Source organism: Cognatundibacterium rivi, from assembly GCF_018139565.1.
Taxonomy (GTDB): domain Bacteria; phylum Pseudomonadota; class Gammaproteobacteria; order Burkholderiales; family Burkholderiaceae_D; genus Undibacterium; species Undibacterium rivi.
Genome location: NZ_JAGSPK010000006.1, coordinates 1 through 230,686, shown reverse-complemented (window position 1 = coordinate 230,686; position 230,686 = coordinate 1). Strand labels below are relative to the sequence as shown.

The 230,686-nt window shown below is 51.0% G+C and carries 205 protein-coding genes and 2 tRNA genes; 88 read left to right on the top strand and 119 right to left on the bottom strand.

Annotated features, from left to right (window positions below):
* Window positions 1–326 precede the first annotated feature (326 nt).
* Window positions 327–1,802, bottom strand: a complete 1,476-nt coding sequence (locus KDM87_RS16060; protein ID WP_212680138.1) for a peptide MFS transporter — start codon at window positions 1,800–1,802, stop codon at window positions 327–329.
* Between the two features lie 117 nt (window positions 1,803–1,919).
* Window positions 1,920–5,501: an indolepyruvate ferredoxin oxidoreductase family protein gene (locus tag KDM87_RS16055; protein ID WP_212680137.1), complete on the bottom strand. Its 3,582-nt coding sequence runs from the start codon at window positions 5,499–5,501 to the stop codon at window positions 1,920–1,922.
* A gap of 322 nt (window positions 5,502–5,823) precedes the next feature.
* Here KDM87_RS16055 and KDM87_RS16050 point away from each other — a divergent pair, with 322 nt between their 5' ends.
* From KDM87_RS16050 to KDM87_RS16020, 7 genes are all read left to right on the top strand, one after another.
* Window positions 5,824–8,160: a methyl-accepting chemotaxis protein gene (locus KDM87_RS16050; RefSeq protein WP_212680136.1), complete on the top strand. Its 2,337-nt coding sequence runs from the start codon at window positions 5,824–5,826 to the stop codon at window positions 8,158–8,160.
* Window positions 8,161–8,210: 50 nt separating this feature from the next.
* Complete coding sequence (dapF, locus tag KDM87_RS16045; protein WP_212680135.1) at window positions 8,211–9,062, top strand: diaminopimelate epimerase; 852 nt, start codon at window positions 8,211–8,213, stop codon at window positions 9,060–9,062.
* Window positions 9,063–9,070: 8 nt separating this feature from the next.
* Window positions 9,071–9,730, top strand: coding sequence for a DUF484 family protein (locus KDM87_RS16040; protein ID WP_408058752.1), 660 nt, complete (start codon window positions 9,071–9,073; stop codon window positions 9,728–9,730).
* Window positions 9,731–9,756: 26 nt separating this feature from the next.
* The gene (gene xerC, locus KDM87_RS16035; RefSeq protein ID WP_212680134.1) at window positions 9,757–10,707 is read left to right on the top strand and encodes a tyrosine recombinase XerC; all 951 of its coding nucleotides are present in this window, start codon (window positions 9,757–9,759) and stop codon (window positions 10,705–10,707) included.
* A gap of 281 nt (window positions 10,708–10,988) precedes the next feature.
* Window positions 10,989–12,437, top strand: a complete 1,449-nt coding sequence (locus tag KDM87_RS16030) for an alkaline phosphatase (protein WP_212680133.1) — start codon at window positions 10,989–10,991, stop codon at window positions 12,435–12,437.
* Between the two features lie 33 nt (window positions 12,438–12,470).
* A complete protein-coding gene (locus tag KDM87_RS16025; RefSeq protein ID WP_212680132.1) occupies window positions 12,471–13,877 on the top strand; it encodes an alkaline phosphatase in 1,407 nt (468 codons plus the stop codon).
* 124 nt (window positions 13,878–14,001) lie between these two features.
* Window positions 14,002–14,742, top strand: coding sequence for a hypothetical protein (locus tag KDM87_RS16020; RefSeq protein WP_212680131.1), 741 nt, complete (start codon window positions 14,002–14,004; stop codon window positions 14,740–14,742).
* A gap of 240 nt (window positions 14,743–14,982) precedes the next feature.
* On the opposite strand, the gene KDM87_RS16015 is transcribed toward KDM87_RS16020, so the two are convergent.
* Complete coding sequence (locus KDM87_RS16015; protein WP_212680130.1) at window positions 14,983–16,950, bottom strand: PhoX family protein; 1,968 nt, start codon at window positions 16,948–16,950, stop codon at window positions 14,983–14,985.
* Between the two features lie 283 nt (window positions 16,951–17,233).
* Between KDM87_RS16015 and KDM87_RS16010 the strand changes: the two genes are divergently transcribed.
* The 10 genes from KDM87_RS16010 to KDM87_RS15965 all read left to right on the top strand — a co-directional run bounded on the left by KDM87_RS16010 (window position 17,234) and on the right by KDM87_RS15965 (window position 27,143).
* Window positions 17,234–17,725 carry a Fur family transcriptional regulator gene (locus KDM87_RS16010; protein ID WP_212680129.1) on the top strand — a complete coding sequence of 164 codons (492 nt, stop codon included), beginning with the start codon at window positions 17,234–17,236 and terminating at the stop codon, window positions 17,723–17,725.
* A 17-nt stretch (window positions 17,726–17,742) separates the two neighbouring features.
* A complete protein-coding gene (locus tag KDM87_RS16005; RefSeq protein WP_212680128.1) occupies window positions 17,743–18,798 on the top strand; it encodes a CobW family GTP-binding protein in 1,056 nt (351 codons plus the stop codon).
* Window positions 18,799–19,005: 207 nt separating this feature from the next.
* Window positions 19,006–19,410, top strand: coding sequence for an RNA polymerase-binding protein DksA (dksA, locus tag KDM87_RS16000; protein WP_186884601.1), 405 nt, complete (start codon window positions 19,006–19,008; stop codon window positions 19,408–19,410).
* Window positions 19,411–19,633: 223 nt separating this feature from the next.
* Window positions 19,634–20,008 (top strand): hypothetical protein, encoded by a 375-nt coding sequence (locus tag KDM87_RS15995; protein WP_212680127.1) that lies wholly within the window; start codon window positions 19,634–19,636, stop codon window positions 20,006–20,008.
* 110 nt (window positions 20,009–20,118) lie between these two features.
* Entirely contained in the window at window positions 20,119–22,113 is a 1,995-nt protein-coding gene (locus KDM87_RS15990) for a TonB-dependent receptor (protein ID WP_212680126.1), read from the top strand.
* Between the two features lie 259 nt (window positions 22,114–22,372).
* The gene (locus KDM87_RS15985; RefSeq protein ID WP_212680125.1) at window positions 22,373–23,800 is read left to right on the top strand and encodes an STAS domain-containing protein; all 1,428 of its coding nucleotides are present in this window, start codon (window positions 22,373–22,375) and stop codon (window positions 23,798–23,800) included.
* A gap of 251 nt (window positions 23,801–24,051) precedes the next feature.
* Window positions 24,052–24,588: an ATP-dependent protease subunit HslV gene (gene hslV / locus KDM87_RS15980; RefSeq protein ID WP_212680124.1), complete on the top strand. Its 537-nt coding sequence runs from the start codon at window positions 24,052–24,054 to the stop codon at window positions 24,586–24,588.
* Window positions 24,589–24,657: 69 nt separating this feature from the next.
* Window positions 24,658–25,998 carry an ATP-dependent protease ATPase subunit HslU gene (gene hslU / locus KDM87_RS15975; RefSeq protein WP_212680123.1) on the top strand — a complete coding sequence of 447 codons (1,341 nt, stop codon included), beginning with the start codon at window positions 24,658–24,660 and terminating at the stop codon, window positions 25,996–25,998.
* A 292-nt stretch (window positions 25,999–26,290) separates the two neighbouring features.
* Window positions 26,291–26,806 (top strand): GAF domain-containing protein, encoded by a 516-nt coding sequence (locus tag KDM87_RS15970; RefSeq protein WP_212680122.1) that lies wholly within the window; start codon window positions 26,291–26,293, stop codon window positions 26,804–26,806.
* A gap of 124 nt (window positions 26,807–26,930) precedes the next feature.
* A complete protein-coding gene (locus tag KDM87_RS15965; protein ID WP_212680121.1) occupies window positions 26,931–27,143 on the top strand; it encodes a hypothetical protein in 213 nt (70 codons plus the stop codon).
* A gap of 1 nt (window position 27,144) precedes the next feature.
* Here the strand turns inward: KDM87_RS15965 and KDM87_RS15960 are convergent, their stop codons facing one another.
* The 5 genes from KDM87_RS15960 to KDM87_RS15940 form a co-directional block, all read right to left on the bottom strand.
* Window positions 27,145–28,143: an NAD(P)H-dependent glycerol-3-phosphate dehydrogenase gene (locus KDM87_RS15960; protein ID WP_212680228.1), complete on the bottom strand. Its 999-nt coding sequence runs from the start codon at window positions 28,141–28,143 to the stop codon at window positions 27,145–27,147.
* A gap of 274 nt (window positions 28,144–28,417) precedes the next feature.
* Window positions 28,418–28,867, bottom strand: coding sequence for an SH3 domain-containing protein (locus tag KDM87_RS15955; protein WP_212680120.1), 450 nt, complete (start codon window positions 28,865–28,867; stop codon window positions 28,418–28,420).
* A 63-nt stretch (window positions 28,868–28,930) separates the two neighbouring features.
* Window positions 28,931–29,404 carry a protein-export chaperone SecB gene (gene secB, locus KDM87_RS15950; protein ID WP_186884385.1) on the bottom strand — a complete coding sequence of 158 codons (474 nt, stop codon included), beginning with the start codon at window positions 29,402–29,404 and terminating at the stop codon, window positions 28,931–28,933.
* 180 nt (window positions 29,405–29,584) lie between these two features.
* Complete coding sequence (gene grxC, locus KDM87_RS15945; protein ID WP_212680119.1) at window positions 29,585–29,845, bottom strand: glutaredoxin 3; 261 nt, start codon at window positions 29,843–29,845, stop codon at window positions 29,585–29,587.
* 24 nt (window positions 29,846–29,869) lie between these two features.
* The gene (locus KDM87_RS15940; protein ID WP_212680118.1) at window positions 29,870–30,271 is read right to left on the bottom strand and encodes a rhodanese-like domain-containing protein; all 402 of its coding nucleotides are present in this window, start codon (window positions 30,269–30,271) and stop codon (window positions 29,870–29,872) included.
* Between the two features lie 101 nt (window positions 30,272–30,372).
* On the opposite strand from KDM87_RS15940, the gene gpmA reads away from it, so the two are divergent.
* From gpmA to KDM87_RS15910, 6 genes are all read left to right on the top strand, one after another.
* The gene (gene gpmA / locus KDM87_RS15935; RefSeq protein WP_212680117.1) at window positions 30,373–31,119 is read left to right on the top strand and encodes a 2,3-diphosphoglycerate-dependent phosphoglycerate mutase; all 747 of its coding nucleotides are present in this window, start codon (window positions 30,373–30,375) and stop codon (window positions 31,117–31,119) included.
* A gap of 6 nt (window positions 31,120–31,125) precedes the next feature.
* Entirely contained in the window at window positions 31,126–32,463 is a 1,338-nt protein-coding gene (locus KDM87_RS15930; protein WP_212680116.1) for a murein hydrolase activator EnvC family protein, read from the top strand.
* A 14-nt stretch (window positions 32,464–32,477) separates the two neighbouring features.
* A complete protein-coding gene (locus KDM87_RS15925) occupies window positions 32,478–33,959 on the top strand; it encodes a S41 family peptidase (RefSeq protein WP_212680115.1) in 1,482 nt (493 codons plus the stop codon).
* Window positions 33,960–34,000: 41 nt separating this feature from the next.
* Window positions 34,001–34,753 carry a HesA/MoeB/ThiF family protein gene (locus KDM87_RS15920; RefSeq protein WP_212680114.1) on the top strand — a complete coding sequence of 251 codons (753 nt, stop codon included), beginning with the start codon at window positions 34,001–34,003 and terminating at the stop codon, window positions 34,751–34,753.
* A 68-nt stretch (window positions 34,754–34,821) separates the two neighbouring features.
* Window positions 34,822–35,463, top strand: a complete 642-nt coding sequence (locus KDM87_RS15915) for a glutathione S-transferase family protein (protein WP_230407828.1) — start codon at window positions 34,822–34,824, stop codon at window positions 35,461–35,463.
* Complete coding sequence (locus KDM87_RS15910; protein WP_212680113.1) at window positions 35,460–36,245, top strand: spermine/spermidine synthase domain-containing protein; 786 nt, start codon at window positions 35,460–35,462, stop codon at window positions 36,243–36,245. Before KDM87_RS15915 ends, KDM87_RS15910 begins: the two co-directional genes overlap by 4 nt.
* Window positions 36,246–36,280: 35 nt before the next feature.
* Here the strand turns inward: KDM87_RS15910 and KDM87_RS15905 are convergent, their stop codons facing one another.
* The 11 genes from KDM87_RS15905 to argB form a co-directional block, all read right to left on the bottom strand.
* The gene (locus KDM87_RS15905; protein ID WP_212680112.1) at window positions 36,281–36,673 is read right to left on the bottom strand and encodes a VOC family protein; all 393 of its coding nucleotides are present in this window, start codon (window positions 36,671–36,673) and stop codon (window positions 36,281–36,283) included.
* A 29-nt stretch (window positions 36,674–36,702) separates the two neighbouring features.
* The gene (locus tag KDM87_RS15900; RefSeq protein ID WP_212680111.1) at window positions 36,703–37,473 is read right to left on the bottom strand and encodes an ABC transporter ATP-binding protein; all 771 of its coding nucleotides are present in this window, start codon (window positions 37,471–37,473) and stop codon (window positions 36,703–36,705) included.
* Window positions 37,473–39,290 carry a branched-chain amino acid ABC transporter ATP-binding protein/permease gene (locus KDM87_RS15895; RefSeq protein WP_212680110.1) on the bottom strand — a complete coding sequence of 606 codons (1,818 nt, stop codon included), beginning with the start codon at window positions 39,288–39,290 and terminating at the stop codon, window positions 37,473–37,475. The genes KDM87_RS15900 and KDM87_RS15895 overlap by 1 nt, the downstream gene beginning before the upstream one ends.
* On the bottom strand, window positions 39,287–40,342 hold the full coding sequence (locus KDM87_RS15890) for a branched-chain amino acid ABC transporter permease (protein ID WP_212680109.1): 1,056 nt from the start codon (window positions 40,340–40,342) through the stop codon (window positions 39,287–39,289). The genes KDM87_RS15895 and KDM87_RS15890 overlap by 4 nt, the downstream gene beginning before the upstream one ends.
* A 135-nt stretch (window positions 40,343–40,477) precedes the next feature.
* Entirely contained in the window at window positions 40,478–41,641 is a 1,164-nt protein-coding gene (locus KDM87_RS15885; protein ID WP_212680108.1) for an ABC transporter substrate-binding protein, read from the bottom strand.
* 168 nt (window positions 41,642–41,809) lie between these two features.
* Entirely contained in the window at window positions 41,810–43,690 is a 1,881-nt protein-coding gene (pabB, locus tag KDM87_RS15880; RefSeq protein ID WP_329604946.1) for an aminodeoxychorismate synthase component I, read from the bottom strand.
* 191 nt (window positions 43,691–43,881) lie between these two features.
* Window positions 43,882–44,337, bottom strand: a complete 456-nt coding sequence (locus tag KDM87_RS15875) for an Mpo1 family 2-hydroxy fatty acid dioxygenase (RefSeq protein WP_212680107.1) — start codon at window positions 44,335–44,337, stop codon at window positions 43,882–43,884.
* A 166-nt stretch (window positions 44,338–44,503) separates the two neighbouring features.
* Window positions 44,504–45,079 (bottom strand): nucleoid occlusion factor SlmA, encoded by a 576-nt coding sequence (gene slmA, locus KDM87_RS15870; protein ID WP_212680106.1) that lies wholly within the window; start codon window positions 45,077–45,079, stop codon window positions 44,504–44,506.
* 235 nt (window positions 45,080–45,314) lie between these two features.
* Window positions 45,315–46,118, bottom strand: coding sequence for a PhnD/SsuA/transferrin family substrate-binding protein (locus KDM87_RS15865; RefSeq protein WP_212680105.1), 804 nt, complete (start codon window positions 46,116–46,118; stop codon window positions 45,315–45,317).
* A gap of 337 nt (window positions 46,119–46,455) precedes the next feature.
* Entirely contained in the window at window positions 46,456–47,166 is a 711-nt protein-coding gene (locus tag KDM87_RS15860; RefSeq protein WP_212680103.1) for a pyrimidine 5'-nucleotidase, read from the bottom strand.
* A 37-nt stretch (window positions 47,167–47,203) separates the two neighbouring features.
* On the bottom strand, window positions 47,204–48,130 hold the full coding sequence (gene argB / locus KDM87_RS15855) for an acetylglutamate kinase (protein WP_223827036.1): 927 nt from the start codon (window positions 48,128–48,130) through the stop codon (window positions 47,204–47,206).
* A gap of 136 nt (window positions 48,131–48,266) precedes the next feature.
* Here argB and KDM87_RS15850 point away from each other — a divergent pair, with 136 nt between their 5' ends.
* From KDM87_RS15850 to KDM87_RS15840, 3 genes are read left to right on the top strand one after another with little or no spacing between them, the layout of a single operon-like run.
* A complete protein-coding gene (locus KDM87_RS15850) occupies window positions 48,267–48,473 on the top strand; it encodes a cysteine-rich CWC family protein (protein WP_212680101.1) in 207 nt (68 codons plus the stop codon).
* 53 nt (window positions 48,474–48,526) lie between these two features.
* On the top strand, window positions 48,527–49,234 hold the full coding sequence (folE, locus tag KDM87_RS15845) for a GTP cyclohydrolase I (RefSeq protein ID WP_212680099.1): 708 nt from the start codon (window positions 48,527–48,529) through the stop codon (window positions 49,232–49,234).
* Between the two features lie 17 nt (window positions 49,235–49,251).
* The gene (locus tag KDM87_RS15840; protein WP_212680097.1) at window positions 49,252–49,677 is read left to right on the top strand and encodes a BLUF domain-containing protein; all 426 of its coding nucleotides are present in this window, start codon (window positions 49,252–49,254) and stop codon (window positions 49,675–49,677) included.
* An 85-nt stretch (window positions 49,678–49,762) separates the two neighbouring features.
* Here the strand turns inward: KDM87_RS15840 and KDM87_RS15835 are convergent, their stop codons facing one another.
* The 5 genes from KDM87_RS15835 to KDM87_RS15815 are packed head-to-tail and all read right to left on the bottom strand — an operon-like array spanning window position 49,763 to window position 54,080.
* The gene (locus tag KDM87_RS15835) at window positions 49,763–51,739 is read right to left on the bottom strand and encodes a M48 family metallopeptidase (RefSeq protein WP_212680095.1); all 1,977 of its coding nucleotides are present in this window, start codon (window positions 51,737–51,739) and stop codon (window positions 49,763–49,765) included.
* A 27-nt stretch (window positions 51,740–51,766) separates the two neighbouring features.
* A complete protein-coding gene (locus tag KDM87_RS15830) occupies window positions 51,767–52,357 on the bottom strand; it encodes a LemA family protein (RefSeq protein WP_212680093.1) in 591 nt (196 codons plus the stop codon).
* Between the two features lie 53 nt (window positions 52,358–52,410).
* Window positions 52,411–53,076 carry a BON domain-containing protein gene (locus KDM87_RS15825; RefSeq protein WP_230407835.1) on the bottom strand — a complete coding sequence of 222 codons (666 nt, stop codon included), beginning with the start codon at window positions 53,074–53,076 and terminating at the stop codon, window positions 52,411–52,413.
* Complete coding sequence (locus KDM87_RS15820) at window positions 53,063–53,668, bottom strand: phosphoheptose isomerase (RefSeq protein WP_212680089.1); 606 nt, start codon at window positions 53,666–53,668, stop codon at window positions 53,063–53,065. The genes KDM87_RS15825 and KDM87_RS15820 overlap by 14 nt, the downstream gene beginning before the upstream one ends.
* 25 nt (window positions 53,669–53,693) lie before the next feature.
* Window positions 53,694–54,080, bottom strand: coding sequence for a YraN family protein (locus tag KDM87_RS15815; protein WP_212680087.1), 387 nt, complete (start codon window positions 54,078–54,080; stop codon window positions 53,694–53,696).
* A gap of 41 nt (window positions 54,081–54,121) precedes the next feature.
* Between KDM87_RS15815 and rsmI the strand changes: the two genes are divergently transcribed.
* Entirely contained in the window at window positions 54,122–55,030 is a 909-nt protein-coding gene (rsmI, locus tag KDM87_RS15810; protein ID WP_212680085.1) for a 16S rRNA (cytidine(1402)-2'-O)-methyltransferase, read from the top strand.
* On the opposite strand, the gene KDM87_RS15805 is transcribed toward rsmI, so the two are convergent.
* The 6 genes from KDM87_RS15805 to KDM87_RS15780 form a co-directional block, all read right to left on the bottom strand.
* Window positions 55,027–56,112 carry a septal ring lytic transglycosylase RlpA family protein gene (locus KDM87_RS15805; RefSeq protein ID WP_212680083.1) on the bottom strand — a complete coding sequence of 362 codons (1,086 nt, stop codon included), beginning with the start codon at window positions 56,110–56,112 and terminating at the stop codon, window positions 55,027–55,029. The genes rsmI and KDM87_RS15805 overlap by 4 nt on opposite strands.
* On the bottom strand, window positions 56,109–57,221 hold the full coding sequence (rodA, locus tag KDM87_RS15800; RefSeq protein ID WP_212680081.1) for a rod shape-determining protein RodA: 1,113 nt from the start codon (window positions 57,219–57,221) through the stop codon (window positions 56,109–56,111). The genes KDM87_RS15805 and rodA overlap by 4 nt, the downstream gene beginning before the upstream one ends.
* Before the next feature lie 2 nt (window positions 57,222–57,223).
* Window positions 57,224–59,224: a penicillin-binding protein 2 gene (mrdA, locus tag KDM87_RS15795; RefSeq protein WP_212680079.1), complete on the bottom strand. Its 2,001-nt coding sequence runs from the start codon at window positions 59,222–59,224 to the stop codon at window positions 57,224–57,226.
* A gap of 58 nt (window positions 59,225–59,282) precedes the next feature.
* Window positions 59,283–59,801 (bottom strand): rod shape-determining protein MreD, encoded by a 519-nt coding sequence (gene mreD / locus KDM87_RS15790; RefSeq protein WP_186897638.1) that lies wholly within the window; start codon window positions 59,799–59,801, stop codon window positions 59,283–59,285.
* On the bottom strand, window positions 59,798–60,817 hold the full coding sequence (gene mreC / locus KDM87_RS15785) for a rod shape-determining protein MreC (RefSeq protein ID WP_212680077.1): 1,020 nt from the start codon (window positions 60,815–60,817) through the stop codon (window positions 59,798–59,800). Before mreC ends, mreD begins: the two co-directional genes overlap by 4 nt.
* 247 nt (window positions 60,818–61,064) lie before the next feature.
* Entirely contained in the window at window positions 61,065–62,108 is a 1,044-nt protein-coding gene (locus KDM87_RS15780) for a rod shape-determining protein (protein WP_186884353.1), read from the bottom strand.
* A 287-nt stretch (window positions 62,109–62,395) separates the two neighbouring features.
* Here KDM87_RS15780 and gatC point away from each other — a divergent pair, with 287 nt between their 5' ends.
* From gatC to pyrE, 4 genes are all read left to right on the top strand, one after another.
* The gene (gene gatC / locus KDM87_RS15775; RefSeq protein WP_212680075.1) at window positions 62,396–62,698 is read left to right on the top strand and encodes an Asp-tRNA(Asn)/Glu-tRNA(Gln) amidotransferase subunit GatC; all 303 of its coding nucleotides are present in this window, start codon (window positions 62,396–62,398) and stop codon (window positions 62,696–62,698) included.
* Between the two features lie 19 nt (window positions 62,699–62,717).
* Entirely contained in the window at window positions 62,718–64,172 is a 1,455-nt protein-coding gene (gene gatA / locus KDM87_RS15770) for an Asp-tRNA(Asn)/Glu-tRNA(Gln) amidotransferase subunit GatA (RefSeq protein WP_212680073.1), read from the top strand.
* A 127-nt stretch (window positions 64,173–64,299) separates the two neighbouring features.
* A complete protein-coding gene (gene gatB, locus KDM87_RS15765; RefSeq protein ID WP_212680225.1) occupies window positions 64,300–65,766 on the top strand; it encodes an Asp-tRNA(Asn)/Glu-tRNA(Gln) amidotransferase subunit GatB in 1,467 nt (488 codons plus the stop codon).
* Between the two features lie 38 nt (window positions 65,767–65,804).
* Complete coding sequence (gene pyrE, locus KDM87_RS15760) at window positions 65,805–66,470, top strand: orotate phosphoribosyltransferase (RefSeq protein ID WP_212680071.1); 666 nt, start codon at window positions 65,805–65,807, stop codon at window positions 66,468–66,470.
* A 100-nt stretch (window positions 66,471–66,570) separates the two neighbouring features.
* On the opposite strand, the gene KDM87_RS15755 is transcribed toward pyrE, so the two are convergent.
* The 10 genes from KDM87_RS15755 to KDM87_RS15710 all read right to left on the bottom strand — a co-directional run bounded on the left by KDM87_RS15755 (window position 66,571) and on the right by KDM87_RS15710 (window position 76,000).
* On the bottom strand, window positions 66,571–69,093 hold the full coding sequence (locus KDM87_RS15755; protein WP_212680069.1) for a secretin N-terminal domain-containing protein: 2,523 nt from the start codon (window positions 69,091–69,093) through the stop codon (window positions 66,571–66,573).
* Entirely contained in the window at window positions 69,090–69,632 is a 543-nt protein-coding gene (locus KDM87_RS15750; RefSeq protein ID WP_212680067.1) for a hypothetical protein, read from the bottom strand. Before KDM87_RS15750 ends, KDM87_RS15755 begins: the two co-directional genes overlap by 4 nt.
* A gap of 3 nt (window positions 69,633–69,635) precedes the next feature.
* Entirely contained in the window at window positions 69,636–70,277 is a 642-nt protein-coding gene (locus tag KDM87_RS15745) for a hypothetical protein (protein WP_212680065.1), read from the bottom strand.
* A 1-nt stretch (window position 70,278) separates the two neighbouring features.
* The gene (locus KDM87_RS15740) at window positions 70,279–71,391 is read right to left on the bottom strand and encodes a hypothetical protein (RefSeq protein WP_212680063.1); all 1,113 of its coding nucleotides are present in this window, start codon (window positions 71,389–71,391) and stop codon (window positions 70,279–70,281) included.
* 121 nt (window positions 71,392–71,512) lie between these two features.
* Window positions 71,513–72,535 (bottom strand): hypothetical protein, encoded by a 1,023-nt coding sequence (locus tag KDM87_RS15735; protein ID WP_212680061.1) that lies wholly within the window; start codon window positions 72,533–72,535, stop codon window positions 71,513–71,515.
* On the bottom strand, window positions 72,532–73,158 hold the full coding sequence (locus KDM87_RS15730; protein WP_212680060.1) for a type II secretion system protein: 627 nt from the start codon (window positions 73,156–73,158) through the stop codon (window positions 72,532–72,534). The genes KDM87_RS15735 and KDM87_RS15730 overlap by 4 nt, the downstream gene beginning before the upstream one ends.
* 35 nt (window positions 73,159–73,193) lie before the next feature.
* Window positions 73,194–73,652 (bottom strand): PulJ/GspJ family protein, encoded by a 459-nt coding sequence (locus tag KDM87_RS15725; RefSeq protein WP_212680057.1) that lies wholly within the window; start codon window positions 73,650–73,652, stop codon window positions 73,194–73,196.
* Between the two features lie 3 nt (window positions 73,653–73,655).
* Window positions 73,656–74,078 carry a pilus assembly FimT family protein gene (locus KDM87_RS15720; protein ID WP_212680055.1) on the bottom strand — a complete coding sequence of 141 codons (423 nt, stop codon included), beginning with the start codon at window positions 74,076–74,078 and terminating at the stop codon, window positions 73,656–73,658.
* Between the two features lie 133 nt (window positions 74,079–74,211).
* A complete protein-coding gene (gene gspG, locus KDM87_RS15715; RefSeq protein WP_212680053.1) occupies window positions 74,212–74,688 on the bottom strand; it encodes a type II secretion system major pseudopilin GspG in 477 nt (158 codons plus the stop codon).
* Between the two features lie 109 nt (window positions 74,689–74,797).
* The gene (locus KDM87_RS15710) at window positions 74,798–76,000 is read right to left on the bottom strand and encodes a type II secretion system F family protein (protein WP_212680051.1); all 1,203 of its coding nucleotides are present in this window, start codon (window positions 75,998–76,000) and stop codon (window positions 74,798–74,800) included.
* A 510-nt stretch (window positions 76,001–76,510) separates the two neighbouring features.
* On the opposite strand from KDM87_RS15710, the gene KDM87_RS15705 reads away from it, so the two are divergent.
* From KDM87_RS15705 to KDM87_RS15695, 3 genes are all read left to right on the top strand, one after another.
* Window positions 76,511–78,262 carry a hypothetical protein gene (locus KDM87_RS15705; RefSeq protein ID WP_212680049.1) on the top strand — a complete coding sequence of 584 codons (1,752 nt, stop codon included), beginning with the start codon at window positions 76,511–76,513 and terminating at the stop codon, window positions 78,260–78,262.
* Between the two features lie 284 nt (window positions 78,263–78,546).
* Complete coding sequence (locus tag KDM87_RS15700; protein WP_212680047.1) at window positions 78,547–79,062, top strand: hypothetical protein; 516 nt, start codon at window positions 78,547–78,549, stop codon at window positions 79,060–79,062.
* 89 nt (window positions 79,063–79,151) lie between these two features.
* On the top strand, window positions 79,152–80,840 hold the full coding sequence (locus KDM87_RS15695) for a GspE/PulE family protein (protein ID WP_212680045.1): 1,689 nt from the start codon (window positions 79,152–79,154) through the stop codon (window positions 80,838–80,840).
* Window positions 80,841–80,978: 138 nt separating this feature from the next.
* Here KDM87_RS15695 and KDM87_RS15690 read toward each other — a convergent pair whose 3' ends face one another.
* On the bottom strand, window positions 80,979–84,593 hold the full coding sequence (locus KDM87_RS15690) for a rhamnosyltransferase WsaF family glycosyltransferase (protein WP_212680043.1): 3,615 nt from the start codon (window positions 84,591–84,593) through the stop codon (window positions 80,979–80,981).
* Between the two features lie 111 nt (window positions 84,594–84,704).
* Between KDM87_RS15690 and KDM87_RS17900 the strand changes: the two genes are divergently transcribed.
* Window positions 84,705–84,836: a hypothetical protein gene (locus tag KDM87_RS17900; protein WP_268977601.1), complete on the top strand. Its 132-nt coding sequence runs from the start codon at window positions 84,705–84,707 to the stop codon at window positions 84,834–84,836.
* A gap of 72 nt (window positions 84,837–84,908) precedes the next feature.
* Here the strand turns inward: KDM87_RS17900 and KDM87_RS15685 are convergent, their stop codons facing one another.
* Genes KDM87_RS15685 through KDM87_RS15675 form a run of 3 tightly spaced genes read right to left on the bottom strand, consistent with a single transcriptional unit; the run spans window position 84,909 to window position 87,731 of the window.
* Window positions 84,909–85,505 (bottom strand): methyltransferase domain-containing protein, encoded by a 597-nt coding sequence (locus tag KDM87_RS15685; RefSeq protein WP_212680041.1) that lies wholly within the window; start codon window positions 85,503–85,505, stop codon window positions 84,909–84,911.
* Between the two features lie 23 nt (window positions 85,506–85,528).
* Window positions 85,529–86,923: an ABC transporter ATP-binding protein gene (locus KDM87_RS15680; protein WP_212680039.1), complete on the bottom strand. Its 1,395-nt coding sequence runs from the start codon at window positions 86,921–86,923 to the stop codon at window positions 85,529–85,531.
* On the bottom strand, window positions 86,913–87,731 hold the full coding sequence (locus KDM87_RS15675) for an ABC transporter permease (protein WP_212680037.1): 819 nt from the start codon (window positions 87,729–87,731) through the stop codon (window positions 86,913–86,915). Before KDM87_RS15675 ends, KDM87_RS15680 begins: the two co-directional genes overlap by 11 nt.
* Window positions 87,732–88,125: 394 nt before the next feature.
* Here KDM87_RS15675 and KDM87_RS15670 point away from each other — a divergent pair, with 394 nt between their 5' ends.
* Window positions 88,126–88,899: an exodeoxyribonuclease III gene (locus KDM87_RS15670; protein ID WP_212680035.1), complete on the top strand. Its 774-nt coding sequence runs from the start codon at window positions 88,126–88,128 to the stop codon at window positions 88,897–88,899.
* A gap of 114 nt (window positions 88,900–89,013) precedes the next feature.
* Here the strand turns inward: KDM87_RS15670 and KDM87_RS15665 are convergent, their stop codons facing one another.
* From KDM87_RS15665 to KDM87_RS15610, 12 genes are all read right to left on the bottom strand, one after another.
* Window positions 89,014–90,702, bottom strand: a complete 1,689-nt coding sequence (locus tag KDM87_RS15665) for a bifunctional metallophosphatase/5'-nucleotidase (RefSeq protein WP_212680033.1) — start codon at window positions 90,700–90,702, stop codon at window positions 89,014–89,016.
* Between the two features lie 107 nt (window positions 90,703–90,809).
* A complete protein-coding gene (locus tag KDM87_RS15660) occupies window positions 90,810–93,155 on the bottom strand; it encodes a TonB-dependent receptor (protein ID WP_212680031.1) in 2,346 nt (781 codons plus the stop codon).
* 631 nt (window positions 93,156–93,786) lie between these two features.
* The gene (locus KDM87_RS15655; RefSeq protein WP_212680030.1) at window positions 93,787–94,677 is read right to left on the bottom strand and encodes a M48 family metallopeptidase; all 891 of its coding nucleotides are present in this window, start codon (window positions 94,675–94,677) and stop codon (window positions 93,787–93,789) included.
* 116 nt (window positions 94,678–94,793) lie between these two features.
* Window positions 94,794–95,402, bottom strand: coding sequence for a methionine biosynthesis protein MetW (gene metW, locus KDM87_RS15650; protein ID WP_212680028.1), 609 nt, complete (start codon window positions 95,400–95,402; stop codon window positions 94,794–94,796).
* Entirely contained in the window at window positions 95,399–96,550 is a 1,152-nt protein-coding gene (gene metX / locus KDM87_RS15645) for a homoserine O-succinyltransferase MetX (RefSeq protein ID WP_230407827.1), read from the bottom strand. Before metX ends, metW begins: the two co-directional genes overlap by 4 nt.
* Before the next feature lie 325 nt (window positions 96,551–96,875).
* Window positions 96,876–98,642 (bottom strand): phosphoenolpyruvate--protein phosphotransferase, encoded by a 1,767-nt coding sequence (gene ptsP / locus KDM87_RS15640; protein ID WP_212680024.1) that lies wholly within the window; start codon window positions 98,640–98,642, stop codon window positions 96,876–96,878.
* Between the two features lie 123 nt (window positions 98,643–98,765).
* The gene (locus KDM87_RS15635) at window positions 98,766–99,035 is read right to left on the bottom strand and encodes an HPr family phosphocarrier protein (RefSeq protein WP_186884323.1); all 270 of its coding nucleotides are present in this window, start codon (window positions 99,033–99,035) and stop codon (window positions 98,766–98,768) included.
* Window positions 99,036–99,056: 21 nt separating this feature from the next.
* The gene (locus tag KDM87_RS15630; RefSeq protein WP_212680022.1) at window positions 99,057–99,464 is read right to left on the bottom strand and encodes a PTS sugar transporter subunit IIA; all 408 of its coding nucleotides are present in this window, start codon (window positions 99,462–99,464) and stop codon (window positions 99,057–99,059) included.
* Between the two features lie 88 nt (window positions 99,465–99,552).
* The gene (gene gshB / locus KDM87_RS15625) at window positions 99,553–100,500 is read right to left on the bottom strand and encodes a glutathione synthase (RefSeq protein WP_212680020.1); all 948 of its coding nucleotides are present in this window, start codon (window positions 100,498–100,500) and stop codon (window positions 99,553–99,555) included.
* A gap of 51 nt (window positions 100,501–100,551) precedes the next feature.
* Entirely contained in the window at window positions 100,552–101,850 is a 1,299-nt protein-coding gene (gene gshA, locus KDM87_RS15620) for a glutamate--cysteine ligase (RefSeq protein WP_186884320.1), read from the bottom strand.
* 138 nt (window positions 101,851–101,988) lie between these two features.
* Window positions 101,989–102,291 (bottom strand): antibiotic biosynthesis monooxygenase family protein, encoded by a 303-nt coding sequence (locus KDM87_RS15615; RefSeq protein ID WP_212680018.1) that lies wholly within the window; start codon window positions 102,289–102,291, stop codon window positions 101,989–101,991.
* A gap of 76 nt (window positions 102,292–102,367) precedes the next feature.
* Window positions 102,368–103,381, bottom strand: a complete 1,014-nt coding sequence (locus KDM87_RS15610; protein WP_212680017.1) for an AI-2E family transporter — start codon at window positions 103,379–103,381, stop codon at window positions 102,368–102,370.
* A 341-nt stretch (window positions 103,382–103,722) separates the two neighbouring features.
* Here KDM87_RS15610 and KDM87_RS15605 point away from each other — a divergent pair, with 341 nt between their 5' ends.
* Together KDM87_RS15605 and KDM87_RS15600 are read left to right on the top strand one after the other, a co-directional pair.
* Window positions 103,723–104,241: a glycine zipper 2TM domain-containing protein gene (locus tag KDM87_RS15605; RefSeq protein ID WP_186884317.1), complete on the top strand. Its 519-nt coding sequence runs from the start codon at window positions 103,723–103,725 to the stop codon at window positions 104,239–104,241.
* A 194-nt stretch (window positions 104,242–104,435) separates the two neighbouring features.
* Window positions 104,436–105,896, top strand: a complete 1,461-nt coding sequence (locus KDM87_RS15600) for a sensor domain-containing diguanylate cyclase (protein ID WP_230407826.1) — start codon at window positions 104,436–104,438, stop codon at window positions 105,894–105,896.
* Here KDM87_RS15600 and KDM87_RS15595 read toward each other — a convergent pair.
* A complete protein-coding gene (locus KDM87_RS15595) occupies window positions 105,881–106,714 on the bottom strand; it encodes a Rossmann-like and DUF2520 domain-containing protein (protein ID WP_212680013.1) in 834 nt (277 codons plus the stop codon). The two genes, KDM87_RS15600 and KDM87_RS15595, sit on opposite strands and share 16 nt — an antisense overlap.
* A complete protein-coding gene (locus tag KDM87_RS15590; RefSeq protein ID WP_408058755.1) occupies window positions 106,711–107,364 on the bottom strand; it encodes a Crp/Fnr family transcriptional regulator in 654 nt (217 codons plus the stop codon). The genes KDM87_RS15595 and KDM87_RS15590 overlap by 4 nt, the downstream gene beginning before the upstream one ends.
* 464 nt (window positions 107,365–107,828) lie before the next feature.
* Between KDM87_RS15590 and KDM87_RS15585 the strand changes: the two genes are divergently transcribed.
* The 10 genes from KDM87_RS15585 to KDM87_RS15540 all read left to right on the top strand — a co-directional run bounded on the left by KDM87_RS15585 (window position 107,829) and on the right by KDM87_RS15540 (window position 120,015).
* Window positions 107,829–109,775 (top strand): AMP-dependent synthetase/ligase, encoded by a 1,947-nt coding sequence (locus KDM87_RS15585; protein WP_212680012.1) that lies wholly within the window; start codon window positions 107,829–107,831, stop codon window positions 109,773–109,775.
* Window positions 109,776–109,784: 9 nt separating this feature from the next.
* Window positions 109,785–110,573 carry an ABC transporter ATP-binding protein gene (locus KDM87_RS15580; RefSeq protein ID WP_212680010.1) on the top strand — a complete coding sequence of 263 codons (789 nt, stop codon included), beginning with the start codon at window positions 109,785–109,787 and terminating at the stop codon, window positions 110,571–110,573.
* 24 nt (window positions 110,574–110,597) lie between these two features.
* On the top strand, window positions 110,598–111,500 hold the full coding sequence (locus KDM87_RS15575) for a branched-chain amino acid ABC transporter permease (protein WP_186884312.1): 903 nt from the start codon (window positions 110,598–110,600) through the stop codon (window positions 111,498–111,500).
* A gap of 94 nt (window positions 111,501–111,594) precedes the next feature.
* Window positions 111,595–112,653, top strand: coding sequence for a branched-chain amino acid ABC transporter permease (locus tag KDM87_RS15570; RefSeq protein ID WP_212680008.1), 1,059 nt, complete (start codon window positions 111,595–111,597; stop codon window positions 112,651–112,653).
* An 82-nt stretch (window positions 112,654–112,735) separates the two neighbouring features.
* On the top strand, window positions 112,736–114,037 hold the full coding sequence (locus tag KDM87_RS15565) for an ABC transporter substrate-binding protein (RefSeq protein WP_212680006.1): 1,302 nt from the start codon (window positions 112,736–112,738) through the stop codon (window positions 114,035–114,037).
* 69 nt (window positions 114,038–114,106) lie between these two features.
* A complete protein-coding gene (locus KDM87_RS15560; protein ID WP_212680004.1) occupies window positions 114,107–114,949 on the top strand; it encodes an ABC transporter ATP-binding protein in 843 nt (280 codons plus the stop codon).
* Between the two features lie 61 nt (window positions 114,950–115,010).
* The gene (locus KDM87_RS15555) at window positions 115,011–116,258 is read left to right on the top strand and encodes a phenylacetate--CoA ligase family protein (protein ID WP_212680002.1); all 1,248 of its coding nucleotides are present in this window, start codon (window positions 115,011–115,013) and stop codon (window positions 116,256–116,258) included.
* A 209-nt stretch (window positions 116,259–116,467) separates the two neighbouring features.
* Window positions 116,468–116,926, top strand: a complete 459-nt coding sequence (locus KDM87_RS15550) for a (2Fe-2S)-binding protein (protein ID WP_212680000.1) — start codon at window positions 116,468–116,470, stop codon at window positions 116,924–116,926.
* A gap of 13 nt (window positions 116,927–116,939) precedes the next feature.
* Window positions 116,940–119,183, top strand: a complete 2,244-nt coding sequence (locus tag KDM87_RS15545) for a xanthine dehydrogenase family protein molybdopterin-binding subunit (RefSeq protein ID WP_212679999.1) — start codon at window positions 116,940–116,942, stop codon at window positions 119,181–119,183.
* Window positions 119,184–119,556: 373 nt separating this feature from the next.
* A complete protein-coding gene (locus KDM87_RS15540) occupies window positions 119,557–120,015 on the top strand; it encodes a cache domain-containing protein (protein ID WP_212679997.1) in 459 nt (152 codons plus the stop codon).
* Between the two features lie 109 nt (window positions 120,016–120,124).
* On the opposite strand, the gene KDM87_RS15535 is transcribed toward KDM87_RS15540, so the two are convergent.
* The 4 genes from KDM87_RS15535 to KDM87_RS15520 are packed head-to-tail and all read right to left on the bottom strand — an operon-like array spanning window position 120,125 to window position 123,274.
* Window positions 120,125–120,841, bottom strand: coding sequence for a TorF family putative porin (locus KDM87_RS15535; RefSeq protein ID WP_212679995.1), 717 nt, complete (start codon window positions 120,839–120,841; stop codon window positions 120,125–120,127).
* Complete coding sequence (locus tag KDM87_RS15530; protein WP_230407825.1) at window positions 120,793–122,067, bottom strand: S8 family peptidase; 1,275 nt, start codon at window positions 122,065–122,067, stop codon at window positions 120,793–120,795. Before KDM87_RS15530 ends, KDM87_RS15535 begins: the two co-directional genes overlap by 49 nt.
* Complete coding sequence (locus KDM87_RS15525; protein WP_212679994.1) at window positions 122,064–122,702, bottom strand: zf-HC2 domain-containing protein; 639 nt, start codon at window positions 122,700–122,702, stop codon at window positions 122,064–122,066. The genes KDM87_RS15530 and KDM87_RS15525 overlap by 4 nt, the downstream gene beginning before the upstream one ends.
* Window positions 122,699–123,274: an RNA polymerase sigma factor gene (locus KDM87_RS15520; RefSeq protein WP_212679992.1), complete on the bottom strand. Its 576-nt coding sequence runs from the start codon at window positions 123,272–123,274 to the stop codon at window positions 122,699–122,701. The genes KDM87_RS15525 and KDM87_RS15520 overlap by 4 nt, the downstream gene beginning before the upstream one ends.
* Before the next feature lie 208 nt (window positions 123,275–123,482).
* Here KDM87_RS15520 and mrtJ point away from each other — a divergent pair, with 208 nt between their 5' ends.
* From mrtJ to trxB, 7 genes are read left to right on the top strand one after another with little or no spacing between them, the layout of a single operon-like run.
* Window positions 123,483–123,761: a JDVT-CTERM system glutamic-type intramembrane protease MrtJ gene (gene mrtJ, locus KDM87_RS17895; protein ID WP_212679990.1), complete on the top strand. Its 279-nt coding sequence runs from the start codon at window positions 123,483–123,485 to the stop codon at window positions 123,759–123,761.
* A 16-nt stretch (window positions 123,762–123,777) separates the two neighbouring features.
* Entirely contained in the window at window positions 123,778–126,423 is a 2,646-nt protein-coding gene (locus KDM87_RS15510; protein ID WP_230407824.1) for a choice-of-anchor D domain-containing protein, read from the top strand.
* A complete protein-coding gene (locus tag KDM87_RS15505) occupies window positions 126,420–126,665 on the top strand; it encodes a DUF4266 domain-containing protein (RefSeq protein WP_212679988.1) in 246 nt (81 codons plus the stop codon). The genes KDM87_RS15510 and KDM87_RS15505 overlap by 4 nt, the downstream gene beginning before the upstream one ends.
* A gap of 11 nt (window positions 126,666–126,676) precedes the next feature.
* Entirely contained in the window at window positions 126,677–127,810 is a 1,134-nt protein-coding gene (locus KDM87_RS15500) for a DUF3570 domain-containing protein (RefSeq protein ID WP_212679986.1), read from the top strand.
* On the top strand, window positions 127,810–128,700 hold the full coding sequence (locus KDM87_RS15495; protein WP_212679984.1) for an FAD:protein FMN transferase: 891 nt from the start codon (window positions 127,810–127,812) through the stop codon (window positions 128,698–128,700). Before KDM87_RS15500 ends, KDM87_RS15495 begins: the two co-directional genes overlap by 1 nt.
* Window positions 128,697–130,517, top strand: coding sequence for a protein-disulfide reductase DsbD (gene dsbD / locus KDM87_RS15490; protein ID WP_212679981.1), 1,821 nt, complete (start codon window positions 128,697–128,699; stop codon window positions 130,515–130,517). Before KDM87_RS15495 ends, dsbD begins: the two co-directional genes overlap by 4 nt.
* Window positions 130,518–130,548: 31 nt before the next feature.
* Entirely contained in the window at window positions 130,549–131,496 is a 948-nt protein-coding gene (gene trxB / locus KDM87_RS15485) for a thioredoxin-disulfide reductase (RefSeq protein WP_212679979.1), read from the top strand.
* A 225-nt stretch (window positions 131,497–131,721) separates the two neighbouring features.
* Here the strand turns inward: trxB and KDM87_RS15480 are convergent, their stop codons facing one another.
* The 3 genes from KDM87_RS15480 to KDM87_RS15470 form a co-directional block, all read right to left on the bottom strand.
* Entirely contained in the window at window positions 131,722–132,501 is a 780-nt protein-coding gene (locus KDM87_RS15480; protein WP_212679977.1) for an EAL domain-containing protein, read from the bottom strand.
* 387 nt (window positions 132,502–132,888) lie between these two features.
* Entirely contained in the window at window positions 132,889–133,947 is a 1,059-nt protein-coding gene (locus tag KDM87_RS15475) for a carbonic anhydrase (protein ID WP_230407823.1), read from the bottom strand.
* A gap of 190 nt (window positions 133,948–134,137) precedes the next feature.
* Complete coding sequence (locus KDM87_RS15470) at window positions 134,138–135,115, bottom strand: NAD(P)H-dependent flavin oxidoreductase (protein ID WP_212679973.1); 978 nt, start codon at window positions 135,113–135,115, stop codon at window positions 134,138–134,140.
* Between the two features lie 162 nt (window positions 135,116–135,277).
* Between KDM87_RS15470 and KDM87_RS15465 the strand changes: the two genes are divergently transcribed.
* Window positions 135,278–135,919 carry a TetR/AcrR family transcriptional regulator gene (locus tag KDM87_RS15465; protein WP_212679971.1) on the top strand — a complete coding sequence of 214 codons (642 nt, stop codon included), beginning with the start codon at window positions 135,278–135,280 and terminating at the stop codon, window positions 135,917–135,919.
* Window positions 135,920–135,932: 13 nt separating this feature from the next.
* Window positions 135,933–136,787: an enoyl-CoA hydratase-related protein gene (locus KDM87_RS15460; protein WP_212679969.1), complete on the top strand. Its 855-nt coding sequence runs from the start codon at window positions 135,933–135,935 to the stop codon at window positions 136,785–136,787.
* Window positions 136,788–136,801: 14 nt separating this feature from the next.
* On the opposite strand, the gene KDM87_RS15455 is transcribed toward KDM87_RS15460, so the two are convergent.
* The 7 genes from KDM87_RS15455 to KDM87_RS15425 all read right to left on the bottom strand — a co-directional run bounded on the left by KDM87_RS15455 (window position 136,802) and on the right by KDM87_RS15425 (window position 142,520).
* Window positions 136,802–137,722 carry an MBL fold metallo-hydrolase gene (locus tag KDM87_RS15455; RefSeq protein ID WP_230407822.1) on the bottom strand — a complete coding sequence of 307 codons (921 nt, stop codon included), beginning with the start codon at window positions 137,720–137,722 and terminating at the stop codon, window positions 136,802–136,804.
* Between the two features lie 20 nt (window positions 137,723–137,742).
* Complete coding sequence (locus KDM87_RS15450; RefSeq protein ID WP_212679967.1) at window positions 137,743–137,949, bottom strand: DUF1289 domain-containing protein; 207 nt, start codon at window positions 137,947–137,949, stop codon at window positions 137,743–137,745.
* Window positions 137,946–138,443, bottom strand: coding sequence for a YbaK/EbsC family protein (locus KDM87_RS15445; protein WP_212679965.1), 498 nt, complete (start codon window positions 138,441–138,443; stop codon window positions 137,946–137,948). Before KDM87_RS15445 ends, KDM87_RS15450 begins: the two co-directional genes overlap by 4 nt.
* Window positions 138,444–138,556: 113 nt before the next feature.
* Window positions 138,557–138,883 carry a PilZ domain-containing protein gene (locus KDM87_RS15440; RefSeq protein WP_212679963.1) on the bottom strand — a complete coding sequence of 109 codons (327 nt, stop codon included), beginning with the start codon at window positions 138,881–138,883 and terminating at the stop codon, window positions 138,557–138,559.
* A 107-nt stretch (window positions 138,884–138,990) separates the two neighbouring features.
* On the bottom strand, window positions 138,991–140,268 hold the full coding sequence (locus tag KDM87_RS15435) for a TIGR03862 family flavoprotein (RefSeq protein ID WP_212679961.1): 1,278 nt from the start codon (window positions 140,266–140,268) through the stop codon (window positions 138,991–138,993).
* A gap of 135 nt (window positions 140,269–140,403) precedes the next feature.
* The gene (locus KDM87_RS15430; protein WP_212679959.1) at window positions 140,404–141,837 is read right to left on the bottom strand and encodes an ATP-binding protein; all 1,434 of its coding nucleotides are present in this window, start codon (window positions 141,835–141,837) and stop codon (window positions 140,404–140,406) included.
* Window positions 141,834–142,520 carry a response regulator gene (locus KDM87_RS15425; protein WP_212679957.1) on the bottom strand — a complete coding sequence of 229 codons (687 nt, stop codon included), beginning with the start codon at window positions 142,518–142,520 and terminating at the stop codon, window positions 141,834–141,836. Before KDM87_RS15425 ends, KDM87_RS15430 begins: the two co-directional genes overlap by 4 nt.
* Before the next feature lie 112 nt (window positions 142,521–142,632).
* Here KDM87_RS15425 and KDM87_RS15420 point away from each other — a divergent pair, with 112 nt between their 5' ends.
* From KDM87_RS15420 to KDM87_RS15405, 4 genes are read left to right on the top strand one after another with little or no spacing between them, the layout of a single operon-like run.
* Complete coding sequence (locus tag KDM87_RS15420; RefSeq protein WP_212679955.1) at window positions 142,633–143,823, top strand: efflux RND transporter periplasmic adaptor subunit; 1,191 nt, start codon at window positions 142,633–142,635, stop codon at window positions 143,821–143,823.
* On the top strand, window positions 143,823–146,903 hold the full coding sequence (locus tag KDM87_RS15415; protein ID WP_212679953.1) for an efflux RND transporter permease subunit: 3,081 nt from the start codon (window positions 143,823–143,825) through the stop codon (window positions 146,901–146,903). The genes KDM87_RS15420 and KDM87_RS15415 overlap by 1 nt, the downstream gene beginning before the upstream one ends.
* Window positions 146,904–146,914: 11 nt before the next feature.
* The gene (locus KDM87_RS15410) at window positions 146,915–147,238 is read left to right on the top strand and encodes a DUF3240 family protein (RefSeq protein ID WP_186884291.1); all 324 of its coding nucleotides are present in this window, start codon (window positions 146,915–146,917) and stop codon (window positions 147,236–147,238) included.
* Window positions 147,235–148,509, top strand: coding sequence for a TolC family protein (locus tag KDM87_RS15405; protein ID WP_212679952.1), 1,275 nt, complete (start codon window positions 147,235–147,237; stop codon window positions 148,507–148,509). The genes KDM87_RS15410 and KDM87_RS15405 overlap by 4 nt, the downstream gene beginning before the upstream one ends.
* A gap of 120 nt (window positions 148,510–148,629) precedes the next feature.
* Here the strand turns inward: KDM87_RS15405 and KDM87_RS15400 are convergent, their stop codons facing one another.
* The 3 genes from KDM87_RS15400 to KDM87_RS15390 all read right to left on the bottom strand — a co-directional run bounded on the left by KDM87_RS15400 (window position 148,630) and on the right by KDM87_RS15390 (window position 151,805).
* On the bottom strand, window positions 148,630–149,736 hold the full coding sequence (locus KDM87_RS15400) for a substrate-binding domain-containing protein (RefSeq protein WP_212679950.1): 1,107 nt from the start codon (window positions 149,734–149,736) through the stop codon (window positions 148,630–148,632).
* A 406-nt stretch (window positions 149,737–150,142) separates the two neighbouring features.
* A complete protein-coding gene (locus KDM87_RS15395; RefSeq protein WP_212679948.1) occupies window positions 150,143–150,964 on the bottom strand; it encodes a head GIN domain-containing protein in 822 nt (273 codons plus the stop codon).
* Between the two features lie 82 nt (window positions 150,965–151,046).
* The gene (locus tag KDM87_RS15390) at window positions 151,047–151,805 is read right to left on the bottom strand and encodes a DUF1700 domain-containing protein (protein ID WP_212679947.1); all 759 of its coding nucleotides are present in this window, start codon (window positions 151,803–151,805) and stop codon (window positions 151,047–151,049) included.
* Window positions 151,806–152,115: 310 nt separating this feature from the next.
* Here KDM87_RS15390 and KDM87_RS15385 point away from each other — a divergent pair, with 310 nt between their 5' ends.
* Together KDM87_RS15385 and KDM87_RS15380 are read left to right on the top strand one after the other, a co-directional pair.
* Entirely contained in the window at window positions 152,116–153,288 is a 1,173-nt protein-coding gene (locus tag KDM87_RS15385) for a response regulator (RefSeq protein ID WP_212679945.1), read from the top strand.
* 146 nt (window positions 153,289–153,434) lie between these two features.
* The gene (locus KDM87_RS15380; RefSeq protein ID WP_212679943.1) at window positions 153,435–158,411 is read left to right on the top strand and encodes a PAS domain-containing hybrid sensor histidine kinase/response regulator; all 4,977 of its coding nucleotides are present in this window, start codon (window positions 153,435–153,437) and stop codon (window positions 158,409–158,411) included.
* Window positions 158,412–158,492: 81 nt separating this feature from the next.
* Here KDM87_RS15380 and KDM87_RS15375 read toward each other — a convergent pair whose 3' ends face one another.
* On the bottom strand, window positions 158,493–158,996 hold the full coding sequence (locus KDM87_RS15375) for a hypothetical protein (protein WP_186897589.1): 504 nt from the start codon (window positions 158,994–158,996) through the stop codon (window positions 158,493–158,495).
* A 107-nt stretch (window positions 158,997–159,103) separates the two neighbouring features.
* Window positions 159,104–159,496, bottom strand: a complete 393-nt coding sequence (locus KDM87_RS15370; RefSeq protein WP_212679941.1) for a VOC family protein — start codon at window positions 159,494–159,496, stop codon at window positions 159,104–159,106.
* A gap of 276 nt (window positions 159,497–159,772) precedes the next feature.
* Between KDM87_RS15370 and gshA (KDM87_RS15365) the strand changes: the two genes are divergently transcribed.
* On the top strand, window positions 159,773–161,365 hold the full coding sequence (gene gshA / locus KDM87_RS15365; protein ID WP_212679939.1) for a glutamate--cysteine ligase: 1,593 nt from the start codon (window positions 159,773–159,775) through the stop codon (window positions 161,363–161,365).
* A gap of 86 nt (window positions 161,366–161,451) precedes the next feature.
* On the opposite strand, the gene KDM87_RS15360 is transcribed toward gshA (KDM87_RS15365), so the two are convergent.
* The gene (locus tag KDM87_RS15360; RefSeq protein ID WP_212679937.1) at window positions 161,452–162,243 is read right to left on the bottom strand and encodes a TIGR00266 family protein; all 792 of its coding nucleotides are present in this window, start codon (window positions 162,241–162,243) and stop codon (window positions 161,452–161,454) included.
* Window positions 162,244–162,490: 247 nt separating this feature from the next.
* Between KDM87_RS15360 and KDM87_RS15355 the strand changes: the two genes are divergently transcribed.
* The 8 genes from KDM87_RS15355 (at window position 162,491) to KDM87_RS15320 (ending at window position 169,393) form a co-directional block, all read left to right on the top strand.
* A complete protein-coding gene (locus KDM87_RS15355) occupies window positions 162,491–163,531 on the top strand; it encodes a M14 family zinc carboxypeptidase (protein ID WP_408058751.1) in 1,041 nt (346 codons plus the stop codon).
* Window positions 163,528–164,271 carry an alpha/beta fold hydrolase gene (locus tag KDM87_RS15350; protein WP_212679935.1) on the top strand — a complete coding sequence of 248 codons (744 nt, stop codon included), beginning with the start codon at window positions 163,528–163,530 and terminating at the stop codon, window positions 164,269–164,271. The genes KDM87_RS15355 and KDM87_RS15350 overlap by 4 nt, the downstream gene beginning before the upstream one ends.
* A 156-nt stretch (window positions 164,272–164,427) precedes the next feature.
* Window positions 164,428–164,778, top strand: a complete 351-nt coding sequence (locus KDM87_RS15345; protein WP_212679933.1) for a hypothetical protein — start codon at window positions 164,428–164,430, stop codon at window positions 164,776–164,778.
* Between the two features lie 496 nt (window positions 164,779–165,274).
* Window positions 165,275–165,661, top strand: a complete 387-nt coding sequence (locus KDM87_RS15340) for a VOC family protein (protein ID WP_212679931.1) — start codon at window positions 165,275–165,277, stop codon at window positions 165,659–165,661.
* 355 nt (window positions 165,662–166,016) lie between these two features.
* The gene (locus KDM87_RS15335) at window positions 166,017–167,018 is read left to right on the top strand and encodes a VirK/YbjX family protein (RefSeq protein WP_212679929.1); all 1,002 of its coding nucleotides are present in this window, start codon (window positions 166,017–166,019) and stop codon (window positions 167,016–167,018) included.
* A 635-nt stretch (window positions 167,019–167,653) separates the two neighbouring features.
* Window positions 167,654–168,133 carry a DUF5343 domain-containing protein gene (locus KDM87_RS15330; RefSeq protein ID WP_212679927.1) on the top strand — a complete coding sequence of 160 codons (480 nt, stop codon included), beginning with the start codon at window positions 167,654–167,656 and terminating at the stop codon, window positions 168,131–168,133.
* A 178-nt stretch (window positions 168,134–168,311) separates the two neighbouring features.
* Window positions 168,312–168,851, top strand: coding sequence for a Swt1 family HEPN domain-containing protein (locus KDM87_RS15325; protein WP_212679924.1), 540 nt, complete (start codon window positions 168,312–168,314; stop codon window positions 168,849–168,851).
* 80 nt (window positions 168,852–168,931) lie between these two features.
* Window positions 168,932–169,393, top strand: a complete 462-nt coding sequence (locus tag KDM87_RS15320) for a hypothetical protein (protein WP_212679922.1) — start codon at window positions 168,932–168,934, stop codon at window positions 169,391–169,393.
* A gap of 260 nt (window positions 169,394–169,653) precedes the next feature.
* On the opposite strand, the gene KDM87_RS15315 is transcribed toward KDM87_RS15320, so the two are convergent.
* The 5 genes from KDM87_RS15315 to KDM87_RS15295 are packed head-to-tail and all read right to left on the bottom strand — an operon-like array spanning window position 169,654 to window position 174,308.
* A complete protein-coding gene (locus KDM87_RS15315) occupies window positions 169,654–171,021 on the bottom strand; it encodes a hypothetical protein (RefSeq protein ID WP_212679920.1) in 1,368 nt (455 codons plus the stop codon).
* A complete protein-coding gene (locus KDM87_RS15310) occupies window positions 170,976–171,767 on the bottom strand; it encodes an outer membrane lipoprotein-sorting protein (protein ID WP_212679919.1) in 792 nt (263 codons plus the stop codon). The genes KDM87_RS15315 and KDM87_RS15310 overlap by 46 nt, the downstream gene beginning before the upstream one ends.
* Before the next feature lie 14 nt (window positions 171,768–171,781).
* Complete coding sequence (locus KDM87_RS15305) at window positions 171,782–173,011, bottom strand: ABC transporter permease (RefSeq protein WP_212679917.1); 1,230 nt, start codon at window positions 173,009–173,011, stop codon at window positions 171,782–171,784.
* Window positions 173,008–173,679, bottom strand: a complete 672-nt coding sequence (locus KDM87_RS15300) for an ABC transporter ATP-binding protein (RefSeq protein WP_212679915.1) — start codon at window positions 173,677–173,679, stop codon at window positions 173,008–173,010. Before KDM87_RS15300 ends, KDM87_RS15305 begins: the two co-directional genes overlap by 4 nt.
* Window positions 173,676–174,308 carry a hypothetical protein gene (locus KDM87_RS15295; RefSeq protein WP_212679913.1) on the bottom strand — a complete coding sequence of 211 codons (633 nt, stop codon included), beginning with the start codon at window positions 174,306–174,308 and terminating at the stop codon, window positions 173,676–173,678. Before KDM87_RS15295 ends, KDM87_RS15300 begins: the two co-directional genes overlap by 4 nt.
* 1,002 nt (window positions 174,309–175,310) lie before the next feature.
* Between KDM87_RS15295 and KDM87_RS15290 the strand changes: the two genes are divergently transcribed.
* The 11 genes from KDM87_RS15290 (at window position 175,311) to KDM87_RS15240 (ending at window position 189,262) form a co-directional block, all read left to right on the top strand.
* On the top strand, window positions 175,311–176,597 hold the full coding sequence (locus KDM87_RS15290; protein WP_212679912.1) for a hypothetical protein: 1,287 nt from the start codon (window positions 175,311–175,313) through the stop codon (window positions 176,595–176,597).
* Window positions 176,590–178,410 carry a phospholipase D-like domain-containing protein gene (locus tag KDM87_RS15285; RefSeq protein WP_212679910.1) on the top strand — a complete coding sequence of 607 codons (1,821 nt, stop codon included), beginning with the start codon at window positions 176,590–176,592 and terminating at the stop codon, window positions 178,408–178,410. The genes KDM87_RS15290 and KDM87_RS15285 overlap by 8 nt, the downstream gene beginning before the upstream one ends.
* Complete coding sequence (locus KDM87_RS15280) at window positions 178,397–182,422, top strand: DEAD/DEAH box helicase (RefSeq protein WP_212679908.1); 4,026 nt, start codon at window positions 178,397–178,399, stop codon at window positions 182,420–182,422. The genes KDM87_RS15285 and KDM87_RS15280 overlap by 14 nt, the downstream gene beginning before the upstream one ends.
* A gap of 468 nt (window positions 182,423–182,890) precedes the next feature.
* Entirely contained in the window at window positions 182,891–183,607 is a 717-nt protein-coding gene (locus KDM87_RS15275; protein ID WP_212679906.1) for a hypothetical protein, read from the top strand.
* A gap of 66 nt (window positions 183,608–183,673) precedes the next feature.
* Window positions 183,674–184,102: a VOC family protein gene (locus KDM87_RS15270; protein WP_212679904.1), complete on the top strand. Its 429-nt coding sequence runs from the start codon at window positions 183,674–183,676 to the stop codon at window positions 184,100–184,102.
* 170 nt (window positions 184,103–184,272) lie between these two features.
* The gene (locus KDM87_RS15265; RefSeq protein ID WP_212679902.1) at window positions 184,273–184,902 is read left to right on the top strand and encodes a glutathione S-transferase family protein; all 630 of its coding nucleotides are present in this window, start codon (window positions 184,273–184,275) and stop codon (window positions 184,900–184,902) included.
* A 45-nt stretch (window positions 184,903–184,947) separates the two neighbouring features.
* Window positions 184,948–185,457 (top strand): nuclear transport factor 2 family protein, encoded by a 510-nt coding sequence (locus KDM87_RS15260; RefSeq protein ID WP_230407821.1) that lies wholly within the window; start codon window positions 184,948–184,950, stop codon window positions 185,455–185,457.
* A 139-nt stretch (window positions 185,458–185,596) separates the two neighbouring features.
* The gene (locus KDM87_RS15255; protein ID WP_212679900.1) at window positions 185,597–186,325 is read left to right on the top strand and encodes a tetratricopeptide repeat protein; all 729 of its coding nucleotides are present in this window, start codon (window positions 185,597–185,599) and stop codon (window positions 186,323–186,325) included.
* 594 nt (window positions 186,326–186,919) lie between these two features.
* On the top strand, window positions 186,920–187,150 hold the full coding sequence (locus KDM87_RS15250) for a hypothetical protein (RefSeq protein ID WP_212679898.1): 231 nt from the start codon (window positions 186,920–186,922) through the stop codon (window positions 187,148–187,150).
* Between the two features lie 72 nt (window positions 187,151–187,222).
* Window positions 187,223–188,245, top strand: a complete 1,023-nt coding sequence (locus KDM87_RS15245) for a hypothetical protein (RefSeq protein ID WP_212679896.1) — start codon at window positions 187,223–187,225, stop codon at window positions 188,243–188,245.
* An 81-nt stretch (window positions 188,246–188,326) separates the two neighbouring features.
* Window positions 188,327–189,262 (top strand): 5'-nucleotidase, encoded by a 936-nt coding sequence (locus tag KDM87_RS15240; RefSeq protein WP_212679894.1) that lies wholly within the window; start codon window positions 188,327–188,329, stop codon window positions 189,260–189,262.
* A gap of 165 nt (window positions 189,263–189,427) precedes the next feature.
* Here the strand turns inward: KDM87_RS15240 and KDM87_RS15235 are convergent, their stop codons facing one another.
* The 22 genes from KDM87_RS15235 to KDM87_RS15130 form a co-directional block, all read right to left on the bottom strand.
* Window positions 189,428–190,342 carry a hydroxymethylglutaryl-CoA lyase gene (locus KDM87_RS15235; protein ID WP_212679892.1) on the bottom strand — a complete coding sequence of 305 codons (915 nt, stop codon included), beginning with the start codon at window positions 190,340–190,342 and terminating at the stop codon, window positions 189,428–189,430.
* Between the two features lie 46 nt (window positions 190,343–190,388).
* On the bottom strand, window positions 190,389–191,132 hold the full coding sequence (locus tag KDM87_RS15230) for a pyridoxine 5'-phosphate synthase (protein WP_212679890.1): 744 nt from the start codon (window positions 191,130–191,132) through the stop codon (window positions 190,389–190,391).
* 84 nt (window positions 191,133–191,216) lie between these two features.
* The gene (locus KDM87_RS15225; RefSeq protein WP_212679888.1) at window positions 191,217–193,220 is read right to left on the bottom strand and encodes an acetyl/propionyl/methylcrotonyl-CoA carboxylase subunit alpha; all 2,004 of its coding nucleotides are present in this window, start codon (window positions 193,218–193,220) and stop codon (window positions 191,217–191,219) included.
* A gap of 96 nt (window positions 193,221–193,316) precedes the next feature.
* A complete protein-coding gene (bioB, locus tag KDM87_RS15220; RefSeq protein WP_186884249.1) occupies window positions 193,317–194,345 on the bottom strand; it encodes a biotin synthase BioB in 1,029 nt (342 codons plus the stop codon).
* A 10-nt stretch (window positions 194,346–194,355) separates the two neighbouring features.
* The gene (gene bioD / locus KDM87_RS15215; protein WP_212679887.1) at window positions 194,356–195,054 is read right to left on the bottom strand and encodes a dethiobiotin synthase; all 699 of its coding nucleotides are present in this window, start codon (window positions 195,052–195,054) and stop codon (window positions 194,356–194,358) included.
* Window positions 195,054–196,265 (bottom strand): 8-amino-7-oxononanoate synthase, encoded by a 1,212-nt coding sequence (bioF, locus tag KDM87_RS15210; protein WP_212680219.1) that lies wholly within the window; start codon window positions 196,263–196,265, stop codon window positions 195,054–195,056. Before bioF ends, bioD begins: the two co-directional genes overlap by 1 nt.
* A gap of 71 nt (window positions 196,266–196,336) precedes the next feature.
* Window positions 196,337–197,674: an adenosylmethionine--8-amino-7-oxononanoate transaminase gene (gene bioA / locus KDM87_RS15205; RefSeq protein WP_212679886.1), complete on the bottom strand. Its 1,338-nt coding sequence runs from the start codon at window positions 197,672–197,674 to the stop codon at window positions 196,337–196,339.
* A gap of 199 nt (window positions 197,675–197,873) precedes the next feature.
* The gene (locus KDM87_RS15200) at window positions 197,874–198,392 is read right to left on the bottom strand and encodes a DUF1569 domain-containing protein (RefSeq protein ID WP_212679885.1); all 519 of its coding nucleotides are present in this window, start codon (window positions 198,390–198,392) and stop codon (window positions 197,874–197,876) included.
* Entirely contained in the window at window positions 198,389–199,168 is a 780-nt protein-coding gene (locus KDM87_RS15195) for an enoyl-CoA hydratase/isomerase family protein (RefSeq protein ID WP_212679883.1), read from the bottom strand. The genes KDM87_RS15200 and KDM87_RS15195 overlap by 4 nt, the downstream gene beginning before the upstream one ends.
* A gap of 92 nt (window positions 199,169–199,260) precedes the next feature.
* Window positions 199,261–200,436 (bottom strand): dienelactone hydrolase family protein, encoded by a 1,176-nt coding sequence (locus tag KDM87_RS15190; protein WP_230407820.1) that lies wholly within the window; start codon window positions 200,434–200,436, stop codon window positions 199,261–199,263.
* A gap of 5 nt (window positions 200,437–200,441) precedes the next feature.
* Window positions 200,442–202,064 (bottom strand): carboxyl transferase domain-containing protein, encoded by a 1,623-nt coding sequence (locus KDM87_RS15185; RefSeq protein ID WP_212679882.1) that lies wholly within the window; start codon window positions 202,062–202,064, stop codon window positions 200,442–200,444.
* A 21-nt stretch (window positions 202,065–202,085) separates the two neighbouring features.
* A complete protein-coding gene (locus KDM87_RS15180; RefSeq protein ID WP_212679881.1) occupies window positions 202,086–202,487 on the bottom strand; it encodes a YchJ family protein in 402 nt (133 codons plus the stop codon).
* A complete protein-coding gene (locus KDM87_RS15175; RefSeq protein ID WP_190481244.1) occupies window positions 202,484–202,888 on the bottom strand; it encodes a rhodanese-like domain-containing protein in 405 nt (134 codons plus the stop codon). Before KDM87_RS15175 ends, KDM87_RS15180 begins: the two co-directional genes overlap by 4 nt.
* A gap of 88 nt (window positions 202,889–202,976) precedes the next feature.
* A complete protein-coding gene (locus KDM87_RS15170; RefSeq protein WP_212679880.1) occupies window positions 202,977–203,582 on the bottom strand; it encodes a 2-hydroxychromene-2-carboxylate isomerase in 606 nt (201 codons plus the stop codon).
* Between the two features lie 47 nt (window positions 203,583–203,629).
* Window positions 203,630–204,760 (bottom strand): acyl-CoA dehydrogenase family protein, encoded by a 1,131-nt coding sequence (locus KDM87_RS15165; protein WP_212679879.1) that lies wholly within the window; start codon window positions 204,758–204,760, stop codon window positions 203,630–203,632.
* Between the two features lie 39 nt (window positions 204,761–204,799).
* Window positions 204,800–205,468, bottom strand: coding sequence for an SDR family oxidoreductase (locus KDM87_RS15160; protein ID WP_212679878.1), 669 nt, complete (start codon window positions 205,466–205,468; stop codon window positions 204,800–204,802).
* A 172-nt stretch (window positions 205,469–205,640) separates the two neighbouring features.
* Window positions 205,641–206,822 (bottom strand): acetyl-CoA C-acetyltransferase, encoded by a 1,182-nt coding sequence (locus KDM87_RS15155; RefSeq protein WP_212679877.1) that lies wholly within the window; start codon window positions 206,820–206,822, stop codon window positions 205,641–205,643.
* Window positions 206,823–206,931: 109 nt separating this feature from the next.
* Window positions 206,932–208,716 carry a bifunctional isocitrate dehydrogenase kinase/phosphatase gene (gene aceK / locus KDM87_RS15150; protein ID WP_212679876.1) on the bottom strand — a complete coding sequence of 595 codons (1,785 nt, stop codon included), beginning with the start codon at window positions 208,714–208,716 and terminating at the stop codon, window positions 206,932–206,934.
* 9 nt (window positions 208,717–208,725) lie between these two features.
* Window positions 208,726–209,655 carry a pyridoxal-phosphate dependent enzyme gene (locus KDM87_RS15145; RefSeq protein WP_212679875.1) on the bottom strand — a complete coding sequence of 310 codons (930 nt, stop codon included), beginning with the start codon at window positions 209,653–209,655 and terminating at the stop codon, window positions 208,726–208,728.
* A 92-nt stretch (window positions 209,656–209,747) separates the two neighbouring features.
* Window positions 209,748–210,932, bottom strand: coding sequence for an isovaleryl-CoA dehydrogenase (locus KDM87_RS15140; RefSeq protein ID WP_212679874.1), 1,185 nt, complete (start codon window positions 210,930–210,932; stop codon window positions 209,748–209,750).
* Between the two features lie 151 nt (window positions 210,933–211,083).
* The gene (locus KDM87_RS15135; protein WP_212679873.1) at window positions 211,084–211,542 is read right to left on the bottom strand and encodes a PaaI family thioesterase; all 459 of its coding nucleotides are present in this window, start codon (window positions 211,540–211,542) and stop codon (window positions 211,084–211,086) included.
* A 111-nt stretch (window positions 211,543–211,653) separates the two neighbouring features.
* Window positions 211,654–212,055: a MerR family transcriptional regulator gene (locus tag KDM87_RS15130; protein ID WP_186884590.1), complete on the bottom strand. Its 402-nt coding sequence runs from the start codon at window positions 212,053–212,055 to the stop codon at window positions 211,654–211,656.
* Window positions 212,056–212,186: 131 nt separating this feature from the next.
* Between KDM87_RS15130 and KDM87_RS15125 the strand changes: the two genes are divergently transcribed.
* From KDM87_RS15125 to KDM87_RS15115, 3 genes are all read left to right on the top strand, one after another.
* The gene (locus KDM87_RS15125) at window positions 212,187–213,260 is read left to right on the top strand and encodes an MBL fold metallo-hydrolase (protein ID WP_212679872.1); all 1,074 of its coding nucleotides are present in this window, start codon (window positions 212,187–212,189) and stop codon (window positions 213,258–213,260) included.
* A 277-nt stretch (window positions 213,261–213,537) separates the two neighbouring features.
* On the top strand, window positions 213,538–214,116 hold the full coding sequence (locus KDM87_RS15120; RefSeq protein WP_212679871.1) for a ComF family protein: 579 nt from the start codon (window positions 213,538–213,540) through the stop codon (window positions 214,114–214,116).
* Between the two features lie 4 nt (window positions 214,117–214,120).
* On the top strand, window positions 214,121–214,714 hold the full coding sequence (locus KDM87_RS15115) for a hypothetical protein (RefSeq protein WP_212679870.1): 594 nt from the start codon (window positions 214,121–214,123) through the stop codon (window positions 214,712–214,714).
* 58 nt (window positions 214,715–214,772) lie between these two features.
* Here KDM87_RS15115 and KDM87_RS15110 read toward each other — a convergent pair whose 3' ends face one another.
* The 5 genes from KDM87_RS15110 to KDM87_RS15090 form a co-directional block, all read right to left on the bottom strand.
* A complete protein-coding gene (locus tag KDM87_RS15110) occupies window positions 214,773–215,645 on the bottom strand; it encodes an alpha/beta hydrolase family protein (RefSeq protein WP_212679869.1) in 873 nt (290 codons plus the stop codon).
* A gap of 44 nt (window positions 215,646–215,689) precedes the next feature.
* On the bottom strand, window positions 215,690–216,187 hold the full coding sequence (locus KDM87_RS15105) for a YfbM family protein (RefSeq protein WP_212679868.1): 498 nt from the start codon (window positions 216,185–216,187) through the stop codon (window positions 215,690–215,692).
* A gap of 228 nt (window positions 216,188–216,415) precedes the next feature.
* A complete protein-coding gene (locus KDM87_RS15100; protein ID WP_212679867.1) occupies window positions 216,416–217,609 on the bottom strand; it encodes a zinc ribbon domain-containing protein in 1,194 nt (397 codons plus the stop codon).
* A 136-nt stretch (window positions 217,610–217,745) separates the two neighbouring features.
* Window positions 217,746–218,858, bottom strand: a complete 1,113-nt coding sequence (locus KDM87_RS15095) for a zinc ribbon domain-containing protein (RefSeq protein ID WP_212679866.1) — start codon at window positions 218,856–218,858, stop codon at window positions 217,746–217,748.
* A 271-nt stretch (window positions 218,859–219,129) separates the two neighbouring features.
* Window positions 219,130–219,429, bottom strand: a complete 300-nt coding sequence (locus tag KDM87_RS15090; RefSeq protein ID WP_212679865.1) for a helix-hairpin-helix domain-containing protein — start codon at window positions 219,427–219,429, stop codon at window positions 219,130–219,132.
* 383 nt (window positions 219,430–219,812) lie between these two features.
* Here KDM87_RS15090 and KDM87_RS15085 point away from each other — a divergent pair, with 383 nt between their 5' ends.
* A complete protein-coding gene (locus tag KDM87_RS15085; RefSeq protein ID WP_212680217.1) occupies window positions 219,813–220,679 on the top strand; it encodes a DMT family transporter in 867 nt (288 codons plus the stop codon).
* A gap of 109 nt (window positions 220,680–220,788) precedes the next feature.
* On the opposite strand, the gene KDM87_RS15080 is transcribed toward KDM87_RS15085, so the two are convergent.
* The 7 genes from KDM87_RS15080 to KDM87_RS15050 form a co-directional block, all read right to left on the bottom strand.
* Window positions 220,789–223,185 (bottom strand): TonB-dependent receptor plug domain-containing protein, encoded by a 2,397-nt coding sequence (locus KDM87_RS15080; protein WP_212679864.1) that lies wholly within the window; start codon window positions 223,183–223,185, stop codon window positions 220,789–220,791.
* Window positions 223,186–223,439: 254 nt separating this feature from the next.
* A complete protein-coding gene (locus KDM87_RS15075; protein ID WP_230407819.1) occupies window positions 223,440–224,267 on the bottom strand; it encodes a helical backbone metal receptor in 828 nt (275 codons plus the stop codon).
* 3 nt (window positions 224,268–224,270) lie between these two features.
* Window positions 224,271–225,053, bottom strand: coding sequence for an SDR family oxidoreductase (locus KDM87_RS15070; RefSeq protein WP_212679863.1), 783 nt, complete (start codon window positions 225,051–225,053; stop codon window positions 224,271–224,273).
* A gap of 57 nt (window positions 225,054–225,110) precedes the next feature.
* Window positions 225,111–225,827: a thiol:disulfide interchange protein DsbA/DsbL gene (locus KDM87_RS15065; protein WP_212679862.1), complete on the bottom strand. Its 717-nt coding sequence runs from the start codon at window positions 225,825–225,827 to the stop codon at window positions 225,111–225,113.
* A 36-nt stretch (window positions 225,828–225,863) separates the two neighbouring features.
* Complete coding sequence (locus KDM87_RS15060; protein ID WP_212679861.1) at window positions 225,864–226,499, bottom strand: SPOR domain-containing protein; 636 nt, start codon at window positions 226,497–226,499, stop codon at window positions 225,864–225,866.
* Between the two features lie 119 nt (window positions 226,500–226,618).
* Window positions 226,619–228,331 (bottom strand): arginine--tRNA ligase, encoded by a 1,713-nt coding sequence (gene argS, locus KDM87_RS15055; protein ID WP_212679860.1) that lies wholly within the window; start codon window positions 228,329–228,331, stop codon window positions 226,619–226,621.
* A 55-nt stretch (window positions 228,332–228,386) separates the two neighbouring features.
* Window positions 228,387–228,947 carry a DUF6622 family protein gene (locus KDM87_RS15050; RefSeq protein ID WP_212679859.1) on the bottom strand — a complete coding sequence of 187 codons (561 nt, stop codon included), beginning with the start codon at window positions 228,945–228,947 and terminating at the stop codon, window positions 228,387–228,389.
* A 180-nt stretch (window positions 228,948–229,127) separates the two neighbouring features.
* Between KDM87_RS15050 and KDM87_RS15045 the strand changes: the two genes are divergently transcribed.
* Window positions 229,128–230,036, top strand: coding sequence for a recombination-associated protein RdgC (locus tag KDM87_RS15045; RefSeq protein WP_212679858.1), 909 nt, complete (start codon window positions 229,128–229,130; stop codon window positions 230,034–230,036).
* A 182-nt stretch (window positions 230,037–230,218) separates the two neighbouring features.
* Here KDM87_RS15045 and KDM87_RS15040 read toward each other — a convergent pair.
* Together KDM87_RS15040 and KDM87_RS15035 are read right to left on the bottom strand one after the other, a co-directional pair.
* Window positions 230,219–230,295, bottom strand: a tRNA-Asp gene (locus tag KDM87_RS15040).
* 34 nt (window positions 230,296–230,329) lie between these two features.
* Window positions 230,330–230,405: transfer RNA gene (locus KDM87_RS15035), tRNA-Val, on the bottom strand.
* Window positions 230,406–230,686 lie beyond the last annotated feature (281 nt).

Here is a 230,686-nt window from a genome sequence, read left to right as displayed (position 1 = left end):
CTTTCCGCGAGCTTTGCCCACGACAAGAGTCAGTGCTTCACATTTAACTCACGAAGTTCAAGCACGCGAATTATAATCCCAGCGACCAGCCCCCCCTTTTTTTTGCATTAGTACCAATTGAATTCAACGGGGCACGTAATTAAATAAATCTGCACCCAACAGACTTAAAACAGCAATAAGTTTTTTGGGGAGGAATACCGCCTTCTCTATAGCAATGTATTAAAAATACCCACATACGCTTCATTTAAATGACTACTGCAATCACTACCCGGCCCCAACTGCGATGATCATATTGATTGCGGCAATACTGATCCAGTGCTGCGGCTTCATACTGTTGCCTCCTGACTTGCGCTTTTCGTAATCAGTTTGCGCAGGAAAGGAATCAGTAAAATCAATATGATGCCAACGCCGACAGCGCCCCAACCCAGCATCGAGAAAATATGCTGATAAGTCGGATTCGTGGAAGTGGCCATGCCTTCGCTGGCCTCAGGAATCATGCCGGAAAAATAGCTGGCGAGGATCGATGCTGTGCCCGTCGTGAGCATCCATGTGCCCATCATCACCCCTTGATACTTCGCCGGTGCGAGGCGACCTATCATGGCGTAGCCGACAGGTGAAATCAGTAACTCTGCAACGCTTTGCAACAGATAGCTGATAAATATCCAACGGAATGCCACCAGACCATTGCTGGCAGCAAAACCTATGCCCAGCGGCAGTACCAGAAAGCCAATACCAATCAGTAATAATGCAGCAGAAAACTGCACAGGTACATCAATCTGCCAGCCTTGATCGCGCAGTTTTTTAAACAGCATCGCCATCAGCGGGCCACCGACCATAATCACGAAGCTGTTGATGTTCTGTATCCATTGCGGCGCGATTTCGACACCCCAGACCATGCGGTCCACATTATTCACGGCAAACAGTTGCAAGCCCATCGGTGCCATCTGATACAGCGTCCAGAACACCAGTGAACCCAGGGTCAGCAAGATGTACGCAGACATGTTTTTTTGTTCGCGCTGATCCTCATGTCGGAATGTCAGATAGGCGATCACTAACGCGATACAGACACTGATGATCAGCACCAGATTACCTGTCAGCTCGGCTTTATGCAGCATGAAATAAATCACGGGTACCAGGCCAAACAAAATCGCCAGCCCGACCGCCAGACGTTTTTTGAATTCCGCAGGCGTTGCCTGCAATAAGGGTGTATTCAGATCGACCAGCCGCTTCCAGTTCAACAGCGCCAGCACAATCGCCATAAAATTGCCTATCGTCGCAAAGACAAACAGACCGGCATAATCTTCCACCAACTGGAAGTGACCGGCGGCACTGAAGCCGACAAAAAAACCGAGATTCATCCCGGCGTAATTCCACAAAAATGCACTTTCGCGCCGGTCGTCTTCTGGCTTGAAGCGCTGGGTCAGCATCATGTTGATACAGGTTACATTCAGACCACTGCCGGTCAGGAATAATCCCAGCCCCCAGTACAACTGCTCCGCGCTGCCGAGTGAAATACAACCGCAGCCCAGCACCTGCAATACCATGCCACCGACAAACAGATTGCGATTGCTGATGAAACGTCCGCCGAGGTAACCGCCGAATAAATGCAGACCATAATTGAAAGCACCAAACACACCCATGATGGCGGTGGCTTCTTTGACGGAAAAATTCAGCTTCTTGGTTGCGTACAGCACCAGTGTCGAATACAACACCGCGAAACCGAGTGTTGCAAATATCTGAATAAAAAACAGGGCTGCCGAGCCCTCAGGTATATTGGCAAGCTTTTGTTTAATCGTGGACAAAATGTGCTCCTTTGAATGTCGGGTGCATTGTAAAGCAGAGCGCTGGTATCCGGCTTTTACGGATGAAGAAATAAAAAATGGCCGACTGACGTCGACCATTTTTTTATATCACCAGCATTACGCTGCTTTTTGCGGTACCGCGACCGTATTAAATTCCGCCAGCAATGTCGCTTGTTTATTTTTAGCAGCAAGCAAATGACGTTCTTTGACATGACCGTAACCGCGGATATCTTCGGGCACACTGGCAACCGCAACCGCACTGGCGAGATTGCCCGCATTCAGCAAAGGCAGCAGTTGCTGTATCGTCTGTTTGTATTCAATCACCAGCGCACGTTCGGTTCTGCGTTCTGCTGTATATCCAAACACATCGAACATACTGCCACGCAAAGATTTCATCTTCGCCAGCACACCGAATACTTTCATCATCCACGGTCCATAATGCTGCTTGATCAGGTGTCCCTGAGCATCGTGTTTGGCAAACAGCGGCGGCGCGAGATGGAAATGCACTGCGTAATCGCCCTCAAACATATCGGCAATTTTTTTCTGGAACTTGCCATCGGTATACAAACGTGCGACCTCGTATTCGTCTTTGTACGCCATCAGTTTGAACAGATATTTCGCCACGGCTTCGGTCAGACGTAATGACTTACCATCGGCAATTGCAACCTCGGTCGCTTTGACTTTATTCACAAAGTCACTGTATTGCAAGGCGTAAGCAGCATCCTGATAATCCGTCAGGAAAGCAATCCGTTTGGTAATAATGTCATCCAGTGTCGGTGCGCGTTTCAGCTCAACCACCTGCGCCGGAGCCACCAGTTTCTTCACTGCCGCCAGATCATGCGCTGCGATACGTCCCCAGTTAAATGCCTGCTTGTTGAAATCAATCGCAACACCATTGAGCTCAATCGCACGCATCAACCCAGCCTCACTCAAAGGCACACAGCCTTTTTGCCATGCAAAACCCAGCATGAACATATTCGAGGCAATGTTATCGCCCATCAGTGCCGTTGCCATCCGTGTGGCATCAACCATATCGACGCGGTCTTCACCACAAGAGTGACGGATTTCCGCTTCCGCACTCTCACCCGGGAAAGTCCAGTCCGGATTTTTAATGAATGTCGAGGTCGGTGAAATAGAGGAATTGACGACCGCACGGGTACGCCCTTCGCCCATACGCGATAAGGCATCACGGCTGGCTGTCACAACTTCGTCGCAACCGATCACCAGATCCGCCATGCCGGTACCGACACGGGTGGAATGCAGGTCACCGGCATTGTCCGCAAGACGCACATGCGACATCACCGCGCCGCCTTTTTGCGCCAGGCCAGTGATATCGAGTACCGAGCATGCCTTGCCTTCGAGATGCGCGGCCATCGCCATGATCTGACCAATCGTAATCACACCAGTGCCGCCGATACCGGTGACCAGCACATTCAGGGGTTCTTGTGTGGCCGGTAAAGCCGGTGCAGGCAAGCTGGCAACATCGAGCGCTGTGCCTTGTTCCACTTTGGCCTTTGCCGGTTTTTTCAGCTTGCCACCTTCGACGGTGACGAAGCTTGGACAGAAACCGTTCACACAAGAATAATCCTTGTTGCACGACGATTGATTGATCTGACGCTTGCGCCCGAATTCGGTTTCCAGCGGTTCAACCGACAGACAATTTGATTGCACCGAACAATCACCGCAACCTTCACAGACAGCTTCATTGATCACAGCGCGTTTGGCCGGATCAGGGAAACCTGGCTTGCCATCTTTGTCAAATTTTTTCCGGCGGCGACGCTTTTCAGACGCGCAGGTCTGATCGTAAATCATCGCGGAGACGCCTTCGATTTCACGCAACTCGCGCTGTACCGCATCGAGTTCGCTGCGATGACGCACAGTAACGCCGGGAGCCCAGTTGTAATTGGCCGGATATTTTTCCGGCTCATCGGTCACAACGATAATCGGGGTCACGCCTTCTGCTGCAATCTGGCGTGAAATCATGCCGGGGTCCAGCGGGCCGTCAAATTCCTGACCTCCCGTCATCGCCACGGCGTCGTTAAACAAAATTTTGTAGGTGATATTCACATGCCCGGCAACCGCTGCACGTATCGCTAGCAAGCCGGAGTGAAAATAGGTACCGTCGCCCAGATTACTGAACACATGCTTTTCATTCGTGAACGGCGCCTGACCTACCCAGGTCACGCCTTCACCACCCATGTGACTGAAGATCGTCGATTCACGGTTCATCCAGGTCACCATGTAATGGCAACCGATACCGGCTAAAGCGCGACTACCTTCCGGTAATTTGGTCGAGGTATTGTGTGGGCAACCTGAACAGAAATGCGGAACGCGATCTTTGTTGGGATCAGGCTTAGCGGCGACATTCAGCATTGCCTCTTTCGCTTCCAGATAAGCGACGCGCTGTTTGACGCGTTGCTCGACCGGATGGCCGGAAAAATACTTGGTGATACGGGATGCAATCGCGCGGGCGATCTGCGCCGGGCTCAGTTCATACGTCGCCGGCAGCAGCCAGTCGCCATGACCGCTATGATCGAGATCGCTCCATTCGCCAGTGTCGTCAAACTTGCCGACCACGCGTGGACGCACATCATCCTGCCAGTTGTACAGCTCTTCTTTGAGCGCATATTCGAGAATCTGACGCTTCTCTTCGACCACCAGAATTTCATCCAGACCTTTGGCAAATTCGCGCACACCCTGCGATTCCAGCGGCCATGTCATGCCGATTTTATACAGACGGATACCAATGTCGGCGGCTGCCTGCTCATCGATGCCAAGATCGGCCAGTGCCTGACGGGTATCGAGATACGACTTACCTGCGGTGATAATACCGACTCTGGCACGCGGACTATCCCAGATAATCTGATTCAGTTTATTCGCGCGTGCATACGCTAATGCACCGTACCATTTGTAATTGATCATGCGCGACTCTTGCGCGAGTACAGGATCGGGCGTGCGTATGCTGATACCATCAGCAGGCATCTGGAAATCACCAGGAATAATCGGCTTGATCCGTTCAGGATCGATATCGACGGAAGCACCGGATTCGACTACTTCGGTCACACATTTCATCGAGACCCAGAGACCGGTGTAGCGCGACAGCGCAATACCATGCAGACCGTAATCCAGATACTCCTGCACCGACGATGGATATAACACCGGAATACCGCAGGCTTTCAGAATGTGTTCGGACTGATGTGCCGCGGTAGAGGATTTTGCGGCGTGGTCATCACCGGCAATCACCAGTACACCACCATGTTTCGATGTGCCGGCCAGATTCGCATGTTTAAACACGTCGCCGCAGCGATCAACACCCGGGCCTTTGCCGTACCACATCGCAAACACGCCGTCGTATTTCGCTCCCGGGAACAGATTCACCTGTTGCGTTCCCCATACCGAGGTGGCGGCCAGATCTTCATTCACGCCGGGATGAAATTTAACGTGCGCTTTTTCCAGATATTTTTTTGCTTTACTGGCGGTCAGATCGACGTTGCCCAAAGGCGAACCGCGATAACCGGTGATAAAACCAGCGGTATTGAGTCCGGCTTTTTCATCGGCCTGCCGCTGCAACATCATCAGGCGTAATAATGCCTGGGTGCCGGTCATAAAAGCGCGTCCGCGCTCCAGCGTGAATTTATCGTCGAGGGAAATAGAATTATCGATCAGCGCCTGCTGCTCGGGTCTGAGAGGTGCATTCATGGGGTCTCCGTGCTTTTTTTGTATGGCATTGGTATTTGCCACTAATCAGAATCACCTTGTGAGTGAATCATATACTTTTTAATTCTGGTCGCACATTAGCATGCAGTATGGTACGTCCCCATGCACAGTCACGCACAAAAACACCAGTACAGTACGACTGACAGTGAAACAAAGTGTACTGGTTCCTGAGGGAAACAATATAGCCTGTTTTTTAAGCTATTATCTATATTGCTGTTATTGTTGTTTTTCCATTCAAGACAATATTCTGCCGATGCTTTTCTGGGAAAATGCAAGAGCGCTTTTAATCCAACGAAAAAAAACTATGCCTGCCTCAAGAGACAAACTGCTGTCCACGCTCATGCGGCCAAGCGCCGCTGTGATGAGTAAGCTCAGCTTGCGTACCAAACTGCTGTCGATGTTTATCGTCTTAATGCTGCCGACGCTGCTACTGGTTATGTACATGCTGTCGAAAATGCAGACGGATGTTGAAATCGCACAAAATGAGCTGAGTGGCATACGGATTAATCGTCAGGTCATGGATGTGATGATCCAGACACAAAAGCATCGTGGTCAGGTCAATCTGAAATTATCAGGCGGGAACATTGATGCCGATCTGGCGACAACCAGAAAAGCCTTGTCGGATAGTCTGTCGCGACTGAGTCAGGAAATCGTCACTAACCCCGAATTCAAGCTCGCAGATAGCTGGAAACCGCTGGAAACCGAATTACGCCAATTGGCTGCCGGGCAGATCGCAGAAACGTCCGCCGCGAGTCTTGCTCAGCACACCAGTCTGATTGCTAAAATTCAGGATTTCTCTTTGTATGCGAGTGAACGTAGTGGCTTATTTTTTGACCCCGAAGCTGCCACTTATTTCCTGATGGATGCCGCCATCATCAAAATTCCCACCTGGATAGAACAAGTAGCCCTGCTGCGGGGTCTGGGTGCGGGTTATATCAAATCCGGTACCATCGATTTTTCCGGTAAAGCCGCCATCGTCTCACGCCTTGGCGCTTTACAGACGGCAATCAAGTCCGTCAACGATCTGGAACAACAACTGAAACGGGCAGGCGAAGTCGTCCCTACCGAGCAGCAGGCCAGCATCAAAGCGAGTGAGGAATTCGCCGTACTGGCAAAACAGAATTTGCTGGGAGAGAACGTCAGCGGTGACGCCAGCAGTTATTTCGAACAAGGGACGCAGGCCATCGAAAAAACCGTCAAGCTGCAGCAGCAATTGCATCAGCGACTGACAGATCTGCTCAGCGAACGCGTGGCAAAGCAAAGTTTCCGCAGAAATCTGATCTTTGCCATTCTGGTGTTTTTATTTTTGACGGTGTCTTACCTGTTATTGGGATTTTATCGCGGCTTTATGCAGGCGCTGCACGCCGTACGTGAATCTGCATTGTCGGTCTCTTCCGGTGACCTGACCAAACAAATTCATATCGACGGCAAAGATGAACTGGCGGAAACCGGCAACACTCTGGAGACAATGAATCTGAACCTGTCGGGGCTGGTTGCGAATGTCCGCACGAATGCGAGCAAGGTATCGCAACTCGGACAGAATCTGGCCAACGATATCGGTGATCTGGCAGTCAGAACCGAACAGCAGGCGTCCAGCCTCGAAGAAACAACGGCGAGTGTCGAAGACCTGTCGGTAACGGTAAAAAAAAATGCTGAAAGCGCCCGCGAAGTAGATCATCTGGCCTCGAATCTGAGTCAGATTGCGGCCTCAAGTGGCGACGCGATGCACGCCGCGGTAACGTCTATGCAGGGCATACAGCAAAGTGCGCTGAAGATGCATGAAATCATCACCATGATCGATGGCATCGCGTTTCAAACCAATATACTCGCGCTCAACGCAGCGGTCGAAGCAGCACGCGCCGGTGAACAAGGGCGCGGCTTTGCAGTGGTCGCAACCGAAGTCCGCAGTCTGGCGCAGCGCAGCGCCGAGGCAGCAAAGCAAATCCGTGATCTGATCGATCAATCGGTACATCAGGTCAAACATGGCGTCGGTCAGATCAACGATGTCAACACCACACTGAATAACATCGTCGCTGGCATACGCGATCTGGCGGGTAATATTAACGAAATATCCAGCGCATCGGATGAGCAAAGCAATGGTCTGGCGCAAATTTCTGAAGCACTGAAGCATCTCGATGAAATCACACAAAGCAACGGCGGCATGGCAGAACAGGCACGCAGCACAGCAATTCATCTGGAACAGCGTGCCGCCTATCTGACCAAAGCCGTCGCCAGCTTCCACCTCAGGCAGGGCACGGCCGACGAAGCCTATCTGATGGTAAAGAAAGCGATCGAGCTGTTTCAACGTAAAGGCAGGGCTGCATTAGCAGAAATCACCGGCGATAAAGACCACTACTTCAGCCACAAAGACATGTATGTGTTTGCCTTCAACCGGGATGGCCAGTATCTGGCATTTGGCGGCAATGCAGAAAAACTGAAGCTGAATCTGTTCCATCTGACTGGCCTCGACGGCCGCAAGCTGGTCGCTGATGCATTCAACCTGCCGCCCTCCGGCGGCTGGGTCGATTACACCATCCTGAATCCGGTCTCGAATAAGGTCGAAGGTAAAACCTCGTATATCGAAGCAGTGACCAGCGACATTGTTTTGGGTTGCGGCGTATATAAAGTCGACGGCAGCTAAATCACGGCATCGGGTGCATCATCGCGCTTATCCCGCGATATAATGCATCCATGAAACTCAAATTCACCAAAATGCATGGCGCCGGCAATGATTTTGTCGTGATCGATGCGATTAATCAGCCGATACAATTCACCCGCGAACAGTGGCAGCACATCGCTGATCGCCGCTTTGGCATCGGTGCAGATCAGATTCTGGTCGTCGAAAAATCCGACACGCCGGATGTTGATTTCCGCTATCGCATTTATAACGCCGATGGCGGCGAAGTCGAGCAATGCGGTAATGGCTCACGCGCTTTCGTGCGCTTTGTCATTGAGAAAAAACTCACCGACAAATCGACCATCCGTGTTGAAACCATGTCCGGCATCATTGCTCCACGCATGGAAAACGATGGCAGCATCACCGTTGATATGGGTGCGCCGATACTGGAACCGGCAAAAATTCCTTTCGACAACTCCGGGCTGACGGCGATTCCTGAAGCCGATGATATGCTGTGGCCGCTCGATGTGAATGGCAAAACAGTGGCGATTTCTGTGGTTTCGATGGGCAATCCCCACGCGGTACAAGTGGTCGATAATGCAGAGACCTTTCCGGTCGCGGCCGATGGCCCTGTCATCGAACATCATCTGCGTTTTCCGAAACGCGTAAATGCGGGTTTTATGCAAATTAAGGATCGCCATCATATCCGCTTGCGCGTGTATGAACGCGGTGCGGGTGAGACGCTGGCCTGCGGTACTGGCGCCTGCGCGGCAGTCGTCGCCGGTATACGGCGCGGCTTGCTCGACAGCCCGGTGCGCGTCACCACTCATGGCGGCGAACTCTCTATCGCGTGGCAAGGCGAAGGCAGCTCTGTTATGCTCAGCGGCCCGGCAGTCACGGTCTTCGAAGGCGAAATTAATCTCTGATCAATGTAATGAATTCAACTGACATCGCAACCTACCTGATCCAGAATCCGGATTTTTTTGAAGAGCACGCAGAATTACTGAGTGCGGTCAAACTGACGAGCCCGGTGATGGGTCGTACCATTTCTCTGCAAGAACGACAAATGGAAGTCGTGCGTGAAAAGTATCGCGCGCTGGAACTCAGATTGTCCGAATTAATGCGGATCGCGGAAGAAAATCACGACATCAGCCAAAAGTTTCAGGCATGGACGCGTGCCCTGCTGCTGGCGCGCAATGATGTCGATCTGCCGTTTGTTCTGACGCAGGGTTTGCAGGATATCTTCCAACTGCCGCACGCCACCTTGCGCCTGTGGAATGTCGCACCTGAGTTTTCTCACACCTGGTTTGCGGCACCCGCCAGTGAAGATGCCATTCTGTTCGCGAAAGGTCTGACGACGCCGTTTTGCGGTCCGAATCAGGATTTTGAAGCAGCCAGCTGGATAGAAACCAGCGCACCGGTGCAATCCATCGCGATGCTGCCGCTGCGTCTGTCGCCAACATCACCGGCCTTTGGTTTGCTGGTACTGGGTTCGCCTGATCCGGCGCGCTACACCAAAAACATGGCTACCGATTTTCTGGTCAACATCGCCGATACCAGCAGCGCGGCATTGACCTGTCTGATCGATATTTAATTCACTGACGCCAGACCGGAGTCGCTATGGCAACGCCAGCTCACCTGCCGGAAACGACTGCCGCTGGCGACAATTTGCTGCATGCGTATCTGGAAGTTTTGCGCAGTCAGCGCCAGTTGTCGCCGCACACGATCAGTGGTTATGCGCTCGATTTGCGGGAACTGCAGCAATATGCCGGCGCGCAGGCTATCGCAGAACTGAGCGCAGCGCACATCCGCCGCTGCACATCCAAACTCCATGCCCAAGGTTTAAATGCCCGCAGCATCGCACGCAAACTGTCGAGCTGGCGCGGCTTTTACCGCTGGCTGATGGAACAGCACGACCTGAGCAGCAACCCGGTCGAAGGCATACGCGCTCCGAAAAAAAGTAAGCCTTTACCCAAAGCGCTTGGTGCCGATGATGCCGTGCGTCTGGTGTCGCATCGCGGCGGTGACGAGGCCACGCCACGCGCAAATCGCGCCATGTTTGAACTCTTGTATTCGAGTGGTTTGCGCGTTTCCGAATTGGTCGGCCTGGATGTCGCCGCGGTACAAGAGCCGGGCTATGCGTCAGCGGGCTGGATCGATCTGGATCAGGGCGAGGTACACGTGACCGGTAAAGGTAACAAACCACGCATCGTACCGGTCGGCGCGCCAGCGCTGGAAGCTGTACGTGACTGGCTGGCCATCCGCGGCAGTCTGGTCAAAGCCGATCCGCATCCGCTGTTTCTGAGCGAGCGCGGGACGCGGATTTCGGCACGTCTGGTGCAGTTGCGCATCAAAGCTCATGCACAAAGTCTGGATATACCTGCCAACGTGCATCCACACATGCTGCGTCATTCCTTTGCATCACATGTATTGCAATCGTCCGGCGATTTACGCGCGGTACAGGAAATGCTGGGGCACAGCTCGATTGCCGCAACGCAGGTGTACACCTCGCTCGATTTTCAGCATCTGGCGACAGTCTATGATCAGGCCCATCCGCGCGCCAAGAAATAGCATACTCCCCCTCATTTTCATGATTTCACCCTTGATGTCCTTATAAAATAAGGGCTTCAAAATATACTCCCCCCAGTATATTTTGAGCCTATTTCATCAAAAATCATGATTTCTGGCATCTGTACCGCTCAGCAGCACGCCTGCGACTTCCTCATCTTTTCAGCAAAATGAAGAAAACGATGCTGAATACAACAGTCCGCTTCATTCTCAGCCAGGGTCACTGACAGGTAATAATGCCTTGTTACATTGGGATACTTTTAACCCCCTCTGGACGAACGAAAATGAAATTCAAGCCTCTTTACGTCGCTGTTCTCGGCGCCGCACTTACTCTCTCGGTCACTGGTTGCGGCACCAGCACAAACGATCCGGCACCAGTTGCAGACGCACCGAAAAATGTGATCTTTTTCCTGGGCGACGGCATGGGCATGACGACCATGACAGCAGCGCGTATTTACTCTGTCGGTGAAGATGGCGAACTGACTATGGATACCTTGCCAGAAACCGCTTTCGTTAAAACCTTCTCGAACGATGCCCAGGTTACTGACAGCGCACCGTCGATGTCGGCTTATATGACTGGCGTCAAAATGAATAATGAAGTGATCTCCATGTCGCCGGACACCATTGCAGTTGATCCTATCGCTGATGCGAACGGCAACAAACTCGGAAATAACTGCGGTACTAAAAATGGCAGCAGCGTACCGACCTTACTGGAACTGGCGAAAGCCAAAGGTTTATCCACTGGCGTCGTCACAACCACCCGCGTTACCCACGCGACACCAGCGGCAACCTACTCCCATATCTGCCACCGCGATCTGGAAAATGATATTGCTGCTGCCGCCGTTCCTGGCGGCACCGGCTACAACACAGCGCTGGGCACAACAGGTCTGGACGTATTGATGGGTGGCGGTCTGCAATTCTTCACACCATCCAAAAATGGCGGCAAACGTGCTGATGGCCGCGATTTAGTCGCTGAAATGAAAGCGAAAAACTACGCCTACGCCAGCAATGCGACCGAATTCAATGCGATTGACGGCACCAAAACAGATCGCCTGCTTGGCCTGTTCACTTCCAGCCATATGAGCTACGACCTGGATCGTGATCCAGCGAAAGAACCAAGCCTGGCGGACATGACGACCAAAGCGATGGACGTGTTAGCGAAAAATTCCAAGGGCTATTTCCTGATGGTGGAAGGCGGCCGGATTGACCACGCTTTGCATGAAACAACTGCCAAGAAAGCATTGCAAGACACAGTGGCATTCGATAACGCAATCAAAGCTGCGATTGCCAAAGCGAAGATCAGCGATCCTGATCTGAAAAACACGCTCATCGTGGTTACTGCTGACCATGACCATACGCTGGTACTGAACGGCTACGCGAAACGTACCGGCAAAACCGCCAGCGGTAATCCGGGTGTGCTCGGCGTGGTGAAAAACTACGTGACTGGCGCAGTCGAAAAAGATCTGGATGGTGCACCGTATTCGATTATCGGTTTCGGTAACGGCGAAAACCGTACACAAGGCAGCCGCAGCAGCATGATCAGTCTCGATGAAACCACAACCAGCGCCAATACCTACCATCAGGAAGCGGTGGTACGCGTGGCAGCCGGCAGCGAAACACACGGCGGTACTGACGTATTCCTCGGTGCGATTGGTAAAGGCGCCGATACTTTCCTCGGTACGATCGATAACACCAAAGTCTTCGGTCTGGTGAAATCGGCCTCTGGCTTGTGATTATTCAACATTGTTGAGAACGGATAACTGATTATGAAACGCACACTTTTAGCCGCCACACTGGCGATGACTTTTGCCAATGCCGCAAATGCTGCAGGCGAAGCAAAAAATATTATTTTCTTTTTGGGCGACGGCATGGGCCCGTCAACGATCACCGCATCGCGTATCTTTAAATACGGTGAAGATGGCAGCCTGAATATGGATAAGCTGGAACGCACGGCCCGTATCAAAACTTACTCTAACGATGCGCAGACGACCGACAGCGCACCATCGATGGCCGCCTACATGACAGGCGTGAAGATGAATAACGAAGTCATCTCCATGTCTGCCGACACCGTTGCGACGAATCCTGGCAAAGATGCGAATGGCAATCTGGGTATCAACAATTGCGCCGCGACAGGTAATGGCACTTCTGTACCAACCATACTGGAACTGGCAAAAGCCAAAGGCAAAGCAGTTGGCTCGATCACCACTACCGAACTGACACATGCAACACCAGCCGCAACCTATTCACATATCTGTAATCGCAACGCGCAATACGCGATTGCTGCGCAGGCAGTGCCAGGTGGCGCAGGTTATAACAGCGCCTTGCTGGATGGTGTGGATGTGCTGATGGGTGGCGGCCGCAACCATTTCCTGCCTTACGATGCAAGCACCAGCGCTGGCAAATCAGGCCGTGCCGATGGCCGCAATCTGCTGAATGAATTCGCAGCCAAAGGCTACACCGTTGCTGCGACTAAAGCGGACATGCTGGCAGCGCCGACGAATAAAAAATTCATCGGTTTGTACAGCAGTAAAAGCCATCTGGAATATGAACTCGACCGTACTGCAACACCACCAGTTGGCGAAGGCGCGAATCAACCTAGCCTGGCGGAAATGACGACCAAAGCCATGGATATTCTGTCGCAGAATTCGAATGGCTATTTCCTGATGGTCGAAGGCGGCCGTATTGACCACGCCCTGCACGGTACAAACGCAAAGCGCGCACTGACAGACACCATCGCATTTGATGATGCAGTGAAAGCCGCTCTGGATAAAGCAAAACTGACAGATCCGACACTGGCGAATACATTGATCGTAGTCACAGCAGATCATGACCATACACTGGCATTCAATGGCTACGGCAAACGCGGCAATCCGATTCTGGACATCAACCGCGGCTACCGCGACGGCAAGCCAAGTCTCGATGCCGATGGTAATACCTACACCACACTCGTATTCGGTAATGGTCCTAACCGTCCTAACCTGCGTACGAATCTGGACAGTGCAACCGTATTGGCCGATAACTACTTGCAAGAAACCGGCGTGCGTCTGGCCAGTGAAACGCATGGTGGCGGTGACGTGAAATTGTTTGCCACCGGTGCAGGTGCAAAAGCATTCAAAGGCACACTAGATAACACTAAAGTATTCACACTGCTGAAATCAGCTTACGGCTTCTGATTGAACCGTCGCTGAGTTTAAAAAAAACCAGAGGGTGCTGCCCTCTGGTTTTTTCATCTTTACGGCGATCCGCGCAGATCGCCTGATATTGCAATCTTCACGAGCACGAAAGTCTTATTTAAAAATGAAATTCATCTATCTTATCGCCGCACTGGCTCTGTCCGTCAGCCAATTTGCAATGGCAACGCCAGCGACGCCTGAGACGGCAGCGCCGGATCTGGATATCCGGATACAAAATTACAGCCGGGTGTTAACGCCAGAAGGCGTGACGCGCGAAGCACGTTACGAAGAAACCTTGTTACGTCGCGCGAAACATGTCTGGATCGCCCGCGTTTTACCAGCCGGCATGCATGACCACGCCGATGGCGATCATGCTGATGAGAAGACAAACAAGAAAAATAATTCCGGCAGCGCGAAAGAAGCCAAGCACAAACACTTCAATCATGTGGTGCTGCCCCGCCATGTGTTCCAGGAAAATAATAAAACCCAGATCGAATTCGTGAACACGAAAGATAAAGAAATTATCGCGATCCCGGTTTCCGAATACGACAATGTGAATTTTGACGGTTCATGGGAAAACGCGTTTTATCTGCTTGATCCTAAACTCGTCAAAGCCATGTCACTATCAAAAAAAGCATCAACCGTCAGCGGCGCGCAATGGCGTGAGCGCGAAATGAATGGCAATTTCCAAAGAGTATTGTGGGATGAGCAAAAACAAATTCCGTTGATCATCGAAAGCGGTGATAAAGCTGGCACTTTCTTCCGGCGCGTCGACGTCAAACTACAAGCTCCGCTCAGCACTAAGCTGCCATGGCAAAATTTAAAAGGCTATGCGCAAAAAGAATACGCGGATTTTCTTGATTGATACGCAGATCAAGCGCTGCAACGAGCGCTCGTTTTCAGATGCGCGCTCAAACACAAATATCAGATACTCCCCGCTCCTGCGCCATGAATACCGCTGATGTCCTTATAAAATAAGGGCTTTAAAATATACTCCCCCCCAGTATATTTGGACGTAAAAAAGGGCAGAATCATCTGCCCTTTTTCATTCAAACCTGTGTCGCGCTTCCGGCCAGATCTGCGCCGGAAGTACGTTCATCAGAACTTATTTCGCCAGCTTGACGCTGCTGACATCGGCAGTCAGATAGCCCACCGCAGAAGCGAAACGATCTTTGTAGTTCGCACGCACCAACGGATCGAGTGTAGGCTTAACGATATTGTGGATGCTGCCCCAGTCGCCAGCGTGCTGGAAATTGCTGGTGATGTAGGTCCAGCCATTCAGATTATCGACCACCGACAAACCAGTTGCTTCGGCACCGGCAGGCATAGATGCCACGCGAGTCAGTTTTTTGGTGTCGACGTTGTAAGCCCACAGGAAGTTATTCACGTGATAGCTGCTGTCTTCACCGATAAACAAGGTGCGCAGTTTTTCTGAGAATTTCAGATTATCCGGTGCGCCGATTTTGTCCGGATTCGCTGTATTGCCCAACGCATCCGCCGCAATATCTTCACCGATCAGCAAGGTCTTGGTGACCGTTGGCACCCATTCACTGTTGATCGCCGCACCAGACGTATCTTTCTGACCACCTGCCAATGTATGCGCCAGAATACCACCAGCGTTCAAGGCTTTTTCCAGAGTCACGCCGAATGCTTCGTTCCAGGCCGCATTACCGCGCACCATGGAACTTTGCATGTTTTGCAAAGCAGAATAAGCGATCTTGTCTTTCGCATTGACTGTCGTGCCTTCAAGTTTCGTCAAGGCCATACTGCCGCCCATCATCGCTGCATAACGATGAGTTTCGAGGAAGGCCGCTGCTTTTTCCATACCAGCTTTGACGCGTACCCACTGGATTTTGCCGCTGATATAGATCTTGGTGTAAGTCGCATCTTTAGGATCGGTATTGCTCACATCCATGATGTCAGTTGGTTTCAGCTTGTTTGCCAATGCTTCGATTTCTGCGCTGGTCGCGGAGCCGAGTTTAATCCAGCTCAGTGACGCGCCTGCGGCTGCCGGATCAAGCGAGAAGCCAGGGCCGATTTTAGCCACATACAAAGACCCAGAAGACAGGTCTTTTTCTTTATCTGCCACGAAGATGAACAAGCCACCATTCGTTGCATCATCACCCATTAATGCCGTGCGGTTATCCGGGAAAACCTGAATCAGCTCATGCGAAATACGACCCATGCAGTAGTGTTTTTTGATCGAACCGGTGCCGTCAGGATTGACCGTGACTTCTGGCAAATGACCATAGTGATAGGGATTTGCTTTCGTTGCGTCGCCAAACAAATTAGTGCTGTATGCGGCGAACATCGAGTTCGAAGCAATAGTGAACGCATCTGGCTCATACTCTTCGCTCGACAGATGGGTATCCCAAGGCGACAAGCTGGCACCACAGGTAATCCACAAACCATTCACTTTAGAAGTGTCGACGTTATGGTATTTCACCAGACTTAATTTACCGGTCGCCTGATCCTGATCCAGCGTCAGGACAGCGATAGGTGAAGGCAATTTGCCGTACATATCGGTTTTGCCATCTTGCGCCCAGGTTGTGTATTCGAACTGCACCACCGCAAATACTGCTTTGCCTTTGATGCCTGTTACGGTCGGATTCGGCAACGACAACAGGGAAGTGCCATCCGGCGAATCTGAGAAGTATTGACGTTCTTTGCCCGCAACGGTCGCATCAATAATCGGCTTGTTATTGATGTCGTAGTAACCACCGGCCAACACTGTGCCGCCGTTACCGTTCGATACCATGTCACCAGTCAGGAAAAAAGGCTGATAGGCCAGTTTGTAGGTTTGTGTGGAGTTGTCGCTAAACGTGACATTCAGGCTGGAAGCCACTGTCGTCGTTGCCATCGCAGCGGCATTCGTCAATGTTGGCGCAGCCATTGCAGTGAAATCTGCCGAAACAAAATTCGCCACAGGAGCAGCTGGAGCTGCAGCAACCGTTGAACTGCCACCACAGGCAGACAGCAGCGACGCAGTGGACATCGCACCGAGCGGCAACAACGGTGCGCCAGCGAGGAATTTTAATGCCTTGCGGCGACCGATTTGAGGTTGATCTGACATGAGTAGAATTCCAGAATAATTGACGTCAAAACGCGGGCATCAGCGATGCACGGCGCACAAATTTAGTAAGAATCCGGGACGCAGAACGAGACGCATCAGCGGATTCACCGCTGCGCAGTTTAAAAAGTAAATATGACAAGAATATGAATAGAGACACTGCCGTGATCGCGCGACGTCTGTCTGACGTTGTTTTGATCAGACGCACTTTTGCAACTGAATTGCATTTTCAGGCATAATGCCAGCTTGCTTTGCTTACTATTGCTTATTTTTTTCTGCATTCGATATGAAATCTGCGCATCACAGCCACACTGTCAACGATCAGGCACAAGCCTCGGACTTGTTGCGGGCCAGCGGCGTCCGCGTTACGGATGCGAGGCTCGGCGTGTTGTCTGTGTTGCTGGATACCAAGCGTGCGTTGTCGCATCTGGAAGTGCAAGATGCGCTGCCGGAGATGGACAGAGTCACCTTGTACCGTGCACTGGATTGTCTGACGGAAGCCGGTCTGACACATAAAATTTCGGGCGACGACCGGGTGTTCCGTTACAGCACGGGCAGCGAACAATCAGCCGACTCGAAAAGCGGTGTGACGCAGCATCAGCATGGCCATTTTAAATGTACCCGCTGCGCCCGCGTGTTTTGTCTCGACGATGCAGAACAACCAGCGTCTTTACGCGAGCAATTGCAAGCAACCCTGCAGGCAACGCTGGGACGTGGTTTTCAAAGTCATGACATCGAGCTGACCATCAAAGGCTGGTGTGCTGACTGTTCCAATTAACTTTTCTTTCTGACGCTATGGCACTGATTCCAACCACCATACTTACCGGCTTTCTGGGCGCGGGAAAAACGACGCTGCTCAACCGCATACTGCAGGAAAACCACGGCTACAAAATCGCCGTGATCGAAAATGAATTCGGTCAGGAAAATATCGATAATGAAATTCTGGTACAGGACAGCAATGAACAAATCGTTGAGATGAACAATGGCTGTATCTGTTGCACTGTGCGCGGCGATCTGATCATCGCACTCAGTAAGCTGATACAACAAAAAAACGAAGGCAAGATAGCTTTCGACCGTGTGATTATCGAAACCACAGGTCTGGCCAATCCTGGCCCGGTTGCACAAACTTTTTTCGTTGATGAAGAAGTCGGCACCTATTACATGCTCGATGCGGTCGTCACCGTGGTTGATGCGCGTCACGGTATGCTGCAACTCGATGAGCATGAAGAAGCGCAGCGTCAGGTGGGTTTTGCCGACAAGATTTTGCTGTCGAAGACCGATCTGGCTGATGCGAAACAACTGGCGAGTCTGCGCTCACGTCTGATGCATATCAATCCGCGTGCGCCTATCAGCACTGTCGATTTCGGTAACATTGCCATTGCTGAAGTGCTGGATCTGAAAGGCTTCAACCTGAATGCAAAACTGGATCTCGATCCCGATTTTTTAAGTGAAGAAGAACATTCACACGAACACCACGGCGAACACTGCGATGAACATTGCACACATGAACACGGGCACGAACATGCGCATAATCATCATCACGCCCATCATTCTGACGATATCGCCGCATTTGTGTTTAAAAGCACACGCCCATTCAATACCGGACAGCTTGACGAATTTTTAGGTGGATTGGTGCAGGTTTTCGGCCCGCGCATGCTGCGTTATAAAGGCGTGCTGTACATGCAAGGTGCCGACCGTAAGGTGATCTTCCAGGGGGTACATCAGATCATGGGAACCGATGTCGGCGCGAAATGGGGGGATGAAGAAACAAAAGAAAGCAAAATGGTGTTTATTGGCAAAAATCTACCAAAAGACATATTTATTCAAGGTCTGGAGCATTGTTTAGTATAAACTGTCGGGCTACTGATATCAGGCATTGTCTGTTGTGCAAGTGGCATGAGTAAAAATGCTGCTTTTCATATCAGTAAGGGGAGGATAAATTATCTGAAAACTTCATCGTTTCAGACTTTTTCTATGTGTTAACCCGTTGTATCGAAAGTAAGCGAAGTGGCAACTAAATCATCTAAATCGACTGCTACAGTCAGCGCCCCCGAAGCCCTGCTCACCGAGGAACAAATCCTCGCGATGGGAGAGAAGGACTATATGAACGCTGCACAACTGGCATTTTTCAAGGCCCGTTTGCAACAGCTTGAAAAGGATTTATTGAAGAATGCCGACGAAACTACCGAGCATCTTCGCGAAACCGTATTAGTTCCCGATCCGGCAGACCGTGCCACGATCGAAGAAGAACATGCGCTTGAGTTACGTACCCGTGACCGCGAACGCAAATTGCTGAAAAAAGTTCAGCAATCCATCGCCAGCATCGATGAAGGTGACTACGGCTGGTGCGAAGAAACAGGCGAACCTATCGGCGTTCCGCGCTTATTGGCACGTCCGACAGCAACGCTGTCTCTCGAAGCGCAGCAACGACGCGAAATGAAACAAAAACTGTACGGTGATTAATTCCACTGTCACAAAAAAGCGTTAAAGTAAAAAGCGTGTGATCAGTTACACGCTTTTTTTACTCAAGGAACTGCAACAGTGTTGCACTAATAAGGAACTTTGTAGATATTCAGCTATCCAAGCCGCGTCTTGCACCAGCCAATCAAGGAAAGAACGTTGGCTTTTTGCAACACAATGGTTAACACAATGTTTATAGCAATATTCGGTTAAGTTTTAGATATCAATGAGCTCCTCTTATCCATTCAGACACAGACACAGCAGCCACTGGCTGTTGTGTCTGCTGCTGCCCGCATTATTGCTGGCGCAATGGGTCAGTCTTTCTCATAAACTTGCGCACGCGGGCTGGCCCGGCGGCAAGGCGCAAGTCACCGCGCTCAGCAACAGTTACACGTTCTGGCAGGTCACTTCAGATTCCGACGAAAGAGCCTTGCACTCCTGCGCCTTATTTGACGCAACCGTTGCTGCGGATTATCTCGACGCCAAAGTGCCGGCACTTCCGGTCATCGATACAACAGACTTCATTAACACCTTTGCCGCCAATATCGTCTGGCTGGCCAGCATACAGCTCTCATTCTCTTCACGCGCCCCGCCTTTCTGAAGCATTGAAAATCTCAGCCGGAATTCAATTTCACCCGGCACTCAGCTCGTTTTTTCAGATCGCTCTTCTGAGTGGTCTGCTTTGTTCATTTTCATGTTTCAGGAAAAATCATGCAATTTCACCGCACCATTGCCGCAGCCGCCGTCCTCTCCGCACTGGCTCATTGCAACGCCAACGCACAAGCAATCAATACCGTCACCGTCACCTCTAACCCACTGGGAAATGGCGAAGACATGCAAGTACTGACACCGGCGAAAATACTGTCCGGCCCTGAGCTTCGCGCAAAAATCGGCACCTCACTCGGTGAAACGCTGGGCAATGAGCTCGGTGTCTCCGCCTCAGGATTTGGCGCAGGCGCATCGCGACCTATCATTCGCGGTCTGGAAGGCCCTCGGGTAAAAATTCTGCAAAATGGTATGGGCGTTGCCGACGTCTCCAGCCTGTCAAACGATCACGCCGTCGCCAGTGAAAGCTCGACCGCACAACAAATCGAAATTTTGCGCGGTCCGGCGGCTTTGCTGTACGGGAGCGGTGCCATCGGTGGTCTGATCAACGTGATCGACAATCGCATTCCCACCGTATTAAATAAAAAAATCACTGGTGAAGCGGAGCTCAGATACGGCACAGTGAATCAGGAAAAAAGTGGTTCATTCTCGGTGGATGGTGCCAGCGGCAATATAGGCTTACATGTTGACGGCAACAGCCGCGAAACCGGCAATTATGATATCCCGGGTAAAGCAAACCTTTCAGATCCCGCCTCAGCAGATGGCAAACTGCCCTCCAGTTTCACTCGTTCAAATAGCCTCGCTGCCGGCGCATCACTGATCCAGTCGTGGGGTTATCTGGGTGCAGCGGTGCAAACGCTGAACGATCATTACGGCATCCCAACTGCAGAAAAATCCTTTATCGATCTGCGGCAGAACAGACTTGATCTGGAAGGCCAGCTCAACTCGCCACTATCAGGTTTTGACAGTCTGAAATTTAAACTCAGCGGCACCGATTATCAGCACACCGAAAAAGCAGAAGACGGTTCCCCGGTCACAAACTTTAAAAACAAAATGCTGGAGAGTCGCATCGTCCTGTCGCACGCGAACTGGTCCGGCTGGCAAGGCAGTTGGGGTCTGCAGACGGAACAGACCAAATTTTCCGCATTGTCGGCTGCAAGTGGCCGCGCAGATACGGTTCCTTCGACAAAATCCACCTCAGTTGCCGCATTCGCGCTGGAACAACGTCAGTTCGGCGATGTTCTTGGCAGCGCAGGTGTACGCCTGGAAAATGTCAGCCGTGAACCGGATGAAATCAGTGCACTCGCTCACAGAAACTTCAATCTGTATTCTGCGTCTGCCGGTGGTCTATGGCAATTTACTCCCGGCTATAGCGCCGGTCTGAGTTTCTCACTCGCACAACGCGCTCCGGCAACAGAGGAATTGTATTCAGCAGGTCCGCACGAATCGACGGCGACGTTCGATATCGGCAATATCAACATGAAAAAAGAGATTTCGCATAATCTCGAATTTACCCTGCAAAAAACTACCGGATTGCTGCGATGGAAGTTGAATACATTTATTAATCAAGTCGACAACTACATCTATGGCCATACTGATGGCACCAAAGTAAATGGGGAAGGTATCGCTCAGGCGGACGCTGAATTCACTTTGCGCAACTGGTCACAGGCGTCGGCAAAGATTCGCGGTGGTGAAGCAGAAATCAGTTATAACCACCTGGGAGAAGGATTTTCTGCGCGTGCCTTTGCCGATATCTCGCGCGGTACACTGACAGATCTCGGAAACTTACCTTTGCAACCAGCCACACGCGTTGGTTTCGATTTGGGCTTCAAACAAGGGGCTTGGCGCACATCGTTGAATATCCTGCATGCACAACGTCAGGACAGACTGGCCAGTTTTGAAGATTACGTCACTCCTTCGTACACCAGAGCAGATGCCAACCTGAGTTACTCTCATCCATATCAAGGTCAACAAATTACCTGGTTCCTGATGGCCAGAAATTTACTGAATCAGGATATACGCTTGTCCACGTCGATATTAAGAGATAGTGTTCCACAACCAGGCAGAAGCTTTATCGCCGGAGTCAGAACCAGTTTTTAATTTCTACCTTGTTACGAAATGTAAAATTAAATTTACACGGATAGCATAGTTAAAGGCGAAATGGAGGCTAAATGCCTCCATTTTTGTGTATATGAGCTTAATATGCTAACTTCTCTAAAATATTCTAGAAAAACTGACTTTTATAAAAAATAAAACATTGTTAAGTCGGAAAAGCGCAGCTTACTATTTACGCTCAATTAAGAATATACTTAGCAAGTACAGATTTCACTCGTTTAAGACGTATTTTTTTAGGAATAGTGTGGGGATTTTTTCTCTTTTCGGTAAAAAAGGTGGCAAAAAAGAAGATCGCTCCACCGAGAAATCTTCTTCCAGAAAAGCTCGCTCTAAATCTGGTAACACTGTTATTACAGGTTTCCATGACAGCGAGCTTTTCAGCAATTCTGTCATTGCTCAGCGCCACGTCGCTCGTGCTACTGAACGAAAAATTGATGCCATAGAATTTGAAATGTCGCGCGACATCGTTAAGACGCGCCCTCCGGTCATCACCAAAACCGATATTTCAAAAAAACTCGGCAACAGCAAATTTGATCTTACCGAACACACACAACCCCTGACAAATCGTGGTCCTGTCGCAGATTTTCAAACAACGCTGCCAATGCCAATGCCGTCAGATTATCTGCTCGGACACAACACAGAAATTCCAGGGTCAGCACTCGCCTATAGCGAATCCGTACCGGTTCTCGAAGAAGCCGCTATTTTGTTTGCAAGCGGACAAAATGAAGTGGCAGAGCAAATGCTGGACGCCGCCGTACATCACCAACATCTGGGACTGGCGACCGAAATAGGCTGGCAGATGCTGTTTGATTTATACCGGATCACGAATAATCAGCATAAGTTTGAAAGCCTCTCGCTCGATTACGCTAACAAATTTGAAACCTCACCTCCGCTGTGGCCTGAAAATACACCGCAGCCGGAAGCCGAATCGCATCCTAAGGATGCGTCCCGGCCTAGCATACTTTTCCCGGTAAAACTTGACGCCACCATTGTCAAAATACTGGAAAAAATTAATATTGCGAGCGCAAAAAGTCCTAGCCTGCGTCTGGATTTCTCGAAAATTAAAGAAGTTGATCCTGTCGGCTGTGGTTTGCTGTTACGGACACTCAAAAATCTGAAAAAGACCGGGCATGATCTGATGCTGGTCGGCGCACAAAGCCTGACAGATAAAATTCGCGCCATTCTGCAGGTCGGGCGGCGTGATGAGACAGAAGCACCGTGGCTGCTGTTATTAGAAATTCTGCAATTGCTGCACTTTGAAAAAGCATTCGAAGAAGCCAGCATGGATTACTGCATCACGTTTGAAGTGTCTCCACCATCATTCGAAGCACCTCAGAATAATGTTACCGATGCCTTCCCAGAACTCAATCATGAAGAGGAAGAAGAACCTTCTGATCGTTTCTTCATGCCTGCAATGGTGGATGGCAGCGTCGACGCACTGGTCAAAAAAATCGCGGAGCAAGCGGCACAGCAGCAGCCTCTGATCATCGACTGCTCGAAACTTGACCGCGTGGAATTCAGCGCCTCCGCTGAATTATTGAATGGCCTGGCGCCCATCGTCGGCAAACCCGGCGTGACTATCCGGTTTGAAGAAGTGAATTATCTGGTCATGATGTTATTTAACGCGATGGGTTTAAAAAATATCGCCAGCATCTCACTGCGTAAGCACTAGACTTCTTGTAATTCTGCCGACACACCCCATTTTCTTTCTGGTTCCGATGCGCCATCGCGTGTGTGTTGTCGCTTTTTATTCTTGCGCCTATCTGCAATCTGTCTGACAAAGACGATTTTCAAATAAGTATAGCGGTAGCAAGCACTCACGTAACAAGATCCGCTCAGTACGCAGTCTCGTTCTGCTTCTATCTCTGCTGGCGCTAGCCTGCGAAGCTTCGCGACATAGTTTCAACCATTTATGAGGTCCTTATGGAACAATTTCACGGCACCACCATCCTGACGGTACGGCGCGGCAATGTCGTCGCCCTCGGTGGCGATGGTCAGGTCACCCTTGGCAATATCGTTATGAAAGGTACAGCGCGCAAAGTACGTAAGCTGTATCACAATAAAGTTCTGGCGGGTTTCGCCGGTGGCACTGCAGATGCTTTCACATTAATCGAGCGCTTTGAATCCAAACTGGAAAAACATCAGGGACATCTGATGCGCGCATCCGTCGAGCTCGCCAAAGACTGGCGTACTGATCGCATGCTGCGTCGGCTGGAAGCCATGCTGCTGGTTGCTGACAAAGACACGACCCTGGTCATCACCGGTAATGGTGACGTACTCGAACCAAACCAGGGCATAGGTGCGATCGGCTCTGGCGGCACGTTTGCACAATCAGCCGCGATTGCGCTGTTTGAAAATACCGATTTATCGCCAGTCGACATCGTCAAGAAGTCGCTGACGATTGCAGGCGAATTGTGTATCTATACCAATTTGTCGCACACCATAGAAACCCTGGAATAATTTTGATTCACCATGCCTGATGTACGCCAACGGCGCCGGCATGGATTTGAGAAGCAGATAGGAAACAGCATGAATATGACTCCGCAAGAGATCGTCTCTGAACTCGATAAACACGTGGTCGGTCAGGCCAAAGCAAAACGGGCAGTCGCGATTGCCCTGCGCAATCGCTGGCGTCGCCAGCAGGTCGAAGAACCTTTGCGCCACGAAATCACACCCAAAAACATACTGATGATAGGCCCGACAGGCGTCGGTAAAACTGAGATCGCCCGTCGTCTCGCAAAACTGGCGGATGCTCCTTTCATTAAAATTGAAGCGACTAAATTTACCGAAGTCGGTTACGTCGGGCGCGACGTCGATACCATCATCCGCGATCTGGTCGATATCGGTATCAAGCAGACGCGCGAAGCTGCGACCCGTAAAGTACGGCTGCGCGCGGAAGATGCGGCAGAAGACCGCATTCTCGATATTTTATTGCCACCAGCACGCGACTTCGGCATTCATCCTGAAGGCAGTGAAGCTGCACCAGCCGCTGACAATACAACCCGTCAGACTTTCCGCAAACGTCTGCGTGAAGGCGCGCTCGACGACAAAGAAATTGAACTGGAAGTGGCGGAGGCGGTCACCCACATGGAAATCATGGCACCGCCGGGCATGGAAGAAATGACCGAGCAGATTAAAACCATGTTCTCTGGCATGGGCAATGGCCGCAAGAAAACCCGTAAGCTGAAAATCAAAGAAGCATTCAAATTGCTGATAGAAGAAGAAGCGGCAAAACTGGTCAACGAAGAAGAATTGAAACAGGACGCGATCAGAAACGTTGAGCAAAACGGTATCGTTTTTCTGGATGAAATCGACAAAATTGCATCGCGCTCAGAAACTGGCGGTGCCGAAGTTTCACGCGCTGGTGTGCAACGTGATTTGCTGCCGCTGGTTGAAGGCACGACGGTGAATACCAAATATGGCATGATCAAAACCGATCACATTTTGTTTATTGCTTCCGGCGCATTCCATCTCGCCAAACCGTCCGATCTGATCCCGGAATTGCAAGGCCGCTTCCCTATCCGCGTCGAACTTGAATCCTTATCGATTGCCGATTTTGAACGCATCCTGACCAGCACCGACGCTTGCCTGACACGTCAGTATCAGGCCTTGCTGGCAACCGAAGATGTTGCCGTGGACTTCACACCGGAAGGCGTGGAAAAACTTGCCAGCATTGCTTATTCCGTCAATGAAACGACCGAAAATATCGGCGCGCGCCGCTTGTATACCGTGATGGAAAAGCTGCTGGAAGAGATCTCGTATGCAGCACACGAAAATACCGGAAAAGTGGTGACGATCGATGCGGCCTATGTGGAAGAACGACTCGGCGCCTTATCGGTGAATGAAGATTTGTCGCGCTACGTGCTGTAAGCGGCGTAACGAATCATTCTGCGAGGCTCAACATGGCAAACAAGGCACTGGCAACACGGCAGCGTATGCAATTCCGTGTTGAACCTTCGCAGGCTGGCAGACACTTACCGCCTCATCATACTCCCAGACCGGCGCCGGTAAAGTCCAGGACAAATCCGGTACCAGTTGCGGCAAAAAACAAAAGCCGGACTCAACGCTCAGGCTGAATACAGCCTGAGTTTTTTGATCAACGTCACCTGACTGCCCGACCAACAGCAAGTCGGGACAACATTTTATTTCAAGAGAAAACACCATGTTTGAAACATCCGCTGCCAGCGAAAAACCAGATTACGCTTTGCTGGTAAAACAGATCCGTAGCATTTTGGTGGGCGAGCGCAATCTGAGCACCAATGCGTCGCAATTTTCAGCCTTTATTTATCACAGCCTGACGGGATTAAACTGGGCCGGGTTTTACCTCTGTACACCGGCCAAAAACCCGACGACAGAATTTCCACATGATTTACTGGTCGGGCCGTTTCAGGGCAAAGTTGCCTGCGCACGCATTCCGTTTAAGCGTGGCGTCTGCGGTACTGCGGCAGCGGAAAAACGTACCGTGCTGGTACCTGACGTACATGCGTTTCCCGGCCATATTGCGTGTGATTCCGCATCGAATTCGGAGATCGTGATTCCTGTGATGGTGAACGGCCAGGTCGCCGGTGTATTTGATATCGACAGCCCGCATCTGAACCGTTTTTCAGCGGAAGATCAGCAAGGGTTGGAAGCACTGCTCGCGGAATTCATCAGCGCTACCGATTTTCCCGTGCTCTGATCGGTCGCTAAGAGTCGCGCGTGCATGGGGCAAGTTAATGATCTATGCACATTTGACAACACGATAGTGGCAAAGCGGCATGGCTGGCTTTATACTGGACTCTTACCACCAGCCGGAGCCCGTCATGCCAGGAAGCCGCCGCCGTAAAGCGTTACGCAAATATTGTCAGCCATTGCGGCGCAAAGATGTGATTTCACGCTTAGTGGTGGATATCGGTCTGCACTACCTGGACATACTGGGATTCGCAAAAACCAGAGAACTGATGCAGCGCCACGCGATCGCCGAACCGGTGATCACGCGGGTGCTGGAACACCCGGCACAACGCCGCCACTATTGATTCAGCTGACTTCCTGCTTGGAATCGCGCGCTAACAAACGCATACTCATTTCTCTGGCAGAAACGCCATCAAATAAAACGCCCGCCACCGCATTCGTAATCGGCATATCGACGCCCAGTCGCGCCGCCAGACTGCGCACCGCCTGCGCGCAACGTACACCTTCGGCAACATGACCCAGCTCTTCGATAATCACGGCGAGCGACTTTCCTTGTGCCAGCGCCAGACCGACTTTGCGGTTACGCGACAAATCACCGGTGCAGGTCAGAATTAAATCACCAACGCCGGTCAGCCCCATCAGGGTTTCCGCTTTACCGCCGAGTGCAACGCCAAGCCGGCTGATTTCTGCCAGACCGCGTGTCATCAAGGCCGCGCGGGCATTGAGGCCTAGCCCCAGCCCGTCCGCCACACCGGTGGCAATCGCCAGAATATTTTTGACTGCGCCGCCGACTTCAACACCGACCAGATCATCGCTGGAATACACCCGCATCGCATTGACGTGCAAGGCTTGCACAACACGCTGGCAGAGCGCCGGAGAAGTTGATGCAATCGTCAGCGCGCAAGGCAATCCCTGCGCGACTTCCTGTGCAAACGACGGGCCGGACAAAGCGCCGATAGCCACCCCGTCACCAAGAATTTCTCGGGCAATCTGGTGCGGCAGCAACTGCGTAGCCTCTTCGAAACCCTTGCACAGCCAGATCACATTTTGCGGCGCATACGGCAGACAAGCTGCTAAGGTCGGGCGCAGACCGGATACCGACGTTGCGATCACCAGCAGGCTGTCGTTGCCCGCAACATGCGCCATCGCAGCGGAAAAATCGGCAGTGAGTTCCAGATTGTCAGGCAAGGGAAAACCCGGCAGATAAGCGACATTCTCACGCTGCGCCTGCATTTCCTGCATCGCAGCCTGATTTCTGCCCCACATCAACACTTTGTTTTTTGCTGTCAGGGCAATCGCCACTGCTGTGCCCCAGGCACCTGCGCCTAATACGCTGATATTCATGCTCTTACCTACGATGGAATTCATCAGAAACGGCTCAAATATACTCCCACCAGTATATTTTGAAGCCCTTTATTTATGCCGACAATCGGTGGTTTTTTAATAAAAACAGGGGGAGTATGCGAATTTCGCCCTGAAAAACCGGCTGCCTCCGGTGATCAGTTCGGCCTGCTTGACGCCCACAAATACCATCTGTCATCACGCACCACATACAAAAAAAGGACAGCACGCTGTCCTCTTTTGAATTACTGCCGTCAAACCAGCGATCAGGGTGAAATTATAAACCCCAGACCTCGTTCACTTTCACGTAACCAAGCTGGCCGTCGCGATGCCGGACTTTCACCCAGCCAGCAGAAGCAGGCTCGGCCATTTCCAGCAAAACGTTTTTCTCAGCACTGAATACCAGCGCGGCACTATCGTCAGCACTGGTGCGGATTTTCGCGTTGGCAACCCGCACAATCAGATTGCGACGGGTAATCAGATCCTTGGATTCGACCCAGCTCAGGTCGCCCGCCATATCCCTGACTTTACTCCACGCACCCGAGGTGAAAATCACTTCCACCGGCATGCCGCGTGGCGCCACATAGACTTTGCCACCCTTGACCGAAGGCGCGTCGTACATGATGACAGGCGACGCACCGACTGAACGGAACTCCATCGCCTGCACCGGCGCGGTGACCAGCGTCGCCAACAGACTCAGGGTAGAAATGGAAATCAAGCCGCGCATGAACTTCTTTCTTCACCAGCGTGGATCGTCAAACAGATGGCGATCCGGCGGGTATCAGGAAAATTACTGGATAGTCGCAGGTGCTTCAGCTGCGTTAGCCTGATCTGCTGCGATTTGCAAACGTTGAGCGTAGAACGCTTCAAAGTTGATTTCCGACAGATGAATCGGTGGGAAACCAGCGCGGGTGATTGCATCCGCAACGTTAGAGCGCAGGTATGGATAGATGATGTTCGGGCAACCGATACCCAGCAATGGATCGAGCTGATCTTCAGGGATATTGCGTGCTTCGAAAATACCCGCTTGTTTGCCTTCGACGAGGAATGCTACTTTGTCGCCGATTTTCGCTGTCACAGTGACTGTCACTGTGGATTCAAAAATGCCATCGGCCAGTTTTTCATTGCCGACATCAACAGAAACTTCGATGCCAGGGGCTTCTTGTTCCAGGAAAATCGCTGGAGAGTTTGGCTGTTCAAGCGACAAATCTTTCAGATATACGCGTTGGATTTGGAATACGGGCTGCAGATTTTCGTCAGACATGTGAGACTTTCTAAAATTCTAAAAGATTAATAATGAACAGCGAGATGAGCAGATAGGGCCGATTCCGGCCATTTCAAGATCGCGCCGCCTTATTGTAGCAAGGAGACTGCAAAAATCACAACTTCGCAGCCACTTCAATCGCAAGCCCGTAGAAAATCCGGTGTAAGCCGGATTTTCTACTCAAGGATTCAGCAAAGCGTCGAGCTTACCGGCACGATCAAGAGCCGACAGATCGTCAAATCCACCAACATGGGTGTCACCGATGTAAATCTGCGGCACGGTGCGACGCCCGGTCTTCTGCATCATCGCGTCGCGTTCGGCAGGATCAAGATCAATGCGCACTTTGTCGATTTCCTCGACCCCCTTGGATTTCAACAGGCGTTCAGCCATCGTGCAATACGGGCAAACGCCTGTGCTATACATACGGACTTGCGGTTTCATAGACTTCTCCAGCTACTTTACAGCTTACTTAACAATCGGCATGCCCTGGGTTTTCCAGGCTTCGGTGCCACCATCGAGACTGAATACCTGCGCAAATCCGGCTTTATTCAACACAGAAACGGCATTCGAAGAACGCACACCAGTCGCGCAGACAGTGATCACCACTGCATTTTTGGACTTTTCGATTTCTTTCAAGCGATGATTGATTTCTGCCAGCGGAATATTTTTTGCGTTTGGCAAATGGCCTGTCGCAAATTCGTCTGCGCTACGCACATCCAGTATCAATGTTTTGCCCTGATTGATGTATTGTGTCGCCTGCAATTGCGACACTTTGGCGCCACGGCGTTGCAACAAAGGCAGCAATAAAGCACCACCAGAAATCAACGCAATACCGATCAGAAAAATATTATCAAGAATGAATTTCACAGGTTTCCAGTAGTAAAAATGGTTATCAGAAGCCCGTCATTATAAAATAGATGCAGCGAACATATTTAAATGCATACTAACCACGACTTAAACTGACCATTATGTACAAAATCGTATTAATGCGGCACGGTGAATCCACCTGGAATCTTGATAACCGTTTCACTGGCTGGACCGATGTTGACCTGACACCGAAAGGCGTCGCCGAGGCAACGCAGGCAGGCAAATTACTCAAAGAAGCGGGTCTGACATTTGATCTGGCTTACACTTCTGTCCTCAAACGTGCAATCCGCACGCTGTGGGGCACACTCGATGAAATGGATCTGATGTGGCTGCCAGTCGTGCATGACTGGCGTCTGAATGAGCGCCACTATGGCGCACTGCAAGGCCTCAACAAAGCAGAAACCGCCGCAAAGTACGGTGATGATCAGGTATTGGTCTGGCGCCGCAGCTATGACACACCACCGAATCCGCTGGCAGAAGACGATGACCGCACCTCGTTTAATGACCCGCGTTATGCCGGTCTCGATCGCAAACAGATTCCGCTGACAGAATGTTTGAAAGACACGGTCGCGCGCGTGGTACCGGCATGGGAAGACAGCATTGCACCAGCCATCCGCTCTGGCAAACGCATCCTGATTTCGGCACACGGTAACAGCCTGCGTGCCCTGATCAAAATGCTCGATGGCATCAGTGACGACGAGATCGTGAATCTGAATATTCCTAACGGTCAGCCTTTGGTCTATGAACTGGATGCCGATCTGAAACCGATCAGACATTATTACCTCGGTGACCAGTCGGCGATTGAAGCCGCATTGAAAGCCGTTGCCAGCCAGGGTAAATCCAAGTAATCCTAGATGCAAAAACACACACGCTTTTTGCTTTCCAGTCTGCTGTGCCTGTCGATCACAGGTACAGCAGCATCAGCCTTGGCTGCCAGTAACTCACGCGCACTACAAAAAAATAAAGCAGAAGCGGAACGCGCAGAGTTGCAACAAAAACTGAAAGCATTAAAAACCGACATCAATAAAACCGAGAGCGCCAAAGATCAGGCCAGCGATGCACTCGCTGAGTCTGAAAAAGCCATCTCGGAAGCAAACCGGTCTTTACGCGATTTACAGAACGAACAAGCGCAGACCGAAGAAAAGCTGCGGCAACTGACCGAGCAACAACAAGCTTTAAGCGCACAGATAGAAAAACAAAAGAAACAACTGTCGACCTTCCTGCGTCGGCAATACATGCACGGTGACAGTGATCGTATCAAGTTGCTGCTGTCCGGCGACAATCCAAACCGGATTAACCGCGACCTGCAATACATGGGTTACGTCTCGCAGACTCAGGCAAAAATGATAGAGAGCCTGCGCAGCAGCCTGAAAGCAGCAGAAAAAAACACGCAGGATGCGCAAGAAGCCAAAGCTGAGCTCGATGAAATCGCTGAAGAAGAAAAAGACCACAAAATAGCGTTAGAAAAAGAAAAGAAAAAGCATGCAACGCTGGTCGGACAGTTATCAAACAAACTCTACGCACAAAAAAAACAGGCAGATAATCTGCAAAAAGATGAACAAAGGCTGAGTAATCTTGTCTCACGTCTGAATCAACTGATAGAAGAGCAGCTGAAAGCCGATAAACAGCGCGCGGAACAGGAAGAGAAACAGCGTCAGGAAAGAATTGCGGCGCAAAAGGAAAGAGCAAAGCAAGCGGCGCTGGATAAAAAAGCGGGGAAAAAACCGAATCCGAACGCAATTGATGCCGATGAACCGCCGCCGAAACAGGCGAAATCGGAAGCACCACCGGCAGGAGAGTTTGATCGCCTGAAAGGGCAATTAAGACTACCGGTCAAAGGCGAGATTCTGGCGAAGTTTGGCAGCAAGCGCGGCGATGGCCCAAGCTGGAAAGGTTTGTTCATCAAAGCCAGTGAAGGCAGCGAAATCAAAGCCGTTGCGGCGGGCAAGGTCATTTTTGCAGATTGGTATAAAGGTTACGGAAATATGATTATTGTTGGTCATGGTGATCAATACATGAGTATCTATGGCAATAATCAGGCAGTATTGAAACATGTCGGCGACAGCGTCAAAGCGGGCGACATCATTGCCAGTGCGGGTAACAGCGGCGGCAATGAAGAATCAGGTTTATACTTTGAAATCCGTCATCAGGGACGGGCATTTGATCCACTTAACTGGATCGTCGTTAAATAGGCATTAGGTGAATCATGGGCAGTAAATTTAAGAATTTCGGTTTAATCGGCCTGGGCATGGTCGCTGGCGTGGCGGTTTCCATGCAGTTTTCCGCTCTTGCGCAAAAAAATGCCGGCAACCCCTTGCCCGTAGAAGAATTGCGCCAGTTGGCAGATGTCTTCGGTCTGATCAAGTCTGACTACGTCGAACCTGTCGATGATAATAAACTGCTGACAGAGGCGATCTCTGGCATGGTGGCATCGCTGGATCCGCACTCGGCCTATCTGGATAAAAAGTCCTTCAAAGAATTAAAGGAAGGCACACAAGGTAAATTCGTCGGTCTCGGTATTGAGGTCGGTATGGAAGACGGCTATGTCAAAATCGTTTCCCCGATTGAAGATTCTCCTGCTTACCGTGCGGGTTTGAAACCCGGCGATCTGATCACGCGCCTCGATTCGCTGCCAGTCAAAGGCATGACGCTTGATGAAGCCGTCAAAAAAATGCGTGGTGAACCGAATACCAAAATTACGCTGACGATTGCCCGTAAAACAGAAGACAAACCAATTATCGTCACCATCACACGCGAACTGATTAAACAGCAAAGTGTGAAGGCCAAGATGGTGGAACCTGGTTATGCATGGCTGCGTATCTCGCAATTCCAGGAGCCAACCGTCGAAGATATGGCGAAAAAAATCCAGATTTTGTATGCACAAGACCCGGCAATCAAAGGTCTGGTGCTGGATTTGCGCAATGATCCGGGCGGCGTACTGCCAGGTGCCGTTGGTGTTTCCGCTGCGTTTTTGCCTAAGGACGTGCCAGTGGTTTCCACCAATGGTCAGTTAGCAGACTCGAAAGCAACCTTCTACGCCAAACGCGAATACTATGCAGGCCGCGCAATGGGTGACCCGCTGGCCAAATTACCGGAAGCCATTAAAAATGTGCCTATGGTCGTGTTGATCAATACCGGTTCTGCTTCTGCGTCTGAAATTGTCGCTGGTGCTTTGCAGGATTACAAACGTGCGACGGTGATCGGTACCCAGAGTTTCGGTAAAGGTTCTGTGCAGACCATACGCCAGATTTCTGCTGATACTGCAGTCAAACTGACGACGGCGCGCTACTACACACCAAACGGCCGCTCGATACAGGCAAAAGGCATCGTGCCTGATCTGAATGTAGAAGAAACAGCCGAAGGCGATGGTTTCAACAGTTTCCGCGCACGTGAATCAGATTTGCAAAAGCATCTGACGAACGACAAAGAAAAAGAAGTTGTCCGCCCGAAAGTCGATGAACTCGAAGAAGAACAACGCCTGCTGGCCCTGGCCAAGAAAAGCAAACCACTGGAATACGGCAGCAAAGAAGATTTCCAGTTAGCACAGGCACTGAATCATCTGAAAGGCTTGCCGGTCAAAGTGACTGAGCCAAAAGAAGTGAAAGAAACCAAAGACGCAGCAAAAGACGGTGCGGAAAAATCAGAGAAAACCGACAAAGACGGCAAATCTGATCACAAGAAAAAATAATCAGACCTTCAAGGCCGCTGCACAGCGGCCTTTTTTATCCCATGAACGACAATCAACTCCTGCGCTATTCACGCCATATTCTGCTGGAGCAGATAGGCATAGAAGGCCAGCAAAAAATTACTGAGGCCAAGGTATTGATCATCGGTGCCGGTGGCCTCGGCTCGCCTGCCGCCCTGTATCTCGCCAGCGCTGGTGTCGGCAGCCTTACCCTGGTTGATAATGACGTCGTCGATCTGACCAATCTGCAAAGACAAATCCTGCATACAACTGAGCGTGTCGGCATGGCGAAAGTCTTATCCGGTCGGGCAGCGCTGCAACAGATCAATCCTGATGTTCATGTCATCGCCCTGCAAGAACGAGCTCAGGATCAGCGGCTCGAAGAGCTGATACAGCAAGCGGACATCGTGCTTGATTGCTGTGACAATTTCAGTACACGTCATGCAGTCAACGCTGCCTGTGTCAAATATCAGATACCTCTGGTGTCCGGTGCGGCCATTGCCTTTGACGGTCAGATCAGCGTCTTCGATACGCGTAATACAGAGTCGCCTTGCTATGCATGTCTGTTTCCACCCGATCAGAAATTCGAGGAAGTTCTGTGTTCCAGCATGGGTGTTTTTGCGCCACTGGTTGGTATCATCGGCACCATGCAGGCAGCCGAAGCCTTGAAGCTGATCATGCAAACGGGACAATCTCTGCAAGGCCGCTTGCTGCTGCTGGATGCGATGAGCATGGAATGGACGACGATAGGCATGAAAAAAAATCCGCGCTGCCCGGTCTGCGGTGAGCAGCACTAAGCGATTCCTTCCTTTCAATCATGTGTGCCGGCGAATGTTTCCGGCGTAGCCGATTTCTCAGAAAAATCATGTACACACTTTATTACGCTCCGGCGACGGCCAGCATGGCAGTGCATCTGGCATTACTCGAAACAGGCGCCCCCTACGAACTGCAACTGCTTGATTTTGAAAAAAATCAGCAGAAAGACCCTGACTACCGTCGCCTGAATCCGAACGGCGTCGTACCGACACTGGTGTGCGATGGCAAGCCCTATATAGAAACGGCCGCTTTGATGATGTTGCTCGCTGAACGCCATCCGGCAGCGGGCTTGGCCGGCACACCGGAACACTACGATGAATGGCGTCAGTGGATGGTTTATCTGAGTCACAATCTGCAGGCGACCTATCGTTTCTGGTTTTATCCGTCAGAACTGGGTTATGCCACGCATCCCGATGAGGTAGCTCATGCGCTGCAAACGAGGATAGAAAAAATATGGAATCAGTTAGATCAACACCTGAACGCGCGCGGCCCTTATCTTCTCGGCGCACAATTCTCAGCCGCCGATCTGTATCTGACAGTGTTAATGCGTTGGTCACGCAACATGCCGCATCCGGCAACCGAATGGCCGGCGCTGTATCGTCTGGTGCAACTGATCACGAATCGCCCGAGCTGGAAAAAAATGATGGCAATAGAAGGCGTGGATGTCTGGCCTGAGGACCAAACAGCATGAGTAAGCAACTCGGTTTATACGCTGCGACCCAGGTTGCCGGTTATCCGGAAATCAGTATTTCCGAGTTCATCGGCGTACGTTCGCTGCATTTATCGTCCGATGCGATCCAGGGTTCCATGCGACTGGCTATGCCGGATCAGATTGAGCTGGAATACGTACAGCAAATGATGATGTGGCTGCTGTTCAAGAAGACACCACAACATATCGTCCAACTGGGGCTGGGAGCCGCGGCACTGACTAAATTTTGTTACCGCCAGTTCGCAGAGGCACAGGTCACCGCGATCGAGCTGAATCCGAATGTGATCGCTGCCTGTTATCAGCATTTTCGCCTGCCACCCAACGACGACAGGCTGCATGTTATCGCTATGGATGCAATGACCTACGTCACCGATACCGCGCATCACGGCAAAGCCGATGTGATGCAGGTCGATCTGTACGATGCTGCTGCCGAAGCACCGGCACTCAGCAGCCCGGAGTTTTATCAGGCTTGCGCAGATTGTCTGACTGATGACGGCATGCTGACGGTCAATTTATTCGGGAATCCCGAGCACTACGAAGCCAATTGCAATGCGAATCTGGATGCCTTGAACGAGGCCTTTGATGCGGTCGTCTGGCTACCGATGGTGCATGATGCGAACACCGTTGCGATCGCCTTCAAACAGGCACCAGCGGTCGATTTCGATGTGCTGTATGAGCGGGCAACGGAGATCCGACTCAGCATGAAATTGCCCGCAGCAAAATGGGTTAACGGGTTGAAAGCCTGGATGCAGGATACGCAGTAATGTCTGTCTGTTGTTAGTCTGTTGTTAGTCTGTTGTCACTCCGGCGTATGACAACAGACACATAATTTATTTCCGTCCAGATCCCGAAAATAGGCACCGTAGTAATCTGCATGATATTGCGGTCGCAGTCCCGGGGCTCCTTCGCAAGTCGCCCCCAACTGTATTGCCTTTGCGTGCACTCGCCTGACCATCGCGCGGTCAGACGCCAGTAACGCAATCATCTGCCCATTCCCCGCTGAGGCTGGCGCTCCATTAAATGATCTGCCGATCAAAAATAAAGGTCGCGGCTGATCGGCTGCAACCCAGCCTGCCCACGCCTTGTCTTCTTCTGAAAATTTAAGTTGCAATGCCAGCTCAGTCATCACTCCCGAATAGAAGTGCAAAGCACGCTGAAAATCATTCACGCCAATAAATACATGAGATAGCATTGGGTTCCCTCATTACGTTGATACCAGATTCAGTGAGATTTTTTCGTCAGCCCCAGATAGGTATCGATCACGCGCTGATCATGGGCGAGCTCTGCGGCATTTCCTTCCAGTGCAATCGCACCGGTTTCCAATACATACGCATAATCGGCCACCTGTAACGCCGCACGCGCATTTTGCTCCACCAGTAATATGGCGACGCCGGTTTGCCTGAGTCGCTGAATGATGTGAAAAATTTCTTTAACGATCAATGGCGCCAGACCCAGACTGGGCTCATCCAGCATCAGCAACTGCGGCTTCGCCATCAGCGCGCGCCCCAGCGCAAGCATCTGTCGCTCGCCACCCGACAAGGTGCCCGCTTGCTGATGACGCCTTTCCTTCAGACGCGGAAATAAATCAAACACCACGCTGAGCTGATCGGCATAGTTTTTTTCACCTGCCTGATAACGGCGATAACTGCCTAACAAAAGATTGTCTTCTACTTTCATACTGGCGAATAATTCACGCTTTTCCGGCACCAGCGACATTCCCATAGCGACGCGTTTTTCTATACTGATACCGCGTAAATCCTGACCGTTAAAAAATACCTGCCCACGCTGGCTGCCGCTGGCTGGCAAAGCCCCGGCGATGCCGTTAAGCATCGTCGATTTACCAGCACCATTCGGACCGATGACAGTCACGATCTGTCCTCGCTCCACCCGGATATTCGTTGCCTGCAAGGCTTCGACCTTGCCGTACAACACCTGCAATTGATCAGTGGCCAGCAGCGCTTGTGAATTTGCCTGTGAATTTTTTTGTGTCATCAGTCTATTCCACCTAAATACGCTTCCAATACTGCCGGATGTTGTTGAATGTCTTGCGGCAGGCCTTCGGCGATTTTGCTGCCGAACTCCATCACGACCAGATGATCAGTCAGATTCATGACGAAATCCATATCGTGTTCCACCAGCAAAATACTCATGCCTTCGGTGCGCAATTTTCGCAACAATTCTGCCAGTTCCTGCTTTTCCTTATAGCGCAGGCCAGCAGCAGGTTCATCGAGTAACAGCAAAACAGGATCGCAGCACAGTGCACGTGCAATTTCTAAAATACGTTGCTGACCCAGTGCCAGATTGCCTGCCTCTTCGTACATCAGATGGGCCAGACCAACCCGCTCCAGCTGGCGTGCCGCCTCATTCAGCAAGCTGTCTTCGATTTTACGATCGCGACGCAAAATACTGGCAATCACTTCGCTGACATCGCCTTGTTTATGTCGCAAGTGCGCACCGATCGCCACGTTTTCCAGCACACTCATATTCGCCAGCAAACGGACATGCTGAAATGTGCGGGCAATACCGAGCCTGACAATATCGCGCGAAGCCAGGCCGGTAATATCCTGCAACTGGCCGTCGCTATAAAAACGTACTGCGCCACTGGTCAGGGGCAACACTCCCGTCACCAGATTGAACATCGTCGATTTACCAGCGCCATTCGGCCCGATCAGGCCAACGATCTGCCCAGCGCTGACACTGAACTGCATGTCATTCACAGCGACCAGACCACCAAACTCTTTGCGCGCCTGCGCGATCTCTAAAATCGTATTACCGCTGCCTGGCTTGATACGGTTGGAAAGTGCTGCACTGTGGGTGTTAATCACGATCGCCGGCTCTGTCGCTAACCAGGGGCGAAATATATTTTTCGCAGCACGCAGCAGATACGGCCAGACACCGTCACGCGCCGTTTGCAGCAATAGGATCAGTAATACGCCAAAAACAATCACTTCAAAATTACCATTACTGCCCAACAAAGCAGGCAATATCGCTTGCAGTTTATCTTTCAGGATGGTCAACAATGCCGAGCCCAACAAAGCGCCCCATACATGTGCGGCGCCACCCACGACGGCCATAAACAAATATTCGATACCGGCATTCAGGCCAAATGGTGTCGGGTTCACGGAGCGCTGTAAATGGGCGTACAACCAGCCTGAAATACTCGCCAGCATGGCGGCTAGTACAAAGATGATGACTTTCATGCGGGCGGTATTCACACCCATCGCTTCTGCCATCACGCCACCACCTTTGAGCGCACGTATGGCACGACCGGGCCGTGACTGCAACAGTTGCTGAACCGCCAGCATTGCCAGTAACAGTATCGCCCATATCAGCAGATACATGCTGCGGCCGCTATCAAGCCTGATGCCGAAGATGGCAATCGACGGAATGCCGTTAATGCCGTCGTATTTCCCCAGAAATTCCAGATTTCCGAACAGGAAAAACAAAGATAAACCCCAGGCGATCGTCCCCAGTGGCAAATAATGACCGGACAAACGCATGGTAATCATCCCGATTGCCAGAGCCGCCACGACAGTCATCAGCAAACCGGCAAGCAGCCCCAGCCAGGGTGACAAGCCAGCCGTCGTGCTCAGATAAGCAGTGGCATACGCGCCGATACCGACAAACGCGGCCTGCCCGAACGAGGTCAGGCCGCCGACACCTGTCAGCAAAACCAGACCCAGCGCCACGATCGCATACAAGCCTATGTAATTCGATAACGTGATCCAGAACTCGGGAACAGGTAGTACCGGGAAAATAAACACCAGTACCAGCCATACATATTTTCGATAACGCAGGAGGGAACTCATGCTTCCTCCTCATCATCATGTTTGCTGCTGAGAGAACGCCACAGCAATACCGGAATGATCAGCGTAAAGACAATCACCTCTTTATAAGCACTGGCCCAGAACGAAGAATACGATTCCAGCAGACCGACCAGTAAGGCACCTGCAGCAGCCACCGGATAGCTGAACAAGCCGCCGACAATCGCGCCGACAAAACCTTTCAAACCGATCAGAAAACCGCTGTCGTAATACACCGTCGTCATTGGCGCAATTAAGACGCCGCACAAAGCCCCTAAGGCTGCCGTCAGCGTGAAAACTAAACGGCCAGCCTGCGTCGTTCCTATCCCGACCAGTTGCGCACCAAGACGATTGACGGCGGTTGCCCGCAACGCTTTGCCGGACAAACTACGTTCAAAATAGAAATACAAAGCAATCATCAGCGTGACAGAGACGGCGATCACCACCAGACTCTGCCCTGAGATCATCAGCGAACCCAGCTGTAATTGTGCGTCACTGAAAGCCGTAGTTCTTGAGCCCTCGGCGCCGAACATCACCAGACCCAAACCCGTCAGCGCCAGATGCAGCCCGACAGAAACAATCAGCAGGACCAGCGTACTGGCTTCCGCCAGCGGCTGATAGGCGAGCCGGTACATCATCGGCCCCATAGGAATCACCAGCAACAGCGCCAGCACAACCTGCATCAGCATAGGCAACTCCTGCAATGGCAGATAGCGCATCAACACCCAGAGCAGTAAAGGCAACAGCAACAGCTTTGCTATTGCCGGAAACAATGCACGTAAAAGATTCGCGCTGCGCTGCGGCGCACGCAGATGCTGATAAATTTCTTTGAGCAGACACAGCGCACCCAATGACAGCAACAAGCTTGCCGAATGTGGAAATTGACCCGTCTGTATCGCGGCTAAACTCAGCGCACCGAAAGCGACAAATTCACCTTGCGGAATAAAAATGATGCGGGTAACGGAAAACACCAGCACCAGTGCCAGCGCCAGTAGCGCATATATCGCTCCACTGGTGATGCCATCCTGCGCGAGGATGGCGGCAATTGAAAAATCCATGGAAAAACTTTCTCGCTGAAACAAACAAATCTGTACTATCGCTGCGGATTCACTTGCAAGGAACTGCCTTCGAAGCGCGACCGACAGAGCATGCAAAAGGGAGCCGCAGCTCCCTTTTATCATCAACGGTGCGGCTTATTTCGCCTGCCCCGCCAGTTTCCATTTACCGCCGACGATCTGCACCATCACGCGGGAACGCTGATCCAGACCAACGTGATCAGCACTGTTCATGTTCACGATGCCGTGAGAAACCGGCAGATTTGTGGTGTTTTCTATCGCCGCCCGCAATGCTGCTCTGAATTCTTTGGTTCCAGGCTGAGCTTTTTTCAATGCTGCCGGGACTGCATTTTCCAGCAACAATCCGGCATCCCAGGCGTGTCCGCCAAAGGTAGAGACTGAGCCCGATCCATACGTTTTTTCATAGACGCCGGTGTAACGCAAAGCGGATTTTTTCACAGGATTGTCTGCTGGTAACTGATCCGCTACCAGCAATGGGCCAGCGGGTAACCAGGTACCTTCACAGTCTTTGCCGCAAACGCGCAGGAAGTCATTGTTGGCAACGCCATGCGTCTGATAAATCTTGCCTTTGTAACCGCGCTCTTTTAACGTTTTTTGTGGCAAGGCTGCAGGTGTGCCAGCGCCAGCAATAAACACCGCGTCGGGGTTGCTGGCGATAATTTTCAGAATTTGTCCGGTCACCGATGTATCCGGACGGGCAAAGCGTTCGTTTGCCACGATTTTTATTTTGCGTAATTCCGCCAGCTTGGAAAATTCTTTGTACCAGCCTTCGCCGTACGCGTCACTGAAACCGATGAACCCTACCGTCTTGATACCAGCATCGGCCATGTGGCTGATGACTGCGGTTGACATATGCGAATCATTTTGCGGCGTCTTGAATATCCAGTGACGCTTTGCATCGGACGGAGAAATAATAGAGGCCGCTGCTGCCATCGAGATCATCGGCGTTTCTGTCTCCGCCGCTACATCGATCATCGCCAGAGAAGTCGGCACGATGGTCGACCCTATCAGTAAATCTACCTTGTCTTCGGATACCAGCTTGCGCGCATTTTTAACTGCCGTCGTCGAATCAGAAGCATCATCAAGAATGATGTAGTCGACTTTTTTTCCGCCAATTTCTTTCGGCAACAAAGCAAAAGTATTTTTTTCAGGTATCCCCAGTGAAGCACCAGCCCCCGTGGCAGAGACATTCACGCCGACTTTAATCTGCGCCGCGGCAGAGGCGCTGAACATGAGGGCAATCAATGCAGGCAAAGCTGCGAGGACGTAGTGGTTTTTCATAGTTCATCTCCTGTTGAGATCATGCAAATGATCTTATCTATTTTTTTGTCTATTTCTTGTCTGTGGTTGGAATTTATCAGCATATGCTTGCTGTTGCCGTTCTGAGTGTAACCCGCCAGCGATCTGCGGCACAACCCGTAATGATTTCAACAGGCAATATTGCAGCAACTATCGTTGTAAGAGCCTGACTGTAAATGCGCCACGCAAAGCATTGCACAACATAATCTGATCAGCGTTGTCGAGATCAGCACGGGTCAGCGATTGTTCACGCACCCGGTATTGATGTTGAAACTCAGGCTCTTCCAGTAATACCGAACGCATCACACCGGGCAGCACGCCGTCAGATAAAGGCGGGGTCAGCCAGATGCCCTGTTTCTGAATCAGGACATTGCTGCGACCACCTTCGGTCAGATGCCCTTGCTCATTGAAAAACAGCATGTCAAAAGCACCGTGTACTTCTGCCTCTTTCCAGGCTTCGTCATAGCGTTGCCGGATGCTCGATTTATGCCGCAAAAATAATTCGTCACTGGATGTAGGCTGTTGTGCCAACATGACGCGAGGATCAGCACCGAACGGCGTCAGCACGCCCGACGTCATCGCCACCTGACCTTGCGCATTCAATGCCAGACGTAGGCGGTATGCGGTGTGTGGCGACAAATTGGCACAGAAGCCTTGAACTGCGCCGATGATCTCTGTTTCATTCCAGACAAAACCGAAATACTGAGCAGAGCGGCGTAAACGCTGCAAATGGCGCGACCAGTGACGACAGCCTTGTTCACGCGTGGCATACATGGTTTCAAACAATTCAAACTGCGCTGCTAATCCTGTCAGAAATTTTGCTTTCAGCTGACATTCGGCAAATTCTTCGTCTGCACGGCTGTCATACACAATTCCAGCCCCCACACCCATGACACCGTGCCGTACAACGGTACTCACTCCAGCATCCTTCGCTGGTCGCTGCAATTGCAAGGTACGGATAGGTACCGAGAGGCAGAAATCGCCGGGGACATTGTTATGCTGCGGCGGATCAAACCAGCCTATCGCACCGGTATATACATCACGTGCGGCAGGTTCAATTTCACGGATGATTTGCATGGTTCTGTGCTTGGGTGCGCCCGTAATCGAACCGCAAGGAAACAGCGCGTTGAGTATATCGGCCAGCCCCAGATCAGGACGCAGACGCGCGTGTATCGTCGAGGTCATCTGCAGCACACTGGAAAAACGATGCACTTCAAATAATTGCGGTACCTTTACCGATCCGGTATCTGCAATACGGCCAAGATCATTGCGTAGCAAATCAACGATCATCAGGTTTTCGGCACGGTTTTTGGTATCCGCAGCAAGTCCGGCAGCTAGTTGCTGATCACGCAGCGTGTCACCCGTGGCGGCTGCGGTTCCCTTCATGGGTTTGGCGTATAAGTTTCCTTGCTGATGCCGGATGAAAAGTTCCGGTGACATGGAAATTACGATGTCACCCCCGGGCATATAAATCAGCGCACCGTAAGGCACAGGCTGGCGCTCACGCAGACGCCGGTACAAAGCAAGCGGGTCGCCATAGGCATCGAAGTGCAGGCGATAAGTGTAATTGACCTGATACGTGTCACCGGCGGCGATATAGGTCTGTATTTTTTCTATCGCGTTACTGAAAGCTGACTCATCCACATTCGCTCGGATATCAGCCACTCCTGCCACAGAAGCCGGGATGTCTGTCAGCAACTGTGCGACCTCCGTGCTATTCAACCACTGACAATGCTGAAAGATCGCTATCTTGGAGACGGCAGCAGCATCACGCGGCGCAATGTTCTGCAACTGAGCACCGGTCTCATACGACAGTAACGCAACGCCGTAATACCCGTCCTGCAACGCCGCTTCCAGCGTCTGAATAAAGCCGGGCCAGTCTTGTAAATTCAGGCATTCGACTACTTTCTGCAAGCCGTAATACAAGCGCGACTGCGCCGCATCTGCCTGTGCATCATCAAGCAATGCAAACGGCTGAGCGGAATGCAACAGCTGTGATAAAGAAAAATTGGAGGGAGAAATATCAGACACGGTCAGACTTAAGCATGAGACAGAGTCGCAGTTTAACCGCAGATGAGCCGCCTTGCATGTCTCGGAACTTATCAAGGTAGCTGCTGGCGACGCTGCTCATAACGACGGTCTGACGACGACCGTACAACCATCGCCAACAGGCGAAACATGCATTGCGTGCTTATCGCCGTGCATGTTGCGCCGGCAAAGAATTAATAGCTGACGCCGATACGCCGGTACAGAAAGCCCAGCACAAACAAAGGGCCTATCAGCAAAAACCGGATATCGTCAAAAAATGACGGTTTTTTTCCTTCGATCTTATGTCCAATGAACTGACCGATCCAGGCGACAACGAAGACAACAAGAGAAATCTGCCAGATTCTGCCCTGCGGCAGATACTGCAAAACCGCCAGTATCAACGCCGACATCAACAACATGCCCAGCGCGAACCGCGGCGATAAAAAGAAATAGTAAATCAGGCTGGTCATCACGGCGGCATACGCCGCTAACGGGTGCCCGGCCCAGATCAGACCGAGAAAAGAAAAAACGATTGCCGGTACACAGACGCAATGAATGATTTCATTCGTCGGATGTAAGTGACTTTCGGCATATTTGTCCAGCAAGATATCCACTTGCCGACGCTTGGCGTGGGTTTGGGTTTGTTCCATGTTGTCTCCTGATATTCGTCATATCGCGCACCACACCAGCGAATATTCTGCTGCGGTAACAATATGCGTTGTCGATTTTTATTTGATATGAGCTGTCAGCGTCTGTCGCGCTGTCGGCGTACAGCATCATACTTTGGAAATCTGTCGAATACCAAGAACAGCAGAATTAATGCGACATCATCGCGATCTGCAGCGTTGCCTGCTCGGTGGGTAAATTTTTGAATCCGGTCTTTGCAAAACGCAACCAGCGGCCAAGGACAAAACTACACAACAGGCTGGCACGTACCTGCGCTTCAGTATCAATCGCATTGCCCTGACTGGCCGCCAGACGGAAAGACTGCCGGAACGCCATTTCTATCCGTTCTGCCAGTTGATTCATGCGTAATTGCAGGCGCTCATCTTCGTTGACCAGCGCATCGCCAGTCAGCACCCGCGTCATGCCGGGGTTACGTTCTGCAAAATTCAACAACATCTGTGCAATCGCCTGCACTTGCAACAAGCCATCGTCCTGCTGTTCGCTGATTTGATTAATCAGACCAAAAATGGATGACTCAATGAATTCAATCAAGCCTTCAAACATCTGCGCTTTGCTGGCGAAATGACGATATAAAGCGGCCTCAGACACCTCCACCTTTGCCGCCAGGGCTGCAGTGGTGATTTTCTCGCCTTTAGGATTTTCCAGCATTGCTGCCAGCGTTTGCAAAATTTGGTGCTTACGCTCGCCCGGTTTGGTACTAGCCATTTTTCTCTGATCTGAATGAAAGGTACAAAAGTACAAAATGCATCGTGTAGATGCATGATCTTGCCTGTTACTGACTCACTACCTGTGAACAGCGGGTGTCAGATTCTATGTGAAACCCGCTGTTCATGTGAAGCAATCTTGCAAACTTTAATTTCTCAAATACTCTTGACAACTGGCTTTTTATACAGCTATCCGCTCTTCGTTCAATACTGAATGACGGTTTTCGCTGATGATCTTATTTACCGTTATAACGATTGTATGCATTCACATACGGCTGCGGATCTGCCTCAACGACATTTTGTACACGGATACCTTGCAATGCTGCTTTATGTTCAGCATTTGACATCATACCCGTCATCGCAACACGTACCTGATCAACCAGTTCAGCGCCCAGTTTTTTATTCGCCAACATCACCCACGGCGCGGCCTTCTCACCTTCGGCCAGAACAACATAACCAGCAGCAGCCAGTTTAGGCGCAACCGTGGAATCCGACTTCACCACACCAACGTCCGCCAGTTTGTTTTCTAACGCAAAGGGTATTGTTGCCTGTAATTGTACGTTGTACACATTGCTTACATCCGGTTTGAATCCCATACCGGCAAGCAAACGCAATGCCTGACGCGTTACTTCACTGTCCGCAGGTGGCATCGCAAAGCGCAGTTTTTTCAGTTCGTCAGGCGACTTGAAATTCTTTTTCAGACTAGCCGGGCCAACCAGTGTCATCTGACTTTTGATACCAGAATCAAGGGCAACAACCGGCACAAAACCTAAAGTCTGGATCGCCATTCCGGCAACCGCATTCGGGCGGGCAATCAGTATGTCACCCTGACGTATCGCTTCCGCATCGTACTGACGCAAAGGGGAAAGTCCTGTTACCTGTATTTCACGCTTTAGGTAAGTACCAAGAACTGTAGCAAGTTGCTGATATTTTTTCGAACTGTACTCAGATTCGCCGCTGCTGGAAGTACCTTCCTGAACAAGCAAACGCAACGCAGGGCCGGTGGCGGGAGCTGCAATAGAAATAGAAGTCAAACTCAAAAATACACTGAAAATACTCAGAAACAGAATACGAAATATCATCTTTATACAATCAATAAAAATACAGCCGCCTACCGGCTAACACCTGGCAAACGGATTTGAGGAAATGGAACTGGAGGGATGGCGCTGAACGCGAGGGGAATAACGAATGGATAAATAAGTTTATCCGGCGACCCACAATTTCCACATGGAAAATTTTAAGGCTGTATTGTAATCGCTTCTTTGTGCACCTGCACAAAATTTAGGCATTTTTTATTTATATAACAGATATAAGCAAACATGCATATTCTTGCAAAATGTAACTAAAAATAGCTATTTATCATCTATAAATGCTAATTTATCGCAGCCTTCTGCACTTCAGTAACTGCTGCACCGAACGTAACTGCACATCGATGCACGCCGCGCGTGGCCGAAGATGTGCAATTTTCCGCTGCTGCGGCGGAATGTATCCGTGCACCCAAACTGTCTGCAAGCCTTCTTTTTTAGCGGCACGCAAGTTATCAATACTGTCTTCAACCAGAAGACATTGTGATGCGCGCAGGCGTTTTTTTGCCAGAAATTTACGCAAAAACGGGCGTGACGGTTTAGGTTGCAGCTTGCCATGGACACGCATCTCCTCCACAGGAATATGCTGCATAAACTGTCGGTGCAGATTCAGATGCATTAGCACCCGGCGGGAATAATGCGCAGGCGCATTCGTCAGCAAAATTTTCTTACCGGGCAGCGTACGCAAACAACGGGCAAGGCCACGCTGAGAACGGATCATGGATGGCAAATCATGAAAAGTATGCGCATGCTGTAAAAACTCTTCTGCCTGTACGCCATGATGCCTGACCAGCCCCATCATCGTTACGCCGTAGCGCAAGTAATAATCCAGCCGCAATGCGTTAACCGTCGCCTCATCCGCCGGTTTGCCAGCATCACCCAACAAACGGGCGATGTAGGCATTCATGTTCAGATTAATTTGCGGGAAAATCGCATGCGAGGCATTGTGAAGGGTGTTGTCCAGATCAAATAGCCAGACCCGCTGTGAGGCACGCCGCCTCATACCAGCCGCAAATTCAGATACAAAAGGGTCATCCGGATTAATGACTGCGGATCATAGTACCGAAAGCCTGTTCAGTCAGCACTTCCAATAACAACGAGTGCTCAATGCGGCCATCAATGATATGGACCGTATTTACCCCGGATTTGGCCGCATCCAGCGCCGACGAAATCTTCGGCAGCATACCGCCGGAAATGGTGCCATCCGCAAACATCTCATCAATCTCACGCGCCGACAAATCAGTGACCAGATTACCTTGCTTATCCAACACGCCAGGAATATTAGTCATCATGATCAGCTTTTCTGCTTTCAGAATTTCAGCAATCTTTCCCGCCACCAGATCAGCGTTGATATTGTATGCCTGACCATCATCACCGAAACCGATAGGAGAAATAATCGGAATGAAAGCGTCGTCCTGCAAGGCTTTCACAACGGCAGGATTGATTGCATCAATTTCACCAACAAAACCGATATCCAACATTTCTCCCGGATTTTCTCTATCCGGCATCATCATTTTGCGGGCACGGATCAAGCCACCGTCTTTACCAGTCAGACCAACAGCCTGACCGCCGTAGTGATTAATCAGCATCACGATATCTTGCTGAACTTCACCACCGAGCACCCACTCAACGACTTCCATCGTTTCATCATCGGTAATACGCATGCCCTGTATAAAAGTGCCCTGCTTACCCATTTTTTTCAGTGCGTTATCGATTTGCGGGCCGCCACCATGCACCACCACAGGATTCATGCCGACCAGCTTCAGTAAAATCACATCACGTGCAAAACCATGTTTCAGGCGCTCTTCTGTCATCGCATTACCGCCGTATTTAACGACAATGGTTTTCCCATGAAACTTCCGGATATAAGGCAAGGCTTCGGCCAGAATTTCGGCTTTAATCACTGGCTCGACACCGGCTAATTTATCTTCTGCTTCTGCTGCTGGGTTTGCGTTCAAATCGCTCATAATGACGGTATCCTGAAGATCATGAAAGGTTTATTCGGTTATCCTGGATTTTACAGGATTATGCAGGTGAATCGATGGCCAATTCACCCCGAGCGCATGACTTTAGCAGCGGATCAATTAATAAAAGGAAATCAACATGAGCATTTGCCAGCGTTGTCATACAGAATTCACCTGCGCAATGGCTGACAATACCGGGCAGAAGTGTTGGTGCACCGCCCTGCCTCCGGTTGATTTCTCTTGTTTTCCAGCTGGAAAAATCCCTGCCAATGCCAGTTGTTTGTGTCCGGCCTGTCTGCCGCAATGGAAAGCGGAAATTGCAGCAGGAAAAAACAAGCTTGAATGAATTCAGTTACCATACGCGCTCGAGTAATCAGCCTTCCTGATAGGAATACTGCAATGTCTAACGATACCCCCATCGCTTACAAAGCGGTCAATATCCCGGTCTCGCAACGCATCCGTGAACGGATACAGGCGAGCAAAACACGCTTCCATGCCAACGATAACATCGCCCGCTTTATTGAGCCTGGTGAGCTTGCGGAATTGCAGGCGGAAGTCGAAGAAAAAATGCGCGCGGTATTGCAGAGCCTGGTGATTGATACTGAAAGCGATCACAATACTCAGGATACCGGACGCCGCGTCGCTAAAATGTTCATCAATGAAGTGTTTGGCGGTCGTTACGTACCCATGCCTTCGGTGACTGAATTTCCAAATGCGTCACATTTGAATGAATTGATGATCATCGGTCCGATTACCGTTCGCAGCGCATGCTCGCATCATCTGTGTCCGATCATGGGGAAAGTCTGGATTGGTGTGATGCCGAATGAGCATTCCAATCTGATCGGTTTATCCAAGTATGCGCGGATTGCGGAATGGATCATGAGTCGCCCGCAAATACAGGAAGAAGCGGTTGTACAACTGGCAGACGCTCTGCAAGAAAAAATGCAACCGGATGGCCTCGCCGTCGTCATGGAAGCCGATCATTTTTGCATGCACTGGCGCGGTGTAAAAGACACCGAAGCAAAAATGATTAACAGCGTCATGCACGGATCGTTCCTGAAAGATCCGAATCTGCGCCGCGAATTTTTATCCCTCATTAAACGTTAATCCAGACAGGAAAGATCATGTTAGTCCGCCTGCTATATGCCAGCCGTGCCGTTGATGAAAAAACTTGCGATACCGTCCAATTGATTATGCAGCAATCACGTCTGCATAATCCGGCGAATGGCATCACCGGTGTGCTGTGCCATACTGACCAAGTGTTCATGCAAGTACTGGAAGGCGGACGCGAGGCAGTCAACAGCTTGTATGCGCATATCTTGCGCGATCCCCGCCACAAAGATGTGATGCTGCTTGATTATGAAGAAATCACAGAGCGTCGCTATGCGGGCTGGACTATGGGACAGGCCAACATGAGCAAAATTAACCCATCTATTCTGCTGAAATATTCACCGTTGCCGGTGTTAGATCCACATGGGATGTCCGGGAAAATGCTGCTGTCGCTGATAGATGAATTAATGGCGACCGCATCGATCGTCGGGCGCACCTGACATCAGCACAGTAAACCTCTGCAAATAAATAAAGGAAAGCCGGTAAACACTGGAACACGCAGTGCTTACCGACTTTTTTTATTTGTCAGTTGCTGCTAATGCCACCGGCATTAACAACCGCTTCCGGTACCGGCGCATCAATCGCAGCGCAGACGCCGCGCAATAAATCAGCGACCGGCGCTTCGATATGAACGTCCGGCGCTCGCGCTGCAGCAGCCAGCATTGCGCGTATCAGGAAGGGTTTGGCGAGTGGAGCCAGTTGATGTATTTTTTCCAGTGCCTGCCTGACGTCGAAAAAATCGGAAGAGGCCGTTGCCATCAAATCTGCAGAACTGAATTCCAGCTCAGGCAAAATGGCAGCAGCGCGCATAAACGCGGCCTCTGCGATATTTTGCTGAGTATGGCTGTGCGCCACCAGAGATAATAGTAAACAGACCTCTGACCGCAACGCTGCAACGTTGGCGTAGCGCACGGGAACCGAACGCCCGGCCTGCGGCCCAAGGCGGCGCTCTAACACAGCCAGCACAACAAATTCTGCCTGTGTCATACGCTGATCAGCGGCAATCAACTTAGCTGCCAATGACAATAACTGCGCTCTTTCCGGCGTTGTCAGCAGTTTTAAGGCCGGCATCGCCAAATCCAGTAAAGGCAAGCGAACGCCGTTTTTCATCGCTTCGATTTCAAGCAGATATTGTTGCGCCAGGTTTGCCTGAGAATTCGCTACCTGACGGATCAGATTCTGTTGCACAACGAAGGCCTCCGACTGATTACGATCCAGCAGCATTGCATAGACGAGGGCACAGGCAAATTGCGTATCACGCGCAGCTTGCAACAGCACAGGACTGAAGCTCATCTTACGCCGTTCGTCAGTCTGTACAGCAACGCTGCCCGGTTGCTGAGTGCCACTCATATTTACCGCTGAGCGCGGCGGAATCGCCGCCTGCCGCACCGCCTCGACGTTGCGTGCACCAAAACCATAAACACCCTCTGGTAACTCTTTCTGCGCAGCAGTGTCCTCTGACATCACGCTGGCATCAAGAAATGCCACATTTCTGCCATAAACACGTTTTAAACGCTCTTCCAGAGGGGGATGCGTTGCAAACAAACCGGATAATAATTGCGGCCGGGCGGCGCCAAGAAATAAATGCGACAGTTGTTCCGCGTGCGGGTTATCAATGCGCGAACCACAATGATTGACTGCAGTCAGCCCACCGATCTTACGCAAGGCGCCGCCTATCCCGTCGGGATTGCGCGTGAATTGCACTGCACTTGCATCGGCCAGAAACTCACGCTGACGCGATACCGCAGACTTAATCAGGCGACCAAAAAAAATACCGACGTAACCGATCACAAACAGTGCAGCGCCAACCGCCAGCATAATGATTTGCAACGGTGGCCCCTTATCGTCACGACTGCGGGAACTGCCAAAACGTGCGCCCCAGTAGAGTAATTCCTGTCCCAGGCCAGCGATCATCTGTATGCCAAATAAGATCCCGATCAGCTTGATATTCATACGCATATCGCCATTCAGAATATGGCTGAATTCATGCCCTATCACGCCTTGTAACTCATCTCTGCTGAGTCGGGATAAGGTGCCCTGCGTCACAGCAACAACCGCTTCATTCTGGTGATAGCCAGCGGCAAACGCGTTGATCGCGTCTTCGTTGTCCAGAATGTACACACGCGGGCAAGCGATGCCTGATGCCAATGCCATCTCTTCAACGATGTTCAGCAAGCGACGCTCACGTACATCGGTCGACGATGGCATCACCAATCTGCCGCCAGCCATTTTTGCAACCGCATCGCCGCCGTCGCGCAGGCGCCAGGTTTCAAACAAAGTTCCCCCAGCGATAAACAGCAAGGTCACAAAGGTGTTGACGAGAAAAAATCCACGTGGATATGCAGGAGCGACCGAGCCGTGCGCTCCGCCAAAACCCCATGACCAGATCAGCGCCAGACTGACATTAACAGTAATGACGATGGCAATCACCGCCAGCAGAAACAGAAACAATAATTTTCTGGTCTGGCGGTGCGCCTGATCCTGCTGCTCAAAAAAATCCATATCCGTTGCGAGCCGGGCGATATGAAATTAAAAAGAAACTTTGACCGCTTTACGCTCTTCGGCGGATTCCGTCGCCTGCAATAATTCACCGGCTTTGAAGCCGAATGAATTCGCAATCACTGAACCGGGAAACTGCTCTATGCCGGTGTTGTATTGCATGACACTATCGTTGTACGCCTGACGGGCAAACGCGATTTTATTTTCTGTGCTGGTCAGCTCTTCGGTCAGTTGTATCATGTTCTCATTCGCTTTGAGGTCAGGATAGGCTTCAGACAGGGCAAACATTTTCCCGAGCGAGGCAGTCAGCGTCCCTTCCGCTGCAGCAAGTTGCTGTACCGATGCAGCGTCTGACGGATCCACCACCGCTTTACTATTTGCAGTCACCGCCTGGTTCCGCGCAACAATCACGGCTTCCAGAGTTTCCCGCTCATGCTTCATATAGCCTTTAGCGACTTCAACCAGATTCGGGATCAGATCGTAGCGGCGCTTCAGTTGTACATCGATCTGTGCAAACGCATTCTTAAAGCGATTACGCAAGCTGACCAGGCGGTTATACACACCGATCACCCAGAATACGATAACCGCAATAATGACCAGCAGAACGAGTAAAGCAATCATAATTTCTCCGGATAAAAATAAAAAACCAGCGAAAATTCGCCGGCTTGTTTCACTTAATTACTTGATTCAGTTTTGTCCGTCTTATTCGGCTGAACAGTCATCGCCTTAAGCTCTTCTTCGCTGATGTATTCCAGCACCTTCACGACTTTACGGACGCCGCCAACACTGGCCGCAACCTCTGCCGCCTGATTACCTTCGCGCTGCGTCACTCGACCCAGCAGATACACCACGCTACCTTCGGTAACAACCTTAAATGCATTGGCATACAAATCTTTAGTATCCACCAACGATGCTTTTACTTTGGTCGTAATCAGCGCATCGTTTGAACGTGCGGAAAAATTGGAAATACCGGAGATCTGAATTTCATTCATCACCGACAGCACACCTTCGACTCCGCGCAACTCGCGCTCGGCTGCAGCTTTGGTTTGCTCATCGGCGACTTCACCCGTCAGCAACACACGGCGATTAAAAGCGTTCACATTCACATGCGCAGTATCTCCCAGAGATCTGGCAAGACGAGTTTCACCTTTGATGACGATCGCTTTATCTTCAGTCTGTGCACCGAATGTCCGGCGATCACTTGCGGCAAAAGTCCCCATCACCGCGCTGCCAACAACCAGTTCTACGCATCCCTGCAGGCTCATCGCGGCTGCACAGCACAGACTGACAGTGGCAAGAGTACGGCTCAATCCATTCCAGTTTTTTTTAATCATCTGCATCACCTCCAAATAGCGCGGCATCAATACCATCGCAAATACAATGTATCGTTAACAAATGCACTTCCTGAATTCGCGCAGTACGATCATGCGGAACACAGATATGTACATCCGCTTCGCTTAACAACTTCCTAATTTCACCACCACCTTTTCCGGTAAAGGCAACGATACGCATATCACGCTCAAGAGCAGCATTGATTGCATTCACCACACTGGTTGAATTACCGGAAGTCGAAATCGCCAGCAAAATATCACCGGACTGACCAAACGCCTGCACCTGCTTCGAAAATACTTCCTGAAAGCTGTAATCATTCGCAACTGCAGTCATGATAGAGGTATCTGTCGTCAGCGCCATCGCCGGTAAAGGCAAGCGTTCACGTTCAAATCGCCCAACCAACTCGGCCGCAAAATGCTGACAATCTGCAGCCGAACCGCCATTGCCACATGCCAGGATTTTGTTACCGTTAGACAGTGCCAGAAACATGAGTTCCACGGCCTGTGAAATAGGCACGGCCAGTTCGTTGGCAGCCTGGATTTTTAATTCAGCACTTTCTTGAAAGTGCGCCAAGATACGTTGGTTTAGTTGGTTTGTCATAGTGTGTCAGATTATAAGGCAGGGACTAGCCTAGAATTACGTTTTGTAACCAATGGATTTTACCCGCATCAATCGCAACAACATCGAAACGACATGCAGGTTGCCCGCTCTGTTGAAGCAAAAAAACCTGGGCAGCATGCCACATTTTCTTTTGCTTGGCAGGAGTCACGCTGGCAAGCGCTCCCCCAAATTGTATGGAGCTGCGCGTTCTTACTTCAATAAATACCAGGCTATCGCCATCGCGCATAATGAGATCAATCTCGCCGCCTTTGCACAAAAAATTTTTTTGTATCAAACGCAGACCGGCTTGCTCCAGATAGTGCAGCGCTTGTAACTCCCCTTCATCGCCTGTACGGCGGCGACTGGTACGTTTGTCTTCGTTTGCATCTGACAGCGTCGGCGCACGTCTCATTGTCGTACAATCTGGTTTTGATTAAATTGGAATGAACAGGTATGAATAGCACAGAATCCACACTGTTCACGAGCAATACCATTATTGAAGCCGTCACCCGACAACAATATCCGGCTGGCACATTATATGTAGTCGCGACACCGATTGGAAATATCGCCGATATTTCTTTACGAGCCTTGCATCTGCTTTCTCTGATCGATGCGGTTGCCTGCGAAGACACCCGGAATACGGCACAATTATTTTCGCGCTATGGTATCAATAAACCACTGATCGCAGCACATCAGCATAACGAACGGGAAGTTGCAGAAAAAATTCTGACGCGCCTGCGAGCGGGCGAACGTATTGCGCTGGTGTCTGACGCCGGTACGCCGGGGATTTCTGATCCTGGCGCAAAAATCGTTGAAGTGTTGAAGCAATCCGGCGTTCATGTGACTCCCTTACCTGGCGCATCGGCTGCCATCAGTGCGTTATCTGCCAGCGGGCTATTGCACGAGCGCTTTTACTTTGTCGGCTTTTTACCGGCAAAAGCAGGGCAACGCGACAGCATGCTGCACAAGCTTGAAAGCACAGATGCAACGCTGATTTTTTACGAAGCACCGCACCGTATTACCGATACGGTTCAGGCGATGCTCACGGTGTTTGGCGGTGAGAGACAGATCGTGCTGGCACGTGAACTCACCAAACTATTTGAAGAAATTCACCGCTGTGCACTCAGTGATGCACCAGCGTGGCTGAGTGCCGATAGCCACCGCGAAAAAGGCGAGTATGTGATTCTGGTCGATGCCAAGCCGGTCGCGGAAAGCAACGACGATAGCGAAGCGCGCCGCGTGCTCAGTATTTTGCTGGAAGAGTGTTCAGTCAAACAGGCTGCAGGATTAGCTGCGCAACTGACCGGTCTGAAAAAAAATGCGCTGTATCAGCTTGCGCTGGAAATGAAAGCCGCAGACTAACGCTGCACAACCAGCGGGCGTCCGACACCCAAATCGCCCGCTTGCGCAATCGCCGACATTGCCTCGGAACGGCTGCTGAAAGGACCGCTGACGAGGCGATACAAACTGCCTTGCTGCACGATATCAAAACCCGGCAAGCGGTTCTCAATGCGATTTTTCAGATGGGCCATGATGGATTCGGCATTTGAACGGATTGCGTAAGCGCCGAATTGCAGGTAATAACCGCCACTCGCCTGCACAGGCGGGGTCAGTTTTTCTACTGGGCGATTATCCTGCGCAGCAAGCAATTCCTCCATCGTTATTTGATTGTTTGCCTGTACTGAAACTGCCTGTACCACGGCAGCAGGTCTGGCGACATTGTCATTACTTGCAGTAGCCACTGTCGTCTGTGGCTGATTTTTACGATTCTCCGCCATACGCTCGATGTCTGCTGGAAGTAAACGCTCAACTTCAATCTGGCTGCTTCCTTTACCGAGAATATCGAGTTTCAGTGCCGCCGTGTACGACAAATCAACGATGCGGCTTGAATGAAATGGCCCACGATCATTAATGCGCACAATAATCTGCTTACCATTCGACAGGTTGGTTACTCTGGCATACGATGGAATAGGTAAAGTAGGATGTGCAGCCGTAATTTTGTACATATCGTACAGCTCGCCGGACGAGGTTTTCTGTCCGTGAAATTTTTTACCGTACCAGCTGCCAACACCGCGCTGCACATAGGGCGTAGTCGTGTCGGTAATCGGTGTGTAGGTCTTGCCAAAAACTACGTAGGGTCGGTTAGCGCCCCTCGCAAAATCTTCAACGACAGGAATCGGATCGACCGTAAACTCCAATCCTTCCGGTGGATTATCGCCAGGGCCATCATCTTTGTAATATCCACCTTTACCTGAGTTGGCTTTTGGCAGAGCGGGCGCGGTCATCGTAGCAGATTTAGTGCTTGATGCAGGGCGGGGATGATCTGCAATGATGATGGGCTGCTTAGGTGCAATGCCGCAAGCGGCTAATAATACAGATGACGCTGACGCCAGCAGCAAGGCCGGTCGTCTGAAATTGACTGTCTGAGAAAAGAAAATTTTCATGTCTGCACCAGCTTACGATTACGCTGCACACTCATCATAATTCCTGCCGCCATTCCCAAGGTCACCAACGCGGTACCACCGTAACTGAGGAAAGGTAATGGAACGCCGACCACCGGTAAAATACCACTTACCATGCCCATATTCACGAACGCATAAGTAAAGAATATCATAGACACAGAACCGGCCAGCAAACGGGAAAACATCGTGGGTGCATTCGCGGCGATCATCAGACAGCGAACGATTAGTAAAAAATACAAGGTCACCAGAACCGCATTACCGATAAAGCCGAATTCTTCTGAAAAAACGGCAAAGATAAAATCCGTCGTACGTTCAGGAATAAATTCCAGATGTGCTTGCGTTCCTTTGAGCAAGCCTTTGCCGGTCAAGCCTCCGGAGCCCACCGCAATCGTCGATTGAATAATATGAAAGCCCTTACCTAAAGGATCGCGCGTTGGATCCAGCATCGTCAGCACCCGGTCTTTCTGATAATCATGCAGCAGGTATGGCCAGATCACTGTCGGCGTCACCACGGCGATAAATGCGACGATCGATAATAAAACTTTCCAAGAGAGCCCAGCCAGAAAGATCACGGTGAATCCAGCCGCCACCACTAATAAGGCTGTGCCCAAATCTGGCTGTCTGGCAATCAACCCTACTGGTACACCGAGTATCACTGTCGCGATGACAAAATCCTTGAAATGTAATGCGCCTTCTTTTTTCTGAAAATACCAGGCCAGCATCAACGGCGTCGCAATTTTCATCATTTCCGAAGGCTGAATCACAATGCCGACATTGATCCATCGGCGCGAACCTTTTTTCACCATCCCGAATACGGCAACGGCGATCAGTAAGGCGACACCGAATGTGTAAATCGGAATGGCGAACCGCATCAGCGTGCGTGGTGGAATATTCGCCACTATCCACATAATGACAAATGACACGACGATATTACGCAACTGATCTTCAAGCCTGCCAGGGAAATCAATCCCTGCAGAATACAGCGTCACCACACCGCAAGATAAAATCAGAAAAATGATGATGGCCAACGGCGCATCAAACACCATGATGCGAGAACGTAAGGAACGCCAGTAGACACCGAAATTATGCATGATCAGTCCTTATTCCCAGTTGTTTCGCCACCGGGTTTCGGGCCCGGGGCTGGCTCAGGTGGATTTTTTACTTCAGCATCAGAGCGGTACAGAGTCATGTCACTTTGCGCCTTTGGCACCGGTGCAGGAAGTTCTTTGTTTTCCTTAACCTCAGGGCGTTTTCCCAGTAAATAATAATCCAACGCCTTACGTACGATAGGTGCGGCCGCCTCCGAGCCGAAACCACCATTCTCTACGATAATTGCCAATGCAATTTTAGGTTGATCGGCGGGCGCGAATGCGGTGTACAAAGAGTGATCCAGATGTCTGACCGCCATCCGCTTAGCATCGTACTTTTCATTTTTCTTGATACTGATGACCTGCGCTGTTCCGGTTTTACCGCCAGAGACATATTCTGCGTTCGCAAACACGCGCGCGGAAGTTCCCTCTTTCACTACCCCCACCATCGCATTCTTAATAAAATCGATGTTTTCCTGCTTCAATGGAATACGGAAACTCTCTTTGGGTACCGTCAGGGTACGGGCGCGGGTTTGAGGATCTTCCGTCATCTTTACCAGATGCGGCTTCATCACAACACCGTTATTGGCCAGCGTTGCAATTGCATGTGCCATCTGTAAAGGCGTAAAAGTATTTTGCCCTTGTCCTATGCCCAGTGAAATCGTGTCACCCGGTATCCAGCGTTGTTGTGCAGGCTTTTTAAACGCAGTACGTTTCCATGCAGTCGACGGCAGCAAACCGGTACGCTCATGTTCAAGATCAATACCCGTTTTTTGTCCGAAACCAAAAGGCTTCATAAAATCGTGCATCGCATCGACACCCATGTCATTGGCCAACATGTAGTAATACGTATCACACGATTGCACGATCGATCGGTACATATCCACCATGCCGTGACCACCGGGTTTATCGTCTTTAAAAATGTGATTACCAAACGCAAAAAAACCGGGATCAGCAATCGCTTGCGTTGCAGTCCGTTTGCCCAGTTCCAATGCCGCCAGCGCCATAAACGGTTTATAGGTCGAGCCGGGCGGATAGGCTCCGGTCAGTGGCCGATTTAACAGCGGCTTGTCTTCCGACGTATTGAGCTCGTTCCAACTTTGCTGGTCGATTCCCTCGACAAATAAATTCGGATCGTAGGTCGGTTTGGACACGAATGCCAATACATCACCGGTCGCCGGTTCAATCGCGACCAGCGCACCACGACGATCACCAAATGCTTCTTCAATGACTTTCTGCAGTTCAATATCGACCGACAAAATCAGGTTCTTACCAGACGTCGGTGGCGTGCGCGATAAAGTGCGCACAGCACGGCCACCGGCGGACACTTCCACCTCTTCAAACCCGGTACTTCCATGCAAAATCTTTTCGTAGCTTTTTTCCAGACCTTCCTTACCGATGTAGTCCGTCCCGTTGTAATTCGCACTGTCTTCCATGTCATCGATGATTTCAGCATCTTTTGTGCTGATACGACCAATGTAGCCAATCACATGCGAAGCCACATCGCCCTGAGGATATTGGCGGAATAAGCGAGCTTGTATATCGACCCCGGGAAAGCGAAAGCGTTGTGCAGTAAACCGGGCAACTTCTTCATCGGTTAAACGGGTACGGATGGGAACACTTTCAAAGCTCTTGGAATCTTCCAGCAATTTGCGGAAACGCTTGCGATGCTTAGGTTGAATATCGACTAAATCCGCCAACTCATCGATCAGCACGTCCATATCCTGATTGATCTTGGACGCAGTAATCTCCAGCGTATAAGCTGAATAATTTCTGGCGAGAATGACGCCATTCCTGTCCAGAATCAGGCCACGGTTAGGCACCACCGGAACAACATCAATGCGGTTTTCATCCGCCAGTAAAACGTAATCGTCATGCTTGACGATCTGTAGCCAGACAAAACGTGTGACCAACGCAGAAAAACAGGCGAGCACAAATATGCCGAGGAAAATCAGCCGCAGGCGAAAAAGATAAAGCTCGCGCTCGGTGTTCTTTAGTTCAGTCATGATTTCTTCAATTTACTCAGCAGCATGCGGCACACTGTTGACACACGGTCACAGCGGTTCAGATAGGACGGTTATGGTCTTTATCGATGGCACGTCGTTGTGGCGCCAGCAAAATCAGCGTTGCTACCGGCCACAATAATGTCGTCACCAGACTCTGAGAGAAATACAACCAGCCAGGAAAATGCGCTTCTGGTGCAATCAACAACCGGACGCCCGTCTGCAATCCTTGTACAAACAGGAACAACGGAAAGACATGCAGGCACTGAGTCACAGGATGAAACCACAATACACGCCGGTGTATTGTGATCGCAAAATACGACAACAAGGTATAGGCCAGTGCGTTTTCACCAAGATAAATCGCATCATGCACATCCATCACCAGCCCCATCGCAAAAGCGACACCGATTCCCACCTTGAGCGGCTGATGAATACTCCAGAAAACCAATACCAATGCGACAAAATCCGGCACACCAGCCATGCCACCCCAAGGTAAAAAATTCAGAAAAAAAGCGGCAATAAAACTGAACGCAATAAACAGCGAATTCACTGGCAACAAAATGTAATGGGGCTGATTCATTTTGTTGCCTCCTTTTTATCTTCAGGTTTCACTTCCTTTACCGCGTCTTTCATGTCAGCCTGCGTGACCGCCTGATGATCGACCGGTTTCACATCACTTCCCGGCGGCGCGGTGTCACGGGTTACTTTGCGATTGAATTTTTCTTTTTTCGCCCGCACATCTTCGGTGTCAGGGCGCGGCAAATTGGTCGTCGATACCTGCAAAATCAACAATTGCTTATTCTTGTCGATACCAGCAATCGGAGCACATAAAATGTTTTCCAGAGTGGTCGTCGCCTTATTTTCGACTTGCACAACATTTGCGACCGCCAGGCCGGCGGGATAAATACCATCGATACCCGAAGTCACGAGCTGATCACCCACTTTGACATCTGCATTCGAGGTCAGGCGCATATCAAGATAGGATGACTTACCGCGTCCATACGCCACGCTGCGCAAACCATTTCTGAGTATCTGCACTGGAATCGCCTGATTTTTATCCGACAACAACGTCACTTCAGCAGTGAATGGGAAAACTCTCGTGACCTGACCAACGACACCAAGATCATCGATCACTGGTTGCCCCAGCGCGACGCCATCTTTGATACCTCGGTCGACGATGACTTTTTTGGTCGAGGCATCGCGGGCATCATAAATAATTTCAGCGAGAACTGATTTCACCGGCAAACGTTCACGCGCACCCAGCAAGTTACGCAAGTGATTATTTTCCGACTGGAGCTGAGCCGTTTTCTGCAAAGAATCTGCATTGATCATTTGCTGGCGTTTCAGGCGGGAATTCTCTTTTTCGAGATCAGTTTGCGTCACAAAATAATGTGACACCTGCCGCGCAATGTCGGCAGGAATCACTGCCATCATTTGTGCCGGGTACAACACCGTTCCTAATACCTGACGGGCAAAGGTTAAAGTATTCAGGCGAGAATCAACGACCAGCAGGAAAACCGCAAAAACGGTAAAAAAAACGGCTCTGACACGTGCAGATGCACCTTGCTTAAAGAGGGGTGGCGGACTGTAATCCATACTATATCAATCGTCAGAAACCGGTTACCTATCCACAGCAGAAGCCTGGGCTATGTGCATGCGCTCAAAAAACAAAAAGCCGACATAAATGCCGACTCTGCTACCTGCAGAACTGATGCGTCCCACCGACAAGGCAATGAATTACATTCACAGACACATACATTGTGGTCCCATGCCTCGCCGGATCGTATTACTCATACTCTGATCTGCATAGGCGGGGTGACATACTCCCGCCTGATCCAGAATTTTATTCGTAAGAAAAGATGGAACCCAATTTATCCATGCGCTCCAGCGCCATGCCAGAGCCGCGCACCACGCAAGTCAACGGGTCTTCGGCAACAATCACCGGCAGGCCAGTTTCTTCCATCAGCAAACGATCAAGATCACGCAGCAAAGCACCGCCACCGGTCAGCATCATGCCTTTTTCTGCAATATCCGCACCAAGTTCGGGTGGCGTTTGTTCCAGCGCGTTTTTAACAGCAGAAACGATGTTGTTCAACGGATCAGTCAGCGCTTCCAAAATTTCATTACTGGAAATAGTGAAAGAACGCGGAATACCTTCGGACAGATTACGACCTTTAACTTCCATTTCCTTGACTTCGGAACCTGGGAAGGCAGAGCCGATCGCTTTTTTGATCGCTTCTGCAGTTTGTTCACCGATCAGCATGCCGTAGTTACGACGGATGTAGTTGACAATCGCTTCGTCGAATTTATCGCCGCCGACACGTACCGAACCTTTGTACACCATACCGCCGAGCGAGATAATACCAACTTCAGTCGTACCACCACCGATATCCACCACCATGGAACCAGTCGCTTCAGAAACCGGCAGACCGGCACCGATCGCTGCTGCCATCGGTTCTTCGATCAGAAATACCTGAGAAGCACCGGCACCCAACGCCGATTCACGGATCGCACGACGCTCAACCTGCGTAGAGCCGCAAGGAACACAGATAATGATACGCGGGGAAGGTTTGAAGAATTTGGTGTCGTGCACCATACGGATAAATTGCTTGAGCATTTGCTCAGTCACCGTAAAGTCAGCGATCACGCCATCTTTCATCGGGCGGATTGCTTCGATATTGCCAGGCACTTTGCCCAGCATCTGCTTCGCTTCTTTACCGACAGCCTGGATGGTCTTCTTACCATTCGGGCCGCCTTCCTGACGTATCGCCACTACCGAAGGCTCATCCAGCACGATGCCCTGACTACGGACATAAATTAAGGTATTTGCAGTACCGAGATCGATCGCCAGATCATTTGAAAAATAGCTACGTAAAAAACCAAACATGTATTGTCCTGTATTTAACAATTATGTGTACAGCGTCTCAAGCAGATCGCTGTTCCACTGAATTTGATCAAAATTTGACCCTGTCTGCATCAAGCTGATCCTCATATTCAAGGCCAGACCGCGGTAACTTCGGGGATTTAGCGCACCTTATAGGGCATTAACCCGCCATTCTACCTTATAATCTTCTTAAATTTACCCGATACCAACACCTAAAAATACAGTATCGGAAATTGTATTTTTTTGCATTATTTCTGACACCCTTTTGCGCCTTGCCGCGCCCTTAAATCATGTCACTGACACTTAATGATGTTACCCGCATCGCGAATCTGGCAAAGCTTGAAGTTTCCGATTCCGAAGCGAACTCCACACTTGATAAGCTGAATGGTATTTTTTTACTGGCGGAACAATTAAAAGCCGTTGATACCACTGGCGTCGCACCACTGAGCCACCCTATCGGCGCCCTGCTGCCCGAACTCGCACTGCGTCTGCGTGAGGATGTGGTTACGGAAACCAATCATCGCGACGAATACCAAAAGCCGGCACCGGCAACGCAGGACGGCCTGTATCTGGTGCCTAAGGTCATTGAATAAGCTTCACGGAAAAGATTCTATGCATACCAAAACTCTTGCCCAATTATCCGCACTGCTGCACAGCAAGCAGATTTCTGCGACTGAACTCGCACAGCACTTTCTGCGACGTATCGCGGCCAGTGATCTGAATGCATTTCTGCACGTTGATACCGCACTGACGCTGCAACAGGCTGCCGCTGCCGATGCGCGTCTTGCTAAAGGCGATGCGACAGCGCTGACAGGCATCCCCATTGCTCATAAAGATATTTTTGTCACAAAAGATCTGCGCTCGACCGCAGGCTCCCGCATGCTGGAGAACTATGTCAGTCCGTTCGATGCAACGGTCGTCACAAAACTGGCTGAAGCAGGCATGGTCACATTGGGCAAACTGAATTGCGATGAATTCGCGATGGGTTCGGCGAATGAAAATTCGTATTTCGGCGCAGTCAAAAATCCATGGGATAAAACCGCCGTTCCTGGCGGCTCGTCCGGCGGTTCTGCTGCCGCGATCGCAGCGCGGCTGACACCCGCAGCCACGGGCACGGATACCGGCGGCTCGATTCGCCAGCCCGCCGCATTTTGTGGCATCACCGGCATCAAACCCACATACAGCAGCGTTTCCCGTTACGGCATGATCGCGTTTGCCTCATCTCTCGACCAAGGTGGACCAATGGCCCAGACAGCCGAAGACTGTGGCCTGCTGCTCAATGCCATGGTCGGCTTTGACGAAAAAGATTCCACCTCGCTGGATCGCAAACCGGAAGATTTCAATCGCGACCTGAACAAATCAATTCAGGGTCTGCGCATTGGTGTGCCGAAAGAATTTTTCGGCGCGGGTCTGGCGCCGGATGTGGAACAGGCGGTACGGGCGGCGCTCTCCGAATATGAAAAACTCGGCGCGACTTTAGTGGATATTTCCCTGCCAAAAACCGAGCTTTCGATTCCTGTGTATTACGTTATCGCTCCGGCAGAAGCATCTTCCAATCTGAGTCGTTTTGATGGCGTGCGTTACGGACACCGCGCAGCTGATTACAAAGACCTCAACGATATGTACAAAAAATCGCGTACCGAAGGTTTTGGTGAAGAAGTGAAGCGTCGCATACTGGTCGGTGCCTATGTGTTATCGCATGGTTACTACGACGCCTACTACTTGCAGGCACAAAAAATCCGCCGCCTGATTGCGCAGGATTTTGCCGCAGCCTTTGAAAAATGCGATGTCATTATGGGACCGGTGGCGCCAACTGTGGCATGGGATCTGGGTTCCAAATCCGATGATCCGGTCGCTAACTATCTGGCCGATATTTTTACTTTATCGACCAGTCTGGCCGGTTTGCCCGGCATGTCCATCCCTTGCGGTTTCGGTCAGGGCGACAAAAATGCAAAACGTCCGGTCGGCTTGCAACTGATAGGCAATTACTTTGATGAAGCACGTTTATTGAATATCGCGCATCAGTATCAGCAAGTCACTGACTGGCATCAGCGCGCACCGGAATAAGCGGCATAAAAGTAATAGGCAAACATTGCTGCCGCTGGTACATCAACCAGCCCCAACGGCAGCATCCGATTGATGGATGAAGTGTGTCGCGCATTTGCTGACACCACATGCAACAACGAAACAAGGAATGATTATGCAATGGGAAGTCGTTATTGGTTTTGAGACGCACGCGCAACTCAAAACAAACTCCAAGATATTCAGTGGTTCTTCAATACAATTTGGCGCAGAACCCAATACCCAGGCCAGCCCTGTTGATCTGGCATTGCCGGGCGTGCTGCCGGTGATGAACAAAGGTGCGGTAGAAAAAGCGATCCAGTTTGGTCTGGCGGTTGGTGCGGTCGTCGCGCCGGAATCAATTTTCGCCCGCAAAAACTATTTCTATCCTGACCTGCCAAAAGGCTATCAGATCAGTCAGTTTGAGATCCCGGTCGTTCAGGGTGGCTCAGTTTCATGCGTCGTTGAAAAAGATGGGAAGTCCGAAGTCAAAGTAATCCAACTGACCCGCGCGCATCTGGAAGAAGATGCAGGCAAATCCCTGCACGAAGATTATCAGGGTATGACAGGCATTGACCTCAATCGCGCCGGTACACCTTTGCTGGAAATCGTCACTGAACCCGTGATGCGCAGTGCCGCCGAAGCGGTCGCTTACGCAAAAGCATTGCACTCGCTGGTGATGTGGCTCGATATCTGTGACGGCAATATGCAGGAAGGATCTTTCCGTTGCGATGCCAACGTTTCCGTACGTCCGGTCGGACAAAAAGAATTCGGCACACGTTGCGAAATCAAAAATCTGAACTCGTTCCGCTTTCTCGAAGAAGCGATCAACATCGAAGTCCGTCGTCAGATCGAACTGATCGAAGACGGCGGCACCGTGGTGCAGGAAACCCGTTTGTATGATCCTGACCGCAAAGAAACACGCTCTATGCGCAGCAAGGAAGACTCACAGGATTATCGCTATTTCCCCGATCCTGATTTACCACCACTGAAAATCAGCCGTGAGTGGGTCGAACAAGTGCGTGCCACCATGCCAGAGCTGCCATCAGCAATGCGTCAGCGTTTCATTGAGCAATTCGGCCTGCCTGAATACGATGCCACCATCCTGACCCAATCAAAAGGGATCGCAACTTATTTTGAAGCGATCGTACAAGCGGCAGGTGTTGCTCAGGCAAAACCGGCTGCGAACCTGATGATGGGCGATGTGGCATCCACACTCAATCGCGAAGGTGTTGAGATCAGCGCCATTCCTGTCAGCGCAGCGCAACTGGCAGTCCTGTTGCAGCGTATTGCGGACGGCACCATCTCGAACAAAATCGCTAAAGAAGTGTTTGCCGCAATGTGGCAGGCACCATCGGCAGACGTCAATCTGGCAGATCAGGTCATTGAAGCAAAAGGCCTGAAACAAATTTCCGATGTCGGTGCGCTCGAAAAAATTATCGATGAAGTGATGGCAGCGAATCAGCAATCGGTGGATGAATACCGCGCCGGTAAAGAGAAAGCGTTCAACTCGCTGGTCGGTCAGGCGATGAAGGCAACCAAGGGTAAAGGCAATCCGGCACAAGTGAATGAATTGCTGAAGAAAAAACTTGCGGGCTGATCGCACGCTCTATCCCCGTTTTATCAAGTGAGATTATTTTGAGCAATTTAAGACAAGAATTTATTGCATTTTCAGTCAAGGCCGGCGTTATCCGCTTCGGTGATTTTGTCACCAAAGCCGGACGTAATTCTCCGTATTTTTTTAATGCCGGTTTATTCAATGATGGCGCGAATCTGGGCAAACTGGCCGCATTTTATGCGGACACCCTGATTAACTCCGGCGTCGAATTTGACATGCTGTTCGGCCCCGCCTACAAAGGCATCACGCTGGCCAGTGCGACTGCCGTCGCGCTCGCAGCACGCGGCCGCAACGTGCCGTTTGCCTACAATCGCAAGGAAGCCAAAGACCACGGCGAAGGTGGCACGATTGTTGGTGCCGAACTGAAAGGAAAAGTCGTCATCATTGATGACGTGATTTCTGCGGGTACATCCGTACGTGAATCAGTGGAAATGATACGCGCAGCAGGTGCCACTCCATGCGCCGTGTTGATCGCACTTGATCGTATGGAACGCTCCGGTAAGGATGACGCCCTCTCTGCTCAATCCGCGGTGCAAGAAGTCAGCCAGGCTTACAACATGCCTGTCGTCTCTATCGGCAACCTGAATGACTTGTTTGACTATCTGTCCGCGGCAGGTGCTGACGCTCAGTTGACTCAGCACAAAGATGCTGTTGCCGTCTACCGCCAGCGTTACGGAGCCATCTGACGCTGATCTTACCGACAGACGCCATCCACAGTCACTGCAATAAAAAAGGATGCCAGACGGCATCCTTTTTTACTTATATGCTTCATTCCAGAACTTCAGATTAGCGCTTTGGTAAACCAGCTGCACGGCGCAACTCTTCCAGAAGCTCAGGATCTTCAACGAGTTTCGCACCCGGAATCGGAGGCATCACAACGTTCGAAGGCTTGTTGACCGGTGCAGGTTTGGCCGCTGTTTTTGCCCCTGCTTTTTCCTGTCCGGCTGCACTTGTCGTTGATGCTGGATTTTGCACTGGAGCAGGAACCGGCTTACTCATAATCACACCACCAAGCTCATCTGCATCAGGTTTCTTCGGCGCGTCCTTTGCCGGTGCCATCGGTGTAGTTGCGGACGACTCTGCAGGTGTCGGTGCGACCTCCTGAGACCCAGGTGCCGACATGACTTCCGTATTTGGATTTACCAGTTTTGTATCGCGCACCGGAGCAGAAAATTCTACCGCCGATTTTGTATTTTCCGGATTAGTTGAACGACGCAAGCGGTTCATATCGGCATTTGATTTCAAATCCCGCGCCCAATCACCCAGCGTCGACTGGAAAGCATTGGTGATCGATTCCGCTTCAAAATCATCGTTGATAATATAAGGCGTGATCAGAATAATTAATTCCTTCTTATTCTTATTCATGCTTTCGTTCTTAAACAAACTACCTATACCCGGTATGTCTTTCAATAAAGGTACGCCTCCATCGGAGGAATTGTTGTCGTTGGAAATTAACCCGGCCAACATCACCGTACTACCGTCACGCAGCGTCAGTTTGGTATCTACTTTGCGGGTACCAATCGTTGGAGATGTGATCGCGCCACTGGTCAGTGATTTCACATTACTGACTTCCTGCGAAATATCGAGATCGATACGGCTGCCGGAATTAATAATAGGGCGTACCTTCAAAATCATACCCGCCGTACGATACTGAACGGTATTCGTGGTTGTAGAACCAGTGAGCACACCCGGTGTCGTGGTGGTACTGGTCAAAATTGGCACTTCATCTGCTACCTGTATCGTTGCAGTCTCACCGTTTCTGGCCATCAGCTTAGGGCTGGATAAAATCTGCGCATCACTCTTACTCGCCAATGCGGTGACATCGGCCCGCATGGAATGTGCGGAATTCAAAAAACTGAATGCCAAACCACTGGAGCCCAGCTTACTGATCGGCAAAGTTCCAGAAAGCGGTGTGCCATTCTTTACACTCCAGTCAACACCAAGCGAATTACTGGTTCCGGCGGTCACTTCGGCCACCATCACGTCGATCAGTGCTGATTTGCTCGGTTTGTCAAGCTCAGCCAATAATGCCATCCACTGGCGATACTGATCAGCACCACCACCCTGAATAATCAAGCTGTTAGTCGCATTGTTGACAACAATTTTAGAGCCACCGCGATTTCCTGATGCCGCCGCGGTTGCCGCCGCAGTTGCCGCGGTTCCGGTGGCTGCGGGTACTGTGGATGAGGTAGAACCACCGATCAGTTCAGACAAGGTTTTCGCCAGTGCCTGAGCGTCAGCATATTTTACCGGGTAGGTAAAAAAGGCACCCCCGGCCTGACTCTCAGAAGGCTTATCCAGTTCTTTGGACCACTGCAAAACGTGATTTAATATCTTTTCAGACGAAGAGAAAATAATCACGCTGTTGATAGGAGGAATCGGTAATATCAGAATTGGCGAACCGGAATTGACACTGGTGCTGGCGGCATACCCCTCCGCACTGAGCACTTCCACCAGGCGCTTACTGAATTCTTCAGCGGTCCAGAAAACTGGACTGACGCGCTTGGTGCGCTGACCGCGCATAGCAGGCTGATCAAATACCTGTATGACTTCCATTGCCGCGGCCACATCGTCTGGCTGGCCACTGATCAGGATCGCATTCTTACCCAGATCGTCAGTCGCCTGAATTTTGGCGCCGAACATGGTTTTGAGCAAGCTGCTGAAATCATTGACCCGTACCGCATCAAGCTCAACATAATGAAAGACAGGGCGCAGGCTCTGCGGCGTTTCCGGACTAGCGCGACCGCGTCGTATCGCTGGCGAATAACTACTGGAAGCATTGTCCGGAACCATGCGAATCACACCACCGAAATCCTGAACAGCCACGCCGTAACTCTTGAGCAGCATGCGCGATAAACGTGATAATTCAGCGTTCGTCGTTGGCTGTGGAATATGGAAAGTCACCAGGTCGGTACGCGCCGCCACTGCCCCGTCCATAGAATAATTTGCCTTCAGCACACTGCCGTAGACTGCCTGAATGAAAGTAGGTAAAGGCATCTGATCGAATGAAACCGTCAGATCCGCTTTGCCACCAGCAGGAGCAGGCTGATCCTGTGCAGCCCGTTTTTCACCGCTGATCGTCGCCGGCATTTTCGGTGTGTCTGTCTCAGAATAGGTGCGTTTCATCTGCTGATCGCCAAGCAACGAAGCGGTATCCGTCTGAGGACTGCGCTCAAAGTCGATGCGTTTAGGAACAAGCAGTTTCGTGTCCGCGCATCCGCTCAGTGCCAGCATCAGCCCCAGTGCAGAGACGGGCAAGGCACCGTACAAAGATTTATTGCCTTGACGGCCAAAAGGAAATTTTTTCATTGCTTACGTAAATTCAATTTCATAGTTTGACCATTGAGCACAATCTTCAAATGGTCTTGAGCGATGTCGACAATTTTTGCGCCACCAGGAAGCTTATCTCCGATTCCTCTCGCCTCTGTAACTGGCTGATTTTCGAACAATAGCAATACGCTTTTTACTGATCCTACCGAGGTGATACCGACCACACGCCAGCGTGGCGGCGTCATAGGTTCTTTACGCGGTGGCAATGGCTGCTTCGCCGTGACTTCCCACATACGCTGATCCGCTAATTCCTCTTCTGCTTTTTGCGCGCTCTTCGCTGCCTGCGGTGTCGCATCCTCGTTCACAGGAACAATTGCTTTTTTTTCCGGCGGGGCAGCGGGCAAGACAAACGGGGCATCTTTCTGGGCCGTCTCATCTGCGCTGTTTTGCTGCACCATATTGGCAGTAGAAATTGAGAAAAAACCGGCAACAGCCCCCGCTATAACACCGGCCAGAATCACGCCCGCAGCAAGCAACTGCTGCCTCGATATTTTTTTGAAATTAAACTTCATATTCATGGCTCAGATACCTTTCGCAAGCGGCGCGGCATCTGTCGTGGCTGCAACTGACTGATCCGCTCCCGCATCCAGGTGCCAATAGCAGCGTATATTCACTTCCAGTTGCGTTCCGCGTACCAGCACGCGTTCTACAACTGTAAATTTCTGCTGATCTTCGAGCGTATCGAGCAAACGCCCGAAAGGCGTAGGATCAAAACGGCCGATCAGGGTCACTTTAATCATCTGTACACCCGATGGCAGGCTGCTCTTTGTCTTATCCTGAGCACTCTTAGTACCATAACTGGTCAACGCTGCGTCGGTCTTCTCACCGCCTTCTGCATCCTGCGCTGACACGGTCACGCCGACAATGCCCGCGTCTTTAGCCAGTTGCCGCACGTCACTCAATAAACGTGCTTTGGCAAAAGTCGCAGATTTTTCAGCCGGCAGATACGCAAGCCAGGCTTTCTGAATACGCTCAGCGTCCTTCAGCTTCTGATCCCAGCGACTCTCTTTTAACGCCGCCTGCTGACGCACTAACAACTGCTGCTGATTCGCCAGTTGCTTTTGGCGGGCAGCATTACTATCGAATAATTCTGCCAGACTGTAAGCGCAGAGTATGAAGATGGCAGCACCAACCAATTGCCAGAAACGTTCACCTGTTTGCATCTTATTCGCCCTTTTCCCGCTTGCCGCTGCGCGGTATTACCGAAGAATCCATCTGTTCTGTTTTTTTCTGCTCTGTTGATTTAGGTGCTGCCGGCGTCGCCATTGTTTTTGCTTGTGGCGTTTCGCTCGCAATGCTCTCCGGCTTCACGATTTTCGGCGCCATTTTGGCCGATACTTTCATCAGCCGGGCATCGCTATCCGGCAACAGACGTATATTGCTGAGCAATTTCATCGACTCCAGGTCCTGCGTCACACCGACGATATTCAGCTCTGTGTTCACCGGAACCAGCATCAGACGCACCTCGCCATCCTGATATTCAAACTCGCGCAGAGCAGCATCCTCTTTCTGCAATAATGGACGCAGGTTTTTCAGCAACTCCCTGACTTCATCGCGACTGCGCAAGGCCGCCAGTTTCGTGGTCCACTGCTGTAAGGCCATTGCCTGACTGCGGGCAGTATTGATCGGTTCGACTTTGGCAGACAAAGATTCGATCTCCTGATCGGTCGATGTCAGTTGCGAATCAATTGACCACCATTGCGCTCCGAGATAAGCACCATACGAAGCCAGTATCACCACAGCGATCACCGCCAGCACATCACCACGGAAATTTTTCAGCGCATGCCACCATTGCACGCCCAGAAGATTGCGTGCCCATGGCTCCGCCAGACGATAGACCGGATCTTTCAGACTGGATTCGGATAACTGCACATGCGCCGGCACCTGTTCCGGCCACGATGCTATCTGCGCGAGTGCGCCTGTCATTGCCGCAGAGCCCGGACGCCAAGCCTGCCACTCATCGTTGCTGACACGCTCCGGCCACCAGGCGCTGTCAACTAATAAACCCTGATGCCATAACTGTGCTTCCACACCTTGCTGACACTGAATCAGTACAGCACCGTCTTTGCGCTTAGGGAAACAGACGCTTTCCGGTGCAAACTGCATATGATTGATATCAAGGCCATGCTTCTCGCAGATCTCCCTGACCTTACGGTTTTCCCAAAACCATAAATGTACCCAGTCACCGGAACGGCAGGCATACACACCGCTGTCAGCAAAAGGAGCCAGACGATGCAAATGTAATTGGACAAAAGCTTGCGTTTTGTGAGAGGGCACGCCCTTCGCCTGCAGCGAAGTCGTCACACACCATGATCTTGGCAAAATCCAAAGCGGCTTGAACCAGGCAGTTCGCGCATTCTGCTTTGCAATAATTTCTTTTGCTTTTGGTTCAGCAATGTCAGAAAGGTAAAATCGGTTGCGTAATTGCATTCTTGTCCGTTTCAGATATTTGGTCAATTCTCGGCCATTCGGCGCGACCAGCCGGTATCATAACCGATGCCAGAGGCAATCTGCGTGGTGAAAAAATGTACCACGGCACGCCCTCTGCATTTGTTGCTATTTTTAATTCATATCTCAGAGCCCACGGCATATCCGGCGCGGTATGCGTGATCCGCAAAGTCCTAGATGGCGCCCTGCTCGTCGCGAAGCCCATAAATCCACCGGCATCATTTGCCTGCTGTATCCGGTTGATTAAAGTCGATTCATTTTTGACGCGCTCTTGTTCAACCTCGGATACCTGCTCTGCGGTAAGGCCGTACGCAGCCAGTGCACGCGGCGACGCGGTGGTCGGATTGAAAGACTTGTCACCGAATACCGTGACATCCTCGAAGCAGCCCCGTTCAGTCCAGCTTTTTTCCAGTGCTGCCCAGCCAAAGACGCGCCAGATTTCAGGCTCCGCCAGTAATGGTGCACCCCGTGGTGGTGGCATACCCGCTGCAGCATACTCAAAATCCTTCGCACCATTGACACGCTTGAGCTTGCCAGGTTCCTGATAATCTTCCAGCGCATCAATCAGTGCATCGGTATCTGCTTCCGCAGCGCCACATGCCACCAGTAAGCGCGCCAGCTTCACCCGGTCTGGCCGGTTAAAAGACAGCAAGCCTTTAATATCCTGCAACTGTATTGTACTTTTTTCAGCACCCGCATAGCCACGCCCATCCACTTGCAAATATGTTCCCGGCCAGCCAAACCCATCCTTCGTGGCACGGCTGGTGGATATCCAGAACAACGCCTCGCTGCGGCTGGACAAAAATGCCTGCTCCGCATCGGCCCGCTGCTTCAGCTTTGCCTGGCGTTCAGCCAGTATCTGATTAGACTGACTGATCATCGCTGCCAGTATCGTAAAACCTGCCAGCAGCCACAACACGGCAGCCAGCGCAAAACCTTGCTCCATCGTTGAACGTATGCGATACGCGATCATTTCGATCCTATTCCCAACAAACTCTCCAGAGCCTTCGTTCCATCGGCTTCTGTTTTCCGAATACCATCGTATACCGCCAACATCTGGACACGCTGCTCACCTGATTTTGCACGAATCACAACTGCTCTCGGCAAAGCATCCTCTGCCTTGCCCGACATCGGCGGCCAGACAGATTCGGTCGCACCCTGTATCGTCTGGTATTCCATCACCACCGGCATTTTCCAGGAAGCGACGATCAGCGGTGGTACATTTTCAGCACTGACGAACAAGTCAGTACCGCCATCCGTATTCGGTTTCAGCGTCGCCGTTGCCAGAGTCACCTGCCCCCAGTCTCTCTGAGGCATCGCCAGAGTGTAGGCTTCAAAGCCAGTATCATTACCGGAAAACGGTTTTTCGATGTTTTTAGGCAAAGTTAAATTTGCCACCAAATCCCTGAGCGCATTGAGTCTGACCCATTGCCCCTGAAAATTGCCATTGACATTTTCGGCAATTCTGACTACCTGCGCCATCTGGGAAAAAGCGCCCGACATAATGGTAACCACAAAACCCAGGATCACCAGACTGACTAATAATTCAATCAGAGTTAACCCTGCCTGCTTCTGCAAACCGGCTCGGGATGTCATTCTGAATAAACGCTCAGGGAAAATCATTTTCACAATTAAAACGGCTTTTCTGCTGCTGGTTTACGAACCTGCTTATAACCCGCCAGCCTGACCGAAAAAGTAAACCATTCACGGCCATCATGGTGAAATGCCTTAGACTGCACGTTGTACAAGGTAATCTGATACAGGCCCAGTCCATCCATAGGAGAGACAGATTCGCGCGTTTCAGATATGGGTGACGAAGTCCACTCCAGATAAAACTGATCAAATAACTGCTTACCCGAAGGCGCCGTTGCCGGATTCTGATTTGACAAGAACTGCACCGCCTGTATGCGCGCCATGGACTCGGTTTCCTGCAATTGAAACCGTGTCAGTTGTCCCATCGTCTGTCCCAGCCAGCTAAACAACACGACAGAACCTATCGTGAGAATCGTCAGCGCAGCAATCATCTCCAGCAAGCTGAAACCTTGCTGTCCGGTAGATAAATGATGACGCTGAAAACGGAGACTCTTCATGGATTAGCGTTTGACAATACTGACATCACAGGACACCGGCGCAATCATAAGTCGCAATTGGCGTTTTTGCGGCGCGGTCAGATCAACTTCGCCGCCGGCACAAACACCGCTGTGATAAAAAATAACGCTCTTGTCGCTGCTGACAGTCCAGCCCTCGGGCAGACTCAATGCAGGTTCGCCGTCATTCAACTTAGTATTCCAGCTCTGTTTATCGAGTTTCACGGTTTGCGATAATAAAGCCGCTCTCGAGGCCAGACGCTGGAACTGTATCGATACTTCCGTCAGTTGCGCCCGCTCAGAGACAGACTCAAACCAACGCTGCATGGCAGGTATAGCAACACCCGCCATCAATGCCGCCAGCGTCAGTACCGCCATCATTTCTATCAGCGTAAAACCATGTTCACGCGCCGCTGCCGGACGTAACATTCGCGCCACCGTTTGCGGAGGGAGTAATAGGCGGCGAGCGAATCGCCCGTACATACGGAATAGAGAATACAAAGGATTCAACAAAATCAGCAACAAAATAAACTGGCGCAGCGCTTCAGAGTAACGATATCGCTTATTTCGTCGCCGGTGCGGCATTCGCCCCTAAACCGATATCCGCATTCAGACCCTCGCCACCAGCTTTGCCATCAGCGCCAAACGAATAGACTGAAAATGCCTTGTTATCAACGCCAGGAGTTTTGTACTGATAAGGATTTCCCCACGGATCAACCGGCACGGAACCCTCAATATACGGGCCTTTCCACAAGGATTGCAGCGTCGGGTCCTGAGGCGCAGTCACCAGCCATTGCAGGCCCTGATCCTGCGGCGGCGTCTGCCCCACATCCAGACGCATGATATTCAGAGCGCTTTCCAACATCTTGATCTGCGTTTGTGCGGTCTGTACCTTGGAAGTATCGACCTTACCAAAAATACGCGGCCCGACAAGACCCGCCAGCAAGCCGATGATGACCATCACCACCAGCATTTCCAGCAACGTAAAACCTGCGTGTTTCTTCAGCAGCCCTGTTTGTAATTGTTGCTTGCGATACATAGCACAACCTTTCAAAGTAATCTTCGTATTAAAAAATAAAATCAATATAAGTGACTGAGTACATGACAGCGATCTGCCCCGGTCAGGGCGGACGATGCCGGCCTTTGCCTTAAATCACATTCGTCAGGCTGGTGATCGCCAGCATGACCGAAATCATAATGCCGCCCAATACCACCGACACCAGCAAAATAGTGACAGGCTCCAGCAAAATTAAAAACTGGCGCATCTGCTGCTGACTGTGCATGCGATGCATCTGCGCCAGTGAAGCAGTCGTCTTACCCAGAGCACCGGAACGTTCGCCCACCCGCACAAGATTTACACCGGTTGCATCAATAAACTGATGCAACTGCAAAGATTCCGCCAGCGTCTTACCACCTCGGACATCACTCAGAATCAATGCTGCTTTTTGCCGCCACACGTCACCGCGCAAAGCATTCTGCGCATGCGCCAGCGCCTCCAGTATCGAAACATGGTTTTGCAACAACACACTGAACATAGAACTCCAGCGCGCCATTTCCGTATGCATAATCCAGCTACCGATGACCGGCAAACCTGCTGCCCAGTTCCATAAATTTTGCTGCACTTTCTCCTGACGCAACAAAGCGAAAGCGCTACCGGCGACACCCGCCAGCAACGCACCCAGCAACAGTTTGTTTTTTGTCAGCCACATCCCCGTCGCCAGTACCCACAGCGAAACCGCAGGAATATCCGCTTTCGGATTACTCAGAATATTGGCGAACTTCGGCACCACAAAAACAAACACCAGCAACGTTGCCAAAAAACCACTAACTATCAGCACCATAGGATAAATGAGTGCATTACGTGCCTCGCGCTGGAAGTTTTGTTCTAATTCCAGCTGCTCTGCCGCAGAACGCAGAGAACCCGCCAATTTACCAGTGGATTCACCGGCGCGGCAAAGCTCGACCACATAATTAGGCAGGCGCAAATCTGCATCGACTAAGGCCTTAGAGAAAGCAATACCACCACGCAGCTGTGAATAGATTTTATTAAAGGCAAGACCCAGTGGCGAATCCTGATACCCCCTGGCAACATTTTCTACTGCGTCTGCCAGTGTCACACCTGCATCCAGTAAAGTAGCGAGTTCCTGCAGCACCACTAATATGGCATCGCGACCGGCGCGCTTGGGCTGCGCGATGCGGCTGCGGCGGGAAGCAGCGACTTCCTGCATTTCAAACACCATTAAACCGCGACGTTGCAATTGCGTCATCGCGTCAGTCTGATCTTCTACAGTCAGCACACCTTTCACCACGGCGCCTTGCGCGTCAGTAGCTTGATAACGAAATTCCGGCATAAGGGAAACTTAAAAAACTCAGCATATATATATAGCGAAAAAAACCGTTCCAGGCTGAAAAGGCATGGCGCAGCGAATGTGCACGGATTGTATAAGACAACGGAATACAACAGTAGTGAAACTCGTAACAGCGCCCCACTCAGGGTCGCCTTACAACATCCCCAATTAAAAAAAGAATGAGAAAGCAAGCCAAAATCCGGAATGAATCAAACTTAATGTCCGGAAGTGTATCCTATACACAACACACATGTGTACAAACGTAAGAAACACAGCGCAGAATCACGCCGCTACGTATTATATCGTTGTCGATCTTAGGAATATGCCTGGCGAGAGAAGAGAAAGTTATATTTTCGACATAACTGCACATGGGAACTTGCTGCAATTGAAAAAACATGTTTTAATCTTCATCGGCTAGTCATATGAGTACTCGTATGACAAGTACTTGTAGCAAACGTACGTTGTACATTTATTACGTAACAATCTAATGTCTTTTCTAGAGAGGCTATTCAAATGAAACAAAAACAATTAAGTATCCTGGCGGCTAGCCTGGTTGCTGCCTTCGCTGCTAACGTAGCTTCCGCAGGTCAAATCCAATCTTCATCTTCTGCTATCGCTCACGAAGTTATCGTCAACGATGCTCAGACTGTAGCTGCTCCTCCAGTTTCTTATCGTTTCGCTGGCGACGTTGATGCATCTTTGGTCGCTCAAACCTTCCAAGTTCAATTGGTATTGCCGGCTAGTCCAGCTACGATCAAATTTAATTCCGCTGGCACTGCAAGCGCAATTACTTTGGTAGATAACACAGGTACATTGATTCCTGCTACAAACTATACAGTTACAACTCCAGCACTGAGCACAGATGGTAAAGTGTTGTATGCAAACATTACTGTTAAAGCTGGTTCGCCTATTTACGTTACGCCAGCCGTTCGCTTTAACGATACATCAGTAGCCGGTTCTGCTGCTGCTACAGTAGCTGGTCTTCGTACTTTTGTTGGCGACGTTAAGTCATGCGAAAATGGCGTTCCTACTCTGGGCATTTCTTTCAAACACTTTGCTAATGTAACTTCGACATCCCAGGCAGATGACGTATCAAATATTAACTCTGCAAATGAACACAAACGTTTTGGTAGCACCAATGACGGCACGTTGTTCACATTCCCGACTAATATTTCTGTGAAATTAGCAGCAGCTTCTACAAACCTCGCGCGTGTAGATGCTTCTACTCAAAACACGAAATTCCGTGCAAGTGGCGCAGCAGTAGCTCCAGCAACTGACGGTTTTGTTTCAACTACAGTAGCTAACTTAGGTACTGTTACACTGTCTCAAGATGCAAATGGCTCTGACTCCGGTAGTAATGCAGTCTACTCATTGACGCCAGTTGGCACACCTGCGTCTGCAGGTATTACAACACCTGCAGCGGCTCTTGCAAATAATAACGGTGCGGTTGAAATTAAAAACTTCAACGTTGTTGTGACTGCATCTCAAGGCTTCGCTTTGAATAGTACAGTATGGCTGTCTACTACCCCAGGTGGTACTGCAGTCGGTGGTGCAACAGCAACCGTTACAGCAACAACAGGTAACAGCGTAACGCTGACGTCAACAACACTGACTGCTGCACAATTGCAAGCACCTTTGTATGTTGTTTATACAGTTCCAGGTACTACAACAATTCCATCATCTACGTTCTCAGCAACTGGTACTTTGGCAAAAGCACCTGATTCGGGCACTACATATTTGAACGAACAAAATAACTCATGCACAAGATCACTGGCTTCTTTGGTTGGCAGCGTGAAAGTTGACGTTCGTAACTATGCGACATCCAAAAATGGTGGCTGGACATCTTACATCCGTCTCATCAATCCAAGTGAAACGAATGTTGCAACTGTCTACGGTCAGTTGATCCACTCTAACGGTACTTACGGTGGCTGGGGTCAAATCGCTACATTGCAACCACGTGAAGCAAAAAATATGTCTGCTGCAGTGATCGATCCATTGTTGACGACTGCTCCAGTAGATAACGGTACTGGTTATAAAGCTGCACCTGATCTGACTATCACTGACAACGGTGGCTTGGGTGAACGTCTGCGTATCTCTGCTGAAGGCGTTAGCGCGTTGAAAGTTCAGAACTACCTGTTGAACGGTTCTAACGGCAACTTCATTGAAGCGTCTTCCGCTCAAGGCGTTGACTTTGATGTCAACTCTGATCGTGCATTGGATGCTCAATTGAACGATCAAGATGCACAACGTAACATCGCTAAGTAATTCTGGTTATTACTAACTAGTTCTACTGATGAAAAAGGGAGGCGCAAGCCTCCCTTTTTTTATGCCTGAGCACACCAGTTAATATATGCTCAAATTCACCACTTGGCTTTCTTTGTGATATGTTGTTCAATACCACGGTTTCCAATGACGAAACTGATTCAGCACCACAATTCATGTTGTAAAGTCAGGTGCCAGCCTCGCTTTGCGCTTACCACGGGCTGATGTATGTTGAGTCATGTTTTGCTGATACCGCTGCTTTATTCTTGTTTCACTACTGGATTCGTATGTCTGCGCATAAATTTTCTGTTCGTCACTTGTCCCGCTGCCTTTGCGCGTTAAGCCTGTATTCCTTCAACTTGCTCGCTAGCGTTACTCCGCTGACTGTGCAAGCACAGACCGCACCAGCCAAAATATTCAATAAGATCGAAGACCTGATACCGGAAATGACGAAAGCAGGTACAGTCGATGCCGTACTGGCAATGATGCGCCCTCCCGTCATCAAAACAAATCTGATAAAGTCCGATTATCTGCTGTTGGACTCGCCCACGATCGCGCTTGCTGGCATCATGACCATACGCATGGTCAGCGAAATACCGGGCACTGAATTTTTCATGCTGTTTAACCAGACGCCGTCAGATAAAGAGCCGATGTTCATCACCGCCGTCTCAACACCGGGCATAGGTAAAGCAGAAGCAAAAATCAAGGCAAAATTTAGTAAAAACGCCGATTTACTTCTGGTGGTCAAAGCTGGCGGGCGCTGGTACAGCGTCGCCAATGACATCAAAATTGCGACCAAATAAGCTGCCTGTTGACTACGGGGCAGGCACATCAGCTGCCCGTTTTCCTCTCAGCCCGTTGCCTTTGCCGCTTGTATTCCTCTTTCAGATCCATGAGCACAAAATTATCTTTCGATCAGTATTTACAAACCCATCACCTCGTTCCGGCTGAGGTGCTCGATAATGTCCGCCTGCTTCAGCTTGAGCAATTCACTCCGCTGCCGGCGCTGCTGGTACGGATGGGCGCTTTATCCGAGGAGGTGCTGTATCAGCACCTGTCAGATTACACCGGTTTGCCACTGCTGACCGATGACGAACTGCATCAGGCACAAACGACATTTCACGCCACGATCACCCAATGGGAAATTCTTCCGCATTGGTGTCAGTCACAAGGCATGATGATCTGGCATAACGAAGAAACCGGCGTCACGTGCTGCGCATCCAAAGAGCCGTTGAATGCGAGCGTGCTGGAGGTATTACGTTTAAAAGCACCAGCAGATGGAAAGCCTTTGCGGTTTGCGCTGGTGCGTCCGTCTTCGTTTGAGGCTTTCTACGCCGCACAGGAACGCCGCGAACCAAAGATGGCGATGAGCGGCGACGTCATGCATCTGCGTGAACTGGCGGAAGAAGGCCCGATTATCGAACTGGTCAATACGGTGTTATCACAGGCAGTGACACGGCGTGCTTCTGATATTCACGTCGAACCAGGCGAATATGAATTCGCGATTCGGCTGCGGGTCGACGGCGTGATGCAGGATCTGAGCCGCTTTCCGCTGGATAAATTTGACGCTACGGTTTGCCGTATCAAAATTTTGTCGCAACTCGATATCGCGGAACGCCGCCTGCCACAGGATGGCCGTATGACGGCACGCGTCAATAGCGAGGTATTTGATGTCCGTGTCTCGGTATTGCCTAGTGCGATGGGCGAATCTGTGGTGATGCGTCTGCTGCGCCAGGATCGCAAGCCTTATCATCTCGAAGATCTGGGCATGATGCCTGACCATGCCGCACTATTTAAACGCTGGATCAAGATGCCGAATGGTATTGTGCTGGTGACCGGGCCGACCGGTTCGGGTAAAACCACCACGCTCTACACGGCACTCGATATCGGGAACGATGGTTTAAATAAAATTATCACGGTTGAAGACCCGGTTGAATATCGTCTGCAAGGTATCTCGCAAGTACAGGTGAATGCGGATATAGGCTTTACTTTTGCATCCGCTCTTCGCTCTATCCTGCGACATGATCCTGACGTAGTGCTGATCGGTGAGATCCGCGATCAGGAAACCGCTTCCATCGCTGTTCAATCCGCGCTGACCGGGCATCTGGTATTCTCGACGCTGCACACGAACAGCGCTGCAGGTGCTGTCACTCGTCTGATGGATATGGGCATAGAACCTTTCTTGCTGGGGTCTAGTCTGAAAGGGGTGATGGCACAACGTCTGGTACGCTGTTTATGCGAGGCCTGTGCTGTTCCCGCGGAAGTCTCACTGGAAGCGCATAAAGTGCTGCTGGAGGGCGTCAAAGAGTGGCGTGACGAACTGGTGCCGGAACCTAATTTACGCACTCCTGTGGGCTGCAAACAATGCAATCACACTGGTTTTTCTGGACGAGTGGCGATCTATGAGTTATTCGAAATTGACGAAACGGTACAGCATCAGATTCTGACCCAGGTCAGTGAAGCGGACATCATTCATTATCTGCGCAGTAAAAAGATCCGCTCTTTGCGGGATGATGGCATGCTGAAAGTGTGGCAAGGTATCACCACAGTGGATGAGGTGCTAAGTTTATCAGGCTCCTGACCCCTGATCACCAGGCACAGACCAACGAACACCAGATATAACGCGGTGCAAAAAATGAGGGCAGACCTGTCATCTGGCAGATCAGCCCTTATTTATATTTACGGATCAATGCATGACTGATTCAGCCATGCATTGATATCAACTCCGTTCAGAGTGCAATACGGCGTCAACGTATTGAGCCAGGCTAACGCTTTCCATCTTCTGATACAGGTCGCGGTTAAATGATGGCGTTCCCTTCTGCATCGCTAATGCAACTTCAAGACGATCAAGCAGACGTTCCCGAACCGGATCAAACGGAACGATATTACCGGATACGCTTTGCAGGAATTCAGCATCGCGGTTATCAAAGACATTGGTGACGGTCGGAATACCTGATGCCGCAGTCTGGAATGCAATCACGCCGGGATGCGCTGAATAGATCATGGAGACCGCTGCATCGCAGGTTTTCAGGAACCTGATGTAGTCGTCTTTGCTCAGCTTGGAAATCACAAAAATCTGATTACCATTCATAGAATAAGACAGGCAGGTATCAACCGTACCAAGCAAATAGAGTTCATAACCCGTGTGTTTCGCACAGAATTGCTCAACAGTTTCCATCAGTAATTCCGGCAAATTTCTGGCGTTAAACTGCTCAGGGCGGAAATAGAAAAAAATGCGCTTATTTTTTTCCGGCACCACTTCGACCGTGTCAATACCGGGTGTTGTGACATAAACATTTTGCCGCTCAGTCAGCAGACCACGCTGCTGCAAGAATTTTTTGAGCAAGGCGCTGGAAACGATGATGTTACGCGAGCTGGCAATCGCCATTTCCGAACGGACATAGCTGGTTCCCATAGGGAAAAAACCTGCTTCAAAGTCCTGACAATAATAAATTGTACGCGGCAGGTCACCGAAAATATCGCGCGCTTTCAACAAAAGCTCACTATTGAAACTGACAATCACATTCGGCCGGACACGTAACTGGCTCAGTGCTGAATCATGAATCACTTCAATTTTGTTTGAATAACGTGCGGCCAGTTTTGGATTGAAGTGAGGTGTTGCTACCGACAACACAACTCTGTCGAACGCATCAAAAACCGGAAGAAAATCTTTAAAAAACTCGGTATACCCTGCAAAAAATAGATCGTCCTGTAAATGCGAAAAGAAGATCAGTAAAAATGGCTTATCACTTTCAGGTAACGCATGCAGATCAGGGCCATACACAGGGGATGAGCGTAGGTTTATCGGGGCGGCAAAACCCTGCGCTAGTCTTGGTCGTTGTCTGAATTGCCTCGTAAGTTGAGTGTCGCTCCACAACCGGCCTTCAAACTGACCAGATAGGCAATAGTGCACATAACCACAAGGAGCGGCACCGATTTTCACCTGTTGTGCAACATCGGGGTTGACTTCAAGATAGAATTTTTCGTCAAAATCAATCTCACTTTGCTGACCCGATGCCAATAGAGCCGCCTGTTCAATAAACTGACTAAGATTCATCGATGTCCGGTAAGACGACTTTTGGTAAGCCCTGGAATACTGCGACTTTTGTGATCTGGTCAGTGCCGGTGCGCTTCCGGTATACAGCACTTCTGCGTTCTCGTGAGTTTCCAGCAAATTCTGTGTATGTTGCTGCATGAACTGCTGTAACTGCTCACGACTTTGAATGTCGAGAATCCTGTCCGCAAACTGCGGGTGCATCGCCTTTAAGGCGATTTTCATCCATTCAAAACCGGCTTTCTCGGCACACAAGAAATAAAAACGTTCAATGACGTGACCCAGTGTCCCGTCAATTTGCCCCGCCTCTTCAGGAAAGTCCTCAAAAGTCAGATGAATGTCCAACAGAGGTTTCAAGGCAGCAGAACGTGCCCAGAACATCGAGCCGGAAGGAAAATCAACTGCACCATCCAAAGACAAAGGAATGCCGAGGCGATGACCAAATTGTTTCGCAATTTCAAAATTCCAGCCCCAGCCAACGTAGGGTCGGATGTCTTCCAGATGTTGTGGCGCAATCATGCCCAGCCGCGGGTTGGTTCTGAAAGCTTCAAACACACTGTCCACTGTTTTTGGCGTACCGATCAGTGTGTCAAGCAAAAATGAACGCCAGCCATTTTCATGACCGCGATGTGGTGATTTTTTAGTATGTACATGCAGGATATACTCGTATTGATCGTAGACGTCCCTGCAACTGATCAGTTTAGGTGCAATGTCCCTGCCTCTGTTCTGAGCAATCCGGACTTCGACTTTGCCTTTGGTCCAGTCAGAAAAGAACGCATCAATGATAGTTTTCTTTTCTACTGTATCTGTCGTGATATACAAATCAAACGGAAAAAGAATATTCGAAAAATAATCTGCAAATTCTTCCGCCAGATCAGGGTAGTACATGTGGCAAACCACTGCCAGTGATGGCGTATTTTCCCATGGAGCAATATCATACTGCAAAGGCATGGCAACGCTGTGATCATCTACCGGAGGTGAAAAATGCGGGCCAGCCGCAGCAGCAACAGGAATAACTTGCGCTTGTTTGCGTGTTCGGGCAACTTCAGCCCAGCCAGAAATAGGTTTGGTGAGCAAAATTTTGCTGACCATGTAAAACCGGTGTAACCAGACATGCAGAAACCATCGTGGTTTTTGCGGGATTTTTCTTGCAAGAAATCTTAATGGTGACGTCAGTTTCCAGCTGCTGGAGTTAACGACTGAATGCAATATCTGCTGGGTATTCTGCAACTCGGCATTTAACTGCGCTAACGCACTGATTTTTTCTTCGACAAGAATGCGTTGGCTTTCAAGAGATTTGTGCTGACTTTCTATGACGTCTATTTGCTCATGAATCAAGGCCTGTCGCTGAGCTAAGTCATTTTCCAGAGCGTTCAGCTGCTTCCCGGTGTCTCTCAGATGTGCTTCAAGCGTATCCGCTCTCTGCTCTACCAGCGTGATATGCCGTTGCTGTGCTTGTGCCTGATCTTGCAACGTACGGATGCTGCGCTTGGCGATCTCGAACTGCCGCTGCGTTTCATAAAGTGCCGCAGCGTCAACGGAAGTATTGCGCTTGGTCGCACTGACCACAAACTGGAATGCCATTGCATTCGGCATACGTAAGATGGTATCGCGTAACTCTGGCGTCAGTTGATTCCAGTACTCTGAAAATTCCGGATGATCAGCGCCCGCTTCAACGCTATCAAAATGTCCGACGACAAATCCCTGCTCTTTTAATATGTCGCGCAAGCTTTGCTCGGTAAAAAAATGGACGTGAGTACGATCCAGCAAACCCGTATCACGATATTGAAAACTCCCCTGCATCAGGCCGGCGATCACGCCACCGTGAGCAATATTTGGAGTAGAAACGATCAGGGTTGCGTTTTCATTCATCAAACCACGAACCCGGGATAAGCATTTACCGGGATCACGCAGATGCTCCAGAACATCTGCGGCAATCACCACGTCAAATTTAGGTTGGTCCTTCAGCAACGCCACCCATTGATCATCGTCGAGGTCAACTTCGTAGACTTGTGTACAAATTTTACGCGCAGCCTCTGCAGCCTCTGCGTCCATTTCCAGACCAACGACTTCGCAGCCACGATCCACTAATATCTTTGACATGTGGCCGGAATAACAACCTAACTCGAGTACCCGCTTATCCATACCGGCAAGGCGTACCACCCTGGAGGCAATCCCTTCAGATTCCACATCAAATTGATATTCGTATTGATTCATTTTTGTGTCTTTTTTTCGTACCTGAACCAGCAACAGTGCCAACGATTTCGCGGCTTTACTCATTCAAATATCTGTACATTCAGTTGTGCTTCAGCTTATTCCTGTGCGCGAGATCATCCATCTGCGCGGAAAGCATGTTTCTCAATTCAATTATTTCAAGTTCAACCGCAGAAAATGTACTTTCATTTTCCGGATGTGCATGATCAAACGCATCAGGCTGGCGTACAGATGACCGATGCCAGCCTGTGCGGTTTAACTTCTACGCTGATACCAGGAATTCGCGTCATCCCACCTTCGATTACCTGATGTTATACGCCGTGTTACTGACAACTTTTTGACAGCAGCAAGAAATATCCACGCACATATTGAATTCGGCAATTACAGCTGTCGGCTCCACTGGATTAACTGCTGCCTGAGAGCATCCCGGAATCCAAATGCACGGTCTTTACGCGCGATCAGCACTGAATCATGCCAGCAATTGTTGTCATTGTCATACTGTGGCAAATCTTCCCATTGAGTGTAAGACTCTACCACGCTCAGTTTCGCATATTTTGCCAGTGCACTGAAACCATCGGGATAGAAACGCCAGCAATCGACAGGATAGCGATGTTCGAAACCACCAGATGGCGCGATTATGCAACATAAGCCACCCGGTTTCAGCACGCGCGCGATTTCCAGCATTGTGATCCAGAAAAACTCCACATGTTCGAACGCCTGACCAGAAATAATAACGTCTGCTGAATTTGATTTAATTTGTTTCCAGTCGTAAGGGTCTGTCAGAACGATATCGACATTTTTACCTTCGACCATGTCGCATCCCTGATACTTCCATAGCGGCTGATCGCTGAAAATCGACTTATAACTGCCGTTGACTTCCTGGCTACCGATGTCAAGAATCTGCAATGCAGTATTAGTCCGGGACTCAAGATATTTCTCCCGGAACGCCCGCATTTTATCCATTGAGCTGATATGCATTGCTCTTACCTTTTCGTATATTATTAATTGAGGTTAACTGTTCTGAGCACAATACTCTGCATGGGTATGCCGACCAGACCCGTCGCCACATAGGTGGACTCAGATCGTAAAATCATGGCGTCATGCATCCACTCAAGTTGAGTATGGTTTTCATTCGAACCCGCTGCAATCGCCACACAGACGGAGTAATCGCCTTTGGGCAAGATCGGCATAATGAATTCAAATTCCGCTTCAATCAGGGTATTGGCTTCCGCCGATAACGGCGTATCCTGATAACTCAGATAAGTATTGTCACCAAACAAAATCTGACCCAGTTTATCTTTGATATAAAAACCGAGAATCGGCGAATAAATCTCGGTTGCCAGCATCGCTTTCATGCGGAAGGTAACAGGTTCACCACCAACGATCCAATTCAGTGGCTGACCTTCCTGATCAAAAAATTCAACAGAATGAATCGCCGCATCGCGTGTGCCGAAACTAGCTGCCTTCTCATCAAACTCAAACAGGCGGATGTCATTTCTCAGGTTGCTCTGGTTAATCCAGTCAGCTCTCGCGTCACGCCGTTGTGCTGGCAATATCGGTGCAGACGTCGCCGTTGGCCGCATTCTGGTTGTCGTGCTGCGCCCTTGCACCGATTCATAGAACGCTTGCAAATAGCGTTCAGAAACATCTTTCGCCGTTCCCAGCAATTGCATCTGGCCTTTTTCCAGCCAGATCGCATGTTCACATAAGCTTTTTACGGCAGCGGTGTCATGACTGACAAATAAAATCGTGCCGGTTTCCATGAAGTTACGTAAAAAGCGCATGCATTTCTGCGTAAAGAATGCATCGCCGACAGCGAGCGCCTCATCAATGACCAGTATATCGGCATCCACGTGGGCGATCACCGCAAACGCGACACGGACAAACATCCCGCTGGAGTACGTTTTAACTGGCTGCTCGATAAATTCACCGATTTCGGCAAACGCAATGATGTCGTCGATACGTTCATCAATTTGTTCTCTGCTCAGCCCCAATAACTGGCCGTTCATATAGATATTTTCACGCCCGGTGTATTCCGGGTTAAAACCGGAACCGAGCTCCAGCAAAGCAGCCACACGCCCGCGAATATCTACACTGCCATGTGTCGGATTTAAGGTCCCGCACAATATCTGTAACAGGGTACTTTTGCCGGAACCGTTGCGTCCGATGATGCCGAAAGCGCCGCCTTTTTTTAATTCAAAACTGACGTCATGCAAAGCCCAGTACTGACGTGAACATGCATGTGCCTTTTGCAGCAAGGACTGTTTTAATGTGGCGATTGGACAGAGTCGGGCAGCCAATGAAAACAGCCCCTGTTTCAGCCGGTCATTAGGTTGATCATAAATCTGATAACACTTGCTGACGTTGTGAACTTTAATGATCGTTTCAGATGACATCAGCAAATCCCCGGCGTGTCTTCTGAAAAGAAACAAAACCTGCCCATGCCACCACCATTGTCATTAATAAGTAGATTCCCCATTCTGCCCAGTCCGGAGTTTTCCCCCATACCAGCACATCCCGCGCCATTTCAATCGGAAACACCATAGGATTCAGCCGCGCCAACCCCTGCCATTTTTCAGGAATGGCAGATAAAGGAAAAAAGACCGGCGATAAGAACATCAAGCCGGTCACTAGCAAACCTATGGTCTGCCCGACATCACGAATGAACACTCCCAGTGCCGACAAAAACCATGAAATACCCAGACACAGCAGTGCCAATGGTAAAACGGCAAAAGGTAAGAGCAACACTGTCCACGGCAGATACGTATTCATGATCAACTGAAACAGAAGTAACACCGCCGTACTGACAAGCATATGAAACATCGCTGAAAACAAACTCACGCAAGCGAGAATTTCCAGAGGAAACACAATTTTTTTGACAAAATTGGCGTTACTGACAATCAGCGTCGGAGCGCGATTAATGATCTCCGAAAAAAGATTGAACATAATCATTCCGGAAAATAACGCGATGGCAAATTCGGCTTTCGACTGACTGGCGGAAGTCCAACGTGCCCGGAAGATTTCGCTAAATACGAAGGTGTAAATAGCAAGCATAAACACCGGGGTCAATAACGACCATATAATGCCCAACCTCGACCCTTTGTATTTACCTAAGGCATCGCGGCCAGCCATATCCAGAATTAACTGCCGATGCTGCCACAAGGATTGAATTGCATAAAAAGGGGAAATGGGATTTTTTGTCATTAGCTTTGTGATCGCCCTTAGCGTGAATAGGTGAGGTGCTCAAACAGTGGGCAGGCGCTATTATAATGCCAAAGCGTTTAGTAATCTTCAGCTTAGGGTCTCAAAATCGAGAGATAGCGGCAAGCAAAGTTACATTGTGAAATGTGCTGTATCCCGTGAATTTTTCCTTACTTACAACGTTACACGCATACTTTCAGCTATGAATTTTTGCAAAGGTATTTAAAAAAATGGCATACAAAATACAAACAAAACAATGAATTAAATTATACAAATTTGTGTAGTCTGAATGACAGATAGAGCACCGAATGCTGAGTAAGGCAAAATCAGAAAATAAAAAACTTGCGCTTCATCGGTGCCTCTAATTTTTAAATTTACCTATTTACGCCTCCAAATCATGACCAAAATCGTTTCCGCCAATTTAAACGGCGTTCGCTCTGCAGCAAAAAAAGGCTTTTTCGAATGGATGGGGAAAGAAAGCCCGGATGTCGTTTGCGTGCAGGAATTGAAGGCGCAGGCACTGGATATGACGGCGGATTTTCTGAATCCGCACGGTTATCACGGACACTTTCACTATGCTGAAAAGAAAGGCTATTCCGGGGCTGGCGTGTATAGCAAGAAAAAACCTGACGCGGTACATATCGGGTTTGGCAGTGCAGAATTTGACCCTGAAGGCCGCTACGTACGGTGTGATTTTGACGATATTTCTGTCATCTCTGTTTACTGCCCTTCGGGATCGTCGTCACCGGAAAGACAGGAAGCAAAATTCCGCTTTATGGATGAATTTTTTCCGCATCTGGCAACGCTGATGGCTGAAGGCCGGGAACTGGTGATTTGCGGCGACTGGAATATCGCTCACAAGGAAATCGATTTAAAAAACTGGAAGAGCAATCAAAAGAACTCTGGTTTTTTACCTGAAGAGCGCGCGTGGCTGACGCGCTTATTGGACGAGCAAGGTTGGGTCGATGTTTATCGCCGCCTGCATCCGGATACGACTGGTGAAGCCTACACCTGGTGGAGCAATCGCGGTCAGGCCTGGGCGAATAACGTTGGTTGGCGGATTGACTATCATGTCGCAACACCCGGCATAGCAGCGAAAGCACACACGGCGTCCATTTACAAAGAACAGCGCTTTTCTGACCACTCACCACTGATTATCAGCTACGCTTAATTCGTTAGTCCCAATAAAAAAGCGGGTTTCCAGCCATTTTTAATTGGAAACCCGCACAGATATTAAGAGAAGACGTTTAAATTTCTCACAACGTTTTCATCGTTAGTCGTTCAACTAACGACGCTGCACCCTATCCAGCTGCACATCGGTAATGCGCTCTCCGCGCTCGCGAATATACGATTCAAACGCATCCAGATCGCGTCCGATCAGTTGCCTGTCGGTTCCCTGCTTCAGCACGCTGAAGCCATCGCCGCCATCAGCCAGAAAATTATTCACGACCACTTTGTATTGCTGCGTCAAATCCAGTGCTTTACCTTTGATCTTAACGTCGCCGATACGCTGCTCTATCGCCGCAGCAGGATTCCAGACATAGCTGAGACCATGCGAGACAAACAGCTTTTTAGGCTCGTCTGCAGGACGGCCACCGGCCCACTGCTGCTGCAACACCTGTAGTAATTGGGCGCCCGTCAATGTCATTCGCACGATGTTATTTCCAAATGGCTGCACCGCATACAAATCACCAAACGTGACGTTAATTGGTGTTTTCTGACTGCCGGATGGCAAATCACTGCGAATCCCGCCTGCATTCATCAAGGAAATGTCAGCACCGCCATGATGCTGCGCATAGTGCAGTTGCGCGTCAGCAATAATGTTACCTAGTGCGCTGTCGAAACGACCGGCCTCACTCGACCGCGATAATGCTTTGTCTATCGTCACTACCGGACGCTGACGCAAAGCCGCCGTTTGCGTCGTCACTTTATCCACCAATAGCTGCGCCGCTGCATCGGCTTTAATCTGCTGCTGATCAATCAGGTGATTGACCGCAACCGCGTTCACCACGGTGTTGGTGTTGCGGTCTATCGTCAGTGTGGACTCTGTCAAAAACGCGCCATAGCTGCGACCTTGCACGACCAGCCGACCATCAATCTTGCATGTGTAACCTTGATGTGAATGGCCGGAGACAACCAACGATATGGCTTTATCGAGCTTTTTAGTGATATCGATCATCGGTCCTTGCAGACCTTCACAGCGATAACTCGGATCGGTTTCAGCACCTTTGTAGCTTGCGCCTTCATGAATCAGGGCAACAATCGCATTCACGCCTTGCTTTTGCAACTCAGGCACATAACGGTTAATGGATGCAGCCTCATCATCAAAGCGCAGGCGTTTGATCGCATCACCAGCCACCAGATTAGGCACATCGGCAGTTACCGCACCGATAAAGCCCACCTTCACATCGCCCACCTGACGTATCACATACGGCGTCAGCCAGGGTGTGCTACTGCCTTGCTCATACACATTCGCCCCCAGATACGCATATCTGGCACCGTGAAAATCCGCGTACGCGCAACCAGAGGAAGCACATTCGCCTTTGATTTTGCGCATCAGATCAGCCGTGCCGGAATCGAATTCGTGATTACCGACAGCCGTCACCGTCAGGTCAAGCTGATTCAAGGCTTCGATCACTGGTTCGTCTTTCAGCAACGCCGAGCCCATAGGAGAGGCGCCCATCAAATCACCGCTCCCGACCAGTATGCTGGACGGCACCGCTGCGCGACGCTCTTTCAACTTCGCTGCCAGATAAGCATAACCACCAGCCGGAACAGTTAACGTTTTACCCGGATTAGCAGCATCTGCCTTACTTGCCAGATAAGGTACCGGCTGATCAGACTGCAAATTGCCGTGAAAATCGTTGATACTGAAGATCGTGATGTTGCTGAGTCCTGCGTTCTTGTCTGACGTTGTCGAGCAACCGCCGATGGCGACAAGAACAGCAAGGCTGATAAGTTTGAATTTATTCATATATTTGCCACTGTCAAATAAAAAAGGCCCGCAACAAGAAATCGTTGCAGGCCTGAATTGTCTTCGCAGTTCCCGATCAAATTGATGGAAACTGCGCATTCATCCAATTAGAAATCGCCCGAGAATGTGACGGATGTGAAACGTGGTGCGCCGAGGTAATAGAACACGCCTGCAGCAGCATTTACTTTAGATTGAGAAGATGGATTGCGATACTTCTCATTAAAGAGATTACTGATGCTCAAACGCAAGGTTGGTTTTTTGATCCAGCTTGTGTTCGGGAATTGATATCCGGCATCAAAACCAACCAAAGTGTATGCAGGTACTTCTTCGTCATTCACCAGGGTTGCTTGTTGTGAGCTGGTGTATTTCGTTTTCAGACGCGCATACCATACAGCTGTTTCGTATTGCGCGCTCAAGCCCGCTTTCCATTCAGGTGTCAAAGGCATTTTCTTACCTGCTGTCGGCTGAGTCAGTGTTTTGCTAACGACCAGATTGTCTTTGATTTCGCTGTTTGCATAACCAACGGAACCGTAGAACGACCAGCCATTAACCGGAGTATTACCGAGTTCCAATTCAAAACCTTGAGTTTTGACTTTACCCACATTGCTCAGACTGCTGGTGTTGGAAATCGGATCATAAGCAGTCGCCTGACGATCACGGAAATCAACGGAATATACCGTCGCTTGCGCTGTCAGTTTATCGCTCTGATGACGATAACCGATGTCGAGGTTATAAGAAGTTTCAGCCTTGACATCCACTGGCAAAACTGCGACACCGTTCACAACAGCCAAGTTAGAGTACACAAAGTTTGGTGGTACCTTCATGTTCTTTGCCAGACTTGCGAAAACCTGATTGCTATTATCGATCTGATAGCGGGCACCCAGCTGTGGTAATACTTCAGAGTATGATTTCTCAATATTATAAGGAGTAGCCCAGCCTTCGCTTGCATAGTTAGTGAAGTCACGTTTCATCGTTGGTACACGAACACCAACGTTGACAGACAATTTGTCGTTCATCAGGCTGATGGTATCTTGTGCAAAGAACTGGTAAGCAGTACTAATTGTTTTCCAATCACGGCTCTGGAATGGTGTTCCATTCGGGCGATTGATACGGCCATCTTTCAGCCAGATATCGGCCGCATTACCGTTGGCATCAACAGCGACCATAGGGCCAAATTGCTCGTGCGTTGCACGTTCATACCAGAAACCAGCCAATACCTGATGAATGTCAAATGTATGAGTGACAGAAGCAGTAATACCAGGACGGTTTGTACGCGTGACGCTGCTATTGGCAACAATCACTTTATCCAGTGTATCGCCATCACCGTTCAAATCAACACCTGCGGTATTTTTTCCGGTCACTGGATTCAGGAATGCAGATTCAGTTTGCAAGCGTTGTTGATTACCGCCCGTACCGTAGCCATACCAGTAGTAAGGAATAATTTTCACATCCGTGTTTTCACCAATGCGGAATTTTGCAGTTGCAGAGGCAATCACGTTTTCAAACGGATTTTTTGTCAACTGATAGTAAGCATCGGCAAACGCTGGATTTGCATCGCTACCGGCTTTACCCGGTGTCGGAGGTACGTGACCAGTGAATGTAGTAGCGTAATCGTAGTAGTAACCATTTTTTGCCAGATCAGCCAGATTGAATGTACTGATGTTCTGGTTAATTGCACGGTTATACAGAATGGTACCGCTGACAGAATTGAATTTATCAAAATCTGTACGGAAGCCGAAATCGACGTGATCACGTTTTGCCTCGCCTTCGCCTTTCCATTTATCAGCTTGCGCATGAGAGTAGGAAATAAACAGACGGGAACGGTTATCCGACAACATACCTGTATCGTAACGCAGATAAGTTTTAGACAGATTCAGACCACCAACAGTTTGCATGACGCGGAAACGCTTCTCTTTGGAAGGGTCGCATGTCGTAATACCAAAGTTACCGCCAGTTGCGCCGATTTGTGGAGAATCAACGTCGGTAGAGCCTTGTGTGACGAACTGGGTGCAGGTATTTTCCTGATCCACAAACTCTTGTGGATACACTGAGAAACTACCGGAATCATTAACAGGTACGCCATTGATTGTTGCACCGATCTGGTCGCTGTTAAAGCCGCGCAGAGTCAGGCCACCACCGAACAAACCAGTTGCGTCGTAGTTGTAGCTATTAACCGCAGGCATCAGTTCCAGCGCTTCATACGCATTACCGGTAGGACGTTGTTTTGCCAGTTCTTCTGCAGTAATGGTACTGCGTGCTTTTGGCGCATTTTCCTGAACCATCAAACCCATACCGACTTTTTTGCCGGTAATTGTTACTTGTGTTGAGCTTGTTTGTTCGTTGCTGACTTCCTGTGCTTGCGCGGTGGAAATACCCATGCACGCCAACTGGCATGCGATCGCGACCATCGACAAACGTGATGGAAACGCTGAAGGCTTCGTAGATTGTTTCATTGACTGCTCCCGGATCAAATTACGGTAAATAAAATAAAATTGCGCTGAACCCTGTTCATCATCTCAAGCTTTTAACACCGCTTGATGACATCTCCATCACCACACTTTAGTGCCAACACGCTGGCTTTATAAAAACTTCAACCTGCAACCACGATACAAAAAGCTGACTAGCAACAATGTCATGCATTTTTTATGCCTGATTTCAACACGCAATCGATTGCGACCGCTGAAAAACATAAATCGGCTGACACGCAAACGATTGCTCTTTTGATTTTAAAAAAACAGACACCAAGTTCTATCGTCTATTTTTATATGACACTGTTGATTTTTGTGTGCTGACCGGACAAGTAAATTCGAGTGAATCAGCTGTATATTGATATGTGAAAATAGTCTATCACATAATTTTTTCAACATTACAAAGTGTTACACCCAATTGTGAAAGGACGATGACATCGTGGTTTTCCATGCATGAAAATGTCACAAATGCACAACAGATGTGCTTTTTTTGGCAAATCTGCTTAATTTGGGTGAGATCTGCGAAATTTTTATTTTTGACGTGTCTGGACAGAAACTTTTCTTTCAAATGAAGAAAAATCCCGGCAGTGGAGAACGGCTGCCACAGGCATAGAAACTAGGGATAGGTAACTGGGGCAATACCCTTGACGTTGGTCTGATATGGCGCGATGCCATTCAGAGACAATGCTTTCGCCTTCGCATACAAAGGCATCACTTCCGGTAAGTGGCGGCGAATTTCAGCGATCCGGTTCTGACCAGCGGGGTGGGTGGACAGCCATTGCGGCGGAGCACCTTTATTCACCATGCCCATTTTTTGCCAAAGAGCAACGCCGGCACGAGGGTCGTAACCGGCACGTGCAGCAATATCGAGCCCGACAATATCTGCTTCTGTTTCATTGTCACGGGAAAATTTCAACATGGTCACATTGGCGGCACCGCCAGCAATCGAGCCAGCGATATTCGGGTCATATCCTTTCGCTCCGGCAAAAATCTCTACCCCTTTAACGAATAAATTGGCAGCGCTCGATTTCACGGCTCTTTCAGCGCCATGCTCACGCAAGGCATGGGCGATCTCGTGCCCCATGACTATCGCGACTTCGTCATCAGTCAGTTTCAAGGTATCCAGAATCCCGGAATAAAAAGCAATTTTGCCGCCTGGCATGCAATAGGCATTAATTTGCTTGGATCCCAGTAAGTTAATTTCCCACTTCCACTGCTTCGCCCGCTCATTCCACTTCAACGAATAAGGGATCAGCTTATTGGCAATCGCACGCAAACGTAATACTTGCGGATGATTATCCGGCCCCAGCGCATGTTGCTTCTCAGCTTGTTGCATGGTTTGCGCATACTGCATCGCTGCCTGGTTTTCCAGCGCACCAACCGGAGCAAATTTGCTTAAAAAAGAATTACCGCCAATTTTCACGCCATCCTGCGATGTTGCGTTCTGTGCAAATGCAGAGCCCACCGTCGCAAAAAGAACAGCAGCAAAGAAAGAATGCAGTTTCATAATTGAAGCCAGTCAGTAAGCGAGTGAACAGGTTACCCCGGGAAATGGTGATCATGTCGTCGGTTTTAAAGATGCGACAAAAAAAACGCTATTTACCCGAATCGATATTTTAAAAACTATGCCTGACGCTTACGCAACCTGAACACCGCCAGACTACCGCGCAAATTCGGTAAGAAGTGCACTGGCTGACCTTCATGCAGAGCCACACATTGCATGACTTCCAGCCCCACTTCATTAGCCAGATCGGCGAAGTCATAAATCGTGGCGCAACGGACATTCGGCGTGTCATACCACTGATACGGTAAAGATTTCGATACCGGCATTTTTCCCAACAATAATGCGGTGCGATGCGGCCAATAGCCAAAATTCGGAAAAGAGACGATGGCTTCACGGCCGACGCGTGCAATGTCACGCAGTAATGGCTCAACGTGTTTCATCATCTGCAATGAAGATAAACACAACACGGTATCAAAAGCATTGTCATCAAACATGCCCAGACCATTTTCCATGTCTTGCTGTATCACATTAATGTGACGCCTGGCGCAGGCCAGCGTTTTATCATCCGCGATTTCGATACCGTAGCCACTACATTGCTTGTCGGTTTGCAGATAATCGAGCATGACGCCATCGCCACAACCGACGTCCAGGACTTGCGACTGCGGCTGAATCCAGTCAGCAATAAAAGCCAGATCGGGACGTAATTGGTTTAATTCTGAAAAATTCATGCTGACACTCCTTTCAGTTCTGTCGCAATGCGATCGAAATACGCCGCAACCAGATTCAGATAACGGGAGTCGTCCAGCAGGAATGCATCGTGTCCGTGAGGCGCATCAATTTCAGCGTAGCTGACGGTGCGTTTGTTACTGATTAAGGCTTTCACAATTTCACGGCTGCGCTCTGGTGCGAAACGCCAGTCGGTCGTGAATGAGGCGAGTAAAAACTGTGCTTTGGTTGCCGCCAGCGCTTTCGTCAGATCACCATCGGTATGACGAGCCGGGTCAAAATAATCCAGCGCTTTGGTGATCAGCAAATAGGTATTTGCATCAAAGTAATCTGAAAATTTATCGCCCTGATAGCGAAGATAAGATTCAATTTCAAAATCGACGCCATAGCCAAACTGGTAATCATCCGACTTCAGATCACGTCCGAATTTTTCGGCCATATCGTCATCCGACAAATAGGTGATATGGCCTATCATGCGCGCCACCCGTAAGCCACGGCGGGGAACGACGCCATGTGCATAGAAATCACCGCCGTGAAAATCCGGATCGGTCAGTATCGCCTGCCGCGCCACATCATTAAACGCGATATTTTGTGCTGATAGCTTTGGCGTTGAAGCAATCACAACGCAGTTTCGCAAACGATCCGGGTACAAAATACTCCACGCCAGCGCCTGCATACCACCAAGCGAGCCGCCCATGACCGCAGCAAATTGCTGTATCCCAAAAACATCTGCCAGACGTGCCTGTGCGTTGACCCAGTCTTCCACGGTCACCACCGGAAAATCGGCCCCATAGGGTTTACCTGTGGCGGGATTCGTGTGCATGGGGCCGGTGGAGCCGAAACAGGAGCCAAGATTATTGACGCCGATCACAAAAAAACGGTTGGTGTCCACCGGTTTGCCAGGGCCGACCATGTTGTCCCACCATCCCACATTCTTTGGCTGGTCGGCGTAGTAGCCAGCAACATGATGCGAGGCATTCAAGGCATGGCAAATAAGTACGGCATTCGATTTATCTGCATTTAAGCTGCCGTAGGTTTCCACCATCAAGGTATAACCGGCAATTGATGCGCCACTTTGTAAAGGCAACGGTGCCTCAAAGTGAAACGCTTGTGGTGTCACGGCACCAACGGATCCTGGTAAGACTGACATACACTCTTCCATCGAGAAAATTCTCGTTCAAAAACTAAGGAAGGCTAAAAGAAGGGCTGAATGTGAAGGAAGGAAAGCTGCATTCAAGCTCGCTTTAGCCGTATTTATTGTCCGGAACTGATCCAGACCGCGCCCGCAAGCTGATTTTCAAATCGGCGCCTGTATTTCATTCCAATTCTGATTAAATAGGAGAACAAGGCGCTTGTACGCAGACAGTGCTTCAGCACGGCAAGGGCACAGCAACGACGTTATCGTATTTATTGAGATTTGGAATAAGTCGATAAGGATAACGAACTCCAGCTTCATCGTCAAACCTGTTCCTGATTCAATGCAGCGTTTTACCAAGCGCCTCCATATTACTCAGTGTTTCCTGTATCACCGCAGAATCATAGCTGCGTAAGATCTTTTTCACATACGGTTGCAAAGTGTCAAACCGGGTATTCAGAATCGCCTGTTTAATCTCTGGCAGCAAAGCCGCTGGCATAGATAATTCCCGGAATCCCATTCCGACTAATAAGCGGGTCAGGCGTAGATCACCTGCCATACCGCCACAAATCGACAAAGGAACCCCGGCTTTTTCTGCCGTACTGACGATGATCTGTAATAACTGCAAAATCGCCGGATGCAAATCATCGTATAAGTGTGCAACTTCGTGATCGGCACGATCAATTGCCAGCGTGTACTGAATCAGGTCGTTCGTGCCGATAGACAAAAAGTCGAGCTTTTTCACAAACATCGGCAGCGCCAGCGCGGCAGCGGGAATTTCTATCATTGCGCCAACCGGAATGCCGACATCAAATTCTTTCTTTTCTGCCGTCAGTTCTTTCTTGGCCTGCGCGATCAGTTGCAGGGTTTGCTCGATTTCAAATCCATGCGCCATCATCGGAATCAGAATTTTGACCGGGCCAAATGCAGACGCGCGCAGAATAGCCCGTAATTGCGTCAGAAACAGTTGCGGCTCGGCCAGGCAATAGCGTATTGCCCGCAAACCTAAGGCAGGATTGAGAATATTATGTTCAGCCGCTTCCAGCGGTTTGTCAGCACCCACGTCTAAAGTGCGGATCGTGACAGGACGGCCTTTCATGCCAAGTACCGCTTTACGATACGCATCAAACTGCTCTTCTTCGCTCGGTAATTGATGCTGTTCGCCGCTGCGTTCCATAAATAAGAACTCAGAACGGAACAGACCAACGCCACTGGCGCCAGCCTCAAGCGCAGGCGTAGCGTCACCCGGTAATTCGATATTCGCCAACAAGGTAATTTCAACGCCGTCCTGCGTCACCGCCGGGGTTTTTTTGAGTTTGGAGAGTTTTTTTCTTTGTTTGAGCAGCTGCGCCTGACGTTCACGATATTGTTCCAGCACCATCGTCGGCGGTGCAACGATAACCACGCCGGCATCGCTGTCGATGATCAGCCAGTCGTCCTGCTCTATCAGTTGCGAAGCATTCCCCATGCCGACCACAGCCGGAATGCCCAAGCTGCGCGACACGATGGCAGTGTGCGAATTTTGCCCGCCTTCGTCAGTGACAAATCCGGTAAAAGCGACATCGCGGAATTGCATCATGTCGGCCGGAGAAATATCTCTGGCGACCACCACCATGTTGGCGGTGCGTTCATCAATACCATCGGAAGAAGGAACCTGACTGGAAGAGCCGGTCAGCACTTTCAACACTCGTTCAGCAACCTGCTGAATATCGGCTTTACGTTCGCGGAGATAATCGTCTTCGATTTCATCGAATTGCGCCGACAACTCATCGACCTGAGTGACAAGCGCCCATTCGGCGTTGTAATGGCGGGTACGGATAATATCGAGCGGGGCTTCCGACACCATGGGATCGGACAAAATGAGGGCATGCACATCCAGAAAAGCACCGAGCTCGGTCGGTGCATCCTGCGGCAGATCGGCCCAGATCGCCTGTAATTCAACGTGGACTTGCGCAATTGCGTTTTGCAGGCGCAGCACTTCCGCTTCGACTAATTCCTGCGCAACCAGATAATGCTTCACATCCAGCGCAGCCGGACGCAATAAATGCGCGCGACCTATCGCGATACCGCGTGAAACAGGGATGCCTTGCAATGTAAATGATGCCATGCCTCGTGCCCCATGTTCTTAATTGTCTTTACTCACCTGCCTTCAGGAAAATGAGCAAACGGATACCACACCGCAGAACCATCGCACCTGGAACACTTCACATGGTCTGCGCGAAAAAACGTATTACTCGCCTTCACCAAACTTATCATTGACGAGATTAACGATAGCGTCAAAGCATTCCTGCTCATCGGCGCCATCGGTTTCCAGCATGATTTTGCTGCCCTTACCCGCCGCCAGCATCATCACGCCCATGATCGATTTGCCATTCACACGGCGACCATTGCGGGTGACCCAGACTTCACTTTTGAATTTACTGGCCAGTTGCGTAAATTTGGCCGATGCGCGCGCATGCAGACCAAGTTTGTTCACAATTTCAATTTCTTGTTGGATCATGCTCTACTTTCAACTCTTTGATTAATTCGGTGACAGCCGGATACGGTTATCAATCCGCAGCGCGCCATTCTGACCGCCCGCGAGTGCCATTTCCACAACCACATCGAGCGCGTCATGACGGTAAGTAATCGCCCGCAACAACATCGGCAAGCTGATACCGGCAATGGTGGCAACCTGATCGGGTTCGCCCAGCTGGCGGCAGCAATTGGATGGCGTTCCACCCATGATATCGGTCATCACCAGCACACCGGAGCCGTCATTGAGTCGTTGTACCGCTTCCAGCGCCAGACGGTGCACGTCATCCGTGTTCTGATCGGCAATCACATCTATCGCTTCCAGGCGCTCCGGCATACCACGAAAAACATGGGCTGCAGCCTGGATAAATGCCGAGCCTAGCGGCGCGTGGGTCATCAACAGTATTCCAACCATAATTTCTCAAAATAGAGGGAGTATGTGCCAATTTGCACTTACTCTCCTTGATTTCATTAGGGGGTTACGACATACCCCGGGGAGTATATTAACGCCCTGAAACGGCTGTTTCAAGCGCATCAATAAACATCGCGGCCACATCCACGCCTTTTTGCTGCGTAATTTCCTGGAAACAAGTCGGGCTGGTCACATTGACTTCGGTCAGACAATCGCCAATCACGTCTAATCCTACCAGCAACAAGCCTCTTTGATAAAGCTGCGGCGCCAAAGTCTGCGCAATCTCAAGATCGCGCGCCGACAATTCCTGCGCCACACCGACCCCACCGGCCGCCAGATTGCCACGCACTTCGCCGTTTTGCGGAATCCGCGCCAGCGCATAGGGCACCACCTTGCCGCCGATCAGCAAGATACGTTTGTCACCATGCACGATCTCGGGAATATAGCGCTGGATCATGATGGTGCGGCTGCCGTTGAGCGTCAGGGTTTCGATCACTGAGCCCAGATTCATGCCATCAGCACCAATCCGGAAAATACCGGCACCGCCCATACCATCGAGCGGCTTCAGAATGATGTCCTGATGTTCGCGGTGAAAAGCGCGGATACGCTGCTCATCGCGCGTCACCAGCGTCGGTGCGGTGAACTGGCTGAACTGGGCAATGCTCAGTTTTTCATTGTGATTGCGTATCGCTGCCGGTTTGTTGAAGACGCGTGCGCCCTGCTGTTCCGCCAGCTCCAGCAAATAGGTCGCGTAGATATATTCCATATCAAACGGCGGGTCTTTACGCTGCAATACCGCATCAAACGCGCTCAGAGGCAACGCCTGTGGCGCTTCGGCGCGATACCAGTCTTCGCTGTCACCGGTCAGGGTAATACGGCTGATATTGGCAACCACTTTGCCATTTTCCAGCGCCATGTCTGCCGGACCGAACGCATACACCGTGTAACCTCGCCTGACTGCCTCGCGCATCATCGCAAACGTGGAATCTTTATAAGTCTTGAACTGCGACAGCGGGTCAGTCAGAAAGGCGATTTTCATGGCAATTTTTAAAGAAAATGACGGCATACCGGCAACAAGCCGGCAGGCCAATTAATAGATTTCAGGATCAGGATCGGTTTTTTCCAGCTCCAGTGAGGCCGCCAGCAATGCCAGCCGCGCCACCACACCATACATGTAAAAACGATTCGGCGCTGCCGTTCCCGGTTTTGCTTTCATGTCCGGTACCGCATGTTGCTGCGCAAAAGCCAGCGGCACAAACTGCATCCCCGGTGCGTTCAGATTTTCATCGATGCCGCGCTCTTCATTCACACGATAAAAACCACCGACAACATAGCGGTCTATCATGTAAACCACGGGCTCGGCGACGGAATCCTTGATCTGCTCAAAGGTGTACACACCTTCCTGCACAATCACATCCGTCACCGCTATGCCATCTTTAATGACGGACATTTTATTGCGCTGTTTGCGATTCAGCTCGCGGACTTCGTCGGAATGGTGCACCGTCATGATGCCCATGCCGTAAGTACCAGCATCCGCCTTGACGATCACGAACGGTTTTTCTTTAATGCCGTACTCTTTATATTTTTTACGGATTTTTGCCAGTATCGTATCGACGGCGGCGACCAGTGCATCTTCGCCTGTGCCATCGTGAAAATTAATACCATTCACTTTGGTGAAAAACGGATTGAGCATCCACGGATCAATATCGACCAGCTTGGCAAATTTTTTCACGACTTCATCATACGATGAAAAATGATTGCTCTTGCGGCGCATAGACCAGCCCGCGTGCAGCGGCGGCAACAAGGTCTGCTCGTTCAGTTCTTCCAGAATCGCTGGTATTCCCGCCGACAAATCGTTATTCAGAACGATGGTGCACGGATCAAAATTTTTCAGCACCAGACGACGCCCATTTTCAGAGCGCTCCAGCGGCTCAAGTATCAGCTGGCTGCCATCCGGCAGATCAATCGGCGTCGGTTCGGTGATATCGGCAGATAAAGAACCGAGGCGCACGTTCAGACCCGTCTGACGGAATATCTGCATCAGGCGAGCGATGTTTTGCAGATAAAAGGTATTGCGGGTATGGCTTTCCGGGATCAGCAACAGGTTTTTGGCATCAGGACAATATTTTTCTATCGCCGCCATTGCTGCCTGCACTGACAACGGCAGCATTTCTGTTGCCAGATTATTAAACCCGCCCGGAAATAAATTGGTATCGACAGGCGCTAATTTGAATCCCGCATTGCGTAAATCGACGGAACAGTAAAATGGCGGCGTATGTTCCTGCCACTCCAGACGGAACCAGCGTTCGATGGCGGGAGTCGCCTCCAGAATTTTCTTTTCGAGATCGTGCAGTGGCCCGTTGAGAGCCGTGACAAGATGCGGAACCATAGTGACCTTTTTGATAAGCTGCCTGAGTCACCGGCAGCTTTCGCAAATATCTGGGGAGCGTGCCGGCTTTTTAAGACTCTCTTAACTTGGGGTGAAACGCAGAGAATCAAGTCAAGCCTGGGAATATCCCTACGGAATTCAGGATGATTTTGTCAGCAGGCTGAAATGCTCGACGGTTGGTGGCGCCGCGAAAAACGGACCAACGATAGAGCGCCATTGCAGAAAGGCCGGAGATTCACGGAAATCTACCGTGTGATTTTCCAGTGTTTCCCAAAAAATCATCAGAATATAGCGTTCAGGAGACTCTATCCCCTTATTCACTTTAAAACCGCTGAACCCTTTGGCCTGGGAAATGACTTCAGCCAACCCGCGCTGAATAGCAGCATCAAATTGTTCTTGTTGTCCTGGGTGAATACGGATGTCGGCAAGTTCGAGAATCATGTTTAGCTCTTTATTTACAATGAAATGTCTGAAGTGTCTGTTACAGTGTCCTATTATGGCACCAATCGGGACAAAATCAGACTAAGCCGCGATCACTCAATTCCTTCTTGATATACGCATAAAACACCGGCGCGGCGACAACACCCGGCACACCGAACAGGGTTTCCATTACCAAGATGGCGGTCAACAGCTCCCAGGCCCGCGCATTGACTTGCTCTCCTATGATGCGCGCATTCAGGAAATATTCCGCTTTATGTATCACGATCATAAAGACCAATGAAGCCATCGCCATATTCAATGAGTGCGATAACGCAACAATCACGATCACAGAGTTAGAAATGATATTGCCAGCAACCGGAATCAGGCCTGCCAGAAAGGTAATTGCAATCATGGTTTTGGTCAGCGGCAGATGCACGCCGGCCAAAGGAAGAATGACGAGCAGATAAATCGCGGTTAATACCGTATTAATCAGCGAAATTTTGAATTGCGCAAAGACAATTTTATGAAATATCTGGGCAAAAGCGGCAACACGCTGATGCAAGGCTGCAGCAAACGGTTTGTGATTGCTATCGCCACTGGCATCGCGTAAAGCCACCATACTGCCAATGATCATCCCGAGCAATAAATGCACGATCATATGACCAGCTTCCGGTACCAGCAATTTTGCCTCTCCCGCGTGCTCACGCAACCAATGTGTAATCATCGTCTGCAGCGCATCAACGTCTTCGGGAATATTAGCGCTCATCCACAGCGGTACCTGACTGCGTGACGATTCCAGAATATCTGCCAGTCTTTGCAGCAGATTATGCAAATTCCCAGCATCACTGCGCAAAAACACATGACAACCCCAGGTTGCTAACAACAAACTGAAGATTAATATTGCAGACAATAGTGCGACGGCTATCATGCGCGGCTGACGATGACTGAACCTGTGCGCAATCATCGGCGTCAGCATGTGTACCAGTGAATACACCAGCAAGCCGGAAAATAAGGCCAACAACAAACCCGCTTTCAAGACTAAAAATAAACTGACTGCCACAACGATATACGATGCATAAACCGAAGCACTGAGTTTTGGCGTTACCATCATGCGAATTCCTTTTTATAAGAGATGACCCACCGCCGTCATCAAAACCACCAAACAATAAACGAATAAATAAATGAATGGCATCACTGCCACAATACGCGCATTAAAACATAGTGCAGGTAAACCCAGCGACGGTAAAAACAAGGATATTTAATCGACATTCCGCCAATATTTTTGCAGTCAGCATCGTGATGCGCAATCGGATAACCTGCGTTGAAATCTGTACGCAATGTTCAGAAACATGGCTGAAACATAGATTTACATCTTTCTTGTCGTCCTTATCGGAACCTGCTGCGTTAAATGAGGACTAAACTGAACTGATGATTACTTGCATCGAGGTATATATGACATTCACACTGAAACAACTCTCCACTGCCGCTGCTTTGCTGGCGATCACCAGCGCCGGTTCCATTGCGCAGGCAGCTGATTTTGAGGATTATGCACGCGTCGTTAACGTCACACCGCAAGTTGAACAGATCAACATGCCACGTCAGGATTGCCGGACTGAATACGAGACTTATCAACGTCCACAAGAACGCAGCAACTCTGGCGGCATTATCGGCGGTATTGCCGGCGGTCTGCTCGGTAGTCAGGTTGGTGGCGGCAACGGTAAGATCGCTGCCGCTGCAGCGGGCGCGATTACTGGCGCTCTGGTTGGTGACCGTATGGACAATGGCAACAATGGTCAGCAAGGTTACGAGAGCCGCCCTGTTCGTCAATGCAGAACCGTCGATAGCTGGCAAACCCGCACGAATGGCTATGCCGTCACTTATGAGTACAACGGCCGGACTTACACCTCAGTGATGCCATATGATCCGGGTTCACGTCTGCGCTTGCACGTTTCCCTGACACCACGTCCTTAAACCGTCGGACAGTCAGCAAAAATCGCTAAATACCGTTGCTTGAATACAAAATGCCGCTAATTGCGGCATTTTTTTCATCAACATTTCTACATGGAAAGTAATTTCCGGCGCATATCCGGCCGAAATAGCATGGGTTTATAGTATGATCTTGCCCAAACTTAATGCATTCGCTCCGTCTCCAGTCCATGAAAAACATGTTAAAAAAATACGGTCTGCTGGTATGGCTATCTCTATTTCTGATTGCCGGTTTTGTCTTCACCACCGTTGCCGGATATATCGTCTCGCGCGATACGATACAACAAGGAATTTCGGAACAAACACTGCCTATCACCGGAGACAATGTTTATTCTGAAATACAAAAAGACATACTGCGACCGGTTTTCGTTTCTTCGCAAATGGCACATGACACTTTTGTCCGTGACTGGATCATCAACGGTGAAGAAGAGCAGGAAAAGATCACGAAATATCTGAAAGAAATCAAACTCAAGAATAAAGCGATATCCAGTTTTCTGATTTCAGATAAATCCCGCAATTACTACCACGCCGACGGCTTGTTAAAGCAAATCAAAGATGGCGAACCGCGTGACACCTGGTTTTTTCGTGTAAAAAATCTCAAATCCGCCTACGAAACCAATGTCGATCTGGATCTCGCCAATCACGACGCGGTCACGATCTTCGTCAATTACCGGATTCTCGACTATCAGGGTCAATTCATCGGCGCCACCGGCATAGGGCTGACGCTGAATACCCTGAAACATCTGATTGACAGCTATCAAAAGCGTTTTGATCGCCAGATTTACTTCGCCGATCAGAAAGGTAAAGTCACTCTGACCGGAAGTAATTTCAGTAAGCGCGGTGACAACATCCAGACGATCAGCGGCATCCAAAGTATCTCAGAGAAAATTCTGGCGAATCGCCAAAGTGAATCCATGCATCTGGAATATCAGGGCGATAACGGAACCGTGCTGGTCAACTCCCGTTATATTCCGGAACTCGGCTGGCATTTACTGGTGGAACAAGAGGCGAACTCTGGCATCAGACCGATTCAAAATGTGTTCCTGCTGAATCTCAGTATCAGCGCTGCCGTCACCATTCTGATCATGGTCATGGTTTTGCTCACAGTACGCCGCTATCAGAAGCGCCTGGAAAAATCGGCATCAACGGATTCTCTGACGAATCTGCTGAACCGTCATGCATTTGATTTCGTCTTTCAGCAAAGCCTGCTCGACGCCGAGCGCACACGCCAACCTATGTGCGCGATTTTGCTGGATATTGATTTTTTCAAAAAGGTGAATGATAAGCACGGGCATCTGGTCGGTGATCACGTGCTCAAAGAAATCGCTGCGATCGCGAAACGTTCCTTACGCGAGAGTGATGTTCTCTGTCGCTGGGGCGGCGAAGAATTTCTTATTCTGCTGAAAAACTGCACACTCGAAAAAGCAACCTCAATTGCAGAAAACCTGCGCAGTACCATTGAGAACAATGATTTTTCGCGCACCACCGACCTCACCCGCACACGACTCGGCGTCACTGTCAGTATGGGCGTTGCAGAATGCCGGAGCAACGAAACCGAGGATAGTGTGTTCGAGCGTGCGGATCAGGCTTTGTATCAGGCAAAAGCGAATGGACGTAACAGTGTCTATTTCTCTGAATGATGTTTGCGGGTGGCTAATTCAACGGTGGGTGCAACGAACGCCTGATATAAATCACCCGCAGCATGATCCCATTGCGCCACGACCTCCTGCTGCTTACTGACCGTAGCCATGTCACCACGCGCAATCGGCCCGGTCAGTGCTGCAGGTGCTCCCAGCTTAAATACGTTCTCCAGTGACTGCCTGGCAAGTGGCGCCGCCATTGCCCGCGCCAGCTCAGGTGGAATTCCTGCCGACTCATAAGTGCGCAATGCAACGTCCATCAGACTCACCAGATAATTGCTGGCAAACACCGAACCCGCGTGATACAACAATTTTGATTCAGCGCTGATCTCTACCGTCTGTGCACCGATAGCCTGCATCGCTGGCAGCAACACAGCAAGCGCCCGGCGATCACCTTCAAGGCTGCATATGGTTCCGGCAAAATGATCCGCTACTGCTTGCGGATCTGCGAAGCTGCGCACCGGATGTACGCTGGCCACCGCAGCACCAGATGAGGCAGCTGCAGCAAGTTCAGTGGATGCCTTCGAGCCGCTGCAATGAAACACGGTGGTATGTTCATTGATCAGTCCTCGTTCGCTTAAGGCGTTGCAAACTTCGGAAATATGATCATCACCGACCGCCAGCATCCAGACATCCGCTGCAACTAACTCCTGCCAGTTGGCAAGTGCCGCACCAGCACCGATAAACGCCCGGGCAGCCTGGGCGCTGGCAGATGTCCGGTTCAATATCTGCGTAACTGAAAATACGGCTTGCTGCTGAAAACAGCGGCCAAATACCTGCCCAACTTTACCCGCACCAACTATCGCCAACGTCTTCATGCGGCCACCGGTTCAGGATAACGCCGCAGACCTTCCAGATTTAAAATCGTGATGCCACCATAATCAACGGACAGCAACTGCTTCTTTTCGAGCAGTTGCAAGGCCTGATTCGCTCTTTGCCGCGACACGCTGGAAATATAGCCAATCTCCTCCTGCGATATCTGCAATTGCATACTGCTGCCGGGATTCAGATAGGGATTAAACATCGCTGCGAGGCAACGCGCGACACGGGTGTCCGGATCAAGCATACGATCATATTCAACCAGAGAAATAAACAATCCCAGCCGTTCGTTCAACTGATGTAAAAGAAAGCGATTGAATGGAATGCTGTTATCCAGCAAAAAAGTGAAGGTGCTGCGCGGCATATATGCGACTCGGGTATCACGCAGTGCAACTACGTCGTAACGGCGCGGCTCTGTTTTTAACAAGGAACCTTCGCCAAACCAGCCGCCAGCCAGCATACAGCTAAAAGTCACCGTTTTTCCTTCCGGTGAAATACTGCTCATTTTCAGAAAGCCATCGAGCACCCCCATCCAATGATCGACAGGATCGCCTTTGCGGCAAACATAACCACCGGCCGGGATAAAACGCTCGACGATCTCATCCTCGGCTTTTTGCACGTGATCCGGCGCCAGCATGTGCGCCCACATTGTCTTTGCCAAGCCTTGTTTCAGTTCACTTTTTATATTCGCCATATTTGTGCAACGCACCACCGAAAGTTGCTTCATTCCGTCAGATTGTCAGTTAAACGACAGCCGCAGCGGGTACAAGCAACTAGTATCTGATCAACAAAAATAATGATTCAGGACTGACAAACAAGCATCCGGCATCAATACACTGATACGCCGGAATCAATTGCCTGAATCCTGTTGGAGACATTGTAAGCGAGCTGACACGCAATCGAGCCACTTAAACATCGTTGATTGCTATACACAGACCGGTATCAACAATGCCAGACAGTTTCAATAGCAGCAGATGACACCTGCAGTAAGTCTGATGTAAGACGCAGTAAAGAAACTCATAAAAAAGACACAATCATACTGGCTGCTTAAACGATCAAAGTATCGTACAGCTGACCAGACAGGCCAATACAAATAAGGCTGGTGGTGGAGACATGACAAAAACAGAGAACACAACGTTCCCGAGATTACTGCTGGAACACGGAAAAACGCGCCCGCAGCACCCGGCGTTCCGTGAAAAAGATCTGGGTATCTGGCAAACCTGGAACTGGCAACAGGTCAACGAGGAAGTGCGCGCACTCGCCTGCGGTCTCGCAGCGCAAGGGTTTCAGCGCGGCATGAATCTCGCGATTATCGGTGACAACCGGCCGCGCCTTTACTGGGCAATGATGGCAGCGCAGTGCCTCGGTGGTATTCCGGTACCCTTGTATCAGGACGCGCCGGCAGCCGATATGGCGTATGTACTTGAGAATGCCGAGATTGTTTTTGCGATTGTTGAAGATCAGGAACAGGTCGATAAATTACTCGACATCAAACAGCACTATGCCGGCATACAGCACATCTGTTTTGAGGATGAACGCGGCATGCGGCATTATCATCAGCCAGAGCTGGTCTCTTACGCCAGTTTGCAGGAAACCGGGCGCATGTATGACCGTACCCATCCTGAGTTTTTTATGCAGCAGATCGAACTCGGGCAACCAGAAGATACCGCGGTCATGCTGTACACCTCAGGCACGACCGGTAAACCAAAGGGCGTATGCCAGAGTCATCGCTCTTTCATGGCGGCCGCTATCGGCGGCGCAGGCTTTGATCAACTGAGCGCCAACGAAGATATTCTCTCTTATCTGCCGATGGCTTGGGTAGGCGATCACTTATTCTCGTTTGCGCAAGCGCTGGTCACCGGCTTTACTGTGAACTGCCCGGAATCCAGCGAAACCGTGCTGACCGATTTGCGTGAAGTTGGCCCTACCTATTATTTCGCACCGCCACGTGTCTTCGAAAACATGCTGACCACCGTCATGATACGCATGGAAGATGCAGGCGCTGTCAAACAGCATCTGTTTCAGTATTACATGGAAATCGCACGGCAGTATGGTGCTGACATTCTTGATGGCAAGCCGGTTCCAACCCTCGCCAGACTCAATTACCGGATTGGCGAATTCCTGATTTACGGGCCGCTGAAAAATGTACTCGGCTTATCTCGGGTCAGGGTCGCTTATACCGCGGGTGCCGCGATAGGCCCGGATCTGTTCCGCTTCTATCGCTCTATCGGCATCAATCTGAAGCAGTTGTATGGCTCGACCGAAACCTGTGCCTATGTTTGTCTGCAACCGGATGGCAACATCAAATTTGACAGCGTCGGTCAGGCAGCGCCTGGCGTGGAAGTGACACTGGCAGAGAATGGTGAAGTGCTGGTGAAATCAAGCGCGATGCTGACCGGTTACTACAAACGGCCGGATGCCACCGCCGAAGTGATTGATGACCAAGGCTACTTTCATACGGGCGATGCAGGCATCTTTGACACCGAAGGGCATCTGAAAATCATCGACCGCGCAGCAGACGTCGGCAAGCTCACCAATGGCGATATCTTTGCACCGAACTACATAGAAAATAAACTCAAGTTCTTCCCTTTCATCAAAGAAGTCGTCGCCTTTGGTCATGACAGAGACCATGTCTGCGCCTTCATCAACATTGATATGGAAGCCGTCGGAAACTGGTCTGAGCGACGCGGCATCGCCTATGCCGGTTACACCGATCTGGCCGCAAAAGCAGAGACGTATCAGCTGATTATGTCGTGCATAGAAAAGGTGAATGCCGATCTGGCGAATGAAACGTTGATGGCAGGCACACAGATACATCGCTTCCTGATCCTGCACAAAGAGCTTGATCCGGACGACGACGAGCTGACCCGCACACGCAAAGTCCGGCGCAAATTTATCGCAGAAAAATATGCGGTACTGATAGAAGCTTTGTACTCAGCCAAACGCTCGCAATACATAGAAACGCAAGTCAAATTTGAAGATGGCCGCCAGGGTACTGTCAGTGCAGATCTGCACATCAGTGATGTCAAGACATTTGCAGCCCAGCAGCATGTGGCATAAGGAACAGTGATGACCAATAAAAGAAAAACCGGTGAAGTCATTCTTGATTTGCAAGGCATTTCCTTGTCGTTCGGTGGCGTCAAAGCGCTGACAAATATTTCGTTCAATGTCAGAGAGCATGAAATCCGCGCGATTATCGGCCCGAATGGTGCCGGTAAAAGCTCGATGTTGAATGTGATCAACGGCGTCTACCGGCCACAGGAAGGGCAGATCACCTATCGCGGGCGCCAGCGCAAAGACATGAATACCTATGCGGCTGCGAAAAGCGGCATCGCCCGTACGTTTCAGAACATCGCTTTGTTTAAAGGTATGAGCGTGCTCAATAACATTATGACGGGGCGTAATCTGAAAATGCAATGTAATTTTCTTATGCAGGCACTGTATCTGGGTTCAGCTCGCAAAGAGGAAATTGCTCACCGAGAAAAAGTCGAAGAAATCATCGATTTTCTGGAAATTCAGCACATCCGCAAAACACCGGTAGGACGCTTGTCTTACGGTTTGCAAAAACGGGTTGAACTCGGCCGTGCGCTCGCCGCTGAACCTGAAATTTTATTACTGGATGAACCGATGGCAGGCATGAACGTCGAGGAAAAGCAGGACATGAGCCGCTTCATTCTCGATGTGAATGATCAGCTCGGCACCACCATCGTTTTGATTGAACATGACATGGGTGTCGTGATGGATATTTCTGACCGCGTGGTGGTGCTCGATTACGGCAAGAAAATCGGCGATGGCACACCGGCAGAAGTGCTGGCAAATCAGGAAGTGATCAATGCCTATCTTGGCGTTGCACACTGACACCACCGTCTTGAGGAAAACAAAATGAATCTCAGTTTTTTCTTTGAAGTGCTCATCGGTGGCCTGTTGTCAGGTGTGATGTATGCACTGGTTGCACTTGGTTTTGTGCTGATCTACAAAGCCTCCGGCGTGTTTAATTTCGCACAGGGTGCGATGGTGTTTTTTGCTGCGCTGACCTGTGTTGGTCTCAGTGAAAAATTTGATCTGTCGATGTGGGTCGCCATACCGCTGACGATGGCAGTGATGATCGTACTGGGTCTGGCTATAGAAAGAATCGTGTTACGGCCACTGGTCAATCAACCCGAAATCACGCTCTTCATGGCAACCATCGGTCTGACCTTTTTCATCGAAGGGCTGGCGCAATTATTGTGGGGTTCCCAACCGCACAAACTGACACTGCCAATCGAAGACGTGCCCATAGAATTTCTGATGGAAAAATTCAATATTCTGGTGTCGCAGTTCGACGTGATTGCCGCCCTGATTTGCGCCATTCTCGTCACCGGTCTGGCACTGCTGTTTTCCAAAACAAAAATTGGGCGGGCGCTGCGGGCAGTCGCGGACGATCATCAGGCCGCACTGGCAGTCGGCATTCCGCTACAACAAATCTGGGGCATCGTCTGGGCAGTTGCCGGTTTTGTCGCACTGGTGGCAGGTTTGCTGTGGGGTGCCCGCAATGGCGTGCAGTTTGCACTGACGTTTGTTGCGCTGAAAGCCTTGCCGGTATTGATCCTCGGTGGCTTCACCTCCGTACCCGGCGCAATCGTTGGTGGTCTGATTATCGGTGCCTCAGAAAAACTGGCAGAAGTGTATATCGGCCCGCTGGTCGGTGGCGGTATCGAGGGCTGGTTCCCGTATGTACTGGCATTGCTGTTTCTGCTGGTGCGGCCGGAAGGTTTGTTTGGCGAAAAAATCATACGCAGGATTTAAACCATATTGCGCTGAGCAAACCCCAATCATATTCTGCCTTGCCAGACAAAAATGGCTGGAAAGGCGCATGAATAATAAGACTTAAGGAAACACTATGTTCTATCGTGAAGCAGGACAATTTAAAACCAGCTATCAGGCAGACAATCAGATATTCCCACTGCGCCAGGACAGAATCGGCGTTGCGCTGTTGCTGTGCGCCGCTTTTTTTGCGGTGCCATTACTCGCATCTGATTACGCTTTTTCTGCGATTTTTATTCCGTTTTTGATTTTTTCACTGGCGGCACTGGGCTTAAATATCCTGACCGGCTATGCCGGCCAATTATCGTTAGGCTCGGCTGCGTTCATGGCAGTCGGTGCGTTTGCTTCCTACAATTTCATGCTGCGTGTACCTGGCATTCCAATCCTGCTGGCATTTGTACTCGGTGGTATTTCAGCGGCAATGGTCGGTATCGCTTTCGGTTTGCCGTCGCTGCGCATACGTGGTTTTTATCTGGCTGCCGCGACGCTGGCAACGCAGTTTTTTGTGGTCTGGTGTCTGACTAAAATCCAATGGTTCACCAATTACAGTTCTTCCGGTGTGATCACCGCGCAGGAAATTGTGATCATGGGTATGAGCTTCAACACACCGGTCAAAAAATATCTGCTGACCCTGTCCATCGTCTGTGTGATGGCTTTACTGGCAAAAAATATGGTGCGCTCGAATGTCGGTCGTTCGTGGATGGCGGTGCGTGACATGGACGTGGCAGCTGAAGTGATTGGCTTTCGCCTGATGCGCACCAAGTTGCTGGCGTTCGCGGTGTCGTCGTTTTATTGCGGCATTGCGGGTGCTTTATATGCGTATGCTTATCTGGGCACGGTCGAACCGGAAGCCTACAACCTCGATCTGTCTTTCCGTATTTTGTTCATGATCATCATCGGCGGCGTCGGCTCTATTCTCGGCTCATTTCTTGGGTCCGCATTTATTGTTTTACTGCCGGTGTTTCTGAATCTGATCGCCCATTTCTTATCGCTACCGACCAACATCGCATCGAATCTCGAATTAATGGTATTCGGCGCGCTGATTATTTTCTTCCTGATTGTTGAACCACATGGGCTTGCACGTTTGTGGCAGATCACGAAAGAAAAACTGAGACTGTGGCCTTTCCCGCATTAAGTTTTTACCGTCGTCGTTTTTTATCAATACAGAGCGCCAAGATGAAGGCGCCGTTCTACCCATCCAACCAACAGGAGACAATATGAAACTGATGAAATCAATACTACTGGCATCGGCAATGATAGGTGCCGTGAATGTCGCGCAGGCAGATGACCAGTACATTCCACTGCTGTCATACCGCGTCGGCCCTTATGCGGCGGGCGGCTCCGGCTTTTACGGCGGCGTCATCGATTATTTCAACCTGATCAATGCCAAAGGCGGACTGAATGGCGTCAAGATCACATGGGAAGAGTGCGAGACTGAATACAATGCTTCGCGCGGTGTTGAATGCTATGAGCGACTGAAAAAATCCCAGGGCGGCGCATCATTAGTTGAGCCGCTGTCCACCGGCATCGCTTACGGCATTCTCGATCGCGTTGCTGAAGATAAAATTCCAATGACAACGCTGGGCTATGGCCGTTCCGACGCGGCCAACGGTAAAGTGTTCCCGTATATTTTCCCGCTGATCACCAGTTACTGGAATCAGGCAGCGGCGATGACGAAATATCTGGGTGACAAATCCGGTGGAATGGATAAGCTCAAAGGGAAGAAAATCGTGCATCTGTATCACGATTCCGCTTTCGGTAAAGAACCAATTCCTGTCCTCGAAGCCCAGGCCAAACAATATGGCTTTGAACTGATCAAAATCCCGGTCGCCCACCCTGGCAATGAACAGCAATCACAATGGCTGCAAATCCGTCAGGCCAATCCTGATTATGTGATTCTGTGGGGCTGGGGCGTGATGAATGCGGTTGCGATTAAAACGGCACAACGCAACGGTTATTCACGTGAAAAAATGCTGGGTGTCTGGTGGGCAGGCTCTGAGGAAGATGCAGTGCCTGCAGGTGATGCGGCAAAAGGCTACACCTCGATGACCTTTAACACACCGGGCAATTATCCTGTACTCGATGAATTGCGCAGCAAAGTGTATGCGGCCGGTAAAGGTAATCTCAGCGATAAAACCCGTATCGGCTCGGTGTATCACATGCGTGGTGTGACTGCCGCGATCTTGTGGTCGGAAGCGATACTGAAAGCGCAGGAAAAATACGGTAAAGGCAAGCAGATGACTTCAGAGCAGATACGCTGGGGTTTTGAAAATCTGAATGTCGATGAAGCACGTCAGAAAGCTCTTGGTGCACTTGGTATGTTCCCACCAGTAAAAACCTCGTGTGAAGACCATGAAGGTTCAGGTGCCGTCAAAGTGCAGCAGTGGACCGGCGACAAGTGGAAAGCCATCACACCGAACTGGGTGGTCGGTGATAAAGCGCTGACCCGCGCGATGCTGGAAGAGTCTTCAAATAAATATGCCGCAGAGAAAAAAATCACACCGGCTTGTCTGAAGTAATTTTTCCTGAATCAGGAGATATCCGGCAACGGATATCTCTGTTACGCCGACCGTCAATACAGGCATATTATGAGCATACATTCCATTTCGTCTGAGAGCGCGATCAACAACCCAGCCTATCTCAGTGTCAACAATATCGAAGTGATCTACGATCATGTGATTCTGGTATTGAAAGGCATTTCCCTGCAAGTACCGCAAGGAAAAATCGTTGCACTGCTGGGTGCGAATGGCGCCGGAAAGTCAACCACGCTGAAGGCTATTTCCACTTTGCTGAAAAACGAACGTGGCGACATCACCAAGGGTGACATTACGTTTCAGGGGCAACGTGTCGATCATCTGACGCCGAACGAACTGGTGAAACGCGGTCTGTCACAAGTGATGGAAGGACGCCATTGTTTCGGTCATTTAAGCGTGGAAGAGAATCTGCTGACGGGCGCATACACACGCACACTCAGCCGGACTGATCTGAAAGCCGAACTGGAAAAGGTCTATCACTACTTCCCACGCCTGCGTGAACGCCGCAATTCGCAAGCGGGCTACACCTCTGGCGGCGAACAACAGATGTGCGCGATCGGCCGGGCGCTGATGGCCAAGCCCAGCATGATTTTGCTGGATGAACCATCGATGGGTATCGCACCGCAACTGGTGGAAGAAATTTTTGAGATCGTCAAAAGCCTGAATCAGCAGGAACAGGTTTCCTTCTTACTGGCCGAACAAAACACCAACATCGCACTACGTTATGCCGACTTCGGTTACATCCTCGAAAACGGTCGCGTCGTGATGGAGGGGGACGCCAGCGATCTCGCGAGTAATGAAGACGTGAAAGAGTTTTATCTCGGTGTTTCCGGTGCTGGTCGTAAAAGTTTCCGCGACATGAAATTTTATCGTCGTCGCAAGCGCTGGCTGGCGTAACAAAGCATCGCTGAACATCACAGAACATCGGCCTCCCCATTCCTATTACGAAGAGAACGTCATGATTGAATATCTGGACGCGCTGGAAACCCGTACCCCGCAGAGCCGCGAACAGGCGCTGATGCAGCGGCTGCCACTACTGATTGCACAGGCGCAAACCGCCGCAGGATGGGCCACGATACTGAAAGAGGTGTCGGCAAATGACATCAACTCACGGCAAGCACTCGCGCAGCTACCAGTGACACGGAAGTCAGACCTCAAAACCTTGCAGCAGCAACAGTTGCCATTCGGTGGTTTAACAACCACGCCGCCGCGCTCGCTCACCAGAATCTTCATGTCCCCCGGCCCGATTTTTGACCCAGAGGGAAAATCACCGGACTGGTGGCGCTTTGCGCGACCTATGTATGCGGCGGGCTTGCGCAGCGGTGATCTGATACAGAATTGCTTTTCCTACCATTTCACCCCGGCGGCATTCATGGTCGAAAGCGCCGCGGCCAGGCTCGGCTGCACCGTGATTCCGGCGGGTATAGGGCAGACAGAAATGCAGGTGCAGGCAATCGCAGAACTGCGCCCCGATGCGTATATCGGTACTCCGAGTTTTTTGAAAATTATTCTGGAAAAAGCGGCCGATAGCGGTACCGATATTTCCAGCATCAAAAAGGCGCTGGTCGGTGCCGAAGCCTTGCCTCCCTCATTGCGCCAATGGCTGAAAGATCATGGCGTGCCGCATGTATTGCAAATGTACGCCAGCGCCGATATCGGCAATATCGCCTATGAAACCATGAGCGATGGTGTGCTGAATCCGGGAATGGTGCTGGATGAAGAGATCATTCTCGAAATTGTGCGTCCGGGCACTGGTGATCCGGTCGCGGAAGGTGAAGTCGGTGAAATTGTCGTGACTTCGTTCAACCCGGATTACCCGCTGATACGTTTCGCCACTGGCGATATGTCAGCGATCCTGCCAGGCATTTCGCCCTGCGGCCGCACGAATCAACGCATCAAAGGCTGGATGGGACGTGCCGATCAGACCACTAAAGTCAAAGGCATGTTCGTTCATCCGTCACAAATTGCGGAAGTCGTCAAACGCCATCCACAAGTACAAAAAGCGCGTTTAGTCGTCAGCGGTGAAATGGCAAATGACGTGATGACCCTCCATTGTGAAACGCCGGATCACAGCGATGTACTGCAAGCCAGTATCATCGCCACTCTGCGCGACGTAACCAAATTACGGGGCGAGGTACTGTTTGTCGCGGCGGGCAGTCTGCCGAATGATGGCAAGGTCATCGACGACACACGCCGCTATGAATGACACTTACTGTTGCTCACTCAGAACGCACATTTTTTTATCCTGTTGAACTGATTGTTCCCCTGTGCAGGGCGCTGAACAGCGCCCTTTTTTTCGCTCCCGCACAGAAAAGTTGAAAATATTCTATAGTGCATCCCAAAGCGCATCCGTACGGAACGCTTTTTTGCCCGTTTTTAATATTCCCTACCCTCATCTGGCCGGAGACCCATTCCATGACGACGCTCGATATCAATAGCAAACAACATCAGGTGGACGTTGATCCATCCACGCCCGTACTGTGGGCATTACGTGACGCACTGGGTCTGACCGGTACGAAATTCGGTTGCGGTCAGGCGCTGTGCGGTGCCTGTACTGTTCACATCAACGGTCAGGCAACACGCTCGTGTGTGACGCCGGTTTCCGCGGTCGCCGGACAAAAAATCACGACGATTGAAGCCATAGCCAACGATAAGGTCGGCAAAGCGGTGCAGGCAGCGTGGATTAAACACGATGTCGCCCAATGCGGTTATTGCCAGAGCGGCCAGATCATGAGCGCCACGGCTTTGCTTAAAACCAATAAAAAACCTGCTGATGCCGACATCGACGCGGCAATGGCAGGCAATATCTGCCGCTGCGGCACCTATGTTCGCATCCGCGCGGCGATTCACGATGCTGCCAGCATGCTGGCTTAATCAGGAGAACAACATGCATTTTGAATCTCATCAGTTGGAAATTCCTAAACACCTGCTCGCGCTCGCCGAAAAGCTGTCGCCGCGGACAGAATCTATGCCGCGCCGTACTTTCCTGAAGATGGCTGGTGCTTCTGGCTTTGCGCTCGGCTGCTATCCTGTTTTCGCCAGTGCCGCAGACGCGCCCGGAACAACGCAGACTGCGACACTGAAACCGACACAGCAACCCGGCGCTTTTGTCAGCATAGACAACAATGGCGTCGTCACTGTGACGATTAATCGTCTCGATTTCGGTCAGGGCGTGCAAACCGGCCTGCCTTTAATTCTGGCGGAAGAGCTCGACGCCGACTGGTCGAAAGTCCGCAGCGTCCACGGTACCAATAATCCCGCTTATGCTGATCCGGCTTTTGGCATTCACCTGACCGGCGGCTCAAATTCGATTAAAAATTCTTACACGCAGTATCGCGAACTCGGCGCCCGTACCCGGGCCATGCTGGTGAATGCCGCGGCTGCGCAATGGAAAGTGGACGCCACCAGTTTAGTCACTGAAAATGGTGTTGTCGTCGGGCCGGGCGGTAAAAAACTGAGCTACGGTGAACTCGCAGAAGCGGCGATGCAGCAAGCCGTGCCGGACACCGTAACACTGAAAGATCCAAAACAATTCAAGTTGATCGGCAAGCCGATCGGGCGTCTGGATGCAAAAGCTAAATCGACCGGCACACAAGACTACGGTATCGACGTCCATCTGCCCGGCATGCTGACCGCTGTCATCGCCCGTCCGCCTGTCTTCGGTGCCAAAATAAAATCTGTTGATGACAGCGCTGCCAAAGCAATCAAAGGCGTGCAGACTGTAGTGCGCATTCCCGGCGACCGAGGCGGCGAATCTGTGGCTGTCATTGCGAATGGCTACTGGCCGGCAAAGCAAGGCCGCGATGCGCTGAAAATTGATTGGGATACCAGCGCCGTTGAAAAAGTCGACAGCGTAGCGCAATTAGCGAGCTACAAAGCGCTGGCAAAACAAGGCGGCAATCAGAAATACAAAGACGATATTTCTGCACTGGCAACCGCGCCGCATCAGATCAAAGCTGAATTCGTCTTCCCTTATCTGGCACACACGCCGATGGAGCCACTGAATTGCACCGTCGCCATCAAAGGCGACAGCGCGGAAGTGTGGACAGGCACGCAGATGCCTGGTTTCGATGGCATGGCGGCAGCGAAAATACTTGGTATCGCTCCAGAAAAAGTGCTGGTACATACACAAATGGCGGGCGGTGGTTTTGGCCGACGCGGTGTCACCACCAGCGATTACGTCAGCGAAGCCTGTCAGGTGCTCAAGGCTGCGCAGAGCGCTGGTCTGACAGCACCGGTACGTACGGTATGGAGCCGCGAAGATGACGTCAAAGGCGGCTACTACCGCCCTATGCATCTGCATACCGCGCATCTGGGCTTTGATGCGAGCGGTAATATACTCGGCTGGGATCACGTGATTGTCGGGCAATCGATCGTTGCCGGGACACTGTTCGAATCCATGATGATCAAAGACGGTATCGATGGCACCGCGGTTGAAGGCATGAAAGAACCGTACACCATGCCGATGCGCCTGACCGTGCATCATCCTAAACAGAATGTACCGGTATTGTGGTGGCGCAGTGTCGGCTCAACCCATACCGCCTTTGTGATGGAAACGCTGATCGACGAAATCGCTGCCACCACAAAACAAGACCCGGTCGCCTATCGCCTGAAACTCATGGCAGGCAAACATCCGCGTCACGAGGCAGCACTGCAGATGGCGGTGGAAAAATCCGGCTATGGCAAAAAGAAATTGCCCGCTGGTCAGGCCTGGGGTGTTGCGGTACATGAATCATTTGAATCCGTGGTGGCCTACGTTGTCACTGCCACCATCAAAAATGGTGTGCCAAAACTGCTGACCGCCACCGCTGGCGTCCATTGCAATCTGGCCGTCAACCCTAAGAGCGTGGAAGCACAGGTACAAGGCGGCGCCTTGATGGGCTTGTCCATGTGTCTGCCGGGCGCGGCAATCACACTGAAAGACGGCGTGGTCGAACAAAGCAATTTCGGTGATTACGTCGTGCCACGCATTACCGACATGCCAAAAGTTGCGGTGCATATCGTGCCAAGCGCCGACGCACCAAAAGGCATGGGTGAACCAGGCTTGCCAGCACTTGCCCCGGCGTTTGCCAATGCACTGGCACGCCTGAACGGAAAGCGCTTACGCGAACTGCCCTTTAAACTGGCGTAAATCCGGTTTCCACAAAGATCAAGCGGGCAATATACTCGCTTAGTTACTACCTCAAAAACGGCGCATCGGCTCACTCAGCGATGCGCCGTTTTTCTAATTCATTTGCTTCACTTTCGACGAATACTCCACGACGGGGAAAAGTCTCACGCCGAAAAAACAAATTCAATCCTGAAATACTTTTTCTTTGCGAAAACGCGACGCTGAGATGCAAAAATAGCGCGATAGCCGTAGTACATGAAGTAAGATCATTCATGCCCTGTGACTAATCGTAGCAAGCTGATTATGAACAGGTATCTGAGCTGCTGAAGTCTGGCGACGTGCTCAGTATTTTTCAAAAAAATAATTCTTATATTTCGAAACCGGAGACAAGTTTATGCGTTCAATATTGAAATTTTTTACTTTTGCTTTTTTCTCTTTGTTCATCAGCCAATCGGTAATGGCGGCGGAACATGGAACACAACAGGAAGCGGAAGCCTTGGTTAAAAAAGCAATCGCCTATCTGAAGGCGAATGGTCAGGAAAAAGCACTGGCCGAATTCAATAATCCTAAAGGCAGTTTCGTCGATCGTGATTTGTACATCTGGGTCACTGAGCTGAATGGCAAGGCGCTGGCACACGGCGCCAATGCGCGTCTGGTCGGTAAAGATTTGCGCAGTCTGCGCGATGTCGATAACAAAGCCTTTGTTGAAGAAGTACTGGCCGGGATTGCCACCAAAGGCAAGGGCTGGGTTGATTACAAATGGCCGAATCCAACTACCAAAGCAATCGAGCAGAAATCCACTTATTACGAAAAAGCAGGCGATCTGGTTTTCGCTTGCGGCGTTTATAAATAAAGCTGTCGTGCCGGCGACGTCATGCAATTCAACGCCGCTCATCTGCGGCTTGATCAGAAATGCATCGCTACACGAAAATCAAAGATGGCAGCAGCGGCAATAAGTTGGATTAAAAGGCACGGCCTACCGAGAAAACGATTTTGCGGTGCCATTCGCCGCTGCTTGCTGTCCCATAGAATTCCGATTTTCTTGCGCCATGCAGTCTGGTCAGATCGAGGGAAACCTGTGCCTGCCAACCATAGTACGAAGTTGCAAGACCCATGCGTGCTTCGCTCAGACTGTTTCGCGCATTGTCGCGGGAATAGAGATAGCCGCCATGCAGAAATGCCTGCCAGCGCTGCATCAAGGCCCATCCACTGTTAAGCTCGGCATACAGTGTGCGCTCGCCAAATCCCAGATAATCGGGAGAGTAATGAAGGCGCAGATTCAGCACTTCGCCAGACAGCCCCGCATAAATTTCCTGAAAATTCCAGTTCGGGCTGGCAGGAAAAAGATAGGTCGTCATGCCCGTCTCCCAGGCCAGACCAGACGACAGACGCTGCGCATAGCCCGCATAACCTGTCCATTGTGCATGGCGACTGTTTTCCGTGGAAAGCTGACCCGACACAACTTGTCCGCCAGCGAACCAGCCAGCCGGATCGTCATAATTCAACACCAGACGCGCTGCCGCTTTATCGTCGCTGAGCGAGACGCCGCGATACATGTAATTGGAAAGAACACCGGCGCTGCCGCTGATCTGTGCGTACACTGCAGGTGCGGAAAAAAGGAGAAAACTGCTCAGGGTGAGCGTGAGAGCCGGCTGCCGGAACTGGATAGACACACGCATGAACATTTTCCTGAAATACGCATAAGGGTTGCACAAAGATCTATCCCCGTCAACGCCGCACTTCCTTCATTCAGTACAATCGCATCATGCAATCTGGCGGCCGGAAACTGAGGCCTGAGCTCTTCCAGCAGCGCCAGCATCCCGGTGACATGCGCAGCCGCGTAGGATGACCCGTTGACCATTCCCCAGCGCCCGCCAGGCATCGTCGTCGGAATATCCCTTCCGGGAGCCAGTAAGGGATGCAAGCCATGGCGTGGCACACCACCATCCGACGCTACCGCAAACACTCCCGGCATATTGGCGGGAAAACCGCCGTCTGGCCGCGCCGGATCCACCGCACCGACCACGCGGATTCCGCGCGCCTGCGCCACTTCAACCAACTGTTGTAATAACCTGTCCGGCGGCCCCGAGAGACTGAGATTAATGATCTGCGCACCTTTCGACACCGCATAATTCAGCGCCTTGGCCAGCGTAAAACTGTTGCAGCGGGTCGCAGCCCCGGTCTGCCAGCATGCACGCAAAGCCATCAGTCGTGCATCTGGCGCAATGCCTTCGATACCGACACCATTGCCAGCACGCGCCACAATGATCCCGGCGACAGCCGTACCGTGCAGCTCAGGAACACGTTGCTGTTCATCGACAAAATTTTCCTCTACTGCCACCTGTCCTGCAAGATCCGGGTGGCTGCTTTCCACGCCGCTGTCGACCACCGCGATCATCACCTTACGCCCGGTTGCCACTTTACGCACCTCATCCAGATGCCACGGCTCAGCGGCAGGCTGCATACGATACAAGGGGTCTTTTCCTGCCTGGGCGACATATCCCTGTATCAGTTGCGCCCACGCGATGCGACGGTCATGCAACAACGCTTCCAATACAGGTGCCGCTGCTTTATCAGCAGGCAGACGCATGCGGTAACAATCGACATTCAACACCGGCATTGCCCAGTCTTCTATCAGCTCGAGCTGATATTCCTGCGCCAGTTCAAGCGCAATGCGCTTACGCGCTGCATGCCCCGCATCTTCACGATAATTCAGGCTGCCATAAGCATCTGTACGGAAGTGTGGCGCCGGCAGATGCAACATCACCAGTATTTCCGCGTGTTCGACTACTGGCGCTTCCGCTTTCACATCAGCCAGCGAGAGGATTTGGGGTAAGTCCTGTTCGCCCGCTGCTATCTCCGCACCGGACAACAGACATAGCACGAGCATCAGAACCCGCATCATGGCGGGCTTCCGGCGGTCAGCGATTCAGCCATTTCCACTGAGCGCTCAGCGCGTAATGCCTGCAGCAATGGCACCTGATGTTCCGGTTCAACTTCCAGCATATAAGCGCCGGTTACGGTTGGTCCCCCGATAATCTGCGCCCCATGCGACTGCAAAATACGCTGCACATCCTGCAGGCGGGCATCCGGTCTGAACACGACCAGCACATCTGGCGTGGCAGCGGCACCACGTCCCAGAGCCTGATATACCGGGGCTTCCTGATGCGGCAAGAGTTGCACTGCCAGCACAACAATGGCGGCAAACTGCCCGGCCATCGCCCATCCCTGCCAACCTGTTGCCTGTAACCAGCGCTGCAGGCGGGTAAGCAGGCGAGCAGGCGGCTCGGATTCAACGACATCGAGCTGCGGCATCAGCCGCGCCAGTGCACGTTCCGGATCAAGACCTGCGGGTAAAGGGCTCTCCGTTGCCAGCAGACTGCGCTGCCAGGTGAGTTCTTCGCGACAGACGGCGCAGTGACGCAGGTGTTCCTGCACACGACCGGCATCCGCCTCGCTCAGCGCACCGGATGCGTACCAGGGCAGCAATTCCTGCAGTGCCTCATGTTCTGCGTCACTCATTGTGATTGGGGTGCTCATTCCATTTCTTCCATATGATCAGACAGCATATCCTTCAGTTTCTGGCGCGCGTGGAACATACGGGTTTTCACCGTATTTACCGGGCACCCCATCGTGTCAGCAATCTCCTGATAGGCCATGCCGTGGTAATAGGTCAGGCTGACGACCACGCGCTGCTCGACTGACAAGCGATCAATCGCCCGGCTCACACCTTGCCGCAGTTGATGCGCCACCATCGCATGTTCCGGCCCATTTCCGGTTTCGCCTGACAGTTCATCCTGCGGCTCCAGCGGCTCATCCAGTCCGCGTAAGGCTTTCAGTCCCTGGCGGTAGGCAATCGAAAAAATCCAGGTCGAGGGTTTGCAACTGCCATCAAACGTCGCCGCCTTTTGCCAGACCACCAGCATCGTGTCATTAATGATCTCTTCAATCAGCGGCACATTGCGTGTCAGACGGTTCAGAAAACGTGCCAGACGGGAGAAATAAACGCGATACAGCGCCTGAAAGGCGAGTTTGTCCCCGCCGGATATTCGCCGTAATACCGCATTCTCATCCAATTCATCCGCCACACCAGCGCTCCTGCCTGTCCGCATGCCATTTCTCCTTCTGGCACGTCTATACCGGGCGGGAGGAGAAAAGTTCAAACCAAATAAAAAAATAAATTTTTGCCGCAATTTTGAACCATTTTCACAGATGCGGGTATTGACCGTCACAACAATAACGGATTGCCCGACCAACGTGTTTGCCTCGCCACCTTTCTTTTGCAGCCATGCCCTTCTCTTTCCTGACGCGGGCACCGTTGTGCGCCTCGTTCTCGTGGCTCCGCTGCTGGAGGAATGGATCATGCGCGCGGGTCTGCATGCGTGGTTGCTGCAACGGACAACAGCACTGCCAGCGCTGTTGGTCTGCGCACTGGTTTTTAGCACCCTGCACTTGAGTGCGGGACTGACGGCAGCAATGCTGGTGTTCTGGCCGGGTTTGTTATTCGGCGTGATTTACCAGCGCTGGCGGGACTGGCGACTGTGTGCGCTGATACATGGCCTGTGCAATTTATTGGTGATCGACGTGTGTGTTTCTTAAACTGATTGGAGTATCGATGAAAAAAATCCGCCCCCCACAACCTCATGCGTTATACGCAGCCGGCATGTGGGCTTTCTTTGCCCTTGCCCCGGCAGCACAGGCAGCCGATGCGCTCAACGGGAAGAGCCTGTATCTGAATGGTCCCGTTTCCGGCGGCACCTCATGTGCATCATGTCACAGTGCCTCCCCCGCAAATAACGTAAGCGGTATTCTCGCTGCCGCGAATAACCCAAGCGTGATCAGCAGCGCTTTTGCCGCCAACCGTGGTGGCATGGGGTCGCTCTACAACGGCAAATTCAATGCCGCCGAGATTGCCGATCTTGCTGCCTTCATCGGTAATCCGAATGTGACCGCCTCTGCAGTCGCCTCGCTGGCACCGGCCAGCCTGTCATTTGCAGGCACCACCGTCGGTCAGAACAGCAACGCCCTCAGTACAACGCTCACCAACAGTGGCAATGCCACGCTGAACATCAGCGCTATCAGCGTCGGCGGTAATCATGCCAGTGACTTTGTCATGAACGGCGGTAGTTGTAGCGCAGGCAGCGTACTGGCTGCAGGTGCTGCATGTCAGGTGCAACTGGTATTCCGTCCGTCGGCAGCCGGTGCACGCAGCGGCACACTGACAATTAATCACAACGCCACGGGTGGCAGCAGCAGTATTCCGCTGAGTGGCACCGGTAATGCCGTACCAACGGCCACGGTTGCGATTTCTGCCAACTCCCTGAATTTCGGCTCAATGCTGACCGGTAGCACTTCACCGGTACAGACCATCACCGTGAATAACGCCGGGCAGGCAACGCTGAATTTCAGTGCCATCTCGCTGTCCGGTACGAATGCCACGATATTCAGACTGGGCGGCACGTGTGCAACGTCCGCTCCCGTTGCAGCGGGCGGCAGTTGCACCGTCACCGTCACCGCCAATCCTGCTGTTGCCGGTGCATTCAGTGCAAATCTGAATCTCGTCTCAGACGCCAGCAACAATAATGTCACCGTCAGTCTGGCTGGCAGTGCCAGTGCTGCCGCACCGTCGCTGGTAGCCAATCCGGGCGCAGTGTCATTTGGCACACAAACGATAGGTGCTACTGCCACAACGCAAAATGTCAGCATCAGCAATCAAGGCAATGTACCGATCAACTTCAGCAGCATTGCTGTCAGTGGCGCTCCGGCAGTATCGATCGGTAGCGGCGGTTGCGCCGGAACGCTGGCGGTGGCGGCGAGTTGCAACGTGCCACTCTTATTCGCACCGACGGCGACAGGAAATATCAGCGCCACACTGCTGATACGCTCCAATGCACCGGATCTGTCTGTCAGCGTCAGCGGTTCAGGCACCACCGCTGCCGTAGCACGCCCTGTGATGTCGGATACCGCTGCCATCGCCTTCGCTGATACACAGGTAGGGCAACAGGCCAGCGCACACCGCACCACGCTGAGCAATAACGGCAATGCCGCGCTGAAGATCACATCGCTGGTCATCGGCGGCACTCATACCGGAGATTTTGCACTGGCAGGCAGTTGCGTTACCGGTGCCACAGTCAGCCCCGGCGGCAACTGCAGCATTGATTCCAGCTTCAGGCCGACGGCCACCGGCAGCCGGAACGCCGATCTGTTGCTGGTGACAGACAGCGGCGCACAATTCAGCGTGCACCTCAGCGGTAACGGCATCGCCGTACCGACAACAACACCCAGCCTGACCAGCAACCCGCAGTCGTTTGATTTCGGCAAGGCTGCCATCGGTAGTCAGGGGGCACTGAAACGCTTCACACTGACCAATACCGGCAGTGCCGCACTGACGCTCAACAGCGCCAGCTTCAGCGGACCATTTGCCATCGTCAGCGACAGTAACGCCTGTGCTTCCTTCCCGCTGACACTGGCTGCCGGTGCCTCTTGCGATTTACCTGTCAGTTTTGTCCCATCAACGGCTGGCAGCATCAGCGGCAGTCTGCAACTGCAGGCCAGCAACGGCAACTGGACGATCGCTCTCAGCGGTCAGGGTGAGGCCGCTGCTCCGGTGAATAACACGGGCGCACAGTCACAGAATCGTGGCGGTGGCGGCTGCTCCGTAGCACAGGATGGCAATGACCCGATGTTAGCGGTGCTCGTTGCACTGGCCGCAGGTGTGTTGGTGTGGCGACGTCGCCGTGCCAGCGCCGCAAACGCTGCGACCATTGCGACAACGCTGGCCAGTGTTGCAACTTGCGCCGTACTCGCATTGCCTGCACCGGCATCGGCACTGGAAACCGGCAAACCGGCGCCAGCCTTCACGCTGAATGGGCCTGACGGCAGCGTCAAACTCGATCAGTATCAGGGCAAACTGATCTACGTCGATTTCTGGGCTTCATGGTGCGGCCCTTGTCGCCAGTCTTTTCCATGGATGAATGAAATGCAGGCTCGCTACGGCAATCAGGGTCTGCAAATCATCGGCATTAACGTCGATGCCAAAGTGGATGACGCCCGCAACTTCCTTGCTAGCACCCCTGCCCGCTTCGTTATCGCTTTCGACCCTAACGGTACTGCACCGCGTGCGTACGGTATCAAGGGCATGCCCAGCAGCGTATTGATAGGACAGGATGGCAAGGTGCTGTATGAACACAGTGGCTTCCGCGCAGCTGATCGTGAGCAACTGGAAAGCCGTATCAAAACAGCACTGGGAGTCGCCAAATGAGCAGCTGTATTCAGATTCGCCGGGCAATCCGTCCGGCACTCCTGCTGTGCGCCATCGTCAGCGGGCTTTCCGGCTGTGCGCTGACGCCGGTGAAAGCCTGGGAAAAAGGCGAGCTGGCGCGTCCCGACATGCTGATGCAAAACGACGGGCTCGCCACCCGTTTCAATGAACATATCTACACCAGCAAAGAAGCGGCATCCGGCGGCAGTGCCGTCGGCGGTGGCGGCTGCGGCTGTAACTGACAAGGACTACCATGGATCAACAAAAACAGCCCTCCTTAGGACAGGCATTGCTGGCAGCAGCGATGCTGCTGCCAGGCGTCGTTCACGCTGAAACGGCACCTGAACGCGGTGCCATCAGTGTGAAATACCTGCAATACAAAGAAGACCAGGCGGGCATGGACAGAATACGGGTACATGCGCCTGCGGTGTCGGTGCTGGCACCAATCGCCGGTGAATGGTCGCTGGCGGCCAGCGTGACCACGGATGAAGTTTCGGGCGCGTCACCGCGTTATCACACCGCGGTTTCAGGTGCTTCACGGATGTCCGATTTACGCAAAGCGGGCGATGTTGCCGTCACGCGCTATCTGCCGCAAGGCAGTATCAGTGTCGGTGCGGCCTTCTCTACCGAGCATGACTATCGCTCACGTGCGCTGTCGCTGCAAGGCAGCCTGCTCAGCGAAGACAAAAACACGACCTGGACATTCGGCGTTGGCGGCTCGGACGATGCCATCAATCCAACAAACCGTATCGTCACCAATGAAAGCCGTCAGACGATCAATGTCCTCGCGGGTATCACGCAGGTTCTTACCCCGGTCGATATTGCGCAACTGACGTACACTCACAGCGCCGGACATGGCTACTATTCCGATCCGTACAAACTGGCAGACAACCGCCCGCGTACGCGTGATCAGAACACCTTGCTGCTGCAATGGAATCATCGCTTCATCAATGCCGATGCCAGCAGCCGCCTGAGCTACCGCTATTACCGCGACAGCTTCGGCATCAGTGCTAACACCGTGTCGGCAGAATGGGTGCAGTCCTTATCCGGCGGCTGGACCATCACACCGGCACTGCGGGGGTATTCGCAGCGCGCTGCGAATTTCTATTTCGATCCGGTCTACGATGCCAGAATCGGCCCGCCATTCCCGCCCGGCTATGTCTTCGGTGGCTCCGCACTGACTTCGGCGGATCAACGTCTGTCAGGCTTCGGTGCGATCACCGCCGGGTTGAAAATTGCCCGGCAAATCAATCAGGACTGGAGTGTGGATATGAAACTGGAACGCTACGAACAACGCGGCTCGTGGCGTCTGTTCGGCAGCGGCAGTCCGGGTCTGGCACCGCTACGCGCGACCAGCCTGCAAGTAGGATTCACACGACTGTGGTAATGCCGGTGCACACTGTCGCGTTCATTGCCATGGGCAGCCGCTGCGAGATACGTATCGCTGCAGCGGCTGCCATTGAAGGGCAACACCTCGCGGCACAGGCGATCGCGGAAGTTCATCGCATTGAACGCAAATACTCCCGTTACCAGAGCGACAGTGTGCTCAGCCGCATTAATGCGGCGGCGGGTTTGCGCGCGGTCGCCTGTGACGAAGAAACTGTGGCACTGCTGACGTATGCCGACATGCTGCATACCGCGAGTGACGGTCGTTTTGACATCACTTCCGGTGTGCTGCGGCAGGCCTGGAATTTCCGCCACAACGCGCTACCGCCTGCAGCCGACCTGGAAAAATTACTACCGCTGATAGGCTGGAAAAAAGTCGTGCGCGACAAGGCAAGCGTCTTTCTGCCCACAGCGGGAATGGAATTGGATTTCGGTGGTTTCGGCAAAGAATATGCCGTTGATCGTGCGGCCGAAGTGTTGACGCGGCTGGGTGTGCAACATGGCTACGTCAATCTCGGTGGTGATATGCGTTTTCTGGGGCCGCGCCCTGATGGCAGCAGCTGGCAAATCGGCATTCAGGATCCACGTGCCGGCGATGCGACGGTGGCGAGCATTCCGGTCAGCCGGGGCGCACTGGCCACCAGCGGCGATTACGAACGGTTTATGGAAGTCGATGGCAGGCGCTACTGTCATGTGCTCAATCCGCACAATGGCATGCCGGTGTCGTACTGGCGTTCCGTCAGTGTGCTGGCACCGCTGGCAATTACTGCAGGCAGTTGTACCACAACCACGATGCTGCTGGAAAAAGACGGGCTCGGCTTTCTCGAGCGTTCCGGCATGAGTTACCTGGCCATCAATGACGAAGGTCAAATTTTTCGGAGAATACAATGAGTTCCTTTATTCACTGGCTGTGCGCGCTGCTGTTCGCGGTGTGGCTGCCATCTGCACAAGCAGAAGATTTTCTCTCACCCGAGCAGGCGTTTGTGCTGAAAGCAGAACTGCGCGATGCCCATACCATCCGGCTTCAATGGACGATGCCGCCGGATTATCACCTGTATCGAGAACGGCTGTCCTTTACCGGTCCAGGTATAAAACAACCATCTCTGCCGAATGGAAAACGTCAGTTTGACGACAACCTTGGAAAAGAAATGGAAGTTTATTATGGCTCGCTTACGCTGGATGTGCCATACACCGGCACCGCACCATTTGAACTGACCGTGGGCTATCAAGGTTGTGCCGATGCTGGTCTGTGTTACCCACCTGTCGCACGCACCTACAGCGTTAACCCTGCTGTTCCAGGGGAGCTGGTGGCCGCCTCCATGGATGAACCCGTTACCGCACCTGCTGCCACACAGGTAAGCACACCAGCTGCAGCACCAGCCCCGGCTGCCGCTGCAACAGAAGACGATACCTCGCTCGCACAACGCACCCTGCAAAGCGGCAGCGCATGGCGTATCGGCGGCGCATTTCTGGTCTTTGGTCTGCTGCTCTCTTTTACGCCCTGCGTATTGCCTATGGTGCCGATTCTGTCATCGATCATCGTTGGTGAAGGCAGCGTCACACGCAAACGCGGCCTGCTGCTGGCAGTGGCTTACAGTCTGGGCATGGCGCTCGTCTACACCGCTCTAGGCGTTGGCGCTGGGCTTGCCGGTGAAGGACTTGCAGGGGCACTGCAAAAGCCATGGGTGCTGCTGACCTTTGGCGCACTGTTGTTTGCGTTAGCGCTGTCGATGTTTGATGTCTACCAGTTGCAACTGCCGAGCGCGCTGCAAAGCCGCCTGAGCGAATCGAGCGGACGTCAGAGCGGCGGCAAAATCGCCGGTGTCTTTATCATGGGGGCGCTGTCAGCAATGATCGTCGGCCCTTGTGTCGCGGGGCCGCTGGCAGGGGCGCTGCTGTACATCAGCCAGACCGGCAATGCAGCCACCGGTGGCTGGGCTTTATTCTCCATGGCAATCGGCATGAGCGCACCATTGCTGCTGACAGGGTTGTCCGCGGGCAGTCTGCTGCCGCGCGCCGGGGCATGGATGAATAATGTGAAAAAAGTCTTCGGTCTGCTGCTGATTGCGGTGGCGATCTGGATGATCAGCCCGATACTGCCGGTCACCGCCATGATGGTTCTGTGGGGAACATTCGCGATTCTGTGTGCAGCCTTCCTGCCCACTGGCAAAGCCCTGCCGCCGGGTGCTGGCATCGGTGCGTACGCCGCCAAAGCGCTCGGTATCGTCATGTTGCTGATTGGTCTGTTTGAACTGATCGGTGCCGCCAGTTCCGGCACGGATGTACTGCAGCCACTGGCGCATCTGCGCGGCGGCAAAGCGTTTGCCGGAGAAAAAACTGCGGCGCAGGAAAACACACACTTCACCCGCATCCGCAATGTCGCCGATCTGGACAAAGTGCTGGCAACGGCCAGCAAACCTGTCATGCTGGATTTTTACGCGGACTGGTGCGTCGCCTGCAAAGAGATGGAACGCATGACATTTTCAGACAGCCGCGTTGCTGCGGTGCTGCAAGGAATACAGCTCATTCAGGTCGATGTCACCGCCAATAACACAGATGACCGTGCGCTGATGAAACGCTTCCAGCTCTTCGGTCCACCGGGCATTATTATGTTCAATACCCGCGGTACAGAAGTAACGCAAGCCCGCGTGATCGGTTTCATGCCACCCGACACCTTCCTGCGTCAGCTTCAGCGCATAGCCAACTGAAGCAACTGAACCAACTGAACGAGAACTCCTGATGATTATTCATTCCCGACTCCTGATTCTGGGCTCCGGCCCGGCTGGCTACTCGGCGGCCGTCTACGCCGCCCGCGCCAACCTGCAACCAACGCTGATTACCGGCGTTGAACAAGGCGGTCAGTTAATGACCACGACTGAGGTCGAAAACTGGCCGGCAGATCCCATGGGCGTGCAAGGCCCGGAACTGATGGAACGCTTCCGCCTGCACGCCGAACGCTTTGGTACACGCATGATTGCCGACCATATACACACCACCCATCTGCATGAAAAGCCGATTCGCCTGATCGGTGACGCCGGTGTTTATACCTGCGATGCCCTCATCATCGCCACCGGCGCATCGGCACAATACATCGGTTTACCCTCAGAGCAAGCCTTTATGGGACGCGGTGTTTCCGCCTGTGCCACCTGCGACGGATTCTTTTACCGCGGACGCGAAGTCGCCGTCATCGGTGGCGGCAATACCGCGGTGGAAGAAGCACTCTACCTGTCGAATATCGCCGCCAAGGTTACGCTGATCCATCGGCGCGACAAATTCCGCGCCGAACCTATACTGGTTGACCGCCTGATGGCGAAAGTTTCACAGGGAAGTGTTGCGCTGAAGCTCAATGCCCGCTTGCATGAAGTGTGCGGCGATCAGAGCGGCGTGACCGGCCTCATTCTGCAACAGGAAAACGGCGAACTGGAATCCTTATCCGTGCACGGACTGTTTGTCGCCATCGGTCACAAACCGAACACCGCCATTTTTGAAGGCCAGCTAACCATGCATCACGGCTACCTCAAAACCCGCAGCGGCAATGAGGGCATGGCGACCGCGACCTCGGTTGACGGGGTCTTCGCAGCGGGCGATGTGCAGGATCAGATCTACCGTCAGGCCATCACCAGCGCGGGCACCGGCTGTATGGCTGCACTGGATGCGCAACGCTATCTGGAACAGCTGGAACACTGATGTTTTACCGCGTATCCGGGTTTGCCAGCAATACGTTCAGATATGAGAAATATCAGGGCTAGAAACCTCGCACCAGAGCGTATTGCCAGATGATTCCCGGATACGCTCCTGCGAGCGAATGCAGGGCAGAGGGAGGCGGTAGAAAAACCGCGCACAGAACTAAACTACAAAACTAAACGCGGGCGTCACGTTGCTTAAGGTAATAGCGCTGCAACGATTAAATGATCAATCCCAGGCATCAGGATCGATCACGCCGATTGCGCGAAATGCCGGTTTGCAGAATAAATATCCTTGCATTAACTCGATACCGGCAGCGCGCAAGAAATCGCGCTCCGCTTTGGTTTCTATGCCTTCGGCCAGCACGCGCACATTCAAGCCGGCACAGATTGCAACAATGCCATGCACGATCACTTGTTTAGGCTTACTGGTGTCGATATCGCGGATCAGATCCATATCGATTTTGACAATATCCGGCTGATATTCTGACAGCAGATTCAGACCGGCATAACCGGCACCGAAATCATCGATCGCGGTACGGAAACCGAAGCGGCTGTATTCGCGGAAGATGTTGACCAGATGCGGCCGGTCATCGACCCGCTCACCTTCGGTCACTTCAAAAATAATACGCTCGATAGGAAACTGATAGCGCTGCGCCGCTTCAAACGTGCTGCGTATGCAGGCGGCTGGCTGATAGACCGCGTTTGGCAGAAAATTGATCGACAAATATTCCTGCAAACCGAGTTCTGCTGCGCCCCGGATCGCCTCAACCCGGCACGCCTGATCGAATGAATAACGATTCTCATCCGTCACTTTAGACAACACCGAAAATGCCGATTCGCCATTCGGCCCGCGCACCAGCGCTTCATGCGCATAGATAGTACGACTGCGCAGATCAACGATGGGCTGGTAAGCAAATGCAATATCAAAATCAAGCTGCTGACCTTCTTTACATTTCTGGCAAGCAGGCGACGGTGTATTGCTCTGAGCGAGAGGATGCAAATTCATATCGAACCTATTTTTTCTGGTGAGAACAGCGCCGCTTCAGGCACGCTATTTGTGGCCTGGCATCAGGCGCATCTGATTTTATGCAGAACATGGTACCCCGATTCGGTACGATCGTCATGTCTTCCAATGCGATGCGCGCATCACCGGAAGCGCTAACCTGGTCGTCAGTGTCAACCTGAGGACCAGCCTTCTCCGCATAAAAATAAGCGGTGCGGGCGGAATCTGCGTGGAAGAATCAGAGAAGGTCTTCAGCGGACTGCGCGCAGCCGGGAGCCGCGCGACGCATGGTGGGGTAAAAATATACTCCCCCCGGTATATTTTGAAGCCCTTTATTCTCAAGGAGATAAAGGGGTTTTATATAAAATATGGGGGGAGTATGCTGAATTCTCAGCGAGATTCTTTGATCAGGCGGCCTGCTGTCTTTTGCAGAGGGCGGGCATTCATCGGATACAGGCGACCGAAAATCGCAATCTGTTCAGAGGAAATTTCCACGGCTTCTTTCATCACCATCCACAACACTTCTTCACTGCAAGGTGGTGTGGTCAGCGAACCCATGTAAGTGTAGTAATCGCGTTTCTCTGGCAAGAGCTGATTGATATCAATCGCTGTCGGTGCGGCCAGAGCCAGATTTTTTTCCAGCGGCAAATTGTTCCAGATCTGCTGCACGATGTTTTGCGCTTTGCCGCGTTCTAACAATACGGCGACCACCGCCAGTTTGCCGTCGGCATCTTTGTGCACCAGATGCACGACCATATCAAAACTCCGGCCATTGACGCGTTCTTCGGATGGTTTATGGAAATGGAACTGCAGCAATTCGTAATTGCGACCCATGATGCTGATGTAATTACCCGCTGCCACATTAACCTGTATCGTATGGCCATTATCAATCACGCTGAAACCGGACGGCTTGTAGTCAAAGTTGATTGGTTCGAGATCGACGCGGATACCGTCGCGGATATCGATCGGTGACTGACGATCGCCGATATCGCATTTCGCATTCGCTGAGTTGAGCTTGCCCCAGTTGGTCGGGCCGCCTTCGCCATCGTAACTCCAATGCACGGCACCATGTCCACCCATCGCCGCGATAATCGCCGAAGAACCGTGTTCGTTTCCTTCTTTCGGTTTGGCTGGTGTGACTTTTCTGGCTGGTGCCACATACGCCGGAGAACGAGGAATGGCGCGGGTTGAGGCGCGTGCCACTTCGTCTTTTTCTTTACGTAAAAGGGCAAGACGTTCTGCAATTTTGACCGCCAGCTCATCGGCAGCCATGGCATCTTTAGCAGCGTCTTTGCTTTCTTTCGACTCTTTTTCTTTGGAAGATTTACGCGTCTCTTTTTCTTTTTCCTTAGGCGCAGACGCCTCTTCTTTTGCAGAAGCAGATGCCTGTTTGATCGGCTTGGACGGTGGGGATGATGCGTCATTCGCCTGAGCGGATAGTGCAAGCATCAGGGAAATCAGGAGAGCAGAGCAGCGGCGCATAATTAGACGGAATCAGGTCGGGATAGTCTGTTTACGGCCTGCACTGTTTAAACTTGAATTCCATCAGGCAATTTAACAATCCGCCACAGACTGACCGGCGACAGATATACTGCGCCAGCCAATCTGACAGTCTGTCCATCTGTGGACGGATTACGGCTTACAGCGCCAGCAGACGCGCTTTTGCCGCCTGGTATTCGGCGCTGAAGCGCTGTACAACTTCGGCAACACTCGGAGCATCATCCATCAGACCGACACCTTGCCCGGCACCCCAGATGTCACGCCAGGCTTTCGCACCACTGTTGCCACCGGAGCCGAAATTCATCTTGGATTTGTCCGAGACTGGCAAATTGTCGGGGTCAAGCCCGGCGGCGATAATCGATTTTCTGAGATAGTTGCCATGCACACCGGTAAACAGGTTCGTGTACACAATGTCCGCCGCACTCGATTCAATGATGGCCTGACGATAAGCCTCGTCCACATTCGATTCCGGCGTTGCCAGCCAGCGCGAACCGATATAGGCAAAATCGGCACCCATTGCCTGAGCCGCCAGAATCGCGTCACCGGTCGCAATCGAACCTGACAGTGCAATCGGCCCCTTAAAGAATTTACGTACTTCACCGACCAGTGCAAATGGCGACAAACCACCCGCATGGCCACCGGCACCGGCCGCGACCAGAATCAGGCCATCAACACCAGCTTCCAGCGCTTTCTGCGCGTGACGGATAGAAATCACATCATGCAGCACGATGCCGCCATAGCTGTGGATCGCATCGAGCATTTCTGGCGGTGGCGCGCGCAGTGACGAAATGATAATGGGAACCTGATGCTTGACGCAGACTTCGACATCATGCGCGAGCCTGTCATTCGACTGGTGCACGATCTGATTCACGGCAATCGGGCCAACTTTCGCATCAGGATTCGCTGCTTGGTAGGCGGCCAGTTCGTTTTGCAGATCGGTCAGCCAGGTATCGAGCAATTCTGCCGGACGCGCATTCAGCGCAGGAAACGAACCGACGATACCCGCTTTACATTGTGCGGCGACCAGCTTAGGGCCGCTGGCAATGAACATCGGCGAGGCGATAACAGGTAAAGCCAGATTTTGTAAGGCTTTCGGCAGATGAGAGGTACTGGTCATACTGATGGTCTCCGGTGAACAGATCGTAGTAGATATTTTTGCTGCTTTTTTTTGGTACTTTTTTACAAGCCTGATATGATGTTATCAGAAAAAACGTTGTTATTCATGAGCATCAGCGTAAACCGAGTCAGAAGCAAGCCCACCCGCCATTAAGTGATACCGATGAAACCGAAAGTCGTTGATTTCCGCCAGAGTCAGGAAGCGCTGCGCAACTCGCTGCGTGAAGGAATGCTGGATGCCGCCAGTCATTTGCTGCAAACCGAGAGCGCTGCAGCGCTGACGGTGCGTAAAGTAGCGGAAGCGGTCAATTGCTCAACGACCTTGCTGTATTCGATTTTCGGTGGCAAAGACGGTTTATCGAATGCGCTGTATCTGGAAGGGTTTGAGCGTTTTAAAAGTGAATTTCTGAGCTACGAAGCGACTTTGCCGGATGCACAAAAAGCCCGTGGTATCCAGCGCTTATGGCTGTATGCGAATAACTATCACGCATTTGCGCGCCGTTATCCGAGTTATTACATGGTGATGTTTGGCGATGCGATTGCCGGTTTTGTGCCGCCGCCGGAATCACGCCAGGCCGCATGGGAATCCTTCACGCCGCTGATCGCCGAATTTGAACACTGCATGCAAACCGGCAGTCTGCCCGCCTCCAGCCCGAGTGCCGCCGCGCGTCTGTTATGGGCCGCCATGCATGGCGTTATCAGCCTGGAACTGAAAGGTTTTTATCTGAAACAGGAACATGCTGATGAGCTGTTCCAATCTGCTGTACGTGCCGTTTTGATCTCACTTCAACATCCACCTGGCTAAACAAGGAAACACGATGACTTACCAATGTTTTGACTTCAGCATCGATCAGAAAATCGCCCATCTGCGCTTTAATCGCCCCGACAGCCTGAATACCATGCAACCGGTTTTTTTCCGCGAGCTGGTCGAGATACTGCAAAAATTACAGCGTGAAGCGTCTGCGCGGGTGCTGATTATTTCATCCACGGGTAAGCATTTCACTGCCGGCATGGCACTGGATGTGTTTTCCGGTAACGGCATCACGCTGGACGATCATAATGCAATCGGCCGCGCCAATATTGCGCTGGTGCTGCAGGATATGCATCAGTCATTCAACCTGATCGAGCAATTGCGTATGCCGGTGATCAGCGCAATTCAAGGCGGTTGCATCGGTGGTGGTGTCGATCTGATCTGCGCCAGCGATATCCGCCTTGCCAGCAAAGACGCATTCTTCTGCATACAGGAAATCAATATTGGCATGACGGCCGATCTGGGTACACTGCAACGCTTACCGAAACTGATCCCGGAAGGTATCGTGCATGAAATGGCGTACACCGGACGGCGCTTGCCAGCCCAGCGTGCGCAAGCGGTGGGTCTGGTGAATGAAGTATTTGATACGCAAGAAGCGATGCTGGAAGCAGCCTTGCAAATGGCGAAAGAAATTGCTGAAAAACCACCAGTCGCGATCTGGGGCAGCAAGCAGGCAATACATTATGCGCGCGATCATTCTACCCATGATGCCTTGCAACAAATGGGTTGGCTGCAATCAGGAATCTGGCAAAGTGCGAATCTGATGGAAGCGTTTATGGCAAAACAGCAGGGACGCGCAACGCAATTCGGCGATCTGGCACCGCTGCATCCGTTTACTGAGGCCGACTATCAGTTGAAATAAGCCAGCTTCAGACCTTAGCGATTATTCAGCAACAGCCCGTCTTCCAGGCGGGCGACGCCAGCGCGTACCAGCTCGGCGGCGATCTGTTGCAGCAATTCCTGCGCTGGCATGGCTAGCTGGCTGGCGGCAGAACGCATCAGACGGCTGCTGTTAAATTGCAATAATGCCTGATCCAGATGCAGCTTTTGCGTGTCGAGCAAAATAAACGCGAGCAAGACTTTCAACGCATTGCGGGCATTGCGTTGCGGGTCGGCGCATAAATAATCGAGGCGCTGACGGGCGCGTTGTAATGCGCCCTGCACGTCGCTGAATGGCGCACCGTGACCCGGTATCACCAGCCGCACGTCAAGTTCGCTGATGGTCTGCAAAATAGCGGCTTGCTCGGTAAAGCCGGATTCCCCTTCTAGTTCAGGGAAAATCACACCAAAGCCGTTTTCCCACAATGCATCGGCAGAAATCAGGATGCCTTCTTGCGGACAATACAGAATCATCGAATGCGGATCATGCCCGGGCGCAGCCAGCACCTGCCAGTCCAGCCCGCCCAGACGCAGCTGATCACCATCCGCAATACTGCCATCAAAACGAAAAGGAGCGCACTGCTGGCCAGTTGCAGCGTAGGTGAGTGCCTCCTCATCCCACGCTGCAACTGCAGGCATGTCGGCAACAGGAATCAGAGTGCGACAGTCATAAGTCTGCTGAAGCAAGGCATTGCCGCCGCAATGATCTGAATGTAAATGCGTATTGACCAGCAAATCGAGTGCACGGCCTTGCAAGGCATGCTGCAACAACGCCAGCGTTTGCGGCGCATGGGTCACGTAGCCACTGTCCACCAGCGCTGCTGCATCGTCATCGATGAACAGGATATTGTTCGATGACAGCCAGCCACGTTCAAACACATGCATGCTGTCAGGAAGTTGAATCTGCTTGGCTGGCATAGGATTTTTTTCTGGCTGGCTTAAAACATCCGCTCTTTCACCTGATGCCAGATCTGCAATTTGACCGGGTTACTGGCCGTGCTCCAGGCTTTCAGTTCGTCTATGGTCCGAAAGCAACCGGCACACCAGGCTTTTTTCTCATCCATGCGGCAAACGCCGACACACGGAGAGGGAATAGCCTGCTCAGGGCTGGCAGAATCAGGATCGAAATCGTACAAAATACTCATGTTTGCAAGGCAATATCGGCAACTGGCGCAGCGGTCATGGCAACCAGTTGTTGTGGGGTCAGGCTGAATACAGCGTGCGGATGACCAGCCGCCGCCCAGACTTTGGGGTATTGCAATAAATCCTGATCAATCAGCATCACACTTTTTTGCAGGTGACCGACAGGGCAGACGCCGCCAATCGCATAACCGATTTTTTCGCGGACAAAACGGGCATCGGCTTTCGCCAGCGCGCCAACGATCGCCGCTACTTTTTTCTCGTCAACCCGATTGCTGCCACTGGCAACCACCATCACCGCTGCGTCATCAGCAACCCGGCGAAAAACGATAGATTTGGCAATTTCAGCAATGCTGCAACCTAATCCGGCTGCAGCTTCGGCGGATGTTCTGCCGCTCTCAGGCAGCATCACCACCGGCTGATCATGGCCTAATTCGCGTAACAAACTGGCGACGCGCTGCGCGGTATCCGGAAGCGCATTCTCTGTACTCATAGTCATCTGCTGAGACAAAATTCTGTTATTGGTAAGCAGTGTTTATAACACAGCCGCATCTCTGCCGCCGGACATCCGCTCAGAAAACGTAGTAAGAACGCTAGCGAGGAAGCTGGCTATCAGCCGCCCCAGCTCTCCAGTAAAGGACGGTGTTCAGGCGGATAATCGGTGCACTTCAGACCCGCGCGATAGGCGTCACCACTGAGTATCGTGTACACACAACTGGCTTTACATACGACCTGGGTACGGCTGGACGCATCTTTGGTGCTGGGCACTTCCATCATCATCTGATACGTCTGTTTTTCTTTCAGCATCACGCCCGTTTGCAGTTGTATGCCAGTCGCAGAGAAATTGACAACTTTGGCGGCAACAATATGACCGGGAACAACTTGTATTGCAGCGCGCCACGACACAGGAAGGCGCGGAGTATTTCTGGATTCATTCATAAAGAAACAATGCAACTGATGCAATAGAAATTACTATATGGAAACTTTATGAATTGTAACAATGAATCAGAAAAATACTGGCGACAACCTTGCCACGCGCGAGGGTATTAGCGGGCGTCGAGATACTGCATTACCGCCTGCGCCACATGGCGGCCGCTGGCAAAGCAGGCGGTCAGCAGATAACCACCGGTCGGTGCTTCCCAATCCAGCATTTCACCGGCACAGAAAACACCGGGACAAGCGCGCAACATAGCGTTCGCATCGAGCGCTTCAAAACGGACACCTCCGGCGGTGCTGATGGCTTCGTCAATCGGACGCGGTGAAATCAGCCGCAATGGCAGCTGTTTAATCGTGGCCGCAAGAACATCTGGCTGTTGCATTTGCTCTTTACTCAACACTTCATGCAGCAAGGCGATTTTCAATCCATCGAGTCCGAGCTTGCTCTGCAAATGACTCGATAGAGAACGTGAACCACGCCCTGCGCTGACTTCACTCAGCACCCGGTCAGCACTTTTATCCGGCAGTAGATCCAGTTCCAGCACCGCGTGGCCGCGAAGATTGATCTGCTCGCGCAAAGCCGCAGACAAGGCGTATATCAGGCTGCCTTCAACACCGCCGGCCGTGATCACGAATTGCCCTTTGCGCATGCTGGAGCGCACATCGGCATCCTGAGCACGGGCAGCCACCGTCAGCAAAGGCTGACCGGCAAATTTGTTTTTCAGAAAATCGGTCCACTGCACATCAAAGCCGCAATTGGCAGGCTGCAAAGGTGCGATATCAACGCCGCGTTGCTGAAACAACGGTACCCAGGCGCCATCAGACCCCAGCCGCGCCCAGCTGGCACCGCCCAGCGCCAGTATCACTGCATCAGCGCTGACATTCAACTCAACCTCAGGTGTCTGAAAACGTAAGGACTGCGGCGTATCGCCCCAGCCCGTCCAGCGATGCCGCATGTGAAAGCGCACGCCCTGTTCACGTAAGCAATGCAACCACGCGCGCAGCAAAGGTGCGGCTTTCATATCCACCGGAAACACCCGGCCGGAACTGCCGACAAAAGTCTCTACGCCCAGCCCCTGTGCCCAGGCGCGCAATGCCTGCGCGTCAAACGCTTGCAAGAGTGGCTGTAAATCGGCGGCACGGCTACCGTAACGCTGGACAAACGCAGAAAATTCTTCTGAATGGGTCAGGTTCATGCCGCCTTTACCTGCCAGCAAAAATTTGCGCCCCACCGACGGCATCGCATCATACAGATCCACTTGCACACCGCACTGCGACAGCGTTTCTGCCGCCATCAGACCGGCAGGACCACCACCGACCACGATTACATGAGGTGCGCGTGCGGCGGTCGTTGAAGTGATGGAGTGAGAAACAGATTGGATAGACATGAATAGCTGAACATGCGCGGTGCTGAAAACGCTGACACCGCACGAGGCGTAAAAAGGAGATCGGGCGACATTTTACGCTGGATACGCCCGCCACAGCGCAGCCGGAGAAACTATTACTGCGCTATTACTACGCAATTACTGTGCTGACAGTGTTGGCGGTATTGTCGATTGCGCAGCGGGCTGAACCGCAGCAGCGTACAGCGGAAATACCAGCGTCACGCCTAAGCCTCGTTCATCCAGCCCCTCAGCCAGCGCCAGCGTTGCATGATGACTGTCGGCGATACTTTTGACGATCGATAATCCCAGACCGCTGCCCGGAATCGTCGCGTCGGACAAGCGTACGAAACGCTGGAATACACGTTCACGCATCTCCGCTGGGATACCGGCACCAGTATCGGCAATACGCAGATACACGCCATTATCGGTCTGACCACAAGAGACTTGCACACGCCCGCCCACCGGCGTGTAGCGCAGCGCATTGTCCATCAGATTGCGGAATAAAATCAGTATGCTTTCCGCATGGATCAAGGCAATACCAGACTGCAGCTCGGCGCTGAAGCTGATTTGCGCTTTTTCTGCCTGCGCCTGCCAACCTGCCATTTGCGGTTGCAGTAAATTCGCCAGATCAGTTTCCTGCAATATCAGGTTTTTGTCGTAAGGTGGCTCCAGCTTTGCCAGCGTCATCAATTGTCCGACCAGCCGGGTCGCACGATCAACGCTGGTGCCCAAGCCGGCTGCTGCCTCTGCCCTTTCCTCATCGTTACGTGCGCGCTGTATGACTTGCAGATTGGTTTTAATCGCCGCCAGCGGTGTACGTAGTTCATGCGCGGCATCGGCGGTGAAGCGCTGTTCCCGTTCCAGCGTCTGGCTGACACGTTCAAACAAACGGTTAATCGCATGCAGCAAAGGGTGAATTTCTGTCGGTGCACCGCGCAGGTTTAACTGATGCAAATCACCCGGCATGCGCTGAGATACTTCATTCGCCACCGTTTGCAGACTACGAAACACACGGTTCACACTCCACCACAAGCCGACGACGAGCAAAGGCACCACCAACAAGGCGAACAACATTAATTTATACGCAAAACGGCTGCTGATTTCCTTACGATGACTACTAGGTTCGGCAACCTGTATCTGCATATTCTGACGCGCGTTCCAACTGCTGTAGGTGCGCCATTCCTGCCCTTCCATCTGTATCCAGCCGAACTGATTATCGCTTTCCTGCGATAACGATGTGAACGCGGTTTCCGGTGCACCGGCGCTGCGATAGATCAGGCGATGCTTACCGTCCCAGATCTGAAACAACAGATATTTGCTATGTTTGCCGTCATGTATTTCGGTCAGGGTCGGTGCCGCCAGCTCCACATGTTCTTCAAGTTCGTGATCGGCCAGCGCCAGCAGCAGGTGTCCGGTTTCGGATAAAGACTGGTCAAACAGTTCGCGGCTTTCGGTATCGGCATCCAGATACACAACCACGGCGCTGAAGCACCAGATACTGACCGTCAGCGTCAGTACCAGCGCCAGTAAAGTGCGGCGTAGCGACCAGCGCGCGGGCATGCTCATATTCATTGCGGCTCCTCTGGCGCAGTTGTACCGGGCTTATCAATGACATAGCCCACGGCATGTATCGTGCGGATCAGGTACTTACCAAGTTTTTTGCGCAGATGATGAATGTGTACCTGAATTGCATTACTTTCGATTTCTTCACCCCAGCTATACAGCGTTTCTTCGAGTTGTTCGCGGGTGAGCACGCGCCCCAGATGTTCAAATAACATCAACAATACCCGGAACTCTTTAGCGGTGAGAACGACAGGAACACCTTTAAGCGTGACCGAACGGGCGGCAATATCCATCACAATGTCACCATGATGAATCACTTCTCGCGTACGCCCGCCGCTACGGCGTGATGCAGAACGGATACGCGCCGCGAGCTCATCGAGATCGAAAGGTTTTATAATAAAGTCATCAGCGCCGGCATCAAGCCCAGCGACGCGATCTGCAATCTGTTCGCGTGCCGTGACGATCAGTATCGCACCGGCAAATCCGGATGCCCGCAGCCGTGTCAGCACCACCATGCCGTCCACCTGAGGCAAGCCGAGATCGAGCAGAATACAAGCATAGTCATGTGTTTTTACCGCAGATAAGGCGCTATCCGCTGTCTGCACCCAGTCAACGGCATAACCGGACTGATCCAGCCCGATTTGTGTCGCCCGACCTAATTGGGGATCATCTTCAACTAATAATATGCGCATTGCATACCTCCTGTAGCCTCCTGTCACTGTCGAATGCATTGTAACGGCGAGTTGTTAAGGAGTTCTTAAGATCTTCATTCCAGAATACGTCTATTCAAGCCAAGGGTACATCATGATGATCACGAAAAAACGACAACTGCAACACCGTAGCGGCGTCCGCAAACAACTGATTTTCTGTACATTGTCAGCGTTATTGAGCTGTGGCGCGGCAGTCGCAGAAACCAATAACCAGATCAAACTGACAAACGAGCAGATACTGCGCGCAGGAATCAAAACCGAAGCAGCGATTGCAGCAGATACCGCCAAAAGTGACGGCAAAGCAAATGCGACCGAAGGTCAGCATTTATCCGGTACTGTCGTGGCACCGCCCAATGCAGTCAGTATGATCAGCAGCATGGTCAGCGGCGTTGTGCAGGAAGTGCAGCACCAGTCTATGCAAGCGATACGCAGCGGCAATCCCATTGTGTCCATCTTCAGCCAGCAACTGATGGAGATGCAGCGCGAATACGTACAACTCGCCACCCAATCCAGACTGGCGAAAGAAAAACGCGAACGGGATGAAGGCTTGTTTAATGAAGGCATCATCGCGCAAAGCCGCCTGCAAGATAGTCGTGCCGCGGCGATACAAGCCGATGTCGCCGCCAGAGAACGTTATCAGGCACTGCGCAGCGCGGGCATGGGTGAAACCCAGATTCGTCAGTTACTGAGTCATCAGAATCTGACGCCGGTACTCAGAATCAGTGCCAATAGTAACGGCATACTGACTGAAATCAATGTCAAACCGGGTCAGCGGATAGAAGCCGGAACACCGATCGCAAGCATCAGCAAAGACGGCGCGTTCTGGGTCGAATTGCAGGCATCGGCACAGCAGGCATCCAGCATCCGTATCGGCGATCTGATGCAGGTGAATAACTGCGCCAGTGCCAAAGTCACCGCCATTTCATCCCAGATTCAGAGCGGTAACCAGACCACACTGATACGCACACAAGTCATCGATGGCAATCAATGTCTGAAACTCAATCAATTCGTTGATGCACGTCACCAGAGCAGCGTGATACCTGCCAATAGCATTGGTGTGCCTGCCAAAGCCCTGATCCAGAGCAAAAACGAACACTATGTCTTCGTCAAAAATGCGCAGGGTTTTGAAGCGGTCAAAGTCAAGCTGTTAAGCACAGTCGGGCAACATGCGTGGGTCAGCAGCAATCCAAAATTGCAAGTCGGCAGCCAGGTTGCCACACAGGGCATTATTCAGCTGAAAGGCGCACGTGCCGGACTTGGCGCTGAAGAAGGCGGAGCTCAATAATGTTATCCCGACTGATTGCATTTTCACTCGCTCAGCGTCTGCTGATCATCGTCGCCAGCATACTGATGATCGCGGCCGGTTATCAGGCCTTTAAGGGCTTACCTATCGACGCGTTTCCGGATGTGTCGACGACACAGGTCAAACTGATCATGAAAGCGCCGGGCATGACCCCGGAAGAAATCGAAGCACGTATCGTCGCGCCGATTGAGCAGGAACTGTTAGGCATTCCTAAACAGGCGATACTGCGCTCGCAATCCAAATATGCGATTGCCGATATCACGCTCGATTTTCAGGACGGTACCGATGTGTTCTGGGCCCGCCAGCAAGTCAGCGAACGGCTCAGCAATGTGATGAAAGATCTGCCGGCATCCGTCAGCGGCGGTCTGGCACCGATCACCACGCCGCTCGGTGAAATTTTCATGTTCACCATTGAAGGCCCGCTGTCGCTGATGGAAAAACGCAGTTTGCTGGAATGGACTATCCGTCCGCAACTACGCAATATCGCCGGTGTCGCGGATGTGAATTCGCTTGGCGGCATGGTAAAAAGTTTTGAGATCGTTCCCGATACTGATGCATTGATTGCGCGCGGCATCTCGCTCGCCCAGTTGCAAGCGGCACTGGAGGCAAACAATCGTAACGACGGCGCGGGTCGCTTATCTTCGGGTGAAGAATCCTTGCTGGTGCGCAGTGATGGCAACATCCGCACACTTGACGACGTGCGGGCGATTGCCATCGCACAAAAAGATGGTGTCGCCATCAAAGTCGGCGATGTGGCAAAAGTCAGAATCGGTCAGCTGACCCGCTACGGTACCGTCACGAAAGACGGTAAAGGCGAAGCGGTCGAAGCGCTGGTACTGGCAATGCGCGGTGCGAATGCGCAGCAAGTTGTTGATCAGATCCGTGAACGTCTGGTCACGATTAATCAGACGCTGCCAACAGGCACCAGCATCAAGCCTTTTTATGACCGCGGTAATCTGGTGGAGCGCGCGGTTTCCACTGTCACCAAAGCACTCGCGGAAGCAACCATACTGGTCGTGGTATTGCTGTATCTGTTCCTCGGTAATGTACGCTCGGCGCTGGTCGTGGCTTGCATCCTGCCTTTATCTGCACTCGGTACTTTCCTGCTGATGCAAAGTTTCGGGTTGACCGCCAATCTGATGTCGCTCGGCGGGCTGGCAATTGCGATTGGTATGCTGGTCGATGCGGCGGTTGTTGTGGTCGAAAATATTGAAGCGCATAGCGGCGACCACGGTCAGCCTAAACTTGGCCGCCTGCATGTGATTTATCGCGCAGTGAAAGAAGTCGCAGTACCAGTAACCGCCGGTATGTTGGTGATTATGATCGTGTTTTTACCGCTGTTGTCACTGCAGGGCTTGGAAGGAAAATTATTCATACCAGTCGCGCTGACGATTATTTTTGCGCTGGCTTCATCATTAGTTTTATCGCTGACGGTGATTCCGGTACTGTCCTCTTTCCTGCTAAAAGACGGCCATAGCGGCACACCTAAACTGGTACTGAAGCTGGAAGCGATGTACCGCGCCACATTGACGAAGGCATTGGCAAACGGACGTAAAGTGGCATTTGCCTCTGTCGCTGCCCTGCTGCTGACCACTTGTCTGTTTCCGTTCATCGGCAAGTCATTCATGCCGACACTGGACGAAGGCGACATCATCATGCAGATAGAGAAACTGCCGTCGATCAATCTGCAGGAATCCGCCCGCATCGACATGGCGGTACAACAGCGCATACTGGAAAAAGTGCCGGAAGTCACCAGCATCGTCGCCCGCGCCGGTTCCGATGAACTCGGTCTGGACCCGATGGGACTGAATGAAACCGATACCTTTCTGGTACTGAAACCACGCGCCAGCTGGAAGGTTAAAAGCAAAGACGAACTGATCGATCAGTTACGTAAGGTCACAGCAGAATTTTCCGGCGTGAATTTCAGTTTCACGCAGCCGATCGAAATGCGTACATCCGAGATGTTGTCCGGTGTGCGTGGTGATCTGGCGATTAAAATTTACGGCCCGAATACTCAGATTCTTGGTGGGCTGGCAGAACAGATCGTAAAAGTCGTCTCGGGTATCAGCGGCAGTCAGGATGTACTCAGCGTCAAGAATGAAGGTGTGCAATACCTGCAAGTCGATATCAACCGCGAAGCCGCAGGCAGATTAGGTCTCAGCGTCGAGCAGATACAAAATGATTTGCGTACGCTGGTGGAAGGCAAGATCAGCGGCGTCGTGATACAGGAAGGACAACGTCTGCCTTTACTGATACGCGGCAGCGATCAGATGCAGATATCTCCGTCATTGTTCCAGCAATTGCGTCTGCCGGTGACCGACAACCTGTCTATCCCTTTGTCGCAAGTCGCCAGTCTGCGCACCGTCGAAGGGCCAGTCAAAGTCGAACGTGAAAATTCATCGCGTCTGACCGTCGTCCGAGCCAACGTCCGTGATCGTGATCTGGTCAGCTTCGTCGATGAAGCGAAAGCAAAAGTGGCGCAACAAGTCAAACTGCCTGCGGGTTATCGCCTGAGCTGGGGCGGACAATTTGAAAATCAGCAAAGGGCCGCTGCGCGCCTGGCGGTTGTCGTGCCGGTCGCACTGGCACTGATTTTCCTGCTGCTGTTCACGACCCTGCACAGCATACGTCAGGCTTTACTGGTGTTCGTGAATATTCCATTTGCATTGCTGGGCGGCGTGATCGCGCTGGCCATCACTGGCGAATATCTGTCGGTACCGGCGTCGGTCGGCTTCATTGCGCTGATGGGGATTGCGGTGCTCAATGGCCTGGTCATGATCAGCTATTTCAATCAACTCGTAGCGCGTGGCATTGCCCTCAAAGAAGTAGTGTCTGAGGGTGCTTTACGGCGCTTCCGTCCGGTCATGATGACCGCCAGCATCACAGGTTTTGGTCTGATTCCCTTGCTGATGGCGACTGGCCCCGGTTCTGAGATTCAGAAACCGCTGGCGATCGTGGTGATCGGCGGGCTGGTATCAGCGACACTGCTGACCCTGATCCTGTTACCAATACTATTCCAGCGTTTCGGCATTCCCACCGATAAACGCGCGAAGCAAAACTGAACGGATATGGTATGACTCAATCTGAAAAAAACATGGACGCCCTGCTGAATCTGGCGATCCCGGTGACACTCGAGGACGAGGTTGCTGACTTCTTATTACTCCGCCCGGCATTGGCGAGCGGCTTTACTATCGTCGCAGCACAAGGCATGGGACAAGGCGCGAATCTGCTGAGTTCTATGGAGCAGGTGCAGGGGCGCTGCAAACGCAAACTGTTCCTGGTCGTCGGCGAACAGGAAAAACTACGCCAGTTGTTAAAAGAATTGTCACTGGAAATTAAAAGCCAGGACATTAGCTATTGGATTACCCCGGTTTTGCAATTCGGGAGACTGTCATGAACCACATCTTACCTACCACCATACGTCTGGCGCTGATCAGCATCGCCAGTTATTCAGCAATCGCAGCAGCGAGCAATGTGTTGCCTCCGGCAACGCCAGCAGATATCGCTGCCATTTTGCCGCCAGAGCAAGTGGTAAGAAAAACGCTGGAAAATTTACCGCAACTGCGTTCCGGCACACTGAATAAAGAACTCGCGCAGGCCAGCAAGCAACGTCTGGAAGCCGGTAGCCATGAATGGCTTATGCGGGTCTCGCAAGCGCGCCGTACCGAACAAAGCGGCGACAGCCTGCGCGATCAGGAAATTGCGATAGAACGCCCCGTGCGCTGGTTTGGCAAAGCCAGTAAAGATGCCGCCATCGGTGAAAAAACTGTCGATATGGCGCAACTGTCGTATGCCGACAGTTGGCATGAAGCTGGCCGCAGCTTACTCAACGACTGGTTCGACACCTTGCGCGCGGTCGCCTATCGCCAACGCCTGCAGGAACAAGCCGACATTACCGGTCAACTGCGCGGCATGGCAGAGAAACGGGTGAAAGCGGGTGATGCCGCCCGGCTGGAACTGATGCTGGCAGATACCGAAGCGAAACGGGTGGAAGCCCAATTGCAGCAAGCGCAACTGCGCGAAGAACAACAGAAACAAGCCTTGGCCACCTTGTATTCAGGATTGCAAATAGTTGAGCTGCAACAACTGCCTGCTCCCTTAAAAACGGAACAAAGCCATAGCTATTGGGTTGATCAGATCATGGACGACAATCATGAGCTGGAACTGGCCGAAGCCGAAGCGGCGCTGTCAAAATTACAGGCGTCGAGAATTGCTGCCGAAAGGATGCCAGACCCGACCGTGGGCATACGCGCAGCGCGCGAGCGCAGCGGGCAGGAACGCATCTACGGCATCAGCATCTCTATTCCCTTATCAGGCACAGCGCGCAAAGCAGATGCCAGTGCCGCGGCGCTGAAATCGAAAATGGCGGAAGAAAAATACCAGTTCACACGACTCAAAGTAACGCGTGAAGCGCAGCGCGTGGTATCGGAAAGTCAGAAGCAGTACACGATCTGGCAAACCATGCACGCAGTACAGCAGCAAAGCCAGGCGCAGGCAACAACGGCGCTGGCGGCCTATAAACTGGGCGAGGTCTCACTCAGCGATACACTGCAAATCCGTCGCAATGCAATTGACGCGACACTCGCCGCTGAAGCCGCACAAATCGATGCTTTGTTTGCCCACGCCCGCCTGGAGCTGGATGCGCACAAGCTATGGGTGATTGATTGATGTAAAAAACCGATGAATAATAAAAAAAGGCAGCGTACGCTGCCTTTTTTTATTGATGACGTAAATTGATGGCGTAATGATACGCCTCTGTGCTTACCAGCTATTACGACCTATTACGGCCTATTTTGCCCACATCTGCTGATAATGAGTGCGATAGTCGTTGGCCGGATCAAAGGTATTTTTCTCGCCACCGTCATAGGCAATATTTTGCGATGTCACCAGATGTACCGGCGTCACAAATCCACTGGCCGGCTGATCTGAGAATGCACGGTTAAGTTCATCGACCAGTTGCCATGCATGCATAGTCAGCGGTTCTGGAACTGTGCCACTTTGTATTCCTTTGCTACGGATACGGCGGTAAGCAGTCGCCGACCCATCACCGGCAGAAATACCCGAGAGTTTGTTGGATGCCACCAGCGGTGCAATACTGGACGCATCCAGCAAATCAAAATAAAAGTCATTCACTGCCATCACATGCGTCCATTTCGCACCGTGACGTTTGACGACGCTCTCCACCACGCCTTTCATTTTCAGATACGCGTCACTGAGCGGCACGTCTTCGACGCTGAGGATACGGCAGCCGTCGCATTGCTTGATCGCTTCTATCATTGCCGCCGACTTGGCCGCCATATACGGATTACTGGAATCGGTGAAAACGACGATACCCGCTTTGCTGTTCGAATCGACAACCGTAAATAAGGCCGCTACTTGCGCAGCTTCTTTTGGATTCGAGGTGATATTCGTGAACAAACCATCAGTCGGGCCACTCTTGACAGAAGCATGCCAACCAACGACAGGTACTTTCGCTTTTGCCGCTGCCGCGATTCCTTTGACCTGCGTCGCGACATCGACACCTGCCAGAATAATGCCATCCGCTTTCATATCGATTGCCTGTGAGATGATGGCTGCGCCCTGATTACAGCGGCCACGGCAATCAATCGACAATGTTTCCCAGGCACCCGCCGCACTGGCTTCACGGACACCATGAAAGACACCGGCAATCGCTGCATCACTCATATCACCGGCAATAAAAATAATCTTCTTTTTCTTGTGCATTTTCGGGCCATCCACCGGCCCTTCCCAGCGGTTTTTTAAAGCGGCGGCGCGAGCCACTTTAGCGTTGGCACGGCTCATGAATTGCACGGGGTTCTCTTGGGCTGTCGCGCCAGTGATGAAACTAAACACAACAAATAACACGGTCAGGCATTTACTTAGCTTAGCAGTCATGGTTCTTGGTTGGTCAGGTTAAAAACGAAACTGCGCAAGAATTGCGCAGATGGGCGTTTCATCTTTTCCAGATGGCAACAACAGGTCACATGCGAAACTCACCAGCACGACTGTCTCTGATACAAGGAAACAGCCTAGGTACGCTGAGTTGTACGGTTACTTGTTGCTACATCAATCAAATTGAAACAAATATTTACATTTCCGAAATGATTATTACAGAAATTTTTTCGGGATAAATAGAGTTTCAATACCAAGTCTGACGAAATACAATTTAATTTTCTATACAGGCAACTAAACAATATTTTGAATTACATAAAATTCAATGCACCATTCAAAATTTTGTTTCGCACTAAAACAAAGCAAATTTTGAGTTCAATTTGCAACACTTTTCAGACGTTTCCCCCTTTTATCGCCAGATAATGTCGCCCGAACCCAGACGTTCAGCATTCCTACGCGGCGGATTTCCCTGTACCAACAGATCGCCGCTACCCATCAGCCGCGCATTCACCTCTTCAGTCGCAAAAATCTTGCTGTCTGCCGAGCCCCGGGATTCGATAACGGCCTGCTTCACTTTCAACGCTTCTGCATGTAAATCTCCGGAGCCGGACAGTTTTGCGCTGAGCGCCGTACTCTGACCTTTTAACATCGCATCACCGGATCCCTGCATGCTTAACGTGACTTGCTCGCTATTCGCCAGCGATAAATTTAAGTTGCCACTCCCGCTCATCGCCCCCAGTATCTGGGTGAAATCGCCGTCGACTATCAGATCGCCGGAACCGCGCATACTGAATTCCAGCCTCTTTCCTTTAAAGCCTTTGACATCCACATCACCGCTGCCAGACAACTGTAGTTTTTCAAGCACAGGTAAATTCAGTTCCACCTTGATAGGTTCGGATTTTCCTAAAGTAATAAAAATACCGCGCGTCGCAATGTATAAAGTATTGCCGTCAACTCTGGTCGTCACCCTTGAAGTCAACTTAGGGTCACCTCTCACCGACAAGGACGGAACAGCTGACGAATGCAACAGCAAATCAATCGGCCCACTGAATACTACTTGTGTGACCTGCGCTGTCACCGGACGAGTATCGTTGCTGTCACCGGAAAAAAAATTGCCGTCAGCCGCTTCTGTCAGCGTGGTGGCATGCGCTTGCATGATAAAAGCCGAAACAGCGGTCAGGATGATTGCCAGCACCAGCATGCCTGCTCCTGTGCGAAGTATGTATTTCATTTCATAATCCTTTCAGTCGTTCTGGTAAATCGCTGTTAGTAACAGTAACGGGGAATGATCTTCATCAGATTTCGCATTGATCTCAGGTCGCCGGGATGAGCCTGAGTTGCGAAAAATTCCAACGCAGATACTGTCTGAATCCACGGAAACTAAACGCGGTCAATAACATACTCAACATCAGTAAAGCCACCGATCCTATGATCATGCTCATGCCCTTGAATACATCGTAGAGATCAAGTTGTTTGCCGAGATGAATTTGGATATCGACCGGTTCTACGATCCTGAGTCGTTTTGTCTGATGCACGTCTTCCGCAACAGATTCACCATGAACCTGAATCCCGGACGCTGAGATATCCACCTGGGCTTGCTTATTTATCTGGCGATCTGCAGTCGCAGGTGAGTGATCAACCACAAGCTGAGATGGTGTGTCATGGATATGCAATTCATCAACACCTGTAATACCGCCGGCGGTCAGCAAAATGCCAGCGAAATACAAAGATAATGCCGTCATAAAAGCGGCGCTTAACATGGCGAAACAGCACAGTGCGGGAATCAGCATCAGCAAATTGAAAATCGCCAGTCCAAACAAAGCAACAATTAAGCGTGCGAGGTTACCGACACTGACTTTATTTTTAAACTGACGAAAATGGATCGCTGCTTTTTGCTGGCTGGCAACCAGCGCCGGAGCCGGTAGCTGAGCAATCACTTCCTGCTCACTTTTTCCGGCAACCATGCCATCAATAAACTTTCCCTCATACGTCCATAACAGCTCTTCCTGGATATCTCCCGGTAAATCTTGCAGAGCCAGCTTGAGTGCATTCATATAATCGGCTTTAGTCATGCTATGTTCCCTCCCTGATTCTTTTTCTGGATACGATGGAAACAGAATACGGATTTATGCAGCACGAAGCGATGGCCATGCGACAGCGTGTCAAAACCCAGGAATGAAATGCAGAAACGGCAGACAGGAAGGAGGAAGCATGCTCATGCCGAGGGGAAAACATACAGCGAATATGTCTTACACATCAACATCAGTAGCGGTCAGGTAGTCGATAAAACGTGGCAGATGCAATGCTTTCCAGACCAAAGCATCTCAGATATACTGGATTTGGGGCTCCTACAATCGCCAGTCACAATAAGAGAATAATGTCATGCATGAAAGCATACCGCAAAGTTCCCTTTCGGACTCTTCGTCACCCACCACCATTCTGATCGTCGACGATACGCCACAAAACATCAAGGTGCTGGGCGAACTCCTGAAACAGGACTACCACATCCGTGCCGCCAACTCCGGTGAGCGGGCTTTGCATGCAGCTGACTCTGACCCGCGCCCTGATCTCATTCTGCTCGACGTGATGATGCCTGGAATGAATGGCTACGAAGTATTGCGCCATCTGCGCGCTAACGGAAATACAAAAAACATACCCGTCATCTTCATCACCGCCATGGCGACAGCGGAAAACGAAGAGTTTGGCCTCGAACTCGGCGCGGTTGATTACATTACCAAACCATTCAATCCTTCCATTGTGTTGGCGCGCGTTCATACGCAACTGGAACTGAAGCGTGCGCGTGATCGCCTCGCCAATGAAAACGACTGGCTCGAGCACGAGGTGGCGCGTCGTATGCGCGAAAATCTGCTGATACAGGATTTGAGTGTGCGGGCACTCGCCTGTCTTGCTGAAGCGCGTGATAACGAGACCGGGCAACACATTGTGCGCACCCAGATCTACGTCGAATTGCTTGCCCACAAGCTGGCTGAACACGAACGTTTCCGCGATGCGCTGGCCGGCTCCAGACTTAACATGATTGTCAAAGCAGCGCCGCTGCACGATCTTGGCAAGGTTGGCATACCGGACGCGATCCTCCTCAAACCGGGTCGTCTCACCGTGGAGGAATTCGAGATTATGAAAACGCATACGACGATCGGTGCCGATGCGATTACCAAGGCGATGGAGCAGGCGTTAGCTGGTGCCGATGATGCGATGGAAGAAATTGCAGGTAGTGCGTTTGCGTTTCTCAAGGTAGCACGCGAAATTTCCCTGAGCCATCAGGAAAAATGGGATGGCAGCGGCTATCCCGCCGGTCTTGCTGGTGACGCGATTCCAGTCTCGGCAAGACTGATGGCGCTGGCAGATGTGTTTGATGCACTGATGACGCGCCGTGTTTACAAACCGCCAATGACGCTCGACGAGGCAACAAAAATCATTCTGGATGGCTGCGGCAAGCACTTTGATCCGGCGGTCGTTGATGCTTTTGTCGCTTGCCGCGAGCGCTTTGCCGAGATTGCTGCGCGCTACGCTGATCCTCTCACGGAGCACAGCTGAGTCAAAAAGAGTTCAATGGAAGCTGATCCAACAGCACCGACTATCACTCAAGTTAATCGAGGTAATCAGTGATAGGTCAACACCACAGAATTTGTCGGGATTGCAGTAAGTGCTGAAACATTTCATCAATGACGTCAGGATTACAAATGAAGCTTTTGCGTAGCCCGATGCTACCTTACATAATGGGCTTTTTTTTGCCGGTAGCACTGTTTGTGCTGTTAGCAGGTACGCTGAATCTGCTGTCCTTCCGCGAATTAAGCAAGGAACATCAGACTGCGATTGCCGAAACAGCTGAAGATCAAAGAAAACTGAAACTCAACAGGAATATCAACAACGGCATTACAGCGATTCAGGTTCAGCTTGCCACGCTGATCGAGCAAGCCCGCTTGCAGAAGATTGATGAGGCGGTTGCCAGCCGTATTCATCAACAGCTGGCAAACCAGTTGAGCGATATGGAACAACAGCTGGTAAAAGCAAAAGAAGCGGTGGATGAGAAGAATTTGCGGGATTTGCAGCAAAATTTTCGGGATTATCGCGACGCCGTCCTTGCAGCGACAACGTTGGCCGTAACCGATACGTCCGGTGCGATGAGCCAAGCCTATCAGGCAACGCTCAGTCAGCAACATATCTCACAACAAGTGCGCATCATCGCTGCCGGCCTCAATGATCAGATGGCACAGCGCAGTGCGACACGGGAAAGAAACTTTCAGACACATGCGATCCGGAATATTGTGATCGGTGGCCTGCTGATAATGATGCTGATCATCGTATGGCTACGCCTGATCACGCGCCTGACCGGCCGATTGTCGATGCTGACATCGGCTCTGGATGGTTTATCAGAAGGTGTTCTGACCCCGAAATTGCTGCCGGACGTACAAGTCATTGCAGAAAAAAGAGGCAGTCTGCTGGGTGATCTGGCGCGTGCCGTGCTTGCTTTTCGCGAGACCAGTCTGGCGCACCGCCAAGCGCAGTACGATCTTGGCGAGCGTATGAAAGAGCTGTCCTGTCTGTTCGATATCCTGCGTATCACTATCCGTGATGACATCAGTATTGAAACCATGTTTGATTTAGTCGCGGCGCGGCTGCCGGCAGCGATGCGCTTTCCTGATATGGCAACAGGGTTCATCGATTGCGGTAATAAGCATTACGGTCAACAGGCCACAGGGGAATGCCTGAGTGCCTCTTTCATCGGAATCCAGGGTCAAAATGCACGGGTCTCCGTCGTCTATACCGCAGCGCTGCCGGCTGATGCGGGAGCGCCATTTATTCCCGAAGAACAGAGTCTGGTAGAAGCCGTCGCGACCCACATGGCCGCTGCCGTTGAGCGGCACCGTATCGCTGCGGCGGAAGCAGACCGGCAGGCACTGATTGACACCGTCATTGCTGAGGCGCCGGATGCGATTGAACTCGTAGACATGGAAACCCTGCGCTTTATCGAAGCCAATGCAACGAGCTGCAAACTGCTGGGTTATACGCACGAAGAAATGCTCAGCATGCGCGTGACGGATACGCAGGCAACGATGGACACTGAAGAGAAGTTCACCGCGCTCAGGCAAAACGTCGCAGACCACGGTCGCGTCGAGTTCGAAAATCGTCACCGGCGCAAAGATGGCTCGGTCATCGAGGTTCGGGTCAACGTCAAGGCAATCCGGCAAAAAGAACGCGACTATCTGGTCGCAATCTGGCGCGATATTACTACTGAGAAAGCAGTGGCGACAGAAATACGGAAACTATCGCTGGTCATTGAACAAAGCCCAAATTCCATCATCATCACCGATCTGGATTGCCGCATCGAGTATGTGAATGATGCCTTCACCCGTAATACCGGTTACAGACGCGAAGACGTGATCGGCAAAAACCCGCGCTTGCTCAAGTCAGGCAAGACAACGGCGACAGTCTATGATGCCATGTGGCAGGCGCTGACCAACGGCACAACATGGCACGGCGAATTCGTCAATCTCGATCGCGCGGGGCGGGAACAGATAGAAGCTGCGATTATTGTGCCGCTACGCCAGCCGGATGGCAGCATTTCCCATTATGTTGCGATCAAAGAGGATATTACCGTCAGGAAGCAACAGGAAAATCAATTACGTAAATTGATTCTTGCGGTCGAGCAAAGCCCGGAAAGTATCGTCATTACCGATATCAATGCCAGGATCGAATATGTGAATGACGCCTTTCAGCGCAATACCGGTTACACAAAAGAAGAAGCGATCGGTATCAATCCGCGGGTCCTTAAATCCGGGCGTACACCGCAATCAACCTACGACGACATGTGGACGACACTTTCGCGCGGTGAAATCTGGCGCGGCGAACTCGTCAACCGGCGCAAAGATCAAAGCGAATATGTGGAGTTCGCCAACATTGCACCGATACGCCAACCCAATGGCGAAATCACGCACTATCTTGCAATCAAGGAAGACATCACTGAGAAAAAAGCGATGCTTGATGAACTGGAACGTCATCGTGAACACCTTGAGCAACTGATTGAGATACGAACCGCCGAATTAAATACCACGATACACGAGCGCGATGCGTTGTTTGATGCGGCAAGTACCGGCATTGTCCTGCTCAAAAACAGAATCATCATACGCTGCAACCGACGCATGGATGAGATGTTGGGATATGCCTTCGGCGAGCAGATCGGACAATCAACCCGCATCTGGTTCCATGATGACGCGGCCTACATTACCGCAGGCAATCAGATTTATCCAAACATCATGCATGGAAAAATCGATGTCCGCGAGATGAATCTGTTACGCAAAGATGGCAGCTCGCTTTGGTGCCGTACCTTCAGCCGGGCCATTGATCCGGCAGATCCGACGCGCGGCAACGTTATCGTCTTCGAGGACGTGACCGCCGAACGTGCCGCCACAGAACAAATGCGCGCCGCCAAAACCCTGGCTGAAAACGCAGTGCGCATGAAATCGGATTTTCTCGCCAACATGAGCCATGAAATCCGCACACCAATGAATGCGATTATCGGGATGTCGCATCTGGCGATGAAGACTGAATTAACACCACGCCAGCGCGATTACATGAAAAAGATACAGTGGTCGAGCCAGCACCTGCTCGGCATCATCAACGACATTCTGGATCTGTCGAAGATAGAGGCCGGCAAGATGACGGTCGAATCCATCGATTTCGAGCTGGATCAGGTAGTAGAAAATGTGATCGGGTTAATTTCCGAAAAAGCCGCTGCCAAAAACCTCGAACTGATCTTGGAAATTGACGCCGATGTTCCTCACAGCCTGATCGGTGATCCGCTGCGTATCGGTCAGGTGCTGATCAACTATGCCAACAATGCCGTCAAGTTTACTGAGAAAGGAAATATCGCGATCCGGGTCGCCGTTGCGCGCGCTTCGTCCCACGAGCTCATTCTCAATTTTTCAGTCAGCGACACAGGCATCGGTCTGGATGAAGAACAACGTAATCGCTTATTTCAGAGTTTTGAGCAAGCAGATTCCTCCACAACCCGCAAGTATGGCGGCACCGGTCTGGGACTGGCCATCTCGCGCCAACTGGTCAGCCTGATGGGTGGCGAGGTTGGCGTCGACAGCAAACTGGGAACCGGCTCCACTTTCTGGTTCACTGTTCCGCTTGGTCATCGCGAGGGAAAACAACAACAGTTGCTACCGGCACCGGATCTGCGCGGCCGCCGCGTATTGGTGATTGATGACAACGATCACGCCCGCGAAGTAATTGGCGACATGTTGAGCAATATGTCATTTATTGTTTCACTCGCACCTTCAGGTTTAGCCGGTATCGCCGAAATTGCACGCGCTGCAAACGCAGGCGAGCCCTATGAAATTGTGTTTCTTGACTGGCAGATGCCCGGTCTGGACGGTATTGCCACCGCCAGAAAAATCAGTGAAAGCATGCCGACGAATGCGCCGCATATGGTGATGATCACAGCCTATGGTCGCGATGAAGTCATGAAGGCTGCCGACGAGGCAAAAATCGATGATGTTCTGATCAAGCCAGTGACTTCATCCATCTTGTTCGATACCGCCATGCGCATCCTCGGCACCACTCAGAGCAGCCAGTTGCGCTCGGCAGAACATCCAGCGCCCGGAACAGATCTGGCCGCGATTACCGGCGCCCACATCTTACTGGTTGAAGACAATGAACTGAATCAGGAAGTCGCGATGGAACTGCTTCAGCAAGCCGGGTTTCTGGTTGACGTTGCTGAGAATGGCGCGCTTGCAATGACGATGCTCGACCGTCAGGAACATAACTACGATATGGTTCTGATGGATATGCAAATGCCAGTCATGGATGGCGTCACCGCAACCCGCGAAATTCGTAAGCAGGCAAAGTGGGCGGCGTTGCCAATCGTCGCGATGACAGCTAATGCAATGGCGAGCGACCGTGACCGTTGTATCGAAGCCGGTATGAATGGTTACCTCGTCAAACCTATCGACCCTGATCAGTTATGGATGACTCTGCGGCGCTGGATTAAGCCATTGCGGGAGATAACTGTCGCCACCATCAAACCAGTACATAAGCAATCTGATGCTGTCACGATCGCGCCTGTTGCGGGACTTGATGTGAAGGCCGGCTTACATCACGCGCTGGGAAAAGAAGCGCTGTACACGTCTTTACTACGCAAGTTCAGCGATGGCCAACAAGATTTTCCGGAGCGGCTGACAGAGGCAATGACACAAGGCGATCTGGTATTGGCCGAGCGTCTGGCACACACATTCAAGGGTTTATGCGGGCAAATTGGTGCCGGAGAATTGCGCGCGATGGCCGAGTCTCTTGAACTGTGCATCAGGAATCAAGAGCCGAAGGAGAAAATTCAAGCAACACTGGAACGCATTCCAGCCCCGCTGGCGGAACTCGTTAGCGCAATCGATCAGCGTTTCCCGGTAGCAGAGTCTGTACAAACCACTGCGGCGGTCGATCTGGACGAACTACGTGAAATAGGCATCCGCCTCGCGGCAGAACTTGCGGCGGATGATTTTTCCAGCAGCGATACCTTTGATCAGCACGAAGCGCTGATGCGGGCGGCGCTCGGCGAACGTTTTATGACACTTGCGTCCGCCATACATGATTTTAATTTTGCCTTTGCTGCAGATCAGTTGCGAGAAGCGATGGCGATACATGGAATCGACATCTAGCCTGTCGGGCCGATGTTAAAGAGAAAAGATGACCAGTATCTGCAACGAACCGCGCCCATCAAAAATAAGGCGCTGTGTTCGTTAATGGAGGATGCGACAGGCATCAAATGTACGTAACCATGTCAATTGCAGTATCCGCGCTTCGTTGCTGGCACGATGACGCGCCAGATTGAGTTCATCCTCGACCTGTATTTTGGTTGCCTGCCACATGGATTCCTGCTGCGGTGAAATAATTTCGCGCAGATCGGCTAACCGGAAATTTGGTGAACACGCCGCCGCCTCGAATAAACGTGCCATCAAGATGTAATCATGCACCCAGCCATCGGTGTATACGGTATATCCATCGAGTTGGCTATTGAGCTGTTCGGCCACCATCCGCACGGGATTACCATTTGCCACCAGAATTTCACGCGGAATCTGGTGTAAGCCAGCAGCAATCTCATCCCACAGATTCCAGTCATGTTCCGGCCGGATCAGACTACACCAGCCTTCGCCGTGACGTTGAGAAAAACCGACTTCAACCGGATAACTGCCTCTGCCAAAACCCGAGGCTTCAAACGCGATCACAATAGGCACGGTCATCATGGCGGACTCCGACTGAAAAATTACGACGAGGACAGCACTGTATTCTGTACTATCGCCACAGATCTGCAAGTTTTTTAAGCACTTCCTGGCGTCGGTCGTTCACAAATTTATTCTGGCAAAGGCGTGCATAACTCAACCATGATGCCATCGGGGCAGCGCAGATAAGAAACCGTCTGTCCCCACGGTTTTTGTGAAGGCGGCGAGAGTTCTCTGGCTCCGCTCTGCAAAGCGTGCGCGTGTGCCTGTGCCACATCATCAGTGACGAAGGCGACTTCAAAACCAAGTGGTAGCGCAGATTTATGGGCTTCAACATGGCCACCGGGATAATTAAAAGTCCCCATTTCATGTACCGCAAATGCCAGTGTGGTTGCACCGGTATCGAGTTCGCCATACATACCTGAATCATCTAAAAAGCGACGACGACAACCAAAAGCTTTTTCAAAAAAACTGAGCGAAGCGGCAACGTCAGGGACATAAATAATCGTGTAAGCAAATTTCATCAACTGACTCCCCCATGAATATTGTTTTAGGCGCCGGAAAAAAAGAGCAGATCACACCTAATAAAATATGCCTGCAATATATCCACCGTACAATTTCTCAGCATCATCATTACAATATAACCAACATTGCAATGTTTTGCTTTTTTATTTTCAGATTCATCAATCGCTGAAAAGCAAACACTGATGCGGGTCACGATGCTAAATCCAAATTTCGGCTATGCTTGCTCGAAAATTGATGCAGATGATGCAAAACACCGTAATTTAGAAGGAATTCTCGTGAGCAACTTGTTAAACCGACGACTGGCACTACTGGATAACGACACGTACCGCCCTCTGCTCGGACAGGGCTTGCGTGGTATAGAACGTGAAACCCTGCGCGTTGATGCAGCAGGGCACCTGTCGCCAAAGCCGCATCCAGCAGCGCTGGGTGCAACACTGACCCATCCACAGATTACAACCGACTATGCCGAGTCCCTGATGGAATTCATCACGCCGGCAGAACAGGATATCTCGCTGGCATTGGAAAAACTGGATCAGATTCACCGTTTCGCCTACACCAAACTGGGCGATGAAATGCTGTGGAGCCAGTCCATGCCTTGCCCTTTGCCAGACGAAAAAGACATACAGATCGCGTGGTATGGCAACTCGCACATCGGCATGATCAAGCATGTGTATCGTCGTGGTCTGGCACTGCGTTATGGCAAAAGCATGCAATGCATTGCCGGTATTCATTACAACTACTCGATTTCTGAAAACATCTGGAAGGCATTACAAAAAGCGGAAAACACCAGCGGCGATGCGATGTATGTGCAGTCAGAAAATTACATCGCCATGATCCGCAATTTCAAACGTTACAGCTGGTTGCTGATGTATCTGTTCGGCGCCTCGCCAGCGCTGGCAACGTCATTTTTGCGTGGCCGTACGCATCAGTTACAAAGCCTGTCGGAAGATACGCTGTATCTGCCTTACGCGACCAGCCTGCGCATGAGCGATCTGGGTTATCAGAATAACGCGCAGGATGGACTGGTTCCGCCATATAACAGCCTGATGGATTACATGCGCAGCTTGTCCATCGCTGTCCGCAAACCGTATCCCGCGTATGAAAAAATCGGCACTCAAATCAATGGTGAATGGGTACAGATCAATACCAATATTCTGCAAATTGAAAACGAGTTTTACGCGACCATACGCCCGAAACGCGTGATCCATACCGGCGAACGTCCTATCGAAGCGCTTTGCGCACGTGGTGTGCAATATGTCGAAGTGCGCTGCATGGATGTGAATCCATTTGATCCGCTGGGCATAAATCTGGAAACTTCCCGTTTTCTGGATGCTTTTTTATTATTCTGTGCACTGGATGAAAGCCCGCTGACCAATCAGGCCGAAGGCGAGGAAAATACCCGCAATTTCGCGCTGACAGTTAAAGAAGGACGCCGCCCTGGCCTCATGCTGAGTCATGGCGGGCAAGAAATTTCTCTGCAAAACTGGGGGCTGGAATTACTGGAAAAAATTGCACCGGTAGCTGCACTGCTGGATGCACAACGCGGCGATCATGTGCATGCTGATTCGCTGCAGGTACAGCGCGAAAAATTGCAAGATCCCGATCTGACGCCATCGGCGCAGGTTATGACAGCGATACGCGCTGAAAATAATTCGTTTTATCAATTTGCGCTGAAACAAAGCAAGGTGCTGGCAGAACAATTCCGCGCCCGCCCGCCAAGCGAGGAAGAACGCCGTTACTTCGAAGAACTGGCCAGAGTTTCGGTCGCCGAACAGGAAGAAATGGAGCGGTCGCAAACCGGCAGCTTTGATGAATTCATCACCGATTACCGCTCCCGCACGTCCAGTCAGTTGTGCTGCGAAAGCTGATTATGTAACGATGCTGATTTGATGAATATTAAAAAAGCCGCCAGCAGATCAGACTGCTGGCGGCTTTTTTATTCAGACAGAACGACTTATTCGTCCTCAAACAGATTACCCAGGCCACCAAGGACGGAGCCCTGTTCTGCGCCTTTACCACCGCCGATTTTAGACGCACCGACGATACGGTTTGCCAGGCGGGATAATGGCAACGACTGCAGCCAGACTTTGCCCGAGCCACGCAAAGTCGCAAAGAACATGCCCTCCCCGCCGAACAAGGCGGTCTTCACGCCGCCGACAAACTGAATATCGAAATCAATGTCTTGCGTAAAGGCGACCACGCAGCCGCTATCGACGCGCAAGGTCTGGCCGGGTTGCAAAGTCTTTTCTATGATCGCGCCACCGGCGTGAATAAATGCGAGGCCATCGCCTTCGAGCTTTTGCAACACAAAACCCTCGCCGCCAAAGAACCCTGCGCCCAGACGTTTCTGAAACGCGATGCCGAGCGCCACGCCTTTTGCCGCGCACAGGAAAGCATCTTTCTGACACAGCAAAGTGCCGCCCAGTTGTGACAGATCCATAGGAATGATTTTGCCGGGATACGCAGCACCAAAAGCGACTTTGCGTTTTTGTCTGCCGCCGTTCATGAATACCGTGGTGAACAAGGATTCGCCAGTCACCAGACGCTTACCAGCACCGAGCAATTTACCGAAAATGCCGCTTTGCGCAGCAGAGCCGTCACCGAAGATCGTCTCCATCTGCACATCGTCTTCCATGTAAAACATCGCACCAGCTTCGCCGACTGCCGCTTCATTCGGGTCGAGTTCAATTTCGACAAACTGCATGTCGTCGCCGAAAATCTGATAATCAATAACGTCCATTGCCATGATGAATTTTCCTGATGAAAAAAGGTTGACCGGTGCAAAACACAGCGAGCGGCATTGTAGCCAGAACACCGTTGCGAATGCTAGTTTTTCGCCCGGTAATATTTTTCTGAAAATACCGCGATACAAAACACTTCGATTCCTTGTCCGGCACCTGTTTTTCTGAGCACCTGCGATCATCGGCCGTCAGCGTCTGATCTGCGTACAACGCGCAAGGATATTCTTGCATTCTTGCCGCCACTCCCCTAGCATGGCACAGTCCATTTTCAAGCACACCTCCATGCCCGCCTTGCCTGAATTAAAAGAACTCGAACGCATCATTCAACTCGGACAGCCGCATCTGGAGGTTGACGTATTGTGCGAGATCGATGTCCAGCACAAGCGCTTTCCGGTCTATAAGCTGGCACTGGGCAACCCAGACCCATCTTTACCGGCGATAGGCTTTTTTGGTGGCATCCATGGGCTGGAACGCATAGGTTCGCAAGTGCTGTTATCTTTTCTGCGCGGATTACTGACCCGCCTGAAGTGGGACAAAAGTCTGCAACACATGCTGCAGGAAGTGCGGCTGGTATTCATGCCACTGGTGAACCCCGGCGGCATGTGGCAGGCGACGCGTGCCAATCCGAATGGTGTTGATCTGATGCGCAATGCGCCGGTAGAAGCAACCGAGAAAGTGCCATTCCTGCTCGGTGGTCATCGCATCAGTAAACACTTGCCGTGGTACCGGGGGCTCGCGGGCGCTGACATGGAAGCCGAAAATATTGCGCTGGTGCGCACCGTGCAGCAAGAATTATTATCACGCCAATTCAGCATTGCGATCGACTGCCATTCCGGTTTTGGTCTGCGCGACCGCGTCTGGTTTCCACATGCGCACAGCGTGCATCCGATTCCGCATCTGGCCGATATTTTGTCACTCGAAGAATTGTTCCAGCAAACTCATCCGAATCATCGCTATCTGTTTGAACCGCAAAGCCTGCAATACCGCACGCATGGCGACGTCTGGGATTATCTGTATTTGCAATCACAAGAACAGCCCGGTAAAACCTTTTTGCCACTGACGCTGGAAATGGGCTCGTGGCTGTGGGTTAAAAAAAATCCGCGTCAATTATTTTCGCGTCACGGCATGTTTAATCCGGTGGCAGAGCATCGCCTGCATCGTGTGCTGCGACGGCATAATTCGTGGCTGGATTTTTTAATGCGCGCCACCTGCGGTCATCAGGAGTGGCTGGCGCAAGGCCCGACCCGTCTGCGCCTGCAAGAGCGCGCCGTACAACGGTGGTATCGCCCATGACCTGGGTACTGCTGCGCGGCCTGATGCGCGAACAACGGCATTGGGGCAACTTCACGCAACAGTTTGCACAAGCCCATCCGCACGAACACATCATCACTCTCGATTTCGCTGGCAATGGCGCTTTGTATCAGCAAGCCAGCGCCACCAGCATAGGCGCGATGGTCGAACAGGCACGCGGGCAAGTTCAACAACAACAACAGCAAAGCGAAGACAAGATCAAACTGCTCGCCATCTCGCTCGGCGGCATGGTCGCCGTGGCGTGGGCAGAGCGCTATCCGCATGAGCTGCAACGCATGGTGCTGATCAACACCAGCCTCGCGCCACACAACCCGTTTTATCAGCGCCTGCGCCCGGCCAATTACCCCGCCATCATCTCCACCATGCTGACGGGAACACAGCGCCAGCGCGAGCAACTGATCCTGCGCCTGACCAGCCATCGTAGCAACGCCGCAAGTGCCGAACGCCTGCTCAACGACTGGGTTCATTACGCGCAGCAATATCCTATTCGCCGCCGCAACATTCTGCGTCAATTGGTCGCCGCGATGCGCTATCGCGCGCCAGCGCAGGCACCGCAGGTGCCGCTGCTGATGCTGACTGGTGCGCGCGATGCACTCGTCGGCCCGCAATGCTCCGCGACTCTGGCTCACCTCTGGCAGGTCGAATTACGCGTCCACCCTGAAGCTGGGCACGATCTGCCACTCGACGATCCCGCCTGGGTTATACAGCAAACGCTGGGTTAATCGTTGCGTCAGCGCTGCCTCAGCAGCGACATACGCAGCATACCAACCTGCCGCCACGCATACATTTACTTACACTTTTATCAAGAGATAAAAAAGCGTGCGTAGTTAAAATAGAACTTCAAAAATTGAACTTCAACTACATCAGAAGGAAATTTCATGCGCCGCCCTTCAGCTCGCCACCTCGCTTCCATCGTTTCTGCCTGCGCTGCTGCCGCACTGTTCAGTGCCACGGCATCCGCACAGACCGCCGCACAACTCGTGCAGGCATCGAATGGTTATGCTGATATGTGCAAACGTTCTGTGAATATGCCAACGGGTGAAAGTGACCTCAAAGGCAATCCTAAGCTGGATGATTATTGCAAATGTTTTGCGGATAAATTTCTCGAACGCGCACTCAAATCGCAATCTGCCGCCAACCAGACACCGTTACAGGAAAGCCTGAATCAGGAAATGGAAATGCGCCAATCCTGCCGCGCCAAATACAATCTGCCTGCCGTCAAAAAATAAGCTGTTACCAGCTCTCTCAATGCAGATGCGCCTGCTGGCGGCATTTCGGCTGCCAAGGCGCATCAGATCAATGGCTTCCCTTTTTCGTACACGCCAGTTGATCCCAATCGATTCCCGATAGATCACTGCGCAGCTTCAGTCCGTTCGTGAGCGTATGTATGGTGACTCTCGATAGTGTCAAAAATTTAGTCGTCTTCCATCATCGATCAGGAACAGAAGTCATCCCCGTCAAACACTCGATTGCTCGCGTGAAAGCGAGCGCAAGTGAATATCGTCGTGTCTGTCGTCATGGAAATCCGATCGATATTTCAGGAATCGCTCGTGCATATATCGGTGCATACCTTTTACGGTATCGATATGATAAATTCTCGTTGCAGCGGAATCTGCAACGCCAGCATGCGTAGCTTTCCAGTGCATCTTTGCGGTACAGTTTTACCGCTATCACGGTCAGCGATTAAGTACACATTTCATCCACCACTATCACAGCGGAGTTGCTATGAAACGAGTCACAGGCATAGGCGGTATTTTCTTCAAAGCCAAAGATGCACCGGCATTGCAGGCGTGGTACAAGCAACATCTGGGAATCGATGTGCAGGTCTGGGGCGGCGCAGCTTTTGACTGGGCAGACGCCGATGGCAAGCCAGTTGCAGGCACCACGGCATGGGCCATACATCCGCAAAACAGCGATCATTTCGCGCCGGGCTCTGCCCCTTTCATGGTGAATTACCGGGTGGAAGACCTGCACGCATTAGTCAAGGCTTTAAAGGAAGAAGGCTGTCACGTGCTTGATCAGACAGATGAATCCGAATATGGAAAATTCGCCTGGGTGATGGATCCCGAGGGAAATAAAGTCGAACTATGGCAACCGCCGCCAGGCCAGTGATCGCACGCCAGTCTTTTCAGCTTCAACATTGCGGGATGCTTTCCCCGCTATCAACATCGTTAAACCGGAGTGCGGCGTCGTTGTCCAAACGGCAGCGCACCCATCTTCCGGTGCTGTTACCGGTGTGAATCAAGCCCGGCGCGCTCGCTTCGTTCTTGCGACATTCCAGATCAACGGGACACCGTTACCCCAAACGTGACGGCCAAGCGGGCTCAAAACTATAAATATTGTTAAATCGGTAGAAATCGACCAGATTTGTGCCGCGCTTTCACTCATCCTGAAGCATCGCTCCAATTTTCATGTGGATACATTGAGTTACAATCAGCCACATTATGTTGCATGATTAGGTCGCGCTGTGTCACACATTGAACAAAATATTTCTGCTTTATGTACGCCCGGCCTGGTTGCCCATCTGAAGCGATGCTATCAGTGGACAAATGAGGTCACAGCCAGTCTGGCGTGGGCCTACAAAATGACGTCCGCCGCAGACACCGTCAGCCTTGAGCGAAAAAGTAAATTTGTGGCCCGCACGCTGCTCAATTTAAAACCCAGCCTGTCGTGGTATCAGTTCGTCAGAAGCAGTTATTTACGGCAGCTCGTCGGGCGCGATGCCAACCTGCTTGATGTCATCCATCGCCCATTCTTTGATCGCAATCTCGGCGCAATGGAACGGGTTAACATGCTCGCCTGCCATTTCGAATTACTGCATAGTCTGTTGGGTGCAAAAAATACCGCAGACATTGTCAGTGGCCATCGTTTTTTACTGTCCCGGTTTACGGGAAAAAATGAGGAACATTTCACCATACACCTGTTGCGGGATGACGCCTTTAAACGCGAAGGCGGCCTCACACTTGCACTGAGCATGAATGACGAGACGCTGCTTTATGTCACGTTCACCCTGGTAAAAAATCACCACGGCAATGCAATTAAGGTCGGCGGGATACAGTCAAATCGCGGCAATTGCCGCCAACTGGCACGCACAGCCACCAACGCCTTGCATGGGATACAGCCACGCCTGCTATTGATCGATGTATTACGCAACCTCGCCTCGCAAATCCATTGCACGACAATAGAATGCGTCAGTAAAGAAAACCACATCCACCGCGCATGGCGTTATCGCCTGAAAAAATGTATTCACGCCGAGTACGACCAGTTATGGTTGCTGGCTGGCGGATATCAAAACTGGAGAGGAAATTTCGAGATCCCGCCCACCACAGATGAAAAGCCGATTGAATCCCGGCCGTCCAACAAACGCAGCGAATATCGCCGCCGCGCCGCGCTGACCGAAGCCATGCGCGCACAAATGCACGCCGCCATCCACGAGCGCAATCACCATCTCCGGCATAGCCACAACTGACGATCACATTCAACTCACGATCAGGCGCGACTAGATATCACCAGAAGAAACCCGCCATCAACATCACGCGCATCATGGCGCATCGGCATCACACCACAAACCGCACTCGCCCGCAGCGGCGTTTTCACCATTCAAAAATGACTGACATCGCTGGGACAATGAGACCAGCATTCGCTGTTTTTGCCTCTTTTTTGCCTCTTTTTTGCCTGCCAGAGTCGAAAATATACTGGGTGGAGTATATTTAAAACCCCTTTGTTTTATTGAGAGATAAAGGCATTTTTGGCACATACTCCCCTATTTTTGCCAAAAATGGCATGATTTGAAGAGTGATGTAATTCTGTTTCCGCCTACGCCGGGCAATGTCAGGTTCTGATTTTTTGGTTTGATGAGAAACGTGGGCTTTGGCTGATTTTTTTTACTGCTTGCCTAGTGCTGACACGATGCGTGTTGAGTTGATTCGATCTGCGCTTTTTGTCGATTCAGTGATACCTACGATTGATCAGGTATCAGCAACAACAATCAAAGGTCATGCGGGTTTCGAAAGGACGTAAACAAATTGCAATTATTTTGGTGGTCAGTTATCTTTCAAAAATGAAAATTAAATCACATTATGTGAATTGAGGAAGGAGACGAAATTGGCTTTATCAAATGCTTACACAGAAGCTTATGGCAAACTAGGCGATTTTTTTAGCAAGCTAAGAGATGGACAGGCTCCGCCTCAATTCACACAACAATTCTTAATTGACCTAGGATTTAAATCTAACAAGCAACGTGCATACATACCATTGCTAAAAGCTCTTGGTTTTTTAACGCCTGACGGCAAGCCTACAGCACGCTACAAAGATTACCGAGACCACTCCCAATCCAAACAAATTATGGGTGAAGCTTTAAAGGAAGCATATGCGGACATTTTCCTTATAAAAGAACATCCGACATCAGCGGATCATTCTGCGATTGAGGGCAAGTTTAAGAGCTATCACAACGCAAGTGATAATGTGGCCTTGAATATGAGGCGAACATTTTTTTCCCTCCTGGATTTGGCGGATTTAAAGGCAAAACAATCCTCAAAAAAAAAACTGAACCAACAGAAAGCCACGAACCAGCGAGTGTTGTAACAGAGGTTCCTACAAGTGCTCCGGCAGTGCACATCAAAACGCCAGGGTTGCATTACAACATTCAGGTACATTTGCCTGCAACAAAGGATATTGAAGTTTATAACGCAATATTTAAGTCGCTGAAGGAACATCTATTTTGAAGCACAAGGAGCTAAGAGACTTTCTATTTAGGGGATTATTGTTTGAAGCTGAAGCATCTGTTTTTCAAAAAGCAGGAATAAAAATTGGGGCAGATCAAACAGAAACTGAAGAGCATCTTTTGGCGGAGGCTCTAGCAGCATTCCCAGTTAACTTAAGGAACAATGCCCTTGAAATGGCTAGGTTATATGCTGTTCTATTCTCTTTCGAGAATCATGTACGAGAGTTTATAAGGCAAACATTATCTGAAAATGAAGGCGTGGATTGGATTGATAAACTGCCGCAAAAAGTAAAACAACATGCTGAAACTAGACAGCAAACAGCCCATCAGGATTCATGGCTAGAAGGTGAAAAAACTGATCTTCTTGGCTTTTTAGATTTTGGGCATCTTGCTCAGGTGATCTTAAACAAGTGGGAGCATTTTGAATCCATCATTCCTTCACAACACTGGCTCAAACAGAGAATGGATGAGCTTGAAAAATCGCGCAATTTCATTGCTCACAACAGAATGTTATTGCCTAGCGAATTTCAAAGAATGTACATGTACATAGCAGATTGGAACAGAGTTGTTGGTCTGTAATCACATGACAATCGCGTCAATCAGGACGCTCGCAAGCTCGCGCCGATTACGCGGGCATTAAATATCACAGATCAAAAGATATGAATAAATTTAAATATTACCTTCTAATGCTGTGCCTAATATCCTCATTTGCAAACTCTCATACAGGGGCAGCTTCCTGCCAAATTAGTGCTGATGGTAAAAATGTCGCATGCGGTGGAATGTCTACCTCCTGTCAAATTAGCTCAGATGGTAAAAATGTCGCATGTGGTGGAATGTCTACCTCCTGTCAAATTAGCTCAGATGGTAAAAATGTCGCATGTGGTGGAATGTCTACTTCCTGTCAAATTAGTTCAGATGGTAAAAATGTCGCATGTGGTGGAATGTCTACCTCCTGTCAAATTAGTTCAGATAGTAAAAATGTCGCATGTGGTGGAATGTCTACCTCCTGTCAAATTAGCTCAGATGGTAAAAATGTCGCATGTGGTGGAATGTCTACCTCCTGTCAAATTAGCGCAGACGGTAAAAATGTAGCGTGCGGTGGCGGCAAAATAACTAAATAAGAAGAATAGTAAACCTGTATTTATTAAGCCATAATTCTCGCTAATGGCATTTTATGCATGTAATTTATTAAGTCGCTCAAGCACCAGTCCCGACGCTTTCCCCCTCTATTCACCGCCCGGCTTCCGGCAGACATCAACACCAATATTCTGCCGCATCTGCCGGCGCGACAAATGTTGAACATATGCTCTTGCCAGTGACGTGAAAAACCAGTCAGCATGAGTCAGCATTCCACCATCTGCTCCAGTTGCTGTCGCATCCGTCAGAACGCCCAGGTCGCCGACACGTAAGCCGAATGGGTATTCGGTAATTGCCGCGCGATGGCTTGTTGCGGGCCATTGAATACGCGCAGACCGGCCTGCCAGTGCCAGCGGTCGCCCTGCCATTCCAGACTGAGGGTCGTTATCCTGCCGCCGTCTTCCGGCATCCACAACAGATCAATCGCCGTTTGCCACGCATCACGTTGCCAGCTCCAGCGGGCAAACAGATTCTGACGACGCAGATTGCTGCTGGCATTAAATGCATTATTCTGCCATGCGAGATTGGCGGCGGCCGCCAGACGCCAGGGCGCTTGCTGGCCCATGCTTTGCAATTGCTGATTCTGCGTCAGCCACTGCCGCCAGTCAGACTGACTGCGGGCGCTGCCGTCATACCAGTATTCAACAAAAAAGCTTTGCTGATCTTCCGTGGTCAGATTGGCGCCAAGCAGCAACTGGCTGACCTGATCCTGCATTGCCCATTGCCACGGCGCGCTGCGTGCCAAACCGGTGAATGCGGTCTGCTGCAATATCGCCGCTTTTTGCTGGACGCGCAAAGAGCCATGCAGCTCAATCGCATCGCTGGCGACCCACGAAAAAGCAGCACCAAGGCTGGCTTGCGTATGTTTCCCATAGCGCGCAAAAGCATGCCAGTCTGCGTTGCCGCTGCGCTGGTACCAACGCGCTGCAATAGCTTGTTCTTCGATATTATTGATGGCGTCATTCTGCGCCGGATTTACCCAGACCAGACTCAGCGCCTGATCTGCGGTAAAAAAATCCAGACTCGCCAGGGGTTTGCCTATCGCCGTCTGGCTGATCAGACTGCGCCGTTTTTCCTGCTGAATCACGTCGTTCGGACGAAAGCCATAACCGACATCCCAGGCAATGATTTTTTTCCCGGCGCTCAGCTGCCATGCGCCCAGATCCAGATTGCCGTAGAACTCATTGAGCCAGCCTGTATTGCGGGCGCTGTTGCTGTCGGATTTTTCTGTGTGCAGGGTCGCCGTGGTGTGCCAGTTTTTGTACTGCGCTTTCATTTCCAGCTCGCTTTGCACACTCGTTTGTACCGGCGTGATTAAACCGGGCTGAAGCTTTCCGGTGAGTGCGGCAGGCCCCGCACTATTAATCTGCGCGGCGTTCAGCAGCGTGCGCCAGTTGCCGCTGTAACTGAAGTCTTCGGCAGTTGTCGCTGCTGTCGCTGTCGCCTCATTCGTGTCAGCCATGACGGCAAGCGTTGCGGTATCCGCTGCATGCACTGCTGAATTGAAGGCGGCAAACAGCAACAGACTCAGGCAAGCCCGCGTGTGATGGGTGGGGCGCATGCTGCTCACTCCAGCACCGGATTTTTCGCCAGGAACATAGGATTCAGCCATTGTTCCGGGACGGTTTTCGGCTGACGATGCAGATAGCGTATGCGGGTTTCTTTGTGGTTGCTGATCTGATCTGCCAGCAGCATTTCCACCACCGCTGTCGGTGCCTGCGCTTTATCCATCACAAAGCGCGCCTGCTTCGCCAGTTTTTCCGACTGCACATACAAATCGGCTTTCAAAGGCTCATAAAATTTCTTGCCTATCCAGAGTTCGATGCGCTGATAAGCAAGGCTTTTGCGGCTGGCATTCAGGCGCACATGCAGACAAACTTTATCGTCGCATTTTTCTTCCGCAACCAGTGTTGCCTGATAATCCTCAGCCCAGTTCATGGTCGCGATGTCGCCGACGGAAGCATCGCCGAGCAGTTTTTGCATAGGCGTGATGCGCATGGGGCGCTGGCTGCCGGGCAACAGCATCCAGAAATCATCGCCCGACATCAGCACTTTCTGGCCTTTCTCAGCCGGGCTCTGCATCAATACCAACGACTGGCGTTGCGCCTGACTATAAACGCGGTATTTGCGTTCTTTTTCTACACTGCCATCACGTTGAAACGTAGTGATTTCAGTTTCCACCTGCATATTGCCGCCACCGACGCGCAACTGATCGGTGGCTTTGATCATCTGACTGATATCAGCAGACGGCGCGGCGGCATGTGCAGGAGATTCTGCGCTGGCCTGCAGCGTGGTCAGGCTCAGAATACAACTCAGACTCAGCAGGCTGGCGCAGCGAGGATAGGAATTTTTTTTCATGCTTTTCTTCCGGTTCAGGTGTGGGACAGTGCGTCAACGACGGACTGCTGCAGTGTGCGGCGCGCGATCAATGCGGACGACAGCATCGACAGCAAAATCATGCCGCTGATGGTCAGTACATACATGCTCAGATCAAGGCTGATCATTAACGGATAACCGGTAGAGCGACCCGGTGGCGGTGGCATCTGTACCGGAAACATCGTCAGCAACAGCGCCACCGCGAGAGCCATCGCCGCGCCCAGCAGCGCACCGCTGCCACCGAGGAACATGCCCTCGTAAGAAAAGCTGCGTATCAGTTCAGCGGGCAGCGTGCCCATCGCCCGCAGGCTGCCGGTTTCACGGGTACGTTCAATAATCGCCATCGCCATCGCATTCGCAACCACAAACACCACGATCAGGCTGATGATGAGGCCGAGTGCACCGAAAATGCGGTTATACAATTCGCGCACCGATTTATAGAAAAACGCCTGATCTTCCCATGTCTGTATGGTCAGTCCGGACAGCTGTTTTTGTAGCTGCTGTTGCGCCATCGGCGTGGCATTCATGTCGCTCAGAAACACACCCAGACTGCTGACTTTATCGGTATGCAGCAGGCTTTGTGCCGTGCGGATATCGGTGTACACCAGACGTTTATCAATATCCGGAACACCGGTAGTCACGATGCCGCTGACGTTCACATCAATCGCATTCAGCGCACCTTCGGTCGTGCTGACCATCAGCGTCAGATTGCTGCCAGGCGCGGCTTTCAGACTGCGGGCGAGGGCTTCGCCAAGCACGATTTCTGCGCTCTTCTGGTCTTCCAGTATCTTGCCCGCCACGACTTTCAGAAACGGGCCTTTGACCGCGAACTCGGCATTCGCATCAATACCCACACCCAGCATGATGGTGGATTTATCGCCGTTACTGATGAGCCCGCTAAAGTCCACCCGTGGTAAAACATAACGCACCGCAGCGTCACTCAGGATGTGTTTTTCCAGTTGCGCTACCTCGCTCAGCCCGTATTGCAGCGGCGTGTCTTCTTCTTTGTCGAAATGCGCCGACGTGCCCACGATCAGATGACCGCTGCTGCGCGCGGCCGCTTGCGCCAGACCTTCATACGTCGAATAAGCAAAGCCACCCGCCAGCAGCAACGCCGCGGTGCCGATTGCAGCCACACTCACCGTCACCAGCGAACGGCGGCGGTTGCGCAAAGCATTGTGAAATGCAAAGCGCAGCCAGGTTGTATCAATGCGTGCCAATCTCATTGCAGTCTCCCGTCGAGTAAATGCACAATCCGGTCTGCACGCCGGGTTAAGCGATCATCGTGGCTGGCGATCACAAACGCCGCACCTTCAGCCTGACCGCGCTCGCGCATCAGATCCAGCACCTGATCGGCGGTGACAGAATCCAGACTCGCCGTTGGCTCATCCGCGATCACTAACGCCGGGCGCTTGATCAGCGCACGCGCAATCGCAACGCGCTGACGCTGCCCGCCTGACAAGGCATCCGGCCGGTGCTGCGCATGCTCTTCCAGACCCACTGCTTTGAGCTGTTGCGCGACGCGGATTTTGCGTTCTTCCTCCGGCACGCCATTGAGAAACAGCGGGTAGTCAACGTTTTCAGCCACCGTCATCACCGGCACCAGATTAAAACTCTGGAAGATAAAACCTATCGTCTGGCGTCGTTGCAGCGTCAACTCACGTTCAGAAAAATGGGCAATGTCTCTGCCTTGTATAGCAACGCAGCCCTGATCGGCCTGATCGATCAGCCCGCACAGATTCAGTATCGTGCTCTTGCCGCTACCGGAAGGCCCGGTCAGCGCCAGCAATTCGCCCGCCTGCACTTGCAGATCGACACCACGCAAAGCACGCACCAGATGCTGCCCCAGGCGATACGATTTATGCACGCCCTGTAATTCGATGACGGCGTTCATGCGCTTAAATCCTGCAATAATTGCTTCGCTTTTTCGGCTTGCGGAGCCTGATTTCGGATCACTTCTTGCGCCAGTTTTTTCGCGTCGTCTATCCGTTTTTGCTGTTGCGCCAGACGTGCGGCACGCATCCAGACTTCACCACGAAAACCCAGATCCGCCGTCGATAACTGCGGATGAACCAATATGTCGTCCAGCAACTTCTGACCGCGCGCATGACGGTTCATAAATTCCGGCACCGCCAGAAAAGTGGATGCAGCCACCAGCTTGATTTCCAAGAGTTGCAAGGTATTGCCGTGCAACTGCGCAGGTTCTTTTTCCGCAAGGATTAACGCCTTATCGATCATCGCCAGCCCCTCTTCTGCATACGACATTTTTTTCCACGGGAAGATCGTCGTCACCGCCAGACGGCTGGTTGCCGAACCCGCATACGCCATCAGCAAAGGCTGGCCGGGCTCGGTACTCAGTAAATTCTGAAATGCTTTAGCGGCACGTTCTTCATTACCGGAACCCGCGCGCAAAGATTGAAACGCTGTTTGAAAATCGGCTTCGGAATACGCGTTGGCGTCGGGCATCGCCAGCATCGATGCGCACAAACTGATCAATAAAACAGCGGTAAATTTGGTAGACATCGTGTTCTCCTAAAAATGAAAGTGGGGACAGCAGATGCCAGCTTAAGGAGAATGATAAAGACGTGCGACAGGAATGCGACCATCTGCAATTTCCTGTCGCGAACGATATGCAAAATGGCGTAAGTGGTTTGCACCGGTGCGCGGAATCACACCAAAAACCAAGCGCAAAACGCGGCTCAGAAAGAAGAACTCGCATTTGGTGTACAGGAAGGCGTGCTGAATTCTGTCGCAATGAAGTGATCCGAAATGCGTGTGGCAACAAACGAAATCACGATCAGCTATTAAGCAACTTACAAGATATATTGATCAACTATGACTCTAAGCACGTCCTCAACACAAACGTGCTTTGCTTGTCCGAGCATGCTGCAGAAGACAGTGGTGGCTTGGGCACTGCCATTGTGATCGATACTGGAAAGCTCAACGCCCCCCCTAGTTCACCATTAATTATCAGCAAAGTTCGCTATGGGACAAAAGCTCAACGGTTTAAGTGGATAATCGATCATCTATCGCGTCGCAACGAGATATCGGGCGACACCGTGATTATCTGCTCATTTGACTAGATCATCCTCCAAACGCTTTTTTATATGGTCGCTTCGCTGATACCACCACTTAGGTCCATCACTTTCACGTCGATAATTTACGTTTCGGCGAATACTTTTCTACACAGTCTTACATAGACAAACTCTGAATTTTCATAGTACTAATTTTTGGGAAACAACCGGAACCAATCAATATGATTAGTCACCCTCCGTCTATTCACCTGTGTCTCGGTCAGAATTAGAATTTTCCGTAAAAACGATGCGACACAATATATCGCATCGATTCGTATATTGAAACTTCGTTGAATACACATACTTCATCGCAGGGGAAATTAGGTATTAAGCCAGTTATCATCAATCATAAAGAGGCATAAAATGGCCTTCTCCTAAGATGATGGACACTTTCGATAGGCATCGATGCCACCACTAATTTCACCACAAGAACACAAGTAGAGCTAAAAGTATGAATCGTGGTAATCAAAGCTATTTAAATAATGCAGCTAATTTGACAAAAATGAAGATGCAACTACCTTTTTTCACTGGAACTGATTCAGATTTGTTGCGGAGTGAGTCAACGCGCGATCCGCTGGGGCTCTTGCCAGTATGGAGTCAAGTTGGACATGAACTAATCCCAGGACTGGCTTCTATTGTTTCACGTATCGATGGGATACAAGGAATTTTGTTCCTTTACACTTGCTTGAATGCCCTTTCAAAGGAAACTCGTAGTAAAAAAATTGATGAAAAAGTCCTCAAGTTTCTCGAACGGCTTTGGGAGTACCATCTTTATAAGCAAACGGATAAGAATCCTTGTTTTGGCGTAACCAGTTTAAGTGGTGCAGACTTTCAATTGAGTATTTCTAAAATGGGCACTGTCGGTACTGGACTTCGCCAATATTATCGCGGCACATGCGTGAATAAACATATTCTTGCTAGTGATCTTAAAACATTGAATGAGCCTTACCTAAGGCTATGCAAAAGGTACTTGAACAAAAATATGATCAGTTGGCTAGAAGGTCATGCGAAAGAAATGGGTGCAAAAGAATATTCTATTTCAGCTGAACTAGCCTATCAGCAGGTCAGAAGTTTTCTTGTCCAATTTTCCAAAGCAGATGCAGAGTTATGGATTGAATTGGAAAAAGATCTGATTAATGATGCACAACAAAAACACTGGATTGAAGCAGCTTTCAAACGCAGTAATGATTTGCGAGATGAAAAAATTCATCCAAGACAATTAGTATCGACAATTCAACAATATGCTATTGAAAATAAATATGATGACGTCGCTAATAAATGCCAGAACATTCTGAGCTGTGAGCCTTTTCTTCAAGTCGTTGAATCAGCCTTTCTTCTTACGCAGAAATCGGCTAGAGCATCAATAAAAGAATTATCAGAACGTTTGTCGTCAACTGCACCAAATCGTTTGAGCGAAGTTTGTCAGAACTTTATTCACATTGGGATGAGTAGTCCACGCTTTAATCAACTAAAACATCTAGCAGAAGAATTAAGTAAAAAAAACTATCGCGGATTTATTTTAGCTTTACTATCCAACCACTATTTGTCTATTTGTAAGTCTCGAGGAAAGTCGCCTGTTGTGCAAGTGGATGGCGATATGGTGATTGCTGCATTGCTTAACGATTCACAAGATAACTGGACCGAGTCACCGGAAATATGGCGAAATGGTTACTTCTTGGACGCTCAAATGGGTTTGTATGTCGATCTGCAATCTCGTATGAAAGTTTCTCATGGTTGAAATGGTGACTATGCGTAATTGCCTTGAGAGCATGGTTAAATCCTTTGATGATGGCAACATTGCTCATGTCCTACTAACGACGTTCAATTTCGATCCTGGTTTTTTTGAAAAGAACGTGCTACCACTTATATGTGGCTTTTCAGTGGATGATCTGAAAACCAAAAGTCTTGATGCTCTCTCTCGAGATATGTTTCACCCACTAAAAAAAATGAAAGTTGTAGTCGCCTATGACCAGGCTGTCATGCAGGGAGCTTCTGGAGGAGGGATACGCTATTCCTTTCTACCTAAACATCAGAAAAATGGCTTTTTCCACGCCAAAATAATCGTTCTGTCAGGATTTGACGCAAAACAAAATCCGAAAGCGACGGTCATGGTCAGTAGTGGAAACATGACGCTATCTGGATGGGGTAGCAATATCGAGATGCCAGCTTGGGTTGAGGTCAACCAAGAAAATGCTCAAGAATTGCTTGGATTTTACAGGTACTTAAATCATACAGAATTGCAATCGGGAATCGACATACTTCAAAGGATTTCTGGTAAAGAAGATAGTCCCAAACTATTCTTGCAATATCCTTCAAAAAATAGAGGAACTCTATTTGAGCGAATGTTCGAGCCACGGTTGTCGGGTGATATCCAAATCTATTCTCCATATTGGAGCGAAGATGCGATTAATACTTTTCGGTCTAAAGTCAAAGTACATTGTTATCCTGCATTGGGTAACCTTGGTTACAACTTTCCCGTGCCCCCAGAGAAACTTGAGGGTTCCACCATTCAAGTCTGTGCCATAAAGGGTGAAGAATCATTTCGACATGCCAAAGCTTATTTTTGGGCCAACTATATGGCAATTGGTTCGGCTAATTGCACGATGCAAGCACTTCATAGTAAAAATAATATAGAAGCTATGTTGTTATTTGAAGACTATCCACAACCTCAAGTTTTATCGGAACCGCTAAAAAACTGGAATATCGAACCTGAATATGAAGAAGGTATAAAACCAGCACCATTAGATGTATTAATCATCGCTGATTATGAAAAACGTAGTTATCAGGTTTCTCTCCATATTCACAATAAAAGTCGTTGTAAATCTTGGCAGCTACAACTTGCTGGCATACGGTTAAATCAGGTTATCGATTTTGAAGATGAAATACCGTTCGAAAAGGACGCCGCAGTTGCACGAGTTTTTCGTGTTATGTGGGAAGACACGGAAGAGTCCCAATTTATGACCGGTATGATCATTCCATGTAATGGCAATGACGTAGAGCTTGGTTATCGTCCCAAACGACATTTAGACAAAATCTTTGAGGATATGCTGCGCCATAAAATTTCTAATGGCGGCGATGCTCCTCGAGGCTCAGATATGTCAGACGTGGATGATCAATTGGACTATGAGGTAGACGCTGATGATATTGACCTCATGCAAACATATGAAGAATACGAATTTGATATGTATGGCATGTATCAGTCTTTCTATCATTTGAAAAAGAGTTTTTGTAGATCTGACTCATCAAAAATCCCAGGTTGGAAATATGAAGAATTATCGGATACGCTGCAGGAAATCCTATTGGCGATCAAAGACGGAGAGGTGAAAAATCGTGTGCAACAATGGCTTATGTTTCAAGAGGTAATGGATCTTGCTAGAAACTTACCGAAGACTCAATTGAGAAAATTTGAATTATTCAGAGCGCTCCAAAAGAGTTTAGACCAGGACCTCAGGAAAATTTTGCAGAACGATAAGACGATGCAAGATTATGAAATAACGCCAGAGAACTTGTTGAGTTGGATAAATAAGGAGCTAGGTTATGAATGCAAGTAAACCAACTCCATGGAACTATTTCAGCCGGGAAGACATCACAAATTTAGTGCAGTTTTATGACCCCCAAAAAAACCAGAATTTGAATGAGCTGCAAACAGTCGGTTGCTTCCACCTCTGGAATACGCTTTGTAATGAAAAGCTTCGTTTTGCCTATTTGGCTGATGAAGTTGGTATGGGGAAAACCTATCAGGCACTCGGAGTTGTTGCACTACTCCATTATCTGAAACCGAACGCGAAAATAATCATTCTTTGTCCTGGCAAAGAAATGCAAAAGCAGTGGAGCTCAGACTGGCATAGCTTTTTTCAGAATAAATTTTGCCCTGAAGGGATCGACGCAAATCTTAAAACATACCGCATCGATTCCAATGATAATGAAAGTTTTGAGTCAAGGGTTCAACCACAAATTTGTGAAAGTCTGAATGATTTTGCTGCGCATCTTATTTCATCGCAATCTACGGTTTATCTATTGCGATACCCATCATTTTCGCTGCCACTTCGCGTATTTGACTGGGATGCTTTTAAGGATAACAAAGAAGCATGTGTAACTTTTGATGTTCTCGTCAATGAGTTCAGAAAAGTCATGAATTCAATTGGTTGCTACATAAATGACGACGATATATCCCCCTACAGAAATAATACTAAAGACGAGTTATCCCTTGATGATGCATCTGAATTATTTTTGAAAATTTACATCAATAAAATCACCAAATTAATACATACTTTTTCACCCGATCTAATAGTTTGGGATGAGGCTCAATACTTAAGAACCGATGCCACACGCAATGATTCAATGAGAGCAATATTTGGTAGTCATCTATACCAGAAGGGTTGCCGTCACTTGTTCCTCAGTGCCACGCCTGCTCATCGTGATGTCGGTGATATTGAACAACTCAATAGCCTGCTTGTAGATAAAAACAGTACCGAAGTAAAGCCGATTAGAATTGGACGAAATGAACAAAATAATGTTGAATTCAGACAGTCGGTTTCTCAATGGATGGTTCGTCGTGAGCGAACTTTCAATAGTCAGGGAAAACAACAATATCGTGACTTCAAGCAAATACCAGTTGATATGTTTGCCGAAGACAAAGGTGCAATGTATGCGCTAACTTTTGCAGCGATACAAAAGAAATTGGTTGAGTTACTTGACGGTCAAAATAATAAATTCCGAATGGGGGAGATCTCTTGCAATGAATCTGTAAGGGCATCAATTGAGAGTTCAGGTGGTAAATCTACAAAAAAGACTAATGGCGATACAGATAGCACGTTAGAAGAAAGCGCAAAGACAAATAATGGCGAACCCATTGACGAAAAATACTTGGAGACCTTGGGTAAAAGCTTCAAAGCAATTCAAGATGTCAGTAATGGAGCCGCTCCGCTTGGGCTGCCTCACGCAAAAATTGATCACGTTGTTAATGATCTCGCTCGTGATTGCTTAGCATTGGGATCCTGCACCAAAGAACTTGTCTTTGTCCGGCGCATTGCTACTGTGGATGAACTCGCAGATCGACTCTTGCATGAATTTCAGCGAATTCTAGATGCACGTATCTCATTGATGACGGGAGAGGATGCGCGTTCTTACTGGGGATTACCTCCTGATGAACAGGATGATTCCGAAGGAAATATCGAAAATGAGTATCAAGAGAATGAGATCGTTGGAAATGCTAAGGATCTACCGTATTTCAAGGCACTATCTTCTGTCAAAGGGCATCTTGGTCGCCTAACCAAGTATCGAAATAGTCTCGGTAAGATTGAAACTAGTACTCTTCGCTTCTTGCTTACAACAAGCAGTGAAATGGACGACAACGACAAGGCACTTTGGCATGGGCTGTTAAAAGCGCTTGAAATTACAGCAGATGAATATAAGACCTTTGAAAAGGATTCAAATAAAGAGTTAGTTTTACGACGCTGTATTGCGCACTCATTTCGATTCACGGATATTCTGGTTGATCTGGATATATTACGACAAAAAAGCAGAAGTGGTTATGTGAAAAGCTGGATTGAAAAACTAGAGAATCCTCCAAGTGGCTTAGCGGATTACTTTTGTAATACAAAAGTAAAGTTGCGAGATTGGTTTATCCACTTCGATACTATCGTCAATAAGTGTTTCAAGGGTAGCGGTACCAACAACTCTTATACAGAAATAGCAGAACGTGTTGCGAGTTACTTTGCTGGATTGTCACCCGTTGCGAGGCGATCTGGGCGCCGTAAGGATGTCAATGTCGTTCCTCAATTCAAATTCCCGATTTTTCCGAACGTACTCATTTGTACTGACGTACTTCGTGAAGGAGTAAATTTGCATTTATTCTGTGATCGAGTGTCGCACTATGGAATCGCTTGGAATAGCGGCGATCTCGAACAAAGAATTGGTAGAGTGGAGCGAGCCGACAGCCTATTTGAAAGGAAAATTCTTTCAAACGATGCCTATAAGCTTCGCGTAGGTTTCCCGTATCTGGCGAAAACACTCGATGAGCGCCAGGTAATGAAAGCGATCAACAGAAAGAAGGTTATTGATTCGCTCTTTTCTATAATTCCATCGAAGGAAACTGGTGAATGTGACGATTCAAAAGAAATCGGTATCGTTAATCCTTCAAAGCTGCAACAGTTCGAGCCCATTCTTCCATCCACTCCTGCTTATCCTTCAATAGGAACTGAATGGCGCGATGAAAACTCGTCAAACCTTAGGCTATGGTCTGCTGCTATGCGTAATATGCATCAAATAGCGCAGAAGTTTGAATCGGGGGAATTTAAGTATGTGGCGTGCCGAATGATTGGAGAACTCGGGGTAGTTGCAATTGAATGGGAGAGAGAAAAAAAGACTAGAAATGCTGTTTGGAATATCAGCGATAAAATGGTATTTGATACGTTCGAAAGTCGGAAACAATGGAAAACAACTCGGACTTTGTACGTTCCATTGGGAAGTGAGCTGAGGATATCGATGGTTCAAAACTTCTGGACTAACGCTGATAAAAAAATATCTGGGAGCTCTCCAAAAGACATTTGTGATGGTTTTGATTTTAACCTTGAGAGAAATACGCATATAAGACGACACCGCGTTCCACACCCTCTTGAGAGTCTTCAATCACGGGGCCAGAACGTCCATTTCCTCCGATGGGGAGATCATTTTGTAATTGCTTCTGTTGTTTGTAGCTTAGACGATCTCACAGGTGAGAATATTGATGCCGAGACTATCGCGAGTCGAATCAATAAAAGCCTACCTTTTGGATGGGCCACAATACATGATCGGCATTTAATGTTGGTTTTTCCCTTAGTGCAGGAGTTTTCCTGGGATAACAAAGTAAAGAACAAGGTTGCCCACTTATTAGCGCACTGGACAGACAGAAATCAATGGAAGTTACTCGAGGGACAAGATGATGAAGGTAATGTTTACCGTGCTCCAATTTCAGGAATTTGTGAAATGAATACCAGTGAAGCAATAGATATTCTTTGTCGTGCAAAACAGTGGTGCGAAGATTTAAATAAAGCTATCAATAATGAATTGGGAGAAAATGACGAATGGAAAATATCTTCGTTTGATAAGATTGTTAAAGATGGAAAAATTTCTACAGTTTCAAAAATATTTTCTTATCCTTCATACGGAAAATATCAAATTGGCTATAGTCTTGAAGGCCTAAACGGTCCAAATGAATTAAAGAAAATCAAGATATTCATTTCCGGTAAAGCAGCAAATGTAAGGGTGGTATCGAATGACCTAAAAGATATTTGGGGATCCATGTCGAATGATTATGCTAACTGGCTTGAAAAGAATGGTTTTACATTTGGAATAAATACTCCGCACTTCAATTACGCATATGCAGATCATCGAGATGGGAAGCAATATCGAAGAATATGTATAGTTTTATCTGTTGATGAAATGGAGATCTACAGCAACCGTGATGGATGGGTGTCATATATTTCGAAACTCGCTCAAGAACAACTGCTCAATGATGTTTTTCAGTTCAATGTCGCCAGGACAACTGCGGAAAATATGATGTTACCTCCTGTGGTAATTTAATGTGAGTGCAATATCGGTGTTCGCGATAAATAGCAATCCCTAAATTCGTACTTGCAACCGGCAAACTAATATCGCGAGGGCTGAATCAACGCGCTCGATGTAGTAATTTATTGTTTTTGCTCAAAAATAGTTTTTTGATTTTCACAAATAGACAAACCTTAATTCTGCTCAACGTGTCGAAAATCATTCAAAATTAAGCCATTTTTTTTAGAATAAATTCTATACAAAACTAAGTCACGTGCTTGAACGTCCTGTTTTACAAATGAGCGGGGAAACATCGAGCGATCACCATGGCCATGTTAGCCCAAATAAAACCGCTTTATTTCCGCGGCACGAAGTTGATAAAAAACAGGGAATTTCCGTCCAGTTTTTATATCGCGTGGCGATTCTTCTAAATTGCATGACGCGACTAAAAAAATTTTGGTCTTTATACAAAGACCTAGCATACACACAAAAGGTTATCGCACAATGTCACAACTGTTCAAATTGTTGTCTATCTCTCTGTTCTGCTTATGCAGCGTTGCGCACGCACAGGAAAGCTTGCAGCATATTGGGGAATGGATGTCGCATTATTACGAGAAGCCTGCACCAGACCAATTCACAAAATGGCTTCATGATGCGGCGGTGGCGGGAGCATTCGAAAAACCATCAGCACGCTTTCCGCTGATGATCTTCACGACCGAAATTCTGAAAATGAATCCGGATAAAGGCAGTCTATGGTGCGAAGACCTTGCGACGGTCTCCTCGACCGGCAAAGCCTACATCGGATGGGCCTTTTACAATTCCAATATTCCCGCCGCAGAGCAGTGCGTTCAAACGCAGCTGGGTTTGTCTGACAGTGACATCCAGAAAATCATGGGCACCACTCGCTACGATCCTTTATCAAAAGAGCCCGCAAGCCCGGCGGATCTGGATATGTTGTGGGCAGTTTTCAGCGCGACAGGAAATGAAGTTGCCGTCAATAAAATCATTGATGTTCTGGCCAGACCAGCGCCGAAAAAAGGCACAGAGGGCAGCACGAACATGCTGATGATGAAAGGAGCGGCGAAATGGTCGCTGACTTCAAACATTCAACAACATACGCGTGTCGCCGGGATAGTTGAAAAGCGTCGTGTCACTGAATCGGGTGTACTCAAAAAAGAGCTTGATGAAGCAGTAGCGAATGCGTCGAAATCAGGCCGTTAACAATTCAATCCGGAGAATGCCGCGCATACTTCGCGCAAAGCGCTGGATTTATCACTAAGGGTATTTATGGAAACGCAAAAACTACATCGAGGTCGGCTGATCGATCACATTCAATTGGTCGTGCAAGACATTTCTGCGAGCCAAACTTTTTATGCCGCCATTTTTGCAGCGCTGAATGTACCGATGGGAGGCACTGGCGACGGTTACTTCTGGGCAGACGAATTATTCGTGACTTCCATTGATAGCCCGGCTGCGCTGGGTGTGCTGACTGGTCGCCATCACCTGGCATTTCAGGCGCAAGATCGAAACATGGTCGATCACTTTTACCAAACTGCACTCGCGCATGGCGGCAAAGACAACGGCGCTCCCGGAGAGCGCGCTTACCATCCCGGTTACTACGCGGCCTTCGTCGTGGACCCCGACGGCAACAATATCGAAGCGGTGTTTCACGGTGAAGCAAGCCGCAGCTCAGCGTCTGTGGTGATCACTTTCTAAACACGGCAGCCGTTGAATACATCAGAATTTATTCCAGCATTTAAAGCCAAGATCTTTGCCCTTTGCCGATGACAAAACCAAAAGGCTTTTGCCTCGGGTAGCAGCATCGAAACCATATCGAAACACCGTCGAAATACCATTGCAATACCGACGTCATCACAGGAGTAACCATGAAACTGATAGGCATGCTTGATTCACCCTACGTTCGCCGGGTGGCGATCTCACTGCAATTGCTCGGTATCGAATTTGAGCACCAATCGTTATCGGTATTTCGCGGTTACGCTGAATTTCAACGGATCAATCCTGTCGTCAAAGCGCCGACGCTGGTTTGTGATGACGGAAGCGTGATCATGGATTCGACGCTGATTCTTCAGTATGCAGAAGCGCTTGCGCGGCCACGCACACTGCTTCCTGCCGATGTGCAAGGCTTGCAGCACGAGCTGCATCTGATTGGCCTGGCGTTGGCCGCCACCGAGAAAAGTGTGCAGATCGTTTATGAACGCAATCTCCGTCCATCAGAAAAACTGCACGAACCTTGGCTGAACCGGATTTCAGAGCAGGTGCTCGCCGCCTACACGGAACTGGAATCAGCACTAGCTGCCACGCCGCTGGCGCACACCAGTGCAACGGTAAGTCAGGCGGGCATCACCATCGGTGTAGCCTGGCATTTCACGCAGCAAATGATTCCGGAAAACGTGCCGACAGCAAACTTCCCAGGTCTGGCCGCGTATTCGCAAGCGCTTGAAGCATTGCCGGAATTTCGCGCCGCGCCGCATGGTGATGGCACTTACGTGAAGTAAGATTCAGCGACAAACCTTCCCTCTTTTTTACACAGGAAAATTCTCATGCGTTTCATTTCAATATTGCTCGCAGCCACATTCACCGCTGCATCCTGCGCAGTGCCAAACGACGGTATGGCGCAAGAAGCGGTGCGCGCCGCTGCTGATCCTGAAGCGCTGTTTCACAGCAATGACCCGGCACTGGATAGGAATAAACAGGCGGCCTATCACATCGTCAAAGATTTACTCGAAGCAAATCACTGGGAACTGGCCGATCGCTATCTGACGGAACGCTATATTCAACATAATCCCAATGCCGCCAATGGCAGAGCAGCAGTGGTCAGTTATTTTACTGACGTCAGAAAAGTAAAGCCAACACCGATACCAGCGAAGATGCAAAGCAAGGTGGTATCGGTCGTTGCCGAAAATGATCTGGTCACGGTCGCTTTCGTGCGCGAAATGAAAGATGAAAAAGACCCCGGCCGCAGTTACACCACCACCTGGTTTGACATGTGGCGTTTTGTAGATGGCAAAGCAGATGAACACTGGGATGGCGCAACGCTGATGGGGCGCTAATCATAGCGCAATGCTGAACACCGAACGCGAAACGCCGAATGCTGATATCCATGCAGCGTGATAGCGAAGCGCGACGACACCTGCAAACATCAACACTTTATCCTCACTCATTGTTAACTTCTTACGGAGTCACTCGACTATGCGCACACTGGCATCACGCCTGACGATACTTGCATTTCTTTGCTGCGGCGTTGCTGGCGTCAGCGCGGCTGATCTGTCTGACGATACCATGTTCAAAAAACTGCACGAGCAGCTTGCCAGCGGCAATGCGGAAGTGAAATACAACCTCGGCATGTTCTACCAAAACGGCATCGGCACCGCGCGCGACAGCAAAAGCGCGTTTCGTTATTTTTTGGAAGCCGCCGAAGCAGGCAGCTTACTGGCATCGTATAAAACCGGTTGCTATTACGCCGGGCAGTTTCCCGGCACAGTGGAAGTGAACGAAGAACTCGCATGGAAATACAAACTGCGCGCTGCCGAAGCTGGTTACGATCTGGCGCAATCAGATATCGCCCTGCATCTGATTAAAAAAGGCGACATCCGCAATGCCGCGCTCTGGCTGGAACGTGCTTCACGACAAACAAACATCGCCGCCACCGGCCAGCTCGCGCATTACCTGAGCCGCGACGATACGCCCGATCTGGCGACCGGCTACGCGCTATTGCTGCTCTTCAAAGAAGCAACGCCGCAAGTGACGCCGCAGTTAAAAGAAAGAATCACCAGCGTTGAAGCCCGACTCTCGCCGGAAGAAAAAACCGCCGCCAACGTCATACGCGCATCATGGTACACCGGCGTCACCCCACTCACCGCACTCGCCCGCAGCGGCGTTTCCGCCGTCCCCAAATTACTGACATCGCTGGAACACTGAGACCCGCATTGCCCCATTCATGCCAGTTTTTTGCCCTCCAGAGCCGAAAATATACTGGGTGGGGTATATTTAAAACCCCTTTGTTTTATTAAGAGATTGAGGCGATTTTGGCACATACTCCCCTTTTTTTGCCAAAAAAGAACAATTACGTCTTATCACGCTGATAAAAAATAAAACACAGTATCGATAGCACTGCAGGTCGACGACAAACCCTCAATACATGAACGGAGTTAACCTGAAGTTGGTAATCTACTCAAAAAACAAAGTACCTGAACAGGTTCACGTTACGTAGCCAAATCAGAGTCGACACGTATTGGAACATACTCCACATAATAGATAACATTGAAAATCTGGCACGTTATAAACGTAGGGCGAGACAATAATTAATAGCAGCGCATCGCAATCCACCAACACTAAACAATAACGAGCAAGAAGCTTGCCTTTTAGATCATAAATAAGGCACACTCTCTATAGGACGCTTTGCTTTCATTTATCCTCCAAAACCTCCAATACACGTCGAATTTGGTGCGAGTGATTAGTTTATATAAAGCACCGTTAGAAATTTCCCATCAATTACTACCATCTAAAATAGAAATGAAAAAAACACTTCTTGTCATTGCCGTTACTTTTAGCATTTTCGGGTGTGCAACAGAACCTGCACGCTATAACTATGTTAAGGAAGGTGCATCTGATCACCAACGTACAGATGCTCTCTCTGAATGCAACTACCAAATTCGACTAAATAAAACTCCCGCAGCAGAACAGGCAGAACTTCTAAAGTTATGCATGCAAGGCAAAGGCTTCCGTCTGAGGCGGATTAATTAAACGAACTCGAACCCTATAATTTTATTCGCGCGCAGAATTACCATTTGTGTCTAGATGCTAAGGACATTCCCCATGAAACATCAACTGAGATCAGTGACAAATTTGGCGAGTAGTGCAAAGAATGAAACTGCCGAGGTTCCCAGCACAAGATGGTGGGAATCTTATTTGGTACGATATTTTATCGGCTTCATCGTTGGCTGCACCTGCATCGTAGTTTTTGGCCTTCAAACGGGCACATTTGACAGGCTCATAAACCATCTGTCTACCACCAATGCTTCAAATGGAAAACCAGATTGGAGTGCAATTACTGCACTTGTCGCGATTTTAGGTCTAGGGTTTTGTTATATAGCAAGTACGCCAATTACAGTCTTGCATGCTGGCCGCTACCGCAAAGGCTGGTTAGATGGACACTCACGCCACTTTTGGTTTGCATGGATTTCACTATGTATAATAGTTCTGGCATTTGGTGGCATAAAAATTATTGGTAACAGGCCTACGTGCGAGTGGCTAGCAGTAGCTTTTTCTTGCGTATTGATGTTCGCCACACTAATAAAAAATGACAATCCTATTGAAAAAACCCATCCGCGCTTAGTATTTCCATTGTTCACATTTATTTGGCTTCTGTTTTTTTGGGGTGCCGTTGGACGCATCTTTGGCTATCTTGGACAAGGACTTAGTGAGTCAGCGCAAAGATGGTGGATTCTTTCCATGCCTGCATTTTGGATACTTGTTGGGCAATACACAGTTTTATACCGGCTATTACACGAAAAGGAAGCATTTTTTTCCTTTTATGCAAAGCTATTTAAAGCTCGAAGAATGAAAAATGCGAGGGATGTTCGCGACACATACACGCACCTACGAGAACACTCAAATTCCGTTTTTATTGTTGTAATAGAACTCGCGCTACTTGCCCTTTTTATGGCGATATCAAGCAGCATTTCTAGCAATAAAGGAAAAATTATACCGAACGAAAGTCTAGGTGCACTTGTAGTATTTGGCTTAGTAGTTTGGATGGTTCCGACCGTATTCATGTGGGCACGCGCAAACTCGCTTGAGGTCGAGTTTTCTGACAATCCAAAATCATACCTAGAATAAGCACAATGGAATTTCTTACCGGTGCTTCGATACGAGTGAATGCTTCGTGTTAACACCGTCTAACGTTCATAGAAAGGTCTTATGGCATACGAATTAAAAGATAGACTGGTAGTCGGTGTCGCATCTAGCGCAATGTTTGATCTTTCAGAGTCTGACAAAGTATTTCGCACTGAAGGTGAAGAAAAGTACAGAAAGTATCAAGAGGAAAATAAGGATAATCCTCTTTCTGAGGGCATGGCGTTCTCATTTATAAAGCGACTGCTCTCACTAAATGATCTAAGCAACGAAGAAGCGGGACCATTGGTTGAGGTTGTTCTGCTCTCGCGCAACGATCCTGACACCGGATTACGCGTCATGAAATCTATTGAACATCATAGTCTCGGGATTACCCGCGCAATATTTCAACAGGGAATGTCCCCATATGCCTACATTCCTGCCTTAAATATTTCTTTGTTTCTTTCCTCCAACAAGAACGATGTTTTAGAAGCACTTGCAAAGGGATTTCCAGCAGGCTACGTCATGGAATCAAAGAAGATTGATGACCCAACTGACAAAACTCTGAGGATTGCTTTTGACTTTGATGGAGTCATTGCTGATGATGTCTCCGAAACGGTAATGCAGCATGGCAATCTAGAAAAATTCCATGAACATGAAACAGCGAATGTAATGGAGCCACATGGCGGAGGGCCGCTAAAGGAGTTTTTACTTCGCGTATCAAAGATACAGCAAGCCGAGGAAACTAAACGAAAGGTAGAACCAACCTACAAAAACCGCCTGCGTGTTTCTATTGTTACGGCCAGAAACGCCCCATCACATGAAAGAGCAATCAACACACTGAAGAGCTGGGGAGTAATGGCTAATGACGCATTTTTCTTAGGAGGGGTAGAGAAAAAACTTGTGCTGGATGTTCTGCAACCGCACATCTTTTTCGACGACCAATCTCGCCACTTGGCAACGGCTAGTGAAGTCGCACCGTCCGTTCATATTCCATTCGGAATAACAAATGTCCCAAAATGAGTGCTGACAGGTACACCAGCTCCAACGTTTAATAGTTAAGATTAGAAAATCTCAGATGATCCAAGGTTCGCTAGCAGCCTTCGACGGGCTGTTTATCTACCGGATCAATTTACAGCGGCTTACGTGCCGCTGATTTCCTCACCCATCAGCAGCACGCCCTCTATTTCACCCCGCCCGCTTCGCCGCAATCGCATTGCCTGCGCGGCTGACGGCTTTGCGGCCGAGGTGGGTGGAGATGAATTGTCCGGCGTCGACCACGGCATTCAGATCAATGCCGGTATGGATACCTAATCCCTGCATCAGGAACAGCACGTCTTCGGTGGCGACGTTGCCGGTGGCGCCTTTGGCATACGGGCAGCCGCCGAGGCCAGCGACGCTGGAATGGAAGATGCTGATGCCGACTTCCAGGCTGGCGTAAATATTCGCCAGCGCCTGGCCGTAAGTGTCATGAAAATGGCCGGATAAATTGTGCAGCGGGAATTCCTGCGCGACGAGTTGCATCACCTGTTGCACTTGTCTTGCAGTGCCGACGCCGATGGTGTCGGCGATGTCGATTTCATCGCAGCCCAGATCGCGCAGGCGGCGCACGACATCGGCGACGCTGGCAGGTGCGACTTCGCCCTGATACGGGCAGCCGAAAGCGCAACTGATGGAGCCGCGCAGACGGATGTTATTTTGCTTGGCCGCCAGCGCGACATCGCGAAAACGTTCTATCGATTCTTCTATCGAGCAGTTAATATTTTTTTGCGCAAAGGCTTCAGAGGCGGAGCTGAAAATCACAACTTCATCAGCACCGGCAGCGAGTGCGGCTTCAAAGCCTTTCATGTTCGGCGTCAGCACCGAATAAATCACGCCGGGTTTGCGGCTGATGCCTGCCATGACTTCGGCTGAAGTCGCCATCTGCGGTACCCATTTGGGCGACACAAAAGAGGCCGCTTCGATGTTTGCAAAACCAGCTGCAGTGAGGCGATTCACGAGTTCGATTTTAATATCGGCAGGGATGCTTTCTTTTTCGTTTTGCAAGCCGTCACGCGGGCCGACTTCAACGATTTTGACTTGTTGCGGTAGTGATGTGTTCATCTGTTTTCCTTTGCCTGCATAGTCTGTGGATGGCTTATGCGTGCGCTTATGCCTGCGCTGCGCGACGGATGATGTCGAGATACTGGCGTGTGACATTGTCCATGCCTTGTTCCAGGCTTTCAACGATCACGGCGTGGCCGATGGAGACTTCGAGTATGCCTTTGATCTGCAAAAATTTGCCCAGGTTTTGCAGGTTCAGATCATGCCCTGCATTCACCCCCAGACCGGCGCGTTGCGCACGCAAAGCAGTGTCGGCAAAGGTCTGCAACACGGCATCGTTTTGCGCTGTGCCATAGGTTTCGGCATACGGCTCGGTATATAACTCAACGCGATCAGCACCCATTTGTTTTGCCAGCGCCAGATCGGCATCGCTGATACCGGCATCCACAAACAGGCTGCTGCGGATGCCAGCGGCTTTTAAGCCCGCCAGCACTGGCTGCAATAAGGCGGCATCTTTGCGCATGTCCCAGCCGTGATCGGAAGTCAGCTGATCCGGCGCATCCGGCACCAGCGTGCATTGCGCGGGGCGGTAGCGATACACGACTTCCATAAAGTCCGCTGCCGGATAACCTTCGACATTCAATTCTGCACCGCGCTGTTGGCACAACTGCCCCAGACTTTCGACATCAGAATAACGCGCATGGCGTTGATCCTGGCGCGGATGCAGTGTGATGCCCGCCGCGCCGAGATCGAGAAAACGCGCAGCAAACGCATCGACATCAGGATAATTGCGACCGCGCGAATTTCTGAGCAAAGCAATCTTGTTAATATTGATCGAGAGTAGGGTCATCACTTCACCTGCAAAAAATTTACATACTCAATGCTCCAGCCGGTCTGTTCCGTGAAACACGAAAAAAGTACCGGCTGGACTGACTTACTGCGCAAATGCCAATAGCTGCGCGCCTTCGGTGACCTGATCACCGATCGCATACAGCACGTCGTCGATCACGCCATCGTGCGGGGCGGAGATCGTGTGTTCCATTTTCATGGCTTCCATAATCAGCAGCGCATCGCCTTTTTTGACTTCCTGAGCTTTGGCGACCAACACGGCGACGATCTTGCCCGGCATCGGTGCGGTCAGGCGACCGCCTTCGGCTTCGGTTTCACCGGCATGGGCAAGTGCATCGCTGTAATGCAGATCGGTATGCACACCCTGGCTGAACACGTGGAAGTGTTCACCATCGCGCACCACGGTGCCGCTGACGGTGCGGTCTGCGATTTTCAATACCAGATCGTTGCCGCCGCTAGCACTTGCAGACGCGAGCTTTATCTCTACCGCACCACTGTCGGTGCGTAATGTCCAGCCATCGGCCAGATACGTGAGCTGCACGCGGTGCTGGTGATGTTCTTCAGCGAACTGCAAGCTGCGCTGCATCAGGCTGTTCATGCGCCAGCCGTGGCTGCTCTGCCAGGGGTCACTGCCGCCGGATTTTTCAGACAACAGCAGCGACACCACCGCCAGTGCAATCACATCTGCCGCTGCGGGTTGCGCTGCTGGAAATAACTGTGCTTCGTTACGCGCAATCAGGCCAGTATCAAGATCGGCGTTGGCAAAGGCGTCGCTGGCAATCAGGCGCGACAGGAAGGCGATATTCGATGACAAACCGACGATCTGGTATTGCGACAAGGCTTGCGCCATGCGTGCCAGTGCTTCGGTGCGGTCTTTGCCCCAGACGATCATTTTGGCGATCATAGGATCATAAAACGGCGAAATCGTATCGCCCTCGCGCACGCCGCTGTCGATGCGGAAACCTGCTGGCTCTGCGCTGCCACCGAGTTCAAAATTCACTGCTGCAGGCGTGTGCAGATGACGCAAAGTACCAATGGAAGGTAGGAAACCTTTTTCAGGATTTTCCGCATACACGCGCGCTTCTATCGCATGGCCGTGTATCTGCAATTGTTCCTGTTGCAGTGGCAAGACTTCACCGGCTGCGACACGCAATTGCCATTCGACCAGATCGGTGCCGGTGATCATTTCTGTGACCGGATGTTCTACCTGCAAGCGCGTATTCATTTCCATGAAATAGAAAGAACCGTCTTGGTTAGCGATGAACTCAACGGTGCCTGCGCCGACATAACCAACGGCTTTAGCAGCAGCAACCGCCGCTTCGCCCATAGCGGCGCGGCGTTCCGGCGTCATGCCGGGTGCCGGTGCTTCTTCTAATACTTTCTGATGACGACGCTGTACCGAGCAATCGCGTTCAAACAGATACACGCAATTGCCGTGGGTATCGGCAAACACCTGAATCTCGATATGGCGCGGACGTTGCAGATATTTTTCTGCCAGCACTTTATCGTCGCCAAAAGAATTGATCGCTTCGCGTTTGCAGGACGCCAGCGCCTCTTTGAAATCCTTGCTGTGTTCAATCACGCGCATGCCTTTGCCACCACCACCGGCACTGGCTTTCAGCAAGACCGGATAACCGATACGGTCAGCTTCATTCTGCAAAAAATCGGCATCCTGATTGTCGCCGTGATAGCCGGGCACCAGCGGCACATTGGCTTTTTCCATCAGCGATTTTGCTGCCGATTTGCTGCCCATTGCTTGAATCGCAGAGGCTGGCGGGCCGATAAAAGCAATGCCGTTTTTAGCGCAGGCTTCGGCAAATTCACTGTTTTCAGACAAGAAACCATAACCCGGATGTATCGCCTGTGCGCCCGTCGCTAATGCCACTGCGATGATTTTGTCAGCACACAGATAGCTTTCTTTGGCGGCAGCCGGACCAATCAGCACGGCTTCATCGCAGACCGCGACATGCTTGGCATTGGCGTCCGCTTCCGAATAAACGGCGACGGTCTTAATACCCATGCGGCGTGCAGTTGCAGCGACACGGCAGGCGATTTCGCCGCGATTGGCGATCAGGATTTTGGTGAACATGTCTCGTTGTCCTTATTTTTGGAGTAGCAGATACAAGCCTGTCAGACAGGCGGGAGCATGGCGTACGGCGTGTATCGGCTGTATTTTTTAAATTATTTAACTGCAGCTACCCGCTTTTGCTTCGACTTTGCCACGGGTTTTCAAACCTAATTTATCCAGCAGCACACGGTCATCCGCAGCTTCGGGATTTTCTGTCGTCAGCAATTTATCGCCGTAGAAAATCGAATTCGCGCCAGCCAGGAAGCACATTGCCTGCACCGCTTCGCCCATCTGACGACGACCTGCGGACAAACGGACGCGCGCTTTCGGCATGGTGATACGGGCCACCGCAATCGTGCGCACGAATTCCAGCGGATCAAGCGGATCCAGCCCGTGCAATGGCGTGCCCTCAACCTGCACCAGATGATTGACCGGCACTGATTCAGGATACGGATTCAGATTTGCCAGCTGTGCGATTAAGCCCGCGCGCTGGCGGCGTGATTCGCCCATACCGACGATGCCGCCGCAGCAGACTTTCAGACCAGCGGTGCGCACATGACCCAGCGTATCGAGCCTATCCTGATAGTCGCGGGTGGAAATCACATTGCTGTAAAACTCCGGTGCGGTATCCAGATTGTGGTTGTAGTAATCGAGACCGGCATCAGCCAGACGTTGTGCCTGTTCTTCTTTCAGCATGCCCAGCGTGGCGCAGGTTTCCAGACCCATGGCTTTCACTTCACGCACCATGGTTTCAACTTTTTCCATGTCGCGGTCTTTTGGTGAGCGCCATGCTGCGCCCATGCAGAAACGGGTCGCGCCGTTTTCACGGGCGGCTTTGGCGGCGTCCAGCACTTCGCGCACGTCCAGCATTTTTTTTGCTTCGACGCCTGTGTCGTAACGCGCGGCTTGCGGACAGTAGCCGCAGTCTTCTTCGCAACCGCCGGTCTTGATCGATAACAGCGTCGCCAGCTCGACATCGCCATCCGGGAAATTGGCGCGATGCGCGGTCTGTGCTTTGAACATCAGATCGTTGAATGGCAAATCAAACAGCGCCAGCACATCATCGACCGGCCAGGTTTCGGCTTCGATTTTTTTGACGGGCGCTTGAAACTGTACGGCGTGTTGCTGAGTGTCATTGGCTTGCATAAAACTTCCTTTACTTCAAAAAATTCAGATCAAGATATGCAGCGGCAGCATGTGCCTTCTGCGTATCCTCAAGGTTCAGACGCGGAATGCATCCCAGCAGCGGCGCGGATAAACGATCACGCAGAGCGGCGATATTTTCATCGGGATACAACATCTGCGCATCGACAATATTTGCGACCCAGCCCGCCAGTCGCAAACCACGGGCGGCGATTGCTTGCGCCGTCAGCAGCGCATGGTTGATACAACCGAGGCGTATGCCAACCACCATAATCACTGGCAGATTCAATACCTGCGCCATATCTGCGGTGTCATGGCGGTCATCCAGCGGCACGCAGAAACCACCGACACCTTCAACGATCACGGCATCAGCGAGCTGCATCGCCTGTTGATAAGCATCCACAATCTGCGGCAGCGAAATATCGATCTGTTCGCGTTGCGCCACGATGTGCGGCGCTGCTGGTGTCTGCATCAGATACGGACAAACGATGTGTTGCGGTGCTTTTACGTCGGACGCCTGCACCAGACTATCGACATCGTCGTTATGCCAGACGCCATCTTGTAATACTGCACCAGCCGCGATGGGTTTCATCCCCAAACTACGCGTGCCGCGTCGTGACAAAGCCAGCAGCAAAGCACTGCTGACCAGGGTCTTGCCAATTTCGGTGTCAGTACCGGTCACAAAATAATCATGCGGACGCAACGCAGACATCAGGCCACCTCCGCAAAACACTGCGCGACATAATGCATCTGATCCAGACGGTTAATCGCCTGCACCAGTTGCAGCACCTGCACTTCCGTATGGGCGGCAGACAAGGTGACGCGCAGACGCGCTGTATCGAGCGGTACCGTTGGCGGACGTATCGCCCCGACCCAGTAACCCTGATCCAGCAGATTGCCGGCAACTGCCAGCATCGCATCATTTTTGCCGATAACCACCGGTTGAATCGCGGTGTCAGACGGCATGCCTTGCCAGACTTTTAAATCCTGACCGTGGCGGAACATGTGTATGAGCTTGTTCAGATGCGCGCGTCTTTGCTGCCCTTCTTCACCGGCAATAATATCGATGCTGGTCAGCAGCGCATGTGCCAGCGCGGGTGCGGCGGCGGTGGTGAAAATATAGGCACGGGCTTTTTGTATCAGCCATTCGATCACGGTTTCATGTGCTGCGACAAACGCACCGCCGACACCAGCGGCTTTACCGAGTGTGCCCATGTAGACCAGATTCGGTGAACGCAGATTGAAATGTTCCAGCACACCGCGACCATGTTCACCCAGCACGCCGAAGCCATGTGCGTCATCCACAATCAGCCATGCATCGTATTGTTCGCATAAAGCCAGCAAGGCAGGAATATCGGCGATATTGCCATCCATACTGAAGACGCTGTCGGTGACGACGATACGTTTTTTGCTCGTACAATTTTTCAGCATGGCTTCCAGCGCGGCGTAATCGCGGTGCGCGAACACCTGGGTTGCAGCACGCGATAAACGCACACCATCGATCAGCGAAGCGTGGTTCAGTTCTTCTGAAAACACGGCAGCATCTTTGCCTGCCAGCGCAGTGATCACGGCCTGATTCGCCATGTAACCGGTGCAGAAATACAAAGCACGCGCCTGATCGATATTCGGTGCCATGAATTCTGCGAGCTTCTGTTCCAGATTCGCATGCGCGCGACTGTGGCCGCTGATCAGATGCGATGCACCGCTGCCTGCGCCATACAGACTGACACCTTTTTGCAAAGCCTGCGTTACCAGCGGGTGTGCCGCCAGCCCCAGATAATCGTTGCTGCAAAAGGCGACGTAGTCTTTGCCATCGGCACGTACATTCGGTGCGCACGGTGTTTCTACGGTGCGACGACGACGGATCAGATGCTGTGCTTCCAGCACATCGAGGTCATCACGCAAGGTTTGCAACAGCGGCATTCTGGCAGCAGCAATCCGCAGATTGCCGCTCTTGTCATTCGCTTGATTACTTTGATTACTACTCATACCGCTCATGCCATAACCTCTTCAAATACTTTCATGGTCTTCTGTGCCAGCAAAGCGATTTCATCATCGCTCAAGATATACGGCGGCATCAGATAGACACTGCGCCCGATCGGGCGCATCAATAACTCCTGCTGCAAGGCGGCGCTGAAAAAACGGCGTGAAAATGTCGCCGCTTTTTCAGCATCATCGACGATCGCATCAAACGCAAAAATCATCCCCTGCTGGCGCACATGCCGCACACGCGGATCATCGCGCAATGGTGCAAATGCATCGGCAAACATCTGTGCTTTGCGACGGTTCTGCACCAGCACATCGTCCTCTGCAAAAATCGCCAGCGTCGCCAGTGCTGCGCGACAGGCCAGTGGATTGCCGGTGTACGAATGCGAATGTAAAAAGCCGCGCCGCACGTCTGTATCGTAAAACGACTGATAGACCGCATCGGTCGTCATTACCAGACTCAGGGGCAGATAACCGCCGCTGATGCCTTTCGACAGACATAAAAAATCGGGCCAGATTTGTGCCGATTCACAGGCAAAGAAAGTGCCGGTGCGGCCACAACCGACCGCAATTTCATCAGCGATCAGATGCACCTGATACTGATCACACAACTCGCGCAAACGCCGCAGATACACAGGGTCATGCATTGCCATGCCAGTCGCGCACTGCACCAACGGCTCGATAATCACCGCCGCTATTTTGCCTTCGCGCTGCTGCAACACACGTTCCAGATCAGCGGCAGCACGCAAGGCGACATCGGCAGCCGTTTCGCCTTCCTGCGCCAGACGTGCATCCGGCGAAGCGACCACATGCGCCCGTTGCAGCATAGGGCCATAGGCTTCGCGGAACAGACTGACATCCGTAACCGCCAGCGCACCGACAGTTTCACCGTGATAGCTGCCTTGTATGCAGATAAATTCCTGCTTATCGGTCTGGCCGCGGTTACGCCACGAATGAAAACTCATCTTCAGCGCAATTTCGACCGCCGATGCACCATCGGAAGCGTAAAAGCAATGACCAAGTTGGTGGCTGGTTAATGCGGCTAATTTTTCTGATAATTCTATGACCGGCGTATGCGTAAAACCGGCCAGCATTGCGTGTTCTAACTGATCGAGCTGATCCTTGAGTGCGGTATTGATACGTGGATTGGCGTGACCAAACAGATTCACCCACCATGAGCTGATGGCATCGAGATAACGCTTGCCATCCATATCGTACAGCCATGCACCGCGCCCGTGGCTGACCGGAATCAGGGGCACCGTTTCGTGATGCTGCATCTGGGTACACGGATGCCAGACATGTTGCAGGCTGCGTGCGACCCATTCATTTTGTGTGTTGAAATTCAAACTTGCTCCAGACTACTTTTAAAACCCGCACATTTTACGGGCATTTCCAGCTAATTTAATTTCGCAAGCCGCATAAATACTGGGCATCTGTATTGAAAGTTTTCAAAAAAGCCATGTTATTTCCGTCTGATAGCCGCACATTCAGCGAAGAATGCCACCACGACAAGGATTGCAGCAACGCGACACCCCAGCCGCTTGATCAGGTCTGCATTTCGAGTAAATGGTTTTCAATATGCATCACATGTGCATGCGCAAATTCAGTCTTACTCAGCAAGCCATACGCAAAGTGCGGTTGCAACTGACCACGGTATGCCTGAAACTGGCGCAGAGCAGTAATCACCTGGTCTATCGCCTGATTCATATTGCCATCGTCAGCAATCGCCGGGGCGCCGGGAATAGGCTCAGTCAGATTGTGGCGCATCGCACCAGCAACGGAGAAAGCATAAAAAGCCGCGTTACCTGCCGTGTGCTGAAATACCTCGGATTTCAGCTCAGGATAACCAGTCATTGAATACTGTATGCTCTGCGCCAGATGCACAAACACCTTGTACGGCGACCAGCCGCTTTTGGCGACCAACTGCCGGGACTTCAGGCTATCTAACAATGTCAGCATACGCTCAACCGATGTGATTTCTACGGTCGATTTGCGGTACGCCAGACCTGCCGCTGCCAGCGCCGTCACAGCGACGGCACCGGTTAATAAAGTACGTTTTTTCATACTAACCACTCCGGTTTGCGTTTTTCAAGGAAAGAACGCACGCCCTCGCGCCCTTCATCAGACGCGCGTATTTGTGCAATGCCTTCTACGGTGGCGGCGATCAGTTCCGGCGTCAGTTCACGGCTGGCAACATCCTGTACCAGACGCTTGGCCTGACACACGGCATGCGGGCTGTTCGATACCAGGGCTTTGACGATCTCTGCCACTTTGCTATCGAGCATGTCGGCGGTTACCACTTCATGCACGAAGCCGATACGCTGCGCCTCTGCGGCATTGAAACGCTCTGCTGTGATGAAATAACGCCGCGCTGCGCTCTCACCCATCGCCTTGATGACATACGGCGAAATCGTCGCAGGAATCAGACCGAGCTTCACTTCGCTGAGGCAGTAATTCGCACTATCGACACTGATCGCCATATCGCATGCGGCCACCAGCCCCATGCCACCGGCATAACAATCGCCCTGCACTTTCGCGACCACCGGCTTGCTGCAACGATAAATCGCAGCCAGCATCGCCGCCAGCTGACCGGCATCGGCGAGATTTTCTGCATGTGTGTAATCCGCCATTTTTTTCATCCAGTTCAGATCGGCACCGGCACAAAACGCGGGGCCATTCGCCGCCAGCACAATCGCACGCACCGCCGCGTCTGCATCAAGCGCCTGAAACACCTGCGTGATTTCAGCAATCGTGGTTTCATTGAACGCATTACGCACATCGGGGCGATTCAAAGTCACGGTGGCGACCGCGTGTTGAATAGTGAGACTCAGAGTTTGCATACCGCGCTTCCTTACGAATAGTTAGTCATCGTTATGAGAATTTTCTCATTGAGTTTTTTGACGATCTGAAAAGTCACCGGAGTAGCTTTTTCTTAGAGTTCGCTGATATTAGTTTTTTTCCAGACAACCTTATCATCCACCACATAAGCTAAGCATTCCTTTTGGGCACGTTTTTTACAAATCGCCATTGCTTTTTCCAACGCATCGGGCATTCCTCCTGCATATCCGGCAAATTCACCGGCAGCATCCATAACAAAGGCACGCGGAAGGTCTAACTCTAGAAATTTCACATAGTGCTCCCGTATTTCAGCTTTATTAACAGGTAAGCTCGCAGGCTCATAGATATTTGCGAAACCTGTGTCCTGAAAACTTCCGGGAGTGTGCGGAATGGGAACGCCTTGCCGACGCAAAAATTCGTCAACAACAGGCCGCCAGATAGAAAACCCTCGCGAGAAAAAGAAGTGTCCATTATCGCTAAACGCAGGCATAGCCCGGTATTCGGCAAGTTGCCTGTCAGGAGATTGTTTTTGAAACTCTGCAAACCATTGCTTAGGATAAACCGAGCCAAAATATTTATCGTTCTCGGTATAAATCCACAGACTGGGCACCTTTGCAGTTTTACCGTAAAGCCCGAACATCTCTTTCAATAAATCCGGACGGCATGGCTCATTTGGCTGAGTCTCGGGATTGCCACCACCACCGCCAGCAAAATTAATAGCTGCGATCAGACCGGAGGGGTTCTTTGCAGCGAGCGTGATAGCGGTCGTACCACCATAGGATTGCCCAAGCACGACAATACGCGCCGGATCGACATAACTTTGCTGCTTTGCGTAGGCGATCACATCAAGCGTACTGCTTGCCGCAACCTCATACGCAGGTATATATTTTTTACCCGAACAAGTGCCCGAGTATTCAGGATCAGGCTCAGTTCCTGACTCACCATATCCAAGACGTGTCGGTACCCAAACGGCAAAACCACGGTTAACAAAATATTTCGTGGCCTGCAAAAAACGTTCGCGGCCAGGTTTAGAGCGATCCTTATAACTACGCCCATGCAATAAAATTGCGATCGGAAACGGTCCTTCACCATGCGGCCGGAACTGTGTCACGACCATGTCCTTAGTGATCACCTGATTAAATATGTTACTGACGGTGGTAGGAAGCTTGATCACCGATTCATTTAAAGCTGTGGATAATTGTTCCTCTGCCCAGACAATTCCGGAACTTGCAGCCAACATGAATACGCCAATCAGCGCGTAGCGTTTCATATAACTTACATCCGGAACAAACCGAACTTCACATCCGGAATCGGCGCATTCAGCGCGGCACTCAGCCCCAGACCAAGCACCATGCGGGTATCGGCAGGGTCGATCACACCGTCATCCCACAAGCGGGCGGAGGCGTAATACGGGTGCCCCTGATGTTCGTATTGCTCTTTGATCGGTTGCTTGAATGCGGCTTCTTCGTCGGCGCTCCAGCTACCGCCTTTGCTTTCGATGCCATCGCGTTTTACGGTCGCCAACACGCTGGCGGCCTGCTCGCCACCCATCACGCTGATACGTGCGTTCGGCCACATCCACATGAAGCGTGGCGAGAAAGCGCGGCCACACATACCGTAATTACCGGCACCAAAACTGCCACCGATAATCACGGTGAACTTCGGCACATTCGCTGTCGCTACGGCCGTTACCATCTTCGCGCCGTTACGTGCGATGCCTTCATTTTCATATTTGCGCCCGACCATAAAGCCGGTAATGTTCTGCAAAAACACCAGCGGGATTTTGCGCTGGCAGCACAGTTCGATGAAGTGCGTTCCTTTTAACGCGGACTCAGAAAACAAAATACCATTGTTCGCAATGATGCCGACCGGCATGCCGTGAATATGCGCAAAACCGCAGACTAAGGTCGTGCCATAGCGCGCTTTGAATTCGTCGAAATGGCTGCCATCGACAATCCGCGCAATCACTTCGCGCACATCGAAAGGCTTGCGCGTATCGACCGGAATCACGCCATACAATTCACTGGCCGGATATTTTGGTTCTTCGACTGCTTTCAGCACCACGGTCTGTGGCTTCTGGCGGTTCAGATTCGAGACGATGGTGCGCGCCAGCGACAGCGCATGCGTATCGTTTTGCGCCAGATGATCGACCACGCCGGATAAACGCGTATGCACATCGCCACCGCCGAGATCTTCGGCACTGACGACTTCACCCGTTGCAGCTTTCACCAATGGCGGGCCGCCGAGGAAAATCGTGCCCTGATTTTTAACGATGATGGATTCGTCACTCATCGCTGGCACATACGCGCCGCCAGCAGTACAGGACCCCATCACCACCGCGATTTGTGGAATACCTTTGGCTGACATCGTCGCCTGATTGTAAAAAATGCGGCCGAAGTGATCACGATCAGGAAACACATCATCCTGATTCGGCAGATTCGCACCGCCGCTATCGACCAGATAAATACAGGGCAGATTATTTTGCTCAGCAATCTCTTGTGCGCGCAGATGTTTTTTAACGGTCAGCGGATAATAAGTGCCGCCCTTGACGGTCGCATCGTTACAAACGATCACACATTCCTGCCCGGCGACGCGGCCGATACCGGTAATCACGCCTGCCGACGGTGCAGCATCCTTACCGTTTTTTTCCTTGTACATGTCGTAGGCCGCAAGCTGGGAAAACTCCAGAAACGGCGTGCCGGCATCCAGCAACATTTGTACACGATCACGCGGCAACAATTTGCCGCGAGCCAGATGTTTGCTGCGCGCTTCGTCTCCGCCACCCAACGCAATTTTTTCTATTTTGGCTTTCAGATCATCCACCACCGCCTGCATTGCAGCAGCATTAGCTTTGAAATCATCAGAACGTGGGTTCAGTTTGGATTCTAGGATTGTCATTATTTGGATTCCGGTATTGATTTATTTTTGAGGAAAGCTGCCGTCGACATAAAACCATTTGCCGTCATATTTCACAAAACGGCTGACTTCGTGCAGGCGATGCGCCTTACCTGCAATTTTGTAGCGGGCGACAAACTCCACGATGGCGTGGTCGCCGTCCTGCTGATGTTTTCTGACTTCCAGCCCCAGCCAATTGGTCGGATCATCATGTGTGATGCGCTCTGAAGGACAGGTACGCTCATCCCAGGTCGCGTGCAGATAGGCTTCATCATTGCGCGTATAAGCGCTGTAACGCGAGCGCATCAGTGCTTCTGCGGTCGGTGCTGCGGCAGTACCGCTGATATACACGCCACAACATTGTTCATACTTTTTTGCTGAACCGCAGGGACACGGGTTCGTATTTTTTTGCTCTTGACGACTCATACAACTTTCTTGATTTCCTTGGCAACAGTCGGTGCGCCTGCGGCTTTCCAGGCAGTAAAACCACCTTCGATATGGGCAACATTTTCCAAGCCCATATCCATCAAAGTCTTGGTAGTCAGCGCGCTACGCCAGCCTGCGGCACAAAATAAAATAAATTCTTTGTTCTCACCGAAAACAGGACGGAAGTAAGGTGAGTCCGGATCAACCCAGAATTCGATCATACCGCGCGGTGCGTGGAATGCGCCTGCAATCACGCCTTCGCGCTCAAGCTCACGAATGTCGCGCACATCGATAAATTGCACGTCGCCTTTATCCAGCTTCGTCAGCGCTTCCGCGACGCTATAAGTCTTGATCTGTGCGTATGCTTCGTCCACTAACTGCTGATAGCCCTTTTTCAACATGCTGTTCTCCTCGTGACGCAGAAAAATTCTGCGTTTGCTGACCGGTTATGTTTTGATGAATTCGATTTTTTTATCTGGATGATGCTGATTAAAAACCACCTTGCGCCAGCCAATGTTCAACTTGCGGCAGGCGGTCATTGCCCCAGAACGATTCATCATCGACGATGATCCACGGTGCACCAAAGATGCCTTTTTCTATCGCCTGTTCACATTGCGCTTTCAGCGCCTGCTTGTAATGAGTATCTTCGCAGGCAGCCGCTGCAGCGGCACCATCCAGCCCCATCGCGCTTATCTGCGTCGCCAGCCAGTCAATATCATTCAGTGCTGCCGGTCCGGAGAAATATGCACGTGTGACCTGGCGCACAAATTCACCGACACGCTGCGGTGCGGCTTCTTGCAGCCACAGGCAGACCCGTGAAGTATTCTGGGTCGCAATAGGAAACACTTCAGGCAAAACAAACGGCACGCCTGCATAACGCGCGGAACGCAGAAAGTCATGCTTGAAATAATCCGCCATTTGCGGTGGCCGCATGGTCAGGGGGCTAGAGCCAGTGACCTTAAACACCGCACCGAGCAACATCGGTTTCCAGCTCACGGCGCGACCATGCCGGGCCGCCAGTTGTTCTATGGATTGCGCAGCGATATACGCATACGGTGAAACAAAATCAAACCAGAATTCGACAGGTGCTTTCATCACGGTGTCCTTTTGAAAATGCAGGAGGCTGTTGACAAGGTGTAGGCTCAGGCCAGCGCGCGGCTGATCAGGATTTTTTGTATCTCTGAAGTGCCTTCGTAAATCTGGCACACGCGTACATCGCGATAAATCCGTTCTACCGGAAAATCACTGACGTAGCCGTAGCCACCGTGTATTTGTATCGCATCAGAGCAAACTTTTTCTGCCATTTCAGACGCAAACAATTTCGCCATTGCCGCTTCTTTCAGACAAGGCTTGCCAGCATCTTTCATGCTCGCTGCATGCCAGATCAGCTGACGTGCAGCTTCGATCTGCGTTGCCATGTCCGCCAGTTTGAATTGCACTGCCTGATGTTCATAAATCGATTTACCGAAGCTGCTGCGATCTTTGGCATACGCCAGCGCCGCTTCAAATGCCGCACGCGCCATACCGACCGATTGTGAGGCGATACCAATGCGGCCACCTTCCAACCCCGACAGCGCAATCTTGTAACCCATGCCTTCTTCGCCAATCAGGTTTTCAGCTGGGATACGGCAATTCTCAAACAGAATTTGCGCGGTATCAGAAGAATGCTGACCCATTTTGTTTTCGAGCCCGGCAACGATGTAACCCAGCGTTTTGGTCGGCACCCAGAATGCACTGATCCCTTTTTTGCCCGCCGCTTTATCCGTCACCGCCATCACAATTGCGACATCCGCATGTTTGCCGCTGGTGATGAATTGTTTGACGCCATTCAGTACATAATCATTGCCTTCACGACGCGCGGTAGTTTTCAGATCAGACGCATCGCTGCCTGCGTGCGGCTCGGTCAGACAGAACGCACCGAGCATCTCACCTTGGGCGAGCGGTCGCAGCCATTGCTGTTTCTGCGCATCATTCGTATACATCATCGCGATGCTGCACACCGGGCAGTTATTCACGGACACGACCGTCGATGTGCCGCCATCGCCAGCAGCAATTTCTTCCAGCACCAGCGCCAGCGACAGGTAATCCATGCCGGCACCGCCGAACTCTTCCGGCACCGCAACGCCATACGCGCCCATCTGCGCCAGCTCTTTTAATTCTGCCGCCGGAAAATGGTGTTCTTTATCCCAGCGTGCCGCGTTCGGCACCAGTTTTTCCTGTGCAAATGCGCGTATCGCATCGCGGATCATTTCGTGTTCTGCTGTAAGTAACATACCTGGTCTCGTTCTGATGTTGTTCTGTCTTTTTTCTGCTTACCAGTTCAGGCTGGCACCGTTGTAATTGAAAAATTTACCGTTGTCGTCCGGCTGCAGACCAGCCAGCGTTTTGCGTATACCTTGCGCACTGTCCACCACCGGAAGCTCAGCACCGACGCCGCCCATTTCTGTTTTAACCCAGCCCGGATGCAGCGCCACGCAAATCGCTAGTCGCGTCTGTAAAGACACATCCTTCAGTACAGAATTCAATGCGGCTTTGCTGGCACGATATAACCAGCCGTGACTGCCGTTACGTTCACTGATGGAGCCCATCATCGACGATATGACAGCAAGGCGGCCACCGGCATTCTCGACCAACGGCAGCACGATAGGAAGAATCCGCATCGCGGCCAGCACATTGGTATGCATCACTTCATCAAACTGCGTATCATGCGGCGTCTGCAATCCTGTGGTGCGCGGGCCATACACGCCAGCATTCAGAATAGCGACATCGATTTTTTCATCATCCAGCCGCCAGCCAAGACCACCGCAATCATTGATGTTCGTGACATCCAAAGGAACGACCTCACAACCCTGCGCTTGTAACGTAGTCAGATCAACCGCCTTACGCGCCGTGGCAATCACCCGCCAGCCAGCCGCCTTATATTGCAAAGCCAGTTCATGACCGATACCGCGTGACGCGCCGATAATCAATGCTGTGGGCATGGTTTTCCTCAATTTTCAAATCACATGGACGGCGGTAAAAATTCCACTGTTCCCGTGCGCGAGTTCATTCAGACAGCGGGATGCAGAGCAAGGCGCAAAACGCAGCAATACGTCGGTATTGCGAGGCTTTGCAACGCCGCTATGCGCCCGCTTTCTGGATGAACGAAGCGCACTAGATAATTTCGATGGCCATTGCTGTGCCTTCACCACCACCAATACACAAGGAAGCCACACCGCGCTTCTTACCTTGTTTTTTCAACGCACCAATCAGCGTGATGATGATACGTGCACCGGATGCGCCGATAGGATGGCCGAGTGCGCAGGCACCACCGTGGACATTGACTTTGTCGTGTGAGATGCCGAGGTCTTTCATTGCCGCCATCGGTACGGCAGCGAACGCTTCGTTGATTTCAAACAGATCGACATCTGCCGTTGTCCAGCCGGTTTTTTTGTACAGCTTTTGTATCGCACCGATCGGCGCTGTGGTGAACCAGCCCGGTTCCTGTGCATGCGAAGCGTGAGCAACGATTTTTGCGATCGGTGTCAGGCCGAGTTCTTTGGCTTTGGACTCGCGCATCAGCACCAGTGCCGCCGCGCCATCGTTAATGGAAGAGGAAGATGCAGCAGTGATCGTGCCGTCTTTTTTGAAGGCGGGTTTCAACGCCGGGATTTTGTCGAGCTTGGCTTTCAGCGGGCCTTCGTCTTTATCGATCACAACGTCACCACCGCGACCGGAAACGGTAACCGGTGCGATTTCCCACGCGAACGAACCGTCTGCAGTTGCTGCTTGAGCACGCTTAACTGAAGCAATCGCGAATGCGTCCTGATCTTCGCGGCTGAACTGGTATTTGGCGGAACAATCTTCAGCAAAAGTACCCATGGAGCGACCTTTGTCATACGCATCTTCCAGACCGTCGAGCATCATGTGATCGTAAATCATGCCGTGGCCGATACGATAACCGCCACGCGCTTTAGGAATAATGTAGGGTGCGTTGGTCATGGATTCCATACCACCTGTCACCATGACGTCATTGCTGCCTGCGCTGATGGAGTCAAACGCCATCATCGTTGCCTTCATTGCAGAACCGCACATCTTGGACAAGGTCACTGCACCAGTGGACATCGGCAAACCTGCCGCCAGCAAAGCCTGACGCGCAGGTGCCTGACCCTGACCGGCCATCAGGCAGTTACCAAACAGGACTTCTTCCACCAATTCCGGCTTGACGCCAGCGCGTTCAACCGCGGCCTTGATTGCCACAGCACCGAGCTGACTTGCCGTCAGTGAAGCGAAATCGCTCTGAAATGCACCCATAGGGGTACGGGCTGCGCCAACGATTACGATAGGGTCTGTCATGTTTTTCTCCATTGAATGTGAGGTGATACAAAATTTCTGCTTGTCTGCTTTTCTCTGAAAACATCTGCAAGCGCGATTAAGACTGTTGATACTTATAAGACATAAAAAATTATTTTTGCTGTGCTAACTCTTTATTGATAAACCTGACGTCCTGCGGATAAGGGAAGACATCATCCACCTTGCCTTCCACAATGCGCAGCTTGCGCCCCTGCCAGTATTCGGCAGTCAGCAGATCAGCATGGTGCTTCATAAAAAATTCTTTCACTTTCTGATTTCCGAGCAGGAAGGTGCCGAACTGCTCAGGGAATACATCGTTCTTTGCGATCGGATACCAGGGTTCGGCAGACATCTCGTCTTCTTCATTACGCGGCAAAGGTATCTTGCGGAATGTGCAATCGGTGATGTACTCAATTTCATCGTAGTCATAAAAAACGACACGACCATGACGTGTCACGCCAAAGTTTTTATACAACATGTCGCCTGGGAAAATATTCGCCGAGACCAAATCCTTAATCGCATTGCCATATTCCAGCACACCCTGTTCCATGGCCTGCATATCGCCACGCTGTTCGGCTTCCGTCAGCCAGATGTTCAGCGGTGTCATGCGGCGTTCTATGTACAGATGTTTGATGACGACTTCTTCGTCATTCACTTCCAGCATAGACGGTGCGTATTGGCGGATTTCTTCGAGCAATTCTTCAGAAAACCGTGAACGCGGAAAAGCGACATCCGAATATTCCAGCGTGTCGGCCATGCGACCGACGCGATCATGGTTTTTCACCAGCAGATATTTTTCTTTAATCAGCGCCCGGGTGGTTTCTTTCGGTGGCGGAAAACTGTCTTTGATCAGCTTGAACACATACGGAAAAGAAGGCAGTGCGAACACCAGCATAACGAGCCCGCGAATACCGGGTGCGGCTTCGATGCGATCCGACGAGTATTTCAGATGATGCAAAAAATCGCGATAGAACAGGTTTTTGCCATGTTTCTGCAAACCGATCATCGTATAAATTTCGCTACGCGGTTTTTTCGGCAAAATGCTGCGGATGAATTGCACATAGGCCGATGGTACTTCCATATCGACCATGAAATACGCACGGGTGAATGAAAACAGCACGGTAATCTGCATCACATCAAACAAGATCGTATCAAGCACCAGCTCGTTCTTCCGTTTATGCATCAGCGGAATGACAAACGGATATTCACGATTACCGTTAATTCCTTTACCGATGATGTAGGCAGATTTATTCCGGTAAAACAAATTCGCTAACACCTGAATCTGATGATTCGGTTCCAACTTTTCACGCCCGAAATGCTCGCGCAAACGCGCCTCGACGACGGCGACATCGCGATCCAGATCTTCAAAAGGCGTATTGAGCTGAAAATTCGTGACGATGCGTTTGATCGTGTAATTCAGACCGTCAGTTGCCGGGTAATACACGCGATAAGTTGGCGGCGTGTCATCACGTTCTATGTATTCTGTTGAAGTTGCCGGACGCACGAAAATGAAATCATTATGGAAATAATTTCTGTTAAGTAATTTTGTGCAGACGGTGTTGAAAAAAGTCTCAGCCAGTTCCGGACGTAAATGGTCGATCAGCAAACCCATGTAATGCAGTTTGACTTCGCGCCAGACCTCGTCGGTCAGATCATTTTCGTCGTAGTCATCTTCCAGCGTACGCACGCATTCCCGCACACGCGTGTCGTAAAACTGAATACGCTCGCGTGCCGCGATTTGCGCGGCTTTCCAGTCACCCGTCTCAAAAAACTGCTTTGCCTGCTGACTGCTGATACGGAATAAATGGTAATGCTTGTCAAAGCCATCCAATATCGTACGCGCGATATCAAACGCGATCTGGGACGACAGTAACTTAGGAAAATGTGTGTTTGGCATGGCGATGGCTCAGGGCAGGTTGAACTGGGTTTTCCAAGCCTCTAGTTTTACCATATCAACAGCGATACCACCGCATACCACGATCAAGGGACGCTTAAATTCTTTTAATACAGGCAGATTCTGGTACGCCACCGCCAGTGTGGCACCGCAAGCGGGTTCCACCAGTGTGCGCATATCATCCGCGAACGCGAGGCAGGCGGCAACTGCTTGTGCATCGCTGACGGTAACACTATGAATCGCATGTTTCTGCGTCCAATCGAACGCTTGTTGCGCCACCCGACGAGCACCTAATGTGGTGGCGATCGATGTAATCGCAGGCAATGTCACCAGTTCACCCGCTTGTACCGATGCATGTAAGGATGCCGCGCCTTCGGTTTCCACCGCAATCACAGGAATATGCGCCAGACCATTGCGGTGCAAGCCCTGCACAATGCCGCTTAACAAACCACCGCCACCGACTGAGCACAGCACGACATCAAAATCGAGCTTACCGGCGACCTCGTCGATCAGGGTCGCATTACCATTCCAGATATCAGGATGGTCGAATGGCGGGATATACACCGCGCCCGGCTGTTCACAGGATTGCAAAGCCGCCTGGTTGGTTTCGTCCCACACTTTACCGGTGACAATCACGGTTGCACCGATCGCGCGTATCTCGGCGCGTACACTTTCGGCGGTGGTTTCAGGAACAAAAATCGTGGTCGGAAGACCCAGCGCCACACCCGCGACCGCAGCGGCAAAACCCGCATTGCCGCCTGAAGGGCAGACAAAATGTTGCGCCCCCTGCGCGGCAGCGCGTTGACACATCAGACCGATGCCACGCAATTTGAACGAACCCGAGGGCTGCAAATTATCCATCTTCAGCCAGACTGATTTATGCAGCCGGGCGGAAAGCGGGCGATGCGCGAGCACCGGTGTCGTGATGTGTAATTGGGTCATGGCTGAAAATAGTGACTGCGTATGCGCAGTCCGTTCAGTATAAGCATGGATTAAGATCTGAACGGATAGCGCATCAGTACAACAAATACCGTTTACTTTGTTTCCGCAAACAGCTCGCGGCCTATCAGCATACGGCGGATTTCGCTGGTACCGGCGCCGATTTCGTACAACTTGGCGTCGCGCCACAGGCGACCGACCGGGTATTCGTTGATATAACCATTGCCGCCCAGCGTTTGTATCGCTTCGCCCGCCATCCAGGTGGCTTTTTCTGCCGAGTACAAAATCGCGCCCGCGGCATCTTTACGCAAAGCGCGGACTTGTTCTGGATTGGTGGCACGGTCGCACGCCTGACCCACCGCGTACACATAGGCTTTACAGGCCATCATGGTTGAATACATATCCGCCAGCTTGCCCTGCATCAGTTGGAATTCACCAATCGGCTGACCGAATTGTTTGCGGTCATGCACATATGGCACGACAACATCCATACACGCCTGCATAATACCCAGCGGGCCGCCGGACAAAACAGTGCGCTCGAAATCAAGGCCGGACATCAGCACATTCACGCCTTTGCCAAGGCCGCCCAGGACGTTTTCTGCGGGCACTTCGCAATCTTCAAACACCAGTTCGCCCGTATGCGAACCGCGCATGCCGAGCTTGTCGAGTTTTTGCGCAATGCTGAAACCTTTGTATCCTTTTTCAATCAGGAAAGCAGTCATACCGCGCGGGCCCGCTTCCATATCATTTTTGGCATACACCACCAGCACATCAGCATCAGGACCATTGGTGATCCACATTTTGGTGCCGTTCAGCACCCAGCGGTCACCTTTGAAATCAGCGCGCAGCTTCATGCTGACGACGTCTGAACCGGCATTCGGCTCGGACATAGCGAGCGCACCGATGTGTTCACCGGAAATCAGTTTCGGCAGGTATTTTTGTTTTTGCTCTTCGGTACCGTTGCGTTTGATCTGGTTCACGCACAGATTGGAGTGAGCGCCGTAGGACAGACCAACTGAGGCAGATGCGCGCGAGATTTCTTCCATCGCAATGATGTGGGCCAGATAGCCCATGTTGGCGCCGCCGTATTCTTCGCTGACAGTCACGCCCAGAATGCCAAGGTCGCCCATTTTGCGCCACAGATCCATAGGGAACTGATCGTTGCGGTCGATTTCCGCTGCACGCGGTGCGATTTCGGCTGCAGCAAATTGTTGAACGGCTTCACGCAAAGCGGCGATATCGTCGCCATGATCGAAAGTTAAACCAGGTAAATGGAGCATGTCATCCTCACAGTAATGATGGAACAGAATCGTTTTTATTCATCAGAGTGGCACAATCCCGATTTCACAGCGATAGCCTTGCGAAAACGGGTTTGCATCCCTTCTGTTATTTTTTGCTGCGACTACATTGACCGTCACACCTGACCGTCAGTTATTTTTTTGCGATCACAAACAGCGTCTGTTGCATGATCGCGCATAATTTTTCCTGCCCCTGATTCACAACAAACACCTCGGCGCTTGAAACGACCAGGGTTTTTCCTGATTTCAAGACCTTGCCACGGGCGATCAGGGTATCGCCTATGCCGGGTGCCACAATATTAATTTTATATTCAGCAGTTAAGCACTCACTTACTGGTATCAATAATGTATTTGCTGCATAGCCACCGGCAGCATCAGCCAGCGTACCAATCACACCACCATGAAAATAGCCATGTTGCTGGCTGACAGCATCGCTGTACGGCAAGCTGATCTCACAGGTGCCGGGCGTCATCCCGGTCAGTTTCGCATTCCACGCCATCAATGCACCTTGCCCGTTGAAGCTCTGCAGCAAGGTCAGCGCCAGCGTGTGATCAAGCGCGGCGGGTACTGCGGATGTGGCGTCTTGATACATAAAGTCTCCCCGGGAATACAAAGCTGAGCAAAATCTGAGCGTAGGAAATAATACGACTAATTGACGTTTACGTAAACGTCAATTAGTCGGGTTTTGTGCCGACTGGTATTTCTACGCGGTCTGACCCGCTTTCGTATGTAAAGCCAGCAAACGGCGGCTTTTATCTTCATGTGCGCTGATCTCTGCCAGCATGACTTCAATATCCTCGCGCTGCTGCTCAAGTGAAGCACGGTGCCGCGCCAGCACCACCAGAAAGCTCTGCAATTGCGCTTCGGTATCTTTTGGTGAGCGGTACATATCGACCAGGCTCTTGATATCCGACAGACTCAGACCCAGACGCTTACCGCGCAGGGTCAGCTTCAGTTGTGTGCGTTCGCGTGCGGTATAGACGCGATTGCGGCCGCTGGGACCTTCGCGGGTCGGGCTTAACAAGCCCTGATCCTCGTAAAAACGTATCGCTCGTGGCGTGATATCAAATTCGCGGGCTAAGTCGGTAATGGTGTAGGTGGCCATAGTTTTAGTACACAAAATCGTTTTTCTGATTACAATCGCTGGAATCGAATTGACGTTAACGTCAATTGAATAAAAACGCATTGTAGGCTATTCCGGCTGCAACGTACGTACCAAAAACAGAAGAGACAACAATGAATCACCTGGAACAACAACTCGATTATCCGTTTGGCGCAACCCTGCCGGAATCTGGCAAGACTGTGGAAATAGCGCCCGGCGTTTTATGGATACGGATGGGCCTGCCGTTTGCACTGAACCACATCAATCTGTGGCTGCTGGAAGATGAAGTCGAGACCGCGCAGGGGCGGGTGCATGGCTGGACGGTGGTCGATTGCGGCATCGCCAGCGACGCCACGCGGGACGCCTGGGAAGTGTTGTTCGGTGATCTGCACAATCATCTGCGCGGCTTGCCTGTGGTGCGGGTGATTGCCACCCATTGCCATCCTGATCATATCGGTCTGGCAGACTGGTTGTGCACCTTGTGGAACGTGCCGCTGTGGATGACCGCAGGCGAATATGGCTTTGCCCGCATGATGTCGGCCGGCTTACCGGGTGCGGACGGCACCGCAATGTTTCCGCATTTCCGCAAACATGGGCTGGACCCGGCGATGCAAGAACAGATACAGGAAAGAAAAAGCCACTACAGCCGTATGGTGCCGACGGTGCCGACTTCGTATCGCCGCATGCAAGAAGGCATCGACCTGACGATTCATCAGCGGCGCTGGCAAATCATCACCGGTTTTGGTCACTCACCAGAACACGCCTCATTGTATTGTGCCGACCTGAATATTCTGATTTCCGGCGATATGCTGTTGCCGCGCATTTCCACGAATGTGTCTGTCTTTGCGATAGAACCAGAAGCCAATCCGGTGCAGCAGTATCTCGGCTCCCTCAAAAAATATCTGCCGTTGCCTGAAGATGTGCTGATTCTGCCTTCGCATGGTAAGCCGTTCAAAGGGCTGCATACGCGCATCACGCAATTAGAAGAACATCACGCCGAACGTCTGGCCGAGGTCGTTGCAGCTTGTACGACGCCGCAATCAGCCTGTGACATCGTGCCACTGATGTTCCGCCGCCCGCTCGATGCCCACCAGCTGACATTTGCCATCGGCGAAGCACTCGCGCATCTGCACAAATTATGGTTTGACGGCGTCTTGCAGCGACAAACGGGCGATGACGGCATCATCCGTTTTGTTGTCAGAACGTAGTCGCTGACACGGTAGATATCAGTGATGTCTGTGAAATCCCCCCTGCGACGGAGTCTGACAGTTATCATCCTTGAAGATCTCACAATAAATGATACCCACCAACAGCTATGAAATTTCGCGACACCCATAAGTAGACGAGCGCAAAGGCATGATCAATCGAAAAGCAATCGGCGAATTCTTCTAAGGCTTCATGATGTAATAAGCATGACGTGAGCCATTACATAATGGTTCGCGAGAGTACATAGCAGATATATCCGAAACTACTCAGTGAGAATCTATGAAGGTCAACATCAAACAGCTTTACGGCAAATTCAACCAAGGCTACGCTCTCGACAAGCATACAATCTATAGCACGCCTTTAGGCTCGAATGAGTTCGGCCACATGCAGTGGGACACTAAGCGCACTGAAGCAGGGGAAGCTGTCTACCTACTCAAATATAAGCAGCAGCGCAAACATATTCTGCCTCTGGCACAAGCGATTCTCTCCGGCATCGTGCCGCTGCTGCCCCAATTTAGCATGATCGTCCCCATGCCAGCGAGCAATGCCCGCTTGGAACAGCCCGTATCGGCAGTCGCCAACGCTTTAGGCCAACTCACCAACAAGCCCGTGTTTGAACTACTGACCAAAGCGCCAGGCGGCCCGAAACTGAAAGATTTATGTCTACGCTCTGAGAAGGACGCGGCACTAAAAGACGCGATCACCCTGAACCGCCTAATTCGTAACGAAGGCTGCTGGAACGCGCTGCTGATCGATGACCTGCACCATAGCGGTGCTTCGCTCGATGCAGCATGTAGCGTGCTGCGCACTTATGAGAAAATAGGGGAAATTTATGTAGCAACGCTGACGTGGAGGTAATCCCATGACGACTATTTTTATTGCTGGCTCCATCACCATCAAACACCTTGATGTCAAAGTGCAAGAGCGAATTATGAACATCGTGCATCAGAATTTTGACGTGATCGTTGGTGATGCCGACGGCGTGGATACCTCCATCCAAGAATTTTTGGTTGACGTAAATTACTCGCGCGTTACCGTATTCTGCGCAGGCGATACGCCGCGTAATAATGTCGGTAACTGGATGATCAATAACGTGCCAACCTATCACAAGCCCGGATCGCGCGCCTACTTTGCGGCCAAGGATATCGCCATGGTGAAAGCGGCCGATTCCGGTCTGATGATCTGGGATACCAAGAGTACAGGAACGCTGAACAATGTGATTGAGTTACTGCAAGACAAAAAGTTCTCGTGGGTTTTCATCAACAAGCTTAAAATGTTCCAAGCCATCAAGAATGTCAATACACTGGAGTCACTGCTAGAACGAATGCCTCCGCCAGCACGCCTCAAAGCTGATACTAAGATAAATCTGAACGAGAGGGTGGGCGCCCTGCGCTCACGCGAACAGCAAATGGCTCTGCTGGCTGAGTGGGTCGAGGCCGATGCCACACATGCCTGATAAAGGTTTGAGATGGTGACAGTTTGTTGCTATGTCACAGTAGGGCAGTATCTGACCTTTATTTTGTTCTGAGTTCCATGCCCGCCAACGGTGGCGGAGCCGCACAATTACCGCTTTGCGTACCCTGCAAAAACGCGTGGATGGTTTGCGTGGTCAGTCCTTCGGTACGATGCAATAAACCGTTACCGCCGAAATTCATATGCGACGCGCCATTCACGACACCCAGCCATTTGCAGCCCGGTGCCATGTCGGCAAACGGTTCGGTACGGGTACGCCAGGAAGCATGCGCCAGATCATCGTCTCGCGTTCCTGTCATCAATAACACTGGCTTACTGATTTTGTACCAGGCATGGGCCGGAAAAATCAGTCCCTCGCCTTGCGGTGACAAGGCAATATACGCATCGAAACTGGCGGTACCAGTCACACCCATTTTATTATCAGCGCCAGCATCCATCATGGCCACCGCCGCCCCCATGGAATGACCGAGCAAAACCGCGCGTTTGCCGGTGCACCGTGCCGCAGCCCATTGACGTGCAGCTTGAATATCCATCAGCCGCGCCGCATAGGCTGGGGCATCGGTCACTAATTCAGTCAGACCATCCTGCAAACTGCCGCCACGCTTGGCTTCACGCAAAGATTGCCGGCCACTTTCCAGATGCCCCGGCACAACGCTCAGAAAACCTTCTTTCGCCATGAATTCAGCCAGATAGACATAGCCTTTTTCCGAACCACCGGCACCATGGGAAATGATCGCCACCCCCTGACATGGCGACGCATTCTGATACACGAGAGCAGGAACGCTCTGCCCATCCTGACGTGTCAGCGAAATACGTTCCGCTGCAAAAACCTGACTAGATGCGACCGTCAATGCCGTCAAACCGATCAACTTACCGATGGATAAATGCTTTCTGAATCCTGTTGCTGTAGGCATCGCGCCGCTCCTTAACTAATCTGGATAACACATACCTCAACGATCTAACTGATAAAACAGATGACCGCCTTACCATCTGCTGCAGCATTTGCATAAAAATGTTGCAGATGGGAATAGTGTTCCAGCAAATAATGTAATGCCTGCGCCCCGTCGGTGATCCACATCCCTTCCGGATATACCTGCGCTTTTTCCATCTTTGCCGCATCAAAGCGCTGTGCCAGCGTGGATGCGGGCAGTTCCTGCAATGCGGCGCTGACTGCGGCGACCTGTTGCGCAGTCAGGCAACGGGCGGGGCCTTTGCCAAGATCATGACTGATTTCCTGATCACCGAACACGGCCCACCCCAAAGGCTCATCGCCGCCAAATGTCGCGCCGTTCAGCAAATACTGTATGCCGTGCCAGGCTTGTTCGAGGTCAAATAATTCCGCATCATCACTACTGCCGTTTTTGGCAAAAATCACATGGCGGACTTTCCCGGGATGCTGTTTCAGATCATCCAGTTTTTCCTGTGTCAGCGTCAGATAAAAACACGTCATACCCATGAAATGCTCCCGAAAACCGGCTATCGTCACTCAGTAAAAAACCACTGCCTTCCACATGAACGGCATTCACAATATAACTGAGTGCAATCCATTTCCGCATAAATTTCTGTTGTCAGAAACCATCCGCCGATGGCGTTTGAGTTGATCTGTCAGGCCAGTCGTACCACGCTGGAATTTCACGTTAACGACTGACCTGAAGCTTGTATCGCACCAGATTTATAAGCGTTTTTACAGAGGATTTTTTGTACCGCATTCACCACAGAAAATGTCGTCTGCTGCCAATGGCGCTTTGCAGGCAGAACATATTCTGGCAACCGGTGCCACCTGTGCAACTGGCACAACAGGCGCAGACGGCGTCGCTGGCGGTTGATTCTTAGCAGCCGCTGCCGATGCCGCTGCGGCGTCTTTTGCTTCCTGCAATTTTGCACCGGCACGCTCTTTGGCTTCGTTCGCGCGACGTTTGGCTTCCTGCATCTGCGCCTGCAATTGTTCTTCGGCCTCCGTGAAATTCAGACCATCCGTCACTTGCAGATAAATCAGGCAGGTACCGTTAATCATCGTCAGAAACGGGATGACCATGCCAACGCTGAACAGCAATCCCGTTGCGAAACCAAATGCACCGGTGTACGCCATGCCACTCTCCAGAGCTTCAAAGCCGCCGCCGTATCCCATGTGATTTCCCATCGAGTTTCCCATGATGCCGGACATCATTCCCATCACATTTCCCATAGGATTAATACCGACAGCCTGAGAAATTCCCATCGTTGTGACATAGCCGGAAAACAAAATGAAAGACACCACGCCAGACAAAAACAGCACCAGGAAAGACAGCACGACGATATAAGTAATCGTCATCAGCAAACGCTGACGGACAATCACAAACAAACGAGCAATCGTTTCCATTACCGAGTTACCGGCCCAGATTGCCGGTGCTGCCAGTGGCATGGCTACATAAAAGATACTGGCAAAAGTGACGCCGATGATCACCGTCAGCAATGGCAACATAACGGCATACAGCAAGGAACCAAGCCCGGGCAACTTACACAAAAACAGCACGGCAAACGCAAGCAGCGCTACCAGTAAAAAAATCACCAGCAACACCAGCGCCACACCCAGCATGCGATGTACTGTAAAGACGCCCTGGATAATCGCGTCGGTAAAACTGAGTTCACGCCCCTGCGACTGGCGCATCAGCAAAATACCGACCGCTGAATAGCCGGTGATACCGACAATCAAGCTCACGATGGTCAACAGGCCACCCAGCAAAATGCTGTGCTGCGCCAGCCAGGCCGTCATCGCCATCGACAGGAAAAAAGCCAGTGCAGCCATGCCAGTCATGGCGAGTGCGCGCCAGTTCGTTGCGGCCTCTGCGGCACGCAGCAACACAAATGGGCTGCCGGAATTCGTTGGATTGCTGCTCATGTAGTCTCCGATGGATGTCGTCACTCTGGACGGGGTTAACAATGATGGTTGATGGAAGATGTGCGGCGCAAACGATCAGTGCCACGCCGGAACATGGGCAGACGACATCATGCGTAAGCCCATGTGCTGAACTGGTTTAATAGCGTGAACGCAGTTGTTTGATTTTCCTGATTTTTGCGAGCGCCGCAGTATTGCCGGGGTCCAGCGCCAGCGCCGTCTGGGCGGTCGCCAGTGCATTATCGTAATCACCGCTGGCGATAAAACTGTCGGCGCGATTCAGCAAAGCGGTCGCCTTACCATGCATCATTTCGCCGCCTGGCTGTGCCTGCGCCCCCTGCGGGCGTTTAGCGTTGACCGGTTCATCGTAAAAATCGTCGTCTTCGTCAAATTCATCATCGTCACGCCGCCGTTTCTTTTTGGCGGTCACAGGCGCAGGCGCTTCCGTAGCTGCGGGTGCCGTCGGCGCTGTCGTCACTTCCGGCATTGCAACGGCGGAAGCTGGTGCCGGTGCAACATCCGCTGGCGGGCTGCTTTCCGGCAATGAGGCCGCAACAGGTTCAGCACTGGTCACGACAAGCTCGGTCTGCGTATGAGATTTGGCATACCAGACGTAAGCACCAGCGCACGCGGCGACCGCCACGACCGCCGCAACCAGCACGATGGCCGTCACCGGCGTCGCCGTTTTGCTGACCGGCAGGGCATGGTAGGAAGACGACGCGTTGGCAGCAGTTGGCTGCGATGGCTGCGCCGCTGGATGCACGCTAGCCGGTGTCTCAATGACGCTCGCGGTACTTGCGGCTGGCGTCGCTGCAGTGACGGGGACAGCCGTGTTTGCTGGTGGCACAGCAGCAGCAGCAGCATCAGCAGCAGCATCAGCAGCAGCGCTCACGCTTTGCTCAGGCGGAATTGTCACGGCTTCGCTGGCGATAGGCGCCTGTGCTGTCGGCAGGTCTGCTGCTTGTTCTGCTGCTTGTTCTGCTGCTTGTTCTGTCGCACTGAGCGGTGCATCGCTGGCGTTTGCCGTCACAACATCCTCTGCCGTGGCAGTGGCAGTGGGAGTGGGAGCGGCAGCATCGGCGCCAGTGCTGGTACCGCATTTTTTGCAGAAACGCGCCCCCGGGGTCAGTGATGCATGGCATTGATGACACTCAGGCATCGGCGGCGCTGGCGGTAACAATGAAGTGCCACACGATTTACAAAATTTGGCACCATCCGGGTTGTCCTTACCGCAGCTCACACAGGTATTCATCCATCTTCCTTTTTGTCGGTTTACTCAGCATTCCATCACTACGATCAGTAGCAAAGAAATTATTGCAAAAATTATACAAGGGGTTTGTAACAAGACAATTAAATGGCTGATCAAAAGTGGGGAATACGAGCGCGGAAGAGCATGATAAACAACACAACAAGGTCGCAAAGCCGTTGTTGAGGCCATCAACATACTGGGTGGGGTATTTTTCAACAGCCTTTATTGATAGGGAGATCAGCGCTAAAAAGCCAGATACTCCCCCTTTTTTTGCTCAGGAAGCGGCTTTTTCCGGCTGCGCCAGCTTGCGGGCGTCGGTAAATTCCCACCACGGTTTCGCCGGTTCGCCATTCATGAATGCGGTGATGGACATGAACACATCGATCACACAAGGATCATGCCGCACGCCAGTCAGCTGACACAGTTTTTCGTACATCTGCCACGGACACTGCCCCACCAGTTGCGCAGGCGTGGTGATGCCCAGCAAACGCAGATCCGCCGCACCGGCCTTGCCAATATTCGGTAAATCCGTCAGCGCGCGCAGGCGGTTTCGGTCAACTTTGTCGGGGTGCATGGATGAGCTCCGTATCAGTGTGCTGGTGGTGTGCTGGTCACAGCACGATAACCGTATGCTGATCAATTGGCAATGCGTTCGCAGGTCGTCTGTAACATCGATTTCGGGCTCCCAAAGGCGAAAATATACTCCCCCCAGTATTTTTTAACGCCCTTTGTTTATAAGGAGATAAAGGTAAAAATGGCTGATACTCCCCATTTTTCTGCTTTTTATGGCATTTTTCGGGTGATTTTCAGCGGTTTGCTTGCCAGGCTTTACGCGATGCGAAACCACTCAGCGTCGCGCCGATGTGGTGAACCGGCGTTTTCGTGTACCCTTCACGCTTTCTGTTGAAGCGCGCTATCGTGAAATCTGCCCACACTCCCGTTCCTGTCACCACTTATCTGAAACTGGTTGCGGTCGCCTTGTTCTGGGGCGGCACTTTTATTGCCGGTCGTATTGTGGCGAGTGAAATTCCGCACATGACTGCGGCGGCGCTGCGTTTTGCGGTGGCCAGCGGCCTGCTGTGGTTGCTGGCGTGGAAGCTCGAAGGCGGCTTGCCGAAACTGACGCGGCAGCAAATGCAGGCAACATTTGCGCTCGGTGCGACGGGCATCTTTTTATACAACATCTGCTTTTTTTCCGCACTGGCACTGATGCCCGCCGGGCGCACAGCCTTGTTTGTCGCACTGAATCCGATTGTCACGGCGCTGGCACTGGCGGCATTGTTTGGTGAACGGCTCGGTGCGCGGCGCTGGCTGGGCATCGCGATTGCGTTTGCCGGTGCGGCAGTGGTGATCACGCGCGGTGATCTGGGCAGCGCGCTCCGTGATATCTCGCAATCAGTCGGTAAGGGCGAATTATTCATGCTGTGCGCGGTCTGCGGCTGGGCCGCTTACACCATCATCGGCAAACATGCGCTGCGCGGCTTGTCGCCGATTGCTGCGACGACGTATGCATCGCTGTGGGGTTTGTCGCTATTGGTCTGCGGCGCGGTCACGGAATGGCCGCAATTCGATACTAGTCGCCTGACCTGGCCGGTGCTGGCTGCGATTGTGTATCTGGGCGCTTTCGGTACGGTAATCGGTTTTGTCTGGTATTACGAAGGCGTGAAAGCCATAGGCCCGGCGCGGACGGCGGTCTTCAATAATCTGGTGCCGGTGTTCGGTATTACACTCGCCGCGCTGTTGCTGGGCGAGCCGATTTTATTGTCGATGATCGTCGGCGGTTTGCTGGTGATTGCGGGCGTGTCACTGACCAATCGGCAATAACATCAGCACATCTTCTGCATCATTGATCAAATAAAAAAGGAGGCAAGCGCCTCCTTTTTTTACACCGGAAATGCCGGCGGAAAAATCAGTGTCCGAATCAGAATATTGATCAGAATTTTTTCCACAGTTTGACGAAATACGCTGCACCGCCCAGACCGAACTGCACGCTATCGTAATAGAAACCGTTGTCGGTTTCGTTCGGATCCTGGCGCGTTGGTTTGACGTTGAAAATATTCGTGCCGCCAACCGTCAGTTTCGTGGTGTCATTGAATGCATACGTCACTGCCAGATCGGCAGAGGTTTTTGGTTTGTAATACGCATTCGGTACACCCGCTGCGGTACCGGAGAACGTGCCCAGTGTTTGCGAACCATAGTGAATCACTTTGAATTCGCTGGCCCACGGACCTTGCTCATAATTGAATGCCAGCGTGCCTTTCACGCGCGGGCCGCCCTGCTCGATGAACAGGCGTTCACGCTCGGACAGCAACACATCTTCATAGCCTTTCAGCGATGCCGGTGCGTTCACTTTCGTGACTTCGGTTTTGCTGTAATTCAGACCCAGATAGGTCGACAATTTACCAGCGCCAAGATTGGCTTTATGCGATGCAGTCAGATCGATACCTTGTGTTTTGGTATTGATGGAGTTCACAAAAAACTGTGCCTGACCAACACCCAGCGCAGACAGCGTTGCACCCAGCGCCGGATAATTATTCGCATCAAAACGACCCGACAAAACGATGCGGTCAGAAATATCGATGCGGTACAGATCGGCCGTCATCGAAAACGTATTGCTTGGTTTGTAGGTCAGACCCAGCGTGTAGTTTTTCGATTTTTCTTCATGCAGTTTCGGAATACCAGCGGCGTTCGCAATGGTGCCGCCATTCGGTGCTAACACCACATCCATCGGTACGCCGGAAATGAAGTCGGTGAACGTCGAAGAAAAATACACTTGCTGCAGTGACGGTGCGCGGAAACCTGTGCTCAGTGAGCCACGCAGATTCACGTCGTCGGTCGCTTTGTAGCTGGCGGCAACTTTACCGGTGAGCGTGGAGCCGAAATCACTGTAACGTTCGCCACGCACAGCGGTTTGTACTTTAAAGCGATTCGTCACATCAGTTTCGATATCGACATAGGCTGCCAGGCTGTTGCGGCTGCGATCAGTGCGGTCACCCGGCTGAAAACCCGGGAAGCCCTGACTACCGGCATTACCACCGAAGCCAACACCATCGACGTCATTGTAAGAGCCTGGTTCACCAGAGAAAATTTTGTAATTTTCACGGCGGTATTCGCCACCAAACGCCACGTTCACGCCATTCATGAAACCGTCAAAGAAGCGGCTGAAATCCAGATTTGTCGTCGCTTGTGAAAATGAGAAACCACCGGCATCGAAACTGCTAGGGCTGATGCCTTTGCCACCGCTCAGCAAATCTTTATTCGCGATGGAGGCATTCAGAGTATTGCTGATGTTGTACTTGAGTTCGTTGAAACCGTAAGTCTGCGACAAATCGGCACGCCATTCACCAACGCTGAAACGGTAACCGGCGATGCCGTAGATGTCGTTGATATCACCATTGATGTAAGGCACAAAGCCATTCGGATACATCGCCGCAGAATTGCGCGAAGGAATATCGTCGGAACCCACGCCGCCACGCGCCCATGCGGCGGAGGATGCTTTACGTTGCTGCGTCCCCAAGGTGAAATAGAATTTATCGGTGCCGCCATTCGGCACTTCACCGTTCAGATACACCGTTGGCCCTGTGACTTTGGTGTCACCGATGGTGCGCGGATTGCCCGGATCTGCGCGGTTTGAACGGCCGCGATCGGTGTATTCCACCGTCACGCCGAGCACGCCTTTTTCACCGATCTGTATGCCGCAGTAGGCGGACGGCAGATAGTTTTTACCATCGCCGACAGAATACTGGCTGTAACCGAAACTGGCTTCGCAACCCAGATTTTTCTTCAGACTGATATCCATCACGCCTGCAATCGCATCAGAACCGTATTGCGCCGCTGCGCCATCACGCAATACCTGCACATTGCTGATCGCCATAACCGGAATCGCATTCAGATCGGTACCGGTATTCCCACGGTTACGCGCGCCGAACAGATTCACCAGCGACACGGTGTGACGACGTTTGCCGTTCACCAGCACCAGTGTCTGGTCTGAGCCCAGACCGCGCAATGCTGCGGAATCCACCAGATCAGCACCATCGGCACCCGTCTGACGGGTGGAATTGAACGAAGGTGAGATATTCGCCAGCGTCTGAGCAAGATCGAACTGTCCACCTTGTTCAGCGGATTTGGAAACAGAAATAAAGTCGATTGGTAATGGCGTTTCAGTAGCCGAAGAATTGATCCGGCGGGAACCGACGATGGTCATCGTTTGTACCGGTGCATCTGAGGCTTTTTCCGGGCTGGTCTGCGCGTATGCGCAAACCGGAGTAAACGCTGCGGCAGAGCTGGCGCCATAGAGGGCGAGCAAAATGGCCTTACGCATTTTGGTCATGACAAGATTCCTTAGAATTGCAATGTTGATTGGGAGATATTCAATTTGATGAGAAATCTGTCAGCCAGATAAAACAGCAAGCGCGTCAGGCCATGCTCTATCGAGGTGCAGGCCAGCCCTGGGTTTCAGACAGATTTCTATGCATTTGAGTATCAGCCCCTGAAGAAAAACATGTCAATCTTGGTGTGTCTGGTTTGTGTCCTCAGTGTGACATTTATGCGGAATAGCTGAAATTTGTAAAAATATTTTCAGATTTAAAATTTCAATGTTTTTAAATACATCAAGCCTTGGATCGCCCTGCTGCCGTACCACGACAGCATTTCGCCATCGACCAGCTGCACGGGCTTGCCCAGCTGGCGTTCCAGCGCATCGACATGGGCTTCCGTGAAGCGATACGGTTCGGTCGATAATAAGACGCTGTCAAATTGCGCCGCCATCGTGTCATTCCAGCTGAAAGCCGGATAGCGCAAGGTATTGTTTTCCGGTGCCCAGACCTCGCAACCCGCCAGCTTCAGCATATTCGCGATATAGGTATCGCCCGCAATGCTCATCCACGGGTCTTTCCATATGCAGTACAAAACACGTTGTGGGTTGACCGGCATGGTCAGATCAGCGTACGCCTTTTCAAACGCGGTACAGAGTTGTCCGGCCGCGGCCTCGACCTGAAAAATTCCACCCAGCAGACGATATAAAGCCAGATTGTCGCGCGGGGTATTCGGGTGCGTCACAATCACATGCGGAATAAATTCCGCCAGCAAATCCACCGTCGGTTTTTCATTTTCATCGATATTCACAATCAGATGCGTTGGTGCGAGCCGGCGGATTTTTTCAATATTCACATCCTTAGTGCCGCCGGTTTTGGGAATTGCTTGCACCACGTCAGCGGGATGTATACAAAACCCGGTACGCCCGACCAGTGAGGATGCCAGACCGAGATCGCAGATCAGCTCAGTGATCGATGGCACCAGACTGACGATTCTGGCTTGCGCTGCGGCCACCGGCTGATGTTGCTGCCCGATGGCATCGGTAAGGGAGACATCATTCGTCATTTTTTGACCATCGTCATCGTAGGTATCTGGCATGAACTAATGCTGATCGTCTGCACGCGCCTTGTGCGGGGCACGAGAAAATACGGCATCGTACAAGGCGTTTGGCAACAGCCGTAAACCCTTGGCGACCACGCCCATCTGCCAAGGAATAACGCGATAAGAACAACCCGCATCTATCGTCTGCACTGCTTTCGCCGCAAATTTTTGCACCGGCATCAGGAAAGGCATGCGATAGGTGTTGATCTGCGTCATCGGCGTATCGATGTAGCCCGGCGCAATCGTGACGACACGGATGCCGCTTTTTTTCAATTCCACCCGCAGCGATTCGCAATAGCTGATGACGGCAGCTTTCGATGCGCTGTAGGCTTCAGCTCCGGGCAAGCCACGGATACCGGCAACGCTGGCAATCCCGACCAGGCGGCACGCATCCGGTTGCGCGTCATTTTTCATAGTCTGGATGAAAGGCGCAAATGTCGCCACGGTGGCGGTCAGATTGGTTTGTACAACGCGTTCAAAAACAGCAAGGTCACCAGCGTGTTCGGTTAAGGTGCCGACGGAAATACCGGCATTTGCAATCACCACATGAACGTTACCGGTCTGGCGTATGAAATCGGCAGCAGCGGCTGCTAAGGCCGCATGATCGGTAACATCGACCGCGTAAATATGGTGCTGCTCAGGATTTGGCAAGCTGCGACGCAATTGTTCAAGATTATCGCGGCGGCGAGCCAGCAAGCCCAGCGTTGCGCCTTGCGCCGCATATTCACGCGCAAGCGCAGCGCCTATGCCGGAAGATGCACCCGTAATGAAAACGTTTTTCATAGTGTCCAATTAAAAAAAAAGTCCGCCAGCAGCGGACTTATTGCATCGTACTTCAGCTTATTTTTTCTTGCCACTGTCAGCTGCGGCAGCAGGTGCTGCACCCGCTTTTTCTTTTTGCGCTTTACTGACCAGGAAATCGAGTACCTGCAACAATGAACGGTTCTGAGTTTCTTCAGAAACACGGCCCATGGTACGTACGGACTCTACCGGTGAAGTAAGGAAACGGCCATCCACCGCAACCATAGGAACGCTATCAACCTGATACGACTCCAGCAATTGATTGGTACGGTTCAGTTTGCTTTGAATCGCAAAGGAATTATAAACATCCGTAAATTTCTGTTTATCGAGGCCAGACTTGGCAACGAAACTCATGACTTCCGCATCGGATTGCAAACGGTTACGCTCGACGTGCAAAGCGTTGAACGCTTTGATCTGATACTCATCGGCTTTACCCATTGCTTCCAGTGTCAGATACAGTTTTTGCTGTTGCACCAGATTATGAAAATTCACGTGTACACGTTTGAACACGATATTGTCACCCTGTTTTTTGACCCATTCTGCGATCAAAGGCTCGAGCGCATTGCAGTGCGGGCAAAAATAGCCAAAGAATTCGATGACTTCAACTTTTTTACCAGCTTCTGTTGGCTGTGGACGACCGAGTACACGGTACTCAACGCCGGATTGCGGCATGGCCGGAGAGGCACCCGCACTCGCTGAAACCAGGCCTAAGCCCAGCAAAAATACTGCATATATCGCTTGAGTAAATCTACGCATATCTTTTCCTTTATTAATCTGAATTACTGAATCTGTTTACTTCGCAGTTCTGACAATTGCCACATCAACGCCATTCTCAGACAATTTGGCCTTCATTCGGTTCATTGTTTCGGCATTATTTATCGGACCGACACGGACACGATACATGGTACCGGTATCTGAATTTTTCTCTGTCACTCTGGCTTCAAAGCCGATCAGAGCCAGCTTGGCACGGGCACTGTCCGCATCGGCCTGCTCTTTGAAAGCGCCAGCCTGCAGGAAGTAGATGTATTTATCATCCGCCGCCGCATCTGCTGCTTTTTCACTGGTTTTATCAGCCGCTGGCTTTTCCTGAGCTGGCTTTGTTTCCACTTTCACTTCAGGTGGGCGGACAGCGGCCTGCGCCGGTGCAGCATCAGCTGGTTTGGCTACTGCGGCGTCTTTTGCCTGTTCCTTTGCCGCTTCTTTAACTGCATCAGGCTTGCCATACATAGGCCGGTTCGGATCCTGCAGCTGCGTCACCGGCTGATCCGGTTTGTCAGATTTTCCACCTTTATTTGTAAAAGGTGTCGATGATTTTGTGATCAGCAAGGCGACAGCCACCGCAATGCCCAGGCCAATGACCAGACCAATAATGATGCCTGTTAAGGTATTACCTTGCTGACGCTGCAGCGTTGAGTGATGTGATTTCATGCGTCTCCGACGAAAAAATTGTACTCTGTGAATACTGACCGGTATTACTTAAGTAAGCTGTCATTCTGGTTGAAAACATGCACAACACAACAACCAGAACAACAAACTAAAAATGAAGATTACATTTTATTCGGCGCAGACACGCCGATCAGAGCCAGACCGTTACGGATGACCTGACGGGTTGCCAGCATCAGTGCCAGACGTGCCAGCTTGGTCGGCTCATCATCCACCAGCACGCGTTCGGCATTGTAATAACTATGCAACTCGCCAGCCAGATCGCGTAAATAGAAAGCAACCTGATGCGGGCCGAGTTCATCCAGCGCTTTTTCCAATGCTTCAGGATATTCCGCAATTTTTGCCAGCAAACTCGCTTCGCGCGGCGCTGTCAACGGCGACAGATCAACATTGAGTAATGGCGCAAAAGCGGCTTCATCGGTCGCATATTGGGCGAGGACGGAACAAATACGCGCATGCGCATACTGGACGTAATACACAGGGTTTTCATCCGACTGCGCGAGTGCGACGTCGACATCGAACACAAATTCGGTATCCGCTTTACGCGAGATCAGGAAGAAGCGCACTGCATCGCGCCCTTTGACCACATCACCGTTACCAGACCATTCGATCAGGTCACGCACTGTTACATAAGAACCGGCACGCTTGGAAATCTTCACCTCGGCACCGTCTTTCATGACCGTCACCATCTTGTGCAGCACATAGTCGGGATAGCCTTTTGGAATACCGATATCCAGTGCCTGCAAGCCAGCACGGACGCGGGCTATCGTGCCATGATGGTCACTTCCTTGCACATTGATGGCCTGGCGATAACCGCGTTCCCACTTGGTGACGTGGTAGGCAACGTCCGGCACGAAATAAGTGTAAGTACCGTCGGTCTTCTTCATCACACGGTCTTTGTCGTCACCGTACTCGGTGGTGCGCAACCACAATGCGCCATCTTGTTCGTATGTTTTACCGGCAGCTTTGAGCGCGCTGACAGTGGCTTCGACTTTGCCGTCTGTGTACAAAGAAGATTCGAGATAGTAATTATCAAATTTCACACCGAATGCGAGCAAATCGGTATCTTGTTCGCGGCGCAGATAAGTCACGCTGAATTCGCGGATGGAATCGATATCGTCTGCATCACCTGTCGCTGTAACTGGCTGACCATTGCTGGCAGATACGGTTTTCTTGTCGAGAAAATCGCGCGCAATATCGGCGATGTAATCACCGTTATACGCAGATTCCGGCCACGCGGCATCACCCGGTGCATGACCTTTGGCACGTGCCTGCACGGATAAAGCCAGATTACCGATTTGCACACCGGCATCGTTATAATAAAACTCACGCGAAACGTCGTAACCCTGTACATCCAGCAACGCAGCAAGCGCATCACCGAGCGCACCCTGACGACCATGACCAACATGCAAAGGACCGGTCGGGTTTGCCGAAACGAATTCGACAACAACTTTTTGTCCAGCTCCACGTTGACTCTGACCGTAAATCGCGCCCTGCTGCAACACAGTTTTGACCACTGACTGTTTGGCAGCCGTTGCGATACGAATATTAATAAAGCCCGGACCAGCAATCTCTACAGCGCTGATCAGGGGATTATTCTGTGCCGCCAGGTTCGCCACAACCGCCTGAGCGATTTCACGCGGATTTTTACGCAAAGGTTTAGCGATCTGCATGGCAATATTGCAAGCGATATCGCCATGCGAAGGATCTCTTGGGCGTTCAAGCAATACCGTCGGTTGCAGATCGCTGCCTTCCAAAATGGGGGCAACCGCGTTTTTTAAGGAGTTGAGAATTTCTTGTTTTTGTTCAGCTAACATGGCACATAGGGTTCATTGCGTTTCGCGCAACAAATCTAAATAAGGACAGCGGTCATTATACTGTCTCCCCCGCGCCATGTCCGTCTGCAAGTGTAAGCATCGATGCGGTTTTCATCAAAGCAGGTTGTTTATGTTTTGCCAGTAAACTCAGCACTCTCAGAAGCTTACCGAAAAACAGACCATTCATAATGCCAAAGCTGACGCTGCAGACACTGATAAACACAATATTCGAGCGCAGTTCTGGCTGCACCACAACAGCAATGTTTTCACAGTATTTCAGGAAGAAAATCGACATCATCAGGACGAGTGGCATCCAGCTACCCTGCAACTGAATCAAGCGTTCAGACACCACTTGGACACCATTTTTGCCAAAATGCGTGGCATACAAAGCGCTGACGCAAACGGCGGCAAGCAGCCACAGCCCGACTGATTCAAAGCGAACACCAAAATGCTGGATCAAGCCTTGTAAAGACAGACCTAACATAAGCAAAGGCAAAATAAATGTTGCACGCAAAGTGACCTGGCGATCGCGACTCATCAAGACTCCGCGATAAATGAGAAATGCCAGTAACGCCCATACCCAGATTGGTGTGTTGATCAGAATTTGTTGCAACATGATTGCCTCCGTCAGTGAATCGTGAATTGAAGTGTTTGTGAGGGAAGTATGGCGGGCAATTGCACTGCTTTCCCGTCCTATCCGACCAATGGAAGCCAAATGTCGTGAAGCTCGCGTTTTACGGCGTGAGTTGCGATGGGGCGGCGTGTAGAATGGTAGTTTTCTTCGTTTGGATTTACTATGTGGTTTAAGAACTTACAGGTTTTTCGTCTTGCCTCTCCTTGGAACATCAGCGCAGAGGAATTGAATGCGCAGTTATCCAGAATTTCTTTCGCTCAATGCGCATCGAATGAAATGCAAAGTCAGGGCTGGGCCTCACCTCGCAATAACGATATGCTGGTTCACAGCGTCAATCACCAGTTTCTGATAGCACTGGCGACAGAAAAAAAGCTGTTGCCGTCCAGCGTGATCAATCAGGTTACGAAAGCACGCGCAGCAGAGTTAGAGGAGCAGCAAGGTTTTGCACCCGGCAGAAAGGCGATGAAAGATTTAAAAGAACGCGTCACTGATGAGTTATTACCTCGCGCATTTGGCGTTAAACGAAATACTTTTGTCTGGATTGACCCAGCGAATCGTTGGCTGGTGATCGATGCATCAAGCCCATCCCGTGCCGATGAGGTCGTCAAATTACTCTTGAAGTGCTGTGACAAGCTGCCGCTGGAAGGTTTGCGAGTCAAATCATCACCTCAGGCAGCAATGACAGGTTGGCTGGCAGGAAATGAAGCACCGAAAGGCTTCACAATTGACCAGGATACAGAGCTGAAATCGTCAACCGAAGATAAAGCGACGGTACGCTATGTGCGCCATACACTTGACCCTGACGATGTCCAGAAACATATCGCTGCAGGCAAACAGTGCACTAAGCTGGCATTAACCTGGGATGACCGCATCAGTTTTGTGTTAACAGATACACTGACGATTAAACGCATTAAGCCGCTGGATATTCTCGATGAAGATAAAGACAAAGGAACCAACGAGGAAGAACGCTTTGATGCAGACTTTATGCTGATGACGGCCGAATTGGCGAAAATGCTGGACGACATCGTATTTGCGCTGGATGGAGAACTCGACAGCACCAAAGCTGCGTAAGCAAGTTGATGAATAAATTTAAAAAGACGAGTTGATCTACTCGTCTTTTTTATATCCGATACTCAGCATCACGCCCGGAAAAATACAGTAATGCGCCATAAGTGACACAGCACACGGCAAATCAAATTCAGAACGTACAAATAAAAAAACGAGCTGCTTACGCAACTCGTTTTCTCAATTACTGGCGGAGCGGACGGGGCTCGAACCCGCGACCCCCGGCGTGACAGGCCGGTATTCTAACCAACTGAACTACCACTCCGAAACTACTTAATCTGTACTGCTATGTTTATCTGTGGTGGGTGCTGAGAGGCTCGAACTCCCGACCTACGCCTTGTAAGGGCGCCGCTCTACCAACTGAGCTAAGCACCCATATTCTTGCTTAGTCAGATAAACATCTAACGCTGTGTCACCAACGTCAACAGAAGCAACATTATAGTTTAACTTCCGTCTTTTGTCTAGTATTTCAATCAGTTTTTTCGCTTAATTTCAGCGAAAACACCTTTAAATAACTAGTACTCTCACTAAAAGCAAAACCCCCGGTTACGGTAGGTAACGGGGGGTTAGCAGAATACAAGCCTGACGATAACCTACTTTCACACTGGTTGCAGCACTATCATTGGCGCAGAGTCGTTTCACGGTCCTGTTCGGGA

Bases quoted from the DNA above. Each gene is read 5' to 3' on its own strand.
- KDM87_RS15655 (WP_212680030.1), bottom strand. From the start codon at position 94,677: ATGAAACTGCATTCTTTCTTTGCTGCTGTTCTTTTTGCGACGGTGGGC.
- secB (WP_186884385.1), bottom strand. From the start codon at position 29,404: ATGTCTGACGAAAATCTGCAGCCCGTATTCCAAATCCAACGCGTATAT.
- KDM87_RS15955 (WP_212680120.1), bottom strand. From the start codon at position 28,867: ATGCGCGGCTTGATTTCCATTTCTACCCTGAGTCTGTTGGCGACGCTG.
- KDM87_RS15635 (WP_186884323.1), bottom strand. From the start codon at position 99,035: ATGATCCAACAAGAAATTGAAATTGTGAACAAACTTGGTCTGCATGCG.
- KDM87_RS15600 (WP_230407826.1), top strand. From the start codon at position 104,436: ATGTTAAAAAAATACGGTCTGCTGGTATGGCTATCTCTATTTCTGATT.
- KDM87_RS15100 (WP_212679867.1), bottom strand. From the start codon at position 217,609: ATGAGCAGCAATCCAACGAATTCCGGCAGCCCATTTGTGTTGCTGCGT.
- KDM87_RS15750 (WP_212680067.1), bottom strand. From the start codon at position 69,632: ATGAATATGAAGTTTAATTTCAAAAAAATATCGAGGCAGCAGTTGCTT.
- KDM87_RS15275 (WP_212679906.1), top strand. From the start codon at position 182,891: ATGTCACAACTGTTCAAATTGTTGTCTATCTCTCTGTTCTGCTTATGC.
- KDM87_RS15160 (WP_212679878.1), bottom strand. From the start codon at position 205,468: ATGCCCACAGCATTGATTATCGGCGCGTCACGCGGTATCGGTCATGAA.
- KDM87_RS15370 (WP_212679941.1), bottom strand. From the start codon at position 159,496: ATGAAATTTGCTTACACGATTATTTATGTCCCTGACGTTGCCGCTTCG.
- KDM87_RS15200 (WP_212679885.1), bottom strand. From the start codon at position 198,392: ATGAAAAAACGTACTTTATTAACCGGTGCCGTCGCTGTGACGGCGCTG.
- gatA (WP_212680073.1), top strand. From the start codon at position 62,718: ATGCATACCAAAACTCTTGCCCAATTATCCGCACTGCTGCACAGCAAG.
- KDM87_RS15310 (WP_212679919.1), bottom strand. From the start codon at position 171,767: ATGAAAAAAAATTCCTATCCTCGCTGCGCCAGCCTGCTGAGTCTGAGT.
- KDM87_RS15755 (WP_212680069.1), bottom strand. From the start codon at position 69,093: ATGAAAAAATTTCCTTTTGGCCGTCAAGGCAATAAATCTTTGTACGGT.
- KDM87_RS15255 (WP_212679900.1), top strand. From the start codon at position 185,597: ATGCGCACACTGGCATCACGCCTGACGATACTTGCATTTCTTTGCTGC.
- KDM87_RS15860 (WP_212680103.1), bottom strand. From the start codon at position 47,166: ATGAGGCGGCGTGCCTCACAGCGGGTCTGGCTATTTGATCTGGACAAC.
- KDM87_RS15430 (WP_212679959.1), bottom strand. From the start codon at position 141,837: ATGAATATGAGCATGCCCGCGCGCTGGTCGCTACGCCGCACTTTACTG.
- KDM87_RS16050 (WP_212680136.1), top strand. From the start codon at position 5,824: ATGCCTGCCTCAAGAGACAAACTGCTGTCCACGCTCATGCGGCCAAGC.
- dsbD (WP_212679981.1), top strand. From the start codon at position 128,697: ATGAGTTCCTTTATTCACTGGCTGTGCGCGCTGCTGTTCGCGGTGTGG.
- KDM87_RS15195 (WP_212679883.1), bottom strand. From the start codon at position 199,168: ATGCAAACTCTGAGTCTCACTATTCAACACGCGGTCGCCACCGTGACT.
- KDM87_RS15350 (WP_212679935.1), top strand. From the start codon at position 163,528: ATGACCTGGGTACTGCTGCGCGGCCTGATGCGCGAACAACGGCATTGG.
- KDM87_RS15110 (WP_212679869.1), bottom strand. From the start codon at position 215,645: ATGCCTACAGCAACAGGATTCAGAAAGCATTTATCCATCGGTAAGTTG.
- KDM87_RS16015 (WP_212680130.1), bottom strand. From the start codon at position 16,950: ATGTCAGATCAACCTCAAATCGGTCGCCGCAAGGCATTAAAATTCCTC.
- KDM87_RS15665 (WP_212680033.1), bottom strand. From the start codon at position 90,702: ATGAATAAATTCAAACTTATCAGCCTTGCTGTTCTTGTCGCCATCGGC.
- KDM87_RS15815 (WP_212680087.1), bottom strand. From the start codon at position 54,080: ATGAGACGTGCGCCGACGCTGTCAGATGCAAACGAAGACAAACGTACC.
- KDM87_RS15475 (WP_230407823.1), bottom strand. From the start codon at position 133,947: ATGCTTGCACTATCCGCTCAGGCGAATGACGCATCATCCCCACCGTCC.
- argB (WP_223827036.1), bottom strand. From the start codon at position 48,130: ATGAGCGATTTGAACGCAAACCCAGCAGCAGAAGCAGAAGATAAATTA.
- KDM87_RS15695 (WP_212680045.1), top strand. From the start codon at position 79,152: ATGAGCACAAAATTATCTTTCGATCAGTATTTACAAACCCATCACCTC.
- KDM87_RS15050 (WP_212679859.1), bottom strand. From the start codon at position 228,947: ATGTTGCAACAAATTCTGATCAACACACCAATCTGGGTATGGGCGTTA.
- KDM87_RS15700 (WP_212680047.1), top strand. From the start codon at position 78,547: ATGTCTGCGCATAAATTTTCTGTTCGTCACTTGTCCCGCTGCCTTTGC.
- KDM87_RS15440 (WP_212679963.1), bottom strand. From the start codon at position 138,883: ATGAATGAATCCAGAAATACTCCGCGCCTTCCTGTGTCGTGGCGCGCT.
- KDM87_RS15230 (WP_212679890.1), bottom strand. From the start codon at position 191,132: ATGACCCTACTCTCGATCAATATTAACAAGATTGCTTTGCTCAGAAAT.
- KDM87_RS15465 (WP_212679971.1), top strand. From the start codon at position 135,278: ATGAAACCGAAAGTCGTTGATTTCCGCCAGAGTCAGGAAGCGCTGCGC.
- KDM87_RS15510 (WP_230407824.1), top strand. From the start codon at position 123,778: ATGAAAAAAATCCGCCCCCCACAACCTCATGCGTTATACGCAGCCGGC.
- KDM87_RS15280 (WP_212679908.1), top strand. From the start codon at position 178,397: ATGAATGCAAGTAAACCAACTCCATGGAACTATTTCAGCCGGGAAGAC.
- KDM87_RS15180 (WP_212679881.1), bottom strand. From the start codon at position 202,487: ATGAGTCGTCAAGAGCAAAAAAATACGAACCCGTGTCCCTGCGGTTCA.
- argS (WP_212679860.1), bottom strand. From the start codon at position 228,331: ATGTTAGCTGAACAAAAACAAGAAATTCTCAACTCCTTAAAAAACGCG.
- KDM87_RS15670 (WP_212680035.1), top strand. From the start codon at position 88,126: ATGACCAAAATCGTTTCCGCCAATTTAAACGGCGTTCGCTCTGCAGCA.
- KDM87_RS16025 (WP_212680132.1), top strand. From the start codon at position 12,471: ATGAAACGCACACTTTTAGCCGCCACACTGGCGATGACTTTTGCCAAT.
- KDM87_RS15590 (WP_408058755.1), bottom strand. From the start codon at position 107,364: ATGTGGGCGCACATGCTGGCGCCGGATCACGTGCAAAAAGCCGAGGAT.
- KDM87_RS15320 (WP_212679922.1), top strand. From the start codon at position 168,932: ATGAATAAATTTAAATATTACCTTCTAATGCTGTGCCTAATATCCTCA.
- KDM87_RS15575 (WP_186884312.1), top strand. From the start codon at position 110,598: ATGAATCTCAGTTTTTTCTTTGAAGTGCTCATCGGTGGCCTGTTGTCA.
- KDM87_RS15525 (WP_212679994.1), bottom strand. From the start codon at position 122,702: ATGAGCACCCCAATCACAATGAGTGACGCAGAACATGAGGCACTGCAG.
- ptsP (WP_212680024.1), bottom strand. From the start codon at position 98,642: ATGGCATCATTTACATTGCAAGGCATCCCTGTTTCACGCGGTATCGCG.
- KDM87_RS15190 (WP_230407820.1), bottom strand. From the start codon at position 200,436: ATGAAACGCTACGCGCTGATTGGCGTATTCATGTTGGCTGCAAGTTCC.
- KDM87_RS15735 (WP_212680061.1), bottom strand. From the start codon at position 72,535: ATGATCGCGTATCGCATACGTTCAACGATGGAGCAAGGTTTTGCGCTG.
- hslU (WP_212680123.1), top strand. From the start codon at position 24,658: ATGAATATGACTCCGCAAGAGATCGTCTCTGAACTCGATAAACACGTG.
- KDM87_RS15400 (WP_212679950.1), bottom strand. From the start codon at position 149,736: ATGACTGCTAAGCTAAGTAAATGCCTGACCGTGTTATTTGTTGTGTTT.
- KDM87_RS15570 (WP_212680008.1), top strand. From the start codon at position 111,595: ATGTTCTATCGTGAAGCAGGACAATTTAAAACCAGCTATCAGGCAGAC.
- KDM87_RS15060 (WP_212679861.1), bottom strand. From the start codon at position 226,499: ATGAAATCACATCACTCAACGCTGCAGCGTCAGCAAGGTAATACCTTA.
- trxB (WP_212679979.1), top strand. From the start codon at position 130,549: ATGATTATTCATTCCCGACTCCTGATTCTGGGCTCCGGCCCGGCTGGC.
- KDM87_RS15245 (WP_212679896.1), top strand. From the start codon at position 187,223: ATGAAACATCAACTGAGATCAGTGACAAATTTGGCGAGTAGTGCAAAG.
- KDM87_RS15380 (WP_212679943.1), top strand. From the start codon at position 153,435: ATGAAGCTTTTGCGTAGCCCGATGCTACCTTACATAATGGGCTTTTTT.
- KDM87_RS15630 (WP_212680022.1), bottom strand. From the start codon at position 99,464: ATGGTTGGAATACTGTTGATGACCCACGCGCCGCTAGGCTCGGCATTT.
- KDM87_RS15105 (WP_212679868.1), bottom strand. From the start codon at position 216,187: ATGGGTATGACGTGTTTTTATCTGACGCTGACACAGGAAAAACTGGAT.
- KDM87_RS15345 (WP_212679933.1), top strand. From the start codon at position 164,428: ATGCGCCGCCCTTCAGCTCGCCACCTCGCTTCCATCGTTTCTGCCTGC.
- KDM87_RS15930 (WP_212680116.1), top strand. From the start codon at position 31,126: ATGCAAAAACACACACGCTTTTTGCTTTCCAGTCTGCTGTGCCTGTCG.
- KDM87_RS16005 (WP_212680128.1), top strand. From the start codon at position 17,743: ATGGCACTGATTCCAACCACCATACTTACCGGCTTTCTGGGCGCGGGA.
- KDM87_RS15140 (WP_212679874.1), bottom strand. From the start codon at position 210,932: ATGCTCCATTTACCTGGTTTAACTTTCGATCATGGCGACGATATCGCC.
- KDM87_RS15460 (WP_212679969.1), top strand. From the start codon at position 135,933: ATGACTTACCAATGTTTTGACTTCAGCATCGATCAGAAAATCGCCCAT.
- dapF (WP_212680135.1), top strand. From the start codon at position 8,211: ATGAAACTCAAATTCACCAAAATGCATGGCGCCGGCAATGATTTTGTC.
- KDM87_RS15265 (WP_212679902.1), top strand. From the start codon at position 184,273: ATGAAACTGATAGGCATGCTTGATTCACCCTACGTTCGCCGGGTGGCG.
- KDM87_RS15165 (WP_212679879.1), bottom strand. From the start codon at position 204,760: ATGTTACTTACAGCAGAACACGAAATGATCCGCGATGCGATACGCGCA.
- KDM87_RS15455 (WP_230407822.1), bottom strand. From the start codon at position 137,722: ATGCCAGCCAAGCAGATTCAACTTCCTGACAGCATGCATGTGTTTGAA.
- KDM87_RS15965 (WP_212680121.1), top strand. From the start codon at position 26,931: ATGCCAGGAAGCCGCCGCCGTAAAGCGTTACGCAAATATTGTCAGCCA.
- KDM87_RS15585 (WP_212680012.1), top strand. From the start codon at position 107,829: ATGACAAAAACAGAGAACACAACGTTCCCGAGATTACTGCTGGAACAC.
- KDM87_RS15340 (WP_212679931.1), top strand. From the start codon at position 165,275: ATGAAACGAGTCACAGGCATAGGCGGTATTTTCTTCAAAGCCAAAGAT.
- KDM87_RS15530 (WP_230407825.1), bottom strand. From the start codon at position 122,067: ATGATGCGGGTTCTGATGCTCGTGCTATGTCTGTTGTCCGGTGCGGAG.
- KDM87_RS15720 (WP_212680055.1), bottom strand. From the start codon at position 74,078: ATGTTACGTCCGGCAGCGGCGCGTGAACATGGTTTTACGCTGATAGAA.
- KDM87_RS15925 (WP_212680115.1), top strand. From the start codon at position 32,478: ATGGGCAGTAAATTTAAGAATTTCGGTTTAATCGGCCTGGGCATGGTC.
- KDM87_RS15610 (WP_212680017.1), bottom strand. From the start codon at position 103,381: ATGATGGTAACGCCAAAACTCAGTGCTTCGGTTTATGCATCGTATATC.
- KDM87_RS15835 (WP_212680095.1), bottom strand. From the start codon at position 51,739: ATGGATTTTTTTGAGCAGCAGGATCAGGCGCACCGCCAGACCAGAAAA.
- KDM87_RS15545 (WP_212679999.1), top strand. From the start codon at position 116,940: ATGCATTTTGAATCTCATCAGTTGGAAATTCCTAAACACCTGCTCGCG.
- KDM87_RS15130 (WP_186884590.1), bottom strand. From the start codon at position 212,055: ATGGCCACCTACACCATTACCGACTTAGCCCGCGAATTTGATATCACG.
- gatB (WP_212680225.1), top strand. From the start codon at position 64,300: ATGATTATGCAATGGGAAGTCGTTATTGGTTTTGAGACGCACGCGCAA.
- KDM87_RS15170 (WP_212679880.1), bottom strand. From the start codon at position 203,582: ATGAAAGCACCTGTCGAATTCTGGTTTGATTTTGTTTCACCGTATGCG.
- KDM87_RS15605 (WP_186884317.1), top strand. From the start codon at position 103,723: ATGACATTCACACTGAAACAACTCTCCACTGCCGCTGCTTTGCTGGCG.
- KDM87_RS15970 (WP_212680122.1), top strand. From the start codon at position 26,291: ATGTTTGAAACATCCGCTGCCAGCGAAAAACCAGATTACGCTTTGCTG.
- mreD (WP_186897638.1), bottom strand. From the start codon at position 59,801: ATGAATCAGCCCCATTACATTTTGTTGCCAGTGAATTCGCTGTTTATT.
- KDM87_RS15565 (WP_212680006.1), top strand. From the start codon at position 112,736: ATGAAACTGATGAAATCAATACTACTGGCATCGGCAATGATAGGTGCC.
- KDM87_RS15450 (WP_212679967.1), bottom strand. From the start codon at position 137,949: ATGAGTATTTTGTACGATTTCGATCCTGATTCTGCCAGCCCTGAGCAG.
- KDM87_RS16055 (WP_212680137.1), bottom strand. From the start codon at position 5,501: ATGAATGCACCTCTCAGACCCGAGCAGCAGGCGCTGATCGATAATTCT.
- KDM87_RS15145 (WP_212679875.1), bottom strand. From the start codon at position 209,655: ATGACCCAATTACACATCACGACACCGGTGCTCGCGCATCGCCCGCTT.
- bioD (WP_212679887.1), bottom strand. From the start codon at position 195,054: ATGTCTGCGTTGCGTCCGCATGATTATTTTGTGACCGGTACTGACACC.
- KDM87_RS15120 (WP_212679871.1), top strand. From the start codon at position 213,538: ATGAAGGTCAACATCAAACAGCTTTACGGCAAATTCAACCAAGGCTAC.
- KDM87_RS15840 (WP_212680097.1), top strand. From the start codon at position 49,252: ATGTTAGTCCGCCTGCTATATGCCAGCCGTGCCGTTGATGAAAAAACT.
- KDM87_RS15745 (WP_212680065.1), bottom strand. From the start codon at position 70,277: ATGCAAACAGGTGAACGTTTCTGGCAATTGGTTGGTGCTGCCATCTTC.
- gspG (WP_212680053.1), bottom strand. From the start codon at position 74,688: ATGTATCGCAAGCAACAATTACAAACAGGGCTGCTGAAGAAACACGCA.
- KDM87_RS15725 (WP_212680057.1), bottom strand. From the start codon at position 73,652: ATGAAGAGTCTCCGTTTTCAGCGTCATCATTTATCTACCGGACAGCAA.
- KDM87_RS15290 (WP_212679912.1), top strand. From the start codon at position 175,311: ATGAATCGTGGTAATCAAAGCTATTTAAATAATGCAGCTAATTTGACA.
- KDM87_RS15900 (WP_212680111.1), bottom strand. From the start codon at position 37,473: ATGACACAAAAAAATTCACAGGCAAATTCACAAGCGCTGCTGGCCACT.
- KDM87_RS15895 (WP_212680110.1), bottom strand. From the start codon at position 39,290: ATGAGTTCCCTCCTGCGTTATCGAAAATATGTATGGCTGGTACTGGTG.
- KDM87_RS15270 (WP_212679904.1), top strand. From the start codon at position 183,674: ATGGAAACGCAAAAACTACATCGAGGTCGGCTGATCGATCACATTCAA.
- KDM87_RS15235 (WP_212679892.1), bottom strand. From the start codon at position 190,342: ATGAACACATCACTACCGCAACAAGTCAAAATCGTTGAAGTCGGCCCG.
- aceK (WP_212679876.1), bottom strand. From the start codon at position 208,716: ATGCCAAACACACATTTTCCTAAGTTACTGTCGTCCCAGATCGCGTTT.
- KDM87_RS16020 (WP_212680131.1), top strand. From the start codon at position 14,002: ATGAAATTCATCTATCTTATCGCCGCACTGGCTCTGTCCGTCAGCCAA.
- KDM87_RS15385 (WP_212679945.1), top strand. From the start codon at position 152,116: ATGCATGAAAGCATACCGCAAAGTTCCCTTTCGGACTCTTCGTCACCC.
- KDM87_RS15065 (WP_212679862.1), bottom strand. From the start codon at position 225,827: ATGCGTAGATTTACTCAAGCGATATATGCAGTATTTTTGCTGGGCTTA.
- KDM87_RS15125 (WP_212679872.1), top strand. From the start codon at position 212,187: ATGAATCACCTGGAACAACAACTCGATTATCCGTTTGGCGCAACCCTG.
- KDM87_RS15830 (WP_212680093.1), bottom strand. From the start codon at position 52,357: ATGATTGCTTTACTCGTTCTGCTGGTCATTATTGCGGTTATCGTATTC.
- KDM87_RS15920 (WP_212680114.1), top strand. From the start codon at position 34,001: ATGAACGACAATCAACTCCTGCGCTATTCACGCCATATTCTGCTGGAG.
- xerC (WP_212680134.1), top strand. From the start codon at position 9,757: ATGGCAACGCCAGCTCACCTGCCGGAAACGACTGCCGCTGGCGACAAT.
- KDM87_RS15500 (WP_212679986.1), top strand. From the start codon at position 126,677: ATGGATCAACAAAAACAGCCCTCCTTAGGACAGGCATTGCTGGCAGCA.
- KDM87_RS15850 (WP_212680101.1), top strand. From the start codon at position 48,267: ATGAGCATTTGCCAGCGTTGTCATACAGAATTCACCTGCGCAATGGCT.
- folE (WP_212680099.1), top strand. From the start codon at position 48,527: ATGTCTAACGATACCCCCATCGCTTACAAAGCGGTCAATATCCCGGTC.
- KDM87_RS15305 (WP_212679917.1), bottom strand. From the start codon at position 173,011: ATGAGATTGGCACGCATTGATACAACCTGGCTGCGCTTTGCATTTCAC.
- KDM87_RS15470 (WP_212679973.1), bottom strand. From the start codon at position 135,115: ATGACCAGTACCTCTCATCTGCCGAAAGCCTTACAAAATCTGGCTTTA.
- KDM87_RS15420 (WP_212679955.1), top strand. From the start codon at position 142,633: ATGATGATCACGAAAAAACGACAACTGCAACACCGTAGCGGCGTCCGC.
- KDM87_RS15250 (WP_212679898.1), top strand. From the start codon at position 186,920: ATGAAAAAAACACTTCTTGTCATTGCCGTTACTTTTAGCATTTTCGGG.
- KDM87_RS15285 (WP_212679910.1), top strand. From the start codon at position 176,590: ATGGTTGAAATGGTGACTATGCGTAATTGCCTTGAGAGCATGGTTAAA.
- gshA (WP_186884320.1), bottom strand. From the start codon at position 101,850: ATGGTTCCGCATCTTGTCACGGCTCTCAACGGGCCACTGCACGATCTC.
- KDM87_RS15155 (WP_212679877.1), bottom strand. From the start codon at position 206,822: ATGACAGACCCTATCGTAATCGTTGGCGCAGCCCGTACCCCTATGGGT.
- KDM87_RS15095 (WP_212679866.1), bottom strand. From the start codon at position 218,858: ATGAATACCTGTGTGAGCTGCGGTAAGGACAACCCGGATGGTGCCAAA.
- KDM87_RS15905 (WP_212680112.1), bottom strand. From the start codon at position 36,673: ATGCTATCTCATGTATTTATTGGCGTGAATGATTTTCAGCGTGCTTTG.
- KDM87_RS15360 (WP_212679937.1), bottom strand. From the start codon at position 162,243: ATGGCAATGGACGTTATTGATTATCAGATTTTCGGCGACGACATGCAG.
- KDM87_RS15295 (WP_212679913.1), bottom strand. From the start codon at position 174,308: ATGTCTACCAAATTTACCGCTGTTTTATTGATCAGTTTGTGCGCATCG.
- KDM87_RS16030 (WP_212680133.1), top strand. From the start codon at position 10,989: ATGAAATTCAAGCCTCTTTACGTCGCTGTTCTCGGCGCCGCACTTACT.
- rsmI (WP_212680085.1), top strand. From the start codon at position 54,122: ATGAATAGCACAGAATCCACACTGTTCACGAGCAATACCATTATTGAA.
- KDM87_RS15480 (WP_212679977.1), bottom strand. From the start codon at position 132,501: ATGAATTTGCATCCTCTCGCTCAGAGCAATACACCGTCGCCTGCTTGC.
- KDM87_RS15355 (WP_408058751.1), top strand. From the start codon at position 162,491: ATGGCACAGTCCATTTTCAAGCACACCTCCATGCCCGCCTTGCCTGAA.
- gpmA (WP_212680117.1), top strand. From the start codon at position 30,373: ATGTACAAAATCGTATTAATGCGGCACGGTGAATCCACCTGGAATCTT.
- gshB (WP_212680020.1), bottom strand. From the start codon at position 100,500: ATGAAAATCGCCTTTCTGACTGACCCGCTGTCGCAGTTCAAGACTTAT.
- KDM87_RS15685 (WP_212680041.1), bottom strand. From the start codon at position 85,505: ATGCATATCAGCTCAATGGATAAAATGCGGGCGTTCCGGGAGAAATAT.
- mrdA (WP_212680079.1), bottom strand. From the start codon at position 59,224: ATGACTGAACTAAAGAACACCGAGCGCGAGCTTTATCTTTTTCGCCTG.
- KDM87_RS15135 (WP_212679873.1), bottom strand. From the start codon at position 211,542: ATGTATCAAGACGCCACATCCGCAGTACCCGCCGCGCTTGATCACACG.
- KDM87_RS15805 (WP_212680083.1), bottom strand. From the start codon at position 56,112: ATGAAAATTTTCTTTTCTCAGACAGTCAATTTCAGACGACCGGCCTTG.
- KDM87_RS15185 (WP_212679882.1), bottom strand. From the start codon at position 202,064: ATGACAATCCTAGAATCCAAACTGAACCCACGTTCTGATGATTTCAAA.
- hslV (WP_212680124.1), top strand. From the start codon at position 24,052: ATGGAACAATTTCACGGCACCACCATCCTGACGGTACGGCGCGGCAAT.
- KDM87_RS15495 (WP_212679984.1), top strand. From the start codon at position 127,810: ATGCCGGTGCACACTGTCGCGTTCATTGCCATGGGCAGCCGCTGCGAG.
- KDM87_RS15300 (WP_212679915.1), bottom strand. From the start codon at position 173,679: ATGAACGCCGTCATCGAATTACAGGGCGTGCATAAATCGTATCGCCTG.
- KDM87_RS15780 (WP_186884353.1), bottom strand. From the start codon at position 62,108: ATGTTTGGTTTTTTACGTAGCTATTTTTCAAATGATCTGGCGATCGAT.
- rodA (WP_212680081.1), bottom strand. From the start codon at position 57,221: ATGCATAATTTCGGTGTCTACTGGCGTTCCTTACGTTCTCGCATCATG.
- KDM87_RS15915 (WP_230407828.1), top strand. From the start codon at position 34,822: ATGTACACACTTTATTACGCTCCGGCGACGGCCAGCATGGCAGTGCAT.
- KDM87_RS15580 (WP_212680010.1), top strand. From the start codon at position 109,785: ATGACCAATAAAAGAAAAACCGGTGAAGTCATTCTTGATTTGCAAGGC.
- mreC (WP_212680077.1), bottom strand. From the start codon at position 60,817: ATGGATTACAGTCCGCCACCCCTCTTTAAGCAAGGTGCATCTGCACGT.
- KDM87_RS15555 (WP_212680002.1), top strand. From the start codon at position 115,011: ATGATTGAATATCTGGACGCGCTGGAAACCCGTACCCCGCAGAGCCGC.
- KDM87_RS15075 (WP_230407819.1), bottom strand. From the start codon at position 224,267: ATGCCAGATACCTACGATGACGATGGTCAAAAAATGACGAATGATGTC.
- KDM87_RS15560 (WP_212680004.1), top strand. From the start codon at position 114,107: ATGAGCATACATTCCATTTCGTCTGAGAGCGCGATCAACAACCCAGCC.
- KDM87_RS15825 (WP_230407835.1), bottom strand. From the start codon at position 53,076: ATGCAGATGATTAAAAAAAACTGGAATGGATTGAGCCGTACTCTTGCC.
- KDM87_RS15890 (WP_212680109.1), bottom strand. From the start codon at position 40,342: ATGGATTTTTCAATTGCCGCCATCCTCGCGCAGGATGGCATCACCAGT.
- KDM87_RS15315 (WP_212679920.1), bottom strand. From the start codon at position 171,021: ATGGCTGAATCCTATGTTCCTGGCGAAAAATCCGGTGCTGGAGTGAGC.
- KDM87_RS15960 (WP_212680228.1), bottom strand. From the start codon at position 28,143: ATGAATATCAGCGTATTAGGCGCAGGTGCCTGGGGCACAGCAGTGGCG.
- KDM87_RS15225 (WP_212679888.1), bottom strand. From the start codon at position 193,220: ATGTTCACCAAAATCCTGATCGCCAATCGCGGCGAAATCGCCTGCCGT.
- KDM87_RS15090 (WP_212679865.1), bottom strand. From the start codon at position 219,429: ATGCACCCCGACAAAGTTGACCGAAACCGCCTGCGCGCGCTGACGGAT.
- KDM87_RS15390 (WP_212679947.1), bottom strand. From the start codon at position 151,805: ATGACTAAAGCCGATTATATGAATGCACTCAAGCTGGCTCTGCAAGAT.
- KDM87_RS15435 (WP_212679961.1), bottom strand. From the start codon at position 140,268: ATGTCTATCCAATCTGTTTCTCACTCCATCACTTCAACGACCGCCGCA.
- KDM87_RS15405 (WP_212679952.1), top strand. From the start codon at position 147,235: ATGAACCACATCTTACCTACCACCATACGTCTGGCGCTGATCAGCATC.
- KDM87_RS15675 (WP_212680037.1), bottom strand. From the start codon at position 87,731: ATGACAAAAAATCCCATTTCCCCTTTTTATGCAATTCAATCCTTGTGG.
- gatC (WP_212680075.1), top strand. From the start codon at position 62,396: ATGTCACTGACACTTAATGATGTTACCCGCATCGCGAATCTGGCAAAG.
- KDM87_RS15375 (WP_186897589.1), bottom strand. From the start codon at position 158,996: ATGATGACCGTGCCTATTGTGATCGCGTTTGAAGCCTCGGGTTTTGGC.
- KDM87_RS15660 (WP_212680031.1), bottom strand. From the start codon at position 93,155: ATGAAACAATCTACGAAGCCTTCAGCGTTTCCATCACGTTTGTCGATG.
- KDM87_RS15710 (WP_212680051.1), bottom strand. From the start codon at position 76,000: ATGCCGGAATTTCGTTATCAAGCTACTGACGCGCAAGGCGCCGTGGTG.
- metW (WP_212680028.1), bottom strand. From the start codon at position 95,402: ATGAATTTTTCAGAATTAAACCAATTACGTCCCGATCTGGCTTTTATT.
- KDM87_RS15395 (WP_212679948.1), bottom strand. From the start codon at position 150,964: ATGAAATACATACTTCGCACAGGAGCAGGCATGCTGGTGCTGGCAATC.
- KDM87_RS15705 (WP_212680049.1), top strand. From the start codon at position 76,511: ATGAAACAAAAACAATTAAGTATCCTGGCGGCTAGCCTGGTTGCTGCC.
- KDM87_RS15505 (WP_212679988.1), top strand. From the start codon at position 126,420: ATGAGCAGCTGTATTCAGATTCGCCGGGCAATCCGTCCGGCACTCCTG.
- KDM87_RS15240 (WP_212679894.1), top strand. From the start codon at position 188,327: ATGGCATACGAATTAAAAGATAGACTGGTAGTCGGTGTCGCATCTAGC.
- KDM87_RS15540 (WP_212679997.1), top strand. From the start codon at position 119,557: ATGCGTTCAATATTGAAATTTTTTACTTTTGCTTTTTTCTCTTTGTTC.
- KDM87_RS16040 (WP_408058752.1), top strand. From the start codon at position 9,071: ATGAATTCAACTGACATCGCAACCTACCTGATCCAGAATCCGGATTTT.
- KDM87_RS15070 (WP_212679863.1), bottom strand. From the start codon at position 225,053: ATGAAAAACGTTTTCATTACGGGTGCATCTTCCGGCATAGGCGCTGCG.
- KDM87_RS15520 (WP_212679992.1), bottom strand. From the start codon at position 123,274: ATGCGGACAGGCAGGAGCGCTGGTGTGGCGGATGAATTGGATGAGAAT.
- KDM87_RS15550 (WP_212680000.1), top strand. From the start codon at position 116,468: ATGACGACGCTCGATATCAATAGCAAACAACATCAGGTGGACGTTGAT.
- KDM87_RS15425 (WP_212679957.1), bottom strand. From the start codon at position 142,520: ATGCGCATATTATTAGTTGAAGATGATCCCCAATTAGGTCGGGCGACA.
- KDM87_RS17900 (WP_268977601.1), top strand. From the start codon at position 84,705: ATGTACTTTCATTTTCCGGATGTGCATGATCAAACGCATCAGGCTGGC.
- grxC (WP_212680119.1), bottom strand. From the start codon at position 29,845: ATGAAACCGCAAGTCCGTATGTATAGCACAGGCGTTTGCCCGTATTGC.
- KDM87_RS15995 (WP_212680127.1), top strand. From the start codon at position 19,634: ATGAGCTCCTCTTATCCATTCAGACACAGACACAGCAGCCACTGGCTG.
- KDM87_RS15615 (WP_212680018.1), bottom strand. From the start codon at position 102,291: ATGATTCTCGAACTTGCCGACATCCGTATTCACCCAGGACAACAAGAA.
- KDM87_RS15680 (WP_212680039.1), bottom strand. From the start codon at position 86,923: ATGTCATCTGAAACGATCATTAAAGTTCACAACGTCAGCAAGTGTTAT.
- KDM87_RS16010 (WP_212680129.1), top strand. From the start codon at position 17,234: ATGAAATCTGCGCATCACAGCCACACTGTCAACGATCAGGCACAAGCC.
- KDM87_RS15730 (WP_212680060.1), bottom strand. From the start codon at position 73,158: ATGACATCCCGAGCCGGTTTGCAGAAGCAGGCAGGGTTAACTCTGATT.
- KDM87_RS15415 (WP_212679953.1), top strand. From the start codon at position 143,823: ATGTTATCCCGACTGATTGCATTTTCACTCGCTCAGCGTCTGCTGATC.
- KDM87_RS15080 (WP_212679864.1), bottom strand. From the start codon at position 223,185: ATGACCAAAATGCGTAAGGCCATTTTGCTCGCCCTCTATGGCGCCAGC.
- KDM87_RS15910 (WP_212680113.1), top strand. From the start codon at position 35,460: ATGAGTAAGCAACTCGGTTTATACGCTGCGACCCAGGTTGCCGGTTAT.
- KDM87_RS15535 (WP_212679995.1), bottom strand. From the start codon at position 120,841: ATGCGTGTGTCTATCCAGTTCCGGCAGCCGGCTCTCACGCTCACCCTG.
- KDM87_RS15115 (WP_212679870.1), top strand. From the start codon at position 214,121: ATGACGACTATTTTTATTGCTGGCTCCATCACCATCAAACACCTTGAT.
- KDM87_RS15990 (WP_212680126.1), top strand. From the start codon at position 20,119: ATGCAATTTCACCGCACCATTGCCGCAGCCGCCGTCCTCTCCGCACTG.
- KDM87_RS15410 (WP_186884291.1), top strand. From the start codon at position 146,915: ATGACTCAATCTGAAAAAAACATGGACGCCCTGCTGAATCTGGCGATC.
- bioB (WP_186884249.1), bottom strand. From the start codon at position 194,345: ATGCAAGCCAATGACACTCAGCAACACGCCGTACAGTTTCAAGCGCCC.
- KDM87_RS15595 (WP_212680013.1), bottom strand. From the start codon at position 106,714: ATGAAGACGTTGGCGATAGTTGGTGCGGGTAAAGTTGGGCAGGTATTT.
- KDM87_RS15445 (WP_212679965.1), bottom strand. From the start codon at position 138,443: ATGACTATGAGTACAGAGAATGCGCTTCCGGATACCGCGCAGCGCGTC.
- bioF (WP_212680219.1), bottom strand. From the start codon at position 196,265: ATGCCGCTGTTGCAAACCTTGCGTGATGACCTCGATGTGCTGGAAGCA.
- KDM87_RS15045 (WP_212679858.1), top strand. From the start codon at position 229,128: ATGTGGTTTAAGAACTTACAGGTTTTTCGTCTTGCCTCTCCTTGGAAC.
- slmA (WP_212680106.1), bottom strand. From the start codon at position 45,079: ATGGCTAGTACCAAACCGGGCGAGCGTAAGCACCAAATTTTGCAAACG.
- KDM87_RS15820 (WP_212680089.1), bottom strand. From the start codon at position 53,668: ATGACAAACCAACTAAACCAACGTATCTTGGCGCACTTTCAAGAAAGT.
- KDM87_RS15875 (WP_212680107.1), bottom strand. From the start codon at position 44,337: ATGGAACAAACCCAAACCCACGCCAAGCGTCGGCAAGTGGATATCTTG.
- KDM87_RS15885 (WP_212680108.1), bottom strand. From the start codon at position 41,641: ATGAAAAACCACTACGTCCTCGCAGCTTTGCCTGCATTGATTGCCCTC.
- KDM87_RS15175 (WP_190481244.1), bottom strand. From the start codon at position 202,888: ATGTTGAAAAAGGGCTATCAGCAGTTAGTGGACGAAGCATACGCACAG.
- KDM87_RS15690 (WP_212680043.1), bottom strand. From the start codon at position 84,593: ATGAGTAAAGCCGCGAAATCGTTGGCACTGTTGCTGGTTCAGGTACGA.
- metX (WP_230407827.1), bottom strand. From the start codon at position 96,550: ATGTCAGTCTTACCAGGATCCGTTGGTGCCGTGACACCACAAGCGTTT.
- KDM87_RS15260 (WP_230407821.1), top strand. From the start codon at position 184,948: ATGCGTTTCATTTCAATATTGCTCGCAGCCACATTCACCGCTGCATCC.